The 204,377-nt window shown below is 44.4% G+C and carries 171 protein-coding genes and 11 tRNA genes; 102 read left to right on the forward strand and 80 right to left on the reverse strand.

The genetic code is table 11. The features are described from left to right. Positions 1-55 precede the first annotated feature (55 nt). From RJ41_RS00005 to RJ41_RS00045, 9 genes are all read left to right on the forward strand, one after another. Positions 56-1,339, forward strand: a complete 1,284-nt coding sequence (locus tag RJ41_RS00005) for an amidase (RefSeq protein WP_039216174.1) — start codon at positions 56-58, stop codon at positions 1,337-1,339. A 192-nt stretch (positions 1,340-1,531) separates the two neighbouring features. Then, the gene (locus RJ41_RS00010; protein ID WP_084081739.1) at positions 1,532-3,109 is read left to right on the forward strand and encodes a gamma-glutamyltransferase family protein; all 1,578 of its coding nucleotides are present in this window, start codon (positions 1,532-1,534) and stop codon (positions 3,107-3,109) included. Between the two features lie 148 nt (positions 3,110-3,257). Then, a complete protein-coding gene (locus RJ41_RS00015) occupies positions 3,258-4,076 on the forward strand; it encodes a sulfite exporter TauE/SafE family protein (protein ID WP_039216176.1) in 819 nt (272 codons plus the stop codon). A gap of 10 nt (positions 4,077-4,086) precedes the next feature. After that, positions 4,087-5,355, forward strand: a complete 1,269-nt coding sequence (locus RJ41_RS00020; RefSeq protein ID WP_039216177.1) for a pyridoxal-phosphate-dependent aminotransferase family protein — start codon at positions 4,087-4,089, stop codon at positions 5,353-5,355. Next, entirely contained in the window at positions 5,348-6,592 is a 1,245-nt protein-coding gene (locus RJ41_RS00025; RefSeq protein ID WP_039216178.1) for an allantoate amidohydrolase, read from the forward strand. The genes RJ41_RS00020 and RJ41_RS00025 overlap by 8 nt, the downstream gene beginning before the upstream one ends. 36 nt (positions 6,593-6,628) lie before the next feature. Continuing rightward, positions 6,629-6,994, forward strand: a complete 366-nt coding sequence (locus RJ41_RS00030; RefSeq protein ID WP_039216179.1) for an AraC family ligand binding domain-containing protein — start codon at positions 6,629-6,631, stop codon at positions 6,992-6,994. A gap of 214 nt (positions 6,995-7,208) precedes the next feature. Further along, complete coding sequence (locus RJ41_RS00035) at positions 7,209-8,795, forward strand: uracil-xanthine permease family protein (RefSeq protein ID WP_039216180.1); 1,587 nt, start codon at positions 7,209-7,211, stop codon at positions 8,793-8,795. Positions 8,796-9,036: 241 nt separating this feature from the next. After that, positions 9,037-11,424 (forward strand): TonB-dependent siderophore receptor, encoded by a 2,388-nt coding sequence (locus tag RJ41_RS00040; protein WP_039216181.1) that lies wholly within the window; start codon positions 9,037-9,039, stop codon positions 11,422-11,424. 129 nt (positions 11,425-11,553) lie between these two features. Beyond that, positions 11,554-12,720, forward strand: coding sequence for a purine nucleoside permease (locus RJ41_RS00045; RefSeq protein ID WP_084081740.1), 1,167 nt, complete (start codon positions 11,554-11,556; stop codon positions 12,718-12,720). A gap of 178 nt (positions 12,721-12,898) precedes the next feature. On the opposite strand, the gene RJ41_RS00050 is transcribed toward RJ41_RS00045, so the two are convergent. The 3 genes from RJ41_RS00050 to RJ41_RS00060 all read right to left on the reverse strand — a co-directional run bounded on the left by RJ41_RS00050 (position 12,899) and on the right by RJ41_RS00060 (position 18,303). Further along, positions 12,899-14,902, reverse strand: coding sequence for an ATP-binding protein (locus tag RJ41_RS00050; RefSeq protein ID WP_039216182.1), 2,004 nt, complete (start codon positions 14,900-14,902; stop codon positions 12,899-12,901). A gap of 176 nt (positions 14,903-15,078) precedes the next feature. Further along, complete coding sequence (locus tag RJ41_RS00055) at positions 15,079-15,999, reverse strand: diguanylate cyclase (RefSeq protein WP_039216183.1); 921 nt, start codon at positions 15,997-15,999, stop codon at positions 15,079-15,081. 198 nt (positions 16,000-16,197) lie between these two features. After that, positions 16,198-18,303, reverse strand: a complete 2,106-nt coding sequence (locus tag RJ41_RS00060; RefSeq protein WP_039216184.1) for a two-component system response regulator — start codon at positions 18,301-18,303, stop codon at positions 16,198-16,200. A gap of 187 nt (positions 18,304-18,490) precedes the next feature. Between RJ41_RS00060 and RJ41_RS00065 the strand changes: the two genes are divergently transcribed. Continuing rightward, the gene (locus RJ41_RS00065; protein WP_039216185.1) at positions 18,491-18,853 is read left to right on the forward strand and encodes an Hpt domain-containing protein; all 363 of its coding nucleotides are present in this window, start codon (positions 18,491-18,493) and stop codon (positions 18,851-18,853) included. Positions 18,854-18,909: 56 nt separating this feature from the next. Here RJ41_RS00065 and RJ41_RS00070 read toward each other — a convergent pair whose 3' ends face one another. Further along, complete coding sequence (locus RJ41_RS00070) at positions 18,910-19,911, reverse strand: adenosine deaminase (protein WP_039216186.1); 1,002 nt, start codon at positions 19,909-19,911, stop codon at positions 18,910-18,912. Between the two features lie 324 nt (positions 19,912-20,235). Between RJ41_RS00070 and RJ41_RS00075 the strand changes: the two genes are divergently transcribed. Continuing rightward, complete coding sequence (locus RJ41_RS00075; RefSeq protein WP_039216187.1) at positions 20,236-21,567, forward strand: NCS2 family permease; 1,332 nt, start codon at positions 20,236-20,238, stop codon at positions 21,565-21,567. A gap of 121 nt (positions 21,568-21,688) precedes the next feature. Here RJ41_RS00075 and RJ41_RS00080 read toward each other — a convergent pair whose 3' ends face one another. The 3 genes from RJ41_RS00080 to RJ41_RS00090 all read right to left on the reverse strand — a co-directional run bounded on the left by RJ41_RS00080 (position 21,689) and on the right by RJ41_RS00090 (position 23,622). Continuing rightward, a complete protein-coding gene (locus RJ41_RS00080; protein ID WP_039216306.1) occupies positions 21,689-21,946 on the reverse strand; it encodes a lipoprotein in 258 nt (85 codons plus the stop codon). 100 nt (positions 21,947-22,046) lie between these two features. Then, on the reverse strand, positions 22,047-22,976 hold the full coding sequence (puuE, locus tag RJ41_RS00085; RefSeq protein ID WP_039216188.1) for an allantoinase PuuE: 930 nt from the start codon (positions 22,974-22,976) through the stop codon (positions 22,047-22,049). A 1-nt stretch (position 22,977) separates the two neighbouring features. Further along, on the reverse strand, positions 22,978-23,622 hold the full coding sequence (locus RJ41_RS00090) for a TetR/AcrR family transcriptional regulator (RefSeq protein ID WP_039216189.1): 645 nt from the start codon (positions 23,620-23,622) through the stop codon (positions 22,978-22,980). A gap of 416 nt (positions 23,623-24,038) precedes the next feature. Between RJ41_RS00090 and xdhA the strand changes: the two genes are divergently transcribed. The 7 genes from xdhA to RJ41_RS00125 are packed head-to-tail and all read left to right on the forward strand — an operon-like array spanning position 24,039 to position 32,253. Then, on the forward strand, positions 24,039-25,484 hold the full coding sequence (gene xdhA, locus RJ41_RS00095; RefSeq protein ID WP_039216190.1) for a xanthine dehydrogenase small subunit: 1,446 nt from the start codon (positions 24,039-24,041) through the stop codon (positions 25,482-25,484). Beyond that, positions 25,477-27,843, forward strand: coding sequence for a xanthine dehydrogenase molybdopterin binding subunit (gene xdhB, locus RJ41_RS00100; protein ID WP_039216191.1), 2,367 nt, complete (start codon positions 25,477-25,479; stop codon positions 27,841-27,843). Before xdhA ends, xdhB begins: the two co-directional genes overlap by 8 nt. Beyond that, on the forward strand, positions 27,840-28,739 hold the full coding sequence (gene xdhC, locus RJ41_RS00105) for a xanthine dehydrogenase accessory protein XdhC (protein WP_052235367.1): 900 nt from the start codon (positions 27,840-27,842) through the stop codon (positions 28,737-28,739). The genes xdhB and xdhC overlap by 4 nt, the downstream gene beginning before the upstream one ends. Next, on the forward strand, positions 28,729-29,232 hold the full coding sequence (gene uraD / locus RJ41_RS00110; RefSeq protein ID WP_039216192.1) for a 2-oxo-4-hydroxy-4-carboxy-5-ureidoimidazoline decarboxylase: 504 nt from the start codon (positions 28,729-28,731) through the stop codon (positions 29,230-29,232). Before xdhC ends, uraD begins: the two co-directional genes overlap by 11 nt. 58 nt (positions 29,233-29,290) lie before the next feature. Beyond that, a complete protein-coding gene (gene uraH, locus RJ41_RS00115) occupies positions 29,291-29,617 on the forward strand; it encodes a hydroxyisourate hydrolase (RefSeq protein WP_014976192.1) in 327 nt (108 codons plus the stop codon). A gap of 5 nt (positions 29,618-29,622) precedes the next feature. Beyond that, positions 29,623-30,915 (forward strand): guanine deaminase, encoded by a 1,293-nt coding sequence (gene guaD / locus RJ41_RS00120; protein ID WP_039216193.1) that lies wholly within the window; start codon positions 29,623-29,625, stop codon positions 30,913-30,915. A gap of 48 nt (positions 30,916-30,963) precedes the next feature. Further along, on the forward strand, positions 30,964-32,253 hold the full coding sequence (locus RJ41_RS00125) for a urate hydroxylase PuuD (RefSeq protein ID WP_039216194.1): 1,290 nt from the start codon (positions 30,964-30,966) through the stop codon (positions 32,251-32,253). Between the two features lie 45 nt (positions 32,254-32,298). Here the strand turns inward: RJ41_RS00125 and RJ41_RS00130 are convergent, their stop codons facing one another. Continuing rightward, positions 32,299-33,606 carry a diguanylate cyclase gene (locus RJ41_RS00130; protein ID WP_039216195.1) on the reverse strand — a complete coding sequence of 436 codons (1,308 nt, stop codon included), beginning with the start codon at positions 33,604-33,606 and terminating at the stop codon, positions 32,299-32,301. Between the two features lie 297 nt (positions 33,607-33,903). Here RJ41_RS00130 and RJ41_RS00135 point away from each other — a divergent pair, with 297 nt between their 5' ends. Beyond that, positions 33,904-34,179: a putative quinol monooxygenase gene (locus RJ41_RS00135; RefSeq protein WP_039216196.1), complete on the forward strand. Its 276-nt coding sequence runs from the start codon at positions 33,904-33,906 to the stop codon at positions 34,177-34,179. 85 nt (positions 34,180-34,264) lie between these two features. Here RJ41_RS00135 and RJ41_RS00140 read toward each other — a convergent pair whose 3' ends face one another. Next, the gene (locus tag RJ41_RS00140; RefSeq protein WP_039216197.1) at positions 34,265-34,624 is read right to left on the reverse strand and encodes a winged helix-turn-helix transcriptional regulator; all 360 of its coding nucleotides are present in this window, start codon (positions 34,622-34,624) and stop codon (positions 34,265-34,267) included. Positions 34,625-34,856: 232 nt separating this feature from the next. Here RJ41_RS00140 and RJ41_RS00145 point away from each other — a divergent pair, with 232 nt between their 5' ends. Together RJ41_RS00145 and RJ41_RS00150 are read left to right on the forward strand one after the other, a co-directional pair. Continuing rightward, positions 34,857-35,348, forward strand: coding sequence for a (2Fe-2S)-binding protein (locus RJ41_RS00145; protein WP_039216198.1), 492 nt, complete (start codon positions 34,857-34,859; stop codon positions 35,346-35,348). Beyond that, positions 35,345-37,642, forward strand: a complete 2,298-nt coding sequence (locus tag RJ41_RS00150; protein WP_039216199.1) for a xanthine dehydrogenase family protein molybdopterin-binding subunit — start codon at positions 35,345-35,347, stop codon at positions 37,640-37,642. Before RJ41_RS00145 ends, RJ41_RS00150 begins: the two co-directional genes overlap by 4 nt. Before the next feature lie 109 nt (positions 37,643-37,751). On the opposite strand, the gene RJ41_RS00155 is transcribed toward RJ41_RS00150, so the two are convergent. Beyond that, entirely contained in the window at positions 37,752-38,246 is a 495-nt protein-coding gene (locus RJ41_RS00155) for an acyloxyacyl hydrolase (protein ID WP_039216200.1), read from the reverse strand. Between the two features lie 231 nt (positions 38,247-38,477). On the opposite strand from RJ41_RS00155, the gene RJ41_RS00160 reads away from it, so the two are divergent. The 6 genes from RJ41_RS00160 (at position 38,478) to RJ41_RS00185 (ending at position 49,008) form a co-directional block, all read left to right on the forward strand. Continuing rightward, a complete protein-coding gene (locus tag RJ41_RS00160; protein ID WP_052235368.1) occupies positions 38,478-39,116 on the forward strand; it encodes an NAD(P)H-dependent oxidoreductase in 639 nt (212 codons plus the stop codon). A gap of 1 nt (position 39,117) precedes the next feature. After that, complete coding sequence (locus RJ41_RS00165) at positions 39,118-41,055, forward strand: monovalent cation:proton antiporter-2 (CPA2) family protein (RefSeq protein ID WP_039216201.1); 1,938 nt, start codon at positions 39,118-39,120, stop codon at positions 41,053-41,055. Positions 41,056-41,317: 262 nt separating this feature from the next. Continuing rightward, the gene (locus RJ41_RS00170) at positions 41,318-42,451 is read left to right on the forward strand and encodes an efflux RND transporter periplasmic adaptor subunit (RefSeq protein ID WP_039216202.1); all 1,134 of its coding nucleotides are present in this window, start codon (positions 41,318-41,320) and stop codon (positions 42,449-42,451) included. 3 nt (positions 42,452-42,454) lie between these two features. Then, positions 42,455-45,502, forward strand: coding sequence for an efflux RND transporter permease subunit (locus tag RJ41_RS00175; RefSeq protein ID WP_039216203.1), 3,048 nt, complete (start codon positions 42,455-42,457; stop codon positions 45,500-45,502). A 243-nt stretch (positions 45,503-45,745) separates the two neighbouring features. Further along, complete coding sequence (locus tag RJ41_RS00180) at positions 45,746-46,813, forward strand: MBL fold metallo-hydrolase (RefSeq protein WP_084081741.1); 1,068 nt, start codon at positions 45,746-45,748, stop codon at positions 46,811-46,813. A 260-nt stretch (positions 46,814-47,073) separates the two neighbouring features. Then, a complete protein-coding gene (locus RJ41_RS00185; RefSeq protein WP_039216204.1) occupies positions 47,074-49,008 on the forward strand; it encodes an EAL domain-containing protein in 1,935 nt (644 codons plus the stop codon). 100 nt (positions 49,009-49,108) lie between these two features. On the opposite strand, the gene RJ41_RS00190 is transcribed toward RJ41_RS00185, so the two are convergent. From RJ41_RS00190 to RJ41_RS00205, 4 genes are all read right to left on the reverse strand, one after another. Then, a complete protein-coding gene (locus RJ41_RS00190; RefSeq protein WP_039216205.1) occupies positions 49,109-50,836 on the reverse strand; it encodes a sensor domain-containing protein in 1,728 nt (575 codons plus the stop codon). 207 nt (positions 50,837-51,043) lie between these two features. After that, positions 51,044-51,120 (reverse strand) — tRNA-Val (locus tag RJ41_RS00195). A 158-nt stretch (positions 51,121-51,278) separates the two neighbouring features. Continuing rightward, entirely contained in the window at positions 51,279-52,355 is a 1,077-nt protein-coding gene (locus tag RJ41_RS00200) for a patatin-like phospholipase family protein (RefSeq protein WP_039216206.1), read from the reverse strand. Between the two features lie 205 nt (positions 52,356-52,560). Then, positions 52,561-52,989, reverse strand: a complete 429-nt coding sequence (locus RJ41_RS00205) for a MarR family winged helix-turn-helix transcriptional regulator (RefSeq protein WP_039216207.1) — start codon at positions 52,987-52,989, stop codon at positions 52,561-52,563. A gap of 397 nt (positions 52,990-53,386) precedes the next feature. Between RJ41_RS00205 and hmgA the strand changes: the two genes are divergently transcribed. Next, positions 53,387-54,682 carry a homogentisate 1,2-dioxygenase gene (gene hmgA / locus RJ41_RS00210; protein WP_039216208.1) on the forward strand — a complete coding sequence of 432 codons (1,296 nt, stop codon included), beginning with the start codon at positions 53,387-53,389 and terminating at the stop codon, positions 54,680-54,682. A gap of 292 nt (positions 54,683-54,974) precedes the next feature. Next, positions 54,975-56,048, forward strand: coding sequence for a 4-hydroxyphenylpyruvate dioxygenase (gene hppD, locus RJ41_RS00215; protein ID WP_014978916.1), 1,074 nt, complete (start codon positions 54,975-54,977; stop codon positions 56,046-56,048). Between the two features lie 71 nt (positions 56,049-56,119). Here hppD and RJ41_RS00220 read toward each other — a convergent pair whose 3' ends face one another. Then, positions 56,120-56,428, reverse strand: a complete 309-nt coding sequence (locus RJ41_RS00220) for a VOC family protein (RefSeq protein ID WP_052235369.1) — start codon at positions 56,426-56,428, stop codon at positions 56,120-56,122. Positions 56,429-57,383: 955 nt separating this feature from the next. Here RJ41_RS00220 and RJ41_RS00225 point away from each other — a divergent pair. The 7 genes from RJ41_RS00225 to RJ41_RS00255 all read left to right on the forward strand — a co-directional run bounded on the left by RJ41_RS00225 (position 57,384) and on the right by RJ41_RS00255 (position 62,399). Next, complete coding sequence (locus RJ41_RS00225; RefSeq protein WP_039216209.1) at positions 57,384-57,773, forward strand: ACT domain-containing protein; 390 nt, start codon at positions 57,384-57,386, stop codon at positions 57,771-57,773. 4 nt (positions 57,774-57,777) lie between these two features. Next, positions 57,778-58,278 (forward strand): PTS sugar transporter subunit IIA, encoded by a 501-nt coding sequence (locus tag RJ41_RS00230; protein WP_039216210.1) that lies wholly within the window; start codon positions 57,778-57,780, stop codon positions 58,276-58,278. A 257-nt stretch (positions 58,279-58,535) separates the two neighbouring features. Beyond that, positions 58,536-58,883 carry an ArsC family reductase gene (locus RJ41_RS00235; protein WP_039216211.1) on the forward strand — a complete coding sequence of 116 codons (348 nt, stop codon included), beginning with the start codon at positions 58,536-58,538 and terminating at the stop codon, positions 58,881-58,883. Continuing rightward, a complete protein-coding gene (gene dapE, locus RJ41_RS00240) occupies positions 58,877-60,013 on the forward strand; it encodes a succinyl-diaminopimelate desuccinylase (RefSeq protein ID WP_039216212.1) in 1,137 nt (378 codons plus the stop codon). The genes RJ41_RS00235 and dapE overlap by 7 nt, the downstream gene beginning before the upstream one ends. Before the next feature lie 9 nt (positions 60,014-60,022). Then, a complete protein-coding gene (locus RJ41_RS00245) occupies positions 60,023-60,709 on the forward strand; it encodes a M15 family metallopeptidase (protein ID WP_039216213.1) in 687 nt (228 codons plus the stop codon). 14 nt (positions 60,710-60,723) lie between these two features. Next, a complete protein-coding gene (locus RJ41_RS00250) occupies positions 60,724-60,933 on the forward strand; it encodes a DUF2897 family protein (protein ID WP_039216214.1) in 210 nt (69 codons plus the stop codon). Between the two features lie 206 nt (positions 60,934-61,139). Continuing rightward, entirely contained in the window at positions 61,140-62,399 is a 1,260-nt protein-coding gene (locus tag RJ41_RS00255; RefSeq protein WP_039216215.1) for a dicarboxylate/amino acid:cation symporter, read from the forward strand. Between the two features lie 144 nt (positions 62,400-62,543). On the opposite strand, the gene RJ41_RS00260 is transcribed toward RJ41_RS00255, so the two are convergent. The 7 genes from RJ41_RS00260 to seqA all read right to left on the reverse strand — a co-directional run bounded on the left by RJ41_RS00260 (position 62,544) and on the right by seqA (position 71,428). Continuing rightward, positions 62,544-62,870, reverse strand: a complete 327-nt coding sequence (locus tag RJ41_RS00260) for a heavy metal-binding domain-containing protein (protein WP_014949040.1) — start codon at positions 62,868-62,870, stop codon at positions 62,544-62,546. A gap of 56 nt (positions 62,871-62,926) precedes the next feature. Continuing rightward, positions 62,927-63,337, reverse strand: coding sequence for an HIT domain-containing protein (locus RJ41_RS00265; RefSeq protein ID WP_039216216.1), 411 nt, complete (start codon positions 63,335-63,337; stop codon positions 62,927-62,929). Then, complete coding sequence (astE, locus tag RJ41_RS00270; protein WP_039216217.1) at positions 63,330-64,361, reverse strand: succinylglutamate desuccinylase; 1,032 nt, start codon at positions 64,359-64,361, stop codon at positions 63,330-63,332. Before astE ends, RJ41_RS00265 begins: the two co-directional genes overlap by 8 nt. A gap of 270 nt (positions 64,362-64,631) precedes the next feature. Then, entirely contained in the window at positions 64,632-65,936 is a 1,305-nt protein-coding gene (locus RJ41_RS00275; protein WP_039216218.1) for a putative bifunctional diguanylate cyclase/phosphodiesterase, read from the reverse strand. A 310-nt stretch (positions 65,937-66,246) separates the two neighbouring features. After that, positions 66,247-68,724, reverse strand: coding sequence for a glycogen/starch/alpha-glucan phosphorylase (locus tag RJ41_RS00280; protein WP_039216219.1), 2,478 nt, complete (start codon positions 68,722-68,724; stop codon positions 66,247-66,249). Between the two features lie 218 nt (positions 68,725-68,942). Next, positions 68,943-70,595: a phosphoglucomutase (alpha-D-glucose-1,6-bisphosphate-dependent) gene (pgm, locus tag RJ41_RS00285; protein WP_039216220.1), complete on the reverse strand. Its 1,653-nt coding sequence runs from the start codon at positions 70,593-70,595 to the stop codon at positions 68,943-68,945. Positions 70,596-70,642: 47 nt separating this feature from the next. Next, entirely contained in the window at positions 70,643-71,428 is a 786-nt protein-coding gene (gene seqA, locus RJ41_RS00290; RefSeq protein ID WP_039216221.1) for a replication initiation negative regulator SeqA, read from the reverse strand. A gap of 245 nt (positions 71,429-71,673) precedes the next feature. Here seqA and RJ41_RS00295 point away from each other — a divergent pair, with 245 nt between their 5' ends. From RJ41_RS00295 to cynS, 6 genes are all read left to right on the forward strand, one after another. Beyond that, positions 71,674-72,621 carry an AAA family ATPase gene (locus tag RJ41_RS00295; RefSeq protein ID WP_039216222.1) on the forward strand — a complete coding sequence of 316 codons (948 nt, stop codon included), beginning with the start codon at positions 71,674-71,676 and terminating at the stop codon, positions 72,619-72,621. 27 nt (positions 72,622-72,648) lie between these two features. Beyond that, on the forward strand, positions 72,649-73,785 hold the full coding sequence (locus tag RJ41_RS00300; protein WP_240485697.1) for a DUF58 domain-containing protein: 1,137 nt from the start codon (positions 72,649-72,651) through the stop codon (positions 73,783-73,785). A gap of 1 nt (position 73,786) precedes the next feature. Beyond that, complete coding sequence (locus tag RJ41_RS00305) at positions 73,787-75,850, forward strand: transglutaminase TgpA family protein (protein WP_039216223.1); 2,064 nt, start codon at positions 73,787-73,789, stop codon at positions 75,848-75,850. Positions 75,851-76,317: 467 nt separating this feature from the next. Continuing rightward, positions 76,318-77,166, forward strand: a complete 849-nt coding sequence (locus RJ41_RS00310) for a formate/nitrite transporter family protein (RefSeq protein ID WP_039216224.1) — start codon at positions 76,318-76,320, stop codon at positions 77,164-77,166. Positions 77,167-77,293: 127 nt separating this feature from the next. Beyond that, positions 77,294-79,081 (forward strand): bifunctional protein-serine/threonine kinase/phosphatase, encoded by a 1,788-nt coding sequence (locus RJ41_RS00315; RefSeq protein ID WP_039216225.1) that lies wholly within the window; start codon positions 77,294-77,296, stop codon positions 79,079-79,081. 18 nt (positions 79,082-79,099) lie between these two features. Next, positions 79,100-79,549, forward strand: a complete 450-nt coding sequence (cynS, locus tag RJ41_RS00320) for a cyanase (RefSeq protein ID WP_039216226.1) — start codon at positions 79,100-79,102, stop codon at positions 79,547-79,549. 113 nt (positions 79,550-79,662) lie between these two features. On the opposite strand, the gene fusA is transcribed toward cynS, so the two are convergent. The 5 genes from fusA to RJ41_RS00345 all read right to left on the reverse strand — a co-directional run bounded on the left by fusA (position 79,663) and on the right by RJ41_RS00345 (position 85,120). Next, positions 79,663-81,750: an elongation factor G gene (gene fusA / locus RJ41_RS00325; protein ID WP_039216227.1), complete on the reverse strand. Its 2,088-nt coding sequence runs from the start codon at positions 81,748-81,750 to the stop codon at positions 79,663-79,665. A gap of 183 nt (positions 81,751-81,933) precedes the next feature. Beyond that, complete coding sequence (gene rlmM, locus RJ41_RS00330) at positions 81,934-83,031, reverse strand: 23S rRNA (cytidine(2498)-2'-O)-methyltransferase RlmM (protein ID WP_039216228.1); 1,098 nt, start codon at positions 83,029-83,031, stop codon at positions 81,934-81,936. Next, a complete protein-coding gene (locus RJ41_RS00335; RefSeq protein WP_039216229.1) occupies positions 83,024-83,488 on the reverse strand; it encodes a DUF423 domain-containing protein in 465 nt (154 codons plus the stop codon). Before RJ41_RS00335 ends, rlmM begins: the two co-directional genes overlap by 8 nt. Positions 83,489-83,523: 35 nt before the next feature. Continuing rightward, positions 83,524-84,216 (reverse strand): alpha/beta family hydrolase, encoded by a 693-nt coding sequence (locus RJ41_RS00340; protein WP_052235370.1) that lies wholly within the window; start codon positions 84,214-84,216, stop codon positions 83,524-83,526. Between the two features lies 1 nt (position 84,217). Further along, positions 84,218-85,120: a transcriptional regulator GcvA gene (locus RJ41_RS00345; protein WP_039216230.1), complete on the reverse strand. Its 903-nt coding sequence runs from the start codon at positions 85,118-85,120 to the stop codon at positions 84,218-84,220. Between the two features lie 216 nt (positions 85,121-85,336). Between RJ41_RS00345 and RJ41_RS00350 the strand changes: the two genes are divergently transcribed. Continuing rightward, on the forward strand, positions 85,337-85,615 hold the full coding sequence (locus tag RJ41_RS00350; RefSeq protein WP_014949023.1) for a hypothetical protein: 279 nt from the start codon (positions 85,337-85,339) through the stop codon (positions 85,613-85,615). 62 nt (positions 85,616-85,677) lie between these two features. Here the strand turns inward: RJ41_RS00350 and kdsA are convergent, their stop codons facing one another. The 6 genes from kdsA to hemA form a co-directional block, all read right to left on the reverse strand. Then, positions 85,678-86,532: a 3-deoxy-8-phosphooctulonate synthase gene (kdsA, locus tag RJ41_RS00355; RefSeq protein WP_014949022.1), complete on the reverse strand. Its 855-nt coding sequence runs from the start codon at positions 86,530-86,532 to the stop codon at positions 85,678-85,680. A 20-nt stretch (positions 86,533-86,552) separates the two neighbouring features. Next, complete coding sequence (locus RJ41_RS00360; protein ID WP_014949021.1) at positions 86,553-86,924, reverse strand: SirB2 family protein; 372 nt, start codon at positions 86,922-86,924, stop codon at positions 86,553-86,555. A 232-nt stretch (positions 86,925-87,156) separates the two neighbouring features. Continuing rightward, positions 87,157-88,719 carry a response regulator gene (locus RJ41_RS00365; protein ID WP_039216231.1) on the reverse strand — a complete coding sequence of 521 codons (1,563 nt, stop codon included), beginning with the start codon at positions 88,717-88,719 and terminating at the stop codon, positions 87,157-87,159. Between the two features lie 153 nt (positions 88,720-88,872). Further along, positions 88,873-89,712, reverse strand: coding sequence for a peptide chain release factor N(5)-glutamine methyltransferase (gene prmC, locus RJ41_RS00370; protein WP_039216232.1), 840 nt, complete (start codon positions 89,710-89,712; stop codon positions 88,873-88,875). Positions 89,713-89,748: 36 nt separating this feature from the next. Then, positions 89,749-90,834 carry a peptide chain release factor 1 gene (gene prfA, locus RJ41_RS00375; RefSeq protein ID WP_014997976.1) on the reverse strand — a complete coding sequence of 362 codons (1,086 nt, stop codon included), beginning with the start codon at positions 90,832-90,834 and terminating at the stop codon, positions 89,749-89,751. Positions 90,835-90,849: 15 nt separating this feature from the next. Then, positions 90,850-92,124, reverse strand: coding sequence for a glutamyl-tRNA reductase (gene hemA, locus RJ41_RS00380; RefSeq protein ID WP_014949017.1), 1,275 nt, complete (start codon positions 92,122-92,124; stop codon positions 90,850-90,852). 131 nt (positions 92,125-92,255) lie between these two features. Here hemA and lolB point away from each other — a divergent pair, with 131 nt between their 5' ends. From lolB to RJ41_RS00475, 19 genes are all read left to right on the forward strand, one after another. Beyond that, complete coding sequence (gene lolB, locus RJ41_RS00385) at positions 92,256-92,882, forward strand: lipoprotein insertase outer membrane protein LolB (RefSeq protein ID WP_039216233.1); 627 nt, start codon at positions 92,256-92,258, stop codon at positions 92,880-92,882. Next, a complete protein-coding gene (gene ispE / locus RJ41_RS00390) occupies positions 92,882-93,748 on the forward strand; it encodes a 4-(cytidine 5'-diphospho)-2-C-methyl-D-erythritol kinase (protein WP_039216234.1) in 867 nt (288 codons plus the stop codon). Before lolB ends, ispE begins: the two co-directional genes overlap by 1 nt. Positions 93,749-93,781: 33 nt before the next feature. Beyond that, positions 93,782-93,857: transfer RNA gene (locus RJ41_RS00395), tRNA-Gln, on the forward strand. 33 nt (positions 93,858-93,890) lie between these two features. Then, complete coding sequence (locus RJ41_RS00400) at positions 93,891-94,838, forward strand: ribose-phosphate pyrophosphokinase (protein ID WP_014949014.1); 948 nt, start codon at positions 93,891-93,893, stop codon at positions 94,836-94,838. Positions 94,839-95,086: 248 nt separating this feature from the next. Next, positions 95,087-95,569: a hypothetical protein gene (locus RJ41_RS00405; RefSeq protein ID WP_039216235.1), complete on the forward strand. Its 483-nt coding sequence runs from the start codon at positions 95,087-95,089 to the stop codon at positions 95,567-95,569. Positions 95,570-95,693: 124 nt separating this feature from the next. Next, complete coding sequence (ahr, locus tag RJ41_RS00410) at positions 95,694-96,695, forward strand: NADPH-dependent aldehyde reductase Ahr (RefSeq protein WP_039216236.1); 1,002 nt, start codon at positions 95,694-95,696, stop codon at positions 96,693-96,695. 364 nt (positions 96,696-97,059) lie between these two features. Then, on the forward strand, positions 97,060-97,692 hold the full coding sequence (locus RJ41_RS00415; RefSeq protein WP_039216237.1) for a 50S ribosomal protein L25/general stress protein Ctc: 633 nt from the start codon (positions 97,060-97,062) through the stop codon (positions 97,690-97,692). A gap of 5 nt (positions 97,693-97,697) precedes the next feature. After that, entirely contained in the window at positions 97,698-98,279 is a 582-nt protein-coding gene (gene pth, locus RJ41_RS00420; protein WP_014976149.1) for an aminoacyl-tRNA hydrolase, read from the forward strand. 41 nt (positions 98,280-98,320) lie between these two features. Further along, positions 98,321-99,412, forward strand: coding sequence for a redox-regulated ATPase YchF (ychF, locus tag RJ41_RS00425; RefSeq protein ID WP_014976148.1), 1,092 nt, complete (start codon positions 98,321-98,323; stop codon positions 99,410-99,412). Between the two features lie 124 nt (positions 99,413-99,536). Next, on the forward strand, positions 99,537-100,538 hold the full coding sequence (locus RJ41_RS00430; RefSeq protein ID WP_039216238.1) for a peptidylprolyl isomerase: 1,002 nt from the start codon (positions 99,537-99,539) through the stop codon (positions 100,536-100,538). Positions 100,539-100,709: 171 nt separating this feature from the next. Continuing rightward, positions 100,710-100,786: transfer RNA gene (locus RJ41_RS00435), tRNA-Met, on the forward strand. Positions 100,787-100,821: 35 nt separating this feature from the next. Then, a tRNA-Leu gene (locus tag RJ41_RS00440) sits at positions 100,822-100,906 on the forward strand. Between the two features lie 4 nt (positions 100,907-100,910). Continuing rightward, positions 100,911-100,986 (forward strand) — tRNA-Gln (locus RJ41_RS00445). Between the two features lie 34 nt (positions 100,987-101,020). Next, positions 101,021-101,105: transfer RNA gene (locus tag RJ41_RS00450), tRNA-Leu, on the forward strand. 2 nt (positions 101,106-101,107) lie between these two features. Next, a tRNA-Gln gene (locus RJ41_RS00455) sits at positions 101,108-101,183 on the forward strand. A gap of 52 nt (positions 101,184-101,235) precedes the next feature. Further along, a tRNA-Met gene (locus RJ41_RS00460) sits at positions 101,236-101,312 on the forward strand. A gap of 34 nt (positions 101,313-101,346) precedes the next feature. After that, positions 101,347-101,431 (forward strand) — tRNA-Leu (locus tag RJ41_RS00465). A gap of 4 nt (positions 101,432-101,435) precedes the next feature. Continuing rightward, positions 101,436-101,511, forward strand: a tRNA-Gln gene (locus RJ41_RS00470). 320 nt (positions 101,512-101,831) lie between these two features. Beyond that, positions 101,832-103,238 carry an alanine/glycine:cation symporter family protein gene (locus tag RJ41_RS00475; protein WP_039216239.1) on the forward strand — a complete coding sequence of 469 codons (1,407 nt, stop codon included), beginning with the start codon at positions 101,832-101,834 and terminating at the stop codon, positions 103,236-103,238. Positions 103,239-103,421: 183 nt separating this feature from the next. Here RJ41_RS00475 and RJ41_RS00480 read toward each other — a convergent pair whose 3' ends face one another. After that, positions 103,422-104,078, reverse strand: a complete 657-nt coding sequence (locus RJ41_RS00480; protein ID WP_039216313.1) for a cupin domain-containing protein — start codon at positions 104,076-104,078, stop codon at positions 103,422-103,424. Positions 104,079-104,193: 115 nt separating this feature from the next. Continuing rightward, positions 104,194-104,988 carry an SDR family NAD(P)-dependent oxidoreductase gene (locus RJ41_RS00485; protein WP_052235371.1) on the reverse strand — a complete coding sequence of 265 codons (795 nt, stop codon included), beginning with the start codon at positions 104,986-104,988 and terminating at the stop codon, positions 104,194-104,196. 105 nt (positions 104,989-105,093) lie between these two features. On the opposite strand from RJ41_RS00485, the gene RJ41_RS00490 reads away from it, so the two are divergent. Then, complete coding sequence (locus tag RJ41_RS00490) at positions 105,094-105,438, forward strand: winged helix-turn-helix transcriptional regulator (protein ID WP_039216240.1); 345 nt, start codon at positions 105,094-105,096, stop codon at positions 105,436-105,438. A gap of 11 nt (positions 105,439-105,449) precedes the next feature. Here RJ41_RS00490 and RJ41_RS00495 read toward each other — a convergent pair whose 3' ends face one another. Beyond that, positions 105,450-106,073, reverse strand: a complete 624-nt coding sequence (locus RJ41_RS00495; protein WP_039216241.1) for a flavin reductase family protein — start codon at positions 106,071-106,073, stop codon at positions 105,450-105,452. A 91-nt stretch (positions 106,074-106,164) separates the two neighbouring features. On the opposite strand from RJ41_RS00495, the gene RJ41_RS00500 reads away from it, so the two are divergent. After that, complete coding sequence (locus RJ41_RS00500; RefSeq protein ID WP_039216242.1) at positions 106,165-106,722, forward strand: acyl-CoA thioesterase; 558 nt, start codon at positions 106,165-106,167, stop codon at positions 106,720-106,722. 68 nt (positions 106,723-106,790) lie between these two features. On the opposite strand, the gene RJ41_RS00505 is transcribed toward RJ41_RS00500, so the two are convergent. Both RJ41_RS00505 and RJ41_RS19125 read right to left on the reverse strand, forming a co-directional pair. After that, positions 106,791-109,352 (reverse strand): TonB-dependent receptor plug domain-containing protein, encoded by a 2,562-nt coding sequence (locus tag RJ41_RS00505; protein WP_039216243.1) that lies wholly within the window; start codon positions 109,350-109,352, stop codon positions 106,791-106,793. A 591-nt stretch (positions 109,353-109,943) separates the two neighbouring features. Further along, positions 109,944-110,111: a hypothetical protein gene (locus RJ41_RS19125; RefSeq protein WP_167334061.1), complete on the reverse strand. Its 168-nt coding sequence runs from the start codon at positions 110,109-110,111 to the stop codon at positions 109,944-109,946. A 247-nt stretch (positions 110,112-110,358) separates the two neighbouring features. Between RJ41_RS19125 and RJ41_RS00510 the strand changes: the two genes are divergently transcribed. Then, positions 110,359-110,541 (forward strand): hypothetical protein, encoded by a 183-nt coding sequence (locus tag RJ41_RS00510; RefSeq protein ID WP_039216244.1) that lies wholly within the window; start codon positions 110,359-110,361, stop codon positions 110,539-110,541. Positions 110,542-110,696: 155 nt separating this feature from the next. Here the strand turns inward: RJ41_RS00510 and RJ41_RS00515 are convergent, their stop codons facing one another. Then, complete coding sequence (locus RJ41_RS00515; RefSeq protein ID WP_039216245.1) at positions 110,697-111,248, reverse strand: carboxymuconolactone decarboxylase family protein; 552 nt, start codon at positions 111,246-111,248, stop codon at positions 110,697-110,699. A 149-nt stretch (positions 111,249-111,397) separates the two neighbouring features. On the opposite strand from RJ41_RS00515, the gene RJ41_RS00520 reads away from it, so the two are divergent. After that, on the forward strand, positions 111,398-111,988 hold the full coding sequence (locus RJ41_RS00520; protein ID WP_039216246.1) for a TetR/AcrR family transcriptional regulator: 591 nt from the start codon (positions 111,398-111,400) through the stop codon (positions 111,986-111,988). 77 nt (positions 111,989-112,065) lie between these two features. On the opposite strand, the gene RJ41_RS00525 is transcribed toward RJ41_RS00520, so the two are convergent. From RJ41_RS00525 to RJ41_RS00530, 3 genes are all read right to left on the reverse strand, one after another. Further along, the gene (locus tag RJ41_RS00525) at positions 112,066-112,548 is read right to left on the reverse strand and encodes a hypothetical protein (RefSeq protein WP_039216247.1); all 483 of its coding nucleotides are present in this window, start codon (positions 112,546-112,548) and stop codon (positions 112,066-112,068) included. An 81-nt stretch (positions 112,549-112,629) separates the two neighbouring features. Then, positions 112,630-112,806 (reverse strand): hypothetical protein, encoded by a 177-nt coding sequence (locus RJ41_RS19130; protein WP_014948996.1) that lies wholly within the window; start codon positions 112,804-112,806, stop codon positions 112,630-112,632. Further along, on the reverse strand, positions 112,806-114,005 hold the full coding sequence (locus tag RJ41_RS00530; RefSeq protein WP_039216248.1) for an FAD-dependent monooxygenase: 1,200 nt from the start codon (positions 114,003-114,005) through the stop codon (positions 112,806-112,808). The genes RJ41_RS19130 and RJ41_RS00530 overlap by 1 nt, the downstream gene beginning before the upstream one ends. Positions 114,006-114,310: 305 nt before the next feature. On the opposite strand from RJ41_RS00530, the gene miaB reads away from it, so the two are divergent. The 5 genes from miaB to lnt all read left to right on the forward strand — a co-directional run bounded on the left by miaB (position 114,311) and on the right by lnt (position 119,933). Beyond that, a complete protein-coding gene (gene miaB / locus RJ41_RS00535; protein ID WP_014948994.1) occupies positions 114,311-115,744 on the forward strand; it encodes a tRNA (N6-isopentenyl adenosine(37)-C2)-methylthiotransferase MiaB in 1,434 nt (477 codons plus the stop codon). Positions 115,745-115,773: 29 nt separating this feature from the next. After that, positions 115,774-116,856, forward strand: coding sequence for a PhoH family protein (locus RJ41_RS00540; RefSeq protein WP_039216249.1), 1,083 nt, complete (start codon positions 115,774-115,776; stop codon positions 116,854-116,856). Further along, the gene (gene ybeY / locus RJ41_RS00545) at positions 116,853-117,329 is read left to right on the forward strand and encodes an rRNA maturation RNase YbeY (protein WP_039216250.1); all 477 of its coding nucleotides are present in this window, start codon (positions 116,853-116,855) and stop codon (positions 117,327-117,329) included. Before RJ41_RS00540 ends, ybeY begins: the two co-directional genes overlap by 4 nt. A gap of 116 nt (positions 117,330-117,445) precedes the next feature. Next, positions 117,446-118,303: a CNNM family magnesium/cobalt transport protein CorC gene (corC, locus tag RJ41_RS00550; RefSeq protein ID WP_014948991.1), complete on the forward strand. Its 858-nt coding sequence runs from the start codon at positions 117,446-117,448 to the stop codon at positions 118,301-118,303. Between the two features lie 106 nt (positions 118,304-118,409). Further along, positions 118,410-119,933: an apolipoprotein N-acyltransferase gene (gene lnt, locus RJ41_RS00555; RefSeq protein WP_039216251.1), complete on the forward strand. Its 1,524-nt coding sequence runs from the start codon at positions 118,410-118,412 to the stop codon at positions 119,931-119,933. Between the two features lie 1,306 nt (positions 119,934-121,239). Here the strand turns inward: lnt and pta are convergent. Both pta and RJ41_RS00570 read right to left on the reverse strand, forming a co-directional pair. Beyond that, positions 121,240-123,378 carry a phosphate acetyltransferase gene (pta, locus tag RJ41_RS00565; protein WP_039216253.1) on the reverse strand — a complete coding sequence of 713 codons (2,139 nt, stop codon included), beginning with the start codon at positions 123,376-123,378 and terminating at the stop codon, positions 121,240-121,242. Between the two features lie 50 nt (positions 123,379-123,428). Continuing rightward, the gene (locus RJ41_RS00570) at positions 123,429-124,610 is read right to left on the reverse strand and encodes an acetate kinase (RefSeq protein WP_039216254.1); all 1,182 of its coding nucleotides are present in this window, start codon (positions 124,608-124,610) and stop codon (positions 123,429-123,431) included. Positions 124,611-125,000: 390 nt separating this feature from the next. Here RJ41_RS00570 and RJ41_RS00575 point away from each other — a divergent pair, with 390 nt between their 5' ends. Then, entirely contained in the window at positions 125,001-125,450 is a 450-nt protein-coding gene (locus RJ41_RS00575; protein ID WP_039216255.1) for an Hsp20 family protein, read from the forward strand. Between the two features lie 128 nt (positions 125,451-125,578). Here RJ41_RS00575 and RJ41_RS00580 read toward each other — a convergent pair whose 3' ends face one another. The 9 genes from RJ41_RS00580 to dapB form a co-directional block, all read right to left on the reverse strand. Continuing rightward, positions 125,579-125,971 carry a DUF3224 domain-containing protein gene (locus RJ41_RS00580; RefSeq protein ID WP_039216256.1) on the reverse strand — a complete coding sequence of 131 codons (393 nt, stop codon included), beginning with the start codon at positions 125,969-125,971 and terminating at the stop codon, positions 125,579-125,581. A 90-nt stretch (positions 125,972-126,061) separates the two neighbouring features. Further along, a complete protein-coding gene (locus tag RJ41_RS00585) occupies positions 126,062-126,601 on the reverse strand; it encodes an NUDIX domain-containing protein (protein WP_039216257.1) in 540 nt (179 codons plus the stop codon). Between the two features lie 72 nt (positions 126,602-126,673). Further along, positions 126,674-128,659 carry a methyl-accepting chemotaxis protein gene (locus RJ41_RS18800; RefSeq protein WP_039216258.1) on the reverse strand — a complete coding sequence of 662 codons (1,986 nt, stop codon included), beginning with the start codon at positions 128,657-128,659 and terminating at the stop codon, positions 126,674-126,676. A 182-nt stretch (positions 128,660-128,841) separates the two neighbouring features. After that, positions 128,842-129,840, reverse strand: coding sequence for a hypothetical protein (locus RJ41_RS00595; protein WP_039216259.1), 999 nt, complete (start codon positions 129,838-129,840; stop codon positions 128,842-128,844). Then, complete coding sequence (locus tag RJ41_RS00600) at positions 129,837-130,580, reverse strand: hypothetical protein (RefSeq protein ID WP_156964747.1); 744 nt, start codon at positions 130,578-130,580, stop codon at positions 129,837-129,839. The genes RJ41_RS00595 and RJ41_RS00600 overlap by 4 nt, the downstream gene beginning before the upstream one ends. Positions 130,581-130,950: 370 nt before the next feature. Beyond that, complete coding sequence (gene greA, locus RJ41_RS00605) at positions 130,951-131,427, reverse strand: transcription elongation factor GreA (protein WP_014948981.1); 477 nt, start codon at positions 131,425-131,427, stop codon at positions 130,951-130,953. Between the two features lie 117 nt (positions 131,428-131,544). Next, positions 131,545-134,766 (reverse strand): carbamoyl-phosphate synthase large subunit, encoded by a 3,222-nt coding sequence (carB, locus tag RJ41_RS00610; RefSeq protein WP_039216261.1) that lies wholly within the window; start codon positions 134,764-134,766, stop codon positions 131,545-131,547. Positions 134,767-134,779: 13 nt separating this feature from the next. Then, positions 134,780-135,910: a glutamine-hydrolyzing carbamoyl-phosphate synthase small subunit gene (gene carA, locus RJ41_RS00615; RefSeq protein WP_039216315.1), complete on the reverse strand. Its 1,131-nt coding sequence runs from the start codon at positions 135,908-135,910 to the stop codon at positions 134,780-134,782. A 372-nt stretch (positions 135,911-136,282) separates the two neighbouring features. Then, positions 136,283-137,086, reverse strand: a complete 804-nt coding sequence (gene dapB, locus RJ41_RS00620) for a 4-hydroxy-tetrahydrodipicolinate reductase (protein WP_039216262.1) — start codon at positions 137,084-137,086, stop codon at positions 136,283-136,285. 404 nt (positions 137,087-137,490) lie between these two features. Here dapB and RJ41_RS00625 point away from each other — a divergent pair, with 404 nt between their 5' ends. Beyond that, entirely contained in the window at positions 137,491-138,174 is a 684-nt protein-coding gene (locus tag RJ41_RS00625; RefSeq protein WP_039216316.1) for a cytochrome b/b6 domain-containing protein, read from the forward strand. A gap of 150 nt (positions 138,175-138,324) precedes the next feature. Here the strand turns inward: RJ41_RS00625 and RJ41_RS00630 are convergent, their stop codons facing one another. The 6 genes from RJ41_RS00630 to grpE form a co-directional block, all read right to left on the reverse strand. Beyond that, positions 138,325-140,229, reverse strand: a complete 1,905-nt coding sequence (locus RJ41_RS00630) for a propionyl-CoA synthetase (RefSeq protein WP_039216263.1) — start codon at positions 140,227-140,229, stop codon at positions 138,325-138,327. Positions 140,230-140,427: 198 nt separating this feature from the next. Then, the gene (locus RJ41_RS00635) at positions 140,428-142,683 is read right to left on the reverse strand and encodes a GGDEF domain-containing phosphodiesterase (protein WP_240485698.1); all 2,256 of its coding nucleotides are present in this window, start codon (positions 142,681-142,683) and stop codon (positions 140,428-140,430) included. A 759-nt stretch (positions 142,684-143,442) separates the two neighbouring features. Beyond that, complete coding sequence (locus tag RJ41_RS00640) at positions 143,443-143,925, reverse strand: c-type cytochrome (protein WP_039216265.1); 483 nt, start codon at positions 143,923-143,925, stop codon at positions 143,443-143,445. Positions 143,926-144,375: 450 nt separating this feature from the next. Further along, positions 144,376-145,509 carry a molecular chaperone DnaJ gene (gene dnaJ / locus RJ41_RS00645; RefSeq protein ID WP_039216266.1) on the reverse strand — a complete coding sequence of 378 codons (1,134 nt, stop codon included), beginning with the start codon at positions 145,507-145,509 and terminating at the stop codon, positions 144,376-144,378. Between the two features lie 200 nt (positions 145,510-145,709). Continuing rightward, positions 145,710-147,638 carry a molecular chaperone DnaK gene (gene dnaK / locus RJ41_RS00650; protein ID WP_039216267.1) on the reverse strand — a complete coding sequence of 643 codons (1,929 nt, stop codon included), beginning with the start codon at positions 147,636-147,638 and terminating at the stop codon, positions 145,710-145,712. A gap of 119 nt (positions 147,639-147,757) precedes the next feature. Then, positions 147,758-148,381, reverse strand: coding sequence for a nucleotide exchange factor GrpE (gene grpE, locus RJ41_RS00655; protein WP_039216268.1), 624 nt, complete (start codon positions 148,379-148,381; stop codon positions 147,758-147,760). 401 nt (positions 148,382-148,782) lie between these two features. Between grpE and RJ41_RS00660 the strand changes: the two genes are divergently transcribed. Next, entirely contained in the window at positions 148,783-152,223 is a 3,441-nt protein-coding gene (locus RJ41_RS00660; RefSeq protein WP_039216269.1) for a hybrid sensor histidine kinase/response regulator, read from the forward strand. Here the strand turns inward: RJ41_RS00660 and RJ41_RS00665 are convergent, their stop codons facing one another. From RJ41_RS00665 to RJ41_RS00675, 3 genes are all read right to left on the reverse strand, one after another. Beyond that, complete coding sequence (locus tag RJ41_RS00665) at positions 152,224-153,114, reverse strand: aspartyl protease family protein (RefSeq protein WP_039216270.1); 891 nt, start codon at positions 153,112-153,114, stop codon at positions 152,224-152,226. It lies immediately after the preceding gene. A 119-nt stretch (positions 153,115-153,233) separates the two neighbouring features. Continuing rightward, positions 153,234-153,899, reverse strand: coding sequence for a response regulator transcription factor (locus RJ41_RS00670; protein WP_039216271.1), 666 nt, complete (start codon positions 153,897-153,899; stop codon positions 153,234-153,236). Positions 153,900-154,142: 243 nt separating this feature from the next. Further along, positions 154,143-156,521 carry a TonB-dependent receptor gene (locus tag RJ41_RS00675; RefSeq protein ID WP_039216272.1) on the reverse strand — a complete coding sequence of 793 codons (2,379 nt, stop codon included), beginning with the start codon at positions 156,519-156,521 and terminating at the stop codon, positions 154,143-154,145. 263 nt (positions 156,522-156,784) lie between these two features. Here RJ41_RS00675 and RJ41_RS00680 point away from each other — a divergent pair, with 263 nt between their 5' ends. The 6 genes from RJ41_RS00680 (at position 156,785) to RJ41_RS19450 (ending at position 163,552) form a co-directional block, all read left to right on the forward strand. After that, the gene (locus tag RJ41_RS00680; RefSeq protein ID WP_039216273.1) at positions 156,785-158,080 is read left to right on the forward strand and encodes a GntP family permease; all 1,296 of its coding nucleotides are present in this window, start codon (positions 156,785-156,787) and stop codon (positions 158,078-158,080) included. 104 nt (positions 158,081-158,184) lie between these two features. Next, on the forward strand, positions 158,185-159,606 hold the full coding sequence (locus RJ41_RS00685) for an E22 family MetX-like putative esterase (RefSeq protein ID WP_039216274.1): 1,422 nt from the start codon (positions 158,185-158,187) through the stop codon (positions 159,604-159,606). After that, positions 159,603-160,673 carry an extracellular catalytic domain type 2 short-chain-length polyhydroxyalkanoate depolymerase gene (locus tag RJ41_RS00690; protein ID WP_039216275.1) on the forward strand — a complete coding sequence of 357 codons (1,071 nt, stop codon included), beginning with the start codon at positions 159,603-159,605 and terminating at the stop codon, positions 160,671-160,673. Before RJ41_RS00685 ends, RJ41_RS00690 begins: the two co-directional genes overlap by 4 nt. Further along, complete coding sequence (locus RJ41_RS00695; protein WP_039216276.1) at positions 160,666-161,433, forward strand: 3-hydroxybutyrate dehydrogenase; 768 nt, start codon at positions 160,666-160,668, stop codon at positions 161,431-161,433. Before RJ41_RS00690 ends, RJ41_RS00695 begins: the two co-directional genes overlap by 8 nt. A gap of 131 nt (positions 161,434-161,564) precedes the next feature. Next, positions 161,565-162,077, forward strand: coding sequence for a PAS domain-containing protein (locus RJ41_RS00700; protein WP_039216277.1), 513 nt, complete (start codon positions 161,565-161,567; stop codon positions 162,075-162,077). 110 nt (positions 162,078-162,187) lie between these two features. Beyond that, positions 162,188-163,552, forward strand: coding sequence for a methyl-accepting chemotaxis protein (locus RJ41_RS19450; protein ID WP_052235374.1), 1,365 nt, complete (start codon positions 162,188-162,190; stop codon positions 163,550-163,552). Between the two features lie 40 nt (positions 163,553-163,592). Here RJ41_RS19450 and RJ41_RS00710 read toward each other — a convergent pair whose 3' ends face one another. Then, on the reverse strand, positions 163,593-164,780 hold the full coding sequence (locus RJ41_RS00710; RefSeq protein ID WP_240485699.1) for an iron-containing alcohol dehydrogenase: 1,188 nt from the start codon (positions 164,778-164,780) through the stop codon (positions 163,593-163,595). Between the two features lie 210 nt (positions 164,781-164,990). Here RJ41_RS00710 and RJ41_RS00715 point away from each other — a divergent pair, with 210 nt between their 5' ends. The 6 genes from RJ41_RS00715 to tmpT all read left to right on the forward strand — a co-directional run bounded on the left by RJ41_RS00715 (position 164,991) and on the right by tmpT (position 172,292). After that, entirely contained in the window at positions 164,991-167,333 is a 2,343-nt protein-coding gene (locus RJ41_RS00715; protein ID WP_039216278.1) for a fatty acid cis/trans isomerase, read from the forward strand. Between the two features lie 90 nt (positions 167,334-167,423). Next, the gene (gene nadK / locus RJ41_RS00720; RefSeq protein ID WP_014948959.1) at positions 167,424-168,299 is read left to right on the forward strand and encodes an NAD(+) kinase; all 876 of its coding nucleotides are present in this window, start codon (positions 167,424-167,426) and stop codon (positions 168,297-168,299) included. A gap of 259 nt (positions 168,300-168,558) precedes the next feature. Then, positions 168,559-169,068, forward strand: a complete 510-nt coding sequence (dps, locus tag RJ41_RS00725; protein WP_014976104.1) for a DNA starvation/stationary phase protection protein Dps — start codon at positions 168,559-168,561, stop codon at positions 169,066-169,068. Between the two features lie 300 nt (positions 169,069-169,368). Further along, on the forward strand, positions 169,369-171,054 hold the full coding sequence (gene recN, locus RJ41_RS00730) for a DNA repair protein RecN (RefSeq protein ID WP_039216279.1): 1,686 nt from the start codon (positions 169,369-169,371) through the stop codon (positions 171,052-171,054). A 124-nt stretch (positions 171,055-171,178) separates the two neighbouring features. Continuing rightward, positions 171,179-171,535 carry an outer membrane protein assembly factor BamE gene (locus tag RJ41_RS00735; protein ID WP_012517879.1) on the forward strand — a complete coding sequence of 119 codons (357 nt, stop codon included), beginning with the start codon at positions 171,179-171,181 and terminating at the stop codon, positions 171,533-171,535. A gap of 103 nt (positions 171,536-171,638) precedes the next feature. Continuing rightward, complete coding sequence (tmpT, locus tag RJ41_RS00740) at positions 171,639-172,292, forward strand: thiopurine S-methyltransferase (RefSeq protein WP_039216280.1); 654 nt, start codon at positions 171,639-171,641, stop codon at positions 172,290-172,292. A gap of 133 nt (positions 172,293-172,425) precedes the next feature. On the opposite strand, the gene RJ41_RS00745 is transcribed toward tmpT, so the two are convergent. Together RJ41_RS00745 and RJ41_RS00750 are read right to left on the reverse strand one after the other, a co-directional pair. Then, the gene (locus RJ41_RS00745) at positions 172,426-173,712 is read right to left on the reverse strand and encodes a DUF445 domain-containing protein (protein WP_039216281.1); all 1,287 of its coding nucleotides are present in this window, start codon (positions 173,710-173,712) and stop codon (positions 172,426-172,428) included. 12 nt (positions 173,713-173,724) lie between these two features. Further along, on the reverse strand, positions 173,725-174,219 hold the full coding sequence (locus RJ41_RS00750; RefSeq protein ID WP_039216282.1) for an arsenate reductase family protein: 495 nt from the start codon (positions 174,217-174,219) through the stop codon (positions 173,725-173,727). Between the two features lie 507 nt (positions 174,220-174,726). Between RJ41_RS00750 and RJ41_RS00755 the strand changes: the two genes are divergently transcribed. Both RJ41_RS00755 and RJ41_RS00760 read left to right on the forward strand, forming a co-directional pair. Next, positions 174,727-175,398, forward strand: coding sequence for a DUF4097 family beta strand repeat-containing protein (locus RJ41_RS00755; RefSeq protein ID WP_039216283.1), 672 nt, complete (start codon positions 174,727-174,729; stop codon positions 175,396-175,398). Between the two features lie 41 nt (positions 175,399-175,439). Then, positions 175,440-176,003: a sugar O-acetyltransferase gene (locus RJ41_RS00760; protein ID WP_039216284.1), complete on the forward strand. Its 564-nt coding sequence runs from the start codon at positions 175,440-175,442 to the stop codon at positions 176,001-176,003. A gap of 223 nt (positions 176,004-176,226) precedes the next feature. On the opposite strand, the gene dkgB is transcribed toward RJ41_RS00760, so the two are convergent. The 6 genes from dkgB to RJ41_RS00790 all read right to left on the reverse strand — a co-directional run bounded on the left by dkgB (position 176,227) and on the right by RJ41_RS00790 (position 181,580). Further along, positions 176,227-176,991: a 2,5-didehydrogluconate reductase DkgB gene (dkgB, locus tag RJ41_RS00765; RefSeq protein WP_240485700.1), complete on the reverse strand. Its 765-nt coding sequence runs from the start codon at positions 176,989-176,991 to the stop codon at positions 176,227-176,229. Between the two features lie 267 nt (positions 176,992-177,258). Next, on the reverse strand, positions 177,259-178,155 hold the full coding sequence (gene rluB / locus RJ41_RS00770) for a 23S rRNA pseudouridine(2605) synthase RluB (RefSeq protein WP_039216285.1): 897 nt from the start codon (positions 178,153-178,155) through the stop codon (positions 177,259-177,261). A 40-nt stretch (positions 178,156-178,195) separates the two neighbouring features. Next, positions 178,196-178,789, reverse strand: coding sequence for an SMC-Scp complex subunit ScpB (scpB, locus tag RJ41_RS00775; protein ID WP_014948948.1), 594 nt, complete (start codon positions 178,787-178,789; stop codon positions 178,196-178,198). Further along, positions 178,776-179,639 carry a segregation and condensation protein A gene (locus RJ41_RS00780; protein ID WP_039216319.1) on the reverse strand — a complete coding sequence of 288 codons (864 nt, stop codon included), beginning with the start codon at positions 179,637-179,639 and terminating at the stop codon, positions 178,776-178,778. The genes scpB and RJ41_RS00780 overlap by 14 nt, the downstream gene beginning before the upstream one ends. A gap of 223 nt (positions 179,640-179,862) precedes the next feature. Next, positions 179,863-180,483 carry an L-threonylcarbamoyladenylate synthase gene (locus RJ41_RS00785; protein ID WP_039216286.1) on the reverse strand — a complete coding sequence of 207 codons (621 nt, stop codon included), beginning with the start codon at positions 180,481-180,483 and terminating at the stop codon, positions 179,863-179,865. A gap of 239 nt (positions 180,484-180,722) precedes the next feature. Continuing rightward, a complete protein-coding gene (locus RJ41_RS00790) occupies positions 180,723-181,580 on the reverse strand; it encodes a PHP domain-containing protein (protein ID WP_039216287.1) in 858 nt (285 codons plus the stop codon). Positions 181,581-181,858: 278 nt separating this feature from the next. Here RJ41_RS00790 and RJ41_RS00795 point away from each other — a divergent pair, with 278 nt between their 5' ends. The 7 genes from RJ41_RS00795 to RJ41_RS00825 are packed head-to-tail and all read left to right on the forward strand — an operon-like array spanning position 181,859 to position 188,965. Then, on the forward strand, positions 181,859-183,595 hold the full coding sequence (locus tag RJ41_RS00795; RefSeq protein ID WP_039216288.1) for an anthranilate synthase component 1: 1,737 nt from the start codon (positions 181,859-181,861) through the stop codon (positions 183,593-183,595). Further along, entirely contained in the window at positions 183,592-184,224 is a 633-nt protein-coding gene (locus RJ41_RS00800; RefSeq protein WP_039216289.1) for an aminodeoxychorismate/anthranilate synthase component II, read from the forward strand. Before RJ41_RS00795 ends, RJ41_RS00800 begins: the two co-directional genes overlap by 4 nt. After that, a complete protein-coding gene (gene trpD / locus RJ41_RS00805) occupies positions 184,217-185,248 on the forward strand; it encodes an anthranilate phosphoribosyltransferase (protein WP_039216290.1) in 1,032 nt (343 codons plus the stop codon). Before RJ41_RS00800 ends, trpD begins: the two co-directional genes overlap by 8 nt. Further along, a complete protein-coding gene (gene trpCF / locus RJ41_RS00810) occupies positions 185,241-186,650 on the forward strand; it encodes a bifunctional indole-3-glycerol-phosphate synthase TrpC/phosphoribosylanthranilate isomerase TrpF (protein ID WP_039216291.1) in 1,410 nt (469 codons plus the stop codon). Before trpD ends, trpCF begins: the two co-directional genes overlap by 8 nt. 20 nt (positions 186,651-186,670) lie before the next feature. Beyond that, positions 186,671-187,852, forward strand: coding sequence for a tryptophan synthase subunit beta (trpB, locus tag RJ41_RS00815; protein ID WP_014976090.1), 1,182 nt, complete (start codon positions 186,671-186,673; stop codon positions 187,850-187,852). Further along, positions 187,852-188,661: a tryptophan synthase subunit alpha gene (trpA, locus tag RJ41_RS00820; protein ID WP_039216292.1), complete on the forward strand. Its 810-nt coding sequence runs from the start codon at positions 187,852-187,854 to the stop codon at positions 188,659-188,661. The genes trpB and trpA overlap by 1 nt, the downstream gene beginning before the upstream one ends. 4 nt (positions 188,662-188,665) lie before the next feature. Continuing rightward, a complete protein-coding gene (locus RJ41_RS00825) occupies positions 188,666-188,965 on the forward strand; it encodes a YciI family protein (protein WP_025254698.1) in 300 nt (99 codons plus the stop codon). Positions 188,966-189,287: 322 nt separating this feature from the next. On the opposite strand, the gene RJ41_RS00830 is transcribed toward RJ41_RS00825, so the two are convergent. Next, a complete protein-coding gene (locus RJ41_RS00830) occupies positions 189,288-189,752 on the reverse strand; it encodes a pyridoxamine 5'-phosphate oxidase family protein (protein ID WP_039216293.1) in 465 nt (154 codons plus the stop codon). A 631-nt stretch (positions 189,753-190,383) separates the two neighbouring features. Between RJ41_RS00830 and RJ41_RS00835 the strand changes: the two genes are divergently transcribed. The 3 genes from RJ41_RS00835 to RJ41_RS00845 are packed head-to-tail and all read left to right on the forward strand — an operon-like array spanning position 190,384 to position 192,657. Continuing rightward, positions 190,384-190,653 carry a PepSY domain-containing protein gene (locus RJ41_RS00835; protein WP_039216294.1) on the forward strand — a complete coding sequence of 90 codons (270 nt, stop codon included), beginning with the start codon at positions 190,384-190,386 and terminating at the stop codon, positions 190,651-190,653. A 1-nt stretch (position 190,654) separates the two neighbouring features. Then, entirely contained in the window at positions 190,655-191,329 is a 675-nt protein-coding gene (locus RJ41_RS00840; protein ID WP_039216295.1) for a response regulator transcription factor, read from the forward strand. Continuing rightward, entirely contained in the window at positions 191,326-192,657 is a 1,332-nt protein-coding gene (locus RJ41_RS00845; RefSeq protein WP_039216296.1) for an ATP-binding protein, read from the forward strand. The genes RJ41_RS00840 and RJ41_RS00845 overlap by 4 nt, the downstream gene beginning before the upstream one ends. A 281-nt stretch (positions 192,658-192,938) precedes the next feature. Here RJ41_RS00845 and RJ41_RS00850 read toward each other — a convergent pair whose 3' ends face one another. Then, positions 192,939-193,979, reverse strand: a complete 1,041-nt coding sequence (locus RJ41_RS00850) for an AI-2E family transporter (RefSeq protein ID WP_014948934.1) — start codon at positions 193,977-193,979, stop codon at positions 192,939-192,941. A gap of 73 nt (positions 193,980-194,052) precedes the next feature. On the opposite strand from RJ41_RS00850, the gene folX reads away from it, so the two are divergent. Together folX and RJ41_RS00860 are read left to right on the forward strand one after the other, a co-directional pair. Then, the gene (gene folX / locus RJ41_RS00855) at positions 194,053-194,421 is read left to right on the forward strand and encodes a dihydroneopterin triphosphate 2'-epimerase (RefSeq protein ID WP_012517852.1); all 369 of its coding nucleotides are present in this window, start codon (positions 194,053-194,055) and stop codon (positions 194,419-194,421) included. A gap of 23 nt (positions 194,422-194,444) precedes the next feature. Then, positions 194,445-195,341, forward strand: coding sequence for a TIGR01777 family oxidoreductase (locus RJ41_RS00860; protein ID WP_039216297.1), 897 nt, complete (start codon positions 194,445-194,447; stop codon positions 195,339-195,341). Between the two features lie 325 nt (positions 195,342-195,666). Here the strand turns inward: RJ41_RS00860 and RJ41_RS00865 are convergent, their stop codons facing one another. Continuing rightward, positions 195,667-198,189 (reverse strand): ABC transporter permease, encoded by a 2,523-nt coding sequence (locus RJ41_RS00865; RefSeq protein WP_039216298.1) that lies wholly within the window; start codon positions 198,187-198,189, stop codon positions 195,667-195,669. Further along, entirely contained in the window at positions 198,190-198,888 is a 699-nt protein-coding gene (locus RJ41_RS00870) for an ABC transporter ATP-binding protein (protein ID WP_039216299.1), read from the reverse strand. Positions 198,889-198,904: 16 nt separating this feature from the next. Between RJ41_RS00870 and RJ41_RS00875 the strand changes: the two genes are divergently transcribed. Together RJ41_RS00875 and RJ41_RS00880 are read left to right on the forward strand one after the other, a co-directional pair. Then, positions 198,905-199,561, forward strand: a complete 657-nt coding sequence (locus RJ41_RS00875) for an arylesterase (protein ID WP_039216300.1) — start codon at positions 198,905-198,907, stop codon at positions 199,559-199,561. Positions 199,562-200,174: 613 nt separating this feature from the next. After that, positions 200,175-201,149, forward strand: a complete 975-nt coding sequence (locus RJ41_RS00880) for a transposase (RefSeq protein ID WP_039216301.1) — start codon at positions 200,175-200,177, stop codon at positions 201,147-201,149. 30 nt (positions 201,150-201,179) lie between these two features. Here RJ41_RS00880 and dusC read toward each other — a convergent pair whose 3' ends face one another. The 5 genes from dusC to RJ41_RS00900 all read right to left on the reverse strand — a co-directional run bounded on the left by dusC (position 201,180) and on the right by RJ41_RS00900 (position 204,274). Further along, the gene (dusC, locus tag RJ41_RS00885; protein WP_039216302.1) at positions 201,180-202,118 is read right to left on the reverse strand and encodes a tRNA dihydrouridine(16) synthase DusC; all 939 of its coding nucleotides are present in this window, start codon (positions 202,116-202,118) and stop codon (positions 201,180-201,182) included. A gap of 387 nt (positions 202,119-202,505) precedes the next feature. Then, positions 202,506-202,667, reverse strand: a complete 162-nt coding sequence (locus RJ41_RS18810; RefSeq protein WP_084081744.1) for a DUF1289 domain-containing protein — start codon at positions 202,665-202,667, stop codon at positions 202,506-202,508. Further along, the gene (locus RJ41_RS00890; RefSeq protein WP_039216303.1) at positions 202,664-202,885 is read right to left on the reverse strand and encodes a hypothetical protein; all 222 of its coding nucleotides are present in this window, start codon (positions 202,883-202,885) and stop codon (positions 202,664-202,666) included. The genes RJ41_RS18810 and RJ41_RS00890 overlap by 4 nt, the downstream gene beginning before the upstream one ends. 59 nt (positions 202,886-202,944) lie before the next feature. Beyond that, positions 202,945-203,850 carry a M14 family metallopeptidase gene (locus RJ41_RS00895; protein WP_039216304.1) on the reverse strand — a complete coding sequence of 302 codons (906 nt, stop codon included), beginning with the start codon at positions 203,848-203,850 and terminating at the stop codon, positions 202,945-202,947. Between the two features lie 348 nt (positions 203,851-204,198). Continuing rightward, a tRNA-Glu gene (locus RJ41_RS00900) sits at positions 204,199-204,274 on the reverse strand. Between the last annotated feature and the right edge of the window lie 103 nt (positions 204,275-204,377).

The following is a 204,377-nucleotide window of genomic DNA, read 5'->3' on the forward strand; positions in this document are numbered from 1 at the left end:
GTTTCATTAGAAAGTCAAGACGAATAAAGAATCAATAACCAATAAGTAACGCGCTGTGAGCTCTCCTTTTGTACTAAAGCCCTGTGATGCAAGGTTCACACAGGCAATTGAAAATATTGAAGTAACCATTGATGCCATTTATAACGGTGAAGGCAAGGCGTCTTCGTCAAAAAACACGGCAAACCAAGAGGAAATCGAGGGTTCAACGGATGCGCGTTATGCCGCAAAGCCGCTTAGCGGATTAGGGCTTGCGGTGAAGGATTTGTTTCATATTCAAGGTTTACCGACTGCTGCGGGCAACCCAGACTGGTTGGCAACCCACTCTATAGCCGAAAATACCAATAGCTGTGTGGCGAATATACTTAAAGCAGGTGCCGTGTTTAAAGGTAAAACCATTACCGATGAGTTGGCTTATAGCTTACATGGGCAAAATAAGCATTACGGAGCTCTAGTAAACCCAGTGGCACCGGCCCATATTCCGGGTGGTTCTTCGTCGGGCTCTGCAGTGGCGGTTAGCGCCCACCTTGCCGACATTGGTCTTGGCACAGATACGGGCGGCTCTATTCGGGTACCGTCTAGCTACCAAGGGTTATGGGGACTTCGCACAACCCATGGGGCAGTCACGTGTGACAATATGGTAGCGCTTGCGCCTTCGTTCGATACCGTAGGTTGGATGACCCGCGACCTAGACACGCTAACTAAGGTTGCAAACGTTTGTCTGAATAGCGCTACGCAAAGCACAATATCAGAAGCACCAAAATTTGGTATAGCAGCACATTTGTTCGAACAAACATCTCACAACTCGCTATGTAAAACCTGGCTTGCGGCGCTTGCTGAACACAGCGACTGCATTGAGTTGTCAGAAGCACAGCTAAATTTAAATACGTTAGAAACCGCCGCTACATTTCGCACCTTACAAGGCGGTGAAATTTGGCAGCAACATGGCGAATGGATTGAAGATACTCAACCCGATATCGCTGACGACATTATGTCGCGCTTGGATTGGTGTAAAACCATAACAACCCAAGATATACAACACGCAAAAGCGCAACAAACCGTGGTAATAAATAATTTAAATGCGCTATTTGAAAAAATAGATGTTTTGGTTATTCCCACAACACCCGGTGTTGCACCTCGTTGCGATGCTGATGAAACGACTCTGGCAAATGATAGAAACGCTCTGCTTGCACTTACTGCCATAGCAGGGCTTGCGGGTTTACCCCAGCTTCATTTGCCGTTGTTTACCCTACACAACGCCCCGTGCGGATTATCGCTTGTGGGCAAAAAAGGCAACGATCTTGCACTTCTCGCGTTGGCAAAAAAGCTAACCACTCGCTAAACGTGCACAGTGTGCTGGCCTTATTTGAGTCACAGTTAAATCGCACTTAAATAGGGCATAAAGCGTACTATCGCATTCAAGTTGAAAGTAGAAAGCGGAAGTAAGACCTTAACTCGCGTCAATTTGCCTGGCTCTTGACTAGCTAAGGCTAAAGCTGACGGCGTGGTTGCTGATTTTTAGAAGGAAATAAATATGAGTGAAAAACCAAACATCGCGTTCACAGCCCCTCATTTTGCTGCATCGCAAGTGGGTTTAAACATACTAGAAAAAGGCGGTACTGCGATTGAAGCTATGGTGGCGGCTGCTGCCTCTATTGCGGTTGAATACCCGCACATGAACGGTATGGGTGGCGATGGGTTTTGGCTAATTAGTGAGCCGGGCAAAAAGCCTATTGGTATTGATGCATCTGGCGTAGCAGCAAGAGGTGCAACGCCATCATTTTACGAAGGATGCGATGCCATCCCTAGCCGTGGTGGCAAGTCTGCGTTAACTATGGCCGGCGCCGTTGCTGGTTGGAAAGCTGCCCTTGAAATTAGCCATGAATGGCAAAATGGTATGCCGTTGAGCACATTGTTCGATACGGCGATAAGTCAAGCCAATTGGGGAATTGAAGTTACGCAAAGCTTAGTGGATGCCAGCAATAAAACCTTTGATGAATTAAGCTTGGATGAAAATTTTGCCCAGTTTTTGATTAAAGGTAAGGCCCTTAAAAAAGGTAAAATACTAAAACTTACAAAGCTTTCAGAAACCTTAAAACACTTAGCAGAAAAAGGACTGGATGATTTTTACCACGGTGAATTAGCAGCAAAACTGTCTGAAGATTTGGAAGCAGCAGGCTCCCCCATTCGCCTTGAAGATTTCAACAACTATAGAGCAACAATTGTAGAGCCATTGTCAGTTTCTACCAGCAAGGGCAAGCTTTATAACCTGCCGGCCCCTACCCAAGGTGTCGCGTCGCTTATTATTTTGGCGCTTTATGACAGAGTTCAGCATTTAGGCAACACCGACGCCGACATGGTGCACTTACTTATTGAGTGTACGAAACAAGCCTTTATTGCTCGTAACGCAAACGTAACCGACCCTTCTCGCACGCCGGTGAGTTTACAAAGCCTGCTAAGCGATAACGTGCTTGACGAGATGGTGAAAAACATTTCGTTAGACAAAGCTCTGCCATGGCCTCATGAAGCCAAGCACGGCGATACCATTTGGATGGGCTGCTGCGATTCAGAAGGGCGCATGGTCAGCTACATACAATCGCTTTATTGGGAATTTGGTTCGGGAATAGTAAGCCCGCAAACGGGTATTGTTTGGAACAACCGAGGTACCTCGTTCTCGCTAGACCCGAACAGTAATCAATATTTAGCGCCGGGGTTGAAACCATTCCATACATTAAACCCAGCGTTTGCAGAACTTATCGATGGTCGCCGTATAAGCTACGGCACAATGGGCGGTGAAGGTCAGCCCCAAACTCAGGCGGCACTTTTCGCTCGACATATTTACCACGGACAGCCTATCGACAAAGCGATTTCTCTTGGCCGCTGGTTACTTGGTAGAACCTGGGGCGATCAAAGTCACAATTTAAAAGCAGAGCGAGACCTAGTTGAATATGTGGGCGAGAGCTTACTGGCAAGGGGCCACGATATGGTTACGGTAGACCCTTGCAACGAACTTATGGGTCACGCTGGGGCGATTATTCGCGACACAGAAGGCACCGTGAGCGGCGCAAGCGATCCTAGAAGTGATGGTAAAGCCTATTTAGGCCATCGCTAGTTTTTTACCGCAAGAGATGACTTTGTAAACGCACAAACTAGGGTGCGTTACCTAAGCCGCGTTTACCGCAATGGGTCTGCAAAGACGTATTTTAGTTAAACGCTTACAAAATCAAATAAACAACAATTGTTAAAGAGAAAGAAATCACATGCAGTTCTTAATGGATAACCTAACGGTTATATTATCGCTCGCAGGGACGGGCGTATTCGCTGGCATACTAGCAGGTATGCTTGGCGTAGGTGGCGGCATTGTTATAGTGCCAGTACTGTTTTTCTTATTTCAAGCCCTTGGCGTCTCGCCTGAAAGCGCCATGGTTATTGCCACGGCCACATCATTGGCAACTATCGTCCCTACGTCAGTGAGCTCTATTCGCGCTCACCATAGTAAAGGCAATGTAGATTTTGCGCTGCTTAAAGCCTGGGCCGTGTTCATTTTAATTGGCGTGCTTGCAGGTAGCTATGCGGTAACCGCGGTTAACCCCACGTTCCTGACTTTGCTGTTTGGCATTATCGCTACCTTGTCAGCGGTTAATATGCTCATTGGCAAAAAAGATGCGCTATTTAAAGGGCTTCCAGGCCGTGCGGGTCAGTCGATTATGGCAACCTGTATTGGGTTATTTAGCTCTATGGTGGGCATTGGCGGCGGCACGCTAACTGTACCTACCCTTACATTTTGTAACTACCCAGCACACAAAGCAGTAGGCACTGCTGCAGCGGTTGGCCTGATTATTTCGCTTCCAGCTGCGCTTACCTTGCTATTTGTAGGTGCTACACCTGCCGATGCACCCTTTGCAACTTACGGCTACGTCAATTTACTAGGTTTTGCCTGCATTGTTCCGCTTACCGTGTTATTTGCACCGGTCGGAGCAACCATTGCCAACAAGCTAAACGCAGGTTTACTTAAGAAAATCTTTGCTGTGGTTCTTATCATCACTGGCTTGCGCATGTTAGCGCAAGTGCTTATCTAGGAGCGCCCATATGTCTAAAGAAGCGACTACAAGTACTTTCGCACCACTTTCTCCACCACCTCGCTTGCTAATGGGTCCGGGCCCAATTAACTGCTACCCACGTGTATTAAGTGCCATGTCTACCCAGTTAGTGGGCCAGTACGACCCGGTGATGACTGGCTATATGAATGAGGTAATGCAGCTGTACCGTGATGTTTTTAATACCAAGAACCAGCAAACTTTTCTGGTTGATGGCACATCACGAGCTGGCATTGAAGCCGTTTTGGTATCAGCGATAGAGCCGGGCGACAAAGTGCTCGTACCTATATTTGGGCGTTTTGGTCACTTGCTTGCTGAAATTGCAGAGCGCGCTGACGCCGAAGTACACACCATAGAAGTTTCTTGGGGCGAAGTATTTACACCTGAACAAATTGAAGCCGCGGTAAAAGAAGTAAAACCTAAGCTACTTGCCATTGTGCAAGGCGATACGTCTACCACCATGCTTCAACCCCTTGAGCATATTGGTGCTATTTGTGAAGCCCACGATGTTTTATTTTACTGTGATGCTACAGCGTCAATAGGCGGAAACCCGCTAGAGGTAGACGCATGGAAGTTAGATGCGGTATCAGTTGGCCTGCAAAAGTGTTTAGGTGGTCCTTCGGGTAGCGCTCCTATTACCCTGAGCGACAAATTTGTTAAAACCGTGCGAACTCGCCATCACGTTGAAGCCGGTATTCGCGATGCGCATCACGAGGCCGCCCGCGGCCCTAAAATTCGCTCAAACTATTTCGACTTACCGATGATCATGGATTATTGGGGCGAAGAGCGGTTAAACCACCACACAGAAGCGGCTAGCATGCTTTATTGTGCTCGTGAATGCGCGCGCCTACATTTAGAAGAAGGCCAGCAAAACGTTATCGCACGTCATAAAGTGGCTGGCGACGCCATGCTAGCGGGTATTCAGGCTATGGGGCTAGAACCATTCGGTGACCTGAAACACAAAATGTACAACGTGGTAGGTGTTCATATTCCTAACGGTGTACACGGCGAAGAAGTTCGCGAAACCCTACTGCTGCGCTTTAATATCGAAATCGGCACCAGCTTTGGGCCATTAAAAGGTAAGATTTGGCGCATTGGCACTATGGGCTACAACGCCAGAGAAGACGCGGTACTTCACACACTTCAATCGCTTGAAACCGTACTTCGCATGCAAGGCCTTGCGCTACCTGCGGGTAAAGGGGTAGATGCTGCACTTAGCGTTTATGCCAAGGCCAAAGCGGCAGGAGCTGCGAATGAATGAATTCGCAGCATTTGCTGAATTGGCAACGCAAGTTATGGCAAGGTGCGAAACATTAGGTACCTTAAGCCAGGACGCTTCTTGTCTAGACAGGCGTTATTTGACTGAGCAACACAAACTTGCCAATCAATTGACGTCTGGCTGGATGATTGAAGCCGGTATGACTACATGGCAAGACGCCGTTGGTAATATCTGGGGTCGCTACACATCGAGCGTGCCCAACGCGCCGCGACTAATTTTAGGCAGCCACCTCGACACTGTACCTAATGGCGGAAAGTATGACGGAATGCTTGGCGTGGTCGCTGCTATTTCTCTGGTGGCTATGTTCGATGGTACACAAACTAAGTTCCCTTTTCACATCGACATTGTCGGTTTTTGTGACGAGGAAGGCACGCGTTTCGGCACTACGCTTTTAGGAAGCCGCGCCTTAACGGGCAAGTGGCAAGAGCAATGGCGCCACTTAAAAGATGAAGATGGCGTTAGCCTAGAGCAAGCCATGGCAAACTTTGGGCTTAATTTCGATGCAGTAAACAGTGCAACTATTTCTCGCACTGACATTTTAGGCTACATAGAGCTTCATATTGAACAAGGCCCTGTTTTAGAGCAAGAAAACCTGCCTGTGGGTGTGGTCAGTGCCATTGCTGGCGCGAAGCGCTTTAATTTTATGGTAGAAGGTATGGCTGGGCACGCCGGTACTGTGCCTATGTCTATGCGTCGTGACGCCCTATGTGCGAGTGCAGAAATGCTACTCGCTGTTGAGAGTATTAGCTTACAACGCCCGGGAGTGGTAGCAACCGTTGGGAAAATTGAAAACGCACCTAACGGCGTAAACGTGATTTCTGGGCGCACACGATTTTCCTTAGATATTCGAAGCGAAGATGACGATTTACGCGATTCTGTATTGGCAGAAATATTGCAAAAATTTGACGACATTGCGCAATCTAGACAAGTAGTCCTCACTCGTGAGCAAACGCATAGTGCACCTGCAGTGCATTGCGATAGCCAGTTGAAAGACGCGCTAGTTCGTGGCGTTGAGGAAAGCGGTATTGCTCCTCGAATTCTTGCATCTGGTGCAGGACATGATGCCATGGCTATTGCAGATATTAGCCCTGTGGCCATGCTCTTCACGCGCTGTAAGGGCGGTATCAGCCATCACCCTGCAGAGTCTATAACCGGTGATGATGTGGCAGCCAGTTTGTCGGTGCTTTATAGAACGATCAGTGCGCTTAAGCACGCGTAATGTTCTTATCAGTAAAGTTTTAATTAAGGGTTAATAATGAAAATAACAAGGATTTACAACGATGAGGCGGGCAAAAGCCACTTTGGCGAAGTTGAAATACCGCTAAAAGACGGTGGCCCAATTGGGATGCTGTCAGAAAAATTTGGTGCAGATAAAATTATCTTTCGCGAAACCCCCGCAGATTATGATTTTAAATGGCACCCAGCCCCCGCGCGACAGTTGCTTTTCATTTTAAAAGGACGCGCAGAATTTACCGTGTCTAACGGCGAGCGTCATGTATTTGGGGCGGGCGACGTGCTGTTACTGGAAGATACCGAAGGTGAAGGTCACTGTTCACGGGCTATGTACAATGAAGTTCGCCACTCTATTTTTGTGACGCTAGATGAAGGGGTTACCTTTTAAATTGACCTCAACACACCTTTACAAAATGCGCTAATTTAGCGCATTTTTTTGTTTAGGCACCAAATTGGGGCTCAATCAGTTCTTTCCGCTGTACCCCCTATTCGCTAACTTCAAAAACCATAGTAAAAACAATACTTTAAAAACGCAAAACAAAGCAGACTAATTGGTCAACATCTTGCAACCATCGAGCAACTGTCATCAAGAAAAATTGCTCATGTCTTCAAATCACAGCGAATTACTTTACGACTTACATGATAGCCCGGCATTTCTTCCCTCTCTTACCGCGGCATTCCAGCATTTATTAGCGAGCTTCGTTGGTGTTATAACCCCTACTCTTATTGTTACATCAACGCTAGGCCTTACTGAATACACACCTTACCTTATTAGTATGGCGCTATTTGTTAGTGGCCTTGGCACAGCAATTCAAACAAAACGTATAGGCCCAGTAGGCAGCGGCCTTGTCGCCATTCAAGGAACTAGCTTTGCGTTCATTAGTGCGTTGATTTTGGCGGGAAACCAAGTGAAGGCGAATGGCGGAACGCCAGAAGATATTTTAGCCCTATTGTTTGGACTCACGATGGCTGGGGCATTAGTTGAAGTGGTTTTCAGCCTATTCGTAGATAAACTTAAGCGCATTATTACGCCTTTGACTACGGGTATAGTGATCACCGCTATAGGGCTTAGCTTGATAAACGTAGGTATGACCGACCTTGCAGGAGGCTTTCATGCTGCTGACTTTGCCAGCACTGAGAACTTAGCAGTCGGCCTCGGTGTACTGCTGGTTATCGTATTCTTGAACGCTTCTACCAATCATTGGCTTCGCTTAAGCGCTATTTTTATTGGCATGGCCATAGGCGCAACGTATGTCGGCTTTACAAAAGGTCTTGATTTCTCCGGGCTCGCTTCGCTCTCACTAGTGGCAGTCCCTACCCCATTTGCTTTTGGCATAGCCTTTGACATTAACTTGTTTTTACCTATTGCGCTTATTTACTTGTTTAGCGCAATAGAAACGGCGGGAGATTTAACGGCAAACAGCCTTTTTTGCAAACAACCTGTAAGTGGCTCCGTTTATTTTGCGCGGGTGAAGGGCGGTATTTTGGGTGACGGTGTCAACTCTTTACTTGCCGGCATGTTCAACACGTTTCCAAATACCACATTTGGCCAAAACAATGGCGTTATTCAGTTAACCGGTATTGCTAGCCGAAAAGTGGGCTTTTTTGTTGCTGCGCTATTTGTTCTTATCGGCTGTTTTCCAATTGTTGGCGGGGTGCTGCAGGCTATTCCTAAGCCGGTATTAGGCGGAGCGACTCTCGTTATGTTTGCTATGGTAGCAGTAGGCGGCTTAAAGCTTCTTGCCAGCTACGCACTTGATAGGCGCAGCAGCCTTGTAACTGCTTGCGCGCTTGGAATGGCAATAGGCGTAATGATGGTTCCAGAAGCCCTTGCCGAATTGCCAACGTGGCTAGAAAATATTCTTCTTTCCCCCGTCACATCTGCCGGCCTTACTGCCGTAATTTTAGAACTAACGCTGCCAGGTAAAAAACCGTCGAGTAAGGCAAAAAGTTCAGATACAAAGTCACAGCTAAGCCCTGAAGACATCTCTCTTATTTCTTCTACCAATGACGCAATCACTAGCCGTAAAAATAAAGACGCTGGCAATGCAAGACATTCTCCAAACAGGCGTAGCGATAATGACAAAAACCTAGAAGCTGTATCACTGCCTCAACCCCTTAACACAATCTTAGGCATAAAAAGGCACGCTGATAGCACACCTCCTCTATTTGGTGCAAAAATTCGTTAAAAATCACACTGATGGTGCAAGTGCTTTAAAGACATAGAGCGTTTACATAAAAATAACAATATAAGAACAACATTATATTTTTTTATCAATATAATTCAGCGACTTAAACACAGGTCAAAACTTGACCAACTGGACAAGTAGTTGGCACCTATCCTGCTAACTCTCTTGCCAACGACAAGAACCATAAAAATAATTCGTTAAAAAGCCCAAAAAAAGGGCAACTAAAAATAATGAGGAAACCATGAAAAACACTACATTCAAATTATCTCCTCTAGCAAAAGCGTTTGCGATGACCACTGCGGTTGCGCTGTCGTCACAAGCTTTAGCTCAGGAAGAGACAGAGGTAAAAGAAAAAGACGTTGAGAAGATCCAAGTAACGGGTTCGCTTGGCAGTCTTCCAGGCCAAGACGTAGAGTCTGTGTTTGGCTTTGGTAAGTCGATTCTTGAAACGCCACGTTCTGCATCAACTATATCTCAAGAGCAAATGGAGCGTTTTAACGTTTCTGACATTGATGAACTGGTAGCGTTTGCACCGGGAACATTTACCCAGTCTTTCTTTGGCGTTGCGGGCTCTCTTGACGTACGTGGTACGCCTGGTGAAGTTTATTTTAGAGGTGTGCGTCGTTTAGATAACCCTGGCAACTACCCTACGCCAATTGGTGCCTCTAGCAGTGTTGATATTGTTCGTGGTCCCGCCTCACCTATTTATGGTCCCGCTAAAATAGGTGGGTACCTCAACTTTAACCCAAAGTCAGCGAAAGTAGGTAGAGGTCAATATTTAGATAGTCCTACTGGTCAGTTTTCATATACCACAGGCTCGTGGGACAAGAATATCCTTACTGCAGAAGTGGGTGGCCCAGGCAAATTTGCGGGCAAAGATCTTGGCTACTACGTCTATGCAGAACAAGAAAACTCTGACTCTTTTTATCGCAACAGTGAAACAGACCAAACCGTAGTTCAAGCCGCCTTTGACATGGATCTGACCGACAACTTAAGCATCGAATTTGGCGGCATGTATCATAAGTATGACGGTAATCAAAACGCTGGTTGGAACCGTGTTACTCAAGATTTAATTGATAACGGTACTTACATCACTGGTAACGCAAAACCTTTGGATACTGACGGCGATGGTAGCATCAGTCACTTTGAATACTTTGCAGCAAACCTTTTTGTTGAAGTTGATCCACTAACAGAAGACGGTTCTAGTTTTAGTGACGACATGGCTCTAGTAGATGTGGGCACCGCTCAACTCGGTCGTGATCAGACCCTGATTGCTGCTGATGATGTGCTAGAAAATGAAGTTACTACGCTTTACTTCGATATGATTTATTTTGCAGATGATTGGGAAGTAAAGAACCAGTTTTTCTACGAAAGTTATGAGAATCTAAACGAAAATGCCTATGGTTTTTCTCAATTTCATGATGCGTATGTCATTGAGGACAAAATAGTATTCGCCACTGAATATGAAAACGATAGCTTATTTGCTCAGTTTCAATTCTCTCCGTCAATTCGTTATACAGATTTCGAAAGCGGTGACGATTTCATTAATGAATTTTTTGATAGACGTGACCTAACTGGCCCCTCTACTGCTTTAGACAGACGTTTGCTTGCTACCCGTGCAGGGTTTGGTTATTCAAACTATGATGTGGGTAACTACCTTAATTTAGGTGTCGCAGTAATGACTGACCTAACATGGGAAAACGGTTTGAACATTGTGCTTGGTTTGCGATACGACTCTGTCGACGTTGAAAGCACAACACCAGGAGGTATTACGCTATTTGGTGGTGATGAAGATGTTACGGCTGAAGACAAAGAAGATGGTATTTCGTGGAATGCGAGTGTTTCATACAAAACAGACTTCGGTTTAATCCCTTACATCACGGTTGCTGAGCAAGCGACTATCGTAGCAGGTCAAGGCGCGAACATCGATGTCGAAAACATTCCAGGCGGATACTTCGATACATCTGAGCTTTTTGAGTACGGTGTTAAGGGGTCGTTTCTGGACGACAGCTTGTATGTGGCTCTATCAATTTATGAGCAAGAGCGTACAGATATAAATGCGCAGTCTACTGTTACAAACAACACTACACTAAATGAAGGTACTGAGTTTGAACTTCGCTGGGTTGTAAACGAACAGTTAGTGCTAACGGCTGTTTATACTAACATCGAAGTAACTAATTTAACCGTACTTGATGGTGGGGGTTTCCAATTTGGTTTCTTCGGTGCTGAAGACTTTGCAAACATTGACGACCCGTCTATCTTCTTTGGCGGTACGCCAAACGGCAATACAGCTTACGGTAACACCACCGCGATTAAAGCTGGTATTCCAGAAAACACGTACGGCTTAACTGCGACTTACGATTTCTTGAATGGCTATGCCGCAAGTGTAAGTGTAGTAAATGCCGATGAGGTAGCATCTGGCTTCTCAGGTGCCGTAACATTACCTTCGTATACGTTGGTGAATGCTGGCCTTTCTTATCAAGCAGAGGATTGGAGTTTGAATTTGACAGTTAAAAACTTAACTGATGAAGATTATTTCCGCTCTAACTTCCCAGATTTATTCGGTAGCCAAATCGTTCTTCCTGAACTTCCACGCCATTGGAATGCTAAGTTTACTTATTCATTCTAAATACGCGTGGCGTTTAAGTCGTTATCGTGCTTTCAAAGAACTTGAAAGCACGATGACACTTTTCACATAAATCACGTTAAATTAAGAGCTCAGTTTTCTAAACCTGAGCTCTTTTTTTGGGAGTCTTCTATGTCTTTAACCCTTTTCATTCGCCACTTTTCACAGCAACCGACATTGAGTACTGCTAAAAACAGCCGCAATTCAGCTTTTCGTAAACCCACTGTGTTGGCTGTTTTGATAGGCTTAGTAATAAGTGTTTTATCTACCCATGCTTACGCTAATGGCGAAGAAAAGCCGATGGAAGTAAAGGTGGTAGTAATCAGTATGTTTGAAATAGGCGATGATGAAGGCGACGCACCAGGCGAATTTCAGTTGTGGAAGGCACGTCAAAAGCTTACAACAAAATACCCGCTACCCCACGGCTTTCACGATGTGTATGCAAATACTGAAACGGGCGTAATTGGCATAGTGACGGGTATGGGCACTGCGCGTGCTTCAGCAGCAATAATGGCGCTGGGCCTTGACCCTCGCTTTGATTTGTCGAAAGCCTATTGGCTAGTAGCAGGTATCGCTGGTGTCGACCCTGCCGATAACACTATCGGAAGTGCTATTTGGACTGATTATGTTGTAGATGGTGACCTTGCACATCACATTGATGCAAGAGAAATTCCTTCACAGTGGCCAACAGGTTACTTTCCTCTTTTTACTCATGAACCTTATGAAAACGCCGAGTCAGTTGACGTAAACAACAGCCCAAATGGAGAGGTTTACACCCTTAACCTACCATTGGCGAAATGGGCCTATTCTCTTACAAAAGATACCAAGCTTTTAAACAATGAAGCAATGGATACGCTAAGAGCAAAATATACTCTCTCACCTAATGCAAAAGCACTTCCTAATGTTTCTATGGGAGCACATCTATCTGCGTCTACTTTTTGGCACGGGGAAAAACTTAATACCTGGGCAAACGATTGGGTAGCTTACTGGACGCAAGACAAAGGAAACTTCGTCACATCGGGCATGGAAGACTCAGCTACGCTTCAAAGTTTAACGTATTTAGATAATGCTGGGTTAGTAGACAAAGAGCGCTTGATGATACTAAGAACGGCGAGCAACTTTACTATGCAACCTCCATCTTTAGGCGCTGCACAAAACTTGAAATTAGAAAGCTCGGGAGAAGGCTATGCAGCAATGGGCGCAGCAATTGAAGCTGCTTACAACGTTGGCTCTGGTGTTGTTAATGCTATTGTTGAAAATTGGGATTCTGCAAAACACACTATTCCCGGTTCTGACTAACATTCAGAACGATTGATTTAAGTACAATATTTTAGTTGGAATTAACTAAGTTGGTATTAACCAAACTGCCAAATCTTGCTTATTATCAGTTCCGCTAGCGTTAACACGGGTGTTTAGTCACCTGATTTTGACAGGCTGTTCAATGCTTTTATATGCATTTCAAAGCACTGAACTGCCCCTAAGCCACTACAGATTTTGCATCTAGCGCTAACTTAAGCTGTGAAGTTACATCATTTTGTACAACAGGCTTTGCCAGAAAGTCTTGCATGCCCGCTTCGCTGCAACTGGATTTATCTTCAGCTGTGGTGTTAGCAGTAACCGCGATAATGCGCCCATGCTTAGGCATTAACGCTTCTTGCAGTATAATTTTCGTTGCGCTAACACCATCAAGCACCGGCATAGCACAGTCCATGAAAATAATGTCGTATTTTTTGGCCCTCGCCATTTGTACCGCTACTTCGCCGTTTTCAGCTTCATCAGGTATGTAATTGAACTTTTCTAGCATAGACCCTAAAACCAGGCGGTTTATGTCATTGTCATCAACAACCAAAATATTTAACGGCACACTTAAAAGTTCAGAAGAAAGCGTTATCTCTCCATTAGACGTTTCGTTTAGTGTTGCCATTTCAACTGGAATGGCAATGTCAAAGCAGGTTCCTTTGCCTACCGTCGAGCGCACCTCAAGTTCACCATCCATTTTTTCAACAAGCTGGCTCACTATGGAAAGACCTAATCCATTTCCATTGAGTTCTTCACGAGCACTGCCGGTATCGTTTTGGAACGGCCGGAACACCCGCGATAGAATGTCATTACTCATGCCTACCCCGGTGTCTTCGACTGAAGCCAGCAGAATAGGAACGTCGCCTTGATGTTTAAGCGTAACCTGCACTGAAATGTAGCCTTTTGCGGTGAACTTTACGGCATTCGACAACAAGTTGGTTATTACCTGACTTATCCTTGCCGCGTCACTATGCACATAGGTCTTTTCATCAAAAGACAGCACTGCATAGAACCGTACGCCCTTTTCTGCACACTTTGTTTTGAACACATCGACAATGTCTTCGCATAAAGACCGAACGCAGAAATCACTGTGGTTTAACGTGAATTCACCGTTTATAATCGACGTGTAATCCAGTACATCGTTGATGAGTGATAACAAGCGATCTGCACTATGTAATGCAATGTCGGCTTTTCTAATTCGAACGTTATCTTTTGTTTCAAATTTTATGGCCTGAAGCATTCCGGTAATGCCGTTCAGCGGTGTTTTTAACTCGTGGCTTATGCGTGAAAGCAACATTCCACGCTCTCTGGATGCAGCTTCTGCTTCTTTACGTCGCGCATCCAACTCTAACCTAAGTTGAACCGATTTATTAACATTTTGACAGGTACCAAACAAGCGAACGCACTTACCATGCTTCATTTCTGCCATGCCATGGGTTTCTATCCATACCGAATTGCCTTTTGCGGTTGTAAGCTCGAGGGTTGAGCTCCAAGGCTCCCCAGTCTGGGTGCTATGAGAAACAATGCGGCTTATTTCATCTCTATCGAACCCTTCTTTGTAGAAGTTAATTGCAGTTTCTAGCGAGGGCGTGTAGCTGTCGTCTACTTCATGAATGATACGAGTTTGAGATGACCAAGTTAGCTCATTGGTAATAAGGTCAACCTCCCACGTCCCTACGTTTGCAACACTTTGCAGTTTTTCGTAGAGCGTGTTTTGTTTTGTTTCAGCTTTCTCTACGTGAAATTTTTCTAAAATGACAGATAACCAATCGTCGAGCAATGTCACTTTATCTACATTATTTGACTGTTCGGGGCATGCGTTGATGAACACTAGGCAGACCTGCCCACCGTCGAGGTTGTGGACTTGGCCTCTTATGTATTTTTCCGCGTTGAAATAAGTACTAAACCACCGTTTAAATGCAGTCGAACACTTAGCACTGCTTACGGGGAAACAATTGTCTACCGGTGAGCAATTTGCGTAAGAAGGGATTGATTTAAAACTGGGTGGATAAGCTGATGATGCTCTTACAAGAATGTTGACGGTGTCCTGGTCAAGATGCAAAAGCAAGCCTTGAAAAATGCCTAAAGAGTCACAACCACGTTGCACTAACTGAGATAGCGATGCCTTTAACTGCGCTTCCAGCTTAACATTCAAACTCGATTGCTCGTCGAAATAAACCATTGTTCTTTACCTAAGTCTCAAACTCGTAAAAGAAGAGTACTAACCCGCGCTTTCAAAAATATCGAAAATAATACGTAATCACTCTTGATGATAGCGTGGTATTAACGGTTTCGACATTAAACAATAGGATAGTTTAGGGGTGCTAAAGATAGGCTAATTTTTAAGTATTGCACAAACTAACCTTTGGCCCGATTTCTACCTGACTCTTTTGCCTCAAATAAGGATACATCTGCATCTTCAATTAATGCGGAAATGTCATCTTTTACCACGTCCTCAGCCGTCCGGGCTGCAAACCCTGCACTAATAGACACGCGATTTTCAATGCCTTTCCCATGAGGTATTTTTGCCTTGGCTACTTCACCTACAAGCTGATTTGCCACAAGCTTTGTACCTTTATAATCGCTGTAAGGTAGAATAATTAGAAACTCTTCGCCGCCAAACCGTATTACAGCGTCTTTAGGGCGCTTAACGTTATTGGATACTATTTCAGCAACTTTCTGCAAGCATAAATCGCCTTCAAGATGGCCGTACGTGTCATTAAAAAGTTTAAAATAATCAATATCGATCATTATTGCACCTACACTACCTTTATCTCTCGCCACCTGCTTTATTAACAGAGGGATCTCTTTCGTGAGGTACATGCGATTGTAAAGGCTGGTAAGTTGATCATGAAACGTCATCATTTCAAGATATTCAGTACGAAGCTTGTTCTGAAGGTGTGTCTTTACACGATGAATAAGCGTTGAGGCATTTACCGGCTTCATAACAAAGTCTGATGCACCCACTTCCCAACATGCGTTTTCACTTTTGATATCCATGGTTGAGGTTACAAAAATGACCGGTATGTCTTTGGTTTCTGGCGCCGATTTTAATGCTGCACACACTTCTAAACCGCTGATATCTGGCATGTTCATATCTAGTAAGACTAAATCGGGCAGCGCTTCGCCACAATGCGATATGGCGTCGCTTCCAGACTCTACAGTAGTGCATTGAAATTCACTTTCAAGTATTGACTGTAGCAGCAATCGGCTCATTGGTTCATCATCAACAATAAGCACTTTACACTGTGAGTAGGGTTTAATTTCTTTTCTGTTCATTGCTTTCTAATACAAGTACGTCGCGCTACTGTTTTTCATTGTAACATAACGATTTTTTTATATTTTTTAATATCTAACAGTCTAACACCTTAGGGATAGATGTATATTGAAAAGGTTAACTTTTGACGAGCTTTAGGTATTATAAATAACACCTAAGCCGCAAGACTGAAATGTACCAAAGCAGGCTGCGGCTTTACGTTAGACGACTTCTTCATTACTGATAAATTGAATGAAAAAGTCGTTCATCGCTAGGGGGCGACACATAAAATACCCTTGTCCTAGGTGGCAACCAAGCGCTTTTAAGCTATTGAAATGTGATTGAGTCTCTATCCCTTCGGCAACGATAGTCAAACCCAAACTTAAGGCCAGGTGCACAATTGCGGTAACAATATCATGTGCCTGCTGTTCTTTATCCATATCAATAACAAATGAGCGGTCTATTTTTAGTACATGAAGTGGAAATTGACGTAGATAGGATAAACTTGAATAGCCAGTGCCAAAGTCATCAAGCGCTATGGTAATCCCCAGTGATGTTAATGCGATGAGGATATCGCGGGTTTGTTCAAAATCGTGCATCAACGCAGACTCTGTCACCTCTAATTCTAATGACGAAGCTTCAATCCCCGTTGAACGAATTATTTCTGCAACCTCATCTGCAAAACCAGGATTTGCAAGCTGTTTTGCCGCAACATTAACCGCTACTTTAACGTCTTGATGTTCGTTGTTACAGCGTGCAATGAACTCACAGCTTTTTTGAAGCACTTGTCTTCCGAGCTGATGAATTAATCCTGTTTCTTCTGCAAGAGGAATAAATTCGTCAGGCCCAATAACGTTGCCGTTTTCTTCGACTATTCTGACTAAACTTTCAGCTCCGGTAATCTCTTTGTTGTTGAAATCGTATTTCGGCTGAAGGTAAATAGCTAAACTGTTATTTTCAATGGCTTGCCTAAGTTTAATCTCCATTTCAACCCTGTGATGCATGGCGTGCTGAAGGTCTTTCGAGAAAAAGCTAAATGTATCCTTCCCTTTTGATTTAGAGCGATACATTGCTGAATCAGCGTGACGCATCATTTCTTCTGCGTTAACGGCATCTTGCGGATACAGACTAATTCCTATGCTTAGGCTTAACTGATGGGCTTTGTCGTCTATTTCTATAGGCTTTCTTCCGGCCTGTAAGCAGGCCATAGCAATACTGTCTGCGCTGTACCCAGAACCGATATCAGACAGCAAACAAGCAAACTCATCTCCTCCCACGCGGGCAAGGGTTGCATTCTGGCCGAGGGTGTCAGAAAGTCGTTTAGCAATTACTGATATAACAAAATCCCCTATCTGATGACCCAAGCTATCGTTGAGGTATTTAAAGTTATCAATATCAATTAGCAACAACGCGATGCTTTGTCTGCTAGTAAAGCTTCGTGCTATTGCTTGTACAACACGGTCGTGAAGCAGAACTCGATTGGGCAAACCGGTAAGTTGGTCATGATTGGTAAGGTGAGTCATTTTTACCGCCATCTCAACGGCTTCTGAAACATCTTGGAAGACCATCACAGCGCCGTTAATGTTTCCCTCTTCGTCTATAATCGGCGACGCACTATCTTCAACCCTAAAAATCTGTTTATGCCGGCTAACGAGCGTCGCATTATACGACATAGCCACGGGGCGCTTTACTTCTAGTGCGTAAAGCGCCGGGTTTAACAGAGGTTCATGACTTGAGGCATCTCGCAAGTTCATTATTTCATCAATAGGCCTACCTGCGGCATCTTCCGCACTATAACCAGTTAGCCTTTGTGCCACGGGATTAATAAATGTTATATCTCCCGCAGCGTTAATCGAAATGACACCGTCAGCTATGGATTTCAATGTAATAGCAAGCTGTTTTTTTTCCGCCTCAAGCTCTTGGTTTACTTTTTTCAGTAAGGCTTTTTGAGATTGAAGCGTGAGATGATTTTTCACCCTCATTCGGCACATTTCCACATCGATAGGCTTTGAAATAAAATCTATCGCGCCGAGCGACAGCGCGCTATGTTCGTTGTCTGAATCGCTGTGAGAAGTGACGAATATTACAGGGATTGAAGCAGTGCTTGGACATGCTTTAAGCTGTTTGCACACTTCGAACCCTGAGAGTACGGGCATGCTGATATCTAATATGACTAGGTCAGGTTGTTGCGCTTTGACTATCGAAAATGCGTTAACGCTTTGCGAAACCGTAACAACATCTGCTAAAGATTCTACTGCACTTTCTAGTAACAAGAGTGTTGTTGGTTCATCGTCAATGATGACTACCTTTTGTGTCTCAGCTTCCATGAGAAATACCACATAACTTGATAAGAACAATAATTAGTATCGTCTGACATACTGTAAAAAAAATTAGCCTTTAGTCTACTTTGCCTAATTAAGGAAGAATTTTACAGGTAAGCATTTGACAGTAATGCTTTAAGTCACGCACAATTAATGTACATTCCAATATCATCTGGATTCCTTGGTAATAAAAATGGATACGTTAAATACTCAACATAGCGCTTTTGAAAAGCCGATTTGGAATAAGGAAGCTGCTCTAAGCCGGCTAGGTGGTAACGAAGGTTTACTTAACCGTATCGTAGAAATGTTTTTAGCTCAAATTACCGAGAAGCAACAGGCATTACAAAAAGCGGTTACTGAGCAAGATATTGAAGGCGTTCGTTTCACTAGCCACGCAATGAAAGGAGTTTCAGGAGACGTGGGCGCCGACGCTATTCGCGAAAAAGCATCGTCTATTGAGAACAAGGCCAAGCGTGACGATTTGACTGAGATAGCGCTGGACATGCAAGAGCTAGACGGCTTAATAGAACGCACCATTACGGAAATGCAATCTTAATATTAAGCCACGTCGGCACTCTTGCCTGGACCCGAGTATACTTTTACTTTTAGACGCTAAATAGCAATTTCGACTTGCTCGATTAAAGCCTTTTTCCTTTCCGCTGGTAAAAAGCTTGCTCTAAAACTGTTTGCGGCTAGCGCACGAATTGTACTCTCATCTATGTTTAGCGCAGTATGAAGCGCTTCAAAATTTTCATTCAAAAAACCGCCGAAATAAGTGGGATCGTCAGAATTCACGGTAACCAATAATCCAGCATCAAGCAGCTGCACGATATTATGCTCTTTCATATCGTCTATCACGCATAGTTTCAAGTTACTTAATGGGCATACGGTAAGTGGTATTTGTTTTTCCTTTAAATACGCCATAAGTGCTTGGTCTTCTTGGCAGCGAACACCATGATCAATGCGGTCCACATCAAGCAGTTCAATCGCTTCCCAAATATAGGACGCTGGCCCTTCCTCTCCCGCATGAGCAACAATTTTGAAACCTAGCGACTTCGCCTTTTTGAATACGCGCTCAAACTTAGAAGGCGGATGCCCTAACTCTGAACTATCAAGTCCTACCGCTTTAATGTGCTGATAATAAGGTTTTGCCGCTTCCAGTGTTTGATATGCTTCGCTTTCGGGTAAGTGACGTAGAAAGGACATGATCAAATAGCTACTTATGCCGTATTCAGTTTCTGCCTTTTGTATAGCCCGCAAGAAGCCAGGCATGAACACATCAAAGCCTATACCCCGCTCGGTATGGGTTTGAGGGTCAAACATAATTTCGGTATGTACGATATTTTCTTCAGCGCACCGAGTTAAGTATTCCCACATTAGTATGAAGAAGTCGTCTTCGTCTCTTAATACCCCGGCCCCTGCGTAATAGAGGTCAAGAAAGCTTTGTAAGTCTTTGAAATTATATGCGGCTTCAATCTCTTCCACGCTAGCATAAGGAAGTGATACACTGTGCTTTTCAGCTAGGCGCCACATGAGTTCAGGCGTTAAGCTACCTTCTATATGCAGATGCAGTTCGGCCTTTGGAATGTTTTTAATTATTGATGACAGCGACATGGCCCCTCACTTATTTTGCACCATAACGATGCAATAGCATTTAATTGGTGCGTAATAGTTTATCTTTAATGCTATCTGTAAACGAGTTCTATTGCTCATTTAGGTTTTGTTTGCGGTTTTTTTAACATCATCTATGTTGATTACTAACCGTTTGGCTGGCTTTGTGCCGCCTGGCTAGTGACCTTGAGTCACGCAATGATTGCTTTTTAATCATTGCACTGAAAAATAAGTTAGCACAAAACACACCAACAAGTTGACTAACTGGTCAGTTTTTTGCTTTCAAACGCACAAAATACTTAATGAAACAAAAACAGAGAACTCTTGATGTCCAACAACGTAATTGAACGGCTATTTAAGCTGCAGGAACACGGAACTACAGTAAGAACTGAGATCATCGCAGGCCTTACCACGTTTGCGGCTATGTCTTATATCCTCGTGGTGAACCCAGGTATTCTAGGGTTAAGCGGGATGCCCGTTGAAGGGTTGATTACAGTGACGGCAATCGCAGCTTGTATTGGCACGCTCATGATGGCGCTAATGACCAACTACCCTATCGCACTTGCGCCGGGAATGGGCTTAAACGCATTTTTTGCTTTCACTATTTGCCTTGGCCGCGAAATTCCTTGGGAAGCGGCGCTTGGTATTGTTTTTTGGAACGGTATTCTCTTTTTAATTCTTTCACTTACTGGTGTTCGAACCAAGATCGCCGAATCTATACCACCGTCTCTTAAGATTGGCGTGCAGTGTGGCATTGGCTTATTCATCGCGTTTATCGGTCTTAAAAATGCTGGGTTAATTGTCGATAACCCCGCAACCTTTGTGCAGCTTGGTGACCTTTCAGAGCCTGCAGTGATGCTTGCCCTTGTTGGTATTATTTTTACCATTGTTCTTATGGTTAAACGCGTTACCGGGGCTATTTTAATTTCTATCGTTACCCTTACTTTAATCGGTGCGTTTATCCCTACCGAAAACGGAACGTTAACTGCCACGCCTTCTGCTGTTGTGGGCATGCCAGAGTCTATATCGAACACATTTTTGGCTATGGACTTTTGGTACCCTATCGACCATCTTGCCGAAACCTGGGATCTGATTTTCGCGCTTATGTTTGTGAATATGTTCGATACCATAGGTACGTTAATCGGCGTTTCACGCAAAGCTAACTTGCTAGACTCAAAAGGCAAGCTACCGAAAATTGGCCCGGCCATGACGGCGGATGCATCTGCAAGTATCGCTGGAGCGTTAGTAGGTACATCACCAGTGACAAGCTACGTTGAATCTGCTACCGGCGTTTCAGCGGGTGGCCGAACAGGGCTTACCGCAGTAGTAGTTTCTGTATGTTTCCTGTTGTCACTTTTCCTTACGCCATTGATGAAAGTTATTCCGCTAATGGCTACCACTCCGGCTTTACTAATGGTAGGTATTTTAATGATGGAGTCGATTCGTCAGGTTGATTTCGACGACCTAGGCGCCTTGGCCACAGCCTCTGTTGCGCTCATCGCTATGCCGTTAACCTTTAGCATAAGCGAAGGTATTGCCCTTGGTTTTATAACCTACGTTGGCATTAAGGTCGGCACAGGAAAATTTAAGGAAGTAACCCCGCTGACTTATGCATTGGCTATTGTTTTCTTACTGAGATACTTATTAGATTTAAAATAATTTATCGCTGCGTCGGTGCAACGTGTACACTATTGCACACAAAACCTTGGTTTAGATACAAAAAAGGTGGCAATTAATGCCACCTTTCTTTTTTAATCAGCTATATCAATGGACTAGCCGATTACTTCAATCCGTCATAAGTGAAAGTAACGGCTTTATCACCCATAAATACAATTTTTACGTGTTTGCTGTCTTCGTTACCCCACGTGCAAGCCATGGCGCCCATTGTTTTGCCACAGTTATCAGCTGAACCAATGATTGCTTCAACTTCATCCTGAGTCATTCCCATTTCTAACTTGTCATAGTTTTCTTTCGTCAGCTTTGAGCATGCAGTGAGGGCGAGTGCCCCAAGAGCAATAATTGCTAGTTTTGTTTTCATGGTTTTGTCCTCTACTAAGCGAAGGCGGCAGTTCTCCATTTGGTTCACTCTCCCTCCTTAGCTTTACTCTACTATTAATATTTTGCGGGTACTGTAAACGCTAGATACTCGCCTTGTCACTACCTTCTTTAGGATGAGTTTCCAACCAATGACGAGCAATTTGCTCTCTGGTGGCCAACCACACTTTGTCATGTGACTTTACATATTCAATAAAACGCTTAAGTGCTGCGAGTCGAGCAGGCCTGCCTATAATGCGATTATGAAGACCGATAGAAAGCATTTTGGGCGCTTCTTCTCCTTCTTCATACAACACATCAAACGCATCTTTTAAGTAGGTGAAAAACTGTTCTCCACTGTTAAAACCTTGAGGCGTGGCAAAGCGCATATCATTGGTATCCAACGTGTACGGCACCATCAATAACGGCTTGCTATAGTGACAGTCGTAGTATGGCAAATCGTCGGCATAAGAGTCGGCGCAATATAAAATATCATCGCGCTCCGCGATTAACTTCAATGTGTTAGGACTGGTTCTCCCTGTATACCATCCTGCAGGTTTACTACCCGTTAACTGCTCGTGAAGAATAATCGCTTCATCTATTTGCTTACGCTCATCTTCCTCGCTCATATCTTGATAGTGCACCCAGCGCATGGCATGACTGGCTATTTCCCAACCGGACTCCATCATTGCTTTTACAGCGTCAGGATGGCGCTGCAGTGCCATGGTAACGCCAAATACAGTTACAGGTATGTCGTACTTATTTAGCAAGCGGTGTAAACGCCAAAAACCTGCTCGACTGCCGTATTCGTAAATAGATTCCATGCTAAGGTGACGGTCTTTATAGGCTTGTGCGCCTATAATTTCCGATAAAAATATTTCCGACGCCTCGTCGCCGTGAAGCACGCAGTTTTCGCCGCCTTCTTCGTAGTTCAAGACAAACTGAACAGCTATTTTTGCTTCATCTGGCCAATTAGCGTGCGGCACATGTTCACCGTACCCAATGAGATCGCGAGGATACACAGAGTCTATCATGCTACACCTCGAAACTTTCTGGCAAAGACAGTCCGCAACCGCCAAGCACAAGTTTAACCACTTGCTTTGTAGCGTCTTCAAAATCTGCTTTTGTCATTTTCTTACCGCGCAATCGGGTAATTTGCGCTGAAAAATCAGCGTAATGCTGGGTGCTTGCCCAAATAGTGTAAAGCAAGTACTCACCTTCAACCGGGGGAAGTTTACCTGCTTGTATCCACGCTTCTATTACTGCAAGGCGCCCTTTCATCCAAAGCGCATGCTCTTCATCAAAGTAGCCACTGAGGTTTTGCGCACCGTTGATGATTTCCATAGCAAAAATCTTTGAGGCCATGGGATGCGTTCGGGATACTTCCATTTTTTCAGCAATGTAATTAGCAAGCACTTCGGCGGGATCATCTTCCACCGTTGCTTTGTCAAATCGGGAGTTCCACAATGAAAGGGTTTCTTCTAATACCGCGACATAGAGTTCTTGTTTAGTTTTGAAATAATACAAAACGTTGGTTTTGGGTAGTCCTGCTTCATCAGCAATTTTTTGAACTGCTGTGCCTTTGAAGCCAAATTGTGCAAAACACTTTTCAGCGGCTTGGAGTATTTTTCTTCTGTTCATAGCGCCAACGCCAGCGTCAGTGCTCTTTACCTTCATCATTATTATCTAAATTCCTTTGCAATCTACTTTGCAAGCGTGCAGGCAGGATAAGTGCTGCATGCCTTTGTGATAGGTTAGCATTTATTGCCAACATGTTGCTATGCCCTTAAAGCTCAGAGTTGCCGACAGTCTGTGCTTCTCGCCGATGAAATCGGGCCATTCAAAAAAATTAATTCTGCAATTACCTCAAAACCTAGCACGAATCTTGCCTTATTCTTCTTACAATCAATGTATTGCTCAGTAAAAACGTTTGGAAAAGCGTTCTACTATTTTTCAAACTATTTTGCATAAAATCATGGCCTTTCATAACTCGGCCATTTTTTATAAGCAATAAATTGACCAAATGGTCTACTTTTATGATAAAAATACAGCTATATTAATGAATACAAGAATGCATATAACAAGAAGGTGTGAGTATGATTCGCTTTCTAATAAATAACGATGTTGTTGAATTAAACGAAGCACGAGCCGACCTCACCCTTCTGCAATTTATACGTGAACATCGTAAGAAAACCGGTACCAAAGAAGGCTGTGCAGCAGGAGACTGTGGCGCGTGCACCGTAGTGCTTGTAGAGCCAGCATCATCTGATAACGCGACGAAGCTTAACTATCGTACAGTAAACAGCTGCATCACGCTTATGAGCGCTGTACACGGCAAACAGCTATTGTTCGTAGAACATTTAAGCGATGGTAAACACTTACACCCTGTACAACAGGCATTGGTTGATTATCACGGTTCGCAGTGTGGCTTCTGCACACCAGGGTTTGTCATGTCGATGTTTGCTTTATACCACAGTAATACAAAACCAAACCGTGACGATGTGCTTCATGCTTTATCTGGCAACTTGTGCCGCTGCACTGGCTACCGCCCAATTATCGACGCTACGCTGGCAGTGTGCGAACAAACACCAGATGATCAGTTCACGGCACGCCAAGATACTACTCTTGCCACGTTATTATCGCTATCTAGTGAGAAGCCATCGGGTACAGGCAATATATTTACGCCTACATCGCGGGAAGAGTTGAAAGCACTGATTCAGGCACACCCTGACGCACAACTGGTTGCGGGCAGTACCGATTTAAGTTTGCAGTTCACTCAACAGTTAAAAGATGTGCAAACGCTTATCAGCGTTTCGCATATTGATGCACTAAAACAATGCACCAAAAACGAGCATTCTCTTATTATTGGTGCAGCAGTTCCGCTCAACGATGCGGCGCCACTTTTACTAAACGCATTTCCACAAGTCGCAGAACTGGTAACGCGCTTTGCGTCCCTGCCTATTCGCAATCAAGCAACGATTGGCGGAAACGTGGCTAACGCTTCGCCTATTGGTGACATGCCCCCGTTATTACTCGCATTGAATGCCATACTTCATTTAGATAACGGCGATAGTATTCGTACGATCCCAATCACTCAATTTTTTAAGGGCTATCGCGAAACCACGTTGGCAAAAGGTGAATGGATAAGCGCGATAGAAATACCCTTTTCAACCCCTAATCAGTCACTTGCCGCTTATAAAATTTCTAAGCGATTTGAAGATGATATATCGGCCGTATGCGCGGTATTTAATGTCACACTCGTCAACGGTAAGGTTGAAGCTATTACCAGCGGCTTTGGTGGTGTAGCTGCCGTTCCGTCAACCTGTGAAGCGTTGGAGAACGTTTTAAAAGGTAAGCAATTCGCTAGCAAAGAATGTTTAACGTTAGGTAAACAAGTTTTGGTCGATGCATTTTCACCTATTGACGATGTGCGCGCTACCGCTGAATACCGCAAAACCGTTTTAGCCAACCTATGGCATCGCTTCTGGTTAGAAAACCAAATAGTCAACCAAATTGAAACACGGGTGGTGCAGCATGCGTAAGTTAATTGATGCTCCTAATCCTTTAGAAAAGAGCGACAAACTAGGCGTTGTTCACGTATCTAGAAAGCATGAGAGCGCAACACGCCAAGTACAAGGTTGCGCAAATTACGTTGACGATGTCACTGAACCTCAGGGTACACTTTACGCAGCAGTAGGTGTAAGCGAATGTGCAAGTGGTACGATTGAGTCAATTAATCTTGACGCTGTTCGCCAAAGCGAGGGCGTTGTGGATGTCGTTACGATTGATGACGTACCCGGCCATAAAGATATTGGCCCTGTATTCGAAGGCGACCCGCTACTCGCCGATGGCGAAATCAAATTCTTTGGCCAGCCTGTATTTGCAGTGCTTGCCACTTCGGTAAACCTAGCCCGACAAGCGGCGCTAAAAGGGAAAGTAGAGGTGAGTGAAACCAAACCTATACTTTCCGCAGAAGCTGCCCACCAGCAGAAAACGTTCGTGCGTCCCCTACACCGGTTTGGCCAGCATGCTGACCGCGTTGAAAGTACATTTAAAAATGCTCAACACCAAGCACATGGTACGCTAAGTATTGGTGGCCAAGAGCACATGTACCTTGAAGGGCAAGTGAGCCTTGCGATCCCTGATGAAGAAGATCGCATGAAAATCTACACCTCTAGTCAGCATCCCAGTGAAGTGCAAAAACTCGTTGCCGAAGTACTCGATGTAAAATTGCACCGTGTAATGGTAGACATGCGACGTATGGGCGGCGGCTTTGGCGGAAAAGAAACGCAAGCCGCGCAATGGGCCTGTATAGCGGCTCTACTGGCATCGCGCAATCAATGTGCGGTTAAGCTTCGCTTACCACGCTTCACCGATATGCATGTTACTGGCAAACGTCACCCGTTCGAAAACGAGTTCGACGTGGCCTTTGACGAGACAGGTAAAATTGAAGCCACCCGCATGACAATCAATGGTATTTGTGGGCACTCGCCTGATTTATCTGACGCCATTGTCGATAGAGCCATGTTCCATGCGGACAACGGTTATTTCTTAGGTGATAGCGACATTGTTGGCCACAGATTGCAAACCAATATGGTATCGCACACCGCTTATCGAGGTTTTGGCGGACCGCAAGGTATGATTATGGCTGAAGCCATGATTGATAAAATTGCCCGTGCTATTGGCAGCGACCCCCTATCGGTAAGAAAACGTAATTTATACGGCCCAACAACAGGTAGTTTTACCCCCTACGGAATGAAGGTAGAACATAACCTTCTGCCCGATATGATTGCAGAGCTTGAAGAAACCGCTCAGTATTGGCAGCGCCGTGAAGCTATTGCAGCGTTTAACCGCGAAAGCCCGGTGATTAAGAAAGGTCTAGCGCTAACGCCTGTTAAGTTTGGCATTTCATTTACCGCGAAGCATTTAAACCAAGCTGGCGCTTTAGTGCACATTTATACTGATGGTAGTATTCAGGTGAACCATGGTGGTACTGAAATGGGCCAAGGGCTTCACACCAAAATAGGCCAAATTGCAGCCAATGAATTTGGACTAGATTTGGATATGATTGAAGTCACTGCAACACGCACTGACAAAGTACCTAACACTTCACCAACAGCAGCTTCAAGCGGCACTGACTTAAACGGAAAAGCCGTACAAAATGCATGTATTACGCTAAAAGCCCGTTTGGCCGAGTGCTTTGCCAAAAGCTTAGGTCTAGAGGACCGCGCTGGCGACGTGCTATTCATTAATGAGCACGTGGTATTGGATGAGCACAAAATTACCTTTACCGAGCTTGTGCAGAAAGCGTATTTTGCTCGTGTATCTTTGTCTTCAAGCGGTTTCTACAAAACCCCAAAATTACAGTATAACCGCGACACCGGTGAAGGCCGTCCGTTTTTCTATTTTGCCTACGGCGTTTCGATGAGCGAAGTGTCGGTGGATACGCTGACCGGTGAATACACGGTAGATAAAGTGAACGTAATCCACGATGTGGGCAACAGTCTTAACCCTGCCATTGATATTGGCCAAATAGAAGGCGCGTTTATTCAAGGTATGGGTTGGCTTACCACCGAAGATCTTAAATGGAATGAAGCGGGTAAGCTGATAAGTGAAAATATGGCGACTTATAAAATTCCTGCAATAGGTGATACGCCCAAGGAATTTAATGTGAAGCTGTTCGGTAGAAAGAATGCTGAAGATAGCATTTACCACTCAAAAGCCGTTGGAGAGCCACCATTCATGCTAGCTATTTCAGTGTGGTGCGCCCTAAAGGATGCCATTTCTAGCCTTTCTGGCTACACAGTCGACCCTCAATTAGACACGCCAGCTACACCAGAGCGCGTGTTGAAAGCGGTAGCTGCGATACAGCAGTCGGACTGCCGAGGCGGTGCGATATGACACGTTCGGATCCAAACTCATTTCGCGCCCCCCAATCATTTCGCGCTACGAACTGGCATGAGGCAATAGCTGAATGCCAAGCGCGCAATGAAGGCTATGTGCTTGTGACTGTGGTTGGCACTGCTGGCTCTACACCTCGTGAGCCGGGCAGCAAAATGGTAGTTACTGCCTCACAAAGCGTTGATACCATCGGCGGCGGACACCTTGAGTTTGATGCTATTGCCCGCGCCCGTGGATTTCTTGCTAAAGGCGAAGTACATACCGAAGTTCACAGCTACCCGTTAAGCAGTTCTTTAGGACAGTGTTGTGGCGGTGCGGTAAAGGTGCTGTTTGACGTGTGTAACGTTCATCAGCAGCACATTGCCATCTTTGGCGCAGGTCATGTTGCAAAAGCACTGGTGCCTATTTTGGCTCAATTACCCGTGCGAATTTCGTGGATAGACAGTCGCGATGATTTGTTTCCATCATCACTCCCAGCCAACGTGCAAAAAGTGGTGGAAGAAGCGCCAGAGAGCGAGGTTAGACACCTAGATGAGGACAGTTGGCTAATTATACTTACCCACGACCATCAATTGGACTATCGCATTACAGAGCAGGCATTAAAACAGCCTTCCCTACCCTTCATTGGGTTAATAGGTTCAGAAACAAAGGCAAAGCGCTTTGTTACCAAGCTGACTCAGCGCGGGTTTGACGAAAACGCGCTGGCAAGGCTATTTACGCCTATAGGTAATCGAGATATTCCAGGCAAGCAACCTATTGAAGTTGCCGTTTCTATATCTGCGCAGATTATTGAACGTCTTCATGCAAAAGAAGCAATGGCAGGCAACAGTAACAAAGACAGTGAGAAGCCGATTAAAGCGTTTCTCAGAGAAAAGGACACTATCAGTGACACTTAATGAACTAAATACGCTTAGCGCTGAAGAGGCGTCTGCTTGGTTTGAACAATGCTGCGCGGCGAAAACCTGGATTTACCAAATGGTAGAAGCACGCCCGTATAGCGACAAAGATACACTTGTTATTCAAGCAAAGAACGCGTGGGCTAAGTGCAGTAATGACGACTACCTCGAAGCTTTTACGGCACATCCAATGATTGGCGACGTTGATTCGTTGCGCAAAAAGTTTGCAAATACCAAAGCCATTGCTGCGGGTGAGCAGTCGGGTACAGCCAGCGCGTCCGAAGCTGTTTTACATCAGTTAAAAGAAGCCAACCACGCTTATTTAGACAAGCACGGATTTATTTTTATTATCTGCGCCACCGGGCTTTCTGCGCAGACTATGTTAGAAGCATTACAAGCTAGGCTACCCAATACCACACAGCAAGAGATTACCAATGCTGCTGCGGAGCAAATAAAGATAACCCTATTGCGTATTAACAAAGCGCTGGATTAACCCCAGTATTTTCAAAAATATGGTCAATACGCATTGAATAGTTTTTAAGGAAAACAGTATGAATACGCTTTCTAGCCACGTACTCGACACTACATTAGGTAAGCCAGCACAAGGCATTGCCCTTACACTTACACTACCTGACGGTAGCACCCTTTCGGGTGAAACGGATAATGACGGGCGTTTTAACAACTGGGGCGTTGAAGACGGTTTTGCCGCAGGTGTTTATACCCTGCGCTTTCACTGCAAGCCTTACCTTGTAGAAACGCATGGCAAAAGTTTCTACCCACACATTGATATTACATTTGAACTTGATGAGAATGGCGGCCATTATCATGTGCCACTTCTTATCTCGCCATTCGGTTTCAGCAGCTACAGGGGCAGCTAACAAACATGCAGCTTTTTCGTGCAAGCATTGCGCACTTTCCTAAACAAACCACACAGTTTGATAATGACATCGCTATTTTTAAAGACGGTGGTTTGTTGTTAGATAGCAAAGAAATAAAAGACATTGGCTCGTTTAACGACATTGCTGAACGTTACCCTACCGCCAATGTAACTGACTTGACGGGTAAGTGGATTTTACCCGGATTGATTGACAGCCACTTACACTATCCGCAAACACAGAGCATCGCGCATTATGGAGAGCAACTGCTTAGCTGGCTTGAAAACTATACGTTTCCCACAGAAATGCAGTTTGCTGATAGTGAGCACGCCAACACCATTGCAAAAGTGTTTTTAAATCAGCTACTTAAAAATGGTACAACCACAGGTTTTGTTTTTACTACGGTTCATAAAAGCAGTAGCGAAGCGTTATTTAGCGCAGCAAGCGAAATTGATATGGCGATTGTGGCGGGCAAAGTATGTATGGACAGGAATTGCCCTAGCGCACTCAATGACTGCCCGGCTGCAGCACAGGCTGACAGTGCAGCATTAATTGAAACTTGGCACAACAAAGGCCGTAACCGCTACGCGCTAACCCCTCGTTTTGCGCCTACTAGTACAGAAGCACAACTTGCTGCATTAGGTGAACTTGCCACGCAGTATCCCGACGTTTTCATTCAAACACATTTGTCTGAAAATTTAGACGAAATCGCTTGGGTAAAAAGTTTATTCTCTAACGCTGACGGCTACTTAGATGTCTACGATACTTATAACCTTGTGCGAGAACGCGCGGTGTTTGGTCATGGTATTCACCTTACGCCTAACGAATGGGCTCGCCTTGGAGAAAGCGGCGCTACCGTCGCGTTTTGCCCTACGTCCAACTTGTTTTTAGGCAGTGGCCTTTTTGATATGACCGCAGCGCGTGCTAACAAGGTACATGTCGCTATGGCTACAGATGTTGGTGCCGGCACCACGTTCAATATGTTTAAAACGTATGGCGATGCTTATAAGGTCAGTCAGTTGCGCAACGAGCCAATCAGCCCATTAGAAGGGTTTTACCTCATGACCCAAGGGGCGGCCGTTGCCCATGCGCTTGACCACGAAATTGGCAATTTAAACCCAGGCTCTACAGCTGACTTCATCGTTGTTGAGCCAAGGTTTGACGAATTAACACAGTTGAGAATAAAAGAAGATGCCGACTTCGACGATGTGTTTTTCGCTTTGAGTATTTTAGGTGACGACCGCGCTATCGACCAAACGTGGATCAGCGGCGCCTGTCGCTATCGTAAAGAACATAATTAATAACAAGCTGCTGTGGGGCCTTTAGGGCCCTAAATAAGGAGAACAATAATGCCGTGGCTAGATTGGATAAGTTTATTTGTACGTTGGTTTCACGTTGTAGCCGGTGTTGCGTGGATTGGCGCGTCGTTTTACTTCATTTGGTTAGACAACAACTTGCGAACGCCACCTAAATGGAAACAGGACAAAGGCATTAAGGGCGATTTGTGGGCTATTCACGGCGGGGGGTTCTATGAAGTTGCCAAATACGCTTATGGTCCCGAAAAAATGCCCGAAACCCTGCACTGGTTTAAGTGGGAAGCGTACACAACTTGGCTGTCAGGATTCGCCTTATTAATCATTGTTTATTACTTTGGCGCTAGCGCTTATCTTATCGACCCTTCGGTTAACGCCATGACGCCCGCAATGGCAATATCTCTAGGACTTGGGTTAATCTTTGGTGGGCTAGCTGTTTATGAGTTTGCTTGTCGTAGCCCATTGGCAAAATACCCTCTCGCTTTCGGTATTGGGTTAGTTGCTCTTGTTTGTATTGTTAGCTATCTGTCTACCCAGTGGTTTAGCGGTCGCGGCGCTTATATTCACGTTGGCGCACTTATTGGCACTATCATGGCTGGGAATGTCTTTTTCAACATCATGCCAAACCAGCGCAAAATGGTGGCAGCGGTGGCTGATAAAAAAGACATCGACCCTAATTGGGGAGCTAGCGCTAAACTGCGTTCTGTACACAACAACTACTTCACGTTGCCTTTGCTGTTTATCATGATTTCAAACCATTATCCCATGACATATCAGCACCCGCAAAATTGGCTTGTGTTGATTGCTATTATGGCCGCTGCAGCCTGGATACGACATTTCTTTAATCTTCGTCATGTGGGTACCACTAAGCCAAGTATTTTAGTATCGGGCGCCGTTGCCATGCTTGCCATCGCGCTGTGGGTATCTTGGCCGCAAGCCTCGTCAATGCAACCGTTGAGTCATGATGATACGCTGGCTTCTACATCCATGAACTCGGAGTCAGCGAAGCAATCTGCACCAAGTGCCCCCTTAACATCTTCTAACGGTATGGAAAAAGAAAAAGCGTCAATAATTAGTAATGAACGCGTCGCTGGCTTGGTTACCACTCACTGTGTAAGCTGCCACTCGCGCACGCCCACCGACGATATATTTAAAGTAGCCCCCATGGGCGTAGTATTAGATTCATGGGAAGATATTGAAAGGTTTGCGCCTCAAGTGGTTCGAAGAACCACAGTGACAAAAGACATGCCATTTTTAAACAAAACAAAAATGACAGAAGAAGAAAGGCAAGTTATATCTCGCTGGTTTGCCCAGAAAAGTCAATAACATTTACTTGTGTGTGTAGCTCGGTGATGCGCCAAAGCAACCGCGCTACACTGCATTAGTTCTTATATTATTTACTGCTTTGTTCTGAACCGTCGATGATTGAACTTGCCCTTGTTGCTTTTTTTCGTACATTACCTCATCAGCTCGGTCTAACCACTCTTGCACAGAATTGATTCCCTCATTCCACTGCACCCAGCCAACGCTGAAGTCGATAGAGACAAGGTTACTACCATCGACTTCAACTTCAAATTTTTCGCGCTGAATTCTGTCAAAAAAAGCAGCCGTTTCGTTTTCATCTGTACCGTAAAGCATAATTACAAACTCATCGCCACCGATACGGCCAAACCTATCGCTTTCACGTAAAAGTCCGCTCATGCTGTTGGAAAACTCGACCAATGCTTTATCACCTATTTTGTGGCCATATTTGTCGTTAATTTCTTTAAATTTGTTTAGGTCAATATAGACAAGAGTAGAAGTTTGTTGACCTCTACCCATGCGAGAGATTTCATCATTTAACTGGCTAAAGATTTCTCTTCTATTGGCGAGCCCAGTAAGCGAGTCGGTTTTCGACAAATGCTCTAACTTAGTAACCGCACTCATTAGAGCTTGCTGCTGTGTTTTCTCTTTTGTTATATCGTCTGCTGTACCTAAGATAAGAGAATGCATTTCACGGTCATCATAAATCAAGCTTCCACGGTCATGCAGGTATTTCACCTCACCTTTTGCATCATAAATACGATATTGGATGTCCCAATTTTTCAAAGGGCGCTGACTGAACTGTTTTAGTACCCGCGCTTTATCATCTTCATGGACATGGTCAATAAAACCTATGGGGTTACAGTAAAGTTCATATTCATTGCGACCAAAAATTTTTTCATATCCGTTATTCACATATTTCAGCTGCGATAAATCAGGCGTCGCTACCCAAATGAAGGTTCTATCAGAGAATGCACTTACAATTTTACTGAACAGTGCATCGACTTGAAATAACTCCGCTTGAATACGCTTTTTCTCGTCAATATCCTCTACAACTGAAATAAAATAGTCTGGATTGCCCCGTCTGTCTCTGACAAGTGAAACCGTAAGCTTAGCCCAAACCTTCTCGCCATCACTTCTAAGGTAGCGCTTTTCTATTGAGTAGTCGTCAATGTCACCTTTCAACAGACGCGCCAGATGGTCGAGGTCTTCATCCAAGTAATCTGGCGCTGTTAATTCTTGAAACGTGAGTTTTGTAAGCTTTTCATTTGAGTACCCTAAAAAATCACACAGGCGTTTATTAACGCGAATGAAGCTGCCATCAATACTGACGTGAGCAAGCCCCACTGGACAAAAGTGAAAGGTTTTTTCAAACATTGGGCACTGCCCCGCTAAATAATTGCATTCCGTCGCCTCAACAAAGTGGTGCTTAACCCACAACAAGCTCAATATATACTTTAGTATGGTAAGTATAGATTGAATTTATTTATTAGCTAATGAATATAGCTAAGAAAAAAGCTTAGAGAATGTTTATCAAGGCTATTATGAAAACGGGTAAATCCATAAAAGAAGGCAGCGTGCCTCTTATCTGATAAAAAGGGCAAATTGGCGCTTACAGCTAACACAAGAATTCTAATTTACTTATGTTGAGCGCTTTAGTATCAGGAGTCCAATGTGATCGAATTTTCAGTCATTATCTTTTCTAAGCCTCATCATCAAAACGAGCTGTCAGAAGCGCTAACGCCTTTGGTCAACGCTAGCCGCGCAGAAAAAGGCGCCGTAATGTACGACCTGCATTCATGCGAAGAGGGTGTTTTTGTCATTACTGAGAAATGGGAATCTCAAGAAGCGCTTGATGCCCACGAAATGACAGCGCATTTTAGAGCCTTTCAGGAGAAAGCGGGGGCACTTGTCGAGAAAGTGCTTAAGTTACCCCTTTTACAAGTTTAGAACTGTAGTTATAAGCGGTAGTGTTGAAAAACGGTGAATTATAACGCTCACCGTTTTCATTATTATGCATTTTTTATATACGAAACTAATCGTCTGTGTGCTTTTCAGACCAAACTCTTAGCTGTTCAAGAATATCTAACGCTGAGCGCCCGAAATCGGTGAGACTGTAAGCAACAGCAATCGGGCGAGAGTCGATAACATTACGAATGACCATACCGTTGTTTTCCAGTTCTTTCAGGCGCTGGTCGACCATTTTCCGACTTGCGCCACCTAGCATTCTGCACAAATCATTAAACCTGACAGGTTCATCTTTTAAGTGATAAATAATAGAACCCGTCCATTTTCCACCTATCAAACGCATACCACGTTCAATAGCACACGGCTCTGTGCACGTATTTAAAACGGTTTTTCTACCCTTAGCGTCTGTTTTTATCTCTGTTTTCATTGATGTCCTTCGAAAAAGCACCTAGTAACCAAAAGTAAACTAATTGCTTAGTTGAACAAGGTAACTAAACTATACCACATAAACCATTTAGGCTAACAGCCGTATACCTGTAGTCAATTAGTCTACTTTATAAGTTAAAGGTTCACAAAAGACCAGGTAAACCAGACCGTTCAAACCAAGTCTTTACCTTGGTGAGAGCTATTTAGACTCCAACTTCACGGTGATGATTACCATGATTGAATTTACGTTAAATGGAAAAAAAGTGCAGACGGATGCTGCCTCAGATACCCCCCTTGTGTGGGTAATTCGCGATGAATTTGGGCTTAAAGGTACCAAGTTCGGCTGCGGTGTTGCTATGTGCGGTGTATGTACTGTTCATATTGACGGCAATGCTATCCGTTCTTGCTCTTATCCTGTTTCTCTCGTAAATGGTAAACAGGTTAATACAATAGAAAGTCTTAACAACGAGCACCCTTTGCAATCGGCATGGGTGGAGGAGCAGGTTCCCCAGTGCGGATACTGTCAGTCTGGTCAAATAATGCAGGCTGCCACACTTCTTGACAGTAACCCTAACCCAAGCGATCAAGATATTGTTAATCACATGAATGGTAATTATTGTCGCTGTATGGCTTACACTAGAATTAAAAAAGCGATAAAGCGCGCTGCGACTTCTACCGTACAGCATTACGATCCCAAGGCTTCATCAGAAGGTGAAAACGCATGAGCATAAAAGATCTATCCAAAGAGAAAAAAGACACCATTAATCTGTCTCGTCGCTCATTTATGGCTGGTTCTGTGAAAACGTCACTTTTCATGGCGTTTGGTGCTTCAGCAATTCCATCCATACTGTCTGCTAAAGAAGCCATTGAAAATAAGTCGTTTTCACCTAGCGTCTGGTTTGAAATGGATACACAAGGCCGTGTAACAGTGAATATTGCCAAGGCTGAAATGGGACAGCATGTAGGTACTGCTCTAGCGCGTATTTTGGCAGATGAACTGGAGTGCGAGTGGGACAAAGTGTCAATCGTACACGTAGATACCGACCCGAAATGGGGGTATATGGTAACAGGTGGCTCATGGTCTGTTTTCCAAACTTACAAACCTATGTCGCAAGCAGGTGCAGCTGGACGCCAAGTGCTTCTTAACGCTGGCGCTACACTGTTAGGCGAACCAGTATCTAACTGTAAGGCTAACGCGGGTTTTGTTGTATCAGGCACTAAGAAAGTGAGCTACGGCGACATTGTTGCTAAGGGCAATATTGATAAGGTTTATTCGGCCGACGAATTAGAAAGCCTACCGATTAAACCCGGGAACAAAAAACACCTCATTGGTTTGGGTAACGAGTATAAAGCTCTGGATATTCCACCTAAAACCAACGGCACCGCAATTTACGGTATTGATGTTGAAGTAGACAACATGCTGTATGCCCGCCCTATTCTTCCGCCCACGCGCTATGGCAGTAAAGTCACTAAGGTAGACGACAGTCAAGCGAAGTCGCTCCCTGGGTATAAAGGTTATAAGGTACTGAGTGATCCATCGGGTACGATAGAAGGCTGGGTTGCTGTACTGGCTTCTGATTACCCAACCGCAATTAAGGCCATCGATAAAGTAAAGGTTAGCTACAACGCTGGCAAATCGGTGAACGTTAATGAAGCTGACATTCAAGAAGAGGGCGAGCGAATTTGCCGCGACCGAAGTGAAGGCACATTATTTGTCGATGAAGGAAATATCCAAAACGCCGCAAAGCAGGCAGCTGAATCAATAGAAGCGCTATATACCACAGCGACCGCTAGCCACTTTCAACTAGAGCCGCTAAACGCGATCGCTGAATTTAAAGAAGGTAAATGGCATATACATACGGGTAACCAGTGGCAAGGTCTTACCCTACCTGCCGTTGCTAAAGCGGCAGAAGTTCCTGATTCCGACGTCGTTGTTCACCAATATTATCTTGGTGGAGGCTTTGGCCGCCGTTTGTTTGGTGACTGGATAATTCCAGCAGTGCTTACCGCGAAAGCGGCCGGGCAGCCGGTTAAAATGCTGTTCATGCGCCCTGACGATACAATGTTCGACCAACCTCGCTCTGCGTCAACTTCGTTGTTTAATGCCTATTTCGACGACTCGGGTAATTTCACTGGTATGGAACACGCTTTGGCGGCAGGCTGGCCCACGCTGGCAATGGCACCTAGCTTTATGCCTGACGGGGTAGATGGAAAAGGAAAAGTTGACCCGTTTTCAGCTTCAGGGGCAGACCATTGGTACACCATGCAGCACCATCAAGCCCGAGTGATCAACAACAAAGTTGCGCAGGATACCTTCACACCGGGGTGGCTTCGCTCAGTGGGTCAAGGTTGGATAGTTTGGGGATTAGAAAGCTTTATCGATGAAGTAGCATACAAAGCTAACCAAAATCCCGTGGACTTTAGGTTGTCCATGCTTGACGGCAAAGGTAAGCAAGCGGGCAAAGCGCCTGAAAGCGTTGGTGGTGCCACTCGTCTTGCCCACACCCTTAAAAAGCTTAAGGACAAAACTGCTAACGTTGAACTAGGTGAGAACGAAGGTATTGGGTTTAGCGTAACCGCAGGCCAAGAACGGACTATGCCAGCATGGCTTGCTACCGCAGCACATGTTCACGTAGATAAAAACAGCGGAAAAATCACGCTTAAAAAATTATGGGTGGTAGCAGACGCAGGAATTATCGTTCACCCCGATGGCGCAATGGCGCAAATGGAAGGCGCGTTGCTCTGGGGAACTAGCCTTGCGCTATTTGAACACAACGAGATTAAAAACGGTTATGTGGCAAAGAAAAATCTAACCACATACCAACCACTGAGAATGAATGACGTACCAGATATGGACATTGAGTTCATTGAAAGTAACGAGTTTCCAGTGGGATTGGGTGAGCCGGGGGTTATTGGCGTGGCACCAGCCGTAGGTAATGCTGTTTATAATGCTGTTGGCGTTAGATTGCGCAATTTACCGATGCTATCTAGCGACGTAAAAAAAGCACTTAACGCTTAAAACGTTAAACCGGAAAGCAGAAGCAAAAATAAAAACAACCCGCATTTTGACGGGTTGTTTTTTATTTGAAAGATGCGCGTTCTGAACACTTAGCAGATATAACAAATTACTAGAAAAGATAGTGAGCGCTTAAAACAAATGACTCTGACCCCGGGTTTGTATCCCCTAGCCCGCCGTTAGAGATATGGCCGATTTCAGCTTCTATCGAAAATGAATCTGTGAGCTTGTATAGGCCGGCGAGTGATGAATAAAACTCTATTGTATAACCTAAGTTTTCAGACTCATCAACGATGCCCGCATGAAAAGCAACACGTACGGAAAAGTCGTTGTACTCGTAGATGTCTTTTGCCACACCGGCTGCGAAATAATGTTGGCCCTGGTCTGCATTGACTAAAAGTACGGTAGGCCGTAATCCGAAAAATGACTCAAGCGGTTTGTGTATGTAGGCCACGTGCAATGCGTAACGATCTGCGTCATCAAACAGATTCCAAACGGCAGCCCCCGCTTTGAGCTCACTACCTTGAGGCAGAGCATAGGTAGAGAGCGACACAAAAGAAGAAAGTACCGATAATGCAAGTACGAGTGTTTTTAGTGATGTTTTCATGGTTATATAGTTCTAAGCAAAGTTAAAAAATAGTGTTCCGTCATAGCAATAATCCGTCTTCAAGTTCATAATGGTAATTAGGTTACTTTTTTCAACCTGTTATACATTGGTAACCATATAACTTTGAAGAAATATAAATTCTGATTTGCTCTAAGTGTTTATGTTGCTTTATACAGTAGAGTGGCAAGGATAATTTTTAGAGACACGGGCAGTAAAGATTAAAAGAGAAGTATGACCAACCTAGACGCCATAGAAGACACAAAACGAAGTAAGAAAGTACTGGTCCTTTTTGCTCACCCTGCGCAGACTCGATCAGAGGTGAACGTGCCGCTTTTTCATGAAGCTCAACTAAATAAACATGTGACTGCCGTTGATCTGTATGCAGAATATCCTGATTTTAATATTGATATTGAGCGAGAGCAGCAGCGTTTAATTGATCATGATGTCATTGTTTTTCTGTTTCCGCTGTATTGGTACTCCACACCTTCCATTTTGAAAGAATGGCAAGATTTAGTGTTGGAATATGGATTCGCCTACGGCCATGAAGGTACTGCACTTAAAGATAAATTGTTTCTTTGTGCATTAAGTGCGGGTGGCAAGGAGGAAGCCTATCAAACTAACGGCTTCAATCACTACACCATCAGGCAACTGCTTCAGCCTTTAGAACAAATGGCTCAAATTACCCATATGACCTACATTGCTCCGTTTGCAATATTTGGCTCGCGTACTGCCCAAGAAGAGCATCGAGTAATTCAACACAAAGAGAAGTGGGTAACTTTGCTGAACAAGCTAACCACCAACACTCTCAATTTAGAAAAAGCAAAAAACATCGAGAACCTCGCAGACCTTTGTACGGCGCAAGGGGATTAATGTGACTGGCTACTTCTTATATGCATTTATCTATCTGGTCGCAGCAGTAATTGCAGTGCCCATTGCGAAGCGCCTTGGCTTAGGATCTGTACTCGGCTATTTAATTGCTGGGCTTGTCATAGGCCCAATATTCGGCTTGGTTGGTGACGAAACTGTTGCCATACAGCATTTTGCCGAATTCGGTGTGGTCATGATGTTGTTTTTGGTTGGCTTAGAGCTAGAACCGCGCTCATTGTGGGCAATGAAGGCTAAACTTATGGGATTAGGCGGCCTGCAGTTAGCGTTAACCACCGCCCTTATCACCGGCGTAGCCCTATTGCTTGATCAGCCTTTTAGCATTGCCCTTACCATAGGCCTTATTTTCGCGCTTTCTTCAACCGCCATTGTTTTACAAACACTACAAGAAAAAGGGCTGCAAAAAACAGAGGGTGGCAAAAGCGCTTTTTCTGTTTTGCTATTTCAAGATATCGCTGTAATTCCTATGCTAGCGTTTATTCCCCTTTTTGCCATACCAGAACTGGTGCAAGCAGGTAACGCGCACGGCGGCGATACAGGGTCTCACGATAGCTTTAATTTAGTGGAAGGACTTGCACCCTGGGCTTCTGGCCTTGTGATCATTAGCTCAATTGCCTTTTTAACTATCGGAGGGCATTACTTAAGTCGCCCCTTATTTAAGTTTGTTGCCTCATCAGGATTACGAGAAATTTTTACCGCAACAGCGCTTATGCTAATTATCGGTATCGCAGCACTAATGGGACTTGTAGGTCTCTCTCCCGCCCTTGGTGCATTCTTGGCTGGTGTAGTTTTGGCAAACAGTGAATTCAGGCATGAACTTGAAGCTAATATCGAGCCGTTTAAAGGATTACTGTTAGGTTTGTTTTTTATTACTGTAGGCGCTGGCATTAACTTTTCAGTGCTTTCTGAAAGACCAATGTTAATCGCTGGCCTAACCGTGGCTGTTATGCTGGTTAAAGCAATAGTGTTGTTTGTTATTGCCCTTATTTTCAAGATAAAAGGCACTAACAAGTGGCTATTCACACTAAGCCTTGCACAGGCCGGTGAATTTGGTTTTGTGCTGTTAAGTTTTGCCTCGCAAAATTACGTGCTGCCCAGCGACATCATTTCTGTTCTATCCCTTGTGGTAGCCATTTCCATGTTCTTAACGCCTGGGCTATTCATTCTTTTCGACAAAGCCATTATCCCCCACTATAAAAACGTGAAATCACAGCGAGCAGAAGATGCCATTGACGAGAAAGGTACCGTGGTGATTGCTGGAATTGGGCGCTTTGGACAAATCATTAACCGTCTTTTAGTAGCCAACGATGTAAATACCGTGGTGCTTGATATACGCGCTGAGCAAATAGACCTTATCCGACGAATTGGCACCAAAGCCTATTTTGGCGATGCATCCAAACCAGACATTTTGCATACCGCTGGCGCCCATGATGCCGCTTTGCTGGTTATTGCCATCGACGATAGGGAAACTGCCGCAGAAATGGTGAAATACGCAAAGCACGCGCTTCCTAATACCAAAGTGCTTGCCCGTGCCTTTGACCGTGGTCATGGCTATCGCTTGCGCCAGTTGGGCGCGGACTTTGTCGTATCTGAGACCTACCACAGTGCCCTTGAAATGGGTGCAGAAGCATTGCGCTCGCTAAATATTCATCCCTTTCACGTTGAGCGACAAAAAATGGCCTATAAAAATATTGAGACGCAACAAAACGACGTGCTTTATCACGCGTGGGTGGATGACGCTAGCGGCGAACGCGTTGATAATAATTACCTCAAGCTCTTTATTGAATTAGAGTCGCTAATCGAAAATGCCCTAAAAGCAGATTTACACGACAAACATTCAAAGATGCGTGGTTGGACTCCGCCGCCTAAAGGCTATACTGAAAGCCTTGCGCCCGATGAAAACCCAAATAGAAACAATACTTGATCGTGCCGGACAGAGTGCTTTTTCTTTGCGAATTCATATTTTGTATTGAATAAATCGGTGGAAAACTAATGGTTAGCGCTTGTAAATAAGAATAAAAATCTGATCGAAAACGACAAATAACGCTATAACCTGTAAGAAGAACTAACTTGGCGTTAATTGATTTTTGACCACATTTTTGCCGATGTGGGCGCGCGCGTTACTAAATTAACCCATTGTGAAAGTACAAATGGGAAAAAGTGGTCTATTTAAATGGAGAGTTACCATGTTGTCTGAAAAAAACCTCTTTCACAGCTTAGCCCTGCGCACTGTGGTTGCTATTGCTTCACTCGCTGGATTAAGCGCCTGTGAAGACGCACCTACTCCACCTAAAGCTGCATCATCAACACCGGTAACGCTTTATGAAGTTCAGCATTCAGACGAGACCATTGCGAAATTCCCAGGACAAGTGGAAGCGGCTGAGTATTCAAATCTTTCGTTTCGCATTGGCGGAAAACTGCAAGAACTTAAAGTAAAAGCAGGCGAAGAAGTTAAAGAGAACCAGCTTATTGCACGACTTGACGACAGAGATGCAAAAGCACAACTCGCCACTGCTCAGTCTCAATTTGATGTGTCCTCTGCCATGTTTGAACGTATGGAAGCCTCGGTAGAAAAAGGCGCGGTTAGCCGCTCTACGTTTGATGAGGCGAAAGCAAATTATTTAGCTGCTAAAGCTAGCCTCACTAACGCACAGGACCAGCTAAGTTATACCGAGCTTCGCGCACCATTTGCAGGGCTTATTGCATCCGTTCCTGTTGAAAATTACCAAGTCATTGTACCGCAACAAACCATCGCGGAGCTTCATATGCCAGGCGCTATCGACGTAACGTTTCAGCTACCTGAGCAAAAAATGCGTATGATTGATCGTTCTCGGGCCCGCGAAAATCGTACATCGGAAATGGCGTGGGTCACTTTTTCTGGCATGCCAGAAAAACGCTACGCTGCCATGTACAAAGACCACGAAAGCACCACGCGACAAGGCGAGCTAAGCTATGAGGTAACAATTACTCTGCCAGAACCAGACGACATCAATGTTCTAGCGGGTATGAGCGCCACCGTATTACTTGATATGTCAAAGTTGATTGAGTCTGATGCAAAGCTTTGGCTAGTGCCCTTCGGTGCGGTTGTGACTGACAATGCTAAGCCAGAAAAAGCCATTGTGTGGCGCTTCAGACCTAACAGCGACAATGCTAAAAAAGGCACAGTTGAAGCAGTAGAAGTGATGATAACACGCGGTATTTCTAACGGCCTGCTGGTAGAAGGCCCGCTAAACGACGATGATAGAATTGTTGCTGCAGGTGCTCATCTAGTAAAAGAAGGCCAAGTGGTTACTGAGTGGACGAAAGAAGGAGGCCTTTAAATTATGGTCGAGTATTTCTTTCGTCAAAAAGTAATAAGCTGGATGGTTGCCATCATTTTAGGTGTTGGCGGCATTGTGACTTTTCTTGGCTTAGGTCAGCTAGAGTTTCCCGAATTCACCATTAGAAATGCTCTGGTTATTACTCAATACCCAGGGGCAACGCCTGAGCAAGTTGAAGAGGAAGTTACGCTGCAGCTTGAAAAAGCGATTCAGCGTATACCCAATGTAAAACGTGTAAGTTCCGTAAACATGCTGGGGTTATCGCAAATTACGGTGGAGCTTAAGAGCAGCGTTCAGGCTAAAGACCTAGAACAATACTGGGACAACCTACGACGTAAAGTGGGTGACGCACAAGCATCGCTGCCCCCTGGTACCAGCACCTCTATTGTGAATGATGACTTTGGTGACGTTTTTGGGCTGCTGCTTACTCTTAAAAGTGAAGACTATTCCCTTAAACAAATGGAAGATTTTGCTGATTTAATGCAGCGAGAAATTCAGCTTGTTGAGGGTGTTAAGAAAGTATCTATCGCCGGCACGGTAAGCGAACAAATTATTGTGTCTTTAGATCACGATAAAATGAAAGCCCTTAATGTGTCTGCAGAATCTATTGCTGGCTTGTTAACTGCGCAAAATGTTGTGGGTAACGCGGGTTCGATTAAGGTTCAGGGCAAGCGCCTGTCCATACAGCCCACTGGCGAATTTGATAACCTAGAGGCATTAGGTCAGGTCGTAATTGGCTCACCTGCAAGCGGCCTTATTCGTTTAACAGATATCGCGACGATTAAGCGCAAGCTTAACGATACCCCTTCCATTCTTTATCACAGTTCTGGCACTCCCGCTCTTTCTATTGGTGTGTCGTTCGCATCGGCAGTAAATGTAGTTGATGTAGGTAAACGGCTTGATAGCAAAATTGCCGAGCTAGAGCAGCGTATGCCCCTTGGCATGAGCCTCAACACCGTTTACAACCAGCCTACCGTGGTCGACGATTCTGTTACCGGATTCTTGATTAACCTTGCTGAAGCCGTGGCCATCGTTATTTTCGTGCTGCTGCTTTTCATGGGCTGGCGTAGTGGCGTGCTGATGGGGCTCATTCTTGTGCTTACCATTCTTGGCACCTTTATATTGATGTCGGTAAAAGGCATTGAGTTGCAAAAAATCTCCTTGGGTGCGCTTATTATTGCTCTTGGCATGTTGGTCGACAACGCCATCGTGGTAACCGAAGGCATGTTGATTGGTGTGAGAAAAGGGCAAACCAAGCTTCAGGCAGCAAAAGACGTGGTGTCGCAAAACGGTTTACCGCTGCTCGGCGCGACTGTGATTGCCATCACCGCTTTTGCGCCAATTGGTCTATCGCCAGATGCCACAGGTGAATTCGTCGGCTCGCTGTTTTGGGTACTGTGCTTTTCGCTTTTCTTAAGTTGGATCACCGCGCTTACCATAACGCCTTTCTTCTTCGACTTGTTATTTAAAACTGAAAAAGAACGCGGCAACAGTGATGAAGACGACGACCCATACAAAGGCATTATTTTCACCGTATACAAGCGTGTACTTACTGCTGCCATCAATCATCGCTACGTGACAATTGTACTAGTACTTGTTGCATTAGTAGGCAGTATGGCGTCAGGGAAATTCGTAAAAAATGCGTTTTTCCCAGATTCATCCACTCCACTGTTTTTCGTCGATTTGTGGCTGCCCGAAGGAAGCGACATCTTAACCACCGAGCGTTTTATTCGCCGCTTAGAAAGCAATGTGTTAAGCATGGAAGATATCGCCAACGTTACAAGCGTGATAGGCGGTGGTGCACAACGCCTTACCCTCACCTATGCGCCAGAAGACAGATACGCCAGTTATGGCCAGCTTATTGTTGAAACTAACACGGTTGAGTCTCGTGATGCTCGTATGCGCGAAATTATCGAGCTGGTGCGAGAAGACTTCCCTAATGTGCAATACAAGGTAAAAGCACTTCAAGTAGGCCCTTCTGCAAAAGCGGCAATTGAAGCAAGAATCTACGGGCCAGAGCCTGATGTTTTGCGTGAGATAAGCAGCGACATTGAAGCCATATTTCAAGCAGAGAAAACCATGGACAGCGTGCGACTGTCGTGGAGCAACAAAGTCCCATTTATTGAACCTGTGTTTCTGGAAGAACAAGCCAGACGTATCGGTGTAACGCGAGATGCTGTTCACACTGCGTTTTTACTTAACAATGAAGGTGAAACTGTTGGCCTTTATCGAGAAGGCAGCGATTTAATTCCTATCGTAATGCGCAACGATCCAAACCAGCGCTACGACATTGATAATCTTGCCTCACTCAACGTATGGAGCCAAGAGCAAGGTAAATACATAAGCATGGCTGACGTTGTTAGCAATGTGGATGTATCGCTGGATAACCCTATCATCAAACGCCGTAACCGGGTGCGCATGCTGGCGGTTTATGCTGAGCCCATGCCTTTGTCAGGCGAGACGGCAGCGAGCGTGCAAGCGAAAGTTCGTCCTCTTGTAGAAGAACTTAAACTGCCAGATGGCTATCGCATTGAATGGGGCGGCGAATACGAAACCTCAACCGACGCGCAAAGTGCCCTCTTCGCCAGCATGCCTATTGGTATATTGGGAATGTTTATTATCACCGTATTGTTGTTTGGCAAGCTTCGCCAAGCGTTAGCCATATGGGGCATAATACCGCTTACTACCATCGGCATTATTGGTGGCTTGGTATTAGTTGGTGCACCTTTTACTTTTATGGCGCTGCTGGGCAGCTTAAGTCTTATCGGTATGGTGCTTAAAAACGGTATTGTATTGATGGAAGAAATAAACGTACAGGCAAAGGGTAACAGCGGCGCGTTTGAAGCGGTTATTACCGCATCAGTATCTCGTGTACGACCGGTTTCAATGGCAGCCATCACTACCATATTGGGAATGATCCCGCTGTTCTCTGACGCGTTCTTCGCATCAATGGCAGTCGTCATTGTATTTGGCCTGACCGTCGCCACCGTACTTACCCTACTCATATTGCCTGTGCTGCACTGTACGTTCCACGGTATAAAGTCAGAATAAAAAGTACGCGCAACAATTTTGATTAGTTGTGCGCTAGTTCGTGTAGGTAGCGCAAAAACGGTGCGGACCTAATATTGTTAACAGCCAGCATGAGGAGAGTCTACTCATGCTGGCTACATAACATCGCTTAACTGCAATCTAACCTTCCCAACAAAAACTACACCCACCAGTTTACTTTTAACTTAATTAGTTTATTATGAGTAAACTACACTGTGCAGTATACTTTTTATTTAAGGTGAGAGCATGCCCGTTTTTAATCGCACACGCTTTCTTGTTGGAGTTTTATTTATGACATCTTTCTGTGGTTCTTCAAACACCCTTGCTGGAAGCGCGTCGAAACCTGAAAAATTCACTAATACTTCTATTGAATATAAAACGACATGGCGAGACATATGGAAAGTCACCAAAGCGTATTTTCGTGACAATAGAGATGCTGCAACGCCAACGTTTGACATACCCGTGTCGGCACTTACACCACAAATGCTTGACGCAGTTGCAGAAGACAGCGTGATAAAGCTGGGCCACTCTACTACCCTATTGAAACTGGCCGAGCGTTATATATTGATCGATCCGGTCTTTAGTGAGCGTGCTTCCCCCGTCCAATGGATGGGACCCAAGCGTTTCCACCAAGCGCCAATTTCACTGGAAGACTTGCCTAAATTAGATGCCGTTATCATAAGTCACGACCATTACGACCATTTAGATAAGGGCAGTATTGAAATACTAAAAAATAAGGTCGACGTGTTTATTACACCGCTAAAAGTAGGCAATCATTTACGTGACTGGGGTGTGGATGCAAATAAAGTTATTGAGCTAAATTGGTGGCAAAGTACAAAAGTGAGCGACATCGAAGTAGTAGCCACACCGTCTCAGCATTTCTCAGGGCGGGGTTTATTTGATAGAGACGAAACCCTTTGGGCAAGTTGGGTTATCAAATCTGCAAATACCAACATCTTTTACAGCGGTGACTCGGGCTATTTTGACGGATTTAAAGCCATTGGTGAAAAGTACGGTCCGTTTGATTTATCTATGATTGAAACCGGCGCGTACAACGAGCTATGGTCTGACATTCACATGCTGCCTGAAGAGAGCTTGCAAGCCCATATTGATATTCAAGCTAGTGTCATGATGCCCGTGCACAACAGTACCTTTGATTTAGCACTACATAATTGGAATGAGCCTTTAATAAAAATCACAGACCTTGCTGGTGCTAAGGGTGTTCCCACCAGCATTCCTATCTTTGGCGAAGTTGTTCCAGTTAAGGGTGCAGGCGAAGCCCCAAATAAAACCTGGTGGTTAGATAACAGATAAAGCGTAAAGGTAATATAAAGACTTCATTACCACTCGCTTAACTTTATGTTTTGCTATACATTTGTGATTATATTGTGTAAGTGGCACTCACATATTCTGTAGGCTACATTTATAATACGTTGCGCTTCCGTCGAATAGCGGTGAGAAGAGGAACGCTACGAAGCTTAAATATCACTTAATTATTCAAACGGTTACATGTTATTGCTAATAACCGTTTGAGCAAACCTAAATTTCTCAGTTAAAGGAGATAACTGCTAGTAATGAAGCTATCGAGTCGAACGAATCTGGGCCTTGTCACCCTATTGTTTTTAGCATTTACTGCATTATCTGTCGCCGAATTACGTGAACTACAAGCGCATACCTCTAGGGCGGTAACGCTACAGGCAGAAAAGAGCGCTGAAATTCTTAACGACAGTTTTAATCAGGTAAGTTCCCCTCCCCTTCAAACAGAGCAATTAATACTTAATGCATTGCTAGAAAGTGCCGTTGCACAGCCTTACATATCAGCCGCTGCTTTAATCGACGCAGATGGCAACGAAATAGCACAACAGGAAAGGCCCTTTAAGAGTACCGTACCTTCATGGTTTTCTCTTATTGACCCGAGTGCTAACTATAGCAGGCGTGTGTCTTTAGGCCCTAGCGGAAGCAACCTTGTTTTAACGTCGAGTAAGCAAGAAACCGCCGCTAGATTTGAGTCTGCGCTAGTCAAAAATATCGCTGCTTTTGTCGTGCTAGCAGTACTTCTTTCTTTTTTCGTGACGATAATGAATCGAAAGGCTAAACGACCTATTTACGATACGGTAAAGAAACTCAATGAAATTGGTAGCCATAATTTCACGTCTCCTGAGATAACTGTATCCAGTAACGACCTTAGGCCGCTAACCGAAGCCGCTAACTCCCTAGCAAGCACGCTTTCGTCTAAATTTGATGAGCTTAAGCGACAGTCAGAACTCTTTAAAAAAGAAGCCAGTAAAGATCCTCTCACAACGCTGGCGAATAGAGGCGCTTTCGAGCGCCACATGCGTGCTTTACTAAATGAAAACGCGCCTTCCCAAGAAAAAGAACTCATTATTGTGCGGCTGGCCCAATTAGGCAGTATCAACACAAAATTAGGTATGGTGCCTGGTGATAATTACATAAAAGCGGTAGCAAACGTGCTGCTTGAGGAAGCCAAAAATAACAACAACATTCGTTTTGTGTTTCGATTATCGGGTGGAGATTTTGCGCTAATTTGCGAAGCCATGGAGCACGCTACCAGAGAAATGATGCTCGGTAACATTACTCAGCAGTGTGCGACTGTTTCGCCATTGCGAGATGGTACAAGAGCTATTTTTATAGGTATTACGCGGTTTGTTGGAACGATGTCCATGCAGCAAATTATGGAAAGTGTGGATAGCGCTCTCATCGCGGCAATGAAAACCCAGAACGGCTGGCAGTTGGCGTCTGACATATCAAAAGTGCACAGCAATTCTCAATGGCGTGAACGATTGAACTATATTGTCTCTCAGCAGTACGCTGACATTATGATTCAGCCCGTGATGGACACAGAACAAAACGTTCCCGCTTATTACGAAACATCAGGTCGATTTAAAGACAAAGACACGAATGATGTTATTCCAATGGCACAACTTATCCCGGCTTCTGAACGGCTTGACCTCATCCCGCAAGTAGACAAGTTGGTTACTCACATCGTTCTAAAGAAGCTAGAAGTTACCTCACAACAAGTTGCGGTCAACCTTAGCATAGCGTCAATTGCCAATGCTGAATTTAGAGACTGGTTAGTTAAAGAAATCGCGAAACGTAGACAGTTAAGTAACAGAATACTTTTTGAGATAGAAGACGCAGCATTAATTCAACATAGAGAGGCAGCCGAATCGCTTTGTCGTCAATTAATTCACCTTGGTAGTCGCGTTACCATTGAACGTTTTGGTGATAATTTCGCGTCACTTTCCGGCCTTCGCGCAATACAACCACAGTTTGTAAAACTTTCTGGCCGGTTGACTCAGGGCATTCACACGAATGAAGACAACAAGCTGTTTGTTTCGAGCCTTGTCAGTATAGCGAAAGGTTTGAACATAAAAGTCATTGCGGAAATGGTAGAAAATGAAGCGGAATCTGTAGCGTTAATCAAGTTAGGCGTCGCTCATCAGCAAGGCTATTATTTCGCAAAGCCTGCGTTGTGGAACGTTTATTAATAGGTCATGTGTTGGGTAATTGGCAAACGTTTATCACGCATTAATATTGTCAACCTAAGCTAAATGTCAGAGTACATAGTAAGTGACGTGACTTTCATACTTATTTGCTTTGTTCTACGTACAGGGTCTCTATAGCGTCTGCGCTTATTGGCCGCGAGAATAGATAGCCCTGTACAAACTCTACGTTTAGTGATTTGCAATAGTCAGACTGACTCTCGGTTTCCACCCCTTCCACAACAATCTTCAAATTTAATTTATGGCCTACGTTAACAATGGCCTCCATTAATGCACTATCAAAATCATTTTCTGGTGCGCCATCAAGAAAAGAACGGTCAATTTTTAAATGCGTAACCGGAAAATGTTTTAAATAGCTAAGCGAAGAGTAGCCTGTACCGAAATCGTCAATGGAGATTTCTACTCCGAGATCTCGTTGTGCCTTCAGGCCGTCTAGAATAGTGCTGTCTGATTTAATGAGCACGTTTTCGGTAAGCTCTAATCCTATATCTTCCGGTGACAAGGCATATTCCGCTCGATACGCAGTCAGACTATCAAAATATGAGCTTTTCTCTAATTCTTTACCCGACACATTTATATCGATTCGAATTGCAATCCCCTTTTCCTTCCATGCCTGCGCCTGCTGACATGCTTTTTTTAATACCCAATCCCCTAAATCGCCGATAAGCTCACCGCGTTCAGCGATAGGTATAAAAACATCGGGCGTCACTGCTTTTGTTTTATCTTTAGGGCACCATCTTAGCAATGCTTCACAGGAAGCAAATTTGCCAGTTTTTACATCGATCTGGGGTTGGAATAAAAGTTCGAATTCATCATTTCTCAGCGATTCACGCAAATTAGCTGCAATACGTCTTTGTTCGCGAAGTCGATGACTTAACGTACTAGTGAAAAAGTGGTATCTATTGCGGCCTTCGGCTTTCGCCTGGTACATTGCAGCGTCAGCATGCTTTAAAAGGTCGTCAATAACATCACCGTCACGAGGATACAGACTAATGCCAATGCTAGAGGTAATATGGACATTCTCAGTGCTAAGCGCGAAGCTCTCTTTAAAACAATTGGACAGGGTTTTCGCGATTTCCTCACACTTAATTTCGCAGGTTACATCGTTAGCCAAGTAAACAAACTCATCGCCGCCAAATCGCGCAAGTACTCCGTTAATGTTATCAATGCAGCCTGACAAGCGCTTAGCAACCGATTTAAGTAGCTCATCTCCCCAAGTATGCCCCAAGGTATCATTAACCTCTTTAAACATGTCTAGGTCAATGAAGAACAGCCCAAAACCACTGTTGGATGACCTTGCGTCCTCAATAACAGAGGTTAAACACTGTTCTAACGCGCGTCTATTGGGTAAATTGGTAAGTAAATCAGTACTCGCCATTCGCTCCAGTTCTTGGCGTATCTCGTGCTGTTCAGTTAAGTCAATATCAACACAATACATCTCTGGCGAATTAGTACCTTGCTTTAACATGACGTGAGAAGAAAAAACGTGAATGGGCTGACCACCCTTCTTCTTTAACACCAATTCATCTGAAGGGATAGGCTCGCCAAACTCAACCCAGCGCGTGTGAAGCATGATAACCTCATCTCGCATGTAGTTTGGAATGATCAAGTCTTCAAGCTTTCGCCCCATTGCTTCAGATTCACTATAACCATAAATACTTTCGCTTGATTTATTCCAGTAAATGACATTTCTGTGCTTGTCGTACCCTTGCACAGATACTTTTGGTAAGGCACTAATAAGCGCTAGGAACCGCCTTTCGGCAGCACCATGTTGTGCAAACAACAGGGGCTCTTGATGTCTCTGTAGGCTCATGGTACTCCCGCAAATGCTGTTTTATTGACTAGCTATATTTAAAAACCACTAAGCACTTTTTTCAGTTTAGTTCAAAACTAGTAATTTAATGGTCTTATGAGACTTAATACTCGGTGCTGGTAGAAGATTTAGACAGACTACGCTCACCATACCGCGTAAATAACGAAAATAGGATTCTACAAAAGGTGAAATTTGAATGAGTATAGATGGTGCGTCTACCCTGATTCGAACAGGGGACCTCTACCATGTCAAGGTAGCGCTCTAACCAACTGAGCTATAGACGCATATAGAATTTTGTTGCACCTGATAGGTGGGCGAATGCCAAGCAACGGCGCGTATAATACTTAGCACAGGCACTAGCTGCAAGTAAAACTTATCAAATGATGATTCAAGTGACTAATTTGACAGCAATTAGCCACTTTCTTCAACAATCTCGGTAAGCTTAAATCATTTTAAATGGAAGCGGCTTGATAGCGTCGACTAAAGATCCGTCGTTAACAGCACGCATAAAATACTCCCCCAACCTGTCGGTTTCTTTTAAAACCGTTTGCCAATATTTGATGCGTGTATCTGCATCGAGCACCTCGAAGTCTTTTCTGTCGGGGATTTTGCTATAAGGCAAGTTCGCCACAAACGATGCGGAAGGCACTAGCATTACAACGTTATCGTAGCTTGACCGATGAGGCACCCTGCCCTTCAAGCCCTTATCGAACCAGCCTGGAATGGGCTTGTCGTAAAAATGCGGATATAACACTAAGCCATCGTCTGGCCCAAAAGACAAATCGAAGTGGTAGTCAATAATGCCGCCATCTCGATACATTCCGGCTGGCGCGCCTTCAATTTGCTGTACGCCCTCAATAACCACAGGAATAGAACCCGACGCTAGCAGCGCGCTATGAATATTTCCGTGGGTTAACGTGTGGTACTGAGTAGGCAGTTGATACGGGTCTTTTATCTCAAATTCAGTATTCGGGGTAGAGAACACATAGCGTGTATATAAACGTGAAAGGTGTCGTCGGTTCACTGTATTAGCCGCTGCACTCATCGCCAAGCCCGAAAGTTGCCTAAACTTACTTTCAAAACGAGTAGCACCTAAACATTTAGCAACGATAAGGTGCGCTTTAAAGCGTGAATTAGATAGCACTTCTTGTTTACCTGCTTCATTCACCATTTCTTTGAGCAAGTCTTCGGCTTTGGCCGTAATTTCTCTAGGCGTAGGCTTATCACTGCTATAGGTTGTTGTTGAATAAGAAGCGGCCAAACGATTTATGGCAGCTAGGGGATCGTTTTGTACAGCGCAAATGGTACGAAATGCACCTGCTGAAGAGCCAATCACGTGAATTTGATGCTTAACATCGGCAAACCATTCGGGAAACAGTACGCGGTCTAGGCCAGCTAAAGAAAACCATTTCGGGCCGCCAGATGCCCCCAGAAAATAGCTAAATAACTCAGGCGTAAACCCGTTTTTCATTATGGATTCACGTGCTTTTTTACCTGCGTATATTTCTAAGGGTGCCACTCAATGTCCTCGCTGTGCGCCAAATAGAAGCGCTGTATAAAGCGCTTGATAAATATTTAAAGGGAAGCAACATGACTAATAAATCCAATAACTTCCCCATTTGATTAGTTCGAGGGAATTTAACAGTTAACCGCGCGAAAGTAACCTTTATGGCAATGCCCTTACATCTGCTCAGACCAGACTTTTCAACGACTTCACCCGATTTTTAAGGCCTAAGTGCATCTATCACTTTTAAAAATATTCGATACTCATCTTCAGTGATATTTTTCAAACGCTTATTTTGCCAAGCCACAATTTTTGGCAACAGAGCCCTATAGATTCGTTCTCCTTCCACTGACAATGAAATTAATGTGGCCCGTTTATCTCGCTTGCTCACACGCTTAACGACAGCATCTCGCTTAACCAATCGCTCCAGCGCTCGCGAAACCTGCACTTTATCTAGTCGTGTTGCAATAGCAATTTCTTTTGCCGTTAGCAGTGATTTTGGCGTGCTTTCATTTCGGCCGCCTAATGTGGCTAAAATTCGCCACTCTGGTTTAGTAAGTTTATATTCTGCATATTCTTTTGAGAGCGATTCACTTAAATCGCTCGCAAGCATGGCTACCTTGTAAGCAAGCATATCTTCTAACTGCATGTTTTAAGCCCTTATCACCGTATTACTCTTGCTATTTTTAATTCTGTGACCGCCCTAAAAGCAATTGTTGTTTTTTATTTATCTTAGGCGTTACTTATACCCACAGTGTCGCTACCATCGGTCGAGCGTTCAGACGCATTCAACATTAACCCACGTAACTTTCACAGCTAATATCGTGCATTAAAAACACGCAATACGTGTAACCTTGTAATGGCCCTCACATAAAAAGTGTAAAGCTAGCGTACCAAATGAGTTTGAATTCGCTTATCCCTAACCCACGCCTGTGATTGATTTACATTTCATTTACCTCTAGCCTAATCCACATAGTTTCATTTGTAACTACTTTATTTAGCATTCATCTGTACAGCCACATCGATGGCCGCCTTTGGGAGGGTTTATGGATAATTTGTCGTATTTAACGGGTTTTAATAACGAGCACGAGACAGAGGCGTTGCCTGGTGCCCTTCCTAAAGGCCAGTTCAGCCCACAAAAAGTGAATTATAAGCTTTACGCTGAACAGTTTAGCAGTACCGCATTTACTGCCCCACGAGCAGAAAACCGCCGCAGCTGGACCTATCGTTTACGTCCTTCTATTGCTATGGGCGACTTCGAAAAAATTGATAATGGCCTGGTAAGAACAGCACCTGAGTCTGATGTCCATTGCCCCCCGAATGTACTTAGGTGGGATCCTGTACCCTTACCAGAAAAAGACGTTGATTTTGTAGACTCGCTTGTAACCATTGCCACTAATGGTGACGCTAAAGCCCAAGTAGGTATGGGCATTCACTGCTACAGTGCCAGTGCTAATATGCAAAATCGTGTTTTCTATTCATCAGACGGAGAAATGCTTATTGTCCCCCAGCTAGGCGACATGCTGATCACCACCGAGTTTGGTAGGCTCAACCTGTCTGTAGGTGAAATAGCCGTTATCCCTCGTGGCGTTCGTTTTGCTGTTAACCCTATTAATGGGCCAATTCGCGGATATATATGCGAAAACTACGGTCATCCTTTTGTGCTGCCAGAGCGCGGCCCGGTCGGCGCGAATGGCTATGCGAACCAGCGTGATTTTTGCTATCCCACAGCCTGGTTTGAAGATGATGAGACGCCTCACACTTTGGTAAACAAGTTCTGTGGAAATTTGTTCGAAGCAAAACTCGCTCACTCTCCGTTTGATGTGGTGGCTTGGGTAGGTAATTCTGCCCCTTATAAATATGATTTGTCCCGTTTCAACGTTATGAACACCGTAAGTTTTGACCACCCGGATCCGTCGATATTTACCGTGCTTACCTCACCATCTGAGCTGGAAGGTACGGCGAACGTTGACTTCGTTATTTTCCCTCCAAGGTGGATGGTTGCTGAAAATACTTTTCGCCCTCCGTATTACCACAGAAATATTATGAGCGAGTTTATGGGGCTAATTGAGGGGATGTACGACGCCAAAGAACACGGTTTTGTGCCCGGCGGCATGAGCCTTCACAACTGTATGACTCCCCATGGCCCAGAAGCTGAAGTATTTGAAAAAGCCTCGAACGCCGAGCTTTCACCGCAGCGTTATGAAAACACGCTGGCGTTTATGTTTGAATCTCGCTATGCCATTGCGCCAACAGAGTTCGCTTTAAACAGTAATATTCGTCAACGAGATTATTTGGCGTGCTGGAAAGGCCTTAAAAAGTACTACGATGGTGAAAAATAGGCGCCCTGGGATTAGTAACGTTACACGTACTGATACCTAAACGAGCAATTGTACTGATTTTTGAACACTACCGACAAGCATCACCTTTGCTTAATAGCATTTATTTTCAAACAGTTAGGGAAAGTTAGCTTTCCCTAACACAGCATCTCATTCACTGGTGAAAACAAAACGTTACAGCTTTGCTTTCCATGCCCAAAATCCTTGAACTCGACACCTATTGCTTGCTTTTTCACTGCGCCCTTACAATCAAGTAACAATTATAAAATGTGATTTACGTTGAGGATGTATCCCTATGGCTGATTTGTTTGAAAACCCTATTGGTTTAGACGGGTTTGAATTTTTAGAGTTCACTGCGCCGAAAAAGGGCATGTTGGAACCCATTTTTGAAGCTATGGGCTTTACCCTTGTTGCTCGTCACAAATCAAAAGACGTGGAATTATGGCGTCAAGGCGACATCAATTTATTAAGTAACTACGAAAAGAAATGCCACGCAGCCTATTATGCCGAAGAACACGGTCCATCAGCGTGCGGGATGGCATTCCGCGTTAAAGATTCACAGCATGCCTATAAAGAAGTGCTTGCCCGCGGTGCTCAGCCTATGGATACCCATACCGGACCAATGGAACTGAAACTTCCTGCCATTAAAGGTATTGGCGGCGCGATGCTTTATCTTATAGACCGTTATGAAGGCGAAAATACCATTTACGACATCGACTTCAATTGGATTGAAGGCGTTGATCGCCATCCTGAAGGCTGTGGTTTCCATACCCTCGATCACCTTACCCATAACGTATATCGAGGCCGCATGAATTTCTGGGCAGGATTCTACGAAAAGCTATTCAACTTCAGAGAAATCCGCTACTTCGATATTAAAGGCGAATACACGGGTCTATTATCGAAAGCCATGACTGCACCAGACGGTAAAATTCGCATACCGCTAAATGAAGAGGCGGTTGGCGGAGGTGGCCAAATTGAAGAGTTCTTAATGAAGTACAATGGTGAAGGTATTCAGCATATCGCTTTCGCTTGTGACGACCTAGTGGCGTGTTTAGATAAGCTTAAAGCGAAAGGTATGAAGTTTATGACGCCTCCACCAAACACTTACTACGATATGCTTGAAGAACGTCTTCCTGGGCACGGCGAAAACGTAGATGAGCTACAAAAACGCGGTATTCTATTGGACGGCACAACAGAAAATGGTGAGCCTCGCCTATTGCTTCAAATTTTCTCTGAAACCGTATTCGGTCCGGTGTTCTTTGAATTTATTCAACGCAAACAAGACGAAGGTTTCGGCGAGGGTAACTTCAAGGCACTGTTTGAGTCGATTGAACGCGATCAAGTGAATCGCGGCGTGCTAAACAAGTAGTTAGATAACTAATAAATATGAAGGCAGCAAGTATCATCACTTGCTGCCTTTTTGTGACTAATAGATTTCGCTTAACTCTGGCCTTTTTCGTAGAGCGCGCACGCAGCGCCGCTTGGGTCAATAATGACACAAAAGCTGTCTTTGCCATGATGACGTATATCACCCGCCTGTTTTCCACCTTTGGAAGTAACTTCTTTCAACGCGGCATCTAGATTTTCTACGGTAAAGTAATTAATCCACCCGCTTGGGTACTGCGCGTTTACACCCTGCTTATGACAAATGCCGCCTACAGGCGTGCCGTCGGCCTTCATCATGACATAATCATTGTAGCCACCCATATCTATGGGTTCTTTCTTCCATCCAGTTATACCAGTCCGCATAGATAATTGCCCACTCAGAAGGCGCTGGCAAGTTTCCTAGCAAAGCGTGGGAATGCAGGAATGGCTGTTCCCTTTCAAATTCCCAGAATGAAGCTAGGAAGCTTGCCAGACCTTCCCGAAGGGCGAGTTTAAAATGTCCGTACTCTTTGTTGGGTCACCTTGATGTAGAGCCACTATACCTGCGGTAACACGCCGCGATTACGAACATTTTAACTCTCGCTGAGTGGGTAATTATCTATGCGGACTGGTATTTCAGCTTCATAAAAGCTGACAAGTTCGTCTGCGTTTTCTACCGTAATATCGCACCATGAAGAATCTGACATTGTCTCTCCCTCTGTTTTTTGTTTAGGGCTGTTGTTTTGTTAGGGCTCTATTTATGGTTGAGGCATTTTTCTAGTCAGCGCTCTTGTTCTGGTTAGAGATCAAATACCCAGTAAGCTACATAACTGATAAGCGCAATGCCCCATTGCTTCAATAAGCAAAACCCAAGACTAAATTAACTACTAACAGTAGTCCCTTACTGAATATTTGTTAACTAATAGATCATTTTAATGTACCGATGTTTTAAAGGTAAAAAGGCTAGAGTCTATTGACCTTTGCTGTACATCAAAGATCAACATGGCAAAAAGAGCTCGATCATTTGAATCTCGCGTTTTAGTAGTACGCAAATTTCTGAAAAAAGCTAAGGTTGTCAAGCTAAGAAATTGCAAAATAACTAAACATTTTTTATTTTAGTTGTAGACATGGCCTGTGGAAAATGCTTGTGAAATTGAGAATGTTATCCACTGAACATTGTTTGTACAGTTTATTTATTCCTTTAAATACATACACTTACAACAAAGCCCCAAACTACTCAACAAACTTATCCACAGATTAAGTGGATAACACGTAGCACTTAATCACAGTTAGTGGTTTAATGTGAATATCTTCGAAGTTATCTTTTTTTCGGTTTCTCATGCCCAAACAAACACTTTTAGTCAGAGAATCTTTATTTACAATTCACAGCTTGGATCCTGATAGCAGTATCCCTGCATCTGTACTTACTAGCCCTCTTTTTTTCTTAGGTAAAACAGAAGATGAACTATCTATTGTTGTGCCTGACTCGGTAGACGTACCGTCACTAGATAGTGATGAAGGTTGGCGTGCACTTGAACTGTTAGGGCCTTTGCACTTGTCTATGGTAGGGATCATGGCCCAAATTGGCCAAGTGTTAGCATCAGCAAAAGTGGCTATATTTGTGGTATCAACCTTCGACACTGACTTCTTTTTAGTAAAAGACAATAAACTAAAAGATGCCATTAGTGCGCTTAAGAAAGCTGGCTATTCGGTAAGTGAGGACGTTTAATACTGTGAATGCTAAGCAACTACAATATGCACCAGACAGTTTTACCAAGCAGTTTGTAACTTTAAGCCCATTTTCAGGACAAGTGGTTTCACTCTCACACATTGACGATCCCTATTATAAAAGTGGCCTTATGGGGCCTGGCGCAGCAATAAGCTCAACGTCAAATACTGTCGTATCGCCTTTCGCTGGTAAAGTATTGAGCGTTTCCCCGCTAGATTACGCTATCGACATACAGTCAAGCGCGGGCCTTAAATGCAAGATTAAATATGGTGGCGATACTAGTCATTTGCATGGCGCACAATTCGCATGTTCTTTGAAGCGGGGCGATGAAATAAGACTTAAACAAGTACTTTTTACCGTGAATGCTGCATGGCTAAAGCAGCGCGGTGTTAGCAATACCTGTTCAATGACGTTGCTTAATGCAAATGCGCTTATCGGCGTGCTGCCTACGCATCAAAAGTTTGTCGAAGCGGGCGAAGATACGTTGTTGACACTTTACCTCTAAGGCCTGTTGACCTAAATGTAAAACAGGCTTTCAGCCCTGAATGATTTACTATTAAAAATCATCGCAAGTGAGTTTATCAACGTATCAACAGCTTGTATGATGGAGCACATTGAAAAACAAAAATGTACAGGCGCACTGTTTTCGGGCTATTGCGGTTTTCTATTTTCTCTAGCTCTTCGAAACTGCGCCACATAATGGCACTGTTCTAACCAGCGTCTTTCATTTACAAACAACAAAGTAGTACGGAATAAATCACCATGAGCACAATCCTTTATGGGATCCCAAACTGTGACACCATTAAAAAAGCAAAAAAATGGTTAGCAGACAACAATATCGCTTTCACATTTCACGATTACCGCAAGGACGGGATAGATAACGACTTTCTTGTACAAGCCGAGTCTGAGCTTGGCTGGGAAGCAATGCTCAACAAACGCGGCACGACCTTTCGCCAGCTAGAAGAGCAAGAGAAAGCAAATCTAGATAAAGACAAAGCCCTTGCCTTACTTGAGCTTCACCCTGCCATGGTTAAACGCCCTATCCTTCTTCACAACGACGCGTTTTATATTGGCTTCAAACCCGCGCAGTATGAGGAAATATTTTGTTAAACGACTCTGTTATTGAAATTGCTAAACAATTAATAAACCGCCGTTCTGTAACACCAGAAGATGCGGGTTGCCAAGAAGCCATGGGCGAGTTTTTAGGTGCTTTAGGGTTTGATAATGAAACCATGGTATTTGAAGACACGACGAACCTTTGGTCTCGCAGAGGTAAAGAAGGTCCGGTATTTTGTTTCGCAGGCCACACTGATGTAGTGCCTAGTGGCCCAGAGTCAGCATGGCAAACACCGCCATTTATCGCAACAGAAGTTGACGGCTATCTGCATGGGCGCGGCGCAGCTGACATGAAAGGCAGTCTTGCCGCTATGCTAGTAGCCACCCGCGATTTTGTGAACAAATACCCTGATCACAAGGGAAGTATTGCCTACCTTATTACTAGCGACGAAGAAGGTCCGTTTATAAACGGTACCACCCGCGTTATTGATACCCTTGAAGCCCGCAACGAAAAAATTGATTGGTGTATTGTTGGCGAACCCTCTTCAACTGACGAAGTAGGCGATATCGTTAAGAATGGCCGTAGAGGTTCATTAACGGGTGATTTGATAGTAAAAGGTATCCAAGGCCATGTCGCCTACCCTCATCTGGCTAAAAACCCTGTACACAGTGCAATGGCAGCCCTTGACGAACTAGCTAAATCTCATTGGGATAACGGCAACGACTTTTTCCCTCCCACCAGCTTCCAGATATCAAACATTCACGCGGGTACGGGTGCGGGCAATGTGATCCCGGGCGAGATGCACGTTTGCTTCAACTTCCGTTTTTCAACGGAAGTAACCGACCAAGTTCTCATTGAGAGAGTCACGGCAATTTTGGAAGCCCACGAACTGGAGTACGAGATTAAATGGACGTTTAACGGTCAACCCTTTTTGACCGATACGGGTGCCCTGTTAGAAGCCACTCAAGGTGCAATAGCGGCGGTTAAAGGAACACCTACCGTGCTGTCTACTGCTGGCGGTACATCTGATGGTCGCTTTATCGCGCCAACAGGTGCACAAGTGATAGAGCTAGGCCCGGTTAACGCCACTATTCACAAAATTGACGAGTGCGTGAAAATGTCTGACCTTGAACAGCTTGCAGATATGTACTTCGGTATTTTAGAACGCTTGCTGGCTAAGTAGCCGCTATTAATGGTTATGGATCAAGTGCCAGAAAAAGCGTGGTTAGGCCAGCACAACGACTATATCGTTGATGCTGGCAACGGCCATAGACTGCATCGCGACGTGATATCGCCGTTTCTTGCCATGCAAGATGCTGCGCAAAAAGACGGTATAGACTTACAGTTGGTCAGTAGCTTTCGTGATTTCGACAGACAAACTGCTATTTTTAACCGCAAATGGGCAGGTCAAGCACAGCTTCTTGATACCAACGGCGTTGAACTGCCTTTCAAGACACTAAGCGATAATGAAAAGCTTCATGCTATTTTGACATGGTCAGCACTTCCCGGCGGCAGTCGCCACCATTGGGGCACTGACATCGACGTGTACGACAGAGCTGCCTTGCATAACTGGGGGGGCAAGTTCAATCTTGTCGAAAGCGAATATCTTTCTGGCGGACCGTGCCATGCCCTTTCATGTTGGCTAGCTGACAATATGGAACAGTTTGGCTTTTATCGTCCCTTTTCGGTTAATACGGGTGGCGTCGCTGTAGAGCCATGGCATTTAAGCTTTCAAAACACAGCGTGTGCTTTCGAAAATGCCAGGCACTTAGATGGCTTTACGAAAGCCATCGAACAAAGCGATATAGAAGGTAAAACATGTATTTTGCCACAGCTACCTAGCTTGTATAATCGCTACGTATTGAACAAAGGGCTGTAGCCTACGGAATTTTTATGAGTACTACCTGGGTCATCATCATTATTGTTTTAGTATTGGGCGTTGTGATTGGGAATATCACGCTGCTTAAATACAGTGCTAGATTTAAATTTCCGACACCTTCTAAACCTTATGATGATAGTGACGACGATGCAAACAAGGACAGTGAAAGCGCGAATACATCCGTTAAAGACCAAGATAAAGACAGCAACACCCCTATGAAATAACCCTATCCTGATAGCGTCAATCGCGGCATTTTAATCGAAGCCTACGTAAAGCATTTATAATTAGAGGCTTTTATAATTAGAGGCTTTTATAATCAAAAGCTTTTACCCATTGTTTATGCCGACGCGGGCACTTCAGTATTAGGGCTCTCAATTATTCATTCACAAATCACTTCTCACATTTAAACGCACTCTAAGAGGTTCTAGACGTGTCTAAAAAACAATCCTTACTGGGCAATATCGGCGTACAAGTTGTCATTGCCATGATTATGGGCACCGCGGTTGGCGCCTTTATGGGTGAAAGCGCTGAAATGTTCGCACCACTGGGTGCCATTTTTATCAATTTAATTAAAATGCTGGTCATTCCACTGGTGGCAGTGGCCCTTATCTCTGGCGCTGCGGGGCTTGGCAACAGCACCAATGCAGGAAAAGTAGGGCTATCTACCCTTGCTTATTTTGCGTTAACGTCGGCACTTGCCGTAACACTGGCCCTCATTATGGGTGAAGTGTTTAAGCCAGGACTGGGTATCGACGTTTCAGCAGTAGAAGGTATGTTCTCTGGTGAATACGCCTCTCAAGGTGAGCTACCTTCATTTTGGGCTACCGTTACGGGTATGATCCCCACAAACGTATTTGCGTCGTTAACCAACGCGAACATTCTTCAAATTCTGGTGTTTTGCTTGTTCTTCGGCCTAGCCCTTTCCAAACAACCTAAAAAGAACCGCGAGCCTATTTTAAATAGCGTAAACACTATCGTTGATGCCATGGTGTGGATGATCAACTGTGTGATGAAAATCGCGCCTATCGGCGTATTTGGTTTAATGGCAGAGGCAGTAGGAACATTTGGTTTTGCCGCGCTCATGGTGGTATTCAAACTCTTCTTGGTGTTTACTGCGGCAATTTTAGTATTTGGTTTTGTGGTTTACCCGCTTTTGGTACAACTATTTACAAAAACGTCGGCTAAATCATTTCTCGCCGCTATGAAAAAGCCTCAGGCGGTAGCCCTCTCGACCGCATCATCCATGGCTACACTGCCGGTTACTATGAATACAGTAGAGAATGAACTAGGTGTAAGAAACGCAACGGCATCTTTTGTACTGCCGTTGGGCGCCACCATCAACATGAGCGGAAATGCCATTTATTATGGCTTGGTAGCGGTGTTTTTTGCCCAGCTTTTCAATATAGATTTATCGATGGGTGCATATGTTGCCATCATCCTAACCTCTACCCTTGGCGCCGTAGGCCAAGCAGGCGTTCCAGGGCCATCATTCTTGGTCGTTGCGGTGTTGCTTGCTGCCGGTATTCCCATTGAAGGTTTACCCCTGCTATTTGCCTTAGACAGAATTTTCGACATGATCCGCACTGCGCTAAATATTACGGGTGATGCAGCATGCGCAGTGATCGTAGATACGATTGCCATTGATGCTGGTGCTGTTGAAGAGCAGGCAATAGAAAATACGGCCAAATAAAGCCTAGTCTTACAGATAGAAAAGGGCAGCAAAGCTTTTTGAAACGCTTAGGCTGCCCTTTTTTAATTGGATTGTGTCGCTTTTTGCTTTATCGGCACTTAATTGATAAACGTTAATTCACCAAAGCATACGCCCTTCATAATCTTATAAAGGGGTTGTTTTCACCGCGGTACCGCTAATGCTCACCATAAGCATACTGCCTTTATCGCCAATCACTTGATAGTCTAAGTCGATGCCAACCACAGCATTTGCGCCCATGCTTCTGGCTTCATGCTCAAGCTCAGTAAACGCTAACTTACGTGCGGTGGTTAACTCTTCTTCATACGACCCAGAACGACCACCCACGATGTCGCGAATAGAGGCGAAAAGATCTTTGAATACGTTTGCGCCCATCACGGCCTCGCCCACAACAATACCGTAATAAGCTTCAATTTTATGCCCTTCAAGCGTTGGGGTAGTTGAAACTATCATGCATAACTCCTTTTAATGTGAACTGTTTATTTTGCGCTATTTAGAACAAACGTCCTTTAGCTGTTATCTTTAAACCACTGCTTAACAGACTTAACAAGCGCCTTTGCATCGTTAGTGTTATATGCCACTGTTGGCTGGTTGCCCCATACAGGTTTTGGCCACGCACAATCGTTTTCAAAACGCGCAACGTGATGAACGTGAAGCTGTCTTACCACATTGCCTAATGCTGCCACGTTAAGTTTAAGCGGTGAAAACAAGGCCTGCATGGCTTTTGATGCCAATGCAGACTCTTTAAGTAAAGTAATCTGCTCTTCTTCTGACAAATCGATAATTTCCGCAATATCATTTTTCATCGGCACTAAAATGAGCCACGGAAACTGACTATCGTTCATTAACAGTACACGACACAGCGAAAGATCACAGACAAAAAATGTATCATTGTGTAAACGGCTATCAAGTTTAAACATCTAGCTTATCCAACGTAGTAGGCACAACGGTTAACAAGGCGCGTTGTCCAATGGCCACTTTTGCATTCGGGAAAACAATGGCTTCGCCGTCCTGCTCTGCTATGTACTCTTTACCCGGTTCAGAAGCCAATACCGTGCCTTTAGGATAATCAGTGAAGTTTGGCGTATCGTCATCGAAATGAAGCGTAAACTGTTCTTCGTTTCGGTTTATAACTTGGTTCACGCGATAAATATCAAGATCATCCATATCAACCGTAGGCGCGTACTCGGTTTGAGTAATTAGCTGCGTTATCGCTTGTTTGGCATCTTCAAAGCGTCGCATATCGTTTTGCCCAAATGGACGCACCTTGCCAAGTTCCACCGTAAACGCGTGGGCGTTGTATTGATATGAAGAGAAATAGCTAAAGGTGGTTGTAGAGCTTTCCGACAGCAGAATGGTTTTCACGCCACAAGCCGCGAGAAATGCCAGTTGCCCTTTGCTGTGTATTCTGTCATGAAGATAAGGATATACCGCAAACTTTTCATTTTTAGAGGCGCGAATTGCTGTGTGTAAATCGTAGTGATATCGGGTGCCCTCACCCGCTTCGAAGAACGAGGCCACAGCATCTTCTAGCTGTTTAGCTCGGACGCGCTCCGCGTTAACTAAACCTTCGCCTTTAGAGTGTGCACCGCTAAACAAGCGGTTCATGTTCTCTTCAACAAAACGTTCCGCAATATCCATCGCTGGTAGGTTGCCAAATAAGAACAAAACATCATGTGCCAGTGTTGTGTTCCCTGTAAGGATCCCCTTAACCAAGTCATCACAGATTTCAATAGGCGCGGTTTCATTACCGTGAACACCACACGATAAAACAATGCGTTTATTAGGCTTAGAGGTTGGCTGTACTGAAAAACTAATAATGCCAGGTGCGGTAATATCGACGAGCGTACCATTAGCTAATTTAAATTGATGAGAGCGTTCAAATAATGCGGGGTTACGGCGAGAAAGTGTTAAAAATTGGCCGTTTTCGATAAGTTCTTGCATAAGTGTGAGCTTTATTGACTTTATCTAATCTCGAATACTTCAAGTGTACCGACAGAGGCGGTCAAAATCACGTAATCTGCGTGTTTAATTATGCTCACCTGTAAGTAATAAATAACGCAACGTGTTAAAAATTAATACAGCATCTATGGTTATTAGAGATTGAAGACAAAAAAATTTTTGAGGTTAACAGGCTATCAGATAGCTTAAAAAACTCACTAGCACAAACACGAACTAGATTTATCTAACAGCGCTAGCGTGGATTTGAAGCTCCTATGCTAAAGAGCGCCTTGGCGAATTACCAACAATAATTTCTTGCTGAGTTAACTCAACAAATTCAGTAAAAGGAATTGCGCGAGAAAACAGATAGCCCTGCCCTTGAGTAACCCCTACCTCTCGCAATATATGAAGCTGTTCAACGGTTTCAATACCTTCTGCAACCACACAACAGCCTTTTGCATGCCCTATCACTTTAGCCGCTTCGATAATAGCCCTGTTAACCGGATGCGCCTCTAGTTCCATCACAAACGATTTGTCTATTTTAAGCGCGTCAAGGTCTAGGTCGCGAATATAGGCAAGGTTTGAATACCCCTTACCGAAGTCGTCAACAGATATTGAAACGCCTAAACTACGTAGCTCATCTAGCTGCTTTTTCACCATCAATGAATTGGACAGCGCAACATCTTCAGTGAGCTCAAGCTCAATAAGCGAAAGCGGTAGTGCATAGGTGTTGCTCAACATAGTAAGCGTAGGGATTAGCTGATTATCATATAACTGAGTAGGAGAAATGTTTACCGACAATAGAATGGACATTCTTAGCCCATCGAGTTCAGCGAGCGCTCTAAACGCTTGTTCCAACGTCCAGTAGCCTAGTTCATTCATCATGTTATAGGATTCTGCGGCCTCAATAAGAGGGCCTGGAAACAGAACACCATCAAGAGGATGGTTCCAGCGTAGCAAACACTCAGCACCTACAATTTCAAGCGTGTTAAGGTCCACCTTCGGCTGGTAATACAGTTCAAGTTCGTTGTGGGCCAATGCACGCTTTAAGTCAGCTTTTAAAGCTAGGCTTCGGCCTGTATCCGCTTTATCTGACTTAGTTAGTGCAAAGTAGTTTTCATACTTGTTTTCTTTCGCCTGTTTCAACGCTGATTCTGCACGAGACACAAAATCAGTGATATCAAACCCACCTTTTCCGCTACATACCACGCCCACATTAAAGTCGGCTATGAAGGCCGTACCATCATAATGCATAGGTGTTTTGAAATGCTCGACCAAGCGTTCGAACATTTGTCGCATAACGGCTTCATTACTTTCATCGGGGAATACGATACCGAAGACATCACCGCTAATCCGGCCAATTAGTACATAATGACCAAAAAGACGTTGAATTCGGTTAGCAATTTCTAGTAGAAATCGGTCGCCAACGTGAATGCCTAGGCTGGTTGTTACATCAGAAAAACGCACCACATCAACCAACATCAAGGAAATAGACGTGGTTCGAGACGCTTGCTTTGAAATACTATCAATAAACGCATAGCGATTGGGAATAGTTGCCAGTGATGTGTGTTGGCTCATGATGTTTTCCTTCAGCATTACGCTTCTAGGTACTAAAAACAACTACTTATATAAAACCATGACGCTACGTAAGGCGCAACGACAGTAACGTATTATTTTGCATACCGTCTTATACTTTTGTACAACATTAGTTTAAATATGCCTATAGTTGCAAGTCACATTTTCTGACCGTTGTAACAAATGTTTAAGCTATTTTAACCAAGTAAAGCATTTCAATGCTGAATTTAAGTAAAACTATAGGCTCTTTTTAAAGCAAATAAAAAACCCGGCAAGCTTAACACTGCCGGGTTTATTCGTTACGGTTCTGCGATTAGCTTTCAATCTTACACGGTGAAAGTTTCCAAACGCGTTCTACGTAGTCACGAATTGAACGATCTGAGGTAAATTTACCCATCTTCGCTGTATTGATGATGGCCATTTCCGCCCAACGCTCTTTGTCGCGGTATGCAGTATCAACTGCAATTTGTGCATCAGAATAAGCACGGAAATCTGCAAGCACCATGTACGGGTCACCGTTATCAAGTAAGCTTTGCTTAATTGACACCAATGCACCTGGTTTACCTGGCGTAAAGTAATCCGTTTCTAACCAATCCAGCACAGCTTTAATTTCAGGGTCTTTATAGTAGTAGTCATGTGGGTTATAGCCATTCGCTTTAAGCTCGTTCACTTCTTCTACTGTAAGTCCGAAGATAAAGATGTTGTCATCGCCCACTTCTTCAGCAATTTCAACGTTTGCACCATCAAGTGTACCAATAGTTACCGCACCGTTCAGTGCAAGCTTCATATTACCCGTACCTGATGCCTCTTTACCTGCCGTACTGATTTGCTCAGATACGTCTGCCGCAGGGATCATCTTTTCAGCTAGCGACACGCGGTAGTTTGGTAAAAATGCCACTTTAATCTTGTTATTTACACGCGGGTCATTGTTGATCTTATCCGCTACCTTGTTAATCGCGTAGATAATATCTTTCGCAAGCTTGTAGCCCGGCGCGGCTTTAGCACCAAACACAAATACACGCGGGTGCATATCGTAATCAGGGTTTTCTAGAATACGACGGTATAACGCCATAATATTCAGAAGCGCTAAGTGTTGACGCTTATACTCGTGCAAACGCTTAATCTGCACGTCGAAAATGGCGTTAACGTCTACTTCTATATCAAGCGACTTGCGAATTTCCTCTGCTAGCAACTCTTTGTTCTCAAGCTTCACTTTCATGAATTGCTTCTGGAACGTTTTATTGCTTGCAAATTTAGCTAATCCTTGCAGTTTGTCTAAGTCGAGCGGCCAGTCTTCTCCAATTTTCTTATCAATAAGCTTCGATAACCCAGGGTTACACGCCTTCAACCAGCGACGTGGGGTAATACCGTTGGTCACGTTAGTCAGCTTACCTGGATATAGCTCATCGAACTCTGGGAACAGCGACGACTTAACAAGACGAGAATGCATTTCTGCCACACCGTTAACAGCAAATGAACCGATTACCGACAAGTGGCCCATACGAACCATCTTCTCGTTACCTTCTTCAATGATTGAAAGCTTCGCTTTCATGGCATTGTCACCTGGCCACTTCTTATCAACCTCTGCCATAAAGCGGTGGTTAATTTCATAAATGATTTCTAGATGACGAGGAAGGATCTTCTCAATCATGCGCGCAGGCCACTTTTCAAGTGCCTCTGGTAGCAAGGTGTGGTTGGTATATGCAAATACTTTTGTACAAATCCCCCACGCTTCATCCCAGCCAAGCTCTGCGCGGTCAACAAGAATGCGCATTAGCTCTGGTATAGAAATAGCAGGGTGCGTGTCGTTTAGCTGAATAACAACCTGATCGGCGAAACGGCTCCAATCGTCACCATGAGCACGCTTGTAACGACGGATAATGTCTTTAAGCGAACACGAGCAGAAGAAGTACTGCTGAATAAGGCGAAGCTCTTTACCCGCTTCGGTCTCATCGTTTGGATAAAGTACTTTTGAAATAGTTTCAGCTGATACATTTTCACGCTGTGCATCAACATAACCACCAGCATTGAATACGTCCCAATTGAAGTAGCCAGACGCTTCTGACTGCCACAACCGCAATACGTTTACGGTTTTACCTTCGTAGCCTACAATAGGAATATCCCACGGCACACCTTTTACAATTGAGCCAGGGTGCCATTCTTTCAGCACACGTCCGTTGTCGCCGTATTTAGTCTCTACATAGCCGTAAAGTGATACTTCTTGAATAGATTCTGGACGGCAAATTTCCCAAGGATTACCGTAGTGACGCCAGCTGTCTGGACGCTCGATTTGCGCACCGCTTTTAATTTCTTGGCGGAACAAACCGTGCTCGTAATGAATACCATAACCTATTGCAGGTAATTCCATTGTCGCTAGTGAGTCGATGAAGCAAGCCGCTAGTCGGCCAAGGCCACCATTACCCAGCGCCATATCTGGCTCTTCTTCAAGAATGTCTGAAATTTCAACACCTAGCTCTTTCAACGCGCCATTCGCTACATCGAATAAGCCAAAGTTTTGCAGGTTGTTTGAAAGCAAACGGCCCATTAGGAATTCAGCAGAGAAGTAATGAACGGCGCGGGTGTCGTTCAGGTAATGACTTTTCTGGGTTTTACGCAACCCTTCAAGTACTTGTTCTTGAATGGCAGCACAGGTTGCTTTCCACCAAGCGTGATTGTTTGCTTTGTTTTCGTCGGTGCCTAGCGTGCAGTGTAAGTGTTTAATAACCGCTGCTTTGAATGCAGCCTTATCGATCACTGGAGAGGGTTGCGTCTTGGTCGCTTTTGCGTTCATTTTGCGTCTCACTCTTAAGTAGAAGCGGTGTTTACACACCGAAAACGTAATTTAATTACAGAATAACTTCAGAATATGACAGCAATATAGCAGCGCTTAAACGATCATGTTGTAATAATTTTGTTAAAATAACAAAAAATTGCATGAATTCGTATGCATTCATGCAATTTTTAACAATATCTTTACAAAGAAGAGTTAAAAGTGATTTATTTTTGCACTTATTTAATTATTTTTCCGACTAAGGCTTCGGCTTCAGCAATTAGATCCTGTAAGTGGCTTTCACCGTTAAAGCTTTCCGCATAGATTTTATAAATTTGTTCTGTGCCAGAAGGACGCGCTGCGAACCAGCCATTTTCTGTCGATACTTTAACGCCACCAATTGCCGCGTTATTACCTGGCGCATGAGTTTGAACGGCTGTAATAGGCTCGCCCGCCAACGTATCGCTAGTGACGACAGATGCATCCATCGCCGAAAGCTTTTGCTTTTGTTCAAGGGTTGCTGCTACGTCAACACGGCTGTATACCGGCGCTGCAAATTTTTCCGTTAGCGCTTTGTAGTGCTCACCAGGATCTTTGCCTGTGATGGCTAGGATTTCAGCTGCCAGCAAACAAAGAATAAAGCCATCTTTATCTGTCGCCCAGGTGCTGCCGTTGCACTCTAGAAAGATACCACCCGCGCTTTCTTCTCCCGCAAAGCCAATTGTGCTGTTTGATAAACCGTCAACAAACCATTTAAAGCCTACCGGCATTTCAGCAAGCGGCTTACCGAGGCTATTCGCTACGCGGTCAATCATGCTACTAGATACGAGTGTTTTACCGATATTTAAATCGCTAGGCCATTCTGGACGGTGGGTATATAGATAGTTTATCGCCACGGCCAAATAATGGTTTGGGTTCATTAGGCCTGCACTTTTGCACACAATACCGTGACGATCGAAGTCAGGATCATTGCCCCACGCTAAGTCAAAGTTATCTTTAAGCTCGATAAGCCCTGCCATTGCATAGGCAGACGAACAATCCATGCGAAGCTTCCCGTCTTTGTCGCGGCGCATAAAGCCAAACTGTGGGTCAACTGCGTCATTAACTACTGTGATGTCTAAACCGTATTTTTCAGAAATGCGCGACCAATATCCAACGCCGGCACCACCTAAAGGGTCAGTACCTAACTTCAAGTTAGCTTTTGCAATCGCTTCCATGTCGATAACGTTTGCAAGGTCTTCAATGTAAGGTTCCATGAAGTCTTCTTCACGAACCAATTTGCGCTCGGTGGCCTGGCGAATATCAATACGCTGAACATCTTTGTTGCCGTCAGCAATTAATTCATTTGCACGTTCTTGAATTTGTTTGGTTACGTCACTGTCGGCAGGGCCACCGTGCGGCGGATTGTACTTAAATCCACCGTCTGAAGGAGGGTTATGAGAAGGCGTAATGACGATACCATCTGCCTTGTCGGTGTTGCCAGCGCGATTGTAACGAATAATAGTGCGGGAAATAACAGGCGTTGGCGTATAGCCCATGCTTTCATTATCTGAACGTTGCACCACAACATCGACGCCGTTGGCACATAAAACTTCTATGGCAGTCATCATGGCCGGTTCAGATAACGCGTGGGTATCTTTACCAACATATAACGGGCCGTCGATACCTTCCTGCTTGCGGTATTCTACCAAAGCTTGGCAAATTGCACTGATGTGAGTGTCAGTAAAGGTGGCGTTCGACGCAGTACCTCGGTGACCAGACGTACCGAAAGAAACCGCTTGGCCCGGGTCATTCATATCCGGTTTGTAGCTGTAATACTGGCTCACTAACTGGGGGACGTTAATGAGTTGCTCTTTTGCTGCATGCTCTCCAGCCTGCGGATGTAGTGCCATGAAAAAAATCCTTATTTAGAAATTTCGTTATTCTGTTACTTGGCTTGCTATTTACCTTCTGAAGAGAAACGCGCGACAACGGTTTCAATTACGTCAGGCTGATAACCTAGGTTACGCAAAACTTGTTCCAGCATGTTCGTTTTCTTGGCAGTGTTGTTGTTTGTTACCACCCAGAACGGGCTATCAGGGATTGCTTTCGGGTTAGTACTGCTGCCGTTCTCAAGTAATGCTGCTTTGCTTGTCGCAAAGTACGTACGGTTCTTACCTTTTATGCTTTCAACACTGGCGAAGTTTTCTGCATTAAGCTTGTGCGCTGCACTTAAAACAAACAAGAATTGATCAACACGTTTAGTAAAGGTGCTTAATGCATCTTTTGATACCGCTTCAAGAATGTCTCTTTTCGAGTGAGCTTCTGTTGCTGGCGTTACTGACGAAACTTCCGAAACCTTTTTCGCTGCCCTTGAGCTCGCAGGCGCTTTTGCTGCCGTTGCTTTAGCTGGAGCTTTCTTCGCTGCAGCCTTTGGCGCTGCTTTAACCGCTGAACTGGCTGTCGCTTTAGTAGGCGCTTTGGTTTGTACTTTGGTCGCCTCTTGAGTTACAACTTCGGGTGTTGACTCACTTGCGTTATCTGCGGTTTCTACAACGTCTGTACTTTTTGATTCGCTTGTTTTTGCAGGCGTTGATGAGCTAGCAATAGGCCCAGTACCTTGTGACACAGCACCGTCTTCAGGTAAAAGTAAACGTCTTAAAATTTGTGATGCACTCTCACCAATATGCTTAGTCTGGCTGGCGATGAAGGCATATAAATCGTCATCTATTTCAATGCTTTTCATAACTACTTCCTTTTTAAGAGGCACCATTATAGACAACACAGTTAAACTACGCAGCACTTAATAACAGATGTTTTAAGGATTAGTGAATATTAAGTAGTGAACTAACCTTTTCCATACCAAGGTATAAATTTTAAAAGGTATAAGAATAGAAAGCTTTACGCTATCGTTGCTACTATTATGAAAGCGGCATTCGTTATTTAAACGACGAGTGTGACAGAGTATTTTTAAAGAAAAGTGACACACCTATGCGCCAAGATATTAATCAAGTTCAGCAAGCCCTAAGCAAAAAGATCATTGGTAAGGAGCACCAGCTGAAACTTGCCATTACCTGTTTGCTGGCAAACGGTCACTTATTGATAGAAGATTTACCAGGAATGGGTAAAACCACCCTTTCTCATGCGCTTTCACAAGTTTTTGGTCTTCAATATGCGCGTATTCAATTTACGTCAGACCTGCTTCCTTCCGACATGTTAGGCATTAACATTTTCCATACTCACGAGCGCGACGAAGAAAAGCGTTTTACGTTTAGGCACGGCCCGATTTTTAGCCAAGTCGTATTAGCTGACGAGTTAAATCGAGCAAGCCCTAAAACACAGAGCGCTCTGTTAGAAGCGATGGAGGAACGTCAGGTAAGTATTGACGGTGTTACTCATGCGCTGCCCACGCCGTTTTTCGTCATTGCAACGCAAAACCCTAGCTATCAATCGGGCACTTACCCGTTACCAGAATCGCAGTTAGATCGTTTCTTCATGCGTATTTCATTAGGGTATCCGGCGTGGGAAGCAGAAAAGGCGATGCTCATGCAACAGGATGCGTCAGCGCCTCTTACCCAGATTTTAGATGCTGCTAGTCTAAACAAAATGCAAAATGAGGTGGCTGCCATCCACACTAGCGACGCCATTCTTCATTATATATTGCGATTAGTGAGTGAAAGCAGACAGAGCAATGAGTTTCCTAACCCGCTTTCCCCACGCGCCAGTCGCGCATTACTTCAGGGCGCAAAAGCATGGGCATACGTTTCTGGCAAAGATTATGTTACGCCTGAAGACGTGCAGGCCGTCTTCATAGCGATTACCGCTCACAGGCTAACATTGTCTACCCATCAAATGGCTCATGGACAGTCTAATCACGCTTTTGATGGGGAAAAACTAAGTCAAAAATTACTCGATAGCATTGACCCTCTGGCGGCTTAATATTAACGGGCTCCTGGAGTGCTAAACGTGCGTAAAGTGCCAACGTTATTTACGAAATACTTTCAGCGTAGACTATCCACATGGTTAGATAAACGTGTACCGGCGTCGCAAGAGCACCATCTTAATTTAAACAGTATTTTTATATTACCAAGTGGGTTTGGCTGGTCTTTCATCATTTTGTCGCTGTGCTTATTCTTACTTGGTACTAACTATCAAAACAACTTGATGTTGCTGCTAAGCTATTTGTGTTTAAGCATTATGCTGCTAACACTTTTTTATACGCATCAAAACTTTGCGCGCTTAGCGCTTAAAGCCCTCCCCCCTACTTCGTTTCACTGTAACCAAAATGGTGAAATTCAACTTCAGGTTATTCCCCATGTGAACGCACAGAGTAAATGCTGCAACGGGACCCTATTCATAAAATGGCTAACTGTTGTACGCCACACAGATACTCAACTTGAGTATTTAAGCAATGGGCGTCACGCTAGTGCACCACAGCAAAGCTATAACTTTTCATTAATCGGCAATTCAAAAAGAGAACAAATCCAAACACTCAACGTCCCCCTTCAAATATCTCGAAGAGGTCAATTTATCTTAGGCAGAATGACCATTGCCTGTGATTTTCCGCTAGGGCTTTACAAATGCTGGACACACCTAGACTTCGACCAGCAAGTGGTTGTCTATGCCAAGCCTCAGGAAGGACCGATTACTATCGATAAACTTCCCAACGCAGACGAACCTGACAGTGTAAGTGAAATAATAGACCCAACCAGTAATGAAGATTTTTACGCGTTAAACGATTACGAAATTGGACAGCCACTTAATCGCGTTTCCTGGAAGCATGTGGCTAAAAATGGAAACTGGGTCTCGAAATCTTTCACGTCGTTGCAGAGCGACAGCTTCGTGCTTTCAGTACCTTCAAGCGAGGACGTGGAAACCGCGGTTTCAGCGCTAACCCAGGCCACAATATCTTGGACAACAACAAACCGGGTGTTTGGAATACAATACAAGGGGTTGAATATTGCGCCTGCTCAGGGCGCCAAGCACATGGGTGAATGTCTTAGTGCTCTGGCTTGTTTTAACGACTCCCCCACGCTCGCATCTGCCCCCTCTAGCAAGCCAGTATCAATATCGTCAGTACAGAAGAAGACTGGGGCCTATTAACATGAACAGTGTCTTACTTAGTCGCGCTTCACAATTTACTATTTTCAGAAGCGTTTTAGGCCAACCAAACTCTGTGGCAGTGCTGATACTATGCGCTGCATTTTCGCTTATTCTCTTTACGTTGACCGCGCCATTAATGATATGGGTACTGATGTTAGGTGGATGTGCCGTTATTGTCAGAATTGCAGGCCTTAGCACTCTGGATAACTTACCCACATTACGCACGGTTAACTTGCTTGCCGTACTTGCGGTGTTTGCCTTGTCTTGGTTCGGCTTATCCATCGGCCTACTTGATAGCATGATCAATTTGTTGACGGTAGCCTGCGCACTTAAAATTATGCTAGTGGAAAAGAAACGAGATTTTCATCTGCTTATATGCACGTGTTTGTTTTTGATTGGCTGTGGCTTTATTTCCTCGCTTAGCGTATTTGCATGGGTTGGCTATACCGGAATATTAACGCTACTTTTAATCGCCACGGCGCTTTACCATGGAGCGAAAATACCCATTGCAAACAGCGTCAAGTTCGTTGCCATACTTATTGGTCAAGCTGTTCCTATTGCCCTGCTGTTATTTTTATTGTTACCCCAACTCCCACCGCTATGGCAAATGCCTACATCGAAATCAACAGAAACGGGGCTTTCCGATACAGTAACACCAGGTGACATTGCTTCGCTTGCCAGTTCTTCTGATTTGGCCTTTAGCGCTACATTTAAAAGCACCGATGAAGTCCCTGAAGCACAGAATAGATACTGGCGGGCCATGACCCTTGAACATTTCGACGGAAAAACCTGGTCTATAAGCGAGAAGCGCACGCAGGCTGAACAACAGTTGGCCTTCATGGGTAAGGCAGCGCCTTTGTCGGAATTAGCGGAAAAAGGCACGCCCGCAGTAACGAATTACGAATTGATTGTTGAGCCCACTCAGCAAACATGGCTATTTGCTTTAGCCCCCTCTTTCCCAAACAACCGCGAAAACAGCATTTTTGTGAGAAGCCTGTTTGATTATACCTTACGTGCAAATACCCCTATCTCAAGCAAAAAAGCGTTTTATTTGAGCTATGTTCCAAACGCACAAATCAATAATGGAATAGGGAACTTTGAAACGCAACTCAATCTACAAGTTTCAACAAACGGTAACGCTGAAGCGAGGGCGTGGGGACAGTCACTAGCGAAGCAATATGCTAACCCAGACGAGCGAGTACAAGCAGTTATGCGTGAATTCCGTCAAGGTGGGTTTCGTTATACCTTGTCTCCTAACGCTATGCCTGTAGACCCTATTGATAGCTTCTTATTCGAGCAACGGGCTGGGTTTTGCGCGCATTATGCCGGTGCTATGGTATACGTGCTTCGCGCTGCAGGCGTGCCGGCAAGAATGGTAACCGGATATCAAGGCGGAAGTGAGCTAAGTGAGAACGTACTTCAAGTAAGACAGTACGATGCCCACGCATGGGTAGAGGCGTTTCTTGACGGCGTGTGGGTACGTTTCGACCCTACAAGTATGGTGGCCCCGTCCCGATTAACCTTTGGACTTGAACGAGCATTAGAAGAGCTAGGGGAATCTCGTCAAACCACCATTTTACGCGAAATTGGTAATTCTGCTTTATTTGCTACCTTGCAAGGTTGGTTACAACAACTTGACTATTCTTGGAGCAAATGGGTATTGGGTTTTGACAATGCGGCGCAAACCAACATGCTTGAAGAGCTGCTAGGTACGTTAACGCCACAGAAGATGCGCATTGTATTCTTGTCTGCTATCGGGCTTATTGGGCTCATATTAGCAATGTATTTCTTACCTAAAAAAGAAAAAGCGCGCTTTTCCCCTTCTCATCGCATTTTGCTGAAGGCGGTTACGCACGTTGAAACCCAAACAGGAATAAAAAGAGAAAATAAAGCATTATCCACTTATTTTCAAGAAGTTAGCTCCTTGTTACCCCCTCATGCCGCCAAGGCATTTGAACAATTATGTAAGCAATTTGAACATGAAACTTACGGTCAGCAGCAGACTCTCGGTAACACAGGGGTGATGAAGTGCCAGCTCAAAACGCTTAAACAAGCGCTAAAATGAAAAGCATTTAAAAACGAAATACACTGCGACTGAACGGGCATTTTTAGTTGCACCTTAAACATTCATTCTCCCCCCGTTATAGTGCAAACAAATGAGGTAGCACTCGAATTTAACTTTTCAGCCCACTCAAAGAAACTTCCTAAGGCACTGTTTTATCAAAATATTTAATATATTTATTTACGTTTTTTAGCCATTGGCACTGTTCTGGCTTTATATCGGCTGATAGTTAAAGTTCGGGGCACGGGTTAAATACACGGTACTTGCGGACAGTGTGCGAAGACGCACACGTTATCAGAGGTAAATCTGTTAGCTATTAACAATACATAAGTTTCGGACAAAGGCGTCCCCAGTTCTTTCTAACGAGAGCGCTGCGGACGCCTTTTTTTGATCTAGCAGAACACATGTAAATAGCTAACTCCCGATATAAAACTAGCAACTTATTAATAACGACAACGTGAGGTGAAACCATGGCTTATCTTCTCCCCGCTGAGTTTGCAACCAAAATGGTAGACGCAGGCGAAGCAAAGATTTATATGTCTACACGAGATACTCTAATCCGCGCTTACATGGCGGGTGCAATCTTGGCGTTAGCTGCCGTTTTCGCAATAACCATCGCTGTACAGACCGGTGTGTTCTTGCTCGGCGCGGTGCTATTCCCTGTGGGCTTTTGTATGCTCTATCTTATGGGCTTCGACCTATTAACCGGTGTATTTGTGCTTACACCGCTGGCGTGGCTTGCCCAGCGTCCTGGCGTTACACCTAAACAGATTTTACGCAACTGGGGCCTAGTCTTCTTAGGAAACTTTGGCGGCGCATTAACCGTAGCCTTCATGATGTCGTTTATCTTTACTATGGGCTATAACGTCGACGGCGGCGCGATTGCTACGAAGGTCGCCAGCATTGGTGAAGCGCGCACATTAGGCTATGCAGAACACGGTGCTGCCGGTTGGATTACCATATTTATTCGCGGCATGCTGTGTAACTGGATGGTGTCATTGGGCGTAGTGGGCGCAATGATCTCAACTCACGTGAGCGGCAAAGTGCTGGCTATGTGGATGCCCATTATGCTGTTCTTCTTCATGGGCTTTGAACACTCAGTAGTAAACATGTTCCTTTTTCCATTTGGTCTGATTATGGGCGGTGACTTCTCTGTTATGGATTATTTCATCTGGAATGAAATTCCAACAGCATTAGGGAATCTAGTAGGCGGTTTAGCATTTACTGGGCTTACCCTTTATACCACTCACGTGAAGACGCTACCTAAACGCACTATCCCTGTCGATAAAGCAGCGGCCTCACAAACGCTTCCTATTTAACCAAGGCTTCTTCTTCAGCGCCATCATGATGCGATCTGCAAAGGTACGTTGTGATGGCACTGTCCTGCCCTTGCATGAATAAAAATATTTGAGTCGATGTCGTATATGTAGGTAGAAGCAACTAAATATGAATCAGCACGCTGCTCAAAAAACGCCAGTTAATCGGCTACCTAACAAGATATATGTAAGTGCTTTTTCTACGCGCGGCGTTAAAGAAATAAACCAAGATGCCTACGCTTACCATATTTCTTCCAACGAACTAAGCCCAAGTCATGTTTTTGTTATCGCTGACGGTGTCAGTAGTAGTACTGTAAGTCAGGTTGCTAGTGATTTTGCTACCAGTGAATTTGTTAAGCTTTTTAATATAGCGCCTGAGCAGTGGTCGATAAAAACGCGGGCCGAAGCCATTATTAAAGAATTGAATGCACGGCTTTATACCCGAACGCAGAGAAGCGCTTTTTGCTACACCCCAGAGAAAGGGTATGTCTGCACGCTTTCAGTCGCTATTTTAACGGGTAATCGCCTAGACGTGTTTCACGTGGGAGATTGCCAAGTCCAGCTTGTTTCTGACAACGCAACAAGCCCAGTTTTACTTACACATCCCCATCGTCACGTATCTGATAGTGAACCTTCGCAAACGTATCTTTCCAACGCATTAGGCGTAAAAGCGAATATCGATATTGACCACACATCACACACCTTAAGCGCTTCAAGTACTATTGCGATTAGTACTGATGGTGTTCATGAGTTTGTTTCGCTGCCTGGCATACTTAACAAAATCAATGGCGCAGAAATACTCTCTGAAAACCAATCTGCATTGCTGGTGCATGAGGCGTTTAACCAGGGAAGTGATGACAACCTCACTTTACTGCTTATTAAGTATCAAATCGGTAATGAAAGTGGGAGTAATGATAGTGAACCCCACGTTCATCTTTGTAAGCCTGCTTTCAAAGAACTAGAGACCGGCGATAAAATTGACGGCATCACACTAGAGCGTCAGCTCTATAGCTCTGCCCGTAGTCATGTTTTTATTGCCTCGCTTCAAGCTCACAAAGGTACGCATGAACAACACCCTGTGGTGGTTAAAACCCCCTCAACCGACTTTAGCCAGTCACCAGAAATGCTCAACGTTTTTTTGATAGAAAGTTGGTTTGCAAGGCGACTTAACTCAACGCATGTTGTTAAAAGCCCTACGCATTTAAATTTAGGGCTCAAACACAGACCTACAGCGTTTTACAGCATTAGTGATTATGTAAAAGGGCAAACATTGGCACAATGGTCATTTGATAACCCCACACCATCATTGGAGCAAATTAGGGATATTATTGAGCAGGTTGGGAAAGGCTTACAAGCAATGCACCGTCAGGGCATTCTTCACAGAGATATACGCCCCGAGAATATAATGATTAGTGAACAGGGGCACTGTACTATTATTGATCTTGGTTCGGCGGCCTTAGCCGATGCGCCTAGCCTTTATAGTAGTGCGCCAATTCCCGGCGCGGCCCTTTTTGCCGCACCTGAATACTTTTTAGGGAATGTAGGCACAGAGCGCTCAGATCTGTTCTCTTTAGCCATACTCACCTACTTCCTTTTGTGCGGTCGTTACCCTTACCATTCAAAACTCGCTCACTGCCGCACTTTTGCCGAACAGAAAAAACTAAAATATGAAACGGCGTTAGATCCAAAACGCCCAATACCAACCTGGGTTGATAGTGCCCTGAAACGCGCTTTACATGTTAACCCTGATAAACGCTACTCAACACTATCCGAATTCCTCTATTCGCTTCGCTATCCAAATCCAACTCAACACACGGCGTACGAGCCGTTAGTAAAACGACACCCTCTTTTTGTGTACAAGGTGCTAATACTGGCACTTATTTTCAGCAATCTAGTTACGCTCATTTTGTTTAACTAACCCTTTAAGGAAATGCAAATGATTACATCGAGAACCCAAGTTACCGACATGATCCAGTCAGCCAAAATTTTAAAAGGCATAAAGTGGAGTCAGATTGCCGAAGTTGTTGGTCAGTCAAAAGAATGGAGTACAGCAGCGTGTTTAGGCCAGATGGCCATGACAAAGCAGCAAGCTGAAGCCGTGGGCGAATTACTTGAGCTTACCGACGAAGCGATTGCCTGGCTTCAAATTGTGCCTTACAAAGGCTCGTTACCAACAGAAGTCCCTACCGACCCGCTTATTTACCGCTGGTATGAATTGGTGAATGTGTATGGCACTACCTTAAAGGAATTAATTCATGAAGAGTTTGGCGACGGCATCATGAGTGCCATTGATTTTTCTATGGATTTACAGCGCGAAAACGATCCTAAAGGCGACCGTGTCAGCGTAGTGATGTCAGGGAAGTTTCTGCCATACAAGATGTACTAAACGTATTTCAGGACGGGACACCCGACATAAAAAAAGCCGGTCATGCGACCGGCTTTTTAGTATTTCTTGAAGCGTAAGCTAACCCAAGGTCAGCTTACGTTCGCAAAGGCTAATTACTTAGCTGCTTTACGTGCTTTCGCTTCTTCAATTACTTTGTCAGCTACGTTCTGAGGACATGCTGAGTAGTGGCTGAATTCCATAGAGAACTGACCACGACCAGATGTGATAGTACGTAGGTGACCGATGTAACCAAACATCTCAGATAGAGGTACGTCAGCCTTGATGCGAACGCCAGTAGCGCCTGCTTCTTGGTCTTTGATCATACCACGACGACGGTTAAGGTCACCGATTACGTCACCTACGTTGTCTTCTGGGCTGAACACGTCAACTTTCATCACAGGCTCAAGAATCTGAGGACCTGCTTTTGGCATTGACTGACGGAATGCACCTTTCGCTGCAATTTCGAACGCGATTGCTGATGAGTCAACTGCGTGGAAACCACCGTCGAATAGTTCAACTTCAACGTCTAGTACTGGGTAACCCGCTAGAGGACCTACTTCCATCATACCTGCGAAACCTTTTTCGATTGCAGGGAAGAATTCTTTAGGTACGTTACCGCCCACAACAGTAGATGTGAACTTGAAGCCAGAGTTAGTTTCGCCCGGACGGATGCGGTAATCAATCTTACCGAACTGACCAGAACCACCAGACTGCTTCTTGTGCGTGTAGCTGTCTTCAACCGCTTGCGTGATAGTTTCACGGTAAGCAACCTGAGGTTGACCAACTTCTAGCTCAACGCCGTAAGTACGCTTCAAGATGTCTACTTTGATGTCTAGGTGAAGCTCACCCATACCTTTAAGGATGGTTTCGCCTGAATCTTCGTCAGTTTCAACTTGGAAAGATGGATCTTCTGCTACTAGTTTACCGATAGCGATAGACATCTTTTCGTTAGCGCCTTTGTCTTTTGGCTTAACAGCAATCGAGATTACTGGCTCAGGGAAGATCATTGGCTCTAGTGTACAAGGGTGCTTAGGATCACATAGCGTGTGACCTGTTTGAACGTTCTTCATACCAACAACAGCTAGGATATCACCCGCTTGTGCTGAAGTAAGTTCAGTACGTTCGTCAGCGTGCATCTCAACCATACGGCCGATACGCTCAGTCTTACCAGTTGCGCTGTTAAGAATGGTGTCGCCTTTGTTAAGTTTACCAGAGTAAATACGGATAAACGTTAGGGCACCGAAACGGTCGTCCATGATTTTGAACGCAAGCGCACGGAACGGCTCGTCAACAGATACTGTTGCAACTTCACCAGTAGGCTCACCCGTTTCTTCGTCAGTTAGTTCTTGTGGGTCAACTTCTGTTGGAGAAGGTAGGAAGTCTACAACTGCGTCAAGAACTAGCTGAATACCTTTGTTCTTAAATGCAGAACCACAGTATGTTGGGAAGAACGCTAGGTCACGAGTACCTTTACGAATACAACGCTTGATGTCTTCTAGAGACGGCTCTTCACCGTCCATGTAAGCCATCATTAGGTCGTCGTCTTGCTCAACAGCAGTTTCGATTAGTTGCTCACGGTATTCGTTCGCTTTCTCAACCATGTCAGCAGGGATGTCTACGATTTCGTAGTTTTCAGGAAGACCTGAATCGTCCCAGATGTACGCTTTCATGTCTAGAAGGTTAACAACACCTTTGAAGTCGTCTTCGATACCGATTGGAAGCGTCATTACTAGTGGGTTAGCAGCAAGTACTTTCTTAACTTGGCCAACAACACGGTAGAAATCTGCACCCATGCGATCTAGTTTGTTTACGAAGATTACACGTGCAACTTCTGATTCGTTAGCATAACGCCAGTTAGTTTCTGACTGAGGCTCAACACCGCCAGAACCACAGAATACACCGATACCGCCGTCTAGTACTTTAAGTGAACGATATACTTCAACTGTAAAGTCAACGTGTCCCGGAGTATCGATGATGTTCATGCGATGATCTTTCCAGAAACAGGTAGTAGCCGCTGACTGGATAGTAATACCACGCTCAGCTTCCTGCTCCATGAAGTCAGTAGTTGATTCACCATCGTGAACCTCACCAGTTTTATGGATTTTACCAGTAAGCTTCAAGATACGTTCTGTTGTGGTAGTTTTACCCGCGTCTACGTGGGCGAAAATACCAATGTTTCTGTATAAAGATAAGTCTGACATTAGTTCACTTTCATTGGTTCAGAGTAAAAAAACGGCCGGATTATAAAGGATTTTTGTACCAGATTTACACCTTTTTTAGCATAAACCTCAAATTCGTTTGCTAAAATCCGCACCACCATCAATTCTTTTCTATAAGTATCAACAACTTAACAGCTCATGACACTTTTTTGAAAAATAACAAAATCACACCTCATCTTTTGAAGTGCGAACAATTGTTACTGTAACTTCATCTCTGTCGTGGTAGAGATGCCTCACCTTTACCGCAAATGCATCTTCTAACGCATTTAAACGGCTTTTTAGCAACGTCATGGCTTCAATCACAGTTTCATAACGTTGTTTCATAGGTAGCTTCAAGTTGAAAATCGCGTGCGTTGCCCAGTGTTTAACCAGCCAGTCACCCATCAACTTTGCTACCCTGTCGGGTTGCTCTATCATATCACATACAAGTAAATCTACACGACCAAATTGTGGTCTATATGTAAACCCGTCTGCCGCGTGATGTTCAACTAACCCCGTACTCATTAAACTATCGGCTACAAGTCCATTGTCGATAGCTTCCACATACATTCCGCGCTTCACCAGCTGGTATGTCCAACCGCCCGGGCATGCACCGAGATCCACGGCACGTCCACCGCTTCGAAGTACTTTAGCTTGCTGTTTATCGCTCAGCATATTTACTAAGGCATCTTCAAGTTTAAGCGTCGAGCGACTGGGCGCATCACTTGGGAACTTTAATCGGCAAATGCCCAAGTGATCGCTACTGGCATAACTGGGTAATGTATAACCAATATGACAAATTTCAAATGACTCAAAGAAAATATGCAGTTTGGGTTTACCCAGATTTTCCTTAGACGTAAGCCACCCCGCTTTTCTTAACGCTTGGCGAAGAGGAACCGTAAACTTTCGGCAGAACTTTGCGAGGGTTTTACCTTCTTCTGTATCTGGGTACTCGACGTCTATGGCACCAAAAATTGAAAACGGCTTTTCTACCTCTTTTAGGGCCTCGAGCACTTGCCCTACTCTGTCTTCTTTTTCTATATCGTTTAGCGTGGCAAAAACAGCCACCAGTTGACGAGGAAAGATACTGTCGTGAACAGCAAACTGAGTAATGGTTTGCGCTAACTGCGAGCCATCATATAAATGATAAAGTACAAAGCCACTGTTCTTCTTCGACACTGGGTAGCCATAACACCGGGCTTCACCGTATCGAGATGTAAGTTCGTTAGCTGTATCGTTTTCATAACCAGGTCGGCAATAACCCAAAATACTGATGTTAGACATTACCTGCCCCCGGCGTGTGGTGAGTTGTGCTCTGCTCTTCTTGTTGCTTGTTTAAATCATGACCTTTTATCAGTCCAATCACTAACAACACCCAGCCGATAATAAAGAACATGCCTCCCAGAGGGGTTATCGGGCCAAACCATTTTATGCCGCTTATTCCTAGCGCGTATAAACTTCCACTAAACAACACCGTACCGGTAACGAAACAAAACGCTACCCGATTAGCCCACGTCGATGAGACAACCCCTGACAATGCAGGTAAAAGCAGTAAGGCTAATGCGTGATACATTTGATAACGCACGCCAATTTCAAACGTGTTGAGCTGCTGTGCAGTTAACACGCTTTTTAAGCCATGTGCGCCAAACGCACCTAGTACCACAGAAAGGCCCGCGAGCAATGCCCCTACAATAAGATAAGGTTTAGCAACGGTGGCAAACCTAAGTTTTTCAGTTTTCATTAAATTAGTCGTTCGCTCTGATTTCTATTTAATCTTTAATTATTTAAATGGACTTCAATAAAAGAAGCGGTAAGCGTGGCAGCTTTAGCAATATGTTCTTCCTGCGTTTTTCCGCTTGCTTTTCGAGGCTTAAAACTGTGATCGCCGTCGTCTAAATATGCGCACTCAATCATGGAAGATAACACGCCGTTCTTTTTGTAACTCTCCACTTCGCTCTTCGTACCAAAGGTATCTCGTTCACCCTGAATAATAAGCAAAGGTTTAGACGCCGTTTGCAGATGTTCGGTGCGTGTTTTTTCTGGCTTACCAGGAGGGTGGAACGGATAACCTAGCGCTATCGCGCCTTTTACATTGCTCACCGCTTCATACACCATGGTAGCCATACGCCCGCCCATCGACTTTCCACCAATGAACACAGGCAAGTTATGCAAGGCTTTGTTATCTTTGCTGCAGGTTTCAATCACCGTAGTAAAATGTGACATAAGTTTATCGGCTTTATCGGGAGGCCTACGCTTACCGGTAGCTTTTATGGTTTGCATATAGGGAAAGTTAAAAAGCACGGTTGATATGCCTTTAGTGACAAGGGCTTTCGCCATGTATTGCATAAACTCATGTTCTTTTCCCGCACCGGCTCCGTGGCCTAGTATCAAACACGCTATAGGCTTATCAGCTGCATGCAATTCAATGTCAAAACCAGGTTGTTCAGTAATGCTGTTCGATGTAGTCATATTACAGCAAGTCCTCTTGTTCAGCTTCGACCTGCGCTAAGATCCAGTCTCTAAATGCAGCTATTTTACCTAACTCAGCCTGTGATTCTTCACACACCAAATAAAACGCATCGCGACTCTCTACGCGTTCTTCAAACGGCATAACTAACCTTCCCGCTTCAATTTCCGGCCTTGCAAGTACCGTGTTACCCAACGCAATGCCTTGACCGAGTGCAGCGGCTTGCAAAACTAGCATGGAGTGACTGAAAACCGGGCCTTGGTTAACGTTTACGCCAACCACACCTACATGCTTCAACCAATTTTTCCATGCAGTACGGCTTAAGTCGTGAAGCAACACGTGGTGCCGTAAGTCAGACAGGCTGGATAAAGGTTTGGGACCTTGAAAAAGCATTGGAGAGCAAAGCGGAGTTAGAAACTCTCGATGTAGCTGGTCGGCCTGAAGACCAGCCCAACGACCTTTTCCGTAATATATTGCAACGTCTACATCGTCTTCTAAAAAGCCTTCGTCGAAATCCACTGCTTTTATGCGTACGTCGATGTCTGGATGCGCCAAACTAAATTTATGAATACGGGGCACTAACCACTGGCTCGCAAAGCTGGGTGGCATGGCCACCGTAATCGCGCCTTTGCTTCCCTTTGCAAGTAGTCTCTCTGTCGCGTCCTGTAAATTTTTGAAGATATCCTTTAACTCAAGAAAATAAGCTTGACCTTCTTCGGTTAGAAGCAGGGTTCTATTTCTTCGAAGGAATAGCTTCATCGATAAGAAATCTTCAAGCGCTTTTATCTGGTGGCTAACGGCAGCTTGCGTAACAAACAGCTCATCGGCAGCCTTAGTAAAGCTCAAATGGCGAGCAGCCGCTTCAAACGATTTCAAGGCGTTGAGAGGGGGTAAACGTCGATGCATATATCGTTTTTAATCCAGTGTGACCGAAGCATGACAAATTCATTAGTTTTTCTAATGACAACCCATACTTTTACTCGTTTTATTTTTCACCACCAACTGACTACAATTTACCCGAAATTAAAAAAGAGCATTTAATTTCAGCATTTTATGATGAACATTTGTTAAACACTTTAACATTCATCAACAATTATTTAATTATTTTTATTAGGTGTGAAAATGAAAAAATTACTTTTAGCTAGTGTTTCTGTAATGGCTTTTGTAAGCGCTGCTGCAAATGCTAACGCACAACCAGAAAAGATCAATCTACAATCGTTAATCAACACGGCAATGACCAGCGTAAAAATGGCCGAAGTACTGCCAGAAAACGATGCGCACATTGTTGTGAAAAAGCAGTCTAAAGCGATTTTAGCTGAAGAGACGCAAGTTCAGCTTCACAAGAACTTATTAGCAATGACAAAAGGTGAAGAGCGCGTAAACGTTTCTGAAGCGGAATAAGCAACTCACACACCTGATACGCATGCCGGTGCTTGCACCGGCATACGCCATCAAATACTAGCTTAGGTATTACTTGTATCTAACGCGTCAAAACCTTTCACCAATTCATCTAGTGCTTTCATCTGCTGCAAGTAAGGCTCTAATTTTGCCAACGGCAGTGCGCAAGGCCCATCACATAGTGCTTCATCAGGATTAGGATGCGCTTCTATAAATAGCCCTGCCAAACCTAATGCCATACCACTTCTGGCCAACTGTGCAGCTTGCGCTCGACGACCATCTGCAGACGTCGCACGGCCACCCGGCATTTGAAGCGCATGAGTCGCATCAAATATTACTGGCGCATATTCTTTCATTGCGTCCATGCCAAGCATATCCACAACTAGATTATTATAACCAAAGCAGCTACCACGCTCACAAAGAATAACCTTATCGTTACCCGCTTCGCCTAGTTTCCCAATAATGTGACGCATTTCATGTGGTGCTAAAAATTGAGGCTTTTTCACATTGATAACGCTACCAGTCTTTGCCATTGCAACCACAAGGTCGGTTTGGCGCGCCAAGAAAGCGGGCAGTTGAATAACATCCACTACTTCGGCAACGGGAGCCGCTTGGTGAGGCTCGTGCACATCAGTGATAAGTGGAACGTTAAAGGTCGACTTAATTTCTTCAAAAATACGCAACCCTTCTTCCATGCCAGGCCCACGGTAAGAAGTCACAGATGAACGGTTCGCTTTATCAAACGAGGCTTTAAAAACGTACGGAATATTGAGCTTTTGCGTTACTTCAACATAGTGTTCTGCGATACGCATAGCGAGATCGCGAGACTCAAGTACGTTCATTCCACCGAACAGAACAAACGGCAAGTGGTTGGCAACGTCGACGTTACCTACATTAATAATCTGTTGAGATTCAGACATTATCTATTTCCAATTAAATCTTAAAAAAGAGGTTGTTTGGTTACAGCAACCATAGCCGTTGCCATAAGCACAACAAGCGCTGCTACGAAAAAGCTCCATTTGCCTAACGCTGTTTTGGCTTTTTTCAATGCAAACAATCCAAACACTATGTACAGCACCACGCCCACAACTTTAAATGTGAGCCATGCATTAACTAAAGGATATTGAGACAAAATAATGCATAGCCAAATTGCGCTGGCTAATAGCACGGTATCAATGATATGAGGGAGAATTTTAACCCATTTTTTGCTAAGTGCTGTAGCGTCGAATTGACTCCATATAAAGCGAAAGACAAAAAATAATATGCTCAAGCCAACGGCGGTCATGTGAAGGTGTTTAGCCATCATGTACATAATGTGTTCCTGTTCTTATTAGATAGTAAGGCTGCTTCTGGTTACTTTAACACAGGTGTTAATTGAGCCGATTTAGTTTTACAGCAATGCAAAATTCAACAGACTCAGAATACGAGTAGCAGACTCAAAAAAACAGGTGCATGTAGCACCTGCCTTCGTTTTAATTATGGTGCCTGTTTAGAGGCTGTTATTGTAACGTATTACAGTACGTAAATAACGGAGAAATAAATCATTATGCGTCAGGGAATTGAGCTTGAATTGCCATAAAGGCCGGAAGGTCATTTAGCATACACTGAACTAAATCAGGGTCGAAGTGCTTGCCACTTTCCTCTTTCAATACGGCTTCAACCTTATCAATTGTCCACGCTGGCTTATACGGCCTTGCGTTTAACAGTGCATCAAACACATCAACTAACGTGGCAATACGGCTTTTTACATCAATTTCTTCGCCTTTAAGCCCGTCTGGATATCCCTTTCCATCCCAGCGTTCGTGATGTTGCTTTGCTAACATTGCTGCAAGTTGGATAGTGGGCCGGCTTGAATCTCGCAAAATCTGGTAACCAAATTCAGCATGCTGACGTATTTTAAATACTTCCTCTTCGGTTAACGGCGTCGTTTTGTGCAAAATAGATTTAGGCACTATAGACGTCCCAATATCATGAAGCGGCACGGCAAGGCGTAATGCGTGGATGTCTTGCTCGTTCAGCCCAACCTTTTCTGCCAACAGTTGCGCCATTTCAACCATTCTTGTGAGATTATTTGATGCATTTGACTCATGCTCTAACGCTCGACCTAAACGCTCAATTATTTCTTTCTGCGTCGCTTCAACATCAACGGTTTTAAGTACATTGTCAAAAGCAAGCTGAACACTGTCTGAAAAGCGTTTTACCAGATGACGATCACTTTCCCCTATTCGTCTCGGTAATCCTGACAAGTACAAGAGTGCACCATTGTGACTTTTACTGTTGCAATAAGCCACAACGTGATCTTCTGCATAAACAATTTGCTTATCGCGCATGGCTCTTGCGCACAGGGCATATTCTTGTGCGCTAATCGCGTCTTTTAAAGGCACCCCTTCCTTACTGGCGTACTCACCGTTGCCAGCAAAAACATATAGTTCGTCGTCACCCAGTTTGTTGTTGCTGGTGTTGATAGTACGCGATGTGGTTGCCACCGCAGTGGTAATGTAGGCAGCATCCTTTGAACAGCCCAAAATAGATGCAAGCTGTTGAATAATACCCTGCATGAACTTTTCGAGGGAACGGGAGGAAAATAAATCCACAGACGCATCTATAATTTTTTCAAGGCCGCGCCTATTTTCTTCGATAACGATAATATCTCGATATGAGCGGAGCGCTGCAATGATAACAGTAAAAAGTTTTTGCGCGGTCAGTTCGGTTTTCGACTTGTAGTCGTTGATGTCGTAATTTATGATGACATCTTTTTCTGGCGCTTGGCCAGGTTGTCCGGTACGCAAGATAATACGCGTAAAATGATTATCTAGTTCGTTACGAACATACTCCGCCACTTTAAGACCGGCGTCGTCAGTTTCCATAACAACGTCGAGTAACACAACTGCGATGTCGTCATGGGTTTTGAAAATTGCCTTGGCTTCTTCACCACTGTAGGCACTGACAAATTCTAGTGTTTTGCCGTTTAAGCTAAAGTCACTTAGCGCCAGTTTGGTAACCGTATGTACTTCGGGTTCGTCATCAACGATAAGTACTTTCCAACTCCCCAGATCGTCTACTTCATTTTCATCGTCGTCTTCTGCGAAAAGAAAGTCATCATTCATCTGGTACGTCCTGTAGTGTAAGAGATTGTTTAACTTAGTGCTTTTTGAGGTCTTACAACCGCTTAATAGATACTAATGTAAAACAAAATATTAGCAAGTTTGCAATTAAATTTTGATAACTACAGGAAAGATAACTTCTTTGGAGGTTAAAAACTACTGCCACTGTCCTAGCGTTACACGGTCATTGTCGCCGTAGTCTTTAACAGTTTTGACGTCTACAAATCCCGCATCTGCAAGCAGAGCGTTAACCGCAGCCCCTTGGTCAAAGCCGTGTTCGAATACAAGTAAGGCACCTTTATTGAGATATTGCGGCGCGCTATTAATGATGTGTTTGATGTCGTCTAGACCATCACTGCCCGAGGTTAATGCTGTTTTAGGCTCAAAACGCACATCACCCTCATTAAGGTATGGACTGGATTCTTCTATATAAGGTGGGTTTGAAACAATAATGTCGAAGGTTTGGCATGCCAGCGCACTAAACCAATCACTTTGAACAAAATGCGCATTGGCTATGCTATTAGCTTGGGCATTGCGGGTAGCAAGCTTCACCGCCCCCACTTGATAGTCTACGCCAGTAACGGATGCTTCTGGCAGTTCGCTCGCTAATGCCAGCGCAATGGCGCCCGTACCTGTTCCCAAATCACAGATTGATAAGGATGCAGAGGATTGTTGATTTGCCCAATTAAGCACTTGCTCAACCAATACTTCTGTATCTGGTCGTGGAATTAACGTATCTGGCGAGGTAAACAGTGACAGGGTCCAGAAATCACGCTTGCCGATAATATACGCCACGGGCTCACCCCGTTTACGCTTGGCCACATCCGCTTCAAATTGCGCTTTCTGGGCGGCATCCAAGGTTTTATCAGGCCACGTGAATAGATAAGTTTGTGACTTACCTAGAATGTTCGCCAACATGACTTTGGCATCAATAGAGGGTGACTCCCCACCCTCTAGTTGCTCAGCGGCCCATGTTAAGGCGTTGTTTATGCGCATTGTTTTTCTATAAACAGTTTGTGTAACAAGACAGCGTTATTCGTCAGAAAGAGAGGCCAGCAGATCGGCCTGATGCTCTTGCAAAATTGGGTCGATAAGCTGCTTAAGGTCACCTTCCACCACTTCGTCTAAACGATAAATAGTCAGGTTGATACGGTGGTCGGTTACACGTCCCTGCGGGAAGTTATAAGTACGAATTCGCTCAGAGCGGTCACCGCTACCGACTAGGCTCTTACGGGTAGAAGCCTCTTCTGCTGCACGCTTTTCTTCTTCAATCTGATTTAAGCGCGCTTGAAGTACCGACATCGCTTTCGCACGGTTTTTGTGCTGTGAACGCTCGTCCTGACATTCCACTACCAAGCCTGTTGGCAAGTGGGTAATACGAATTGCAGAGTCGGTTTTGTTAACGTGCTGACCACCCGCACCTGATGCACGGAAGGTATCGATGCGAAGCTCTGCAGGATTAATTTCAATTGCCTGCGACTCTGGAATTTCTGGTAACACCGCCACGGTACATGCCGAGGTATGGATACGGCCTTGTGATTCGGTTTCTGGTACACGCTGTACGCGGTGACCGCCCGACTCGAATTTCAATACACCGTACACGCCATCGCCGCTAACATTAGCAATGACTTCTTTATAACCGCCGTGCTCACCTTCATTGGCGTTAACCAACTCTACACGCCAGCCACGACTTTCGGCATAACGGCTGTACATGCGGAACAAGTCACCTGCGAATATTGCCGCTTCGTCACCACCCGCACCAGCGCGAATTTCCAAGAAACAGTTGTTATCATCGTTAGGATCTTTTGGCAGAAGTAGCACCTGAAGTTCAGTTTCAAGGCGTTCAATTTCCGCCTTGGCTTCTTTCATCTCTTCCTGTGCCATTTCGCGCATTTCGGCGTCATCTTCGTTCAACATTTCCTGCGCTGAAGCCAAGTTTTCTTGTGCTTGCTGATAAGCATTAAAGCCTGCCACTACATCTTCTAGCTGACTGAACTCTTTTGACAAGTTGCGAAACTTATCCTGATCGCCGATAACTCCAGGGTCGCCTAACAACGCCTGAACTTCTTCGAAACGCTCGACTAAGTGTTCGAGTTTCCTAACTACCGACTCTTTCATATGCTTCTTATTACCTTATTTATTATCGTCTGACGAAAAGTCAGATAAATCTAATGCCTGTCCCATCCATCGGCTTAACGCCGGGTCATCGTGCATGGCAGCCTCGCGTAACGCTAAGGTAGTTGGGTGCAATAGCGTATTGGTTAATTTATACGCCATTTCTTCTAATACCGTTTCGGCATTTTTACCTTCTGCTAATTGCGCTTTGGCTTTTTCCACAATATCGTCACGCTGTGCCATGCCTTTTTGGCGATACTGTCTTACTAAATCTATCGATTGCTGCGACTGCTTCCACGTCATGTAGTCGCCAGCTTGTTTGTCGATAAGCTTTTCCGCTTCTTTTGCTGCTTGCTCGCGGTTTTCTAAATTCTTCTGAACAATATGCTGCAAGTCATCAACAGTATAAAGATAGGCATCGCCTAGCTCGTTAACCTCTGACTCAATATCTCGTGGTACTGCAAGGTCAACCAAAAACATCGGCATGTTTTTGCGCTGCTTAAGGGCTTTCTCCACCATGCCCTTGCCAATTAAGGGCAGTTGGCTAGCGGTAGAGCTTATCACGATATCAAAGTCTTTTAAGTGCTCTGGCACTTGCGATAAGGTAAACACACTCGCATCTAGTGTTTCGGCTAAGGCTTCTGCTCGCGCTACGGTTCTATTCGCCACAGCCAAACAGCTCACGCCCTGCTCTTTCAAATGCTGAGCCACAAGTTCAATGGTTTCGCCAGCTCCCACTAATAGCACTGAACGTTTTGGTAGTTCAGCGAATATATGTTTTGCCAGCTGCACGGCTGCATAAGCCACGCTTACCGCGTTTGCACCTATATCTGTTTCACTGCGAACTCGTTTTGCCACCGAAAACGTATGTTGAAACAGCTTATCAAATTCGCTGCTCACCATACCCGAGTGTTTTGCATCACCAAACGCCTGCTTCACCTGACCCAAGATTTGAGGCTCACCTAAAATCAGTGAATCAAGCCCGCTGGCTACGCGCATAATGTGCTTAACCGCTTCATCCTGAGCAAGCACATAGCTGTTATTGGCAATCTCTTCTACATCTAAATGATGGAAGTCACTTAACCATTGTAAAAGCTTTTGGCCGGTGTCGTCTTGAGTATTAACGTATAACTCAGTGCGGTTACAGGTCGATACAATGACAGACTCATCTACCCCTTCCAGCTTTTTTAAACTCGCAAGCGCTTCCACCAGAGAATCTGGTGTAAAGGCCACTTTTTCACGAAGTGCTACTGGTGCTGTTTTGTGGTTAATACCGAGGGCGAGTAAAGTCATTAAAATCTGTGCTGGCAACGTCGGAGCGGCATTGTACGAAAAACCCAAAATGATTGAAAGTGTTGGTGAAACTGTGTTCCCATAATGTCACAGCTAAATATGTTTTATTTTTATACAGGTAACACGCCTTAATGATTCGCTTAACTACCCTACTGTTGACCTTTTGCTTTATATTAAGTGCATGTACAACCGCTCCCAAAGGCCCAGAAAACGCGGTAAACCTTACGGCTCAACTTGAAAAGGTTGCTGAAGTTCACCAGTGGCAAATGCGCGGAAAAATTGCATTTCGCCAAGGTAAGGAAGCGGCCAGCCTTAATTTAGTCTGGAAAAACGATTCCGGTGATTTTGATTTTCGATTAACCAATTTTTTAGGGGTAAGTCTGGTTAACCTTAATGTTACCCAGCAGCAGTCAGTATTAGAGGCTGACGGCGAAACGTATGTAGATGCTCTACCAGAGCCACTTATTTATCAGATTACGGGAATGATAATTCCGGTGAAATCACTGTTGTCTTGGGTAAAAGGACTACCGCTGGACGGTGATAAATTCACCCTTACCGAATTAGGGTTGGTTGATACCCTTGAAAGCTATTGCCAAGGATGTCGAAATTGGCAAGTTGCTTACGGTAACTACGGTAGTGTTGAGCTAGGTGATGGCACATCTGTATGGCTGCCTCACAGCATAACGCTTACTCAAAACGAAACGCCGGATATGCCTCAAACTCAGCTTAAAATTAAAATTTATCAGTGGACTCTGTAGTGAACTCATTTGTTTCTAAACAAAAAGATTGGTGGCCTTCCCCCGCTAAACTAAATCTTTTCTTACATATTCTTGGCCGCTACGACAACGGCTATCACCAGCTCCAAAGCCTGTTTCAAATGCTGGATTACGGCGATGCACTCGCCTTTGACATAAGCACAGACGACACAACCATACGCATGGAAACACCACTGGATGGGGTACCAGACGATGACAATTTAATTGTAAAAGCAGCGCGACTGCTGGCAACAAAAACAAAATGTAATAAAGGTGCCGTTATTTCGTTAGACAAGCGCCTTCCTATGGGGGGCGGTATTGGCGGGGGTTCTTCGAATGCCGCAACCACGTTAGTGGCGCTTAATCACCTTTGGAACACAGGGCTAAGTGAAGATGAACTGGCTGAGCTTGGGTTGTCTTTAGGCGCTGACGTACCTATTTTTGTGCGAGGTCTAACGGCATTTGCAGGAGGCGTTGGAGAAGAGATAACGCCAGCTCCGCAACAAGAACAGTATTTTTTAGTAGCGAACCCAAATGTTCATGTCAGCACAGCCGAAGTGTTCACCTCGCCGGATTTGCCCAGAAATACACCAGCGATACGTTGGGAAGACTATAAATTTGAAAAAACTTGGAATGATTGTCAGCAATTAGTCGCGAATCGCTATCCTGAAGTTGCAAAATTATTACAGTGGTTGGTACACTACGCACCGTCGCGAATGACGGGCACAGGTGCATGCGTGTTTGCCACTTTTTCTGACTACACTTTAGCCGAACAAGTTAGGGCTCAAATGCCTGAAGCTTGGCAGAGTTTTGTCGCAAAAGGTGTGAATCGCTCACCACTATTAGACAAATTAGAACAACAAAGATAGCGTGTACGCCACATCGGACAAGAACTTAAAAATTGGGGTATAGCCAAGTTGGTAAGGCAGCGGGTTTTGATCCCGCCATTCGTAGGTTCGAGTCCTGCTACCCCAGCCAAACCTCTTTTATCAACGCACTGAGGAACCACTTGTGCCAGATATGAAGCTCTTTGCAGGTAATGCCGTACCAGAACTTGCCCAGAAAGTTGCCGATCGCCTCTACACCAAACTTGGAAATGCCAAAGTTGGCCGTTTCAGTGACGGTGAAATCAGCGTAGAAATTCATGAAAACGTCCGTGGCTCGGACGTTTTTATTATCCAGTCTACGTGTGCGCCTACTAACGATAACCTTATGGAACTTATTGTGATGATCGACGCACTACGTCGCGCATCAGCTGGTCGTATTACAGCAGTAATTCCTTACTTTGGTTATGCACGCCAAGACCGTCGTGTTCGTTCAGCTAGGGTGCCAATTACTGCGAAAGTAGTGGCTGACTTCCTGTCTAACGTTGGTGTTGACCGCGTACTTACTATCGACCTACACGCCGAACAGATTCAAGGTTTCTTTGATGTTCCGGTGGATAACGCATTCGGTACTCCTATCCTTCTTGCTGACATGGTAAGACGTGATTTTGCCGACCCTGTAGTCGTTTCTCCTGACATTGGCGGTGTTGTACGTGCACGTGCTACTGCGAAACTACTTAACGACACCGACCTTGCCATTATCGATAAGCGTCGTCCTAAAGCGAACGTGGCTCAGGTAATGAACATCATTGGTGATGTAAAAGACAGAGACTGCATCATTGTCGATGACATGATTGATACAGGCGGTACGCTTGCAAAAGCAGCCGAAGCACTTAAAGCACATGGCGCGCGTCGTGTTTATGCTTACGCAACTCACGCTATCTTTTCAGGTAACGCTGCTAACAATCTTAAAGAGTCTGTTATTGATGAAATTATCGTTACCGACTCTATCCCATTAAGTGCAGAGATGAAGCAAATTGGAAAAGTAAAACAGCTTACTTTATCTGAGATGCTTGCAGAGACTATTCGTCGCATCAGCAACGAAGAGTCTATTTCAGCAATGTTTGAATACTAAAATTTAAATATTGTTACTCCTACCAAAGAGCTGGCCCATGTAAGTGGCGCCGGCTCTTTTTTTATCTTTCTTTTTTCTTAAAAAGCAAACTGTACCCTTGCATAGTACATCAATCCAAATACGTTCTCTTTACGTCTTAGATATATTCTATTGCCACTTTCCAACACGTTAATGTGACTTTCTTTTCATCTATTTTAGGTTTAACGTTAAGAATTGTTGCGCGTTAAAACTACTATGAAGGACATAAAATGAAAACAAAAACACTATGCCTTGTTGCAGTAATTACTGCCCTTTTAAATACAGCGGGCTGCTCTGGATATGACGACTCAGTGAAGCAAGCAGAACTCGAGAAACAAGGAACTGAGATGAAAGAAAAATCTTCCATAGTTCAAGCTAATGATAAGAGTTCTATGCCCAAGGAACTGGTAGCCGAACCTGTTACCCAGGCTGAAGCAAGAGAAGATAATGCAAAAGGTGAAATGACTATGAAGGGCAGTATTATTTATAAAGATCTCGAAGGCGGTTTTTATGCTTTTATTGCTGAAAACGGCGAACGTTATACGCTACATGGCTTAGATGAAACCTATCAAAAGAACGGCCTTATTGTTGAAGTTAAAGGTACGCCTAAACCCGACATGATGACCTTTACGCAATTCGGTACGGTACTTCAAGTATCAAGCGTTAAAGTACTCGATACCAGTAAAGTCATTGATAACCTGCAAACACAATGATCGTGAAAGTAGCTACACGTGTAGTAAATTACTGATAAAGGTAATTAAGCTAGCGATTTAGCAATTATAGAGTTTTTGCTTTCGCGTGAATGTTGCACTTCAACACTTAAAAGGACGGTTATTGATGATAAATGCATATGCCGCTAAAGAAGCGGGCGGAAAACTAGAAAAGTTTCAATACGACCCCGGTAAGCTTGGCTCACATGACGTTGAAATAGACGTTGAAAGCTGTGGTATCTGCCACAGCGACCTAAGCATGCTCGATAATGAATGGGGCATGACAGAATATCCCTTTGTGCCTGGTCACGAGGTTGTCGGCACAATTAGCCAAATAGGTGAACATGTAACGTCACTTAAGGTGGGACAGCGTGTCGGTTTAGGCTGGCATTCAGGCTACTGTAATAGTTGTAGAACTTGCGAAGAAGGCGATCATAACCTGTGTGCTGATGCTAAGATGACCATAGGTGGTCGTCACGGTGGGTTTGCAGATAAAGTACGCGCCCAAGCACGTGCCGTTATTCCCCTTCCCGATGCTATCGACAGCACGAAGGCAGGCCCTCTTTTTTGCGGCGGTATTACCGTTTTCAACCCGCTTGTCCAGTTTGGTATTAGCCCAACCAGTGAAGTGGGTGTAGTGGGTATTGGCGGCCTGGGCCATCTCGCCCTGCAGTTTTTAAATGCATGGGGATGTAAGGTAGTAGCGTTCACTTCGAGCGAATCTAAAAAGAAGGAAGCGCTAGAGCTAGGTGCGTCAGATACGATTAATAGCCGTGATGAAGATGAAATTAAAAAAGCGCGCGGTCGATTTGATTTAATTATTTCAACAGTCAACGTAAAGCTAGACTGGAACTTGTACCTATCTACATTGGCTCCGAAAGGCCGACTTCACTTTGTAGGCGCCACCCTTGAACCTCTAGATATTGGTGCGTTTAACTTAATTGGTGGTCAGAAAAGTGTGTCAGGCTCGCCAGTAGGAAGCCCTGCAACCATCAAGACCATGCTAGATTTCGCCGCACACCACAATATTGAACCTGTGACCGAAACCTTCAAGTTTGAAGACGTGAATGACGCTATTGCTCGATTAAGAGAAGGTAAAGCCCATTACAGAGTGGTGCTGACGAAGTAAACGCCTGTGTGAAAAGTTGCTATGTTCCCAAGGCCTGTTGACCTTGTGAAGCCATAGGAAAGAGACATTAGCGGTCAAGTTAGTCTTCACAAAATGCTTTTTTCTATAAATATGATAGAAGCGCGCCAAGGTGCGCTTTTTTATTGTGAGTAACGCAAATACTTACATTTGCTTAGTTGGATATTTTATCTGCCTTTGTAATTGTATGTTTTGGTAGGTGGTGTTAGAATTCGCCACCCTTGAATTTTGGGCTGGTGTTTTATTGCGCATAGGAAATTATTTTTAAACGTAATTTGCATCATTTTACCGTGGGTTTTGGTCGCAAAAATCCACATCATTAGACTTATACTTTTGGAGACAGACAATGTCTGAAGCAAATTTCAAACTAGACGCTTCTGTTCGTACAGACCTAGGGAAAGGTGCGAGCCGCCGCCTACGTCGCGAAGATAAGCTACCTGGTATCATCTACGGTGGTGAAGAAGCGCCAGTTTCTATCACACTAGATCATAACAAAGTAAACAACTCAGCTGACTTTGAAGCGTTTTATTCTCACGTTCTTGAGATTAACCTTGACGGTAAAGTTGTTGAAGTTCTAGTTAAAGATATGCAACGTCACCCGTTCAAGCCAAAGATCACACACATTGACTTCCAACGTGTAATCGCTGGTCAAGACGTTCACACTAACGTACCACTTCACTTCGTAAATGAAGAGAAATCTGCTGCTGTTAAAGCTGGCGGTATTGCTGAGCACCACGTAACTGAAATCGAAGTTACTTGTCTACCTAAGAACCTTCCTGAGTTCATCGAAGTAGACATGGCTGGTGTTGAAATGGGTCAAACGCTACACCTTTCTGACCTAACTCTTCCAGCTGGCGTTGCTTCAGTAGAACTTGCGAAGAACGACGAAGCTCACGACCTAGCGGTTGTAACTGTTAAGCCTGCTCCTAAAGCGGCTGAAGCAGAAGAAGACGGCGAAGAAGCAGCTTCTGAGGAATAATCCTCTTGGCTGATATCCGCCTTATCGTGGGTCTGGGTAATCCAGGCCCCGAATATGAAAATACCCGACACAATGCCGGTGAATGGTTTCTTAACCAACTTGCCGACGCCTACAACGCCCCGCTAAAACCAGAAACCAAATTCTTCGGTAAAACTGCTCGCATTACCATTGCAGGCAAAGATATCCGTTTGCTCTACCCCACTACCTTTATGAATAAAAGTGGACAAGCCGTAGCAGCACTGGCTAACTTTTACCGTATAGAACCAGAACAAATATTAGTAGCGTTTGACGAATTAGATTTACCCCCAGGTGTTGCAAAATACAAAGTGGGTGGAAGCTCTAGTCAAAACGGCGTACGTGACATTGTGGCTAAAATGGGTAACAACAAGAATTTTTTGCGTTTGCGCATAGGTATTGGTCATCCAGGTCATAAAAGCCGCGTTACCGGCCATGTTCTTGGAAAACCACCAGCAGAAGAAAAAGCAGCCATTGAAAGTGCTATCGATGAAGCGGTACGCTGTACAGAAATTTTGCTGAAAGAAGACCTTAAGCAAGCACAAAACAGGTTACACTCGCACAAAGGGTAAACCTAGCCAGTTATCACTTTTCCAAACTAAGGATCCATACCATGGGTTTTAAATGCGGTATTGTTGGCCTACCAAACGTAGGTAAATCAACACTTTTCAATGCATTAACTAAAGCAGGTATTGAAGCGGCAAACTTCCCGTTTTGTACTATCGAGCCAAACACAGGTGTTGTTCCTGTGCCAGATCTTCGTTTGGACAAGTTGGCTGAAATCGTAAAACCTCAGCGCGTTATTCCTACTACCATGGAATTCGTAGATATTGCTGGCTTGGTTGAAGGTGCTTCTAAAGGTGAAGGTTTAGGAAACAAATTCCTTGCTAACATCCGTGAGACTGACGCTATTGGTCACGTAGTACGCTGTTTTGATGATGAAAACATTGTTCACGTTGCAGGTCGCGTTAGCCCTAAAGACGATATCGATGTTATCAACACCGAGCTTGCACTTGCCGACTTAGAAACAACAGAAAAAGCACTTCACCGTGTTGCTAAGCGCGCAAAAGGTGGCGATGCTGATGCCAAGTACGAAATGAAAGTGCTTGAGAAGATTAAGCCGCACCTAGACGAAGGCTTGTTACTACGTTCACTTGAGCTGACTAAAGAAGAGCTTGCGGCAATCAGCTACATGAACATGCTTACCCTTAAGCCAACCATGTACATTGCAAACGTGAATGAAGACGGTTTTGAAAACAACCCGTACCTTGATCAGGTTAAAGAAATTGCAGCAGGCGAAAATGCCACTGTAGTTGCAGTGTGCGCGGCAATCGAGTCTGATATTGCTGAGCTTGAAGACGACGAACGCGAAGAGTTTATGCAAGACATGGGTCTAGAAGAACCTGGTCTTAACCGCGTAATTCGTGCGGGTTACAGCCTACTTACGCTACAAACCTATTTTACTGCGGGCGTAAAAGAAGTGCGTGCGTGGACCTTCCCTGAAGGCTCAACTGCACCGCAAGCGGCAGGTAAAATTCACACCGACTTCGAAAAAGGCTTTATTCGCGCTGAAATCGTTGGCTACGATCACTTCGTTGAGTTCAACGGCGAGCAAGGTGCGAAAGACGCAGGTAAATGGCGTTTAGAAGGTAAAGACTATATTGTTAAAGACGGTGACGTTATTCACTTCCGCTTTAACGTGTAATTTCTAAAGTAGAAATTAGCACTGTTTACGAAAGCCACCGCAAGGTGGCTTTTTTGTTTCTTGCGAATAATTGTGAAGCGCACATAGGCCTGATATAACTAGTAAAAAACTAACGGCCTTTGCAATGACTTTTAATCATTTTACTTCATCGCACTCTTCTAGTTTGAATTGCGGCAAATCACAGCACGCCAAACGGTTTTCTGTATTAAGAACCTCTATTAAAGCGTTGTGCTTGTTAAGCCTTGCTAATTTTTCTTTTGCCAGTGAACCTCAAGCTACCCCAGTGAATTCACAAATCAATAGCGACGCTGTTGAAAAGACACCAGCAATAGCGAGTAACACCGCCAGTTGGTATCAGGTACCTCAGAGTAATACTGTGACGTTTAAAACTGCATATGGCGATGTAGTTATTGCGCTTCACCCTACCCTTGCACCCAAACATGTGGCCAGGTTTAAAAGTTTAATAGACGCAGGCTTTTATAACGAACAAGCATTTTATCGTGTAGTAGACGGGTTTGTGGCACAGGCAGGCAGTAACGATACTCATGACGCTTCACAATTCCCACCGACTCTGCTTCAACCAATCAACGCTGAATTTACGCAACCGCTCAATAGCAATGTGAGCGTAGTTGAGAACAAGGATATGTTTGCGCCTAACACCGGCTTTTTAGACGGTTTTCCAGTAGGCATTGATAAAAGCCGTAAAGAAATGTGGGGACTTCACTGCCCTGGTGTTGTGGCATTTGCTCGCAATAGCGAGAAAGATACGGCCAGTACGGAGTTTTACATTGTGATTGGGCAAGCACCACGGCACTTAGACAGAAATATGTCGGTCGTTGGTCGCGTACTGCAAGGTATGGATGTACTTCAAAAGTTGCCGCGAGGAAATATGGACAGAGGTGGCGTTCTAGATGACATAACGCAAGAAAGCAAAATTAAGCAGGCTTTTGTGCATGCAAACAACGTTACACCTTATTTTCTGCAAACACCGCTTCATGAAGAATATAAAAAACGGGCAAACACGGGAAGAAACTTAGATAACCCGTTTTTTCATGACAATACGTATGGCCCACGCCCTATTGACGTATGTTATTACCAAACAAAAACCAGTGACAAAGCGTGGTAAATAGCTAACTTATTTCGTGCAAGTTGTTCAATTTCACGGCTTTTTGCACGTATTTCGCCCTAATGCGCACACTTAATGAGCATTTAAAAAAAGTTAGTAAAAAAGGGGTTGACGGTTGCCAGTCATATACGCATAATACGCGCCACTTCCTGAGAGGGAAGAGAATAGCAAGGCTACGTAGCTCAGTTGGTTAGAGCACATCACTCATAATGATGGGGTCGCAAGTTCGAATCTCGCCGTAGCCACCAATTCTCACTTATCTCTTTTAGGAAAGTCTAGCTGCGCGGAAGTGGTGGAATTGGTAGACACGCTGGATTTAGGTTCCAGTGCTTCACGGCGTGAGAGTTCAAGTCTCTCCTTCCGCACCACGACTGGGGTATAGCCAAGTTGGTAAGGCAGCGGGTTTTGATCCCGCCATTCATAGGTTCGAGTCCTGTTACCCCAGCCATTCTTTTTGAATGACTATTATAGCTAGCGTCTACGCGGAAGTGGTGGAATTGGTAGACACGCTGGATTTAGGTTCCAGTGCTTCACGGCGTGAGAGTTCAAGTCTCTCCTTCCGCACCATTTGGGGTATAGCCAAGTTGGTAAGGCAGCGGGTTTTGATCCCGCCATTCATAGGTTCGAGTCCTGTTACCCCAGCCAAATTCTTGAGAAGCCGCTCATTGAGCGGCTTTTTATTGAAGATAAAAGTTTAGGCTACGTAGCTCAGTTGGTTAGAGCACATCACTCATAATGATGGGGTCGCAAGTTCGAATCTCGCCGTAGCCACCAACTTTTACTTATTCCTTAATTGGAAGTCTACATTGCGGAAGTGGTGGAATTGGTAGACACGCTGGATTTAGGTTCCAGTGCTTCACGGCGTGAGAGTTCAAGTCTCTCCTTCCGCACCAATATTGGGGTATAGCCAAGTTGGTAAGGCAGCGGGTTTTGATCCCGCCATTCATAGGTTCGAGTCCTGTTACCCCAGCCATATTCTTGAAAAAGCCGCTCTTTTGAGCGGCTTTTTCGTTTGTACTCATTTTCTGTACTACAAACGCTTTCCCCTTACCCGTGATTGAATAAATTTGCTATATGCGAGCATAAATCGTCATAGCTTCAGCACGTTTTCATTGTCCAATCATTTAATTGTCGTGCTAGTATTGGTTTTTTATCGATATAGCTCGGCTTATTCTAAGGTTTAGCAAATACGAGTTTGCTTAAGCCGAAGCGTTTGTTCTGACAACGCACCTGTCATGTTCAGTTCATTTCTACACGCCGAGCAATAATTAAAACAATAACGAAGGAAAGTGCGTGATAAACGAATTCGTTTCATTAGTTAACAATATTCTTTGGGGAGACGGTCAGGTACTTATCATTATGCTGCTTGCATGTGGTATTTGGTTTACCGTTAAACTTGGCGGTGTGCAGCTTAGGCACTTCGGCCATATGTTCAGCCTATTAAAGGGCAGTAACACTTCTACTAAGGATGGGATCAGTTCATTCCAAGCATTATGTACCAGCTTATCGGCGCGTGTAGGCACGGGTAACTTAGCGGGCGTAGCGGTTGCTATATCGCTAGGTGGCTCTGGCGCTATTTTTTGGATGTGGATGATTGCCCTTTTAGGTATGGCCACTGGCTTTGCCGAAAGTGTACTAGGTCAGCTATACAAGGTCCGTGACGAAAACGGTGAGTTTCGTGGTGGCCCAGCTTATTATATCAAGCAGGGTTTGAACAAAACCTGGCTTGCGGTCGCATTTTCTTTATGTTTATTTTTTGGCTACGGCTTTGTGTTTAGCGCCGTTCAAGCCAACACCATTACCGATGCATTAAACAACGCATACTCGTTTCCTAGCGAATACGTGGGCTTAGCTATTATCGCACTTGCAGCGTTAATTGTTATTGGTGGGCTTAGAGGCATTGCCCGCTTTGCCGAGTTTGTTGTGCCATTTATGGGAATCGGCTACGTGCTTGTGGCACTAGCTATAACCTTTATCAATATTTCTGAGCTGCCAGCCATGTTGCTCGATATTGTGAAGTCGGCATTTGGTTTACAAGAAGCTGGCGCTGGTGCACTAGGGGCTGCGATTAAAAATGGTATTCAGCGTGGCCTTTATTCAAACGAAGCGGGCAGCGGCTCTGTACCGCACGCAGCAGCGAGTGCGGTTCCAAACCCGAATCACCCAGTATCACAGGGTTACATTCAGATGCTAGGTGTTTTCTTAGATACTCTCGTCCTGTGTACGTCTACTGCCTTTATCATTTTACTTGCTGGCGGTTCAAGCTCTGATCAAATGGAAGGCATACGCTTAACCCAAGATGCCATGAGCAGTCATTTAGGCGAAGGCGGTACTGACTTCGTGGCAGCCGCTATCAGTTTGTTTGCGTTTACGTCTGTGGTAGCAAACTACGCGTATGGTGAAAGTAACCTACACATGTTCAAGCTAGATAATAAAATAGGTCGTGCGGTTTACACGATTGGTTACTTAGGCATGATTTACTGGGGCGCACAGGCGGCACTACCTCAAGTATGGGCAATGGCCGATATGGCGTTAGGCCTAATGACGGTTATAAATATTATCGCTATTGTGTGGATGACCCCAACCATCGTATCTATCAGTAAAGACTACTTTAAGAAAAAAGACAGTGGCGAAAGGGTGGAATACAAAGTTGGCGATTGTGAAATTCAAGGTAGGTCTGAAGATGGTGTTTGGGATTAAGCCCGGCTTTTACTAGGTTAGTGTTTTAAAGTTAGGTGTTTCCACGCTAACTTTGACCAAGTAAGTTCTGGCGTAAGTTTTAGAAAAAGAAAGGCTAACCTCGGGTTAGCCTTTTTCGCTTGTAACAATTGACCGCAAGTAAACCGCTGGTTTTGGTTTACCTGCAACAAACTTAATAGCGGCCTACAACGCCACTGGCAAGTGTCCCGTTTTAACCCAAATCACCGTTTCTTCATCAACGTAGGGATGATGCTGGCTCATGTGTGGGCTTCTTATCCATGTACCTTTTGGATATTCACCATGTTCATCTTTAAACGTACCCGACAGTACAAAAATCTCTTCGCCACCAAAATGCTTGTGAGGTTTAAATACCTCACCAACTGGCCACTTAACTAGCGCTACATGTTCATGCTCAAAGTTGTGTAGCGGCATCACTTTTAAACCGCCCTGCCCTTGCAGCCATTCTGCCGTGTTAGTGTTCACCCTAACCTCAGCCAAATCGCGTTTATCAAACTGATTCAGCTTCACTAAAATAACACAGCCTTCTTTACTGAACGGGCTGTGTTTACTGCCTGGAGGATTGCGCAAATAAGTGCCTGCAGGGTAATCACCGTGTTCATCGGAAAACACACCTTCAAGCACTAGAATTTCTTCACCATAGGGATGACTGTGCTGCTTAAAACTCGCGCCTGCTTCGTACTTTACAACGCTAGTTGTATGACCTGACTCTTTTGCTTCACGCTCTAAAGGCTTCCGCCATACCGTAGAAGACGGTGACGCCTGCCACTCTTGCATTTGCGTATTGATCGCTAGGCGTTCATCAAAGTTCATATTAAGCATCATTGATAATCTCGTTTTATTTAGAGCAAGCAATTGTTACCGAATAAACGTATACATCATCTCGCTTCGTGTTATTAGAATGAAGACAAAGCAAGATAATGATACGTCCTATTTATTAGTTCCTACCTGCCATTACACCACCATCAATATCTAATACGGTACCGGTAGTCCAATTAGCTCTTTCTGATAACAGATAAAGGATGCCATGTGCCACGTCTTCTGGAGTTCCTATACGTCCTATCGGATGAAACGCATTGAAACCTTCCAATACTTCATCGGTTTGCTCTTCTGGAACGAACGCATTGTAAATAGGTGTTTTAACTACCGCTGGCGATACTGCATTTACACGTATGCCATCGTCGGCAAGTTCCATGGCCAGATGCTGAGTAAGTGAATGCAGCGCTGCTTTTGCCATGGAGTAAGCAGACGAAGGAGTCGCCTTAACGGCCTGCTTGGCCCACATAGAACCAACATTAACAATACTGCCAACACTGTGCTGAGACATTCTTTTGGCTACCGCTTGGGTGATGAAAAATAGGCTTTTATTCAAATCATGATAAACATCATAATCCTCGCATGTATGCTGTAAAAATGGCTTAGGGTTAAAATACCCTGCAGCATTTATTAAGTAATGAAAAGGTATAGCTGCATCTTCTACATACTTTATTAATTTTTGTACGTCTGCAGGCTTATATAAGTCAACTTGGATAGCGTTTATGCTAATGGTTGAAACATTTGTGAATGTACTTACCGCTTTCACTGCTTCTTCCAGTTTGGAACCATTCTTGCCCACAAGCACAACGTTAACACCTTCATTCGCCAATAACTTAGCGGTGGCAAGACCTATACCGCTTGAACCGCCTACAATTAACGCGTTACGGTTTTCACAAAAATCATTTAAAAGTGACATTTTAAATTCCCTCACTGTTTTCAATTCGTGATAACCTTACGCCTTAGATAACTCCATGAATAGTAAGTATAATTTGGTTCAGTAAGTACTTTTAGGTACATCTTTATGAATTTTAAAGAAAAACAAATCGAGCGGAAAATACCACCTCAAGAAAGCGCGCGCATGGTAGAGACGATTTACGGCTGTAAATGGTCGCTTACCGTTTACCAACTCTTGGCAAATGGCATTAACCGCCCCGGTGAAATGGTGCGTACTGTAGACGGACTAAGCACCAAAGTATTAAATCAATGCCTGAAGAAGAACACGGAATTTGGTATTCTGAAAAAAACGGTGTATCACGAGCTCCCGCCTCGGGTTGAATACCAAGTAACAGAGTTTGGAAATAAATTTTTAGCCGTACTAGAACAAATAGAGGCCTTACAAGAAGACCTCAATAATCTATCGAGATAGCATCGCCAGCTCTATCCCTCTGGTCTTAGCATTTCGAAAAAGTTTTCTCGGGATATAGTGTAGTAATCGCCTCGTCCGCCACCACGGGTAACTGGCGCACTTTTCAGCGTGCTGTAAACGCCGTTTTCTATGAGCGACTTATCGATATGTACACCCACTACTTCACCCATAATAAACCAGCTATTTACTTCATCACCTGAGGCTGACTTTAGCTGTACCACATCGGTAAGCTGACACTCCATGCTTACCTTACTCGCTTTTACGCGGGGAACGCTTACCACTTCACTTTCTACAGTTTGCAGCCCTGCATGGTCGAACTCACTTTCTTCTGGTGCCAACGGTTTGCTTGTTGTATTCATCGCGTCAACCAAGTCTTCCGATACTAGATTCCAGCAAAACTCACCCGTTTCCTGTACGTTTACCAGTGAATCTTTCTTACTGCCTACTACTGAAAAGCCGATAATTGGTGGAGTATAGTTCAACGCATTGAAAAAGCTGTAAGGGGCCAGATTTAATACGCCCGCTTTTGATTTTGTAGAAATCCAGCCAATAGGACGTGGCGCAATGATCGCGTTAAACGGGTCGTGAGCCAAGCCATGACCTTCTTTTGGCTGATAAAAGTGCGTTTGTGACAAAACCATTCCTTAAAATTTGTGGTAGGGTAATTTAATACTGATATGAACGCTTACCCGGCGCTTTTCAAGAGCTAAAAATTAAAGGTTGTTTATGACTGCACGTAGTGTCGCTTTTTCTAGAACAAGACTGACTGAATTAATGGTGCCTTCTTTTGCTAACTTTGGCGGTAAGGTGCATGGTGGCGTTATCTTATCTTTAATGGATAAAGTTGCCTACGCATGTGCAAGTAAACACGCAGGTGCCTACTGTGTTACGGTAACTGTGGATGGCGTTGAGTTTTTACAGCCCGTTGAAGTGGGTGACTTACTTCACCTCGATGCTACCGTTCATTATGTCGGAAACACATCCTTGGTAGTAGGGATTAAAGTCACTACGGAAAATATCAAAACCAATGAGGTCAAGCATACCAACAACAGCTTTTTTACCATGGTTGCCAAAGATGATAGCGGTACACCTGTTTCAGTACCTGAGCTAGAGTTATCTACTCACCATGAAATGCGCAATTTCGTAACGGCTATACGCCGCATTAAAATTCGCAAGGAAGCACAAGTTAAGCTGCAACGTGATTACGACGCCTTTATTCCCAAAGAAGACTTTGCGCTTTTAAACGAACATCGCTGTGCGGTTAGCTTTGAGAAAAATGAATAAGTAACAGGTACAAAAAAGCCAGTTGATTATTAATCAACTGGCTTTCAGCACTCAAGAACCGATGCTATTTAGAAGCTATACGAAACTTTTCCATAAACAAAACGTCCAGTGAAACCGTAAGGCGAGAAGCCTGAATACGGGAACAGGCGCGAGAACGTGGTTACATCATCCACAAGTTCACGGGTTGTTTCTGGGTACACATCAAACAAATTGTTAGCACCAACAGAAACGGTAAGTCCTTCTGTTAACGCAATGCGAACGTCTAGGTCTGTGATCCACTCTGATGGAATGATTTCATTGCGTGCTTCAACTGACGATGGGTCTTCCACTTCACCATAACGAGTAGTGCGTAAGGTTGTTGTGTAGCGGTCATAATTCCACGTTACGCCAAGATTCAACTTGCTATCAGGTGAACTGGTTTCAAAGCGACGAAGCTCAACATCACTGAACAGATTGTCTTGGTCGAAACCAGCGTTTTGCAGCACGTCAGGCGCATCTAAAATGTCGGTTACTTCGTTGTCATTGAAGTTCATTCCGGCATTAAAGTTAAACGCACCATAGTCAGATGTATTCAAAGTGTAAGTAGATACAATGTCCACACCTTCTGTACGCGAATTGATTGCGTTTAAGAAGAAGCGTGCACGGTTTGCTCCAGTGCCTTCTAGCAAGGCTTCAATCGCATCACCCGAAAGGTTGTTAGACAACACAATTCGATCGTCGATGTCTATGCGGTAGAAGTCTACCGTTAAGTTAAAGTCGGCTGTGGGCGAGTAAGTAAAACCAGCACTGTAGTTATTCGATTCTTCTGCGTCTAGACCCGGGCTACCAAGTGCTTGCGCAACATCACTAGATGGTGCGAAAGTCCCCGTTTCAGTTGGCTCGCCATCAACAAATACGGTTGCGATAGAGGTGAAGAATTGCTGCTGAAGAGACGGCGCTCTAAAGCCGGTTGATACCGACGCACGAAGTGCAAATGCATCACTCAGAGTTACACGGTGAGACATTTTCCAATTAAACGTGCTGCCGAAGTCAGAATAATCTTCATAGCGCCCTGCCACTGCAACATTCCAATTCTCAACCACGTCAGCCTCTACATCCACATAGAAGCTATAGTTATGACGGCTGTTTTCACCTGCAGATTCTGGTGTAAAGCCAGGGAATACTTGGGAACCAGCGGCTCCAAACGGGCCGTCTACCGGGTCAGTCACCACGCCGCCAGGTCCAAAGGTACCTTGAATATAGGAGTTTTCTTCACCTGCAGTAATTTCGTAGCTTTCGTGACGGTATTCTGCACCCATTGCGAAGTTCATTTCACTGTAGAACAAACCCGTATCAACCAATCGTGACGCGTCTGCATTCACTATAGTGGTGTTGTATTCTAGCGTACCTGCATCAAACTCAGTTTGACTCGTTGGACCTAAAGACGTGTTTAGGGTGTTGATAACACCATATTCAAGTTCATTACCGCCATGTGTTACGGACAAGTCGTAATTCCACACATCGCCATAACCCTTAATACCAGCAAGCAGCGACATATCGGTTATGTCAGTTTGAATAGAAGGTAGGAATCCGTCTGGATAAATTTCAACTACGTTTCGTGAATCTTGAGCACGACGGTAAAAGCCTCCGCCTACCGAATCACGGGTGCTGTAGCCTGCGGTAGTATAAAACTCAACGCTATCAGTAAGGGCTTTGCCCGCGTTTATGAACAATGCGTAATCTTCCACCTCACCATTTCCGTAAACGTGATTGTAGCGGTTGACCGTAAGCTCACGAGGGTCTAGGTTGCCGTCCGCGTCTCGCGCATAGTTTTCTCGCTGGTCGTAGTCCGAACGGTTCGCCTGTCCACGGTCGCGGTATTCACCTGATACGTTAACAAAGCCGTCATCTCCCCATTCGAAGCCTACGTTTCCGCGAAGGGTAACGGTTTGTCCATCGGTTACGTCTCTGTCGTTTCCTTCAACGAATGCTAAATTACCGTCAGCGCCAACACTCACACCTTCAAGGTTAGGCACACCGTCCATTGTTGTAACGTTAGCACCATACGTTGCCGACACTTCACCGCCTTCGGCAGCATCTTTCAAAACAATATTAATAACACCGGCAATGGCGTCTGAGCCGTACTGAGCCGCAGCACCGTCACGCAACACCTCAATACGCTTAATCGCATTAGCCGGGATAGCGTTTAAATCTACCGCTGATGAGCCACGCCCCACTGAACCATTTAAATTAAGAAGCGCAGAGGTATGACGACGCTTACCATTAACTAATACCAGCGTATGGTCTGGTGCTAAACCACGCAGCTGCGCTGGTCGTACGTGGTCGGTGCCATCGGTAATAGATGGCTGAGGGAAGTTAAAGCTGGGCAGTAACTGGTTTAAGATCATGTTGGTTTCAGTGAGCCCCGTTGCTTCTATAGATGAAGCATCGATAATATCGATAGGTACAGGGGAGTCATTGATGGTGCGACCAACGCGACGTGAACCTACAATTTGGATTTGCTCAACATCTTGCTCATCAATCGTCGTTTGCTCTTGTGCCAGTGTTGATGTAGAAAAGTGCATTCCTGCTAACGCAGAAGCAATAAGGGAAAGCTTAAAAGCAGAAGCGTTTAATTTTGCCTGTTGCATGGTGTTGTTCCTGAATTCTTTTAAATTTTACTTTTCGAAGTGTGTAGTTTTGTATTTCGTGAATCAAAAACGCTTTGAAATACAATATTTTCTATCTATTGTTGGGGTACTGCTAAACGCCAGATTGTCTGATCAGACTTATTATTATTAGAGATGAAAAGCACGTGGTGCTTGAAGGCTGAGTAAATCACAAAAAGATTCGCTCGCACAATACTAAAGTTGTAATAAATCCTCAATATCGACGACAGGTAGAATTTTGAAGATGAAGCGACGGAATCATCTATTGGACTGGTGGAATAGGCGGTAGGAAGGTGCCACCTTCACAAAAGGTAGTTTTAACTAGAATACATCAAACAAAAAAGCGCTCCTTTCAGAGCGCCTTTCATACTAATTTTTGCACCAAGGAATGCCAAATAGGCACTTATGCTTTTTTAAGCTTCTTCTTAAGCTTTTTCAGCTTACCTTCTTGCTTAGAAATTTTCGCCTTAGTTGCTTTAATCGCTTTTTTTAACTCTTTTTTCTTAGCCATGATGTAAATCCTTATCTTTATTTGTAGTGTTCGCCTCACTCACATAACGTTTAGCAAAGCCGCTATTGATCGCCGTGTTTGGCAATGAATTCTCGAATAAAGTGCCTAACTTCACGAGCAGCAGAAGTGTCTAGGTCTTCGCATAACGCGATAAACTGGGCACGTTCTTCGTCGTTGATTCGAATAATCATCTGACTATTCTTTTTCTTCTTTTTGTTTTTTTCAGACACCTTAAATCCTTGCAAATACCAATACGTGCAGTATGTCGTTCAATGACAATCTGCAAGTACTACCACATTATTCGAATTTTAAATGTATATCCCATGTATATACATTTCAAGGTATTCTGAACTTTTCATCCTCATTTTTCATAAAAGCGTAATGCTAGCGTCACATTAGTGACTTCAGGCTAAGCCAAAGTAATTCCAATAAAAATGGAAGCAACGAACTTACGTAAAATCAAAAGTGAAGTAGACCATGACACAAGCACAATCTATAACTCACCTATCGTGTTTCATCGAAGCAGTGGCTATCGCTAAACAAAATAAATGCAGTAATTGCGACGATTTGAAAACACTGTTGCAGCAAAAGGGATACGAAGAGTTAGTTGCAATGGAAACCGTAGAAGAATTAAGCCCGCAGCTGCCCTTAGCGTCTTAATAGTCGTATTTTGAATAGGAAAATGCTGTTTGCGCTTTTTATCTACACACTGTGTAGCTTACTGCTATTCAGTTTTTGCGAGATTGCTCGCAAGCGTTTAAGCCAGCAACAAAAAACGGAAGCCTTGCTTCCGTTTTAAAAGAGCTATCAAATGATTATTTAGGCGACCAATCAAATTTTTTGAAAGGTTCGTCTACAGGCGTATCGGCCAAATGATTGGTATAATTACTCATCACTTTTTGCGCCAATATAAGTATTATTTCTAACAATTGCTGATGCTTGTATCCAGCACTGTAAAATGCGTCAAGCTGCGCATTATCAACATTACCTCGCCCGCGAGTTACAGCCAGCACAGTTTCTTTAAGCGTATTCAATTTGCTTTCAGACAGTGTTTCATCGTTTCGCAACGCTTCAATTAGTTCATCGCGCACTTTCATACTCTTAGCAATACCCGTATGCGCTGGAACACAGTAATGACACGCGTGCTCTACATTCACTGCCTGCCAAACCACCGTTAACTCTTCTGCATTGAACGATGTTTCTTGCGCTAGTTTATGCAGCACTTGATAGCCTTCAAGCAAAGTCGGCGCTTCTGCCATTACTGCATGTAGATTTGGAATCATTCCAAATGCTGCTTGCGAATTATCAAGTAAAGGCTTCGCTGCTTCTGGCGCACTCTCTTTCGTGTGTAAAGTAAAATCGCTCATGTCACTCTCCTATTGATGTGATCAAAAACTGCAAGCAACGCATTGCGCTACTTACAGCTCGTATGCCAATAATAATAGGTTTACTTGAACGATCGTTCACATGATAATTGAACATATGTTCAAAACATTCACGTATAAGGTATGCAGCGATGAGATATGACCACGATGAGATTATAGAAAAAGCCACTACGCTTTTTTGGCAACGAGGCTTTCAGGCGGCTGGCATGCGTGATATTCAGCAGGCATTGGATATGCGCCCGGGTAGTATTTATGCGCGCTTTCAAAGCAAAGAAGGCTTATTCAAACTTGTTGTTGAGCATTATGCTGACAACAGTGCAAAGCGTTTAAAGCAAGTCACAGAAGCTCGATCACCTTTAGATGCTCTTTACCATTTTTTTGAAACAGCATTAACTGGCCCCGACGAGCAACGCTACATGCGCCAGTGCTTGCTGGTTAAGTCTATTGCAGAATTAGATCTCATTGGTGATATTGCCAAAAAAGCTGTACTTGAGAGCATGCAAACCCTCAAGGCTGGTTTTAGAAATATTATTGAAACCTGTATCGAAAAAGGTGAGCTGCCTGAACATACGCCAACGTCAACAGCCGCAGAGTGGCTTCAAAATCAGTTCGTTGGCTTACGAGCGTTTGCCTTACTGCAAGACGATAATCAAACAACTATTAAGATGATAGACAAAGTCATTATCGATTTGAAAGGACAATGGCCACAACAAACACATTAATGTAGATGAAGGCTTACAAAAACTGACGCAGTGCATTTCATGAAAATTGCCGTGAAACCAGTTGGATGAGCCCTGATTTACTTAAACAAGCGGTCCGGAATGAACCGTTTAATCCAAGTGGAAAAACCATTTTTGTCCGTTTTCACATTAACGTAGGCTCGCTTTACCTCAACCCACTGTTCCTGGTCAACAGTCACTCTACCATCAGCAAACGGTACATATAGCTGATCGCCTTCAAAGTGGGTTCTAAATTCTAAGTAAAAGTCGCCGTGTAACTCCTCAAGTAAGGCATCGGACTCCCCTAACCCGTTGGGGAGGAAGTAATGAAACCGAATGAGAACAAGACTTCCTTCAGCACTTAACTGGTAACTGCCTGCATAGCCATCCCAGCAGGCAGACATCACCTCAACCTTTTCAGGGTCAGGTTTACTCTTCAACTGATAAAAGTGTTTTTCGCCTTCGTCTGCTGGATGCCCTTGCCAAATATAATAAAGGCTATAGCCTTTTAGATTAACCCACGAACATTGATTGGAGAACCCTTGCGAAAATTGTACGGTCATTCCTTTGAACCTTTGAAAAAGTGAATTGATTTGAGTTCGGCAAGTGGCTAGATTTTGTGACTTTTTAAACCTAAGCAGCAGCTAAGAGAACAGTAACCGCAACAACTGGGCGATAAGCAAAATCCCCATTAAGGGCCAAATCCACTTAGCCCATTTCGCAGCATCCTCATTACTGATTCGCATTTTAGAGCGTTCTATAAGCGGTATAATCAATGCTAGCGCACCAAATAACACCGCCAGTAAAATTAACACTTCCATTATCGTAACCCTATCGCATATTTGAGCACTTCTTGTTTAGCAGGCTCTATGCGCTGCGCCACAGAAAGAAGCTGGTTTCTTATCCATTTTATGGGGGCAACGTCATTGCTAAACAAGGTATAAAACCCATCCATTGCCGTCATCATCACCAAATTATCTCGCTTTCGTGGCTTTTCATAATTGCTGATAAGCCTTTGAGAAAATACTTTATCGGTTAGCGACAATGCGTTGTCGCTACCGAATGGCTTGAATTCAGTACACACAGAAAGAAAGGTTTCTACATCTTTAAAACCTAAATTAACCCCCTGTCCGGCAAGCGGATTAATAGTGTGTGCTGCATCACCAACTAACGCACAACAGCCTTTCACATAGTGATTGGCATGAGAACGGGTAAGCGGAAAAATCGCTTTATCAATAACCGAAAAGCGATTGCCATTTCTGGTCAATTCGTCTGGAAACGTTTTAAGAATTTCACTTTCAAGTTGGCTCGCTTTTAAACTTTTAATCCGTTTGAGTTCGTCAGGCGAGTCATACCAAACCAGCGAAGCGAAGTTATCAAACATAGGTAAAAAGGCTTTAGGGCCACTCGATGTAAACTGCTGCCAGGTTACAGGTTCAACGGCGTTCTCCATCTTTATAGTGATCCCCATCGCCTGCTGCGCATATTGCCAACCTGTGGTGCCAATGCCCGCCGCCTTTCTTACCTGAGAGTTTGCACCATCTGCGCCAACAAGCCATTTGGCTTCAATGGTTCTGCCATTCGAAAGACTGACCTTAGCCGTATTCGTTAAGTGAATATCTTGCACCGTTTGTCCGGTAATGAGCTCAACATTGTCAAACTGCTTTAATGCGTGGTGGCACCCCAGTTGCAATAATCGGTTTTCCACAAAAAAGCCTAATTGGGGCATGTCGATACTTTGTGCGGTAAAGTCTGTTCGATGGGCTGGGTCGTCCCACACGCTAAGACCAGTGTATGGTTTTACGCGCATGGCGGCAATGTGGTCCCATGCGCCAAGGGCTTTTAGTAGAGTCACCGATGCTTCGCTGATAGCTGAAACCCTTAAGTCTGGCCCCTTCTCGGGGTTAAAAGGTTCCGGTAAATACGGCTCTATTACCGCTACTCTAAACTGCTGTTGAGCAAGCCCCAACGCAAGCGCCGCACCGACCATACCGCCGCCATTTATACAAAAATCGACCATTAATTCTCCTTAAAACACGCAGTTGCATTATGTCTTAAAACACAAAGCGCTGTGAAGTAAAACGTAGAACTGGCTTGCCCTAGATCAATTCTTAACGAATCGTCTCAAGATACTGGGAATATGCTTGCATAACAGGTAAAATATGCGGCTATTTTGAACATCTTCCTGTAACTGACATTATCAGTGTTTTTTACGTGGTGATTTAAGCGCCTTACGTAAAATAACATTCTGGCAGCCACCTTTTCTAAACAACGGTGAAACTGCTCTCACTTACAGGAACACTAACAGGTTATCGAATAGTTGTTATGACTAAAAAGCTGTATATCAAAACCTGGGGCTGCCAAATGAACGAGTACGACTCGGAGAAAATGGCAGACTTACTAGACTCAACGCATGGCTACAGTGCTGCAGAAAGTGCTGAAGAAGCCGATGTTATTTTGCTTAACACATGCTCAATTCGTGAAAAAGCACAGGAAAAGGTGTTCCACCAGCTGGGACGTTGGAAAACACTTAAGCAAGATAAACCTGAACTTATTATCGGTGTGGGCGGCTGTGTAGCCTCTCAAGAGGGCGATACTATTCGTCAGCGCGCGCCTTTCGTAGACTTAGTATTTGGTCCACAAACACTGCACCGCTTGCCTGAAATGATCAATCAGCTTCAGGGCGGCGCAAAGTCAGTCATTGACGTTAGCTTCCCGGAAATTGAAAAATTTGACCGTTTGCCTGAACCACGTGCTGAAGGTCCAACGGCGTTCGTTTCAATCATGGAAGGCTGTTCAAAATACTGCACATTCTGTGTTGTGCCTTACACCCGCGGTGAAGAAGTAAGCCGTCCTGTTGACGACGTATTGCTTGAAATCGCTCAGCTTGCAGGTCAAGGCGTGCGTGAAGTAAATCTTCTAGGTCAAAACGTTAACGCGTATCGCGGTGAAAATTACGACGGTACAATTTGTCGTTTCTCTGAGCTGCTTGAATTGGTAGCGGCCATCGACGGTATCGACAGAATTCGTTACACCACCTCACACCCGGTTGAATTTACTGATGACATTATAGAAGCATACGCGTCTATTCCGGAGTTAGTAGACCACCTACATTTGCCTGTTCAAAGCGGCTCTGACCGTATATTGAACTTGATGAAGCGTGGCCATACAGCAATCGAATACAAATCTAAAATGCGTAAGCTGAAGAAAATTCGCCCGAACATTAGTTTGTCGAGTGACTTCATTATTGGTTTCCCAGGTGAAACAGATGCCGACTTTGAAGCCACCATGGATTTGATTCAGGCAGTCGATTACGACCTTAGCTTCAGCTTTATTTACAGTGCTCGCCCGGGTACGCCTGCTGCCGACGCAGTAGATGACGTAAGTGAAGAAACTAAGAAGCAACGTCTTCACCTACTACAGCAGCGTATTACGCAACAGGCCCTTCGTATTGCTCGTCACATGGTTGGTACAGAGCAGCGTATTTTGGTTGAAGGTCCGTCAAAGAAAAACCCAATGGAGCTCTCGGGACGTACTGAAAATAACCGTGTAGTGAACTTTGAAGGTACGCCTGACATGATTGGCGAATTCGTTGACGTGAACATCACTGACGTATTCACTAACTCACTACGTGGTGAAGTTGTGCGCAGAGAGAGCGAAATGGGCTTGCGTGTTGCCGTTTCGCCCCAATCTATCATGGCAAAGCATCAGGCAGACTTGCCCGATGAGCTTGGCGTGGGTCAATTTAACCCAGCCTAAACACATTTTATAGCGAGGAAAAAAGTAGCTTGAGTACATTGGTTAGTAACGAATTTGAATTAGAACCGGCAGATAGCAAACGTTTGTCGAGTTTATGTGGCCCCTTTGATGACAACATTAAACAAATTGAGCGCAGGTTAGGCGTAGAGATTACCTACCGCAATAACGCATTCAAGGTGTTGGGTGAACCGCAGCAAATAAAAAGTGCTAGCGAATTACTTAAGCTTCTTTATATAGAAACTCAGCCTATTAAGGGCCGTATTCCCGAGCTAGAAGCCGAGCAAGTTCATCTTGCCATTCAAGAAGCCCGCGTCATCGAAAAAGACGCAACCGGCGGCTATGGCAAAGAAGTGAATATTAAAACCAAGCGCGGTGTGATTAAGCCGCGTAACCCTAACCAAGCCCAATATGTGGCGAACATTGTCAACCACGATATTACGTTTGGTATTGGACCTGCTGGTACGGGTAAAACCTACCTAGCCGTCGCTGCTGCTGTGGACGCTCTTGAGCGACAAGAAATTCGCCGTATCTTGCTTACCCGCCCGGCGGTAGAAGCGGGCGAAAAGCTCGGTTTCTTACCCGGCGACCTTTCACAAAAAGTTGACCCTTACCTTCGTCCGCTTTACGACGCCCTATTTGAAATGTTGGGCTTCGAGAAAGTAGAAAAGCTTATGGAACGCAACGTCATTGAAGTTGCACCGCTGGCCTATATGCGCGGTCGAACACTCAACGACGCCTTTATTATCCTGGATGAAAGCCAGAACACCACGGTAGAGCAAATGAAAATGTTCTTAACCCGTATTGGCTTCAATTCAAAAGCGGTGATCACCGGTGACATCACACAGGTAGACTTACCTCGCGGTGCAAAATCAGGTCTTCGTCATGCTATTGAAGTGTTAAGTGAAGTGGATGACATTTCTTTCAACTTCTTTAACGCTGAAGACGTGGTCCGCCACCCTGTGGTTGCGCGCATCGTAAGAGCCTATGAAGTGCACGATGCTGAACAAGAGCGTCTTCGCAAAGCACGTAAAGAAGAAGCGTTGCGACTTCAACGTGAACAGGCTTCGCAAGACGATAACGCGACACAAACGAAAGACGACAACGCATCGTGAGCGCCATAATTGATGTACAGCAAGCGTTTGAAGGTGACGAGGCTATTTTGTCGGCCATTCCCTCACCTTCAGAGCTTGAGCTTTGGGCTAACGCCGTGCTCACGTACGAAGGGTTAACGGAGCAAGAAGTGACCATTCGCTTTACTGATGAAGCAGAAAGTCAGAGCCTTAACCGTGAATACCGAGGAAAAAATAAACCGACGAACGTTTTGTCGTTTCCTTTTGAAGCACCTCCAGGCATAGATATTAACTTGTTAGGCGATTTGGTTATTTGCGCCCCCGTGATTAGCCGTGAGGCAAATGAGCAGCAAAAAAAAGTGAGCGATCACTATGCACACATGACTGTCCATGGGCTATTGCATTTAATGGGTTACGACCATATTGATGATGTGGAAGCCGAGGAAATGGAGGGTAAAGAAATCGATATTCTTGCGACCCTTGGCATTGCTAATCCCTACGAGGCTAACGATTAACAATTCACCATAAACATTTGTTATGTAAGAACTTTAACACTTAATAACAATAAAACATTGACGACCAGCAAGAACCATTTTAACGTTGGCGTTGAACTAACAATTAAACGGACATTATGAGCGACGATAATCCTCACTCTACCAACGGCTCATCAGGCAAGAGTTGGTTAGATAAACTAAAAAATTCAATTTCTGGCGAGCCGAGAAGTAAAGAAGAGTTGGTATCAGTTATTACTGATGCTGAACAAAACGAAATCATAGATCCACAAACCCGCGAAATGATCGAAGGGGTTATTGGGGTAAATGAAATGCGAGTAAGGGATATCATGATCCCTCGCGCTCAAATGACCACCATCGATGTAGAGCAAAAGGTAGAAGAATTTTTACCTGTAATGCTTGAATCTGCTCACTCCCGTTTCCCCGTTATCAGCGAAGATAAAGACCACATTGAAGGTATTTTGTTAGCAAAAGATCTTTTAGCTTTTGCATTTAACGCGGAAAAAGAGTTCAACCTTCGCGATATTCTGCGCCCTGCGGTTATTGTCCCAGAAAGCAAACGCGTAGATGTTTTGCTCAAAGAGTTCCGTCAGCAGCGCTATCACATGGCCATTGTTGTAGATGAATATGGCGGTGTGTCTGGTCTAGTCACCATTGAAGATATCCTTGAAATTATCGTGGGTGAAATTGAAGACGAATACGATACGGAAGAAGATGGTACCGATGATATTCGCCCGTTAAATAAATCAACATACTCTGTTAAAGCCTTAACGCCGGTTGACGATTTTAACGAGTTTTTTGAAACCAAGTTTAGCGAAGAAGAAGCCGACACTATTGGCGGTATTGTGCTGAAAGCGTTTGGTCATATGCCTGAAACCAACGACGAAATCACCATTGGCGACATTCAATTTAAAGTGACTAACTCTGATAAGCGCCGACTTATCCAACTTAAGGTTTCAGTGCCTTCGCTCGAATAGTGAAGTAACGCAAACTACGCCTGTTTCAGCATAGGGCAGCATGATTTTATTCGTGCTCACCCTATGTTGACGTAACAACTCTATTAACCACGATCAGATGACTCCTATGCTGAAACGGTTTATTCCCCACCTTCTTCTTTTACTAAGTGGTGCAAGCTTAACCCTTGCTTTCGCTCCCTTTAACATGTGGCTTTTAACTATTCCTGCGTTTGCACTTGCTATACGTCAGGTGATAAAGCTCAAACATCGCCCATTTTTAGCCGGATGGCTGTTTGGTGCGGGATGGTTTGGAGCGGGCATAAGCTGGGTTCATGTGAGTATTGCCGACTTCGGTGGCCTTCCTCTTATTGCCTCTGTCGCACTCATGGCATTGCTATGCGGTTATTTAGCGCTATACCCAGCACTTGCGACGAAGTTCACTGCAAAATATTTTTCGCCACAGCTGTGGCCTATGGCACTTCCCTTTTTCTGGATTGTAGCTGAGTGGCTTAGAAGCTGGATGTTAAGTGGTTTTCCATGGCTATCGTTAGGCTACAGCCAGTTAGAAAGCCCGCTGTCTGGCTTTGCACCTATTATTGGCGAAACGGGAATAAGCGCGCTTATCGTTATTAGTGCTACGCTATTTGCGTTAATACATAATAAACGAACTTTTGCCAACGCAGTGCTGGTTGCACTGTGCTTATTTACCAGTGGCTATCTGCTTAAACAACATACTTGGGTTACACCAAACAAAACTTATTCTGTAGGCATGGCGCAGGGAAATATTGCGCAAAGTTTACGTTGGGTGCCGGAGCAAGATGGCCCAACCATGGACACCTACTGGAATTTAACCGAAAGCTTGTGGGATAACGACCTGATTATCTGGCCAGAAGCGGCTGTTCCTAAGCTTGAGCCTTTGGCACAACCTTATCTTGCTAAAGTTAATGAAAGAGCCTTTCAAGAGAACACCGCACTTATTACCGGCATTGTTAACTATAACTGGGAAACTGATGAAGCGTGGAACAACCTAATTGTGCTAGGTAAACGCACGCCTGATGCTACGTATCCTGATTACCAATACTTCCACAATAACCGTTTTTCGAAGCACCACCTGTTACCTGTAGGTGAGTTTGTTCCTTTTGAAGACTGGCTTCGCCCTCTCGCTCCCCTTTTCGACTTGCCAATGTCGTCATTCTCTCGCGGTGACTATCAGCAGGCGAATCTTGTAGCTAATGGCATTCACCTAGCACCTGCTATCTGTTTTGAAATTGCGTTTCCTCACCAAGTAATGGCAAATGTATATGAAGATACAGACATGATCATTACCGTGAGCAACGATGCGTGGTTTGGCCACTCCCATGGCCCAGCTCAGCATTTGCAAATAGCACAAATGCGCGCGCTTGAGTTGGGTCGCCCTGTTGTTAGGGCAACAAACAACGGTATTACGGCCTTTATAAACCACCAAGGCGAGGTGACAACACGCTTGCCACAATTCATAACAGGTAATATATCAGCGCCAGTTGTGGCAACACGCGGATTTACGCCGTACTATCACCTACAAGATTTAGGGGTATGGATAATTGTTATTATGCTTCTTTTTGCGGCAGTAGTTTTGAAAAGTCGACGCGCGAGTAATTTGGACAGTGAATAAAAACTAAAACGCTGCCGTTTGGCAGTGTTTTTTATGTTTTGCCTTTTTGTTCACTATACCAGTGTTGCTTCTGCCATTGAATCGACCAGAATTCTCTAGACACTTATTTTTCTTTTAAATGTTCTCCCAGCAAATAGTAATAGAAGCGAAATGAGAAACATCAAAAGGGTGCTTGGTTTAACACCTTTCTCTAGCACTCCATAAACAGGATAAACAGCTGGATAAAAAACTTTCACCTTCTTGCCAGCCCCGTATTTCTTTAGCTCTTCCACGCTAAACGTTCTATTTTTAAGTTGGAGCCTCGAATTGAGTGAAACGATATCTGAAACATACTGAATGTCGTCAACGCTGTAAGTGAACTCTATTTGCGCTTCATCAACATAGCTATTTCCAGTCCTCACTCTAACTCTATCGGACGACAAAACTACCCCTTCAGTCTCAGTAAAAAAATAAGACGCTATACCTGCCAACACCCCATAAGTAGAAAGAGGTAGAAGAAACAAATTGAGGAACAAGCATGCTGTATAGAGCTTTTTATACTTAACCATCTTCTTAAAAAATAAGTTAATTAATCAGGGGCCGTGAAGCCAGAGTCGACCACGCCATGGTTTCTTTATCTAAGAATGGCGTTAAAAATGCAATTATTTTTCGTTTTAGGCAACTGTTCTTGGATACAACAAATTTGTTGTATAAAAGCATGCTTTGCCTCTTGAGCCGTTCAATATGCTGTTTTTTTTGTTAAACGACACATTCTTTCTTACTCTTGCGTTGCCCCAAGACTAATTGCATTAGGCCGCTAAAAAGTCAGTAAGTAAGCCAGCAACTAACTAAATAATTACTTGAATACCAGTATCGGTATAGGTTGCCTTCATACTTATTATGTCGGGTAATGCCATTACGCAAAACATGAAAGCCGCGTAAAGCAGCTCCATTTTCAGGCACGAAGTGTGAAACCACCTCCATATTGGAAATGCTATGGTAAGCAACAAAATGCTTGTGATATTCCACAAACAAGGAATGATGTTATGACAACTCTGGCAAACATGCTCAAACCAACATCCAAAGGCGTTTCTTTTCGACCATAGCAAGCCGTTGTGAATGGTATTGCGGTGCAGGCAAGGCACATACTGCCTTTCCATTAGGGGAGAATCACTTTGTTTATCAATCAGCGAGACTTTAGGTATGCGCTGGCCAAGGACGAGTTCGTTAAAAACCTAAATTCGAAAAGCATCCAGTAAACATTAAAACAAGGGCACCACTACTGGACGCCCTTGAGTTTACGTTAAACATAAGTACCGACGAAAATTTAATTACCCGCGGCCTGTATTGCTGTTAGTGCTATGGTAAAGACAATATCATCAACCAGCGCACCGCGACTCAAATCGTTTACTGGTTTTCTCATTCCCTGAAGCATAGGGCCAATACACACTAAGTCGAAGCTTCGCTGCACCGCTTTATAAGTCGTGTTACCCGTATTTAAATCTGGGAAAACGAATACGTTTGCTTTACCCGCAACTGGGCTATTTGGCGCTTTGCTCCTACCTACACTTTCAATGGCCGCAGCATCGTATTGAAGCGGGCCATCGATAAGTAAATCGGGGCGTAGTTCTTGCGCGATTTTAGTTGCCTCACGCACTTTTTCTACGTCGCTGCCTGCACCTGACGAGCCTGTACTGTAGCTGATCATAGCTACTCGTGGTTCAATGCCAAACATCTGCGCCGATTCGGCAGACTGAATGGCTATGTCGGCTAGCTGCTGTGCGTTGGGGTCAGGGTTGATTGCACAGTCGCCGTAAACCAAAACCTGATCAGGCAGTAGCATGAAAAATACTGACGATACTAACGAGGCGTTTTCAGCTGTTTTAATTAACTGTAGCGCCGGGCGAATAGTGTTCGCAGTGGTATTGACTGCACCTGATACTAATCCGTCTACGTCATCCTGCTGAAGCATCATTGTGCCTAAAGTCACGTTGTCTTCTAGTAACTCTTTAGCAACTACTTCAGTAACGCCTTTATGACCGCGCAGTGCCACTAAACCTTCGACATAGTCATCTTTTATCTCACCAGGAGAAAGTATTTCTACTCCATCGCTCAGTACTACACCTTGCTGCTCTGCTATACGGCGAATCTCTGTTTCATCGCCAATAAGTACTGGGCGCGCTAAACCACGCTTAGCACAGATAGAAGCCGCAACAACGGTCCTTGGCTCATTACCTTCAGGTAGCACAATGCGTTTATTTACCTGCCTTGCACGGTTAGTAAGATAGAAGCGAAATGCTGACGGTGATAGCTTTTTCTGGCGAGAAACTTTTTGCGTTAGTGAATTAACCCAACTCGCGTCTAAACTCTCCGCCGTGTGAACCATCACTTTCTCAATACGCTGGCTGTCATCAACCGGTACTTCTTGATTGAACGCGTGAAGTGCTTGGGCTGTTTGCCATGTATTTGAGTTTACAAGCATGACAGGCAGGCCCGTTTCCATGGCTTGGCTGCACAGCGCCATAATGTTTTCATCGGGCTGATAGCCACCGGTAAGTAGAAGCGCGCCTAGCTTAGTGCCGTTTAACGCCGCTAAACAGCACGACACAAAAACATCGTTGCGATCGCCTGACATCACAAGTAGTGCACCTGGCCTCAAGGTGTGGGTCATATTGTGAATTTCGCGCGCGCAAAAAGTGACGCTACTTAAACGTCGCTCAGCCAACTCGCCTTCGTTAAGCAAAATGGCATTAAGGTGCTTTGCAACGTCGGTAGCGCGAGGAGACACTAAATCAGCACTCCAGTCGATGGTGCCAAGTAAACTCAACCCTTTCTTGAAAATAGGTAAGTCGCGCAGCGCCTGTGTACGTTCTTCGTCGTGCTCTGGCGCTTCTATAGCACCGATATCGGCACGAAGTCGACCATGTTCATCAAAAGGCGCGTTAACCTTATTGAAGATACAGCCAACTACTTTTTGACTTTTGTGGCCGCCATAGGTGTCTACAACGATTTCAAGACGGTGATTAATATCCGTGGTCGGCTCATTACCTGGCACCGCCACGAAGACGATGTCTGCATCAAGTGCACGACTAATTTCTAAATTGAGGCGCTCGGCATAAGGATGATGTCGCGTGGTTACTAGCCCTTCAATAACCGTCACCGCATCATGAACACTTTTTTCTTCAAAGCGCTCAATGATCTCTTCTAAAAGCTCATCGGTGTTGTCGCTACTGATCATTCGCTCAACGTATTCAAGTCCGAACGGTTCGATTGGCGATACGCTGGCGTGATGCGCAATTATTGCGGTAGAACGCTCTTCCCCGTTGTCACCTTTGCGCGGTTGCGCCACGGGTTTAAAGAAGTTGAGCTTTATGCCTTGTTCTTCGATAGCACGAACAAGACCCATGCTGACCGTAGTTAGGCCCACACTGGTACCTACGGGGATCAACATAATTTTGCGAGACATAGTTACTCCTGCTATTGCCAACACCTACGCATTGGCATTGCTAATTGAATTTAAGCGAAGGTTGCAGCTTCAGCCGCAATTACCCATTCTTCATTAGTTGGTACAACATATACGGCGGTTGATGATTTATCGGTGGTTATCTTTCCACCTCGACCAAATCGCGCGTCGGTATTTCTTTGCTCATTTAGGCTAATTCCGAAGTGAGCGAAATACCCCATAGTCGTTTCTCGAATAAGCGACGAGTTTTCTCCGATACCACCGGTGAAGACGATAGCGTCTAGTGTTGGCACGGCTACCAAATAACCTGCAATGTACTTTGCTAAGCGATAACAGAAAATTTCAATTGCCAGTAATGCACCTTCATGGCCTTCAAGCGCTGCATCTTCAAGAGTTCTGCAGTCGTTACTTAGCTCTGAAATACCGAGCAAACCAGACTGCTTGTTTAATAAGTCGCTGATTTCATCTGCTGTCTTCCCAAGCTTTTTCTGCAAAGTGCCAGGCAGGCTTGGATCTAAATCACCACAGCGTGTGCCCATGACTAAGCCTTCAAGGGGAATGAACCCAAGACTTGTGTCTACCGCTACACCCTTTTCTATCGCCGATACACTGCAGCCATTGCCTAAATGCGCGCTGATTATGCTGGTATCTGAAACTGGCTTTTCAAGTATTTTTGCCATGCTATCAAGTATGAACTTGTGGCTGGTACCGTGGAAGCCGTAACGTCTAATGCCGTGCTCACGATAAAGCGACATAGGCAACGCATAGATAAAGGCTTTTTTTGGTAATGTTTGGAAGAAAGACGTGTCAAAAACGACTACGTGAGGCAGGTCAGGGTAAGCCTCTTGCGCCGTGACGATCCCCTTTAGGTTCGCCATATTATGAAGCGGAGCCATGCTTGCATAATCTTCAATTGCTTCGAGTACGCTATCATCGACAAGTGCAGCCTGCTTAAACTTTTCACCACCATGAACAACACGGTGCCCTATTGCGATAGGCTTAACGCCCGTACTAGCGATAACTTCTGAAATTGCGCTTAACGCTTCGGTATGGCCAGCTTTTTCAGGTAGTGCGCGTTTTTCTTTTTTGCCGTTTAACTTGTAAGACAAACTAGCATCACTATTACCTAGTGCTTCAGCAATACCAGACAGTCCAGCCTCTCCAGTGTCAGCGTCAATTATCGCGAACTTTACGGACGAACTGCCGCAATTTAAAACTATAACTTCTTTCTTCATTTTTTAAATTTACAAATAAAAGTGGTAAGACATTTTGCTTAACCAAATTGTAGCATTTATAAACAACCGGATTGGTTAAACAATTGCTAAATGTTTTATAAAAATTATCGCATACACTTATTTTCTATAGGGTTTTATAGCAAACTTTCGCTAACTCACGGCGTTCAATCTCTACCAAAGAAATTTTCATCAAATATAATTTATTTTTTTCAATAACTTAGATTAAATATGCAATTATTTTCTAAAAAATTCACCTTTCTTCCTTGAAAAGTATTTAGGCCATTCCTATATATGTTTTGTCGGCGCTGAAAGGTCAGGTCGACAAAACCGCCGCCGCAAAGTCGGGGCATTTAAATTTTAAACATATTGCTTAATTTTGAGGATATGACTATGCGTACTATCGATCTATCTCCACTTTATCGTTCATTCATTGGTTCTGATCACCTAGCATCACTTATAGATGCGGCATCTCGTGCTGAGAAGCAAAGCACTTACCCGCCATACAATATTGAGTTACTTGGCGACGACAAATACCGTGTAACCATGGCCATTGCAGGCTTTAGCAAAGACGACGTATCAATTCAGGTTGAAGAGAACACGTTGACCATTACTGGCACGAAGAAAACGGAAGCGGAAAATAAAGAAAACACAGAGCGTAAGTTCTTACACAAAGGCATTTCAGAGCGTAACTTTGAGCGTAAATTCCAGCTTGGCGACCATGTAAAAGTACTGGCCGCGGATATGGAAAATGGCCTATTACATATCGATATGGAGCGAGTCATTCCTGAAGCCAAGAAGCCTCGTCAAATAGAAATTGGCTCTCGTTTACTTGAGAACTAATAAGTAGTTTCTTGGTTTGTTTCCCAACTTTTAGCGGCGCCTTACGGCGCCGTTTTTTTGCCTTAACACGTAGCAGTAAAGTTACAAACGCTTGCATGCTAAGCGTTAGCTACCTAATCACTAACTACTTAGGCATCAACTACCTCAAGGGTGTAATTAGCTTTACCCGACTCTCCTGACTGAAAGCGTCCTAGAAAGGTCTTCCCCGCGAGTTCTCCCGTTGCAGAGCCTTTGATAGATTCGAAATTGCTGCTAGCAATACCGCTTTCAAACTTACCGTTGTGCTGAAAAGTAACAGTACCACGCAAGCCGTTGATCACGCCGATAAAGGTTTCAAAACCCGTAAATTTGGCGGACATCTGCGATTGATAAGACATCAAGAACTCAACACTTGACTCACCGCTCATGTCACCAGAGTACACCTGCTTAATGCTAGCGTGTGACAACTTAATCCCTTCAGCTTTTTCACTAAGTGTGTCTTCATCCCATTGGGTAATGGAGAAACTTCCTTCAATTGTCATCAATATCCCTTTTTTATTAGCGTTGAATTAAATTTACCTACACTATCCTCTTGTGCAGAAAAAGACAGCCTGAGAATTGTAACAGTGCATTTAAATAAACCCTTTAAGCATGGCTAAACCCAAAGCATTACAGGTACTCGCGTCCTTAATTTCGCCAGTTTTAATTTTCTCTTTTAATGTATTCAAAGAAAGTGAGACTACGCGCAGGTCTTCCTCTTCTGCATCTAGCTTTTGTGTACCTTGAGTCAGGCCTTTTGCCACGTAAATATGGTATCCCTGGTTACAAAAGCCGTATGCAAGATATTGGAATCCAACATACTCCATTGACTCAGCGGTTAAGCCGGTCTCTTCTTTAAGCTCACCTTTTGCTAGCTCAACCGGGTCTGCGCCGGGATTGTTTTCCCATGCTCCCTGAGGAAGCTCTAGCTGTCGCTCTTTGATGGTATAGCGGTACTGCTCAACCATATACACGGTATCGCCTTCAATCGGCAAAATAATGGCAAAGTCTGGCTTTTCAACTACGCCGTAAATACCCTCGTTTCCACTACTGCGACGAATTTTGTCTTCCCTTACGCGAAGCCATTTGTTTTCATAAACTACTTTTGAATCAAGCGTTTCAATATCTGCCATCGTCATCCTTATTAATGAACGCAAGTATGTTAATAACGTCACTCAATAAACATAGTGGCCGATGAAAAGTACTCAGTCAATTGTGAAATTAGCAATCGTTCGACTAAGTAAAAGATTATTCTCTTTCATTGAACTAGATAATTTTGATAACGCTTGAGACAACTCCACTTCATGCTTTGCTGCAGCTTCAACATCAACAATGTCTTTTGCTACTTCTTGTGTTGTGACTGACTGCTGCTCTGCAGCCGCAGACATATTGTTGGCCATAAGCTCGACGTTAGATGCGGCATCTTTTACTTTTTCAGCTGTCTCTCGTCCCCTTCCAGTTATTTCAACCGATTTTTTCACTGCCGAAGCGCTTTTATTAACGTCTTGGACAACAACCAAACTTGCTTGTTGAAGCGACGCGAGCAGTGTAGCTATTTGAGCAGAAGCATCTCGACTATTCTGTGCTAGTTTGCGAACCTCATCGGCAACAACCGCAAATCCTCTACCATGCTCTCCAGCACGTGCCGCCTCTATTGCAGCATTCAGAGCCAATAGATTCGTCTGATCTGACAGAGTGTTAATAGTTTCGAGTATGCTACTAATGTCAGTCACTTGCTTTTCCATAGCCGCAGCATTCACCTCAACGTGTGTCATATCATCTTCTAAGAGCTTCATCGCCATTCTTATTGATTCATTAATATCAAAAGCCTCTATTGCCAATTCATCTAACGATTTACTCGCAGCTAATGTGTCAAAGGCTGACTTCGCAATATCGGTACTGGTTACCGATATTTCTTCTAGCGCTGACGCGATATTAAGTGACCGTTGTTGCGTTTTACCTGCATCGTGTACCATTTCAGTGCAGGATGCTTCTAATTCCGATGATAGACGCGAGCTCGCTTCAATTGATTGCTCTAACCCTTTGATTACATCTTTTAGTGCCAATATCGTAGTATTAATTGCTACGGAAACCCTTCCCAACTCATTTTGCATCGGCATCTCTACATCAATTGTTAAATCCCCATTTTCGGCAATTTTCGAAAGATTTTGAGTAAGGCGCGTTAGTTGAGTATTGAGAATGTACAGCAGCGTACGGTAGATAATTGCAATGACCACAATGCCAACAGAAATAATGATTAGCGTTAGCACTAGGCTTAACATGGCGTTCCTGTGCATTCGTTCCGCATTCTCGTTTACTTTTTCCCAGATATTATCAAGTATCGCTTTTACCTCTTTAATTTGCGACGTTGCAGCGCTAAACCAATCGCTGCTTGTTGGAAGGGAGTTAAAGTCGACTGCCCCCGAGCTAAGCTTTTGTAAAGTACGCTCAATCGTTTTTGCATTATTTGATGTCATAGCTTTTGTGAATTCAGCATTGCTCTCATGAGACAAACTATTTTCTAGCTTTCCTGCAAGGTATTGCGCCTCTTGTTGATACCCCCTCAGTTCACTTATTACAATGTCACTGGCTTCACGTTTCGCTATCGCACCATTAACTTTCCCTCGCAGTTGCCCTAACCGCTCTTTTAATTGGGCTAAAAGAATAGCATTAGACAACTGTTCTTTTGAAGCTAAGCTATTGACATATATAGTTAATGAATTTGCAACGTTCAGCGCAGATGCATTAAGTGAACTGTAGAACGCGAAGGCTCGAGAACCTTTTTGACTATCTACCTCTCTTCTTAAGGCGTCTTTTTCACGTAAGTAACTGATGAGTGGATTAACGATTTTAACTACTCGTTCACTGTACACATCAGTATTTTGAAGCAACGACATTACCTTTGAGGCAGCGTCATCTGCATGTTGACGCTGCGTATACACTTTTTCTTTTCCCTGTACCGTTGGGTTACCTAAGAAACCTGCTGTCAAGCCGCGCTCTACCGCATGATGATGGGCCACTGACTCTACAGCAGCAATAAGCGTTATAAGATGGATATCAGTTGCGGCCGTATTGGTAACATCTAATGACCGCTTGATATCTTTGAAAGATAGGTATGAAACACTTAATAAGAGAATGCCCGCGCCCAACACAGACAGTTGTAATATAGAAAATCGTTGTAGCAAGCGCACTGATAGAGCTCCATGTAAACCGTACTGCTCAATAGAGAGGATGAGGAAGGATTTACCTCCCGTTACTGCCTAATAAATAGACTGCTCACTTCAGTATAGAAAACAATTAAATAAGCGCAAACAGACATTGCGTTCAGTGCCTTTATCGACAAATACATGTAGATCACGACAAGCGGTATGAACTAAACCATCTTTGAAATTTCAATTATTTCTTGCAAGTACTTATCCACCAATGCCCCAATTACCCATGAAAGCGGCACTGAAAATACAATTGCGATAGTCTTCATACCCTGCGGAATATCGATCGCCCATTCAGAAACAGCAGAAATTTGCTGTTTTGAATTAATTAACGAACTCAATTTGCGCAGACGGACAGGATCGTCGGTTAGGCGCCTTTTATGTTGCTCGTTAAGCAGAAACAACGCTTTAATCGAATCATTTATGCGCAGAATAGCGAGGGATTTTTTCTTTGCAATACATCTTTGCACTTTATGAACAGGTAGATACAGGAAATAAGTAAGCGCTACAAATACGCACGATACGATGACTTTATCGATTATTGGCACGTTAGTGCCCAGCCAAAAAATGGGGATTAAGCTTAGGGACAATGCGCTTACAATCGCATTGGAAATAACCAGATCAGACAAATGCTTAAATTTTTCTATGCCAAAAAGGTCAATAAGCCTTTCATTCAAAAAGTGCAATAGTGCAAAGCGGGTTACAAACAACAAACAAAAGAGTGTGCAGATAGCATAACGCCAAAAAATTAAGCCTAATACACTTAAATACCACGACAATGGTTCTGCATCAAACGACAATAAACCTTCAGATAGCAGATAGAATACTGTTACCATCCCCCCACCGATCCAGCTGAATTTTCGGCATTTTGAAAAACCATTTTGTAGTCGCAACATCATTGTTTGGTGTTTCATTTCACCAGGGTACTTACTTAGGAATTCACTAAAGCACTTAACTGCACGCTGGTATAAATATCTATTGATATATATAAAAAAGACAATCATCAACCCAAACGCAAGCGCAGCGTTTCGTTGCCTAACCCCAAGTGGAGTGTCTAGTCGCGCCAAGTCAAATGCACCAAAATAATGTGCGCCAGCAAGAATACCAATACCTGTAACAGCACAGGTTGCTATAGTCGAATATTGCTGCGCTACTATATTCATAAAATAACCTTTATCAACTGACTCATAAGACCTGCGCCCGTCCACGACAGCATTGGAAGCAAAATAAGAACAAGTATTTTTAGCGTAAACGGTAGCGTTAATGGCCAGCTTGGTGCCCGTTCCATTTCAGTTCGTACCGTTAACAGATCTGAAATAAATTGCAGACGAGTATCGTCATCGACTAAACGTCTAGTTTCACTAACACGCTTTTCAGGTGAAATTTCTGTTTTCAAACTGTCGTTAATTCTAGCTAGCGCCAATGAGCGCCTTTTCGCTACTACACTGTGTACTTCCAAAATAGGTTGAAATAAAAGCAAAACTATTAGTAGAGATATGACCGACAACAGCACAGCATCAGTGAGGGGAACTTCAACAAACAAAAATGTTATTGAGTATAACGCCAGTAAAATCGACGAAAGGCAAAAATTGTGCAGTACCAATTTACACAGTGGCATCATTTCTTCCATTTCAAACAGTCTTACTCTGAAGTGCTTTTGCAAGTGACGCTTAATAAACCGTAATACGATGATGTTAGAGCTAAATAGTGACAACCCCGTCAACCACATAGGAATTGCCTGTAGAAGTAAAACGACTCGTTTGGGCTGCTCTGTAATTTTATCGGCGATACCTTGGGAAAATACGTAGCCGCTTGAAACAAGAAGAGCACAAACAAAAATATAGGGGAATGCTTTTAACAACTGAGAAAGAAAGGTAAGTCGTAACGTTTCTGCCAGTCTCACTCTTGATTTTTTTCTACGGTGAGACAACAGAAAAGACAAGTAAAAAGCTGAACTATATAAAGTTTTGTAAGAGGCCCACCATGCAAAGGCGACGAGAAGTGGTGCGATCAACGCGGTTGCTGCGTCTCGGGCAGCTAGAGAAGTAACCTGAAAATCAAACGAGATGAAACCAAGGTAGTAATTTACGCCCAGCACTATAAATAAATACAATATGGGTAATATAAGATGTGCTTTGTACAAACGTCCGTGTTGTAGCATGCTTGTAGATATTTTGCGCCAGTCAATGTGTACATTATTTATACAACACTCCAGCTACTTACACAAATAAAAACGCCGAGCAGTTGCTCGGCGCTTCTGTGTAATATGAGGGTTAAATATACTCGACTTCGATAATTTCTACTTCAACTGCACCCGCTGGCGTTTGAATAGTTACCATATCATCGAGCTCTTTACCGATTAGGCCGCGAGCAATAGGAGAGTTAACTGAAATCAAGTTATTCTTAATATCAGCTTCGTCGTCACCAACAATGCGATAGGTGGTTTCTTCATCGGTATCGACGTTTAGAATGGTTACGGTAGTACCGAAAATAACCTTACCGGTATTTTCCATTTTAGTAACGTCGATGATCTGTGCGTTTGAAAGCTTGCCTTCAATATCTTGAATGCGGCCTTCACAGAAGCTTTGCTGTTCACGGGCAGCGTGATATTCAGCGTTCTCTTTTAAGTCACCATGTTCACGTGCTTCGGCAATAGACTCGATAATACGTGGGCGTGTTTTTGTTTTTAGCTCATTTAATTCGTCACGCAGCATTTGAGCGCCGCGCGCTGTCATTGGATACTGACTCATGAATACCGTCTCACTTAGCTAGTAATTTAAACAGAAAAGTGCGCCGCGAAGGCGCACTTTTTATTTGTTCACACAAATGTAATATTGCTAGGATACCTCGTATCCTAGCGTATGTCATTAGTGTTTAAGTCTAGCGTGTAGTTCTTGAACTGACGCCACTTTATTGCGGTCATCGGCAGACTTAGCACGGATAGTTGCGAACGCAGCGTTCATCGTTGTAGTGTAGGTTACCTTGTTTACCAAGGCTTCTCGACGAATGTACACTGAGTCGGTGATGGCTTGACGACCTTCTGTTGTGTTAATCAAATACGCGTATTCGCCGTTTTTGATTGCATCAACAATATTAGGGCGGCCTTCAGACATCTTATTAACCACAGTACTCATGATGCCTGCATCATAAAGCTCGGTAGCCGTACCGCGGGTAGCTTCAATGCTGAAGCCCGCTTCAACCAACGCTTTTGCCAGAGCAATCATACGAGGTTTATCGGTATCACGTACTGAAATAAGTGCTTTACCTTGCTTAGGTAGTGGCGCACCGGCACCCAAGTTAGCCTTCGCATAAGCTTCTTCGAAGGTATCACCAACGCCCATTACTTCACCCGTAGAGCGCATTTCTGGGCCTAGCAGTGGGTCAACACCTTGGAACTTAGCAAAAGGAAGCACCACTTCTTTCACAGAGTAGAACGGAGGAATCACTTCTTCTGTTACGCCCTGCTCGGCCAAGCTCACACCAGCCATGGCACGCGCTGCAACTTTTGCAAGAGGTACACCTGTTGCTTTAGATACGAATGGAACGGTACGTGCTGCGCGAGGGTTAACCTCGATTAGGTATACTTCACCATCTTTAATCGCAAACTGTGTATTCATCAAACCGACTACGCCAAGTTCAAGCGCCATGGCTTTAACTTGCTCGCGCATGACATCTTGAATCTCTTTTGAAAGCGAGTGTGGAGGCAATGAACACGCAGAGTCACCCGAGTGAACACCCGCTTGTTCAATGTGTTCCATGATGCCGCCAATCACTACGTCTTTCCCGTCGCAGATAGCATCGATATCAACTTCGATAGCATCGTCTAGGAACCTGTCTAGCAATACTGGCGCGTCGTTAGACACTTTAACCGCTTCATTTAGGTAGCGCTTAAGGTCTTTGATGTCATAAACGATTTCCATCGCACGACCACCTAGCACGTAGCTTGGGCGAACAACCAGCGGGAAGCCAATCTCTTCAGCCATAGTTAGCGCTTGCTCAACGTTTGTTACCGTGGCATTTGCAGGCTGCTTAAGATTAAGCTTGTTCACCATTTGCTGGAAGCGCTCACGGTCTTCAGCTCGGTCAATTGCTTCTGGCGACGTACCTATAACCGGTACACCGGCTGCTTCTAGGGCGCGAGCAAGTTTAAGTGGCGTTTGACCACCATACTGCACGATAACGCCTTTTGGCTGCTCTTTAGCAACGATTTCAAGCACATCTTCCAGCGTTACTGGCTCGAAGTAAAGACGATCAGATGTGTCGTAATCGGTAGAAACTGTCTCAGGGTTACAGTTAACCATAATGGTCTCGTAACCGTCTTCACGCATTGAAAGCGCCGCGTGAACACAGCAGTAGTCGAACTCAATACCTTGACCAATTCGGTTCGGGCCGCCGCCCAATACCATAATCTTGTCTTTGTCAGTCGGCGCTGCTTCACACTCTTCATCATACGTTGAATACATGTAAGCTGTGCTGGTAGAGAATTCTGCTGCACAAGTGTCTACACGTTTGTAGACAGGAGAAATACCAAAACCGCGACGGGTCTCACGAATATCGCTTTCTGCCACTTTGGTTAGCTCAGCAAGACGCGCATCAGAGAAACCTTTACGCTTAAGTGCGCGCATAAAGTCAGCATCAATACCCGGTAAACCAAGCTCTGCTACTTTAGCTTCAAGGAGAATAAGATCTTCAAGCTGTACAAGGTACCAGCGGTCGATATTAGTAAGGTTAAATACCTCTTCAACCGTCATACCCATACGGAATGCATCACCAATGTACCAAATGCGCTCTGCACCAGGTTGACGAAGTTCATAAACCACTTTATTGCGTGATTCAGGGTCTTCAAGGTCAACCATTGGGTTAAGTCCTGTCGCACCTACTTCAAGACCGCGAAGGGCTTTTTGAAGCGACTCCTGTTGGTTACGACCAATAGCCATCACTTCACCTACAGACTTCATTTGGGTAGTCAGTCGGTCGTTAGCACCGGCAAACTTCTCAAAGTTAAAGCGTGGGATCTTAGTGACTACGTAGTCGATTGACGGTTCGAAAGAAGCTGGCGTTAGGCCACCTGTAATATCATTCGCTAATTCATCTAGCGTATAACCTACCGCAAGTTTCGCAGCCACTTTCGCGATTGGGAAACCTGTTGCTTTCGAAGCAAGTGCTGATGAACGCGATACGCGAGGATTCATTTCGATGATTACTACACGACCAGTTTTCGGATCTACACCGAACTGTACGTTTGAACCACCGGTTTCAACACCAATCTCACGCAGTACAGCCATCGCTGCATTACGCATTAGCTGGAATTCTTTGTCAGTCAGGGTTTGTGCTGGAGCAACTGTGATTGAGTCACCGGTATGCACGCCCATAGGGTCGAAGTTTTCGATAGTACATACAATAATGCAGTTATCTGCTTTATCGCGTACTACTTCCATTTCGTACTCTTTCCAACCTAGCAAGGATTCATCGATAAGAAGCTCATTGGTAGGAGAAAGGTCTAAGCCACGGTGACAAATTTCATTAAATTCATCAATGTTGTACGCGATACCGCCACCGGTTCCACCCATGGTGAAAGACGGACGAATGATACAAGGGAAGCCGATGCGGCTTAGTACATCGTGCGCTTCATCCATGCTGTGCGCGATTTCCGCACGTGGGCACTCAAGACCGATGTTTTTCATCGCTTTATCAAAGCGCTCGCGGTTTTCTGCTTTGTCGATAGCATCTGCCGTAGCACCGATAAGCTCACAGCCGAATTCTTCTAGTACGCCATGCTTATCTAGCTCTAGCGCACAGTTAAGCGCGGTTTGTCCACCCATTGTAGGCAAGATGGCATCTGGACGTTCTTTTTCAATGATCTTGCGAACTACTTCCCAGTGAATAGGCTCGATATAAGTCGCATCTGCCATTTCTGGGTCGGTCATAATGGTTGCTGGGTTAGAGTTAACCAAAATAACACGGTAGCCTTCTTCTCGAAGGGCTTTACACGCTTGCGCGCCTGAATAGTCGAATTCACAAGCCTGGCCGATAACAATAGGGCCAGCACCAATGATAAGAATACTTTGTATGTCGGTACGTTTTGGCATAGCGGGCTAATTCCTACTGCTTGTGTTGTTCAATAAGTTCGATGAAGTGGTCGAATAACGGTGCCGCTTCATGAGGACCTGGGCTGGCTTCAGGGTGACCCTGGAAGCTGAATGCAGGCTTGTCGGTGCGGTGAATACCCTGCAGCGACTTGTCGAACAACGAAATGTGAGTTACTTCTAGGTTATCTGGCAAGCTAGACTCATCAACCGCAAAACCGTGGTTTTGGCTGGTAATCATAACTACATTGCGCTTAAGGTCTTTCACCGGGTGGTTTGCACCATGGTGACCAAACTTCATCTTCACTGTCTTCGCACCACTTGCAATTGCAAGTAGCTGGTGACCAAGACAAATGCCAAATACTGGCGTGCCCGTTTCGACGATAGTTTTAATGGCGGTTACTGCGTAGTCACATGGCTCTGGGTCGCCCGGGCCATTTGACAAAAAGACACCGTCTGGATTCATGGCAAGCACGTCCTCAGCAGGCGTTTGCGCTGGTACTAACGTAACTTTACAACCGCGGTCAGCTAGCATGCGAAGAATATTATTTTTAACACCGTAATCGTAAGCAACAACGTGATATTTGAACTCACTTGGTGTTACGTAGCCTTTGCCTAGTTCCCAACTGCCTTCAGTCCATGTTTTAGGCTCAGTAATGCTTACTACTTTTGCCAAATCCATGCCTTTTAGGCCAGGGAAAGCTTTTGCTTGCGCCAGTGCGCTAGACTCGTCTAATTCATCTAAGCAAATAATGCAGCCGTTTTGTGCACCTTTGTCTCGCAAGATACGCGTTAAGCGACGTGTATCAATATCAGCAATACCCACAACGCCTTTCGCTTTAAGGTATTCAGACAAAGTTTGCTGTTGACGAAAGTTACTAGCAACAAGAGGTAGGTCACGGATGATCAGACCTTTCGACCAGATTTTATCTGCTTCGACGTCTTCTTCATTAGTGCCGGTGTTGCCAATGTGTGGATAAGTAAGGGTGATGAGTTGTTCAGCGTAGGATGGGTCGGTGAGAATTTCTTGATAGCCGGTCATGGAAGTATTAAAAACAACTTCCCCAACGGCGGAGCCTATAGCGCCTATCGCCGTACCTTTAAAAACAGAACCATCCTCTAACACCAAAAGGGCAGAATTAGCCAAGTCAACCTCCAGATTAAGGATAACTATGTGTTTGTGCAGTTTTCTGCACAAACCCCACAAAAAACGGGAGTTATTGATAACAATACATCCCGCTTTACGATCTTTGCAGCTAATAAAACCGCACTCTTCAGCCGTTTTAGCGGCCTCAGAATACGAAATTCTGGCAAATTCCGGCGAGTATACATCACTGACCGAAAATGGCAAATTTATTTGTAATAATTTACTAAAATAACGCTTTTACCACCTTTTTTGCGCAGAACCACCGAAAGTGCGGCTTATTGCTCATTTAAAGTGCAACTTTAGTTTAACACTTTAATCACGTCTTAAAGTTTGCGTAAACCCAAACGGTTTCACACCAACATTAATAAACGCTTATAGCTTTAAATCCAGAACATCAACCATGGAGTATAGACCAGGTTGTTTTCCATACAACCACTTTGCTGCATGAACAGCACCTTTTGCGAAAGTTAGACGGCTTGATGCCTTGTGCGTAATCTCTAAGCGTTCGCCAATATCCGCAAATAATGCGGTATGCTCGCCAACGATGTCTCCGGCGCGAACTGTGGCGAAGCCAATAGTACCTTGATCGCGCTCAGGCTCTTTTCCTTCTCTGCCGTAAACAGCACAGGTTTTTAAGTCGCGACCCAACTCATCGGCAATGGCTTCACCAATAGCCATAGCGGTGCCTGAAGGCGCATCTTGTTTAAACCTGTGATGCGCTTCGGTAATTTCTATGTCAGCCGTTTCACCTAATACACTGGCGGCTTGTCGAACTAGCGAAAGCATTAAATTCACGCCCACACTATAATTAGCCGCGAATACAATAGGAATGTGCTTTGCCGCTTCGTTGAGTGCCGCTAACTGTGCATCGTTCAAACCGGTAGTACCGATTACAACAGGCATGTTGTTTTTAACGCACCATGCAAGGTTGCTTTCAATTACCGAAGGCAAAGTAAAGTCAATCATTACATCTGCGTCGTTACCGCTTAAATCGGATAGCGCGGTACAATCAACGTCTTTTTTACCAATCCCGGCAAGCTCTCCTACATTGAGCCCAACCCAAGGTGAGTCATCACGTACCGTCGCTACGCTCAGTTCTGCATCTTCACTTAAATCCAATGCTTCGACCAGCACGCGTCCCATACGCCCATTGGCGCCAAATAATCCTACTTTCATTTTAAGCTTTACACTTTTATTAACCTTCAACTATCGGGCATTTTGCCAAATGCCGTCACTATTGCAATGTGAGATTCATATTAAATAGGCATAACAAGGAATCGGTAAGATTTAACTACTACCAATCTGCATAGTTCTTTGCCAAAACTTCAGCCTCGGATGTAAAAAAAAATTCAGTACACGATGCTTAGGACATGTTGAGCTTTACTGCGCATTTTTGATGCAGAGATCAACATGTCCTAATTGCAACACTAAGACAAACAGAGGTTTTCTGCCGTTGGGCCTACTTGTTTTATAGAGTAAGTTAAGCGACGCTATGGCAATTAACAGATGACCGAGTACTTATTCGTCACCGCTGAACGGCAAGTGTGGATAAGTCAGAATACAACCCAACTAAATTTACTATGCAAAAAACTCTTATATGGGATATTCCCACCCGGCTTTTTCACTGGCTTATTGTAGCGAGCCTTTTAGCGCAATACGCCACGGTTGAATGGCTTGAAAACAAGGTCCAGTGGCACTTCTATATAGGGTATTTCACCTTGTTTCTCGTTGTTTTCCGTCTTCTGTGGGGAATAGTTGGCACACAACACGCAAAATTCAGTAGCTTTGTAACCGGCCCTAAAGCCGTTTTGAACTATGTGAAAACACTATTTAGCAGACATTCTGAGCCTGCTGTGGGGCACAATCCATTAGGTGGCTGGTTTGTCATTGTTATGCTTGTACTCGTGGCCATACAAGCCATATCAGGGTTGTTTATGACTGACGATATTTTCTTAGACGGGCCCTATCGCCAGTTAGCCAATGAAGATACATTAGCACTAATGAACAGCCTTCATCATTTCGCTTTTGACGTGCTTCTTTATGTTATCGCATTGCACATAGGCGCAGTTGTTTTTTACAGCGTATATAAAAAGCAAAAATTGGTTCCCGCCATGGTGCACGGCAAAAAAATGTCAAAAACTGCTGGCATCGCTGACTCTCGGCTGTTGCGCGCACTAATTGTTGCGCTTATCTGTGCAGCTGTCGTTTATGTAGCAATTGAAGTATACCCGCCAACTCCACAGGTGGATGAATATTACTATTAAGTAAAAAGTACTTTATTCCCAATTCGCTCAACACAGCTCAATTAGAGGTGTAGTTTGACGCTTATCTCTTAACAAGACTAGGGGCCAAACGCCCCTAGTCTTGTTAAGGAAAGTGTCAGTCCCCTTTATTATTGACGTTAGACTTTTACATCAAACTGTACTTGTCTCATTGACTAAGCCTTTTTCCCGCATTATCGACTCTATTTCTTTTACGCTTGATGGGTCGTCAATCGTCGAAGGAACAGCAACAGACTCATTGGCTGCAATTTGACGCAGTAGTTTTCGAAGTATTTTCCCTGAACGGGTTTTAGGCAAACGGTTAACCACGATCGCTCGTTTAAAACAGGCTACTGGCCCAATTTTGTCGCGAACGCGCTGAACGAGATCTTGTTCAAGCGCTTTTTCATCAATATTAACGCCATCTTTGAGTAGCACAAGACCAACGGGTAATTGCCCTTTCAGTGCATCGTTAACGCCTATAACACTGCATTCTGCAATGGCCGGGTGCGCTGCAAGCACTTCTTCCATTTCACCAGTAGACAAACGATGGCCTGCGACATTTATGACATCGTCGGTACGGCCCATAATATATACATAACCCGCTTCATCTACGTATCCGTTATCTCCCGTGCTGTAGTACCCGTCGAACTCTCGCAGGTAGCCATCGACAAACCGCTGATGATCTTGCCAAATCGTAGTTAAGCAACCCGGGGGGAGTGGTAATTTGATAGCAATAGCGCCTTTTTCACCTATTGCTTGTTGTGTATTGGCACTATTCAGCACCTTAACGTTAAATCCGGGCGTCGGAACACTTGATGAACCAGGCTTTGTCTCCATCGGTTCAAGCCCCATAGGGTTTGAACAAATAGGCCAGCCAGTTTCGGTTTGCCACCAGTGATCGATAACGGGCACACCTACTTTCTCGCTAGCCCAGTAATAAGTTGGAGGGTCAAGTCGCTCACCTGCCATAAATAAAGTGCGCAAACTCGACGTGTCATATTTGGATAGAAACGCTGCGTCCGGATCCGCTTTTCGAATTGCCCGGAACGCTGTAGGTGCGGCGAAAAGTACATTTATCTTGTGCGATTCTATCATCCTCCAAAATGCGCCCGCATCAGGGGTGCCAATCGGTTTACCTTCGTACAGTACGGTTGTAGCGCCTTTGATAAGGGGCGCGTAGACAATATATGAATGACCCACTACCCAACCCACATCGGAGGCCGCCCAAAAGACATCGTCCTCGTCTATCCCGTAAACGGCACCCATTGAGTAGTGCAGCGCAACGGCATGGCCTCCGTTATCTCGAACCACACCTTTGGGCTTACCTGTGGTGCCCGATGTATAAAGAACATATAAAGGGTCTGTAGCGTCAACACTAACAGGAGGAGCTGGCTCGCTTGCATTAACTAGGGCGTTCCAATCGTAATCCATATTTTCATTTAATTCAGCGGTGAGTTGTTCCCTTTGAAACAACACGCACGCCTGCGGTTTGTGTTCAGCTAATTCAATCGCTTCTTCAACAAGTGGCTTATAAGGTAGTACTTTACTACCCTCAATACCGCATGATGCAGTAACGATAGCAACTGGCTTCGCGTCGTCTATTCGTACAGCGAGTTCATTTGCAGCAAAGCCGCCAAAGACAACAGAATGCACTGCACCTAGACGAGCACAAGCTAGCATTGCTATCGCAGCTTGAGGGATCATTGGCATATAAATAATTACGCGATCACCTTTTTTAACACCTAGGCGAGACAAACCTCCGGCAAACTGTGCAACATCGGTAAGTAGTTCGTTGTAAGTAAAATGCTGGGTAGTTTGCGTAACAGGTGAGTCGTAAATAAGTGCGGTTTTATCACCACGGCCATTGTTGACGTGGTGATCGAGTGCCAAATAACTGGTATTGAGCTGTCCACCTTTAAACCATTCAAAGTAACCATTATCCGTTTTCTGACATCCCTTTAGAGGAGGCGTGAACCACGCTATCTTGCGTGCTTGCTTTAACCAAAACTCGTCGGGGTGGTGAGTAGAAGCAATATATTCTTTTTTATAAGTCATAACCATGTCCTGAGTAGGGTTTATAAATACCCTACTTCAGTTTAATCAGGCCTGCTTATAAGACTTATGGCGCATACTGCGTAACAATTTGATTTACATATAGTTAAACATTTTAAAACAACAACGTTCTAACGTTCTATCTTAGAAAAACAGCCCTGAACCTTGGTGAGCCTTGCTCTCATATAATTAGCTTTTCCCTTACAACGGGTGTTGTAATTCACAAATTTTACCTCGCCACTCATCTACACTCATTGGTTTATCAAGGTAATACCCCTGAAACGCGCTACATCCACAAGCTTTAGCCTCGTTTAACTGCCCCGTAGTTTCAACTCCTTCTGCTACAGTATCGAGTTCTAAAGCCTTTGCCATGTTGCAAATATTAGTCACCATTACTTTTTTTTCTTTACGCCCTTCTATAGCTTCGATAAAAACTTTATCAACCTTGAGTTCGTTTATGGGAAGGTCTTGTAAATAATTCAGGTTTGAGTCACCAATACCAAAATCGTCGATAGACAAACAGAAGCCTTGCTGTGCTAAATCTCTAACTCGGCGCTGTATTATGCTGACGCCTTTAATCAAGGCCGCTTCAGTCAACTCTAACGTTAAACACTTGTGTTCCACTCTCCACCTATTAACTATTGCTACAAACTTGCTGACAAAGTCAGCCCGTGCCAAATGCTTCGCACTTATATTTATCGATAGTTTGGTGTTAATATTTTTAGTCTGACATTCGCTTAACAATTTACAGGCTTCATTACACACCCATAGCCCGATGTCGGCGATAGATTCATTTTGTTCAGCAATCGGAATAAATTCTAAAGGCGTGACAATACCAAGATGTGGGTGATTCCATCTTAGCAATACTTCTGAGCTTACAAGGCTTCCTGCGCCGTTATATTGAGGCTGAAGCTCTATAAATAATTCATTATTAGCGGTCGCTCTGCCTAGGGATTGCTGTATATAGTTATATCGGTCTATGTCGCTTGCACTGAAATGCGAATAAAGGTGTTCTTTCTCTTCATCTAAATAAGTACTGCGTTTTTTATCAGGCTTTCTCGATAAAAATTCTTTTACTTTTTTCAATGAAAAATACTTAGAAGGTATAGCGCAGCTAACTGTTTGTGTTTCTATTGCCAATGCACTGTTATGTAGAGTAATGGGAACTAAAACATTTTCACGGAGAAAGTTAACACACTTCTCAGCTGCACTTTTTGCGTCATTGTCATCTTTTAAACAAGTACAAAGGTGAAGAACAAAGTCTTTGCGATCATATTTAAATACACTGACATTTAATTGCTTTGTTACATCAAAGGCACGCACAAACCGACTAGCCATAATACGTAGGATGTAATCGACAGTTGGCTCTCCAAACGCATCTTCATATTCTTTAATGTTAACAATACTGACCTTGATGAAAACAGAGAGGGCTTTTTCGGCGGAATAATTAGCACTGCTTTCACTAAGATAACGCTCGAGGTAATGCAAATTAGGCAACCCTGTTAACGGTTCAAAAAACGCTAATTGCTTAAAGCGTTCGACTTCGGTAAGTAGGTGCGAAACTTTACGAATGCTTACTACCACCAAATCTTGTGGGCCTACTGAGCATGACTTCAAATTCACATCACATGCTATTCGTTTGCCGTTTTTGTGACGCAAACATTCGCTAATCATTCCAACTTTAATACATTGTTTTACCCCAGAATCTAAATTAAATAGATATGAAGTCGCGCCGACATTTTGAATTTTTGTCGCAATGAGTTTAATGTCTTGACCAATTAATTCTTCTGGCTCAAAGCCTAGAAGAGAAGTTACATTTTCATTAGCAGTTAAAATAGTGCCATTTTTGTCGACGCTAAGTACGGCACTATCAATACTATTTAATAGGTTAGTGAGATAGTCAGTGTAGCTATGTTGAGAATCAGAAAGCCGTTGAGTTTCGGTTTCATCCTGAACTACACCGTAGAGACGGGTAAGTTTTAGCGCTGAGTTTACTTGACGTTCAACCTGTAAAAATACAATTAACTTAATATTTTTTCTTCGCCCTTGTTTATCAGTAATATCGAAATATTTTTCAAATTGCCTCTTTCCCCTTATTGCTCTGAGCACTTTCAGCTTTAGGTCATCTAAATCGTGATTAGAAATCACATCAAGGACATCTTGTAAGTTAATGCTTTTCGAGTACACCAGTCCCAATAAGCTTTTTATGATTTCCGTCGAGGAAAAAGCGCCTGAAAATCTATCTATTTGCCACGCCCCAACTTTCGAAATAGCACTGACTTCTTCTAATAACGATAGCTGCTCTGACAGCTTATCTGAATATGGATGTCTAGCTAGTTCGTAAAGATAGTTTATTTCCACTCTTTGACGCAGAATATCAACATAAGCATGTTGCTGTGCAGTGAGGTTACTATGCAGAACAAACGTGAAAACAACGCCCACCACTTCATTTTGCATATCTTTAATCGTGGCTAGAACAACATAATGTTCGCGAAAACGCTCAAGTGGTTGAGGTAATGTGAAATCTCTAGCTGGTAGAGGCGCACTTAGTGGTGTAAGGGGTAGCATGAGTAATGCGTGCGATGGGAAAACGATATGAGTTGACTCAATGGCCAAATGTTCGTTGTCGCTTACAATAACTGTTGCTCGACCACTGCTTGGGTTTACTGAAGCCAGTAATATACACAATGACTCTGTATTATTCCTGCTTTCAGTCAATAGCGCAGAAATGCTGTACTGCGTTGTGCGCATTGTTGATAACATGCGCTCACTGCGTAGATCCATCAATTCAATCCTTCGAAATAAGTCAATTTCAGCGTAAATGAAGGGGCTCACACCATGCTCAAAGCCAAGCAGTTGATGAGTATTGGCACTTTAACGCCTCGTTATTTTTCAACGGTTACGAATTACCTACGGTAAGAAATATCGTTTAACAACGATAGTAGGTAAAAATTTATGTTGATTATGTTCTATTTATACGTCCGTTGTTCGTATTTAAAAATAGACAAATGCAGTACAAATTTCCAGCAGTTTATTTATGCCGATGTCTGTCTTACTCTTTGAAAGAAAGAGATTGAAATGAAGTAGAGTAGAAGTTGGTTGTATTGAATGGCACTGACGTAAACTCGTTCGGTAGTTAGCAAACCACCAAGTACTTTTTGAAGGGTTTGTGCTGTTGAGGCTCGCTATGGGTTTAGGCTCAACAGCACCTACAGGTTAATCTTTTTTATAATCGTCGTGGCAAGACTTACAGCTTGCACCGATTTTACCGATAGCACCGCGATAGGCACTTTCATCACCAGTTTTAACAGCCGCTTGTAGACCTTGCGCAGCAGTTTTAAGCGCCATTACTTTCTTTTCGACATCTGAGAAATTATCCCAAATTACGTCTTTTGCGCCAGTTTCTACATCGAACTTACGCGTGTCGACAGCGAGATAGTCCCCCATCATATCGGCAAGTTGCTCAAGGCGCACAGCGTTAGTCTGCATTACGCTTTCGTCAAAAGGTAGCGCACCTTTCGCCATACCACCTAATGGCCCCATATTACTGCGCACCAATTGAAAAACTGCTTGGCGATATTGCGTTGCTGCTTTAGCGTGCTTTTCAGAAGAAGCTTCCGTTACTTCAGCTAACGCCGAACCTGAAATCACTGCACCAACGGTTGCTACTGCGATTATCGCTTTATTGAATAGTTTCATGCCTGTTCCCTTTTTTAATTACTGGTTATCTACTTTTACACTTGCAGATATTTTACCTTTTACTTATAGCCTATCGTGACGAATAGTTCGTTTTAGCGCAAGAAATATAACGGTGAATAAACGCTTTCAAGGGATTATCCGCGCGTAATCCTATCTTCAACATATATTCGAATGGAAAAGGGACACCCACTTACTTCACCTTTACAAAGTACAGGTTTGGACAGTCACTTACTCTGCTTTAAAAAAGTGTACTTTCAGAGAGTCAATTTCTACACGACCAGCGTGTAACTCCATTACATATTTTCAAAAGTACAGATTCGGACAGTCACTTAATATTTTCTCATTTACAAAGCAAACCGTACTAACAAATTGCGGGTGCAGAAAAAGAGGTACTAAGATACAAAAAAGCCCTCTAGACGAGGGCTTTTGAAACTTAATAAATACAAGAAACTAGTTAGTTAAGTCGTCAAAGAATTTCTTCACACCATCGAAGAAACCTTGTGCTTTTGGACTGTGCTTGCTTGACGCTTTGCCCATAGACTCTTCAAGTTCCTGCAGTAGCTCTTTTTGGCGAGATGATAAGTTTACTGGTGTTTCAACCACAACCTTACACATTAAGTCGCCCATGGCACCACTGCGCACTGATTTAACGCCTTTGCCGCGTAAACGAAACATTCGGCCAGTCTGCGTTTCAGGGCTGATTTTCAGTTTTACTTTGCCATCAAGAGTTGGTACTTCTAGCTCGCCACCAAGGGCCGCCGTGGTGAAGCTTAGCGGCACTTCACAATACAGGTTATTGCCATCGCGCTTGAAGATGTCATGCTCACGAACATGAACCTGAACGTATAAATCACCTGGAGGTGCACCGTTCTCCCCGGCTTCACCTTCGCCTGATAAACGAATACGATCACCGGTGTCGACACCTGCTGGTATTTTAACGTTAAGGGTCTTGGTCTTTTCTTTACGACCGTGGCCATGACAGCTGTTACACGGGTCCTCAATGATCTTGCCTTTACCTGAACACGTTGGGCAGGTTTGCTGAACAGCGAAGAAGCCCTGGCGCATTTGAACTTGGCCATTACCGTGACAGGTTGGACAGGTTTTAGGTGAAGAGCCTTTCTTCGCACCAGAACCATCACACACATCACATTCAACCAAGGTTGGTACGCGAATATCTACACTCTTGCCACGAACCGCTTCTTCGAGGGTAAGCTCTAAGTTGTAGCGAAGGTCTGAACCTTGACGAGCACGCGACTGACGTCCACCGCGACCACCACCGCCAAAGATATCACCAAATACATCGCCAAAGATATCACCGAAATCGGCACCACCACCGAAGCCACCGCCGCCACGGTTTGGATCAACACCCGCATGGCCATATTGGTCGTATGCTGCACGTTTCTGCGAATCTGACAGAATTTCGTAGGCTTCCTGGATTTCTTTAAACTTGTCTTCCAGGGCTTTATCGCCTTGCGTACGGTCAGGGTGATACTTCATCGCAAGCTTTTTGTACGCCTTTTTAATTTCGCGTTCGCCTGCGCTTTTATCTACCCCGAGTACTTCGTAGTAGTCTCGTTTCGACATATCGTTTACATATCCTACTTTTTGTCGACAAGCATTTTATGCTCATCGAATCTACATCTGACTGTTGTGAAAATAACCTGAACACACATTCAATAAAGCCAAGTCATTTACACAACAAAGGCGCAACAAGAAATTCCTGATGCGCCTGAACTGCTTATACGGCCCGCTATCATGCTAGGTAACGGGCCTGACACAACAGTTTACTTCTTATCGTCGTCTTTCACTTCTTCGAATTCAGCGTCAACAACGTCATCGTCTGCTTTACCAGAAGACGCTTGCTGCTCTGCACCTTCTGCGCCACCAGCTGCTGCTTGTTGAGCTTGCGCCGCTTCCATCAGCTTGCTAGATGCTTGAATAAGCTCTTGCGTTTTCGCTTCGATGTCCGCTTTGTCTTCGCCTTTAACTGCAGTTTCAAGTGCTGAAAGTGCTTCTTCGATCGGCGCTTTGTCTTCTGCACTTAGTGCATCGCCAACTTCTTCAAGCTGTTTGCGTGTGGCGTGAACCATACCGTCAGCTTGGTTGCGCGCTTGAATCAGCTCTTCAAACTTCTTGTCAGCTTCTTTATTCGCTTCCGCGTCAGCTACCATTTTTTCTACTTCTTCATCGCTTAGGCCTGAAGAGGCTTTGATAGTGATCTTCTGCTCTTTACCTGTGTCTTTGTCTTTCGCAGACACGTGTAGGATACCGTCAGCATCAAGGTCGAATGTTACTTCGATTTGCGGCACACCGCGTGCTGCTGGACGAATACCTTCTAGGTTGAACTGACCAAGAGACTTGTTGCCGCTTGATTGCTTACGCTCACCCTGTAGTACGTGTACTGTTACCGCAGACTGGTTGTCTTCAGCAGTTGAGAACGTTTGCGACTTCTTGGTTGGAATTGTCGTGTTTTTCTCGATAAGTACCGTCATTACGCCACCCATTGTCTCGATACCTAGAGACAGAGGTGTAACGTCTAGAAGTAGCACGTCTTTAACGTCACCAGAAAGTACGCCACCTTGAATTGCTGCGCCTACTGCAACTGCTTCATCAGGGTTTACGTCTTTACGTGGCTCTTTGCCAAAGAACTCAGTTACGTACTTCTGTACTAGCGGCATACGTGTTTGACCACCAACTAGGATGATGTCGTTGATGTCGCCTACAGAAAGATCCGAATCAGCTAGTGCCTGCTTAAGCGGCTCAAGTGAATTCTTAACTAGGTCTTCAACCAAAGACTCAAGTTTTGCACGAGTAAGTTTAATAGCTAAGTGCTTAGGACCTGTTGCATCAGCAGTGATGTAAGGCAGGTTAACTTCAGTCTGTTGTGAAGAAGAAAGCTCAATCTTCGCTTTTTCACCGGCTTCTTTAAGACGCTGCATAGCAAGCGGATCTTTACGAAGGTCGATACCTTGGTCTTTCTTAAACTCTTCAACTAGGTAGTTGATAACGCGGTTATCGAAATCTTCACCACCAAGGTGTGTGTCACCGTTGGTTGCTAGTACTTCAAACGTGTGCTCGCCGTCTACTTCATCAATTTCAATGATAGAGATATCGAACGTACCACCACCTAAGTCATATACTGCAACAACGTTGTCGCCTTGCTTTTTGTCCATGCCGTAAGCAAGTGCAGCAGCAGTTGGCTCGTTGATGATACGCTTAACTTCAAGACCTGCGATACGACCCGCATCTTTTGTAGCTTGACGCTGAGAGTCGTTAAAGTAAGCAGGAACAGTAATAACTGCACCAGTTACTTCTTCGCCAAGATAGTCTTCAGCAGTCTTCTTCATTTTCTTAAGTACTTCAGCAGAAATCTGCGGTGGCGCCATTTTCTCGCCTTTCGCTTCTACCCATGCATCACCGTTATCAGCACCTACAATTTTGAAAGGCATGATGTCGATGTCGCGCTGTACTTCTTTATCTTGGAAGCGACGACCAATTAGACGCTTGATTGCGAATAAAGTGTTTTCAGGGTTTGTTACCGCCTGACGCTTCGCCGATTGACCTACAAGTGTTTCACCATCGTTTGTGTAAGCGATGATTGAAGGTGTTGTACGATCGCCTTCCGCGTTTTCAATTACGCGAGGTTTGTCGCCGTCTAGAACTGCGACACATGAATTCGTTGTACCTAAGTCGATACCAATGATTCTACCCATTTCGTGTCTCCGAAAAAGTTTCTTAATTCTGTACTTTTAGTGGGGTTATTCCCCGACCTTTTCAATAGATGTCAGTAAAAAAACTGACATTTTTGTGTGTTTATCGCAAAAAGCGTGACTTACGCTTGCGTGTCCACACCACCACTTGGCGCACGCGATACCATAACCATGGCTGGGCGTAACAAGCGGCCGTTAATTTGATAACCTTTTTGCATAACCGCCATCACCGTATTTGGCTCGTGGTCTGCACTTTCTTGCATAGACATTGCCTGATGCAAGTCAGGGTTGAAGGTTTCGCCCTGCGGATCAATAAGGCTTAATCCAAATTTCTCAATAGTGCTTAAGAAAGTTTTGTGGGTCATTTCCACACCTTCTAAAAGCGGCTTAACCGCTTCATTGTCAGCATCGGTCATTTCGATAGCACGTTCTAAGTTGTCGATAACCGGTAGCAACTCACCAGCGAAGCGTTCAAGGGCAAATTTACGCGCCTTTTCTACTTCACCTTCAGCACGACGACGTGCGTTGTCAGCATCTGCACGCGCGCGAAGCACACCATCTTGCTGTTCTTTAATGGTTGCTTGCGCCTCAGAAAGCGCTGTTTCTAGCTCATAAATGCGTTGTGCATTTTCATCAAGCTCTACGCCTTCTGTTTCTTGCGCTTCAACTTGCGCTTCTTCAGCATTTTGAACAGTTTGATCAACTGTATTTTCTTGTTCTGCCTGCACGTCGCGATTATCGCTCATGCCTACCTCCAAACGTTTTTCTTAATTAGGCATTGCCCAACAATGATAAAATTATTGGGAATAAGTCTGTTGCGCTTAGTTATGGGGCTTGATTTAAGGTGTTCAAGGGTATCCACAATATTTTTGTGGATGTAATGCTAAAAAATTTATAAGAAGGGAAATGAGACTAACGTACTCATGGTAATTCGCTAACGCCAAGCTCAACCTAGGTATATTAACTCCGGCTCAAATGCGGTTCATATCAACCCGCCATTAAACCTATTACTTGCCCAGAGAGCTACAATATTTACTGCCCTGTTCCATGAACCTGTGACGAGTGTAAAAACCGTGTTAATGTAATTTCCAGAGAAAAGCGCACTACTTCCATTTCAACTCATCGAGCGCTACGACACGGAATATCTATGCTAAGTATTTGGACGGTTGGCATTATTGTTGGTTTTTACCTCCTCGCACTTTTCGCTTTAGCATTTTGGGGCGATAAGCGTTTACGTGACAATCAGCAACATCCAATACTGTACAGTCTTGGATTGGGGGTGCATTGTACATCTTGGGCATTTTTCGGTACTACCTCGCAAGCAGCACAATATGGCTGGGCAGTTATCCCTACTTATTTAGGGATTATGCTGACTATGGCATTTGCGTTTCCTGTCGTGCTTCATATAAGCAGACTGTGTCAACAACACAACATCAGCTCTTTAGCAGACCTCATCTCACTTAAGTATCAGCACTCCCACTTGATTGCTGCACTTATCACTTTACTGTGTTTTTTCGGTGTAGTGCCTTACATCGCCCTGCAGTTAGACGCCATTACGAAATCAATAAATTTGTTGACTGACGACGCGCATACAAGCACGCCATGGTTAAGTATCTACGTAGCTATCTTGCTCGCATTATTTGCCATTATCTTCGGTACCCGTACACTCAACTTGACCGACAAACACCCCGGTCTGCTACTTACTATAGCGTTTGAATCGGTTATAAAGCTTGTTGCCCTGTGCGCTGTAGGTGTTTACGTTTGCTTTTATCTGTTCGATGGCGTGTTGGATTTGGTGTCTAACGCCGCTTCAAATGCGAGTGCTCGAGAAGTCATTTATGCTGATAGCGCCCCCTGGGTTTATGTCTCTCATGTTGTTTTGGGCGTTTGCTCTATGTTCGTTTTGCCACGACAGTTTCATATGAACTTCGTTGAGCAGAACGGTGAGGGGGAGCTTAGAACAGCAAGGTGGCTATTTCCCCTCTATTTATTTGGCATGACCCTTTTTATTATTCCTATTGCACTGGCAGGAAAAATGCTGTTGCCAGTGGATACGAGCTCTGATGCGTATGTGCTTGCCCTACCTTTACATGCTGAAAATATCGCGCTATCGTCATTTGCTTTCATAGGAGGTCTTTCTGCAACCACCAGCATGGTGATTGTTGCAACCTTGGCGCTGGGAATAATGATCTCGAACAATGTTGTCACGCCACTTTGGCTAAAAGCGCGACTAAAGACTTCGCCCAATCGTTCAATGCAGCCAAACAAAATACTGTCTATACGTCGTATTACCGTTGTGGTCGTACTGAGTATTGCGCTCTGGTATCACTTGAATATCAGTCAGGCTGCACCTTTGGTTAAAAGCGGCGTTATTGCCATTGCATTGTTAGCTCAGTGCATGCCTTCACTCATGTTTGGTCTTTACTGGTCGAAAAGCAACAAAGCTGCAGCTATTTACGCCTTGTTGGTAGGGTTCACATGTTGGGCAGCATTCCTCCTCTACCCAAGCTTACTGTCGAGTTATTATTTCAACCCTGCACCCACTGACCAAGCGCTTGGTTTGGGCTTTGCCTTTTCCTTATTGGCCAATTGCCTAACATTCGTCACGGTTGCATTGATTACATCAAGACGTGGCACTAAACCAAATAATACGCTCCCCACAGATCACGACACACCTCGTTTACCGGTAAAAGTAAGGGACTTAATTGCACTCACCGAACGTGTACTCGAAAGTGCCACGCACTCTCAACTTGTTAAGCAGCTATCAGTTGATGTCAATCGCGCCGCTAGCAGTGGTTATGCCAGTCAGGCGCTTATCGACAGGGTAAATAAGTTGCTTGCCGCACAAGTAGGAGCACCGAGTGCTCGTATATTACTGGGTGCCATCGCAGATACAGGCAACAATAGCTTTCCAGAACTGGTTGACTGGGTGGAAGAAGCTTCTCAGTCATTTCAATTTAACCACGAGGTACTTCAATCGTCAGTGCAAAACATTGAGCAAGGTATAAGTGTACTTGATGAAAAACTACAATTGCTAGCCTGGAATGACAGATATACAGAGCTCTTCGCCTATCCTAAGGGATTTCTTAAAGCGGGCATGCCCATTACTGAAATACTCAGCTATAACGCCAAGCGCGGTTTATTTAGTTCCTTTAACATAGAGTCAGAACCTTTCACTATTCAGACTGAAATTAATAAACGCGTTAATTTTATGTTGGATGGTAGTCGCCATAAATTCATCAGAAAACAAACTAATGGAAAAGTAATAGAATTAAATGGCGCTCCGCTGCCTGGTGGTGGATATGTGACTACTTACAGTGACATAACAGAATACATAGCGATTCAACGACAGCTCGAAAATTCAAAATTGGAGTTGGAGGAACGGGTAGCTATGCGCACTGCAGAGTTAGAGGAGGCGAAACGTCAGGCAGTGCTGGCAAATGAAAGTAAAACAAAATTTCTCGCAGCTGCCGGCCATGACTTAATGCAGCCTTTCAATGCGGCGGCGCTTTTTGCCTCGATGCTCAGTAAGAAAACCCAAGGCGGTGAATTAGCAGATCTGTCTAAGGGAGTCGTCAACTCGCTTGATAGTGCCCAGAGTATACTTACAATGTTACTGGACATGACCAAGCTAGACGCTGGTGTGTTAAAAGTTCAACAAAGCGTTTTTCCTTTAAATGAAATCTTATCTTCATTGGCTCAAGAATTTAGCATCATTGCTGAGCAAAAAGGCATCAAACTTAGCTACTTACCTTCAAGTTTATTTGTATATAGCGACAAAAATTTACTGAGAAGAGTAGTACAAAATTTACTGTCCAACGCAGTTCGCTATACATCAACAGGAAAAATAGTACTCGGTGTAAGAAGAGGAGCTTGTTCAAACGAAAACATTGAAAAGTCTGAGAAGATAAGAATAGTAGTCTGTGATACCGGTAATGGCATCGCCGCCGATGAGCAACAAAACATTTTTGGTGAATTCCATCAGTTAGATAACCCAAATAGCAGTGAAGGCATCGGTTTAGGTTTAACAATAGTCGAACGGATATGTCGCTTGTTGGGTCATCGAATATCACTGGAATCAACGCTTGGGAGAGGTAGCTGTTTCTCTATTCATCTAGATTTAGCGCATACATCCAAGCCATACAATCACCAAAATATTGCCCATACCTCACCTTTTCAGCTGTCAAAACAATCTGAAGCGAATGTAAATTCGCCTTCAGCTTTTTTACTTGGCCGCTCTATATTACTCATAGAAAATGATGCTCAAGTCGCAGCAGCAATGCGTTCGTTACTAGGAGATTGGGGAGCTGATGTCCACTGGGTCAAAGGACTGCGGGATACACTCCCCTCTAGAAAAAACTTTGACGTACTGATTGCAGACTATCACCTAAATGCAGGTGAGAAAGGCATTGAGTGCGCAGACCTACTTACTCAAAACGGCTTTTCGTTCCATTTCACGCTACTCATAACAGCTAATCGAAGTCATAAAGTAAGGGAAGAAGCGGCTTCACTAGGTATGGCTTACTTACCGAAACCTGTAAAGCCGCTCGCGCTGAAGCGTCTATTGAAACAAGGCCTTAAAAATTAACTACTCTGGCAATCCAATATGCATCTTCGCGGTGCTATATTCCAGAGTAATAACGAAGTCTTTTAACAGGTCGTAACCAATGAGTCCAACCACTTTCTTACCACCGAGTCTGCTTCCTAACTCTTTGTATTGGCTTTCTATGTGTGTCTTTTGACCTTCACTTGGAAAACTCACTTTAACATCACTGATTTCGTACGGCCCAAATTTTACAGTGTCAGCTGTTGCAAACTCATTAATACCAGAACCGTTTACTCCGAAAGATTCCGACGCCGCCTCAACTTTATCTAATAGACCAACTCTAGACGCTACTTTTCTGTCAACAAACAGTGATCCCGAATTACCTGTATCAATAAGAAGCCAATGTGCTTTACCGTTAATTTCAATTTCCGCAATAGGCATACCACTCCCCTGCTGGACCACAGTGCGAACATTAGCCACATCGTACATATTTACGCTGTCTCTAGTTATCAGTCTCATTTTTTTGTTGGGGTAGTCTAATTGAACAATGAAGTTTTGAAAAAAGCTTGCCCCTAAAAGCAGCCCGTTTGAATGATGGCCTAGGTTTCCTTCAACCAAGCTATCGAGTTCGAAATCTGAGCCAAATATATTCACTTTCACATTATTAAATGTGCTTCGCTTCTCAATTTTATATACCCCCTGAATCTTGACCGCTCTTCCGCCGTCTAACTCAAGGTCATGTTTTCCAATGAACGCTTTATTAATACTGTTTATCTGCGCGCCGGAATCGAGCATAACGCGAGACTCTATACCTTCTATGGTTACAGGTAAAAATACGTGGCCTCTGTCGAGTGTAAAGTCAGTCCAGTGAGTAGCTGCAGCGCGGCAAAAGAGAGGGAGAAATAAAGATAGTAATAATGCAGAACGCTTCATAAAAGTCCTTTTTATTAAATATAATTTTTGTTTTTGAATGTTCGACGCGATGTTAACAAATAACTATTGCGACTTCTATATCTACAAAATATTCGATAAATACTTATACAATCAGAGCGCTAAACATGCATTGCATTTTTGAACGCGATACCGGCCTTGGTTCTGTTAATAACACCAAGCTTTCTCAATACTGCAGATACATGCTGTTTAACGGTGGACTCAGAAATGGCCAGTTCGTAAGCAATCTGCTTGTTAAGCAAGCCGTCTGATACCATTCGCAACACTTTAAGTTGGTGAGGGGTAAGTTGCTTTAATCGGGTTGTGAAATCATCTTGGCCAGAGTGGCCATTCGCATTCGATGCAGTGGTATTTGGCATCGTAGCTGATGCATTGTGAACTGAAGCTGGGATCCAAGTTTCACCGTCTAACACCGTATTTACCGCGTCAATAATGCAATCGACTGACGCTGATTTGGGTATAAAACCGCTTGCGCCTAACGCAAACGATTTTGCCATAACATCAGGCTCTTCTTGTGCGGTAATAACAACAACAAGTACATCAGGATAGAGCGCATGTACCTCAGCAAGGCCATTTAACCCTTCATTGCCTGGCATAGTAAGATCTAAGAAAAGCAGATCGATGTCGTCATTTTCTTCAAGACTAGTGAGCGTATCGGGGAACGTGGAGGTTTCTACAAGTTCGATATGCTCCACACTAGCTAACGCATGGCACATCGCAGCCCTGAACAGAGGATGATCGTCAGCAATCAAGATTTTCACAGACATAATGCTATCAACTTGTAACTACCTTGTTAATCAACATACTACCACGCCGGTAAAAAAAGGTTAATCTTATTGGCGTATCTGTTATTGCGTATCTGTAATTGGGTAAGGGTCTGCACCACGCCCTTCACTACTCGACATATCTGCCGGCCAACACAATCGAAAGAGGTCGAGCAAACGTGAGCACGCCTAAGCGCAATGGCCTAGGCGTGAAACGTGTTGCTGGTCTTCTTCAGAACATACCGTTTAGAATCGATAACCTACCGTAAGGTGAACTGTACGTGGGTCACCGTAATAACCGATAAGTGTCGTATCGCCACCAAGGCCCGGACCGAAGTTACCTTCATCGTCTTGCGTGACAAAGTCATAACCACCAACCAGATACTCTTCATCGGTCAGGTTTTTGACGTGTAGTCCAGCATACCAATCGCCTTCAACGCTTTCCCAGCGCGCGCTTAAGTTCACCATACCATAGGCATCTTGTTGAATAAGATCGCTGGTTTCAAAGATAAGATAATCATCGCGATAGTAGTAGTTGGCATTGAAAGTAATATCCCCAAAACTCGTTTCTAGTAGGTAGTTGGCATTAAGATTAAAGGTATTCTCTGGCGTACTTGCTAGACCAATCAACGGAGGGATTGCATTGTTTTTCTTAATCTCAAAGTCAATATAACCGTAAGCAACGTCAAACTGAAGGTTATCTGTGGCTACCCACGTCATCTCCAACTCGGCGCCTTTTGCGGCCGTTTCTGCAGCATTACGCAGTCGCTGGTCGAGGGCTGTTGGATCAGATAAATCCCCTTCTACACCGATATACTGACGATCTTTGTGGTCGTAAGAGAACAATGTGATATTCATACGAAGTGCGTCGGTTAAGTCACTCTTCACACCCACTTCGAAGCTGTCAACGACTTCTGGTTCAACACCAGGCTCGTTAGTCTGAGCACGAGGGTTAAACGTGCCCGATTTGAAGCCTTGTGAATAGCTCGCGAAGAACATGGTATCGCGGTCCATTTGATACTCCACGCCCACTCTCGGGGTAAAGCGCGACCAACTCTCTACCGCTGGCGCGTCTAACACGTCATCGCCATCGGTGTCTGTCCCAAGTACTTGAGGTACTAATTGTCCGTCGGGACGCACGTACCCATCAATCCAGTCGGTATACGGATAAACATTGGCGAATACCAAACCGTTATTTACAAACGCGGTCTTTTCTTCATCGGTGTATCGGGCACCAAGCGAAAGCGATAGCTTATCGGTTACGTCATAGTTCATTTGCGCATAGGCAGCCCAGCTTTCTGAGTTATTACAACCCGTCACTTCCCGCGTTAACCCTGAGGCACCAAGCGATTGACCTAACACACCTAAAATGGCATCAAAATTACCGCAACTCTCACCATCGTAAAAATAGAGCCCTGACACTAAGCTAAACGCGTTCCCGGTATAATTCGCTTGAATCTCGTGAGTATCATTATTGTCGTCATACTCTGCCGGTACATCAAAAATAGGCAGAGGCGTATTGTCAAAATCAATGTTGGTAGGTGAATAGCTCTCTCTATGCGAACCAATATATTTAAGCTCTAAATCATCATTCACTCTGTATCGTGCCAACCAGTTATAGCCTTCTAACTCGACTTTATTCCATGTAGGTAAACTGGTGTAAGAATCGAAAACCGAATCAGGCACGGGAGCATCTGTTAAAATACTGGGAATTAAACGATAGCCGCCTTTCGCATTTGATGTATCTTCGGTTTTATCCCAGCCAATGCGGAAAAATAAATCTTCGCTTGGATGAACTTCAAGTGTCACACGGGCTGCCCAAAGATCTTTGTTATAGTTCTCTTTATCTTGATTGGGCAACGCGCTTAACAGATATTCACCGAAGCCGTCGCGGTTTAAGTTGGCATAACCCACGCCTAGATACACCGTGTCTTCAATCAATGGTATTTGACCTGTCACTTTGATATCACGCTGACTGTAACTACCTACCGTAGCTTCAACGTTCATCTGCGTATCGCCGGTCATTTCTTTCGTAACGTATTTAACCGCGCCACCAATCGTATTCTTTCCGTAAAGCGTCCCCTGCGGGCCACGTAACACCTCAATACGCTGTACGTCTAACAAATCAAGTACGGCCCCTTGTGGGCGAGCAATATAAACATCGTCAACATAAATACCCACTCCTGGTTCATAGCCCCAAAGCGGGTCTTGCTGACCCAATCCGCGAATAAATGCCGTCAAAGTGGAATTGGTACCGCGACTGGTTTGTAGCGTAGTGTTGGGCGAAAACTGCTGCACTTCAGTCAGCACGCTAATCCCTTTTTCTCCAAGTTCAACCGCACCAATAGACGTGATAGCTACCGGCGTTTCCTGTAGCGACTCTACAGTTTTTCGCGCTGTCACCTCAATACGTTCTAATTTTCCTTTTTGCGCTTCGGCATCGGCATTGGCTTGACTATCCTGAGCAAATACTGGCGCTGTGCTTAAAACGCTAGCCACCGCTAGGGCACAAAGGCTGTGCATGGGGTGCTTAACTGAATCGCTTTTGCGTTCTACTGTGCTAACAGAGGCTGAATGTGATTGGTAGGGTAAAACCAAGCCATTTGTGTGTATTGATTGAGACATAGTGAGTCCTTGTTGTTCTAAGTTCTGGTCACTGCCGGATATATTGCCTACGGTCAAAATCACTTTAGTTAATTAATTGTTAATAGTATGTAGTACCATCGTACTATGGGATTTTGATAAAAGTAACGTCAAACTTTATGTCTGTTATGAACGCTTTTTATCTGATTTGTATACACTTTTTGGTTTTGAGTGTAAGCAAATCTTTAATCGACTTAACTGTTTCGGATCATCTGCGGTCACAGATTTTTTAAGGAATAATAACTATGTTAAGTATGATTGGCTTAGTAGGCGGTCTGTTGTTGCTTATTGTTTTGACAATACGCGGAATGAACCTCTTTATTGCTGCACCTTTGTGTGCGCTTGTCGTTGCCACTACCAATAATATCGGCGTCTTCACCGGCGACGTGAACTTCGTTCAAACCTATATGAGCGGTTTCTCTGGCTTTATCGCCTCTTGGTTTTTCATGTTTTTACTTGGTGCGTTATTCGGTAAGTTCATGGAAGACACAGGCGCAGCAGATGCTGTTTCTCGCTGGATCATCACCAAAATTGGTTACAAGCGTGCTGTATTAGCTGTTGTGCTAGCTTGCGCTATTTTGACCTACGGTGGTGTAAGCGTGTTTGTGGTAGCGTTTTCTGTTTATCCTATGGCGGTAAGTTTGTTTAAAGATGCCAACCTACCCCGTCGCTTCATACCTGCTGCCATGGCATTCGGGTCGGTAACATTTACGATGACCTCCGCGGGCTCGCCAGAAATCCAAAACTGGATCCCTATAAAGTATTTGGGCACCTCCCCTTTTGCCGCGTGGGAAGTTAGCCTTGTCGTCGCCATATTCATGGCATGCTTCGGTTACTGGTGGCTGGCTAAGATGATCAGAAAAGCCGTTAATAACGGCGAGGTGTTTGAAGCCAGAGCAAGCGACCCTGAAGTGCGAGACAGAGCGCTACCCCACCCGCTTACCGGAATTGTGCCGTTAGTCGTGGTGTTAGTCATTTCGTTTCTATTCCATGAAGAACTCGCTCAGCTGGCGCTTATTCTGGCGTTAGGCGGCGGCGTACTGTGTTTGCTGGCTATTAACTACAAACATTTTCACAGTTTACCGGTTGCCATAAATGCGGGTACCACCGGCGCATTGATCGCCATCGGTAACACCGCCGCTGTTGTAGGTTTTGGCTCTATAGCAAAAAACACCGAAGCGTTTCAAACAACCGTAGCGCTTATGACCCAAATTCCTGGTAACGAGCTTATTGGTGCCGCCATTGCCGTAAGCGTGATTGCAGGGTTAACAGGAAGTGCATCGGGCGGACAAGCCATTGCCTTACCCTTGGTGGCTCCGCATTACCTTGACCAAGGCGTAGAGCCAGAACAGCTACATAGAATTGTGTCTATATCATCAGGCGCACTAGATTCGTTACCTCACAATGGCTATGTGGTTACTACCATACGCGCCATTTGTAACGAAACCCATCAGGCTGCCTACTGGGCGGTTGGTGCGCTAACTGTTGTGGTGCCAGTTATTGGCCTTGCCATGGCTATTGGCCTGTTTAGCATTATGTAGCATTAGTCAAAGCCAACGATATGGCCTAAGGCCGCACGATATATAAGTCACTCTAGCAAAACATTGCCATCTAAAAATGCAGCCAGAGAAAGGGATAAGAAAGTATGAATTGGAAAAAGACGCTTGCTTCCACGTTAGTGTGGAGTAAGAGCAAAGGCATCAACAAGCTATTTAAACAGCCGGGCTCACAACGAGTGCAGAAACAGTTAGCATCAGCAAATTTGGTTGAGGTGTATTTAATTAAAAAGCAGCGCTCATTGGTAGGATTATTTGCCACACTAATGTTGACTTTACATTGCCAAAGCATTGCTGGCGTCTCCGACGATACATCGCCATTGCTCAGTTCTTCAAAAGCACCTACTTCTGAGCCCGTTTCTTCCTTGTCAAGCGCTTCGCTGATGGTAGAAAAACGCATTTTTGAAATGCCTCATTTCACAACCTTTGGTGGTAAACAAATTAAAAACGTAAAAGTTGGCTGGGAGGCGTACGGAACACTAAATGATGCTAAGAGTAACGTTATACTGATTACCCACTATTTTTCTGGATCTTCCCACGCAGCTGGAAAGTACGATGAAAACGATCCAGCGCCAGGCTACTGGGATAGTATTATCGGCCCCGGCAAGGCGATTGATACAGACCGCTTTTATGTAATAAGCGTTGATACGCTGGCCAATCTAAATGCTTACGACCCGCACGTTATTACAACCGGTCCTACGTCAATAAATCCAGATACAGGCAAACCTTATGGCTTAGACTTTCCCGTCGTGACAATACGTGACTTTGTCAATGTTCAAAAAGCACTTCTCGAAAGTTTAGACATTAGCAAACTGTATGCGGTTATTGGGCCTTCTATGGGCTCTATGCAAGCTATCGATTGGGCGAGCGCTTACCCAGACTGGGTTGAACGTATGATTTCAGTTATCGGCGCAGGTCAAAGCGATGCATGGACTACCGCGGCATTGGAACACTGGGCAACGCCTATCACTCTAGATAAAAACTGGAACAACGGCGCTTATTCCAAAGAACAAGCACCTCTTAATGGCTTAGCTGCCTCGCTCATGTTAATTACGCAAAATGCCCTTACCCCTTCTTTTTTCAACCTAACCGGCAACACGTTAGGGTATAAAAATGTTGAGTCGGCGCCGCTTAATGACATACGTCAATCACACAGTATTGTGAACTGGCTGCGTGAGCGAGCAAAGACCCGGGCAAAATCCATGGACGCAAACCACCTTTTATACTTGGTTCGAGCTTGCCAGCTCTTCGTTGCTGGGCATCAAGGTAATCTTGAGCAAGGGCTGGCGTCGATAAAGGCGAAAACGCTGTTTATTCCAGCCCAAACTGATTTGCTTCTTATGCCCTACTTATCGCAAAGTGCACACCAAGGTTTAACTTCAATGAATAACGACAGCACATTGGTTACGCTAAATGGCAAATTAGGTCATTTAGAAGGCGTGACCAATGTATCCGCTCAAGCTCAGGCTATTCGCCAATTTTTAGAAAATGATAAGGCTGCAATGCAATGATGAAATCTACCCCCTTTTTACGCCACGCGCTTTGTCTGTCTGTATTAAGCGCACTTGCCGTTAGTGTACCGGTATTCGGTAACGATTCATCGGCGCAAGACGCGCTCCCTTCACTCACCATTGATTTAAAGAACGTTACCGTATCTGGCTTATCGTCAGGCGGTTACATGGCAACACAATTTCAATTAGCACACAGCGACTGGGTAAAAGGCGTTGGCGTTATTGCTGGTGGCCCGTACTTCTGTGCACAAGGTGATATAACCACTGCCCTGGCACAGTGCGTGAACAAGGTAGAGGGAGAAATTAACCTTGAAGCGCTGAATGAAAAAGCTAAACAGTATGAAACTGAAGGAAAAATTGCGTCGCTTTCCAATATGAAAGACGCAAAAGTCTGGCTTTTTCACGGTACGCAAGACACTAGAGTGATTGCACCAGTAAGCGATTTATTATTTGAGCAATATAAATTGTGGACAGACACGCAAAATATTACCTATATCAATGACAAGCCGATGGCACACCTCTTTCCCACCAAAAACAATGGGGTTAACTGCATGAAATCAGAGAGCCCCTTCATTGGAAACTGCGACTACGATGCAGCAGGTGCCATGCTCTCTCATCTTGTTGAAGATGTTTCGACACCCGACGAGTCACTATCAGGGCAAATTCATTCAATTGATCAGCAAAAAATAGCGGGTGGCGATGCCAAAACATTAGCAAGTGAAGGCTTTGTGTATGTGCCTGAAAGCTGTGCACAAGGCGAGCCATGCAGAGCCCATATTAGTTTCCACGGCTGTAACCAGTATGCCGATGCCGTTGGCGATGCCTACACTACCCAAACAGGGCTGAATGAATGGGCTGATGACAACAATATCGTTGTGCTTTATCCGCAAACTAAAAAGTCATTATTCATGCCGTTAAATCCGCAAGGCTGTTGGGATTGGTGGGGCTATGCCTCTGGCGATTACGCCAACAGGGACGGCGCACAAATAAACGCAGTAAAACAGCTGCTGTTTTCATTAAATAGTGCACCTTCACTAAATAAATCCAACGGAAGTAACAATGACTAAGCGCACAATATTTATCACGGGTGGAGCAAGCGGCATTGGCTTTGGCATTGCTGAGTCAATGGTGAAACAAGGGCACCATGTGATCATCGCCGACATAAACGAACAGGCAGCAAAAGAAGCTGTAACTAAACTTGCACATTTAGACGGCTCGGCCAGCGCAGTAGCGGTAGACGTATGCAATGCAGAGCAAGTTGCAGCGCTACCTGAGGTACTAGGGAAACACACCGTTGATGTACTTATAAACAATGCCGGCATTCAGCACGTTTCACGCATCGAGGACTTCCCTGCAGATAAGTGGCAGCAGCTTATAAACATCATGCTTGTTGGCCCAGCTCTGTTAACCCAAGCGTTTTTACCTGCCATGCGTAAGCAAAATTACGGGCGAATCATTAATGTAGGCTCTATTCACTCGTTGGTAGCCTCGCCCTATAAATCTGCTTATGTAGCGGCGAAGCACGGCCTGCTGGGCTTTGCAAAAACCATTTCCCTTGAAACAGGAGACTGCGATGTGACTATCAATACCCTTTGCCCCGCCTATGTAAAAACGCCATTAGTGGAGAAGCAAATTGCTGCACAGGCGAAAGAAAATAATCTTACCGAGGAAGAGGTAATCACAAAGATAATGTTAGAGCCCATGCCTAAAAAGCAATTTGTGAGCGTTGAAGAGCTTGCTGATACCGCAAGTTTCCTAATGTCACCCGGCGCCCGTAATATAACCGGGCAAACTATGGTGCTTGACGGGGGATGGACGGCTCGGTAACAAGCTATACTAAAGACTAAAGCTCTCGACAGAGAGTTTTAGCGTTTTATTGATCTGCATCTAATACCTTCTTTCAAAGTTTCAATACATTGGCGCCTAAAATAATTCACATATTTTAGTTGGCAGTATTGATGACTAAAGAAATCCATTTCTCCCCAGACGAGATTATCGTTAGCAAGACAGATTTAAACGGGCATATCACGTATGCCAACCGTCTGTTTATGCGTGTTTGCAACTACCCTGAGTCGGCACTACTTGGTGAACCCCACCGTCTAATTCGGCACCAAGATATGCCTAGAGGCGTTTTTTATGGCATGTGGAAAACGTTGAAAAGCAAAGAGGAGTTTTTTGGCTTTGTTAAAAACAGTACTTACGACGGGAACTACTATTGGGTATTTGCTAACGTTACGCCTGATTTTGAAAATCAAAGGCCTGTAGGATATTACTCTGTTCGCCGTGTTGCTCCAAAGGAAGCCTTGATAGATATCGTTGATATTTATAAAAAAATGCTAGAAATCGAGCTAGCGAGCGACAGGGCAAGTGCACCTGAAAAAGGTTGGCAATGGATGGTCGACTATTGTGCACAAAAAGCCGGCACCAGTTACGACGAATTTATTCTTAAACACTATCAACAGTATCGATAGGCAACCTTGTGAACGCTCAAAAACACGCCAGCAAAAATTATCCTTTTATACAGCAAAAATACGCGCTTACTTGTTTCGTTTTTGCGCTACTCTCACTCTTGATAAGCGCTATGAACTTATGGCAATACGGGTTTAACATTTCGAATGCGCTCGCACCTATATTAACGTGGGGTTTCGCACTTATTGCGTGGTTAGATCACGCGAAACCCTTAAAAGCACTTAGTACGATTGAAAGCACGCTAGATCAAGCCCGCGCGGGAAATACATACGTTAGAATTACCAACACTAAAGGGCTTGGTGAAGTGGGCAAAGTAGCATGGGCATTGAATGATTTTCTCGATATCATCGAATCAAACTTCAAAGAGCTTTCTAACAGTTTTCATGCAACGAGTGAGCGAAAGTTTTTTCGAAAGGGCTTAACCGATGGTATGCCAGGCGAATTTGGAAAAATGATGACTAACGTCAATATCGCCATTAAAGGAATGGAAGATGCTGATAACTTTTCCCGCCAAAATAGGTTGTTAAGCGAACTTCACCAGCTAAACACCTCGAACTTATTAATTAATTTAAAAAATAGTCAGTCGGACTTAAGTTTACTGTCGTCTAAAATGGATGACGTATTGGACATTGCCACTGAAAGTAGAGACGGTGCCCACAGAAGCCGCGACACGGTTTCAGGTATTAACGATGCAATTACTGACGTGAATGAACGCATGGACACCGTTGAAGTAACGGCACGAGAGCTTGAAGCCCAAAGCCATAAGATTTCAGAAACCATAAAATTAATTAGTGATATTGCTGATCAAACAAACCTGCTTGCTCTGAATGCAGCTATCGAGGCCGCGCGTGCTGGTGATGTGGGCAGAGGCTTTGCTGTTGTGGCAGATGAAGTGCGCAATCTAGCAACCCGAACTCGGACGTCGACGGAAGAAATCACGGGTATTATAAGTGGGCTAAGAACTCAAATTGATTCAATGGTTCACCATACGCTAAACGTCAGCCAACAAACCAAGGAAATTGGCGACGAAGTAAAGACCTTCCATCACAACTTTGATGATGTAGCGTCGGCGGCTCAATCAACCATTACACTAATGTCTCAAACCAAAGATCGCGCATTCGCATCGCTGGTTCAGCTAGATCATGTCATATACATGCAAAATGGTTATATTGGACTAGAAAAAGGCGGTGTTGGCGAAGAAGCAGACGCAATTAGTGTAGACCACTTCAATTGCCGGTTAGGTAAATGGTATTACAGTGATGCCGGAAAACAAAGCTTCAGCCGCATGCAGGGCTATAAAAATCTAGAAGCCCATCATGTAGAAGTTCACAAGCAGGTACAAGAGGCCTTCGAGCTTGTAAGAATGGATTGGATGAAAGATGACACCATCTTAGATGAGCTTGTCGAGAGAGTAAGGGTGGCCGAGAATGCCAGTAAAGGTGTGATGCATTGCATTAGCGACATGCTTACCGACTAAGTAAAACATGCCTAGGTAAAAGCGAAAATACGTACCTTAACTAGGCATATAGAGAGTGATAGAGGCTCACCATCTCATCAATAGTTGGCACTTTGGGGTTGTTAGCTGGCGACCCCGATGCTAATGCCTGCTCTGCCATGGTAAAGGCTTGCTCCAAAAACGCCTCTTTAGCAATACCGAAATCAGAAGGCGTAGGTACCTGTAGATCTGCATTCAGTGCTTTTAGTTCGTTGATAAGCTTTTGATTCGCCACCTCATCTGAGTCACTTTGCGTAGCAACACCCATGGCGCGAGCACATTGTGCATAACGCACTGATGCACTTGGAATAGAAAAGGCGGTAACCGCGGGCAATAACATGGCATTCGACAATCCGTGAGGCACATGGAACGCTGCACCGATAGGCCGGCTCATTCCGTGAACAAGGGCCACTGAGGCGTTTGAAAAAGCAATGCCCGCGAGCGTTGAGCCCAGCATCATTGATTCTCTCGCCGTTTCATTTGTTGGGTCTGCAAATACAGTGCGTAGATTAGGAGCAATTAACGCCATGGCTGATAACGCCTGTGCATCACTGTAAAGATTGGCTTTGCGGCTAACAAACGCTTCAATAGCGTGAGTAAGCGCATCAATGCCTGTATCGGCTGTCACGCGGGCAGGCAAACTTTGCGTTAATGAATAATCGACCAGGGCCGCCGTTGGCATAAATCCTAAACCAACACACAACATTTTTTCTGTGGTATCTTCGTCGGTGATAATGGTAAATCGCGTTGCTTCTGAGCCTGTTCCCGCTGTTGTGGGAATAGCAATGATCGGCAGCCCCGCTTCATCTACAACCCGCGGGAATTTGTAGTCTCGCATTTCGCCGCCGTACTTACCCAAAATAGCGATGGCTTTTGCGCTATCGATGGGGCTTCCACCACCTAAAGCAATAATGCTGTCATAAGCGTGGGTTTTGAACGCATCCACACCGCGATAAATAGACCTCACCGTGGGCTCTGGCACCGTATCTGAAAATACATCGGCGCTTATTCCTGCCTCTTCCAGCACTTGCACTATGGCAGCACTATATCCCAACTCAACCATTACCTTATCGGTAACCAGTAAAGGTTTATGGCAGTTGAGTCCTTTCAGCGTTTCAGCAACCCGCTGACTCGCCCCTTTCCCTATGTGCATCACTCTTGGCAGAATAATTTGATGAGACATATTTCCCTCGCTGCGAATTCTTTTCATCAGCATACCTAGTACAACGCCCAAAGCAATGACAATGTAAAAATAATGTTACCACCCCACTACCTCTCCAGCTTTCCTCCAGATACTTACAAGTGCATGGTTGTTTCTATTGCCAAGAGTTAATGGTGAATTATTAACATCACCACACGTGAAATGAGTGATAGACTGATAAGAACTTTTCTGTGGACTACGATTATGAAGAAACTCGGTATGATTTCGTTGCTTATAGCAATTATCGCTATAGCGATATGGCAATGGCCGAAGCCTGAAGCACCTTTACTTTCATCAAACAACGTCATGCCCGCCATGGAGAATTTGCCCGACAATTTCTTTGATACACAAGTAAACCCAGTACTAACACAGCGCTGTGTTGTCTGCCACGCCTGTTATGATGCGCCATGCCAACTGAAGATGTCATCTCCAGAAGGTATAGCCAGAGGTGCTAACAAAGAAAAAGTCTATGAAGGTACGCGACTCACCGCTGCCCAACCCAATAGAATGTTTCTCGACGCCCATAACGTAGACGCATGGCGACAGCGTGGCTTTTTCGACGTGCTCGAATCGAAAGAAAAACCTAACGCTTCACCGACCCAATCTTCGGTGCTAGCGCAAATGCTTTTACTAAAAAAACAGCACCCTTTGCCCAACACCGCTCATTTGGGTGACGGTTTCGATATAAGCTTAAATCGACAAAACCAATGCCCAACAATAGATGAAATGGGCGAATACATAGCAGACCAGCCCTTGGGAGGCATGCCCTACGCTCTGCCGGCGCTATCGGATTCTGAACATACTACGCTTATTCAATGGTTAAACCATGGTGCGCCGTTACCGTCGCCCAAAGTGCTCTCACAAGAACTGAATGAGAAAGTATCTGACTTAGAAGCATGGCTAAATGGCGATAGCAATAAGATGCAGCTTTCCGCACGCTATATTTACGAACACTTGTTTACGTCTCACCTCTATTTTGAAGATATTTCAGAAAAAGGTAAAACGCCGCAGTTTTTTAATCTAGTGCGCTCGCGTACACCACCCGGACAAGCGTTAGATATTATTGCTACTCGCAGACCCTTCGACGATCCAGAGGTCGAGCGCGTTTACTATCGTCTACAGCCAGTGCATTCAACTATCGTGAGTAAAACACATCAAGCTTACGCCATTAATAAAACACTGATGGATAAATGGCAATCGTGGTTTGTTGAAGCCGACTTTTCTGTAGAAACATTGCCATCATACAAACCCCAAGTGGCGGCCAACCCATTAACGGCCTTTACCTTATTGCCAGTAGAAAGTCGTTATCGTTTTATGCTTGAGCGCGCGCAAAACACCATTATGGGTTATATTAAAGGTCCCGTGTGCAGAGGCCAAGTCGCGCTTAACGTCATTAACGATCGGTTTTGGGTGTTCTTTGTCGACCCAGACATTGCAGCCTCTGAAAAAGTGAATGCTTTTTACGCTTCTCAAAAAGAAAACCTTCACCTTCCGGCTGAAAACGATAGCTCAGCCCTTGCGGTAAATTGGGTTAAATACGCAAAGCGCCAAGGCGACTATATGCGTGCAAGAACTACCTTTTTAAATAGTGAGTTTGAAAACGGTGAGCACCTAAACATGTCGAGCATTTGGGATGGCGACGGCAACAACACAAATGCCAGCTTGACCGTATTTCGTCATTTCGATAACGCCACTGTAGCGAAAGGAATGATTGGTAAGCCGACCAAAACGGCATGGGTGATTGACTATGCCTTGTTAGAGCGCATTCACTATTTGCTTGTGGCTGGCTTCGACGTTTACGGCAACTATGGTCACCAACTAATGACCCGTTTGTACATGGATTTCTTACGTATGGAAGGTGAATCGAACTTCCTTAATCTGCTTCCTCCAACCACTCGCCATGAGCTTCTCAACGCTTGGTATCAAAACGCCAGCCCTGAATTAACCGATTATTTGGAAGGTGATATTAACAGTTTCGAACAACCTTCTGGCATAGCATTTGAAACAGATACCCCTCAACAAGAACTCTATCAATTGTTATCGCAATACTTGGCTAAGGTTCAACCAAAGGCCTCAAACTACAATAAACGTCTGCTATCACCAGAACAGTTCGAAGTACTAAAGCGCTTAGATTCACTACCAGCTCAACAAGCGACCTTGATGCCTGAAACTACCATGATTGTGATCCAAGACGACAAAAACCCAGACAACATTGATGTATTCACTGCCCTTAGAAATAGCGCGCATTACAATGTAAATAGCCTATTTGAAGAAGAGGAAAACCGGGAGCCTTCTAAAGATTCAATCACGCTCGTTCATGGTTTGTTGGGCAGTTACCCTGACGCATTCTGGTATATCAATGCCTCAGAGATAACGTCTTCGATTGAGAAGCTTAAATCCATTAAAAGCGAAGCCGATTACAAAGCCTTGCTCGACGATGTTGGCATGCGCCGAACCAACCCTAACTTTTGGGCGTTTAGTGATAAATTAATGCAATGGTCTAGCGAGCGCTATCCTATTGAAGGCGGTCTTCTCGACTATAATCGGTTAGAAGATCGCTAAACCTTGCACTGTGTGCCGTTTTACGCTTTTCTTTTGCAAAAAACCTGTGCTAATGTCCAACCATTGGAAATGAAAGGACATTAGCATTCCATGCCCTATCAAACCGTTGCTTTAATTGGAAAACCTCAGCACGCTGCAACCCACGACAGCCTGAACATTCTTGCCGAATATTTATTGGCAAAAGGCTGTAAATTATTGGTTGAGGAAAGTATTGCTGAAGAACTTGAAACCGAAAACTTCAAAAGCTGTAACCTTGTCACTATTGGCAAAGAGGCTGACCTTGCCGTTGTGGTAGGCGGTGACGGCAGCATGCTTGGTGCAGCACGTGTGCTCGCTCGCTTTGACATTCACGTTGTCGGTGTGAACCGCGGAAATCTCGGCTTTTTAACTGATATCCACCCCGATGATATTGTTCAACAACTTGACCTTATCTTTAACGGTGAATGCGTAGTAGAAGAGCGCTTCTTACTTGAAGTAGAAGTTTATCGACACGAAAAGCTTAAAAGTAACAACTCTGCTGTAAACGAAGTGGTACTTCACCACGGAAAAGTTGCCCATATGATGGAATTTGAAATTTACATCGATGAGCAATTTGTATTCAGTCAGCGCAGCGACGGATTAATAGTAGCCACACCTACAGGTTCAACGGCTTACTCTTTATCAGCGGGCGGCCCTATTATTATGCCCAAGCTAGATGCACTTACGTTGGTACCCATGTTTCCTCACACACTTAGCAGCCGTCCAATCGTTGTTGATGCTGACAGTCAGGTATCGATGAAAGTATCAAAGGTTAACAGTGACTCGCTACAAGTGAGTTGCGATAGCCATATTGTTCTGCCGGTGCTACCTGGTGATGAAATTCGAATAAACAAAAGCGTAGACAAGCTTCATCTTGTTCACCCTAAGGGCTACAGCTACTTCAATGTACTTCGTAAAAAGTTAGGTTGGGGTAGTAAGCTTTACTAACCTCCCTGCTCCATTTAGTTGGTTCCATGTGCATTTATTACATAAGCCTGTAGCATTTTCTTGATTGCTACAGGCTTGAAAAATAAAGATTTTTTAATCTTCTCTAATTTCCTTAACGAAAACCAAGACTTATAGAAATATAAGACTTCGGCATACCTGTTGCACCTATTACTTCAAGTCGTCAGCACAAGGTCTTTGTTATTTGGCCTAAATGATGTTTCGCATCCCGCTGACTTATTTGCATTCAATAGGAGATATCATGAGTAACACCAATATCAAATTTACAGCCCCTGGAATGGATAACGATGCAGCTGCCAAAACAATCAAGGTATTGGATCAGCGATTGGTTGCACTATTAGATTTACAGTTAACGTTGAAGCACATTCATTGGAATGTAGTAGGACCAAATTTTATCGGTGTGCATGAAATGTTGGATCCGCAGGTAGATGCGGTACGCGAAATGACCGACACAATTGCAGAGCGAATTGCCACGTTAGGTGGCGTACCTAAAGGTACACCAAAAGCCATTGTTGAAGGTCGCAGCTGGAACGATTATGAGTTGGGTAAAGGTTTAGTACTTGACCACCTTAAGGCGCTGGATGCCGTATATGACGGTGTAAATGGTGACCATAGAAAAGCGTTAGAGCTTTTAGGTGAAATTGACCCAGTATCGGAAGATATGATCACCGGCCAACTTGCAGATTTAGAACAGTTCCAGTGGTTTGTGCGCGCGCACATTGAGTCTGGCAGCGGTGAGCTACAGCAATAGAATACGTTCACTGTGTTTGCAGATTGTAATCCGAACTATCTGCAATAGATTAAAGTTGTAATGTTAAGGAGAGCTTCGGCTCTCCTTTTTAAGTTATCCCTTCTCGGCGAACCCGAATTATCGGTTATTCATAACCCATCTTTAAAAGATCGAACCTATATAATTGATTTTACAAATATTATTATCGACACCGGTTGTTTTTAAATAAATTTTTTGCGACTTAACTTTACACAATAAAAATACTGTATATATTATCAGTTACTGTATATATCATCATGTTCAACTTATTCGAGTGTGGTTATGTTAGCGCATCTTTCTATTTCTAATTTTGCTGTTGTAAAACAATTATCAGTTCAACTGGAAAACGGGTTGACTGCTATAACCGGAGAAACCGGTGCAGGTAAATCCATCGCTATTGACGCTTTAAGCTTGTGCTTAGGCGAGCGTGCCGACGCAAATGCGGTGCGAAAAGGTAGTGCAAAAGCTGAGATCATTGCTCACTTTTCTTTAAACGGCAATGTATTAGCTAAAGCCTTCCTCGATGAACATGAGCTCACCTCAGATGAAGATGAGAATAGCTGCTTTATTCGCAGAGTTATTTCAAAGGAAGGCCGTTCAAAAGCGTTTATCAACGGTATTCCCGCTTCACTTCAGCAGTTAAAAGGCTTAGGCCAGTTTTTGTTAGCCATTCACGGTCAAAACACTCACTTACAGTTGCTGAAAGAAGACCATCAAAGGGAATTAGTTGATGGATACGCGAAGCACGACGACATGTTAGCGCAAGTTAGAGAAACCTACTCTCTTTGGCGTGATAAGCAGCGCACGTTAAAGGCGCTTCAAGAACAAGCCCAGCAGCGCGAAGACAGAATTCAGCTGTTAACTTATCAGGTTCAAGAACTTGATGAATTCGCCATTGAAGAGGGTGAATTTGAAGAGTTAGAAATAGAGCACAAGCGCCTGAGTAACGGGCAAAGCCTTTTAGAGCAAGCCCAGACCAGCGTATACAATTTATATGAAAGCGATGAAGGCAATGCACTGTCGGTTATACAAAGCAGTATTGAACGTTTAGGTGAGTTAGAAGCGCACGACGCTAGTTTAACGCCAATCATTGCCATGCTTAATGATGCGGCAATTCAAGTAGAAGAAGCGGCAGGAGAGCTACGTAGCTACTGCGATCACTTAGAGATCGATCCACTTCGCTTACAGCAAGTTGAGGCGCGCTATGCGAAGGCGATGGAACTTGCACGTAAACATACTGTGATGCCAGAAGGACTTTATCAGCATCACCAAGAGCTTGCCGCCGAATTCAATGCTTTATCGGAACAGGAAACACTGTTAGGTACGCTTGAAGGCGAAGTAGAAGAAGCACGAGCAACGTATTTAACCGCGACCAAAGCGCTTTCTGAGAGCAGGCAACGTGCTGCTGGTAAGCTAAGCGAAGATATTGAAGTGCAAATTCGCCAAATGAATATGCCCCACGCAAAAGTGGATATTCAGATTCAATACGACGAACTTAAGAAGCCGGTGAGCACAGGTCTAGATACCGTAGAATTTAAAGTGTCTACCAACCCTGGTCAAGATGCAGACAAATTAGAAAAAGTCGTATCAGGTGGTGAACTTTCTCGTATAGGACTGGCTATTCAGGTAATCGCGAGCGGCCATCACGGTACCCCTACTATGATTTTCGATGAAGTCGATACGGGCATTAGCGGCCCAACAGCATCAATCGTTGGCGGGCTTTTACGTAAATTAGGTAAACAATCGCAAGTAATGTGTGTTACCCATCTACCTCAAGTAGCGGCACAGGCACATAATCAATTGTTTGTTACCAAGCTTACCGACGGGGAAAGTACTGAAACCCAGATGTTGGCGCTGACTAAGCAAGACAGGATCGATGAGCTTGCAAGACTATTAGCCGGTGATAAAGTAACCAAATCGGCGCTAGCGAATGCAAAAGAACTGCTTAAAAGCGCAGCATCGAACTAAAATGCAGTTGATTGGTCATAGTTGTCAATGTAGCATGCCTTCGCGCTTGCAATAAAACAGTCTCGAAATTCGCTTTAGCGAAGTTCATTGACACTAACAAAGGCAATACTGGACAAATTAACGCATGAAGTTGCAACACCTATTAGTAATTCTTGGTATCACACTAACATCAACCGCTTGCTCGAACTGGATTTATCGAATCGACGTTCCTCAAGGAAACTTCCTTGATCAAAGAGATGTGGAAAAGCTGCGCGTTGGAATGACAAAAGAACAGGTTATTTATGTGCTAGGTAACCCTGTTGTTCAAGACTCATTCGACGATGACACTTGGTACTACGTTTACGATATGAAGCGCGGTATGAAAAAGCGTGGTGAAGATTTTCAAAAGCAAATGGTGATTAACTTTGTAGACAACAAAGTGACAACGGTTGAAGGTGACTTCGAGTTATCTGAAGACTTCAATACACCGCTTGATAACTAATTTTGTTTAAAAGGTAGCGTTTCTCGCTACCTTTTTTGTTTCTAATACCCTTCATAAAAACGCTTTTTTTTTGAGATATATCGCTTACCTACTTGAGGTTTATATGGAACATAGTTTTTGGCACAGTAAATGGCAAAAGAACGAGATTGGATTTCACGAACCTGAAGGGAATGCGCTTCTTATCAAATATGCCTCTTCCCTGTTGGATGTTGAAAACTCACACTCAGCTTTGAAACGCATATTTGTTCCGCTATGCGGGAAGACCCGCGACATCGGCTGGCTACTTTCCCAAGGTTGTGAGGTGGTAGGTGCTGAGCTAAGCGAAGTGGCTATCATACAGCTGTTTGAAGAGCTAGGTGTAGAGCCTACTGTGACCACTACTTCCAACGGTAAAATTTACGCTAAAGACGGTTTAACCATTTACGTAGGTGATATCTTCAAACTTACATCAAGCGACTTAGGTGACGTTACGGGCATTTACGATAGAGCCGCTTTAGTCGCGCTGCCTAGCCCGCTTCGCGAGCAATATGCTGCGCATTTAATGACCATTACTCAATGCGCCCCCCAGCTAATCATCTCTTTCGAGTATGACCAGAATGAAATGGCCGGCCCTCCCTTTAGCGTAAACGAAAAAGCCGTTGACGCTCTTTATTCAGTGGACTACAACATTCAAAGGTTAGAGCGCTCGGTGCTTGAAGGCGGTTTGAAAGGCAAAGTAGACGCTGATAATTTGGTGTTTGCACTAACGGCGAAGTAGACTTTTTTAAGATTTGTTGCCAATAGAAAGCGTTGAAATGGTTGCTTTATAGTTTGCGTTTTAGCGCTGATTAACAGCGACACTTAAGCTATTCATAACCACACCAGCTAATGCGACTTGCTTAAATAAATGACTAGAGGCCAAGCAGGGCCTCTATGCCAAACAATATTGCACCTATCAACCCGCCTACGATCGTGCCGTTTATGCGAACTTTTTGAAGATCGCGGCCTATATTCAACTCCACCTGCTCAGCCATTTCACGTTCATCCCAACTATTGATGGTGTCACGTATGTGACGGGTTAGAAATTCAGCCAGCTCAGGCGCCATATATTTTGCTGCTTCTCCAATGTGGTTATTGAACGCCTTTGCTAGTTCTGTATCTTGCGTTAACGTAGTGCCCAAGTCCTTTAGAAGGACAGATACTTTGGTTTCAGCTTTACCATTTGGCTCTTCAAGAGCCGCTAACAACCATTGATGAAACTTAGCCCATGACTGCTGAACGTATGCGTTTAACGCTGGGTCGTTGATAATTTTTTCGCGGAAGTTGTTAACCTTTTTCTCCATTAGCGGACTGTGCTGTAATTCATAAAGAAATTCATGTACTTGCTCGTCAAACGCATGGCGGATGGGGTGGTGCTCATCCGTATATATATCTTCTAAGATGCTTGAAACAGCTTTAACTGCAATTAACGCCCCCTGCTCGCTTAACCAGCTAGAGGGTAATAACTTTTCAATACGACTGTATTCGGTTTTCAACCAAACCACTAAAGTGTCTGCTATATAAACTTGGGTTTCTGGCTCTGCGAGCAGTTTGGCCAGTTTTCCCAGCACTCTATCAAGGACAACCTGGTGCTGACGTTCTTTCGTCACAGCACCCAATGAGGTCGCCATCAACTGTCTAAGATCAAGTTGGTTAATGCCCTTCTGTGCTGTTTTAGTGATAAATGCTTTAACAGGTTTATCATCAAGCACGCGGAGAACACCTGCAAAAGCATCACATAGAAAGCGACTTAAACGGGTAGCGTTCCTATCCTGTGACAACCACCTTCCCGCGCCCTTAGCAGGGTCGCTGTCCCGAATTAGCTTCTCTATTGCTTCAGGATGAAAGAACTTTTCCTTAACGAACAATGACAGGTTATTAGCAATAACAGACTTGTTACTAGCCACGATATTGGTGTGCGGAATGGGGTACTTCGCTGGAATTGGCTTAAATAATGCCGTCACTGCAAACCAGTCAGCTAGACCACCGATGAGGGCCGCCTCACTAGCCATCTTAATAAGCCCCAACCACCATGCTCCTTGCACGTTTGGATAAAACTTGGGAAGTAAAACCGTTAAAACAAATACACTTGCGGCAAAAATCAAACAGGCCAATGCAAGCCTTTTAGCCTTATTCAATTGCGTGTACTTGTCCTGCATAAACTACTCCGTCTAAATTACTCGTTTACCATCTTGGTCTATAAGTGGTGTGCCGTCTTCTTTAGCAAAAGGGCCTTGTGGCCATACAGGCAAAATATCCAGTACAGCTTCACTTGGCCGGCATAATTTCACTGTTTCTTTTGCGTTATTCGAATAGGAATTACCTTCAACTCTCCCAAGAGGTAAAGAAACTGCTTTTTCGTGTTCACCTTCGGGAATGCAAACAATAGGCCTATTCACTAAAACAGGATGTTCCAGCATCAATTCAAAGATGATTTCGTTACTCACTGTTTCATCAAGTAACCCTAATTCAGCAGCAGGAGACTTTGTTGTGCGAAGCGCTTGTCGAGGGTTAAGGTTAGCTGCATTCAACAAATAAGTTAGTTGTTCACGTTCCCACCCAACACGTAAATACTCAATAACCTGCACCTCATACCCAGCGGCCTTGATCACCGCCAGTACATTCCTAGACGTGCCGCACTCTGGGTTGTGATAAATCTTTATCATCGCCACCTAACCTCACCAAAAAGTAAAAACCACATATGCCAACATACTATTAAAATTCGAGGACAGACACTCGCAAAGGCTAAAACCTTGCCTGTACTCGTTGGACACACACTCAAATAGCTACCTGTACTTCTCGGACACACACTCAAAAAAGCAGCTTGTACCCAAACAGATGTATTCACATTGAGTGTCTGTCCATTTCTTTAAATAATTTCTTCAAGCGAGTGTCTGTCCCCTTCTGAAATCCCTTCTGAGCTTAGAGCCATGTGGTACAAAATGGTCAAATTCGCCATCCGGTGGCAGATGAAACTATAAAATTAGTTATTACACCATTGATGCAGTCTCCCCCTTTAGCATATTAAACTAACCTTTTGATTTTAAATGCTTTTTAAGAGTGGCATGATACGTGATATGTATTTTATAAATGCACAACAAAATTTGTGTTTGATATCAATACCGTTAAAGCGTGTTATTAAGTATTTATGAAACAATCAAGGATATAAGAATATGAAAAAGTCTATTATTGCTAGTGCAGCTATGTTGCTATCAGCCTCTTTGCTTACTGGCTGCGTTATCCATATTGGAGACGCTAGCGCATTAGAAGGCAGCGATTTCAGTTCTATTCTAGGCAATATTGACATAGCTGAAGGGAAGCACGCGGGCGATATTTCCTCTGTTAATGGTAACGTGGAAATAAGCGATCACGCTGGTGCGGATGAAGTTAGTATCGTCAATGGCAACCTTGAAATGGGCAGCCATGTGTCTGTCCGAAATATCGACATTGTAAATGGCGATGTAAGCGCAACTTCACACCTTAATGTACTTAAGAGCCTAGAGACTGTGAATGGAGATGTGACGCTTCCCACACAAAGTACAATTGGCGGTAGCGTCGAAACCGTCAACGGTGACATAACTGCTGTTGATACAACTATTGAAAAACACATTAAAACACTTAACGGCGACATTACTTTATCTGGCTCATCTCATGTTCTAGGCGATATCGTATATAAAGAAAGTGAGAGCTCTTGGGGTAATAAATCAGATAACAAACCTACCCTGTCGATCAGTGCCTCGGTGACTGTAGACGGTAGCATTATATTGCACCGCCCTGTTAACTTAGACATTGAAAGTGACGAGTTAAAGCAAAAAGTCGTTGTAAGCTACGGTGGTGCGCAGTAACGTATCGGCTCGAATATCTAAGCCCAACGTTTCGGAATGACATGACTGAACAAGAAAAGATGCTTGCTGGCGATTTATACTTCCCGTCAGACAAAGTGTTAACGGCGTTGCGAAAGCAATGTCGTATGCAATTAGACGAGCTCAACACAACTTGTCAAAGTGACCACAAAAAGCGTACAAGACTACTAAAAGAGCTGTTTGGTAGCACTGGAAAAAGGCTTTACATCGAGTCTTCATTCAAATGTGATTACGGCGAAAATATTCACGTAGGCGAAAATTTTTTCGCTAACTTCAATTGTGTGATTTTAGATGCAGCGAAGGTCACGATAGGTGATAACTGCATGATTGCGCCTCAAGTCGGTTTATACACCGCTACGCACCCATTAGATCCTGTACAGAGGGCAACCGGCATCGAGTTCGCCAAGCCCATTACTATTGGCGATAATTGCTGGATTGGTGGTATGGCGGTCATAAACCCTGGCGTAACGTTGGGAGACAATGTGGTTGTGGCCTCTGGCGCGGTGGTAACTAAGTCTTTTGGGGACAATGTGGTCATAGGTGGTAACCCTGCCAAAGTCATCAAAGAAATAGAGCAAGCCGAATAGAGCATGTGATGTTTTCGGTATCACATGCCTTAATAAACACCTTTACACGAGTCCATACCAAGTCACATCTATCGATTTAATCTGAACCGGTAATTCAAAGACTCTTCAAGGGCCGCCATTAGTACCTCAAAGGCGGCCCCTGATTTTAGCCTAGTACACAGAGCTAGGTAAAATTAAACGCTATCCCGTTAGTAGTCTAAAGACAAACGCGCTCTATAAATCGTTAATCCCAGTCTGGAGCAAAATCTGGGTTTACAATTCGGTCGCCGTTATCAAGATCATCAATAAGCGCGAGCTCTGAATCAGTTAAATGTACACCACCGTATGCTAAATTCTCTGCCAAGTGTACTTTACTGGTTGATGAAGGAATGGCATAAATGTGGCGTTTCTCCATCCATGCCAGAACAACTTGCGCCGGCGTCGCATCGTGGCTTTGCGCTATTCGCAATAACGTTTCGTCCTTTATTACTTTTCCAACAGCAAATGGCATATATGCGGTCGCTTTTATGCCTTTTTCCTTACACGTTTCAATAACCTTCTTATTTTGCATGAAAGGATGGATTTCAATTTGGTTGGTGTAAATCTCGCCTTTACCAAGAACCTTTTCGGCCTTCTCCAACAAATCAATAGTGAAATTAGACACCCCAATATGACGAGCAAGCTCTTGCTCTTTCGCCTTCGCAAGATTGCCTAAGTAACTTTCGAGTGAAATATCATTGCCAGGATATGGCCAATGGATAAGAAGCAAATCAACATAGTCTAGCTTCAGCTTTTCTAAGCTTTCGTGAACACTTGGAATAAAATGGGTATCGCCCAATGACTCGTGCCACACCTTGGTGGTGACAAACAGTTCGCTTCTCTCAAGGCCGCTGGTTTTTATGGCATCGCCAACTTGTGCTTCGTTGTCATAAAATTGTGCGGTGTCAATGTGTCTGAAACCAACCTCTAGCGCTTTACTGACTGACTCACGGGCCTCCTCACCTTTCAATCAAAACGTTCCCATTCCTAACTGAGGCATATCTTTCATTACTCTCTCCTTTTCCGTGTTGGTCTTACACTACTTGACGTAGCAGCTTCACACTTTGCTACGCCATCGCTTAGAAAGAAGATAGTAATCATCGAGACTGAAATCAGAATTAAATGGGTGACAAACTTAGTGATTAAGTTGAAGAATACACGTCGCTAAAATAAAAAAGCCGCTAGCGAACGCTTGCGGCTTTGAGTAATCACTTACACGTGATGGATAAATAAGACATTACTTACATTTGGCGGGACGCCCAGCTCGTTTATTCAAGCTTTGTTGCTTACGCACTTTATGCTTTTTAACCGAGCGACGCATGCGGCTTAATCGCGCGTGGTCAAGTTTACCCTGGCGTACATTAACCATAGTTTGCGTTTCATCCGGCAGTTGAACATGGCTACGAAGGGCGTTTACGTCTTCTAATCCTAGTTCTACCCACGCACCTTGCGGTAGACGCTTTTGCAGTTCAATTGGGCCATACTTAACACGGATCAGGCGGCTAACCTGCACGCCTTGCGACTCCCAAAGACGACGCACTTCGCGGTTACGCCCTTCTTTCAACGTTACGTTGTACCAACGGTTCATGCTTTCATCTTCAGCATGCTGCGGCGTAGGCGCCCCTGAAATTGTCAGGAACTTTGCTTCGCCGTCTTCCAGCTCTACACCTTTTTGAAGGGTATGTAGCGTTTTGCCCGTTACCTCACCGAATACACGCACTGCGTACTCGCGTTCTACTTCACATTTTGGGTGCATTAGGCGGTTGGCTAGTTCACCATCGTTGGTGAATAACAGCAAGCCACTGGTGTTCATGTCTAGACGACCAACGGTGATCCAGCGCCCTAATCGAATAGCGGGTAGACGGTCAAATACCGTATCGCGACCTTCAGGGTCGTGACGGCTACACAATTCACCTTCGGGTTTGTTGTACATCAACACTCGGCAAATTGGCTGTTCTGTTTGACGAGATAGCAAATGACCATCAACACGGATTTGTGCAGTGTGATCAACTCTATCTCCTAATGTCGCTTTGGTGCCATCGACCGATACTCGGCCTTCTTCAATCCAACGTTCCATTTCTCGTCGCGAGCCTAGCCCTTGGTTAGCCAGTACTTTTTGCAACTTTTCAGTCATGGGTTTTCACTCTTTAATTGCTTGTTTACGGTCGCACGGTCTATTCAGACGGTGCCTCATTTAACACCTTAAGCGGCGAGTCTGACGCAACGCTTTCAGCCATGTTTTCGAAAGCATCAGCATTGGGCAAATCGCTCAACGACGTCATCGAAAAATAGTCTAAGAAGCCTTTGGTAGTTGCATAAAGCGCTGGTCGCCCAGGCACTTCTTTGTGACCTACTACCTTTACCCAGTCTCGTTCTGTGAGTGTCTTTATAATATTACTGCTTACCGCCACGCCCCTGACCTGCTCTATTTCTCCGCGGGTTATAGGTTGACGATAGGCAATGAGTGCCAAGGTTTCGAGCATTGCTCTAGAATACTTTGGCGCATTTTCCTGCCACAATTTGCTTAACCACGGGCTTAACGCATCTAACGACTGAAAGCGATAGCCACTTGCTACTTCCACCAGTTGAATGCCTCTTGGCTGATAGTCTAACTTTAGCTCGTTAATCACCTTACTCAAGGTTCTATCAGCGACGGTAAACTCATTGAGTACCGTTTCTTTTAAATGCTGCTTTGAAATAGGTTTGTCAGCGACAAATATTGCTGCCTCAACCAATTGTTTAAGCTGCGCCGTGTTAATTTTTTTCATGGGCACCTAATTTTACATGAATTTTTGCATAAGGACCTGCCTGAATGCATAAAATTAGCTGTTCTTTTACTAATTCTAAAATTGCTAAGAGGCAAACCACTACGCCAGCTTTACCTTCTTCAACCGTAAATAGGCGTTCAAGCGGCGTATATTCTGTTGTTGTGAGTAACGACAAGATGAGCGACATGCGCTCTCGCGTACTCAGTGCTTCCCGTGCAATGGTATGGTGTTCAAATGCTTCAGCGCGCTTCATGGCCGCACTGAACGCCAATACAATTTCAGCTAAAGACACGTCGGGCTCAATGCGAATTGGCGCCACATTCTCACTTAGTTCAACGTGAGTAGTGAAAATATCCCGTTCAAGTCTAGGCTGAACATCTAAATCTTCTGCCGCTTGCTTTACTAGCTCGTATTCTTTTAATCGGCGAATAAGCTCTGCTCGAGGATCTTCTTCTTCGTCAGAATCGTCACTGCGTTTGGGTAGTAGAAGCCTGGACTTAATTTCTGCCAATATGGCTGCCATCAGCAAATACTCTGCCGCCAGCTCTAATTTTAGCGACATCATGGCATCCACATACTCCATATACTGCTTGGTAACATCAGCGATGGGCAGTGTGGTGATATCAAACTTTTGTTTTCTAATCAGATAAAGTAGTAAGTCGAGCGGCCCTTCGAAGGTTTCTAATATGACCTCTAGGGCATCGGGGGGAATGAAGAGATCTTCAGGCTTTTCAATTAGCGCTTCGCCATTAATAAATGCAAGTGGCAACGGCTGCTGAACAGGTGTCGAAAGCCCCTTCTCAACAGAGGCATCATTATCGTTATTATTGTCTTTAACAAGCTCTGACACAGTTCCACAACCGTTTTTACGCGCTAACAAAGCGGCGATTATTGATATTATTATTTACGCGTTCACGCGAGGGCCTGTAGTGCTTCGCTGCAAACCGAAGCGCTACAGGCCTTAGAAACTTAGCTTACGGTTTCCTACTATAACTTTCACCCACAACAAGCAAAAGAAGCTATTAAAATAGGCCATTTACAACAACCTGTTCAAAAAAACAGTAAAACGAAAGTTACTCAAAGGGAGACGGATCGCCCGTGCCATGTCGCACAATGACTGGCGTGTCTTCCGACAAATCAACCACGGTAGTGGGCTGCTCACCAATGTAGCCACCGTGAATAATAAGCCCTACTTGCTTTTCTAAGTTGTCGCGAATGACATCGGGGTCTGATTCAGCCATGGTGTTGCGTGGCAAAATCAAAGACGTAGACATCAACGGCTCGCCCAGCTCTTCCAATAATGCAAGTGCAATGGCGTTATCGGGCACGCGAATACCTATGGTTTTACGTTTGGGATTTTGCAAACGCTTTGGTACTTCGCGGGTCGCTTTCAACACGAAGGTGTAACGCCCTGGTGTGTTGTTCTTAATTTGCCTGAACGCCGTGTTGTCTACCTTTGCGTAAATTGATAGCTCAGACATGTCTCGACACATTAAGGTAAAGTTGTGATCTTTATCGATTTGACGAATACGACACAACTGCTCAAGCGCCTTTTTGTCTTCCATTTGGCAACCTATGGCGTAGCCTGAGTCTGTCGGATACACCACCACTGCTCCCTCTCGAATTAACTCACAAGCCTGACTAATTAGGCGCTTTTGCGGGTTGTCGGGGTGCACATAGAAAAATTGACTCATAATTACTTCCTTTTCTTAAACGCGCAGAACGATACTACTTTGCCAACGAGGTAAGTGTCTGTCCACTCGTAAAGCTTGCTGGTTAAGCTCGTTGGTTAAACTCGTTGGTTAAATTAGCTTTTGAGCTTTTTACCAACCAACTCTCGGCATTTTAAGTAGCTATAGCGCTCATCAACCGTACGTGAACCATTTGCCTTACCTTGCCCATTTATACCGAGAGCGTTGCAAATTAGATTGCCTTAGCTCTCGGCCATCTGCCCTTCAAATTGTTTCCAATTATGCCATACGGGTGTGAGCTTACTGCTAATGCCGAGGTTCTTACCCAGCTCAGTCCAACGAGACGGAAAGTGAAAATCAGAGCCCGCCGATGCTAACAACTGATGGGTTTGTGCAAGCTCATTAATAAGCTCTTGTTTGGTTTTATTAATACCTGGAAATGCGGTTTCAATGGCGTCACCACCAGCTTGTTCGAACAAGGCCACTAAGCGCCGTAGCCACTTCGCTGTCATATCATAATGAGCGGGATGAGCCAGTACAGCTTGTCCACCTGCATCGTGGATCCACTCGATAGCCGTTTCAATACTTGGCCACTCTGCTTTAACTGCAGCTCGTTTGCCTTTGCCAAGATACTTTTTAAACGCGGCGTCCATACTTGGCACACCGTAGTTGTTTACTAATACGCGCGCAAAGTGCGCCCGTGTCACCTGGCCAACGCCCGCTAGCGCTTTTGCTCGCGTTAGAACACCTTCAAACCCACACTTTTCGAGCTTATCAGCAATTTTTTCAGCTCGGGCTTCTCGGGTTTGAGACTGGCCTTGCAGCCGCTCAAGAAACGTTGGGCAGTGTCTGTCCACATTTAATCCAACTACATGGATATCGAAACTGTGCCAAGTGGTGGAAATTTCAACACCATCAATAATGGTTAATGCACGTTTTTGCTTCGATTGGGTAGCATGTGCTTCTTCCAAACCGGCTACCGTATCGTGGTCGGTAACGGCAAGCGCATCCACCTGCATGGTGTGCGCGCGAAGGATTAACTCTTCTGGCGTTAGGTGGCCATCAGAGAATTTTGTATGACTGTGTAGATCTATTTTCAATGTCTTATGCAAATTTTAGGTTGACACAAAGGGCAATTTGTTTTCTTCTATACACATAAAGTATACGTACTAACCGCTTCAAATCCTATTGAAGTTTGGAAAAACAACGAGTAATTCATGCATTCATACAATGTTTCAACAGCAATGACAGTTGCAGCTTGGTGGTGGCACTTCCTAACTTAACGGGCGGTGTGCACTGTAGTGCGTGAATGAATACACATAAAGGCCCGTTTATACGGGCCTTTTTTTTGTCTTTTTGCAGTTGGAGAGTAGCAAAAATGAGTTTAGCGGAACTGGGGATTTCTCCAGGTAAGGTAGAGACAATTGAGCAGGTGGGACACTATGTCGATGATCCACTTGCCGCATTTGCCCACCTTTGTGACAATAAAAATAACGCATTGCTTTTAGAGTCGGCAGAAATTGATTCTAAAGACGATTTACAAAGCTTGTTAATGGTTGACGCAGCACTGCGCATGGAATGCCGGGGCAACCGCGTTGAAGTGAAAGCACTGACAGGCAACGGCGCTTCAGTGTTACCTTTATTTGTTGACCACGCCCCTGACGGCCTATACATCAAAGAAAGGACAGACACTTCAATTACGTTGGTGTGTGATGAGGCTGACGGTGAACTTGACGAAGACAGTCGCTTAAAGGCCGCAAGCGTAATGGACGCGCTTCGCATTGTTATCAATAAGATAACGCCAATCCGCCAACATCCCCACGCCGTTTTCTTAGGCGGTGTTTTTGCCTATGACATGCTAGCAGGTTTTGAAAAATTACCTGATGTTGCTGAAGGTGAAAATGACTGTCCTGACTTTGTTTTTTACTTGGCAGAGACCTTAATTACCGTTGACCACCAAACCCGCGAGACCCATTTAATTGGCAGTGTATTTAGTGGACAAGACGTTGCCCAGCAATACTTTACCATTGCTCAGCGCTTAGAAGCCATTCATCAGCAGCTACACGATATGCCTGCCAAGCCCGTGTTAGTAGGTGCAAATACAGCAAAGATTACCGATGTAGAAAGTGAAGCACAAAGTGGACAGTCACTCGTTTCCGACTCAGAAAGCCCAAACGAAACCGAAAACGGACAGTCACTTTCTTCTTTTGACCCAAGCGTTGAAGTTAGTGTTGATTTAAGTGATGAACAGTTCTGCAACCATGTGCTGGACTTAAAACAGCACATTTTAGCCGGCGATATTTTTCAGGTTGTGCCCTCGCGCACATTCTCTCTCCCCTGCCCTTCGCCGCTACTTGCTTACGCTAAACTTAAAGAATCAAACCCAAGCCCTTACATGTTTTACATGCAAGATGCAGCTTTCAGCATATTTGGTGCCTCTCCTGAATCAGCGCTTAAATACGAAAGAGAAAGTAATCAGGTAGAGATCTACCCGATTGCCGGTACCCGTCCACGTGGCAAGCGCCCTGATGGCAGTATCGACAGAGATTTAGACAGCCGTATTGAGCTTAACCTTCGCGAAGACACCAAAGAAAAGTCTGAGCACATTATGCTGGTTGACCTTGCTCGAAACGATGTGGCAAAAGTGAGTCGCCCAGGCACGCGCTATGTGAAAGACTTGCTAAAGGTTGACCGTTACTCTCACGTGATGCACTTGGTGTCGCGCGTGGTTGGCCAGCTACGTGACGACTTAGATCCACTGCACGCTTATCAAGCCTGCATGAATATGGGCACTCTAGTTGGCGCACCAAAAGTAAGCGCAGCGACGTTAATTCGTGAAGTAGAGAAAAAACGCCGCGGCAGTTATGGCGGCGCGGTTGGCTACTTGAATGGTCAAGGCGATATGGACACTTGTATTGTCATTCGTTCAGCGTTTGTGAAAAACGGCACGGCTTATATTCAAGCGGGTGCAGGTGTAGTATATGACTCGGTTCCACAAGCTGAAGCTGATGAAACCCGCGCTAAGGCACAAGCGGTAATTGGTGCAGTAAAAGCAGCGCTACAAGAAGAAGCTGAAAGTATCAACGTTGCATTAAATGAAGGAGGCAACGCATGAATCAGCAAGTGACCACCCTATTTTTGCTCGACAATGTAGACTCATTTACCTACAACCTTGTGGACGAACTGCGCACCTTAAACCTAGACATTAAGGTCTATCGCAACACGGTTTCAGCAAATGCTCTGTTTGAAAGAATGCAGGAACAAGCAACGAAAGGCCCAGTGCTTCTTATGTTGTCACCAGGTCCAGGCGCACCAAGTGAAGCCGGCTGTATGCCTGAGCTACTTAAAAAAGTACACGGTGTGTTCCCCGTAATTGGTATTTGTTTAGGCCATCAAGCTATTGTTGAGCATTACGGCGGCACCGTAGGTCGCGCCAGCCAAGTTATGCACGGCAAGTCTTCTGCTATTACCCATTCTGAAGACGCCATGTTCAAAGGCTTACAGCAGCCCTTACATGTAGCACGCTACCACTCTTTAGTGGCACATTCATTGCCTGAAAACCTTACTGTTTGCGCATCTACAATAAACGATGACGGCACTGAGGCCGTAATGGCAGTTTACAACAGCGAAGATCGCATGTTGGGTTTCCAATTTCACCCGGAATCTATTTTAACAGCCCACGGCAGTTTGCTGTTAAAGCAAAGTATTGACTATTTAACGTTACAGGGAGCGAACCATGCTTAACGCAGGCCCTCTACTAGAACAAATTATGTTGCGAGAATCACTGTCGCAAACCGAGGCATACAGCTTGTTTAACAGCATCATGCACGGTGAGCAAAGCGAGGTGATGATTGCTTCAGTGCTGACTGCGCTGAAAATGAAAAAAGAATCACCCAGCGAAATTGCGGGTGCGGCGAGTGCCATGGTTGCCAATGCACTGCCCTTTCCCACACCGTCTTATGAGTTTGCAGATATCGTTGGTACAGGCGGCGATGGCCACAACACCATTAATATTTCCAGTGCAGCCGGTGTAGTTGCCGCATCTTGTGGCGTGAAGGTGGCGAAACACGGTAATCGCAGTGTATCGAGTAAGTCTGGCTCTGCTGATTTGTTTCGCCAGTTTGGTCTTAATTTAGAAATTAGCCCAGAAACATCCCGCAAGTGCTTAGATGAAGCAAATTTCACATTTCTTTTTGCACCGGTTTATCACGCCGGTATGCGCCACGCAGCCCCCGTGCGCGCTGCGATGAAGACCAGAACCTTATTTAATATACTGGGGCCGCTGGCAAACCCGGCGGGTCCAACTCACGGCGTTTTCGGCGTATACTCGCCTGAACTGCTTGAACCTTACGCAAAAACCCTTATGCTGCTTGGCCAACACCGCGCAATGATAGTGCATGGCGATGGCTTGGATGAACTGGCGCTTCACGGCGAATCAATGATTTACGACCTTGAGCACGGCGATATTCGCAAGCTTACCGTTACCGCTAAAGACTTCGGTTTACCTCATTATCCTCTTTCCGCGATTGAAGGCGGTGAACCTGAAGAAAACAGACAATTTGTTGAAGCAGCGCTAAACGGCGAAGGTAAAGAGGCGCACCGTGCCGCTATCGCCATGAACTGCGGGGCACTGCTGAAAGTAACCGGCAAAGCCTCAACCTTCAAAGAAGGGGCTGAAATGGCGATGAACGCTATGGCGGAAGGGTTACCCATGCAGTTATTAACGAAGGTTGCCAAAATTACTCAGGAGGTAAGCACGAATGGCTAATGTGCTTGAGAAAATTGTTGCAGACAAACGAGAAGAAGTGGCCGCACGCAAAGAAGCACTGCCGCTAGAAAGCTTCAAGGCGAATCTAGTTTCTTCCAAAAAGAGTTTATTTGCGGCACTTAGTGAGCCAAACGCAGGCTTTATCTTCGAATGCAAAAAAGCATCGCCTTCAAAAGGCCTTATTCGAGAGCATTTCGATTTAGACGAGATCTTAGCAGCTTACACGCCTTATGCTGCCGGTATTTCTGTGCTGACAGACGAGAAGTACTTCCAAGGTAAATTTGAGTACTTAGCTTATGTTACTGAGCGTGTTGCTCAGCCTGTGCTTAACAAAGATTTCTTCGTTGATACCTATCAAGTGTATTTAGCCCGTCACTATAATGCTGATGCCGTGCTTTTAATGCTTAGTGTGCTAAATGATGACGAATATCGAGAGTTGGCAAGCGTTGCCAATGCTCTGTCGTTAGACATTCTTACCGAAGTAAGTAATGAAGAAGAAATGGAGCGCGCTATTGCTCTTGAAGCCAACATCATTGGTATCAACAATCGCAACTTACGCGACCTTTCTACCGATTTAGCGACCACAGAACGCCTTGTGCCCATGCTTGAAAAAGCCACGCACGACTACGTGGTTATTTCAGAGTCGGGCATATACACACACCAAGACGTACTTCGTTTAGCGCCTGTATCCCAAGGCTTTTTGGTGGGCAGTGCGTTAATGGCCGAGGCTGACCTGCCGCGCGCAGTAAAAACGTTAGTGAATGGTGCAGTTAAAGTGTGTGGGCTTACCAGCCCCCAACAAGCACAAATAGCATTCGATAAAGGCGCAAGCTTTGGCGGGCTTATCTTCGCTGAAAAATCGCCACGCTGTGTGAGCGAAGCAGAGGCTTTGACCATAACACAAAGCGTTGACGTTGCTTTTGTTGGTGTGTTCGTTAATCACGACATTGATGAAGTGGCATCACTCGCCGCCTCGCTCAACCTTTTTGCCGTGCAGCTTCACGGCAGCGAAGATGACACCTACATTTCAGCGCTTGCTGCCAAGCTTCCAGAAGGTTGTGAAATTTGGAAAGTCGAAGGTGTTAAAGCAACCTCTTCTGGCGCACTACCAGACGCAGTGGACAGACACTTAAACAATAGCCTAGTAAGCCGTGTTCTTCTAGATTGCCAAGTGGGTGATGCCAAAGGCGGTACAGGCGAAGCGTTCAATTGGCAGCTATTAAACGATATCGAAGCGAAGCATAAGTTAGTGCTTGCTGGCGGTATTAACGCCCAGAATGTTGCAGAAGCTATTGCAACCGGCTGTGGTGCTATTGATGTGAATTCAGGCGTAGAAACCGCACCCGGCGTGAAAAGCGAAGAAAAACTCGACGCGCTTTTTGCCATTTGCCGCCGTTACTAATTTAAATACAGGACAACGTAATGAACCAGTTAGATACAAAATTTGGTGAATTTGGTGGCATGTACGTGCCCGAGCTACTTATTCCAGCACTAGACCAACTGGAAAAAGCATTTTTGGATGCCAAGGACGACCCGACATTTAACGAAGAGTTTTTATCTCTGTTAAAAGACTATGCCGGTCGCCCCACATCAATGACGTTAACTCGCAATCTGGTAAGTAACCCAAAGGTAAAATTATACCTAAAGCGTGAAGACCTACTACACGGTGGTGCACACAAAACTAACCAGGTGTTAGGCCAAGCGCTGCTGACTAAGCGAATGGGTAAAAAAGAAGTGATCGCCGAAACAGGCGCAGGTCAGCACGGTGTTGCAACCGCGTTAGCATGTGCGTTGTTGGGGCTTAAAGCGCGTATTTATATGGGTGCGAAAGACGTTGAACGTCAAGCGCCAAACGTGTTCCGTATGAAGCTGATGGGCGCAGAAGTTATTCCTGTGAATGCCGGTTCTGGTACGCTTAAAGATGCCGTAAACGAAGCCATGCGCGACTGGTCGGCAAACTATGATAAAGCGCACTATTTGTTAGGCACAGCCGCGGGCCCACACCCGTTCCCGACTATTGTTCGTGAATATCACCGTATGATTGGTGAAGAAACTCGTGCACAAATTATGGAAAAAGAAGGTCGCTTACCTGACGCCGTAGTAGCATGTGTGGGCGGGGGCTCAAATGCTATCGGTATGTTTGCAGACTTTATTGATGAGCCATCTGTACGCTTAGTGGGCGTTGAGCCTGCGGGTAAAGGTGTGCACACCAAAGAGCACGGCGCTACTATCGTGACGGGTACAAAAGGTATTCTTCACGGCGCTTACACCTTCATTATGCAAGACAAAGAAGGCCAGATCGAAGAGAGCTACTCAGTATCTGCTGGTCTGGACTACCCTGCTGTTGGCCCTCAGCATGCTTATCTTCACGACATTGGCCGAGCGGAATACGTGGCCGCCACCGACGAAGAAGCGCTGAACGCATTCCAATTGCTTGCAAGAAAAGAAGGTATTATTCCTGCCCTTGAATCGTCGCATGCCTTAGCGCACGCGCTTAATATGGCAGATGAAGCGGAAGAAGAAACCATCATCGTAGTTAACTTATCAGGCCGTGGCGACAAAGATTTAGCGCACGTTATCAACATTTTAGGGGACGATTTATAATGGATAGATATGCACAAATGTTTGCCGGGCTTGATAAAAAGAACCAAGGCGCTTTCGTACCTTTTGTAATGGTTGGTGACCCCGATTTAACGCAATCTGAAGCCATTATTTGCCAGCTAGTAGAAAGCGGTGCTGACGCACTTGAGTTAGGTATACCTTACTCTGACCCCATCGCCGATGGCCCCACGATTCAAGCTTCTGCTATTCGCGCATTAAATAACAAGGTGACGGTAGCAGATTGCTTGGGTGTTATTTCACGTGTTCGCGCAAAATATCCTAATGTGCCTATCGGCTTGCTTCTGTACAGCAACTTAGTAATGGCCCAAGGCATCGAAAATTTTTACAATAAAGCGCAAGAGGCAGGCGTTGACTCAATTTTGGTCGCTGACGTTCCTATTCGCGAAGCGGCACCTTTTCAAAAAGCAGCCGAAGCCACTGGCATTTCACAAATTCTGATTGCACCACCTAATGCTACTGACGAAACCATGGAAAAAATCGGGGAATACTCGAAAGGTTACACGTATTTGCTGGGTCGTGCGGGCGTTACTGGCGCAGAAACTGCCGCAAACGTGCCTGCTTCAGAGCTTATTGAGCGCTTGAACAAACACAAAGCAGCGCCAGCATTGTTAGGCTTTGGTATTTCTACACCGGAACAGGTTAAATCTGCTATTGACGCAGGTGCCGCTGGCGCAATTTCAGGCTCGGCGACAGTGAATATTATCGCAGCCAATTTATCGGACAGTCACAAAATGCTAAGCGAGCTCGGCAGCTTTGTTGAAAACATGAAAGCAGCTACGGCAAAAGGATAAACGTATGCTATATATGATTTGTGCAACCGATGTGGCGGACAGTCTAGAAAAACGCCTAGCGGCGCGACCTGCTCACCTTGAACGTTTGAATGCATTAAAAGATGCGGGCCGTTTAGTTATGGCAGGCCCCTTCCCTGCTGTAGATAGCCCAGATCCTGGTCCAGCCGGATTTACTGGTTCGCTAGTAGTAGCAGAGTTTGATTCACTAGAAGCTGCTCAAGCATGGGCAGAAGCCGACCCGTACATCGAAGCTGGTGTTTATGAAAGTGTTGTAGTTAAACCTTACAAAAAGGTTTTGCCTTAAAGTTTAGCTAAACGCTATGTAGTAAACTTCGATAAATAATGAAAGCCCCTTAAGACCGAATAGCTCCGGTTTCAAGGGGCTTTTTTGTTGCTTCAACAGTAACAAAGCTAACACTTATTTATTAAACTAGTGTGGACAGTCACTCATTTGCTAGACTAATGAGAACACACACACGTAATTGTTTGCCAAGCTTCATATTGTTGATAATGGACAGTCACTTAATAATCGGCCAACAACCGTAATAAACAATCCCTTGTGGACAGACACTCGCTCCTCTGAGTAAGTGTCCCAGCTCCTCAAAGCTTCGTCATAAAATTGGCCCTTAAAGATCGACCTTTTCGTGTTCACCCATCTCTTCTGGCTTCACCGTTTTACCAGTAAGCATTTTAAACATGCCTTTGAGTGAAGGGTCTGCATCCCACACTTCTGCATCTGTAAGTTCGAAGCGAAGCATTAATAAAGAAGGATCATCTCTACCTTTATCGAACCATGCTTCTACTGGATTAGACCAGTATTTATCAATCACCTCTTTACGTGATTCAACAGTGAGGTTGCCTCGGATGCAAGCAAATACATCATGGCCTTTGGATGCAAAGTGAACCATGGCTTTTCCACCTTTAGCAATGCGGTTGTCTCGACTAGTGTAAAACCAAAACTCGCTATCAGCGTCTTTATCAAGTTGGGCGTACATAGGCTCGGCATGCATATCCTCGCCTACCAGACTTACCATGACTTTTGGACTATCTGACATTGCTTTCCACATTGTTTTCTTAATATCGCTAGACATAGCTCCTCCTTGTTGAAAATAAGTGTCTGTCCGACATTACTATTGAATCGAGCAGTTGAACAAAACACCTTATTTTCATTTTATTGATTCATCTGAAGCTTATGCCTCGCACGTGGCATGCCAAAAAAGTCAATATCATCCCGCTCAGCTGCCAAAAGAGTTATTGAGAAACGTAAGCTCTCCACTACACACCAGTTAGGTACAGCTTTGGACACACACTCATACATCCATATGAGCGTTGAGAACTAATTTACAAAAACCGTGGACAGTCACTCGTTTGCACAATAAACATTGGTCCCCCTTAATAACAATCAACAAAGTGGACAGACACTTTTTCAAAGTAGGAGTAAAGATTACTCAATATGACTTACTAACTAGAGCACTTAAATATATGCGTCACTTTGAAGCTTAGAAATAGACTTGTGGACAGACACTCTCATTTTGACTTCCGGCCTCTTAGCAACTAAGTGTCTGTCCACAATATTTGCTCTTTCGTAAATGCCATTTACTTAAGGCTTATATACAGCTTTTGCTCCGCAAGGTAGACTATACCTAGTTCAGAATGGGTTCAGTTAACCAAGTTATACTTATCTGTAGTTTGGCCTGAGTGGGATAATAATTGTGAGGTTGTATGAAATTATCGCTTCGTGTTGCAGTAGTTTGTTTAGTGTTAGCTTTGTCTAACACAGCGCCAGCTTTGGCGTTTCAAGACTCTGGCGGCGATATATCAAAAAGCGAAGCTGCTGATCGTGCTCGCGTTGCTGTAAATGGACGCGTCTTAAAAGTTGAACAGACCTCAAAAAACTACCGGGTAAAAGTACTTAAAAAGTCAGGGCGAGTAGTATCAGTAGACGTAGACAAACGCTCAGGCAAGGTAAAAACAAATAAAGATAAGGATTAACATGCGTATCCTCGTAGCCGAAGACGATAGCAGATTATTAACCCAACTTGATGCGTTCCTTCAGCAAAATGGCTATAGCGTAGACCTCGCAGATAATGGTGAGCACGCGCTTTTTCTCATTAGAGAATATAGCTATGACTTGGCTATCGTCGACATCGGCATGCCAAAGCTAGACGGATTTGAGGTTATACGAAAAGCCCGTCAAGCTGATATTTCCTGCCCTATACTCATTTTAACTGCTAGAGATAGGTGGCAAGAGAAAGTAGAAGGCCTTGATGCCGGAGCCGATGACTACCTTACCAAACCCTTTCATAACGAAGAGTTACTTGCTCGAACAAAAGCACTAATTCGACGAGCTTCAGGACAAGCGAACCCAACCATTCAGTTCGGCCCTATCTCGCTGGATACCGTTAGTGAAGAACTATCGTTAAACGGTCAAGCTCTGGATCTAACAGCTTACGAATACAAAGTCATGGAGTACCTTATGCTTAACCCGCAAAAGGTCATCTCAAAAACAGAGCTAACCGAGCACATTTATGACCAAGATTTCGATTTAGATAGTAATGTCATAGAGGTTTTCGTTGGAAGACTGCGGAAAAAGCTGGACCCGACCGGTGAGTTAAAGCCAATCGAAACCCTTCGAGGTAGAGGCTATAGGATAAATAGAAGTTTATGAGGCAATTGTCGCTACGTCTTCGGAGTATCTTTCTAGCGATTGTTCTTCTAGCGTTATTTGCGCCCTTTACTGTTGTCATTTTAGACGAGGCATATACTGATAGCCTTACGCAAGCCAAGATGAGTGAGCTTAGGTTGATGAACTTAGGTCTGTTATCGGCTTTCGAGTTAGATGGCGACCTGCCCTATATGCCTGAAATTTTATACGAAGAGCAGTTAAACCTTCCGGGATCAGGTTATCTTGGCATGATTGTGTTTCGAGACGAAGTAATTTGGCAGTCAGCCTCAGCTCTTGAATATACCTTTGCACCACCTGAGATAGACGTTGCAGTCGGTAACGAGTTATTTTTGGATTCTCATACACCTAAGTTTGAAGAAGATTCCGAGTTTTTTGTATACGCCTTTACTGCGGAATTTGCTTCAAGTAGAGACTTCGAGCCTGTTCGTTTTTATATATTTAACAATAAAGCACTTTTTGAAGCAGAGCGGAATACATTCTTAGACACGACGTGGCAGTGGATTTTCACGCTCTGTATAGCGCTCCTAATTTTTATTATTATCGGGATTAGCCTAGTACTTCTTCCTGTTAGGAAGTTAATTGACGAAATTTCACAAGCCTCAAGTGGACATAAACGCCAGTTAGAATCACGCTATCCCGTTGAATTCGATTCCTTAAAACAATCCATTAATGGTTTGCTTCAAACTGAGGCCGCCCAAAGGGCGAGATATAAAAACAGTTTAGGAGACTTAGCACATAGTTTGAAGACGCCTTTGGCAGTAGCATCGGGCACTAGCGATTTACCTACTGAGGTAAACGAAGCATTACAGCAAATTGACCGAATCATTAAACGCCAGCTGAAAAGAGCGAGTGCTGGAAAATCTGGCTGGCAACAAGCTATCTATATATTACCCATTTTGCACAAGCTTGCCGATGCAATGGACAAGGTCTACCAAGATAAAGCCCTTACTATAGAGTTTGAACTGGATGAGGATACTCAGTTTAAAGGAGACGAGACCGACTTCATGGAACTATGTGGCAACCTTCTAGACAATGCATGCAAAGCAGCGACCAATAGAATTATCGTATCAGCGTCGAAGCGTGCTGGTTGGCTAACAATTAAAGTAGAAGACGACGGCCCTGGTATTCCTGACGACAAAAAAGTGCTTTTGTTAGAGCGAGGAACTCGACTTGATACCTATACAGAAGGCCATGGAATAGGCATGGCGTTGGCGGCCGATTTAGTTTCAATCTACGAAGGTAGAATGCTCATCGAGGACAGTTCGCTTGGCGGTGCTCGTATCGTTATTCAATTTCCCAATCACGAATAGTGCTTTAAAAAGTACAACGAAGTTTGTGTATGACCGTTAAATCCTTGAGCTTTCAATTGCTCAAGTATGAAAGTGGACAGACACTTGAGTTCCTACAAAAATTTGGTGCGTATGGAAAGTGGACACACACTTAATCTTGCCCAAAAGTTTGGGGCAGACAGACACATTCTCAATTGACTGTTTAGCTAGAGACCAATGAGAGATTTTTTTAAATCGATTGAGTGTCTGTCCACTATCGACTTTCACAAACAAGTGTCTGTCCACTTTCTACTTCCACTAAGTTACGACGCAGACTTCTCACCTTCACTCGATAACAGCACAGCAAGCCACTTGCTCTCTTCGCGAGACTCTAATGCTATTTTTACCACCATGGTTAAAGGAACTGAGAGCAACATTCCAACGGTGCCTAGCAGCCACCCCCAAAATATTAACGAAAGGAATACCACGAGCGTAGAGAGCCCCATGCCCTTACCCATCAATCGAGGTTCCACCATATTACCCATGATGGTATTAACAAGCACAAAGCCAAGCGCTGCAAAACCTGCTGAGGCAGGCCCAAGTTGAACAAAGGCTATCAACACTGCGGGCACAGCAGCGATAATTGAGCCAATGTTAGGAATAAAGTTGAGCATAAACGCCAACACAGCCCAAAGCATGAAATGATCTACTCCCATCACATACAGCCAAATACCAATAATCAAACCTGTCCCTAAACTGACCACAGTTTTTATCGCTAAGTAACTGTTCACAGAACGAATAAATCTGTCGATATGCTTTAGTTTCATTCCAGGATCGGCAAGGGCAATATGTAACCGGCGGGGAATACTGTCTGCTTCAAAAAGCATGAAAATGACAGTAAGAAGAATAAGGAAAAGGTTTGAAAGTACGCCGCCCATTCCGCTAATGAAATTTGTTGCTACAGACATAGCCGTTGCTGGATCAAGGTGCGAAGCGATTAACTCTCTATTGATGTGAATATTAAATTCAGCCAATTTGGACACAACCCAGGCAAACTCTGTATCAAGCTTACTTCTATATTCTGGCAAATTTTCTCGAAACTCGGTCATAGACTGGCCAACTAAGCCAGCTAAAAGAAAACCAAAAACAACGATAAGCAGTATAACAAAAGTTATAGAGAGCCATTTAGGCACGCCAAATTTCGAAGTCCAACGTATTATTGGGCTACACGCGATCGCTATAAAAATAGAGAGAAAAAACGGTACCATGATCGTACTGGCGGCTTTAATACCAGCCATTACCACTACTAAACATGCTAAAACGATTAGAATTTTTGCTGTTGGCGAGCGTAGTTCCATTGACATTTTGTGCTACATTCCTGACTGAAACGACAACACTTTACAACGACTTATAAACAACTACAAACAAGAGACTTCAATGAACTTTAATCTTGCCACTATTAAAATTAAAAACTTAAGACTACGCACATACATCGGCATCAATGAAGATGAAATAAAAAACAAGCAGGACGTTGTTGTTAACGTGAAAATTGATTACGACGCTGAAAAAGCGACGAACACCGACGATATGAGTGATGCGCTTAACTATAAAACGATTACAAAGGCAATCATCAAGCTTGTAGAAGACAACCGTTTTTCTCTTCTGGAAAAACTTACCGCCGATGTGCTAAGCATTGCCGCAGAACATTCTTCGGTGCGCTACGCTGAGGTTGAGGTCGATAAGCCACATGCCCTTAGATTTTCTGATTCCGTGTCCCTGACACTATCTTGCAATAAGACGGGATAAGGTCATACCTCGAGGAGCTAATTGTGAACATTCTTTTGACCGGTGGAACAGGGCTGATAGGAAGCGAATTTATTCGTCAATATTCTCGAGAACATGAATTTACGGTGATTTCTCGCGACTTTACAAAAGCAAAGAGCAAATTGGGGGATAACGTCAAAATCGTAGAGAACGTTTCTTCGATAGAGAATTTTGAAAGTTTCGACGCAGTAATTAATTTAGCTGGTGAGCCTATCGCCGATAAGCGCTGGATAGACACTCAAAAGAAAATAATTTGCAATAGCCGCTGGGACATCACTTCTGAGCTAGTCTCAAAAATAAATAGTTGTGATGCGCCTCCGCCTGTTTTCTTATCGGGCTCCGCGATTGGTTACTACGGCAATCAAGGAGACAAGCTTGTAACTGAAGAAACTCCTCCTCATAACGAGTTCACCCATGAACTGTGCGCTAAATGGGAGACTATTGCCCAAAGTGTAGATCAAGCTAAGACACGTGTCGTAACGCTTCGAACTGGTGTAGTTCTCACCGAAAAAGGCGGAGCGTTAGGGAAAATGGCACTACCGTTTAAATTGGGAGCCGGAGGTACACTTGGGAGTGGTAGTCAATATTTGGCCTGGATCCACTTACAAGATATGGTGCGTGCTATCTCGTTCTTGCTCGAGAATAGTGCATGTTCTGGTGCATTTAACTTAACGGCACCGGAGCCTGTCACGAACAAGATGTTCTCTAAAGCGCTCGCAAAATCACTTAACCGACCTTGCCTGTTCAATGTCCCGGGCTTTGTTATGAAAGTAGCCATGGGCGAATCATCGACGATGATACTTGAAGGGCAAAGAGTCATTCCTCAAAAGCTCACTACCGCCGGTTTCAGTTTTGACTTCCCTTCTATCGACGAGGCGCTAAGTGGTATATATCGCGCTTAGTTGAATAACTGAAATTCGTTATGTGCCTTGTGGACAGTCACTTGAATTGCTAAGCAAGTGACTGTCCACATTTATTGCATAACATTATCGCTAGGTACTCTACTTAGTCACAGACCTCAAAAACTTCTATTCACTTTCAAACCAAAGTACTTCTCAAACTCTTAGCGAAAATCACTCATTCGTAATTAGCAGCATTTTGCTGTGAAATGCACAGTGGACAGACACTCATTTGAATTGAGTGACTGTCCACTGCCCTTAATTTAAACGGCACTTAACCAAGTGTCTGTCCATTTTGAATTAACGCGCCTTCTAAACACAAAAATACCTAAACCATGTTCCGCAGCATCTGGCTGGTATTAAGTGTAAGCAAACGCCAGCATCCAAACGCACCTAATATGCCTACAACGACAGCGCCAACACTTGGCGCTATTGCCCAGTATTCTGGGTGTAAGCTTGCTTCCATTTGAAACACAGAGGTTTGAAGTAAGTAAAGGCTCAACTCATTGGCCATTGCTGCCATAAAGCCTGCTACTACACCAATGATAACAAACTCGAAAATAACACTTTTTCTTATCAATGCCCCCTTTGCACCGAGTGTTCGAAGTATGGCTATTTCCTGTCTGCGTTCATCCATGCTCGCCTGTACTTGAGCAATCAATACTAAGCTGCCCGCTAACAATACCAGCACCAAAATAAATTCAACGGCAACAGACACTTGATCCACAATCTCTCGCAACTGATTAATTCGAGCATCAACGTCGAACATAGTTATTGATGCAAACGGCTTAAGTAGGTTGGTTAACTCTTCCTTTCTCTCGGTAGGAAGGTAAAAACTAGTAATATAAGTTGGGCTAAATGCAGCCATCGCCTCGGGGTGAATAACGAAGAAGAAGTTGGGCTGCATGGTCTGCCAATTCACAGTACGGATACTTGTTACTTTCGTTTCGACAATCTCGCTGCCCACATTAAAAGTAAGCCGATCGCCCATTTTAATGTTCAACCTTTCTGCAACGCCTTCTTCAACGGAAACCGGGAACCATCCTTCGCTGTATTGTTTATCCTCATCGCCATGCCAGTTCCCATCAATAACCTCGTTTTCGTTTTGAAGCGTGTTACTCCAAGTTAGATTTGCTTCTCTGCCTAAACCTCTTCGGCCTTCTCGATTCGGCTCATCTTCTTTAGAAACCTCGGTGTTTACCCCTTCTCCATTTACCGAAACAAATCGACCTCGGATGACAGGATAAAACTCTTCGATATCTACCCCGTTGTCAGCGAAGTGTCTGTCCAACTCTGGTTGTATGTCTGGAGTAATGTTTATTAAGAAATAGTTCGGTGTTCCTTCGGGCAGTTGCGAGCGCCATTGCGAAACCATATCGTTGCGCATTACCAGCACCACTAAAAGCAACATAATGGTGACAGAGAAGCTAATAAGCTGCACGCTGTTGTCCATCGCACGTCGCTTAATACGAGCCCATGCCAATTGCCACGCCCCCATCCTTCCACTGCCCAACTTGCGTCCCACAGCAATCAAGATGTATGTAGCGCCAAGCAGTCCAAAAACCAGCGCAGCGCCAGAAACGAAAAGAATTGCGCTAATTTTTAAATCTCGGCTATACATCCACATCAGTAAGAATATTGCACCACCGGAAGCCACGAACTGAATGCTTCTGGAACGTAAATTCGCTGATATGTCCTTTCTTAATACGCGAAGCGGGGGAACTGAAAAAAGCTGCAAAAGCGGATATAAGGAAAAAAGCAATGCACACGTAGCGCCTGTAGCAACGGCGATTAAAAGTGGTCGCCAATGCCACACATCAAGAGATACATCCACCCTATCCGCTACTAGTGAAACCACCACTTGCTGACCGATAAAACCAATAACGAGGCCGATAAATATACCAAGCCCAGTAATGAATAAAATCTGGAACAAATAGACTTTCCGAATGGTGCTGCTTGTTGCCCCCAAGGTCTTCATTATTGCCACAGGGTCAAAGTGACGTTGAGCATAACGCTGAGCAGCAACGGCAATGGAAACTGCTGCTAGTACAATTGCTAACAAGCTTGCTAACAGAAAATAGCGCTCAGCACTTGCGACAGAACGCCCTATCGCTGACTCGTCATCTTCGACTGTCCGCCACGAGTGTAAGTCGTCATTTAATTGGGGCAATAACCAGGTATTGAAACTTTCTATATCACCCGCATCACCGGCAAAAAAGCCCACATAACGAGCGCGACTTCCTGGCCCGGTTATCGCAGTTTTTTCCAAGTCATCTAAGTTAATCAGCGCAATAGGGTCGGTATTAAACACGCTAAAACCAGCATCTGGAATATCTACCAGCACATGGGTGACGGTAAAAGTTCCATCACCAATTTCGATACTATCGCCAATAGAAAGCCCTAAACTTTGAAAAAGTCTAGACTGTACCCATGCTTCGCCAGATTGTGGTAACCCTGCGGTAGCACGTTTTTCCCCGAACGGCTGGTCAGTAATATTGACTGTCCCTTTCAGTGGATAAGCTTCATTCACAGCTCGCAAATCAACAAGCGACATCTCGTTGCCTTTAAACACCATTGAGCGTGTTGCCACCTGCTTTGCCGTCTCAAGGCCCTCTTCTTGGGCTCTAGCCAACCACTCTTCGTTTATAGGATCGTCTGAGCGAAGTTGAGCATCTGCTGCAATGAAAGCCGCAGACCGAGACTTTAGTGCGCCTTGTAAACGCTCACTGAAAAGAGACAGCGACAACACTGCGGCCACAGATAGCACAATAGCCAGCAATATGATGGTCAGTTCACCACGTCTAGCCTCATGCTTGAAAAGCCGCCAAGCTAAATTAAAAGACGTCGACATCTAAACCGCCTCTTTCTTATTCATTGTGTTCGCGCCAGTTGTTTCAACTAATTCGCCAGCATTCATAGTGAGTTGCCTGTCACAATGTTCCGCAAGCTCGTTATCATGAGTTACGAGTACGAGAGTTGTGCCTTTTTCTCTATTCATCTCGAACAACAGCGCTTCGATTTTTTCACTGTTTTTGGCGTCTAGGTTGCCGGTAGGCTCATCGGCGAAAAGTATTTTGGGAGAGGTAATAAATGCTCGCGCTATGGCAACGCGCTGTTGCTCGCCCCCCGATAACTGGTTAGGAAAATGATGTGCGCGATGTTTTAAACCAACTTGCTCTAGAATATCCAAAGCTAGTGCTTTCGGGTTATCAAGCCCTGCAATTTCTGCAGGTAGCATCACATTTTCAAAGGCAGTTAAGCTTTGAACTAACATAAAGCTCTGAAAAATAAAGCCTACTTTATTTCCTCTTAAAATCGCGCGCTCTTCTTCATTCATGCTGTGAAGTGCTTCACCGTCTAAGAAAATTTCCCCTTCTGTAACTTGGTCAAGCCCTGCCAACAAGCCCAAAAGGGTTGACTTACCCGAGCCTGACGCGCCAATAATGGCAACGGACTCACCAGACTTGACTTCAAAAGAAATAGAACGAAGGATCTGCAGTGAACCTTCACTCGTATCCACTACTTTGGTTACAGCATTAGCTTTTATCATAAGAGGTCATCAATTCGTGTTTGTTAAATTTCGTTATTTGTTCGCTTTATTACTTATTCTTTTAATACCCTTTCAAGCGCTATCAGATCAAGCCGAGCAGAGCGACACAAGCGAAAATGCGGTTTTACTTATCCTAGGTGACAGTTTATCCGCGGCTTATGGATTACAGCAACATGAGGGTTGGGTCAGTTTGTTACAAAAGATGTGGCAAGACGACAACATTCCGATTGATATTGTAAATGCTGCGGTAAGCGGAGAGACCACTGACGGTGGTTTGGCGCGATTTCCTCGTTTATTAGAACAACACAATCCTACCCATGTATTGATTGAACTGGGTGGTAATGACGGCCTTCAAGGGCACAATATCGGTAAGATTAAGGATAATTTAGACTCTCTGGTAACCGTTGCAAAGGAGAGTAATGCCGTAGTGTTTCTACAAGAAATGCAGATTCCTTCTAATTACGGTAAGCGCTATACGCAAATGTTTACACAAAACTTCAATAAAGTAGCGGAAGCTCAGGACGTGCAAAAAATCCCCTTTTTCCTTGAAGAAATAGCGCTAAATAAGGACTTAATGCAAAACGATGGTATTCATCCAAATGCTGAGGCGCAGCCTTTGATCGCTAGTTTTATGGACAGACACTTAAGAAGTTTAATTCTTGACGCTCAATAATTGTGCTATTCTTATTGAGTGATTTGTTAAATGCGAGGTTTGTTTATGGACGCTTCTTCTGTTAATTCGTCTCCCGTTTCCACTGTCTTAGAATCGCCTCAGCGACCTACTCAACAGGTTGAGCCCCGTAATGTGCAAGAAAGTCGCGAGACTCAGCCTCAAAGCACACAACAGACCTCAAGCAATAACGATGGGCGTGTGGGTTCTAGAGTTGATGTGTATGTTTAAACTCCTTTTTATTGAAAACTGTTAGGGACAGACACTCGTCCATTTTTTTGTCTAGTCCTCTAGCAAGTAGAGGTGTATGAGCAAAATTAGGGAATTAAAGAGAAATTAGAAAGAATTAGAAAGGACAGACACTTACTAAATATGAGTGTCTGTCCTTTTTCTTTTTAGTCTGTTTGACGCAATGATAAATGCCTATCCGCTATTAAGCTTGAGTGTCTGTCCACGATTTTCAGTTCTAGTTATCCACTTTCGACTGAGACTCTCTATGATATTCGATTGAAAGTGCACTCATTGGAAGTAACGTCCGCCTAAAACTGTCCCAAAGACCACTTAAAATTGACGCCGTATATCTCATAATACCTTTAAATAACTATGGGATACGGATATGCCTCTACCTCGTTACAAGCAAATAAATACTGATGTTACACCTTATTATCACTGCATTTCTCGCTGCGTGAGGCAATCTTACCTTTGTGGTCGCGATGCCCGCACTGGCATAAACTATGAGCATAGAAGAAAGTGGATTCAAGACAGGCTCCATAAGCTTTCTCAAGCTTTTGCCATCGACTTATGCGCCTACGCTGTTATGCACAATCACATTCATGTGGTATTGCATATAGCAAAAGGCAGAGCTGAAGGCTGGACAATGGATGAGGTATTGCTTCGATGGAGAATGTTTTATAAATGTCCTCCCGTAGTACAGCGGTATCTAGAAAACGTTGACTCAGTAACGTCAGAAGAGCTTGCAGAATTAAAATCACTATCTGTTGTATATCGAGAGCGCCTTCAAAGCATTAGCTGGTTTATGCGCATGCTCAATGAATATATTGCTCGAAGAGCTAATAAAGAAGATGAATGTAAGGGCTATTTCTGGGAAAGAAGGTTTAGGTCACAAGCTATACTCGATGAGAAAGCACTTGCCAGCGTAATGGCTTACGTCGATTTAAATCCTATTCGAGCAAAAATAGCGACAACGCTAAGCAACTCACATCATACTAGTATCCAATATCGCTTGAACGCCAAACGCTCGAACAAAACGCCCAAATTTTTAATGCCTTTTAACGATAGTAAATACATTAAGACGGTGGCCTTACCTTTCGCACTTACCGATTATTTGCAGCTTATCACTGATACAATGCACGCGGAGCGCAATAACGATACCTACAAAACCACTAAGCTCCCTAGCCGGCTGCTAAGTAAACTTGGGATGACAAAAGAGAACTGGCAATTAGTAACCAGTAATTTTGAAACACTTTTTACAGGTCCTGTTGGCTGCCCCGAGATGATGGAGGATTTTGCGAGATGCTGTCAAAGGGCGTGTCGCCCTAACGTCACAAATGCCCAAAGGTATCTCTCGTGATCCTCTTGGCACCATTGCAATAGTGTTGGGCTAGACGTCTGCTTGGCGAGCTAGTACGTCAACTATGTCTTGAGAATTCGTTAGACGTCTAATGTCGTTGAATAAAACTTCAGCTTCGGGGTATTGTCTTTTCAGATAGCCGCACCATTGCTTAATTCGATTGGGGTAATATTTACCCTTGTCTCCAAAAATTTCGTAGCCAGAGTACTGAATCAGCAAAGCAGCCAGTTCAGACCATGGCATAGGTGCTACACCCTCTTTAATACTCAGCGCCAAATTAGGCATTGCCAATGCACCTCGTCCAATCATAAGGTTGGTACAGTCTGATTGGCTCTGACAACGCTGAGCGTCTTCAGCGTTCCAAATTTCACCATTTGCGACAAGTGGAATATCGGTGTGTTGTTTTATCTTCGCTATCCAGTCCCAATAAGCCGGTGGTTTATACCCCTCCGTTTTGGTCCGCGCATGAACAACGAGCTCAGAGGCGCCTGCTTCCGTGATTGCAATTGCGTTATCGATAGCTAAAGATTTGTCTTCAAAACCTAGTCTGATTTTGGCTGAAACCGGGATTTCTGCTGGAACAGCGTCCCTTACAGCTTTCACTATGTCGTAAAGGGTTTGGGTCTCTTTCAACAACACCGCCCCTCCCTTACTCTTATTAACTGTTTTTGCAGGACAACCAAAGTTTAGGTCAACACCTGGAGAGCCCAGCTCTATTGCTGTTTGTGCATTCTCTGCAAGCCACTGTGGGTGTTGCCCTAATAATTGAACTCGAACAGGCACGCCTGACGGAGTTTTGCCGCCATTGTGAAGCTCAGGACAAAGTCTATAAAACGTTTTCTTTGGTAACTTTTGATCGACCACTCTCACAAATTCAGTAACGCACTGATCAAAACCACCCACGCGAGTAAGCATATCTCTCATTAAGTAATCAACAACGCCCTCCATAGGGGCAAGCATTACTTTCATTGCAAACATCTCAGTTTAATAGAACATAAAATCGGCGCGGGAGTTTAGCAAAAAGCGCTTATATCAGCCAGATTTCAATACGTAGTTTTTCAACTTCTGTGACTGTCCGTTTTCAGGCATGTTTTTAAGCGGCTCTGCATCACTAATAAATAAACTTGGAGTTATGGAATATGAGTGTCTGTCCACTAGGCTCTCTGTCCTCTGGGCTCTTTCCACAGGGCCACACTATGCTCTTTGACCCATGTAAAAACTTAGATGACTTCTAATTTTATACAAAGAGGATAATCCGAGTGTCTGTCCATTCATTGCTTTGTGCATTGCTTCGTGGACAGTGCTTTTCAGGCGACTAGATGCTATTAGCCTATTCACAAGGCTATGACTGTTTAGCTATATTTTTTCCGTACTTTCAAGGCGAGCGAGTACCGCCTTTTTTTGATTATCAGTGTATGTCCGCCAATTGATAATTTCTTCAATCGTACGTTTACACCCAATGCAAATGTCGTCTTCGCTTAATTTGCACAAAGCTACACATGGGGAAATCAAGTTCATAATACTTCTGTTTTATCTAAACCGTCTTTTTTACTGTGTGCTCGTGACGCAGCAATAGCCGCCATAGTAGTTTCAGATAGTTCTTTATTTGACCATAGACAAACATGGCAACCAAAACGCGACTCAAGATATGAGGAAAACTCAGTGTCTGTCCCACAATCATATCTCACCAAATTTTGTTTTTTGCCGTCGTAGATAACCGCAGAATAAGTAAACACAAAGAGCCTCCTAAAAAAGAGGCTCAAATATACATCTAGACGTCTAAACGTTCAAGCGTCTATTTTACATAATCGAGAGCAGCGCAAATCGCCGCTACCTGAGCGTCATTACAGTTTTTGGGTGTCGCATTATCGCTATCTGGATAAACTTCTGTAGTTGTAACGTATTTGGCATCTGTCATACCTCCGCAAAGATACAACGCTTTTTTGTCGTAGCAAATTACTCCTTCACTCACCACATCTGCACCTATAATCTTTCCGTTTTCATCGGCTGGTGCGATATGCGTTACTTTCTTAACCGCTTCAATAACGGCTTTTTGAAACTCTATTTGTGGACTGGGAGTATTAGCAACCGTATAGAAACCATCAGGAATGTTCCAATTGTCATGAGTAACGCCATCCCGCGCAGCTAGCGCTGGCCTAAATTCACTGTTGTCCGTATCCGTCGTTTCATGTAAATCAATATGGAGTGTTAGAGGTAAGGCTAAATCCGACACCAATTTCATAAGCTGAGCAGACTCAGGAGCTGGCGAGTCTTTGTAAAATGAGCGATTTGGGTCTAACGCCAACGGGTTCCATCGATTTATCGTCTCATACCCCCAAGGACTTACACATGGAACAACAACTATGTTTAGTTGCTCAGCGTACTGAGACAGTTTTGTTTCTATAAACTGGAGAGCTCCCTGCACGCCACTGGTTTCATAGCCGTGAACTCCACCTGTAACAAGTGCAGACGGCTTATTAGCATCAAAACTCTTTGGAATTACAGCATATAGTGGATAGCGAGCAGTGTCATAAGGAAGTGCGCCGTACTGCTTTAAATCAAAACCTTCAGGAATAATTTTAAAGAGTTTTTTGAGGACTTCTTCTTGATAACTTCTTTTCGCATTCTGCCGTGCTTTCCATTGGGCTTTTTCTTCTTCGCCCCACGGCTCACCAGGAGTTCCAATTGGATAATTCTGCATATAACACCTCTTTTGTATTTTTTAGATCATAACAGTTCAACAAGCTCACGTATCTATCATACAAAAGTTTCTTAAAGGGTTGTGACATGAGTTCTTTACGCATTGAACCTCTGAAAAGTACTTGCGCGAAGGCGTTGACGCCTCTTTTGTAAGAATTGCAAATTCCGATGAAAATGATCGGTGTATGTCCAGGTAGATGGTTTAAAGAGGGAAAGAAGAGTGTCTGTCCACTGAAGCTTTCTTAAAATGGCTTTGCATCTATTTGCTTATAGATTTAATTGCAGTGTCTGTCCACAAAGTTTTAAGCCAGAAACAAAAAAACCAGCCGAATGGCTGGTTTTTTCGATATGGCGTCCCCTAGGGGATTCGAACCCCTGTTACCGCCGTGAAAGGGCGGTGTCCTAGGCCTCTAGACGAAGGGGACTGAAAATCTTCTTTCGAAAGCAACGCTTTCGAGATTTTCAGTAAGGCGAAGTGAGCCAGCGAACTGAGCGACCTTTCCTTACCGAAACTTTCAGTCAGAAGTT

This window comes from Alteromonas marina, from assembly GCF_000808575.1.
Taxonomy (GTDB): domain Bacteria; phylum Pseudomonadota; class Gammaproteobacteria; order Enterobacterales; family Alteromonadaceae; genus Alteromonas; species Alteromonas marina_A.

Excerpts from the sequence above, each read along its gene's own strand:
- xdhC (WP_052235367.1), top strand. The coding sequence starts at position 27,840 with ATGACACGTTCGGATCCAAACTCATTTCGCGCCCCCCAATCATTTCGC.
- RJ41_RS00500 (WP_039216242.1), top strand. The coding sequence starts at position 106,165 with ATGACTGCACGTAGTGTCGCTTTTTCTAGAACAAGACTGACTGAATTA.
- RJ41_RS00840 (WP_039216295.1), top strand. The coding sequence starts at position 190,655 with ATGCGTATCCTCGTAGCCGAAGACGATAGCAGATTATTAACCCAACTT.
- RJ41_RS00145 (WP_039216198.1), top strand. The coding sequence starts at position 34,857 with ATGATTGAATTTACGTTAAATGGAAAAAAAGTGCAGACGGATGCTGCC.
- RJ41_RS00865 (WP_039216298.1), bottom strand. The coding sequence starts at position 198,189 with ATGTCGACGTCTTTTAATTTAGCTTGGCGGCTTTTCAAGCATGAGGCT.
- RJ41_RS00750 (WP_039216282.1), bottom strand. The coding sequence starts at position 174,219 with ATGATAAAGATTTATCACAACCCAGAGTGCGGCACGTCTAGGAATGTA.
- RJ41_RS00265 (WP_039216216.1), bottom strand. The coding sequence starts at position 63,337 with ATGTTTAAACTTGATAGCCGTTTACACAATGATACATTTTTTGTCTGT.
- RJ41_RS00640 (WP_039216265.1), bottom strand. The coding sequence starts at position 143,925 with ATGAAACTATTCAATAAAGCGATAATCGCAGTAGCAACCGTTGGTGCA.
- RJ41_RS00180 (WP_084081741.1), top strand. The coding sequence starts at position 45,746 with ATGCCCGTTTTTAATCGCACACGCTTTCTTGTTGGAGTTTTATTTATG.
- RJ41_RS00510 (WP_039216244.1), top strand. The coding sequence starts at position 110,359 with ATGACACAAGCACAATCTATAACTCACCTATCGTGTTTCATCGAAGCA.
- RJ41_RS00795 (WP_039216288.1), top strand. The coding sequence starts at position 181,859 with ATGAGTTTAGCGGAACTGGGGATTTCTCCAGGTAAGGTAGAGACAATT.
- RJ41_RS00350 (WP_014949023.1), top strand. The coding sequence starts at position 85,337 with ATGAAAAAATTACTTTTAGCTAGTGTTTCTGTAATGGCTTTTGTAAGC.
- rluB (WP_039216285.1), bottom strand. The coding sequence starts at position 178,155 with ATGACTGAAAAGTTGCAAAAAGTACTGGCTAACCAAGGGCTAGGCTCG.
- RJ41_RS00020 (WP_039216177.1), top strand. The coding sequence starts at position 4,087 with ATGTCTAAAGAAGCGACTACAAGTACTTTCGCACCACTTTCTCCACCA.
- RJ41_RS00075 (WP_039216187.1), top strand. The coding sequence starts at position 20,236 with ATGTCCAACAACGTAATTGAACGGCTATTTAAGCTGCAGGAACACGGA.
- puuE (WP_039216188.1), bottom strand. The coding sequence starts at position 22,976 with ATGATAGACTCTGTGTATCCTCGCGATCTCATTGGGTACGGTGAACAT.
- pta (WP_039216253.1), bottom strand. The coding sequence starts at position 123,378 with ATGTCTCGCAAAATTATGTTGATCCCCGTAGGTACCAGTGTGGGCCTA.
- RJ41_RS00150 (WP_039216199.1), top strand. The coding sequence starts at position 35,345 with ATGAGCATAAAAGATCTATCCAAAGAGAAAAAAGACACCATTAATCTG.
- RJ41_RS00220 (WP_052235369.1), bottom strand. The coding sequence starts at position 56,428 with ATGCGGACTGGTATAACTGGATGGAAGAAAGAACCCATAGATATGGGT.
- RJ41_RS00010 (WP_084081739.1), top strand. The coding sequence starts at position 1,532 with ATGAGTGAAAAACCAAACATCGCGTTCACAGCCCCTCATTTTGCTGCA.
- RJ41_RS19130 (WP_014948996.1), bottom strand. The coding sequence starts at position 112,806 with ATGGAAGTGTTAATTTTACTGGCGGTGTTATTTGGTGCGCTAGCATTG.
- xdhB (WP_039216191.1), top strand. The coding sequence starts at position 25,477 with ATGCGTAAGTTAATTGATGCTCCTAATCCTTTAGAAAAGAGCGACAAA.
- RJ41_RS00080 (WP_039216306.1), bottom strand. The coding sequence starts at position 21,946 with ATGAAAACAAAACTAGCAATTATTGCTCTTGGGGCACTCGCCCTCACT.
- prfA (WP_014997976.1), bottom strand. The coding sequence starts at position 90,834 with ATGAAAGAGTCGGTAGTTAGGAAACTCGAACACTTAGTCGAGCGTTTC.
- RJ41_RS00700 (WP_039216277.1), top strand. The coding sequence starts at position 161,565 with ATGACTAAAGAAATCCATTTCTCCCCAGACGAGATTATCGTTAGCAAG.
- RJ41_RS00090 (WP_039216189.1), bottom strand. The coding sequence starts at position 23,622 with ATGATGAAGGTAAAGAGCACTGACGCTGGCGTTGGCGCTATGAACAGA.
- trpCF (WP_039216291.1), top strand. The coding sequence starts at position 185,241 with ATGGCTAATGTGCTTGAGAAAATTGTTGCAGACAAACGAGAAGAAGTG.
- RJ41_RS00170 (WP_039216202.1), top strand. The coding sequence starts at position 41,318 with ATGTTGTCTGAAAAAAACCTCTTTCACAGCTTAGCCCTGCGCACTGTG.
- hemA (WP_014949017.1), bottom strand. The coding sequence starts at position 92,124 with ATGACTTTACTCGCCCTCGGTATTAACCACAAAACAGCACCAGTAGCA.
- carB (WP_039216261.1), bottom strand. The coding sequence starts at position 134,766 with ATGCCAAAACGTACCGACATACAAAGTATTCTTATCATTGGTGCTGGC.
- RJ41_RS00260 (WP_014949040.1), bottom strand. The coding sequence starts at position 62,870 with ATGATAGTTTCAACTACCCCAACGCTTGAAGGGCATAAAATTGAAGCT.
- RJ41_RS00050 (WP_039216182.1), bottom strand. The coding sequence starts at position 14,902 with ATGGTTTATTTCGACGAGCAATCGAGTTTGAATGTTAAGCTGGAAGCG.
- RJ41_RS19450 (WP_052235374.1), top strand. The coding sequence starts at position 162,188 with ATGAACTTATGGCAATACGGGTTTAACATTTCGAATGCGCTCGCACCT.
- RJ41_RS00880 (WP_039216301.1), top strand. The coding sequence starts at position 200,175 with ATGCCTCTACCTCGTTACAAGCAAATAAATACTGATGTTACACCTTAT.
- RJ41_RS00225 (WP_039216209.1), top strand. The coding sequence starts at position 57,384 with ATGCCCAAACAAACACTTTTAGTCAGAGAATCTTTATTTACAATTCAC.
- RJ41_RS00570 (WP_039216254.1), bottom strand. The coding sequence starts at position 124,610 with ATGAAGAAAGAAGTTATAGTTTTAAATTGCGGCAGTTCGTCCGTAAAG.
- RJ41_RS00175 (WP_039216203.1), top strand. The coding sequence starts at position 42,455 with ATGGTCGAGTATTTCTTTCGTCAAAAAGTAATAAGCTGGATGGTTGCC.
- RJ41_RS00575 (WP_039216255.1), top strand. The coding sequence starts at position 125,001 with ATGCGTACTATCGATCTATCTCCACTTTATCGTTCATTCATTGGTTCT.
- RJ41_RS00305 (WP_039216223.1), top strand. The coding sequence starts at position 73,787 with ATGAACAGTGTCTTACTTAGTCGCGCTTCACAATTTACTATTTTCAGA.
- seqA (WP_039216221.1), bottom strand. The coding sequence starts at position 71,428 with ATGAAAAGCATTGAAATAGATGACGATTTATATGCCTTCATCGCCAGC.
- dnaK (WP_039216267.1), bottom strand. The coding sequence starts at position 147,638 with ATGGGTAGAATCATTGGTATCGACTTAGGTACAACGAATTCATGTGTC.
- RJ41_RS00485 (WP_052235371.1), bottom strand. The coding sequence starts at position 104,988 with ATGTCACTTTTAAATGATTTTTGTGAAAACCGTAACGCGTTAATTGTA.
- RJ41_RS00830 (WP_039216293.1), bottom strand. The coding sequence starts at position 189,752 with ATGTCTAGCGATATTAAGAAAACAATGTGGAAAGCAATGTCAGATAGT.
- RJ41_RS00525 (WP_039216247.1), bottom strand. The coding sequence starts at position 112,548 with ATGACCGTACAATTTTCGCAAGGGTTCTCCAATCAATGTTCGTGGGTT.
- greA (WP_014948981.1), bottom strand. The coding sequence starts at position 131,427 with ATGAGTCAGTATCCAATGACAGCGCGCGGCGCTCAAATGCTGCGTGAC.
- RJ41_RS00745 (WP_039216281.1), bottom strand. The coding sequence starts at position 173,712 with ATGCAGGACAAGTACACGCAATTGAATAAGGCTAAAAGGCTTGCATTG.
- RJ41_RS00490 (WP_039216240.1), top strand. The coding sequence starts at position 105,094 with ATGAATTTTAAAGAAAAACAAATCGAGCGGAAAATACCACCTCAAGAA.
- lnt (WP_039216251.1), top strand. The coding sequence starts at position 118,410 with ATGCTGAAACGGTTTATTCCCCACCTTCTTCTTTTACTAAGTGGTGCA.
- RJ41_RS00295 (WP_039216222.1), top strand. The coding sequence starts at position 71,674 with ATGCGCCAAGATATTAATCAAGTTCAGCAAGCCCTAAGCAAAAAGATC.
- RJ41_RS00660 (WP_039216269.1), top strand. The coding sequence starts at position 148,783 with ATGCTAAGTATTTGGACGGTTGGCATTATTGTTGGTTTTTACCTCCTC.
- RJ41_RS00360 (WP_014949021.1), bottom strand. The coding sequence starts at position 86,924 with ATGTACATGATGGCTAAACACCTTCACATGACCGCCGTTGGCTTGAGC.
- RJ41_RS00335 (WP_039216229.1), bottom strand. The coding sequence starts at position 83,488 with ATGAAAACTGAAAAACTTAGGTTTGCCACCGTTGCTAAACCTTATCTT.
- recN (WP_039216279.1), top strand. The coding sequence starts at position 169,369 with ATGTTAGCGCATCTTTCTATTTCTAATTTTGCTGTTGTAAAACAATTA.
- ychF (WP_014976148.1), top strand. The coding sequence starts at position 98,321 with ATGGGTTTTAAATGCGGTATTGTTGGCCTACCAAACGTAGGTAAATCA.
- RJ41_RS00140 (WP_039216197.1), bottom strand. The coding sequence starts at position 34,624 with ATGAAAACAGAGATAAAAACAGACGCTAAGGGTAGAAAAACCGTTTTA.
- uraH (WP_014976192.1), top strand. The coding sequence starts at position 29,291 with ATGAATACGCTTTCTAGCCACGTACTCGACACTACATTAGGTAAGCCA.
- miaB (WP_014948994.1), top strand. The coding sequence starts at position 114,311 with ATGACTAAAAAGCTGTATATCAAAACCTGGGGCTGCCAAATGAACGAG.
- RJ41_RS00835 (WP_039216294.1), top strand. The coding sequence starts at position 190,384 with ATGAAATTATCGCTTCGTGTTGCAGTAGTTTGTTTAGTGTTAGCTTTG.
- hmgA (WP_039216208.1), top strand. The coding sequence starts at position 53,387 with ATGGATAATTTGTCGTATTTAACGGGTTTTAATAACGAGCACGAGACA.
- RJ41_RS00155 (WP_039216200.1), bottom strand. The coding sequence starts at position 38,246 with ATGAAAACATCACTAAAAACACTCGTACTTGCATTATCGGTACTTTCT.
- RJ41_RS00685 (WP_039216274.1), top strand. The coding sequence starts at position 158,185 with ATGAATTGGAAAAAGACGCTTGCTTCCACGTTAGTGTGGAGTAAGAGC.
- dusC (WP_039216302.1), bottom strand. The coding sequence starts at position 202,118 with ATGAAAGTAATGCTTGCCCCTATGGAGGGCGTTGTTGATTACTTAATG.
- trpD (WP_039216290.1), top strand. The coding sequence starts at position 184,217 with ATGCTTAACGCAGGCCCTCTACTAGAACAAATTATGTTGCGAGAATCA.
- dnaJ (WP_039216266.1), bottom strand. The coding sequence starts at position 145,509 with ATGTCGAAACGAGACTACTACGAAGTACTCGGGGTAGATAAAAGCGCA.
- RJ41_RS00315 (WP_039216225.1), top strand. The coding sequence starts at position 77,294 with ATGAATCAGCACGCTGCTCAAAAAACGCCAGTTAATCGGCTACCTAAC.
- xdhA (WP_039216190.1), top strand. The coding sequence starts at position 24,039 with ATGATTCGCTTTCTAATAAATAACGATGTTGTTGAATTAAACGAAGCA.
- rlmM (WP_039216228.1), bottom strand. The coding sequence starts at position 83,031 with ATGTCTAACATCAGTATTTTGGGTTATTGCCGACCTGGTTATGAAAAC.
- RJ41_RS00205 (WP_039216207.1), bottom strand. The coding sequence starts at position 52,989 with ATGCAGTTAGAAGATATGCTTGCTTACAAGGTAGCCATGCTTGCGAGC.
- trpB (WP_014976090.1), top strand. The coding sequence starts at position 186,671 with ATGAACCAGTTAGATACAAAATTTGGTGAATTTGGTGGCATGTACGTG.
- prmC (WP_039216232.1), bottom strand. The coding sequence starts at position 89,712 with ATGCGCATAAACAACGCCTTAACATGGGCCGCTGAGCAACTAGAGGGT.
- RJ41_RS00190 (WP_039216205.1), bottom strand. The coding sequence starts at position 50,836 with ATGAGCCTACAGAGACATCAAGAGCCCCTGTTGTTTGCACAACATGGT.
- RJ41_RS00680 (WP_039216273.1), top strand. The coding sequence starts at position 156,785 with ATGTTAAGTATGATTGGCTTAGTAGGCGGTCTGTTGTTGCTTATTGTT.
- RJ41_RS00580 (WP_039216256.1), bottom strand. The coding sequence starts at position 125,971 with ATGACAATTGAAGGAAGTTTCTCCATTACCCAATGGGATGAAGACACA.
- ahr (WP_039216236.1), top strand. The coding sequence starts at position 95,694 with ATGATAAATGCATATGCCGCTAAAGAAGCGGGCGGAAAACTAGAAAAG.
- RJ41_RS00625 (WP_039216316.1), top strand. The coding sequence starts at position 137,491 with ATGCAAAAAACTCTTATATGGGATATTCCCACCCGGCTTTTTCACTGG.
- RJ41_RS00045 (WP_084081740.1), top strand. The coding sequence starts at position 11,554 with ATGTCTTTAACCCTTTTCATTCGCCACTTTTCACAGCAACCGACATTG.
- RJ41_RS00185 (WP_039216204.1), top strand. The coding sequence starts at position 47,074 with ATGAAGCTATCGAGTCGAACGAATCTGGGCCTTGTCACCCTATTGTTT.
- RJ41_RS00520 (WP_039216246.1), top strand. The coding sequence starts at position 111,398 with ATGAGATATGACCACGATGAGATTATAGAAAAAGCCACTACGCTTTTT.
- RJ41_RS00850 (WP_014948934.1), bottom strand. The coding sequence starts at position 193,979 with ATGTCAATGGAACTACGCTCGCCAACAGCAAAAATTCTAATCGTTTTA.
- grpE (WP_039216268.1), bottom strand. The coding sequence starts at position 148,381 with ATGAGCGATAATCGCGACGTGCAGGCAGAACAAGAAAATACAGTTGAT.
- RJ41_RS00125 (WP_039216194.1), top strand. The coding sequence starts at position 30,964 with ATGCCGTGGCTAGATTGGATAAGTTTATTTGTACGTTGGTTTCACGTT.
- RJ41_RS00675 (WP_039216272.1), bottom strand. The coding sequence starts at position 156,521 with ATGTCTCAATCAATACACACAAATGGCTTGGTTTTACCCTACCAATCA.
- trpA (WP_039216292.1), top strand. The coding sequence starts at position 187,852 with ATGGATAGATATGCACAAATGTTTGCCGGGCTTGATAAAAAGAACCAA.
- RJ41_RS00530 (WP_039216248.1), bottom strand. The coding sequence starts at position 114,005 with ATGGTCGATTTTTGTATAAATGGCGGCGGTATGGTCGGTGCGGCGCTT.
- RJ41_RS00035 (WP_039216180.1), top strand. The coding sequence starts at position 7,209 with ATGTCTTCAAATCACAGCGAATTACTTTACGACTTACATGATAGCCCG.
- RJ41_RS00130 (WP_039216195.1), bottom strand. The coding sequence starts at position 33,606 with ATGTTTGAAAAAACCTTTCACTTTTGTCCAGTGGGGCTTGCTCACGTC.
- RJ41_RS00275 (WP_039216218.1), bottom strand. The coding sequence starts at position 65,936 with ATGAGCCAACACACATCACTGGCAACTATTCCCAATCGCTATGCGTTT.
- RJ41_RS00280 (WP_039216219.1), bottom strand. The coding sequence starts at position 68,724 with ATGAACGCAAAAGCGACCAAGACGCAACCCTCTCCAGTGATCGATAAG.
- nadK (WP_014948959.1), top strand. The coding sequence starts at position 167,424 with ATGCCCTATCAAACCGTTGCTTTAATTGGAAAACCTCAGCACGCTGCA.
- RJ41_RS00595 (WP_039216259.1), bottom strand. The coding sequence starts at position 129,840 with ATGAATATAGTAGCGCAGCAATATTCGACTATAGCAACCTGTGCTGTT.
- RJ41_RS00025 (WP_039216178.1), top strand. The coding sequence starts at position 5,348 with ATGAATGAATTCGCAGCATTTGCTGAATTGGCAACGCAAGTTATGGCA.
- RJ41_RS00695 (WP_039216276.1), top strand. The coding sequence starts at position 160,666 with ATGACTAAGCGCACAATATTTATCACGGGTGGAGCAAGCGGCATTGGC.
- RJ41_RS00065 (WP_039216185.1), top strand. The coding sequence starts at position 18,491 with ATGGATACGTTAAATACTCAACATAGCGCTTTTGAAAAGCCGATTTGG.
- dapB (WP_039216262.1), bottom strand. The coding sequence starts at position 137,086 with ATGAAAGTAGGATTATTTGGCGCCAATGGGCGTATGGGACGCGTGCTG.
- RJ41_RS00710 (WP_240485699.1), bottom strand. The coding sequence starts at position 164,780 with ATGAAAAGAATTCGCAGCGAGGGAAATATGTCTCATCAAATTATTCTG.
- RJ41_RS00630 (WP_039216263.1), bottom strand. The coding sequence starts at position 140,229 with ATGACTTATAAAAAAGAATATATTGCTTCTACTCACCACCCCGACGAG.
- RJ41_RS00430 (WP_039216238.1), top strand. The coding sequence starts at position 99,537 with ATGACTTTTAATCATTTTACTTCATCGCACTCTTCTAGTTTGAATTGC.
- RJ41_RS00785 (WP_039216286.1), bottom strand. The coding sequence starts at position 180,483 with ATGAGTCAATTTTTCTATGTGCACCCCGACAACCCGCAAAAGCGCCTA.
- RJ41_RS00015 (WP_039216176.1), top strand. The coding sequence starts at position 3,258 with ATGCAGTTCTTAATGGATAACCTAACGGTTATATTATCGCTCGCAGGG.
- RJ41_RS00715 (WP_039216278.1), top strand. The coding sequence starts at position 164,991 with ATGATTTCGTTGCTTATAGCAATTATCGCTATAGCGATATGGCAATGG.
- RJ41_RS00365 (WP_039216231.1), bottom strand. The coding sequence starts at position 88,719 with ATGAATGATGACTTTCTTTTCGCAGAAGACGACGATGAAAATGAAGTA.
- guaD (WP_039216193.1), top strand. The coding sequence starts at position 29,623 with ATGCAGCTTTTTCGTGCAAGCATTGCGCACTTTCCTAAACAAACCACA.
- RJ41_RS00245 (WP_039216213.1), top strand. The coding sequence starts at position 60,023 with ATGGTTATGGATCAAGTGCCAGAAAAAGCGTGGTTAGGCCAGCACAAC.
- RJ41_RS00030 (WP_039216179.1), top strand. The coding sequence starts at position 6,629 with ATGAAAATAACAAGGATTTACAACGATGAGGCGGGCAAAAGCCACTTT.
- RJ41_RS18810 (WP_084081744.1), bottom strand. The coding sequence starts at position 202,667 with ATGAACTTGATTTCCCCATGTGTAGCTTTGTGCAAATTAAGCGAAGAC.
- RJ41_RS00665 (WP_039216270.1), bottom strand. The coding sequence starts at position 153,114 with ATGAAGCGTTCTGCATTATTACTATCTTTATTTCTCCCTCTCTTTTGC.
- RJ41_RS00690 (WP_039216275.1), top strand. The coding sequence starts at position 159,603 with ATGATGAAATCTACCCCCTTTTTACGCCACGCGCTTTGTCTGTCTGTA.
- tmpT (WP_039216280.1), top strand. The coding sequence starts at position 171,639 with ATGGAACATAGTTTTTGGCACAGTAAATGGCAAAAGAACGAGATTGGA.
- RJ41_RS00235 (WP_039216211.1), top strand. The coding sequence starts at position 58,536 with ATGAGCACAATCCTTTATGGGATCCCAAACTGTGACACCATTAAAAAA.
- RJ41_RS00160 (WP_052235368.1), top strand. The coding sequence starts at position 38,478 with ATGACCAACCTAGACGCCATAGAAGACACAAAACGAAGTAAGAAAGTA.
- RJ41_RS00670 (WP_039216271.1), bottom strand. The coding sequence starts at position 153,899 with ATGTCTGTGAAAATCTTGATTGCTGACGATCATCCTCTGTTCAGGGCT.
- RJ41_RS00845 (WP_039216296.1), top strand. The coding sequence starts at position 191,326 with ATGAGGCAATTGTCGCTACGTCTTCGGAGTATCTTTCTAGCGATTGTT.
- RJ41_RS00405 (WP_039216235.1), top strand. The coding sequence starts at position 95,087 with ATGAAAACAAAAACACTATGCCTTGTTGCAGTAATTACTGCCCTTTTA.
- RJ41_RS00070 (WP_039216186.1), bottom strand. The coding sequence starts at position 19,911 with ATGTCGCTGTCATCAATAATTAAAAACATTCCAAAGGCCGAACTGCAT.
- RJ41_RS00345 (WP_039216230.1), bottom strand. The coding sequence starts at position 85,120 with ATGCATCGACGTTTACCCCCTCTCAACGCCTTGAAATCGTTTGAAGCG.
- RJ41_RS00870 (WP_039216299.1), bottom strand. The coding sequence starts at position 198,888 with ATGATAAAAGCTAATGCTGTAACCAAAGTAGTGGATACGAGTGAAGGT.
- RJ41_RS00755 (WP_039216283.1), top strand. The coding sequence starts at position 174,727 with ATGAAAAAGTCTATTATTGCTAGTGCAGCTATGTTGCTATCAGCCTCT.
- RJ41_RS00040 (WP_039216181.1), top strand. The coding sequence starts at position 9,037 with ATGAAAAACACTACATTCAAATTATCTCCTCTAGCAAAAGCGTTTGCG.
- RJ41_RS00735 (WP_012517879.1), top strand. The coding sequence starts at position 171,179 with ATGAAGTTGCAACACCTATTAGTAATTCTTGGTATCACACTAACATCA.
- dps (WP_014976104.1), top strand. The coding sequence starts at position 168,559 with ATGAGTAACACCAATATCAAATTTACAGCCCCTGGAATGGATAACGAT.
- RJ41_RS00800 (WP_039216289.1), top strand. The coding sequence starts at position 183,592 with ATGAATCAGCAAGTGACCACCCTATTTTTGCTCGACAATGTAGACTCA.
- RJ41_RS00055 (WP_039216183.1), bottom strand. The coding sequence starts at position 15,999 with ATGAACAGAAAAGAAATTAAACCCTACTCACAGTGTAAAGTGCTTATT.
- RJ41_RS00415 (WP_039216237.1), top strand. The coding sequence starts at position 97,060 with ATGTCTGAAGCAAATTTCAAACTAGACGCTTCTGTTCGTACAGACCTA.
- pgm (WP_039216220.1), bottom strand. The coding sequence starts at position 70,595 with ATGGCACTACATCCGCAGGCTGGAGAGCATGCAGCAAAAGAGCAACTC.
- RJ41_RS00340 (WP_052235370.1), bottom strand. The coding sequence starts at position 84,216 with ATGACTACATCGAACAGCATTACTGAACAACCTGGTTTTGACATTGAA.
- astE (WP_039216217.1), bottom strand. The coding sequence starts at position 64,361 with ATGCAAGAACTTATCGAAAACGGCCAATTTTTAACACTTTCTCGCCGT.
- scpB (WP_014948948.1), bottom strand. The coding sequence starts at position 178,789 with ATGAAAAAAATTAACACGGCGCAGCTTAAACAATTGGTTGAGGCAGCA.
- RJ41_RS00760 (WP_039216284.1), top strand. The coding sequence starts at position 175,440 with ATGACTGAACAAGAAAAGATGCTTGCTGGCGATTTATACTTCCCGTCA.
- RJ41_RS00585 (WP_039216257.1), bottom strand. The coding sequence starts at position 126,601 with ATGGCAGATATTGAAACGCTTGATTCAAAAGTAGTTTATGAAAACAAA.
- hppD (WP_014978916.1), top strand. The coding sequence starts at position 54,975 with ATGGCTGATTTGTTTGAAAACCCTATTGGTTTAGACGGGTTTGAATTT.
- cynS (WP_039216226.1), top strand. The coding sequence starts at position 79,100 with ATGATTACATCGAGAACCCAAGTTACCGACATGATCCAGTCAGCCAAA.
- RJ41_RS00505 (WP_039216243.1), bottom strand. The coding sequence starts at position 109,352 with ATGCAACAGGCAAAATTAAACGCTTCTGCTTTTAAGCTTTCCCTTATT.
- RJ41_RS00060 (WP_039216184.1), bottom strand. The coding sequence starts at position 18,303 with ATGGAAGCTGAGACACAAAAGGTAGTCATCATTGACGATGAACCAACA.
- RJ41_RS00635 (WP_240485698.1), bottom strand. The coding sequence starts at position 142,683 with ATGCAAAATGAAGTGGTGGGCGTTGTTTTCACGTTTGTTCTGCATAGT.
- fusA (WP_039216227.1), bottom strand. The coding sequence starts at position 81,750 with ATGTCAGACTTATCTTTATACAGAAACATTGGTATTTTCGCCCACGTA.
- RJ41_RS00515 (WP_039216245.1), bottom strand. The coding sequence starts at position 111,248 with ATGAGCGATTTTACTTTACACACGAAAGAGAGTGCGCCAGAAGCAGCG.
- RJ41_RS00480 (WP_039216313.1), bottom strand. The coding sequence starts at position 104,078 with ATGCTTAATATGAACTTTGATGAACGCCTAGCGATCAATACGCAAATG.
- folX (WP_012517852.1), top strand. The coding sequence starts at position 194,053 with ATGAACTTTAATCTTGCCACTATTAAAATTAAAAACTTAAGACTACGC.
- RJ41_RS00895 (WP_039216304.1), bottom strand. The coding sequence starts at position 203,850 with ATGCAGAATTATCCAATTGGAACTCCTGGTGAGCCGTGGGGCGAAGAA.
- kdsA (WP_014949022.1), bottom strand. The coding sequence starts at position 86,532 with ATGTCTGAATCTCAACAGATTATTAATGTAGGTAACGTCGACGTTGCC.
- RJ41_RS00250 (WP_039216214.1), top strand. The coding sequence starts at position 60,724 with ATGAGTACTACCTGGGTCATCATCATTATTGTTTTAGTATTGGGCGTT.
- RJ41_RS00310 (WP_039216224.1), top strand. The coding sequence starts at position 76,318 with ATGGCTTATCTTCTCCCCGCTGAGTTTGCAACCAAAATGGTAGACGCA.
- corC (WP_014948991.1), top strand. The coding sequence starts at position 117,446 with ATGAGCGACGATAATCCTCACTCTACCAACGGCTCATCAGGCAAGAGT.
- RJ41_RS00825 (WP_025254698.1), top strand. The coding sequence starts at position 188,666 with ATGCTATATATGATTTGTGCAACCGATGTGGCGGACAGTCTAGAAAAA.
- lolB (WP_039216233.1), top strand. The coding sequence starts at position 92,256 with ATGATTCGCTTAACTACCCTACTGTTGACCTTTTGCTTTATATTAAGT.